The following is a 230,686-nucleotide window of genomic DNA, read 5'->3' on the forward strand; positions in this document are numbered from 1 at the left end:
ACTTGCGGTGAGCGCGGTAGAACTCGATGAGCGCCTGGGTCGAAGCGTCCTGCTCGGCCTTGGCAGCGTCGTCGTGGAAGGCCGGAGTAATCTGCTTGGCAAGCTGCTTGCCCAGCTCAACGCCCCACTGGTCATAGGAGTCGATGCCCCAGACCGTGCCCTCGACAAACGTGATGTGCTCGTACAGGGCGATGAGCTCGCCGAGTGCAAATGGGGTCAGTGTGTCGCCGAAGATCGAGGTCGTCGGACGGTTGCCCTCAAAGCAGCGGGCCGGGACGATCTGCTCGGGCGTACCCTCGGCACGAACCTCGTCGGCTGTCTTGCCAAAGGCGAGTGCCTTGGTCTGGGCAAGGAAGTTGCCCAGGAACAGCTCGTGCACGTCCTGACCGCTATCGGTCGCAGGGTTGGCGGTATTGGCGAAGGCGATGAAGTCGGCCGGAACCACCACAGTGCCCTGGTGCAGCAGCTGGTAGAAGGCATGCTGGCCGTTGGTGCCGGGCTCGCCCCAGAAGATCTCGCCGGTATCGGAGGTCACAGCGCTGCCGTCCCAGCGGACGTGCTTGCCGTTGGACTCCATGGTGAGCTGCTGCAGGTAGGCCGGGAAGCGGTGCAGATACTGGCAGTACGGAAGCACGGCGTGGCTCTTGGAGCCGAAGAAGTTGACGTACCAGACGTTGAGCAGGCCCATCAGCGCGACGGCGTTGCTCTCGAGCGGCGTGTTGCAGAAGTACTCGTCGATGGCATGGAAGCCCTCGAGGAACTGCTGGAAGCGCTCGGGGCCGAGCACGACGATCAGCGACAGGCCCACGGCGGAGTCGACAGAATAGCGGCCGCCAACCCAGTTCCAGAAGCCGAAGGCGTTGGCGGGGTCGATACCGAAGGCCTCAACCTTCTCGAGTGCGGTGGAAACGGCGACGAAGTGCTTTGCCACAGCCTCGGCGTTCTGCTCCTCGGAGCCGTCGATGGCACCCTGAGCCTTGAGCTGCTCGAGCATCCAGGTCTTGACCTCGCGAGCGTTGGTGAGGGTCTCGAGCGTGGTGAAGGTCTTGGAGACGATAATCACGAGCGTGGTCTCGGGATCGAGGCCCTTGAGCTTCTCTGCCTGATCGTTGGGGTCGATGTTGGAGATATAGCGGCAGTCGATACCGGCGTCGGCGTAGGGACGCAGAGCCTCGTAGGCCATGACCGGGCCCAGATCGGAGCCACCGATGCCGATGGACACCAGGTGCTCGATCCTCTTGCCGGTTACGCCCTTCCACTCACCGGAGCGAACGCGCTCGGCGAAGGCATACATGCGGTCGAGGACCTCGTGCACGTCGGCGACGACATCCTGGCCGTCAACGATGAGCTGGCCCTTCTCGCTTGCCGGACGGCGAAGCGCGGTGTGCAGAACAGCGCGGTCCTCGGTGGTGTTGATGTGCTCGCCGGAGAACATGGCGTCGCGGCGCTCCTCGAGCTTCACCTCGCGGGCAAGATCGCACAGCAGCTTGACGGTCTCATCGGTCACCAGGTTCTTGGACAGGTCAAAGTGCAGGTCACCAGCGTCAAAGCTCAGCTTGTTCACACGCTCGGGATCGGCAGCGAACCAGGCCTTGAGGTCGATGCCCTCGGCCTCGAGCTTCTCCTGATGGGCCTCGAGCGCCTTCCAAGCGGCGGTCGACGTAACGTCGATAGGTGCGGCAACAGTTGCCATAAAGTCCTCCTCAGCATACGGGCGCATACCTCCATGCGCCCGGATAATCAGATGCCCCTATTCTAGCGCAGGTCAAGACCGTAATCAGCGAGCGTTGCCAATCCGCCCCCAAACGGCGACCGACCAAAAAGGGACAGGTTTATTTTGGCAGGTCAAACGCTTTACCTACCAAAATTAACCTGTCCCTTCCTGGCAGGTACTAGGCCGCGGCGCACACGCTGCCGAGCAACTCACGCAAGGGAGTGCCGATGCCCTCCAGCAGCTCGGGTGCGATAATGGCAAAAACGGGAACCTCGCCGGCTCCCACGACGGCAGGCACTTTTCCCTCGGAGACGATGCACCCGTAGGGAACAAAGCCGTCCTCGCCGGTATCGAGCACAGCCATGCGACGAGCGAGTTCGCGCGCAAAGCTCGCCGTATCGGCATCGCCGATCGCCAGGACAAAGTCCACGCCTTCGTCGGTCGCCAGGGCCACGGCTTCGTCGATCAGCTCGTCTCCCCCGTCGCTCTCAACCGAGTCGCAGCGAAAAAGCACGCGTTCGAGCAGGGCGCGATCGAGCGAGCCGAGTGCCGCCGAGACGAGCTCATCACGCGTATGCTTGTCACCGCCCAACACGACCAGCGCCTTGGTGCCACCGTAGTGAGCGACCAATCGTCCGCACCAGCGAGCCACGTCCCCATCCGCAACAAGGCGTGTCGGCATACCAAACCCATAATTGACCATCTTTCCCACAACCCTTCCGTGCGTATAGGCGGTATCAATCGTTAGGCTCATGCTAAGAAGCGAGGTTTTCCGAGCTGTTTCACGCTCTTTAGAGCTGCGTTAAAACCCGATCCAACCGCACGACCATACCCACCAAAAAGGGACAGGTTTTGACGATGTCCGGACGAGCGGGTATTATCGAACAAGTATTCGATAAGAACATGTGTTTGATGGGAGGACGCGTGGGGCACGAGCGTCACACCTATATCTGCATCGACCTCAAGACGTTTTACGCTAGCGTCGAGTGCGTCGACCGCGGGCTCGATCCGCTCACCACCAACCTGGTCGTTGCCGACGAATCGCGCGGGCGCACGACCATCTGCCTCGCCATTACCCAGGCCATGAAAGACCTCGGAATCCATAACCGCTGTCGCCTGTTCGAGATTCCCGACGGCATCGACTACATCAAGGCTGTACCGCGCATGCAGCACTACATGGAGGTGTCGGCGCAGATCTACGGTATCTACCTGGAATACGTCAGTCCGCAAGACGTTCACGTCTACTCAATTGACGAGTGCTTTATCGACGTGACACCCTATCTGGACCTCTATCACACCGATGCGGAAGGCTTCGCCTGCATGTTGCGCGACGAGGTCCTGGCGCGCACCGGCATCACGGCGACGGTCGGCATCGGCCCCAACCTATTCCAGGCCAAAGTTGCACTCGATATCACCGCCAAGCACGTACCCAGCCGCATCGGCATACTCGACGATGAGACCTTTCGCAAGGAAATCTGGCCCCATCGTCCCATCACCGATATCTGGGGCATCGGCCCCGGCGTGGCAGCACGACTCGAAAAATACGGCGTCTACGATCTGATGGGCGTCGCGGCGCTCGACGAAAACCTGCTTTACGACGAGCTCGGCGTCAATGCCGAGTATCTCATCGACCACGCCTTCGGACGCGAGCCGACAACCATCGCCGATATCCAAGCCTATCGCCCGCAAGCAACTTCGACCACCACAGGACAGGTGCTCTCGAAGGGCTATGCCTACGAGCAGGCCTACACCGTCTTGCGCGAGATGGTCGACAACGCCGTGTTGGACTTGATCGATAAGCACGTGGTCTGCGACAGCATCTCGCTCTTTGTGGGCTACGCGAGCGAGCGCGCCGACATACGCAGGCTTGATGCCAGCGGTACTGCACAATATGTGGACGGATGCGGACACCTGCGCTCGAGTACGTCGAGCATCGAACCCACCGCAACCGCCGGCCCCGAGCTCGCGCCCCGTGCTCCCAAGCCCGTCCAGCGCGATGACGAACGGCGCCGCCTGGTGCGCGAAGCGCAGGCAATCGATGGCATCTTTGTGGGAGAGCATGGTGGCAAACCGCGTGGTGGCTATGCCGCGCTCTTTGCGCACTCCAACGCCTCGCGCAAGCTGCCCGAGCGTACCAATTCGTTTAAGAAGATCATGGGCTATTTCGATGAGCTCTGGGCGCAGACTGTCGATCCCAAACGACCGGTCAAGCGCATCAACCTGGGCTTTAGCAATCTTGTGCCCGAGGAATTTGCCACCATCGATCTGTTCAGCGATATCGAGACCGATGAGCGCGAGCGCGACCTGGCGCGCGCCGTCCTGGCCGTGAAAGGCAAGTACGGCAAGAACGCGCTCGTCAAGGGATTAAGCTTTACCGCCGGCGCCACCGCGCGCGAGCGCAACGATCAAGTTGGAGGACACCGTGCCTAAACCCAAACAACAGCCCATGCGCCCGCCGTCTGCCTTCGAGCGCCTGGCGGACCCCGAGGGCAGACGCCGCGCAGCCGACCCCAACCTCACTGCCAACGGTGCCGTGCGCGCCAACCGCGCCGCACAGTTTATGCCCTTTGCCGCCCTCACGGGATACTACGAACTCGTGCGCAAGCAGGAAATCACAGTCGAGCAAAAACGTGAGCTCACGGAAGAAAAAGCCCTCGAGCTTTCGCAAAAGCTCGAGGGCCTCAAACGCGGCGACTTGGTGCGCGTCACCTATTACGATACGTACGGCTATCGTAGCCGCACGGGCATTCTCGACGAAGCGTTACCCGCATTCAAGCTGCTCAAACTCAGGGATATCGCCATCAACTTCGACGATATCCAGGACATTGAGCTACGCGGACGAGCCTAGCGACGAGAACGCTTGCGCAAGACGAGAGCAATGCCAAGCACTGCGGCAGCTGCAACCAGCAATCCCAAGACCAGCGTGAGGGTCGAGTCGCCAGCGCGAGGCAGCGAGCCGTCCTTCGGAGTCTTCTTAGCGGTCGTCGTGACGGTGGTCGTGGTGCTGCTCGACTGGTCGTTGCCACCCGTCTGGCTGCCGCCAGGCTGATCGCCGCCACCCGGCTGCGAAGGATCGGTGGGTTCCGTCGGATCCGGAGTACCGGGATCAACCGGATTCTCCGAATTCTCCTTGCGCTGGATCCAGACCTGGCAACCATAGAACGGGTTGGCGGTACCAAGGCACAGACCCTGGTTGGTCACCGCAAAGGTGCGCAGACCATGGTTATACGGATCGTTAAAGCCATTGGTCGTCAGCGTCGTAAAGTTCACGCCGTCCTCGGTCACATACATATCAAAGCCGCGCTCGGCATCGCGCAGGTAACACATGCACGTAAGGACACTCTGCAACTTCTTGAGGTTCTCCTCGCTCAGCAGCTTATCGAGCGCATCCTGAATATCGCTCGGCAGCTCGGTGCCATAGGCATCCTCGTACTGCTGCTTAAGGCTCTCATAGCTATCGAGCATGTCCTGATACTGGTCGGCAAAGGACTTGAAGTACGCGATCTCGCCATCGATCTTCTGGACATAAGCGGCGTCGTCCTCAAAGTCCTGGGACATCGTCGCGGCCTGATCGCAAAGACCGCCCGCGGCATCCTCCAGCGCATCGCTCAGATCGCCAAAGCCCTTAGCAACCTCGGTCTTCTCGTCATCGACATCGACGGCCTTGTTTGAATCATCAACCTCAGCAGCTTCGTTCGAATCATCGACCTCGACGGCCTCGTTTGAATCATCGTCCGCAAGCGTGTTCACGGGAACGATGGGGTCGTCAGGCGATTTCTTGTCGAGCAGGTGATTGAGCAGGTCCCTAAGGCGCTGAACCTGAGAGTCCCACTCCTCGGGCGTCATATCGATAATGTCGCCATTGGAGAACTGGCCGATCGGCTCAAGCAGGCTCGCGGTATCAAAGGTACCGATATACAGCTTGCCGTCGAACTTCTGCATGCGCCAAATGTACTGGTTCTCGTTTCGGCCAAAGCCCGAAGTCAGGCCGGAAATACCGCCCTCGGGGAACATGTCGGTGCGATCGCCAACGACGAGCTCCATGTTCTCGTCCTTGTCCATGCGATAGATGTTAACCGACTGCTCAAGATTGGCATTCACAAACGAGCAGTCAACGCCACCCATGCTGCTCTTGCCGCCCTCTTCGGTGTTGGATTTGTTGAACAGGATGCGCTCGAGGGCAATCTCCTCGTCGTTGTATTCACCGATATAGAGGTAGTCGTTGTAGACGATGAGGTTGGCAGCGCCAGAACGGGTACGGGCAGGATCGATGCCAAAGCAGTACTTTGCACCGTCCGTCTTCTGATCGCCGACAATGGGAGTCCACGAATAACTGCCGTCGGCATTCTTGTCGCCACGGACCATGGCAAACGACTGCATGGAATTATCATCGGGAGCGTTCTCGGGCGTACCGGTGCAGATGGTCGCATAGAGATGGCCATTGTACGAGACCATATCCCAAATGGCGCCGCCGTAGATGCTGTCCTGATAGCGAATCGCCGGATAGCCAAACAGCGTCTCCGAGTTGGCAATCTCGGTGAAGCTGCCTGGCCCTTCGAGGGGTCAGACGACGTCAGGATTGTCGACACAAAATTACCGTTCGCGTCTTTACCCACATTACTGATGACGAGCTGGCCATCATGGACGCACATGCCGCGGATACCGGTAGAAATGCCCTGCTTGTAGGCAGCACCGTAATCCTGCATGCTCGAAAGGCCCTGATAGACAACTTTGTACTCATCCGTCTTAGGATCGATCTCGTATACAGCAGGCAGGCCGCCTTTGCCGTCATTGGTCCTGACGCTGCCGCAGAAATAGAGCTTACCCTTATAGCTCACGGCATTGCGGAACAAAGGAGCGACGCCGTTGAGCGATTCAGAGAGTAGCAGCTTGGTCTCACCGGTCTTGGTATTGATCTTGACCAAGATGCCGCCGCTGTCCTTGTCGGCCGTGCCGTCCTCCTTCTGCTGTCCATAGAAGAAGGTACCGTTAAACATGGCCTCCAGCGTCAGGCGCATGGTTTCGACATCAAAGGAATCGCCCAGCGTGCTGTTCATGAGCGTCAGCGTGTTGCCCATCGCCGCATAGCAGGTGCCCACATAAAGCCAGTCACCATAGCTCGCAGCCGCCCAAGTGTAGCTCTGGCCGCGATCGCCTTCGTTGTTGGCCGTATTACCATCGGCGCCCGGAACGGCAACGGCACCGTTACCCTGGTAGTCGACGATGCCATCCGGCTGCGACGTTCCTACCGTAGGATGCGAGAGCTTCTCAAAGGAATACCCATTTCCCGCATTGTAGGTAACGGCACCCGATGCGTCTTCGGCGTGCGCCGGCAGCGGCGATACCAAGATAGCGGCAAGCGCTGCCACCAAGCCAAGTGTTCCCACTCGTCTCATAAGGTTATAGCCTCCCCTGTCCTAAAGCCCAGTTTTAGCATTCTTCATTTCTGTCCACGGTTAATTGCAATCTGAGCACAGCAATAATCAGTGTATAAATATACACCTGTAATTTTTTGGACGGGTTCATAGATGCTCGATTGGTAGCGAATTCCGCGCAAACCGTCACCAAACTCCACTTTTGCCGCATCTAAAGGTTATTTTTGCGCAAATTTTTGGATGCCGATAGTCACAATGGGCAGGAGGCTGGTACCCACCGGAGAGGGCAACGCCTACATTTTCATAACGTAATAGCCCGCACCCCTCACTGCCGTCTCGAGTGTGTCGCGATCAACCGGGCGCTTCGAGCGCACGCGTGCCGTGTGGTCCGCGTACGTTACCGTAGCCCACACGCCATCAAGCGCATTGAGGGCATTCGTCACATTCCGGGCGCAGCCGTCGCAACTCATGCCGCCGATAAGGAGTTCCTCACGATAGGGGTAGTGGGACTCGTCGGTGTCTGCCACCACAACCTTTTTGGCCTTCTTGCCGCTCGCACCATCGCTGCAGCAACTCTTCCCGTGTGTCGAAGCGGCAATGCGACGCAGTCCAAAAAACATGCCGACGGCAATGACGGTCAGCACGATGAGATTCGCAGGGTTGAGCAAGTCACTCATGCGTTCCCCTTTCAGTAGCACTATCTAGATACCCCCATGGGGTGTCCCCATCTTAACCCAAAATCATGTCCGTTCGGTCAATTAGTTTTCCTCTTCAAACTTTTTTGTTGACCATGGCTTACTTTCGTGTATAAGTTTTCCTAGGCTAACAGTTTAGATCCGTAAGGAGCGACGTGACTCGAACCATAGACATCCCAACGTTTCAGGCAGCAGTCGTGCGCAACTGCTCCCCCACGCTCGCGGGCATCAAGCCGGCATCGCTCTTTACCTATCCAGGCACCTACGCCCACGGGGACGGCTCGACCGCAACAGAAACCATCGCAGAACGCCGAGCACGCCTGCTCAACGTTATCGCCCAGTGCAACCGCGAGCTTGACCCGCTTGGCATCCACCTGAGTGTTTTGGTCTGGCGGCCCTGCGGAGCGCTCGTGTACGTGTACCGAGCCAAAAGCCTCACCACCTATTTCGCGGACCCTCGCGCCAAAACGGCGCTCGCCTCGGAAGGCTACGACACGAGAGACCTTTCGACATGCCTTGTGCATTTGGCATCACGCATCACGCTCGCGAGTAATAACGTCGCGGAATGCGCCTGTAGCCAGACTCGATGCGCACTACCCCAGCAAGCTAGCTGCAGCAACGACTGCACCTGCGAGTTTCCGCACGAAATAGGCTACTTCCTAGGATATCCCTACGACGACGTGCACGAGTTTATCGTCCAGCGCGGCGAGAACTATAAGGTCTTTGGGGCCTGGAAGGTCTACGCAAATGTCGAGCAGGCACTTGCGACGTTTGATGCCTACCGCGCCTGCACCCAATACTTCACCTTTGTCTATCAGCAGGGCTACAGCTTGGCGCAACTTGCCCAGGCAACCCGATAGAACATAGAAGCCGTGGCAACCTGCCGCACAACTGAAAGGACTCAACATGAGCAAGATCGCCGTCGTCTACTGGAGCGGCACGGGCAACACCGAGGCCATGGCAAACCTCGTTGCCGAAGGTGCAACCGATGCCGGCGCCGAGGCAGAGGTCATCTCCTGCGCCGACTTCTCCGCAGACAAGGCCGCTGGCTATGACGCTATCGCCTTCGGCTGCCCCGCCATGGGTTCCGAGGAGCTTGAATATGATGAGTTCCAGCCCATGTGGGATGAGGTCAAGGAGACCCTCGGCGACAAGAAGGTCGTCCTCTTTGGCTCTTATTCGTGGGCCGAGGGCGAATGGATGGACAACTGGAAGGCGGACGCCGACGAGGAGGGCGTCAACGTCGTCGATTCCGTCATCTGCTACGACGCCCCCGATGATGAGAGCGAAGCGGCCTGCCGCGCCCTTGGAGCCGAGCTCGCCTAGCGGCAATGAGCTCCGCCCGCAACGCGCATTGCAACAAAACACATTCGCGTCCCAACAAAAACGGGAGCCGGATCACATCCGGCTCCCGTTTTCTGCTATGTCAGTCATATAAAGCGGCTACGAGATATTGCCCAAGAACGCCTTGGTGCGCTCGCTCTTGGGGTGGTCGAAGACCTCGCTCGGCGTACCCTCTTCCACAATGACGCCGCCGTCCATAAAGACGACGCGGTCGGCGACATCGCGGGCAAAGCCCATCTCGTGCGTCACGACGATCATGGTCATACCGTCGTGCGCCAGGTCGCGCATGACGCCCAGAACGTCGCGCACGAGCTCAGGGTCGAGCGCCGAGGTGGCCTCGTCAAAGAGCATCACGTGCGGGTTCATCGACAGGGCGCGGGCGATGGCCACGCGCTGCTGCTGGCCGCCCGAGAGCTGGCTCGGCATAAAGTCGATGCGCTCGGCCAGGCCGACCTTGGTCAGCTCCTCGACGGCGATCTTCTCGGCCTCTTCCTTGCTGCGCTTGAGCACCTTTTGCTGCGCAAGCATGACGTTCTTTTTGACCGACAGGTGCGGGAACAGGTTGAACTGCTGAAACACCATGCCCAGGTGCGTGCGCACTTTGTTGAGGTCGACGCCCTTGGCACACACATCCACGCCCTCGACGACAATCGAGCCGCTCGTGGGATGCTCCAGGCGATTGATGCAGCGAAGCATCGTCGACTTGCCCGAGCCTGAGGGGCCCAAGACCACAACGACCTCACCCTTGTGCACATCCAGATCGATATCGCGCAGGACCACGTTGTCCCCAAAGGCCTTCTGGAGGTTCTTGATGCTGACGACGACCTCGTTCGAGTTATTGGTTTCGCTCATGATAGGACCTCCTTACAGACCGGCGATGTGATCGGCGGGCGTCGCGACAACCTGTCCGGCGCTCTTGGCGGGACGCTTCTTCTTGGTCTCGGCCGTGCCCAAAAGCCTCGCCTCAAGACCGCTCACCAAGCGAGCGAGCGGCAGGGTGATGACCAGATAGAACAGGGCGGCAACCACGTACGGTGTAATGGAGCCCGTCGTGGCCACGATGGTACGGGCGTTCATGACGATCTCGACCACACCCACGGCGGCAAGCAGCGACGTATCCTTGTAAAGCAAGATAAACTCGCTGGTCAGCGTAGGCAAAACATTACGGAACGTCTGCGGAATCATGACATAGAGCAGCGTCTGGAACGCGTTCATGCCCAGCGAACGCGCAGCCTCGTTTTGGCCCTTGGGGATCGATTGAATACCGGCACGGAAGATCTCACATAGGTACGCAGACGAGTTCATGGCCATGACGATAACGCCAAGCACGTAGTCATCAACCTTGACGCCGGCCAACGGCAGACCGAAGAACGCGATATAGATCTGCAGGAACGCCGGCGTACCGCGGATGATATTCACATAGATACCGGCGAGGCAGCGCAGGATGCGCGACTTGGAGATGCGCATGAGCGACAAGGCAAAGCCAAAGGGAATTGCCAGCGGAAACGCCACAAGCACGATCGAGAGCGACATAAGGAAGCCCTTAAAGACGATCGGCAGGCTTTGGACCAAAATGACTGGGTTTAAGAACAGGCGCAGGAACATATTGGAGTTCCAGGCCTCGACCCACGGCTGCTCCTTAAGATCGGCCAGGAAGTTATCGAATGCCGTCACGCCCTTGATCTCCACCGACGGAATCTTGGAGATCTTCTTGGTCGAGCCATCGGCCAAAGTGCAGGTGCCGCTAAAGGCCTCATCGCCGCCCTCGACGGGGAAGGTCACGCCGTAAACCTCGACACGGAAAAAGCCGCCGGCAGGCGCCGTCTCGCCAAAGTCGATCTTGAGCGTCTGGCCGTCAGCCTTGCACGTGGGCTTCATGGGCGTACGATCCATGAGGTCCTCGCCCGAGAGCATCGTCAATCGCGTGTCATCGGTACCAAACGTCGTGCCGTCGACAAACGTCAGCGAAAGACCGCTCAGCTCCTCGTCGGCATCGGCCTGGACCTCCCAGGTAATGCGCGTCTCGGTACCGCCGACCACAGCGCTGCCCGAACCAGTGTTGGGTCGGGCGGTAATCTTTGCGGTCTCAAGCGCCTGGGCGGTCGTGGGCGCATATGCCCCTGCGCACACCAGCGCGAGCGCCACGGCCATGGCGCAGGCTAGCTTTTGGAGCAAGGCGGGCAGTGGAAAACGCTGCTCCGCGGCCCCTTTGTTCAGTCGAGACAAGGTGGCTCCTATCGTAGAAGTTGCCGGCAAAACGAGACGGAAATACTCTCCGTCAAGAGAAGCGCAAAGGCCCTCTCCGCCAAAACGGAAAGGGCCCGCGAGCAATCAAGTAGCTATTTTACTTGATGTTGTACTTAGCCATGAGGGCGTCAATGGTACCGTCGTCGGTCAGGTCCTTGATGGCCTGGTTGATGTCTTCCTTGAGCTTGGTGTTACCCTGGTTGATGGCGATGGCGTACTCCTCGCCGGTGCTGATCTGCTTAATGGTCTGGCAGGTGTTGAACTGCTCGGCGGTCAGCTGGCTGGCAACGGAGCGGTTGGTGACTACGGCGTCGCCCTTATCGGACTGCAGGGCGCTGAAGCACTCGGTAGCGTCCTTGTAGGGGACGATCTTGGCCTTGGGGAAGTTCTCCTGGGCAAAAGACTCGGCGGTCGAGCCAGACTGAACGATGATGGTAGCGTCGGCGTTGTTGAGCTTCTCGCTGTAGTTGTCGGCCGTGATGTCGGTGTTATCGACCTTGGTCACGATAGCCTGATCGTCCATGTAGTAGGAATCGGAGAAAGTGACTTCCTTCTCACGCTCGGGCGTGTCGGTGATAGCCGCGATGGAGACGTCGTACTTGGCGCCCGAAGCGACACCCGGAACCAGCGTGTCAAAGTCATTGTTGACGTACTCGACATCCAGGCCCAGCTTGTCACCGATAGCCTTGATGAGCTCAAGGTCAAAGCCCTGGTAGTCGCCGTTGTCATCCTTGTACTCAAACGGCGCGTACTCGGCAGAGGTGCCGACGGTCAGCGTGCCGTCCTTGACGAGCGCGTACTCCTTGGAGCCGTCGACCTTCTCGACCTTAGCGTCGTCAGAGCTGCTGGAACCGGCATCAGAACCAGAGGTGGCGTTGGACGAACCGCAGCCCGTCAGAGCAAGGGCGAGCGCCATAGCACCCGTGGCGGCAAATGCGCCAAGCTTCTTCAGCTTCATAATCAGTCTCCTTCCGGTGACCTCGTTTGATTCAGAGGTCTGCAAAAACTGTTGGCTATTATGCACCCGGAATTACGAATCTGCAATGAGAAAACTGATTGAAACAAACCCATAACGTGAATGGAATACTCTACTTTGTGACAGTCATTACTGCTGCAATGACCTTAATAGTCTAATTTCAGCTGCATAACCTGCAAGTTCGTTCGGAGTCTCCAAAATAAACGGCAGCGAACGCAAGTGGCCATTCGATACAATATTCTGTATAACCTGCATACCGCCGCCAAACTCTTCACCACCCAGGTAGCCCTTACCGATGCACTCGTGGCGGTCCTTATGGGCGCCGCAGGGATTCTTGGAGTCATTGATGTGTACGGCGCGCAGGCGCTCGATACCCACCACACGATCGAACTCGTCAAGCACACCGTCAAGATCGTGGACGATGTCATAGCCGGCGTCATTCACATGGCAGGTGTCTAGGCAAACGCCCAGCTTGGCCGACAGCTCGGGGCGTTTGCCGGCAACACCCTCAATGATGAGCGCCAGTTCCTCAAAGCTGCGGCCCACCTCGGTGCCCTTGCCCGACATGGTCTCGAGCAGCACCGTCGTCTGCTGGCCCTCAAACATCACCTGACACAGGGCGTCGACAATCATCTGAATGCCGGCGTCGGAGCCCTGCCCCACATGCGCACCGGGATGGAAGTTGTAGTAGTTGCCGGGCAGCGCCTCCATGCGCCGCAGGTCCTCTGCCATAGCCTCCAAGGCGAACTCGCGCGCCCGCTCTTTGGCAGAACAGGGGTTGTAGGTATACGGGGCATGCGCCACCAGCGGTCCAAAGTCGTTTTGCGACATAAGCTCGCGCAGAGCCGCCACGTCATCCATGTCAAGTTCTTTTGCCTTGCCACCGCGCGGGTTGCGCGTAAAGAACGCAAAGGTATTGGCGCCAATGGACAACGCCGTCTCCCCCATTGCCCGATAGCCCTTCGTCGTCGAAAGATGACACCCGATCGTCAGCATCTCCAGCTCCCTCCTCATCAGTTGCGGTGAAATACGGTCTATTGGTGCCCTATTTTGGCGCAAACAGACCGTATTCCACCGCAAGTTATAAAAGGGGCATCAGGGGCAAAGGCCTCCAAGGCATTCCAGGCGCTGGCGCCATGCCCCCACGCACTAAAGTTTCAAGCGAATCGCATCGATAATGCGCGCGCAGCGCTGCGTGGCGGCAAGGGGCATGACGGGACTCTCGAGTTTCCCCGCCCGGATGAGCTGGGTCGCATGCTGGATTTCGCCGTAGAAATCATCGATCTCAAACGGGGCATTTATTTCGAGCGTTCGACCGTCGGAATACTTCACATGGGCGAGCTCGGGGCGATGGAGACGCTCGATTTCCAACGAGCCTCGCTCACAGACAATCGTTAAGCGGCTTTCATATGTTGCTTTGCCGTCGCACACCATATGAATGGGTATACCGCCGACGCTCATACGGATCTCGTCGGCCCAATCGACGCGGCCGCCTGATACGTCACGCCAGCGAACTTCACGGGATGAAACCTCGCACGCGCCCGCGAGCAAATCCTCAAACCAACCGACCGCATAGCAGCCCATGTCATATAGACAGCCGCCCTGCAACGAATCAAGCAGATAGCCCGAAGGAGGCTCGCCGTAATCGAGCTTTTGCACGCTTTCAATCGAGACAATACGGCCAAGCTCACCCGACGCAAGCAAGTCCTTCACGCGAGTGCGCATCGGGCAAAACCGATTCTTCATCGCCTCCATAAACAGCACGCCGCGCTCACGAGAGGTGGAGGCAATCGAGAGAGCCTCTTCCTCACTCAAAACGGCCGGCTTTTCGCACAGCACGGCCTTTCCCGCGCGCAGTGCCCGACAGACCCAATGCGCATGCATGCCATGTGGAAGAGCCAAGTAGATTGCGTCGACATCGGGGTCGGCAATCAGCGCATCATAAGCCACATCGCCGCTATCGTCAGCCGTGGCATAACTGTGCGCGGCATCAATCGAAAACGCCCTGCAAAACTCCTCAACATGCGAAGGAGTGCGGCCGGCGGCAGCCACAAGCCGTGCCCCGTCCACCTCCTTGAGCGACGATGCAAATCGATGCGAAATGTGTCCAGCGCCCAAAACGCCCCAACAAACCTCACGCAAATCATCACATGAATCCCGATGACCCACGACAGCCCCCTTCAGTTGCGGTGAAATAGTTCCTGTTTGGCCCCTATTCTGCCGCAAACAGGAACTATTCCACCGCAAGTTATAAAAGGGTCATGAGGAGCGCGTTTTGCCGAAGGCCTTAAGCACCGCCGTCACGGGACCAGGCTGGAAACGTCGGCGCACATCGTCGAGACGCTCGGGAATATCGATGTGCTGTGGGCAGTGGCGCGCGCATTTGCCGCACTTGACGCAATTGCTCACGAGCTTGGGCTCGCTCGTGCGCACCGCACTCGCCGTAAAGTATTGCGACAGCCCCGTAAACCAGCTGTGCGCATAGCTCGCGTTGTAGGCGGCAAAGCAGCCGGGAATGTTGATACCCTTGGGGCATGGCATGCAGTAGCCGCATCCCGTGCAGGGCACACGGTTCGATTTCTCAAACTCCATCAACACGCGCGCAATCGTGTCGAGCTGGTTGGCAGTCATCGAATTCGGCAACGCGAGGTCTGCCAGTGACGAATTCTCATCCACCTGCGCGATATCGGTCATACCCGAAAGCAGCATCGTCACCTGAGGATGATTCCACACCCACGAAAGACCCCAGGCGGCAGGAGTGCGCAAATGCGGGTCACGGGCACTATCGAGCACAGCGCGGGCCCGTGGCGGCAGCTTGCCCGCTAAACGCCCGCCCAGCAGCGGCTCCATCACAAACACCGCGAGCCCGCGCTCCGCAGCCGCCATGAGTCCTGCCGTTCCCGCTTGGTAACGCTCGCCGGCATAGTTGTACTGTATCTGGCAAAAATCCCAGTCATATGCGTCAAGCATCGTCAGGAAATCCACCGCGCTGCCGTGGTACGAAAAACCAATCTGGCGAATGCGCCCCGCCGCCTTTTGACACGCGATCCAGTCCTCAATGCCCAATGCCACCACACGTTCCCACTGGGCGGGCGAGGTAATGTTATGCATGAGGTAATAGTCGATATGGTCGGTCCGCAGGCGCCGCAGTTGCTCATCGAAGAACCGGTCGAAATCCTCCGCGCACTTGCACGAAGCATGCGGCAACTTGGTCGCCAGCAACACCCGGTCACGCAGCCCCAAGCGCTCAAGCGAGGCGCCCACGCACGCCTCGTTACCGGGATAGAGATACGCGGTGTCCAGATAATTAATCCCCTGCTCCACCGCACGGGAAATGATGGCATCGGCTGTCTTCGCATCCGGACGTCCCGGCGCACCGGGAAACCTCATGCAGCCCAGACCCAACGCCGAGATACGGTTGCCGCTTTTGGGGTCAACGCGATATTGCACGGCCCCTCCCTTCGCCATCAGCGCCCCGGCAAGGCGAAACACAATGGTCACGCAGCCGAAACATCGTGGAATCGCAATCGAGAACGTATCGTAACGCAGCAGAAATCGAGCTGTCACGGCACCGCTTTAACATCAGCAAAAAGCCCGATGAAAGGAGCCGGACATGACCACGCGCATGTCTTTGCGGTCTGCCCTGCAGCGTAGCGTCCAGGCAAACGTTTCTTTTTTATAACAGCCGCCCCGCGCACCCACCAATCACCCTGGCAGCATACAATCCATCAGGCGCCCCTTACGCGGGCGCCTTTTACATGGGGAGATGATTCACATGCAGATCAACAAGGTCGCCTTTATCGGCAAGGGCGGCGTCGGCCTGCTCTACGGCAGCATGATCGCCCGGGCGCTCGGCAACGACGCCGTCGAATACATCATGGATGACACCCGTTTTGAGCGTCACGCGGGCGATGCGCTCACTGTCAACGGCAAGCCCTGCGATCTCACGTCCGTCCGCGCCAGCGAGGCGACGCCCGCCGATCTGGTCATCCTGACAGTCAAGACCACCGGTCTCGACCAAGCACTCAAGACTATGGAGCGCGTCGTGGGACCCAACACGCTCATCGCCTCGCTATGCAACGGCATTACGAGCGAGCAAAAGATTGCCGAACGCTTTGGCTGGGAGCATACCGTTCTTGGTATCTGCCAGGGCATGGACGCCGTGTTCCTCAACGGCGCGCTCACCTTTACCAATGCGGGCGAGATCCGCTTTGGCGCGGCGGCCGGCACGGACCCCGCGACCGTCGCCGCTATCGACGGGCTCTACACGCGCTGCGGCATCGCCCATACCGTCGAGGACGACATCGCTCACCGCATGTGGGCCAAACTCATGCTCAACGACGGCATCAACCAGACCTGCATGGCCTACGGCGGGACCTACGGAAGCGCCACGGAGCCGGGCTCCGAGCAGCGTCGCTGCTTTGTTTCCGCCATGCGCGAAACGCTTGCGGTCGCCAACGCCGAGGGCGTTGAGCTGACCGAGGCAGACCTGACGCAAATGGTGCACCTCATCGAGGGAATCGACCCCGCCGGTATGCCCTCAATGGCTCAAGACCGCATCGCAAGGCGCAAAACCGAGGTTGATGAGTTCGCGGGCACCATCTGCCGGCTCGCAGCCAAACACGATATCCAGGCACCGCAAAACGAGTGGCTCTATCGGCGCATCCGCGATATCGAGAAAAACTGGTAGCGCCAACTCGCCGCATTCAACAGCCTTAACAGCAAAACCGCCGCAAGGGAACCTTTCCCCTGCGGCGGCCTTCATCTTCGTCTACGATCGGCGGCCGATCTCACAACAGTTAGCGTTGCGACCCCGGCACCTCGTCCTCATCGTCGCGACAAAGGACTACGCCCGCACTTCCCAGCAGCGCGGCCGCGATCAACACGCCAACCACGATAGAGGCAGCCTCACAAGACCCCTGCATGCCCGCGACGAGCGCGGCCGTGGGACCAAGGCAGCCAAGCATCAACGCGACGGCGGCAACGGCGATATCTCGAGCATTCACAAGACCACTTCCTCCAAGAGAAAGACCTTATTTCTCAAGAACCAGTGTGCCCCGCATCCATACGCCCAGCGTACCGCCACGGTAAGGGCTCTGTTAACTCGAACGCACATAAAGAACGGGCGGCTTTACGTTGCCTAAAAGCTCAGCAAAGACGCCCGCCCATCATGTGCCAATTTTCCTTATGGCAGATTACCAACCGGTATAGTAGTCGGTAGTTCCGGCGGCGCAGCCGGAGTCATAGACCTTGCACTCGCCCTTGGAGCCCGTAAAGGTCGAGCCCTGGGCCATATCGCCCGCGGCAACAACGTAATAGCCGTCGGAATCGCGCCAGAAGCCCTCAGAATCCTGAGTCCATTCGCCCGTGCGATAGTGATAAAGCACATTGCTGCTGTAATAGGTCTCGCGGCGCCCGTTGTAGTTATTGACACCCGCAGAGCGCGTCAGGCCCGATTCGTTCGCGTAGGACGCGGCAGACGCGTAGGACGGAGTGAAACCGGCGTTGTAGTACGAAGCCTGGGTGGCCTCGGCAGCCTCCGCCTCGGCGGCGGCCGCCTCGAGCGCTTCGCGCTTGGCATCCTCAAGCGCGGTGCGCAGCTCATCGAGCTCGGTCGACTTGGCGTCGACCTCCCCCATCGTCAACAGGCTGCCCGCACCGTCGATGCAACCCTGCAACACAGCGCGCTCGTCATCGGTAGCATAGTCGCCATACATATTCATAATGATCTGAGCACGCATCTCAAGGGAATCGCGCTTGGCCTCCATCGAGGCGTTCCACTCCTGCATGGAACCATAACCATCGCCGCGATAGTCAACGGGCTGTACCAGCGTCGTCTCGGACGGCGTAGATCCAACCGTATCGGACAGTGTTGCGGCGTGGGCATCAGTTGCACCAGCGCCCGCCAAAAGTGCCACGGCCAGAGCGGCGGAAAGGGCGGCGGCTTTCGGTTTTCGTGAATCGATCCTCATGTAGCTGGAAACCTCCGTAGTGCGTTTTTGCTGCGTTTGAGCTGCGTGTGATTCGATTGCGCTGCATAGTACCCCGAGCAAATCGCGACCTGCGGTTTTACTCAAAAGGCGCACGTCAATTGCGTAAAACTCACATCCTCTCAACAGGAGTTTTCCACAACTCGAATGCATAAAGCGTGTCAAAAACCCTGTTTTTGCACCCTCTCTATGCAAAAAAGGCGCCTGTGCAACCATTGTTCGCACAGGCGCCTTGAGCAGGCATTTTATGCAGTTATACCTATCGAGTCGCAAGGGGTCCTTGCACAAGTCGCTTTACTCGTCCAGCGCGGCGAAGGCCTGCTTCAGGTCCCAAATGATATCCTCGGCGTTCTCGGTACCGATGGAAAGACGGATCGTGGAGGGCGTGATGTTCTGCTCGGCGAGCTCCTCGGCAGACAGCTGGGAGTGCGTGGTGGTAGCCGGGTGCACGACGAGCGACTTGACGTCGGCCACGTTGGCGAGCAGCGAGAACACCTGCAGATGATCGATGAACTTCCAAGCTGCCTCCTGGCCACCCTTAATCTCAAAGGTAAAGATCGAGGCACCGCCGTTGGGGAAGTACTTCTGATAGAGCTCGTGATCGGGGTGCTCGGGCAGGCTCGGGTGGTTCACCTTGGCGACGTGGCTGTCACCAGCCAGGAACTCAACGACCTTCTTGGTGTTCTCAACATGACGGTCAACGCGCAGCGACAGAGTCTCGGTGCCCTGGAGCAGGACCCAGGCGTTGAACGGGCTGATGCAGGCGCCCTCGTCACGCAGCAGGATAGCGCGGACATAGGTTGCGAAGGCGGCGGGAACGGCAGCCTCGGCAAACGAAACGCCGTGGTAGGAGGGGTTGGGCTCGGCGATCTGGGCGTACTTTCCGCTCGCCTTCCAATCGAAGTTACCGCCGTCGACGATCACACCGCCCAGCGAGGTGCCGTGGCCGCCGATGAACTTGGTTGCGGAGTGGACGACGATGTTGGCACCATGCTCCAGCGGACGGAACAGATACGGGGTGCCGAAGGTGTTGTCGACGACAACCGGCAGACCGTGCTTCTTGGCGATCTCGGAGATGGCGTCGATGTTGGGGATGTCGGAGTTGGGGTTGCCGAGCGTCTCGAGATAGACGACCGTGGTGTTGTCCTTGATGGCGCCCTCGACCTCGTCCAGGTTGTGGGCATCGACGAAGGTGGTCTCGACGCCAAACTGGGAGAGTGTATGCTCCAGCAGGTTGTAGGAGCCACCGTAGATGGTCTTCTGAGCCACCACGTGGTCACCGGCCTGGGCAAGAGCCTGCAGAGTATAGGTGATGGCAGCAGCACCGGAGGCGACGGCGAGACCTGCCACGCCACCCTCGAGCGCGGCGATACGGTCCTCGAAGACGCCCTGGGTGGAGTTGGTCAGACGGCCGTAGATGTTACCAGCATCGGCAAGACCAAAGCGGTCGGCGGCGTGCTGGGAGTTGCGGAACACATAGCTCGTGGTCTGGTAGATAGGCACGGCGCGGGAGTCGGATGCGGGATCGGCGCTCTCCTGGCCAACGTGAAGCTGCAGGGTATCGAAACCAAAGGTGTGCTCGGGGTTGTTGATGAACTGGCTCATGATGATCTCCTTGATCGAACAAAAGTAAATAAATTAGAGAGAAGTAAGTCGCTGTCTCCTGATCACGCCGACGAGCGCAAACAGGAGCCCGGCATTCGTCTTGGTAAGCAATTCATATGCGGGCCTCCTTTCGCATCCCGGTTCCGTGGTCGGTTTAATTACCTACCGCCTTTGTGTGTTTTGAATAGTACGAGCATTGTTTCGCTCGGTCAATCACTTAAAAGCGCTAATCTGTTATCGGTTTTATAGATAGCAATCGAAAGGATGGCATCGATGACCCTTCAGCAGCTTCGTTTTCTGATTGCCGTGGCAGAGTCCGGCTCAATCAACGCCGCAGCTCAGCGCCTCTATACCGCTCAGTCCAACATCTCAAACGCCGTCAAAAGCCTGGAACAGGAGCTCCACCTGGAGATCTTTACGCGCTCCAGCCGCGGCGTCACCCTCACCAACGACGGCACCGAGCTTTTGGGCTATGCGCACCAGGTCGTAGAGCAGGCCGACATGCTCGAGGCGCGCTACGAGGACGGCGGTACCCCGCAAGCCCGCCTCGCCATTTCCGCCCAGCACTACGCCTTTTCGGTCGAGGCCTTTGTCAACGTGGTCGAGCGCTGCCGCGACAGCAAGTTCGAGTTCATCATGCGCGAGACCACCACATCGCAGATCATCGATGACGTCCGCGCGTTTCGCAGCGACATCGGCATCCTCTATCTGGACGACTTTAACGCCCGCGTTCTGCAGAAGGCTTTTGCCGATGCGCGCGCGAGCTTCCATCCCCTATTCGACGCGACGGTCCACGTCTTCGTTAGCGAGCGCCACCCGCTTGCCCGCCGCCCGCAGCTGTCCCTTGCCGACCTCACACCCTATACGCGCTACAGCTTTGAGCAAGGCACCTCGAACTCCTTCTATTACGCCGAGGAACCTTTTAGCTATATCCCTTGCGACCGCAACATACGAATCTCGGACCGCGGAACACTTACTAACTTACTTATCACGTCAAACGGTTACACCCTGTCGACCGGTGTCCTCTCCAATGAAATGCAATGGGGTATGGCATCGATCCCGTTAGCAGACGCCCCAACGATGCACGTAGGCTATATCATGCACGACGAGCGCAAGCCCTCTCCCCTCTTGCAGCAATACCTCGACGAGCTCAACCGCATCATCCATGCCAACTAACTGTCGGAAGACGGGGTAGAAATCGTAGATTGCTAGCCCCCGGCGGGCATGGCGCTACAATGGTCACTCACACGAAACGTACCCAACGAAAGGAAGCCCGTGAAGGTCATCATCTATACCGACGGCTCGGCCCGATCAAATCCGGGACGCGGCGGCTACGGCGCCGTGCTCAAATACACCAACCCCGCCGGCAAGACCTTCACCTCCGAGCTTTCGCGCGGCTATGCCAAGACCACCAACAACCGCATGGAGCTCATGGCGGTCATCGTGGCGCTCGAGGCACTTAACCGCCCCTGCGACGTCGAAGTCCATTCCGATTCGCAGTACGTCGTCAACGCCTTTAACAAGCACTGGATCGACGGCTGGAAAAAGCGCGGATGGAAAACCGCCAACAAGCAGCCCGTCAAGAACCGCGACCTGTGGGAGCGCCTGCTCACCGCCAAAAGCAAGCACAAGGTTGAGTTCATCTGGGTTAAGGGTCACGCCGGCCACGAGCTCAACGAGCGCTGCGATGAGCTCGCCACCACGGCGGCCGACGGCAGCAACCTCGATATCGACACCGGCTTTAACGAGAGCGACCTGTAACGGCGTTTTCGCACGCTATTTCCTGCCCCCTCGCGCTACACTCATCCTGTAAACCGAACGGCACGAGGGGGATACATGCTGCGTATAGCGACCATCGGCACATCCATGATTACCGACGACTTTATCCAGGTCGTCAACGCCAACGACCAAGCCGCGTTTGTGGGCACGCTCTCGCGCGATGCCGAGCGCGGTACTGCCTTTACCGCCGAGCGCGGTGGCGAGCGAAACTTTACGTCACTCGATGAGCTTGCGGCAGCCGGCGACGTCGACGCCGTCTATATCGGCAGCCCTAACGCACTTCACTACGAGCAGGCCCTTGCCTGCATCGCCGGTGGCAAGCATGTCATCGTCGAAAAGCCCTTCTGCGCCACCGAAGCGCAGGCGCTCGAGGTCTTTCGCGCTGCCGAGACAGCAGGTGTCGTGGCCCTCGAGGCTATACGTCCCCTCCACGATCCCGCCTTCCACGCCATCGAGGACGTCCTGGGCGAGATTGCCCCCATCCGCCGCGCCTCATTGCGCTTTGGCAAGTATTCCTCGCGCTACAACGAGATTCTCGCGGGACGTGCCACCAATATCTTCGACTGCAATATGGCATCGGGTTCCCTCATGGACATTGGCGTCTACACCGTCGAGCCCATGGTCGAGATCTTCGGCATGCCCTCCGGTCTCACCAGCATGACCACGCTGCTCGACCCCTCAACGCAAGAGCTCACCCATGGCCCCATCGACGGCTGCGGCTCCATTCTCGCCAGTTATGGCGGAGGGCGTATCTCCGTCGAGCTCGCGCACTCCAAAATTACGAATGACCTGCTGCCCTCGCAGATCGAAGGCGAGCGTGGCACTATCCAGATCGACCATCTGTCCACGCCCCGCAACGTCCGCATCGACTATCGCGGCGACGTCGTACGCGGCTCGGCGACCGAGGCACCGCGCGAACAGGGAGACAACGGCCGCGTGCTCGACCTGCCCAAATCGAGCAACACTATGGAATACGAACTCACAGACTTTATCACCGCCATCGGCGGCATCGATAACGTTAAGGAAGAGATTTGGGAGACCCCGGCGGGACGCCACGAGCTTGGCCACTACCGCGATGTCACACTCGTCTCACTGCGCATCATGGATGCCGTGCGCCAGCAGGCCGGCATAACCTTCCCGGCCGACGCAGGCAAGCAGGCATAGCTATGGGCCTCTTCGATACGTTCTTCTCCAGCGTCACCGGCAGCAGTCGAGAGCCTCAAAAACCATCAAACGTCGAGCTCGAGCTGCGCCGCAGGCTTACTGTGCTCGCAAGCGACGAGGCCACTCAAGACACTCCCCTGCGCTATTTCCTGCGCTGGGCGGGGCAAGTCCAGGGCGTTGGCTTTCGCTTTACCAACACCAACCTCGCGCAGGCACGCGCGCTCACCGGCTGGGTGCGTAACATGGAAGACGGCTCAGTCGAGATGGAGATACAGGGGGCTCCGGCAAATATCCTATCTCATCTCGAGGCGCTTCATGCCTCCTACGAGCGTATGGGAACGCGTTTTCGCCTCGTAGACGCCCAGGCCCGAGCCCCACTTGCCAATGAAGACGGTTTCACGCCTCGTTATTAGTATTGTGTGCTAAATACGGTATCATTTACCTACGACCGTTGATAGAAAAGAGGCGAGGCGCATGGCGGTGCAAAGAAGGAATACCAGGCAGCGAAAGCTGGTTCTTGACGCCGTGCGCCAAAGCTATAACCATCCCACCGCCGACGAAATCTACAACGTCGTGCGCGCGCAGGATGACAAAATCAGCCGCGGCACGGTCTACCGCAACCTCAATCTCTTGGCCGACGCCGGCGAGATTCTCTCCATCAAGACGCCGGGCGGCAGCCGCTTCGATCGCACGATCGAGCCGCATGCGCATATCATCTGCACCTCGTGCAGCCGCGTCATCGACGTACCGCTCCCCTTCGATGCCCAGCTCGACGCCAAGGCATCCGAGCAAATCGGCTGGCACGTCACGTCGCACTACACCATCTTCGAGGGTCTCTGCCCCGACTGCCGGTAGATGTTCGGGACATGCCTTAAAATCCACCTTTCTGCACTCTGCAGCAAAAAGAGATTCCTAGGCATGCCACATATATCTACTCGGCGAGCAGGCGGCGCAGTTCTTCTTCGACCGTGCGCACGTAGCGGACGCGGTCGTTGATGCCACACATAGAGGGATTGCAGCTCTCCATTAGATAAGGATGGCCCACTACGTTGAGCATGTCGCGGTCGTTTTCGTTATCGCCAAACGCCATCATCTCGTCGGGCGAAATTCCCAGGGCACGACCGTAATCGGCAAGCGCGGAACCCTTGCCCGAACCAAAGCCGATAAAGTCCGTCCACTCGGTTCCCGACGTCATCACGTCGACACGGTCGCTAAAGAGGCGCTCAAAATACTCCAGGGCCGCCGGCTGATCCACCTCGGGCGTCTGGAAGGCAATCTTAATGACGTCCTCGTCGATGTCCTCGGGACGGTCGACCACCGCCACATCGCAGTGGACCTCATAGCGCAAATGGTCGACGAACGCATCGTTGCCGCTCATGGTGTAGAGGTGTCCCTCACACGAAAGGGTCACGTCGGCATGGGGATACGCAACCACGGCATTCGCGATATCCATAGCAAGGCTACGCTCCATGGAGCGCTTGACAACGGCACGCCCCTCGCTCATCACCAGGGCTCCGTTCTCGCATACATAGGCGAGCTCATCGGCCACCGGGGTAAACAGATAGCGCAAGCTCGCATATTGACGACCGCTCGCCGGCATAAACACGATACCGCGACGATGCAGCTCATCGATAAGCTCAAAGGCCTCGGAACGCGGCTCGCGCTCCCCCGGATGCAGCAACGTGCCGTCCAAATCGCAGGCAATCAGCTTGATTCCCTCAAGACCCATATGTTCCCCCAAAGCCTCCTATCAACAGCAAGACGGACCTTGATTGGTCGCCCCTCAAAGCCCGTCTTGCGCATATGCGTGCTTAGCCGCGCGCCTTCTTTACGATCGTAAAGTCTGGAGCCATACTCACAACGGCATCCGCCGCACTCGACGCAAAGCGCCGGTCCGAATCGAGTTCACGGGTAACCGTCGAGAGCCGAACGCCCTCGACGCCCCGGAGCATGCGGCCCAAAACAGGCTGCACCGGCGTATACATGCGCACGGTATGCTCGTCCGAATCGCCTCGAAAAAGCGGCGCATGCATATTGCCGATCTCCCAGCACGCATGCGCGAGCGCAATCGGGTCCAAGCGGTCAACTTCGACCAAATAAACCTCGGCGCTGCGCAGGCGCACAACAACCGCCACGGGCACCACGCCCGAACGGTCGACGGCGAGCACGTCGCCGTCGACAAAACGACCGCCGTCGGCAGTATCCAGCCGAACATCGACCGTGCGCCCCAGCTCCGTCACGCCCACAAACGCGTATACATCAGCCTGGTCCCAATCGAGCAGCAGCTCGTCAACTTCAAAGACGCCGCCCAGCTTCCGGCGAAGCAGGAGTTCATAGGACGGATCGTTGAGATTTCCCAAGCATGTCGTCGAAACCAAGCGCTCAGGCATGCTCTAACCCTCGACCTCGACGAGCTCGATATCAAAGTTGAGGTCCTTGCCGGCCAGCTCGTGGTTGGCGTCGAGCGTCACGGCCTCGGGCGTCACGTCAATGACGACGGCGGGGACAGGCATGCCGCTCGGCGTGGACAGGAAGAGCTTCATGCCCTTCTCGATCTGCTCGATGTTGGGAACCTGCTCGGCCGGGAAGGTCAGAACCATCTCGGGATTGTGCTCGCCATAGGCATCGGCAGCAGGAATGTGCACGGTCTTCTTCTCGCCCACCTGCATATCGACAACAGCGGCGTCGAAGCCCTTGATCATCTGACCGGCGCCGCAGGTGAACTCCAGCGGCTCGCCGCGATCGTAGGAGCTATCGAACTGCGTGCCGTCGTCGAGCGTGCCGCGATAATGGGTCTTGACCTTCTTGCCCTGGTTGGACATGGTAACCTCCGTGATAAGGGCGGCGCACAACGCGGGCCGCCGTGAACATATGGCGCTAACTATACCCTAGTCATACAATTCAATGACAGTTTGCAAAGAAACGCTGCAACCGGAGGAACCATGGCATATCCCGTATTTGACCTACACTGCGACACCGCCGACCGCATCGGCTGGGCCACGCTCGATCTCGACCTGCGCTTTACCGCCGGCACCGACGGCTATTTCCCCGGCGACGAAACGCATCCGCAAGATTTCGACCTCATCGAGGGTAACGCCTGTGCCATCTCGCTCGCAAAGATCGGCAACACGCCGTGGGCACAGTGCTTCGCCACGTTTGTCCCCGACGAGATTCCCACCGCCCACGCCGCGCGCTTCCAGGCGCAGATCATGGCGCATATGAGCGGCCAGGCAATGCTCAACCACGACCGTATGGTCAACGTGCGCAGCGCCGCAGACATTCGCCCCGCGCTCAAGGACGGCAAGGTCGCTTGCATCCACACCATCGAAAACGCCACGTTCTTTGCCGAGGACCCCGCGCTGATCGAAGTGCTCAAGAGCTTGGGCGTGCTTATGTCGTCACTCAGCTGGAATGCGCAGGGGCCGCTCGCGAGCGGCCACGACACCCACGCCGGCCTCACCGGCGCCGGCATCGAGGCACTTACGCAGATGGAGCACGCCGGCATGGTACTCGACGTCTCCCACCTCAACGATGAGTGCTTTGACGAGGTTGTCGCCCACGCCACGCGTCCCTTCGTCGCCAGCCACTCCAACTCCCGTGCGGTTTGCGGCGTCAAACGCAACCTTACCGACGACCAGTTCCGCACCATTCGCGACATGGGCGGTATCGTCGGCCTCAACTACTGCAGCGAGTTCCTTTCCAACGACGCAACCGACAAGACCGCCGCAGACGTCACCTTCGACCAGCTAGCGGCACATATCGAGCACTGGCTCGACCTGGGCGGCGAGGATGTCATCGCGCTCGGCGGCGACTGGGACGGTGCCACGGTGCCCGCCTTCCTCTCCGATGCCAGCAAGATGCCCGAGTTCCAGAACATGCTCTCCAAGCACTTTGGCAAGACCGTGATGCAGAAGCTCTGCAGCGATAATGCCCTTGCCTTCTTCGAGCGTTATTAATTTCACATCCCCTGAGCGGGCCGCATGCCGAACGGTCGACATGCGGCCCGTCCCCAATCTGAAGGACCGCTTTTGACGCAGCAATTTACGATTACCGTATCCCGACCGGATGGCACATCCATCCCCGTCGTCGTTACCAAAAAGCGCGTCAAGAACTTCAACCTACGCGTCACATCGAGCGGTGAGGTCCACGCCAGTGCACCGCTCGACGCCAGCCGCGAGCGTATCGAAGCGTTTGTGAAGCGCAACAGCGCCTGGATTATCAGTCGACTTGCCCAGCGCGAGCAACGTCAGGCGACGGCACGAGAGCCGCTCAGCCCCTCGTCCATCATTGCACTTTGGGGCAAGCCCATCACGGTACAAGATGCGCTCGATCGCAACTTTGCATCACCCGCACCGCGGCCCAAGCAGGCCACCTTCGCAAGTTTTATGGGTGCCGACAAATCGAACGAACGCCCACAGGCCAAGCGGCGCGCAACCCTCGACGGCCTGACGTCCGATGAGCTCCAGACCCGCATCGACCAGCTCTATGCATCCGAGGTCACCACGGCGCTGCGCGATATGGCGCGCGCGTACGAAATCGCAATGGGTGTCGCCGTTTCCCGCGTTTCCGTACGTAGCATGAAAACGCGTTGGGGCTCATGCACGCCCAAATCCGGTGCCGTTCGCATCGCACGCGAACTTGCCGCCTATCCCATCGAGTGTCTCGACATGGTTGTCGCCCACGAGCTCGTCCACCTGCTCGAGCCAAGCCACAATCAGCGGTTTCACGCCCTGCTCGACACGTACTGTCCCAACAATAGAGCTCTGTCGCAGCGGCTCAAGCAGCCGCCCCTCAACAAGCTCTAGCGTCGACTAGCGCACGCGCTCGATCTCGACACCGCAGCTTGCCAGGGGAAGACCGACGGGCGCCCAAGGCTTATCGAGCTTAACGTGCACGCCAAGCAGCAGGGGGTAACGACGCAGCAGCATCTGGGCCACACCCTCGGCTGCAGCCTCGATGAGCTTAAACGTATGCTCGCGCAGATAGCCATCGACATCGTGGCATACCGAGCCGTAGTCAATCGAGGCGTCCAGGTTATCGTGCTCCCCCGCTGCACGCAGGTCGGCATAGAGCACCAGGGACACGATGAACTTCTGGCCCAGCGCGTTCTCTTCGGGATATACGCCGTGGTTAGCAAAAACCTCAAGACCTTCAACGGTGATGCGGTCGGCATGGCGCAGATCGTCATAGCTCACGTGGGGTACCGCCGTTGCGGTGGATATTTCGCCCCTTCCACGGCGGGCGAGCTCGGCGCCTTCAGTCTTGGTTGCATTCTCGGGCAGTTTCTTGTTGCTCATCGCGATCGTCTCCTTCGTTTAGAACCCCGACCGCGCAAACTAACTACACGCGAATCGACAGGTTCTTTTTATCCTCGCTCCAGTTGCAAGCATTGCGCGCGGGGCATGCAAAGCAGGCGCGCGACGCTTTGTCGGCTGCATAGAGCAGACGCTCAAGCGGTTGGCTGTTCACACGCAGCTTTCGATGGCCCAGAATGGCCGTCTTAATGGCTGCGGCATCGGCCGGCTCAAACGCCACATCATCGGGCATGCCGCCGAGAATCGCATCAGCGACGCGTTCGCTTGCAACATCATGGGATATACCCGATTCATACTGTTCATCTTTGCCGATATCGTGAAGAAGTGCCGTGGCGTAGATGACCTCACGGTCAAATTCGAGCTGTTCCTCGAGATTCTTGATCCACATAATGCGAGCGACATCGAGAAGATGGTCAATACCGTGGCGGCAGAAGATGCGCCCCGATTCCAACTGTGCAATGTTGCCCAGGTGCCGCCGGAACAGCCCGTTGGCACAAATGTAATCAATGCGAGGCATGGCACCAAAGGGAGTCAGACCCGAAGCCATAAAGCCGCGACGCGACGTCCCCTCATCGGTCTTCGATGTAAAGTCGTTGACGACCCTCATGCTAACGGCCCAGCATCCTAAAGAACCGCTCCTCGAGCGCGGGATCGGTCTCAAAGACGCCGCGGCGAGCGAGCGTCACGGTCTTGGTGCCAGGCTTTTGCACGCCGCGCATGGTCATGCACATATGCTCAGCTTCCATGAGCACAATCGCTCCCTGGGGAGCGAGATACTCCATGAGGGCATCGGCAACTTGTGCGCACAACTGCTCCTGCAGCTGCAGACGACGGGCGTAGACCTCTACCGTGCGGGCAAGCTTAGAAAGCCCTGCGACACGGCCGTTGGGGATATAGCCAATGGCAGCCTTGCCGTAAAACGGCAGCAGATGATGCTCGCACAGCGAGTAAAACGTGATGTCGCGCTCGATAACCAAATCGTTCGAAGCGACGGCAAAGGTTTTGGACAGGTGCTCCTCGGCACTCTGGTCCATACCGCCGGCGATCTCGCCATACATACGGGCAACGCGCGCCGGGGTCTCCAGCAGGCCCTCACGAGTTGGGTCCTCGCCTATGCCCTCAAGCAACAGCTTAATGGCGGCCTCGACTTTTTCCTGATCGACCATCTGGGCCTCACTTTTCCGATTTTGCGTTCGCGCTATGGTACCACGCCCTCCGGCATCGGCCACAAGCTACATAGTATGGGTCGAATAGACCGGATCGTCCCGCCAAAGCTCCACGGCGTCGCAAAGCGCAACGTTCTCACGCTCGGCACGGGCACGCGTGGCGTTCATGTCAATCACGCGTTGATTGCTCGAGCCCCTAAAGCGCAACGAGATATCGTACAGATCCTGAACGAACGGGCCGTCCACCAACATGTCTAGGCAGGCCAGGATACGGTCCGTCACCTCGGTATGATGACGGCCACCCGGCATAAGCTCCTCGAGCACGTCGCCGGTAAAGCACCAAATGGTCTTGCCCGACCCCGCGGGATAGGCCGCACGCACGCGTTCGATAAAGTCAACAAGCCCCACCTGATTCTCGGGCTCCATAGGCTCGCCGCCCAGAATCGTCAGGCCATCAATAAAGGGATGGTCGAGACTCTCGATAATCTTGTCCTCGACGGCACGGTCGAACGGCTCACCCGCAGCAAAGTCCCACGCGACAGAGTTAAAGCAGTTCTTGCACCCACGACGGCACCCGCTCACAAACAGAGAAGTACGAACGCCTTCCCCATCAGCAATGTCGAAATACTTAATGTTCGCGTAGTTCATAGGTAACTCTCCCGGGAGGCCGGGACATATCATCCCGTCCTCAAACATTCTCGGCCTTCGGCCTGCGAAACTGCGGGCGGGACGATATGTCCCGGCCTCATGCAAAGGGTAACTCAATGAACGAAGCGAACATCGAGTATAGGGTTCGAGATCTAATAAAAACTGGGTTGCGGCTCAACCGCCATCGCAAGTAAATCGCAGCTGCAGCTCGAATTATCTCCGCTAAGAACTTCGAGGAGTGAGCAGACCGCATGCCGCATCTCAGCTACGTCAACTTGGCCGCCCCGTAGCGAGGCCCCGGACCTTTGCTCGATATGAGTTCCGCACGAACAGGAGGCGCCAGTGGCGCCTCCGTCGTGAGCCAGGACTGTCCGAAATAGCGAGTAAAGGTCCGGGGCCTCGCTACGGGGCGGCCTGGGATGGTTATTAGAGATGCAGCACGCGGTCGCGGATCTCCTCGGTTCGGCCCTGGTTCCAGAATTGAGTACCGATGTAGCCGCACGTACGACGGGCGACATTCATCTTCTCCTGATCGCGGTTGCCGCAGTTGGGGCACTCCCACACCAGCTTGCCGTCATCCTCGACAATCTTGATCTCACCGTCGTAGCCGCACACCTGGCAGTAGTCGCTCTTGGTGTTGAGCTCGGCGTACATGATGTTGTCGTAGATGTACTGCATCACGCGAATGACAGCCTTGAGGTTGTCCTGCATGTTGGGAACCTCGACGTAGGAGATGGCACCGCCCGGCGAAAGCTGCTGGAACATACCCTCGAACTTGAGCTTGTCGAATGCGTCGATCTCCTCGGACACGTGGACGTGGTAGCTGTTGGTGATGTAGCCCTTGTCCGTCACGCCCGGGATGATGCCAAAACGACGCTGCAGGCACTTGGCGAACTTGTAGGTCGTCGACTCAAGCGGGGTACCGTACAGCGAGAAGTCAATATCGCTTTCGGCCTTCCACTCGGCGCACTTGTCGTTCATGCGCTGCATGACGGCCATGGCAAACGGCGTGCCCTCCTTCTCGGTGTGGCTGTGGCCCGTCATGTACTTGACGCACTCATACAGGCCGGCATAGCCCAGGCTGATGGTGGAGTATCCGCCCACGAGCAGCTTATCGATTGTCTCGCCCTTCTTCAGACGAGCGAGGGCGCCGTACTGCCACAGAATCGGTGCGGCGTCAGAAAGCGTACCCATCAGGCGCTCATGACGGCACAGCAGGGCACGGTGGCACAGCTCAAGGCGCTCATCGAAGATCTTCCAGAACTTATCCATGTCCTGATGCGAGCTCAGCGCGACATCGGGCAGGTTGATGGTCACAACGCCCTGGTTAAAGCGACCGTAGTACTTGGGCTTGTTCGGGTCATAGTTCAGCGCGTTGGCCACGTTGTTAAATCCGTTACCGGAGCGGTCGGGCGTCAGGAAGCTGCGGCAACCCATGCAGGTATAGCAGTCGCCGTTGCCCGCGGTCTCGCCCTTCGACAGCTTGAGCTCGCGCATCTTCTTCTCGGAGATGTAGTCGGGCACCATGCGCTTGGCGGTGCACTTAGCAGCCAGCTGGGTCAGGTAGAAGTACGGGGAATTCTCGTGAACGTTATCGTCCTCGAGCACGTAGATGAGCTTGGGGAACGCCGGGGTAATCCACACGCCGGCTTCGTTCTTAACGCCCTCATAGCGCTGACGAAGCGTCTCCTCCACAATCATGGCAAGGTCGTGCTTCTCCTGGGGCGTACGGGCCTCATTGAGATACATAAAGACCGTCACGAACGGCGCCTGGCCATTCGTGGTCATAAGGGTCACGACCTGATACTGAATCGTCTGAACGCCGCGACGGATCTCGTCACGCAGGCGGTCCTCAACAACCTCGCGGACCTTTTCGGGAGATGCGGAAACGCCAAGCTCCTCGAGCTCGCGGGCGACCTCGCCGCGAATCTTTTGACGGCTCACCTCGACGAACGGGGCAAGATGGGTCAGCGAAATCGACTGGCCACCGTACTGGGAGGAAGCAACCTGAGCGATGATCTGCGTCGCGATGTTGCAGGCAGTCGAGAAGCTGTGCGGCTTCTCGATCAGCGTGCCCGAAATAACAGTACCGTTCTGGAGCATATCCTCCAGGTTCACCAGGTCGCAGTTATGCATGTGCTGGGCAAAGTAGTCCGAATCATGGAAGTGAATCAGACCCTCATTGTGAGCATCCACAATCTCCTGGGGCAGCAGCACACGCTGGGTCAGGTCCTTGGAGATCTCGCCGGCCATGTAGTCACGCTGAACGGAATTGACGGTCGGGTTCTTGTTGGAGTTCTCCTGCTTAACCTCTTCGTTGTTGCACTCGATCAGCGACAGGATCTTGTCATCGGTCGTGTTCTTCTGGCGCTTCAGGCTCTGAACATAGCGATAGATGATGTAGTGGCGGGCAACCTCGTAGCAGTCGAGACGCATGATCTCGTCCTCGACCAAATCCTGAATCTCCTCGACCGAAACAGTGTGGCCCGCGTTCTCGCATGCCTCGGCGACGTTTTGTGCCGCGTAAACCACCTGGCGGTCGGTAAGACGAGAGCTCTCCTCGACCTCCAAGTTTGCGGCACGGATGGCATTGACGATCTTATCGATGTCAAAGACAACCTCGGTGCCGCTGCGCTTGATGATCTTCATCCTCTTGCCTCTTTCGCGTCGTAGTCTCATTGCGCTTCAGAGCCAAACGATGCCCGGCAGGGCGTGCCCCTGTCTTGCGGCGCCGTCGCGCAATCTGTGTTCTCGATAACCATAGTCCCTCATGCGGACAATCCTCGCAGCCAATCAAGGGGCTCAAAGATCTATCCAAATGGGGCGAATAAGGTTCTCGTTCTCTGTCCGCCATCTATCATACGACAAAGAGGCATCTATATCCTGTATTCTTTTTTTAGGTCAAACACAACATATAGTGTTTCAGCAGGTCAAAGCAATTAGTCATTTTGCAGACGCATTAAAAATGAGGGGTTCTTGGGAAGTCGGTAAAACGTTACCAACACGGCTACCTGCATGGCAGTTATAAAACCCCCTTAGTCAAGCCGCTGACAAATCCTACCAAAACCAAGCCGCTCACGCCAAAAGAATCCAAAAGATTATGCTTGACCAACATGTTGCGGTCACGGTCGGCCAGGACGTATGCAATCTGCCGGCACCTCTACGGGGACCTTGGATCAATATTTGGTGGCATATTTGACGGCGTGCTTGGTAGCAAAACAAAACAGCCCAGAGGACATAGCCTCTGAGCTGCGAACATTTGGTGGGCGTTAGAAGATTTGAACTTCTGACCTCTTCCGTGTCAGGGAAGCGCTCTCCCCCTGAGCTAAACGCCCAAATGGAGCGGACAACGGGGCTCGAACCCGCGACCCCAACCTTGGCAAGGTTGTGCTCTACCAACTGAGCCATGTCCGCTTACGAGGATTAATCTTACGTGATGCCCGCATCCTATGCAAGAACTTTTTTAAAAAGTTTTGCAACGCCCTCGCGAACCTCGCGAAGACATCAGCCACCACGGAAGGCGCGGGCAAACGCAATCTCGCCGCAAGAGACCCCTACATCTCACCGAGCATGATCCAGGCAGAGCTGTCCTGCGCGAGCCTGCCGTCTGCAAGCGGTGATGAGGTGAGCAGGACCCTGCCCGCCGGCAGCTCCACGGCTGCTGCGCCGAAGTTCGTCACACACGCCCAGCCGTTGTCGCGGCGATAGGCGATGACGCCGCCCTCGGCGCCCTCGGCACCATCCGCAAGACCGGTGCGCCCGTCAAGATCGAGCCACGCAAAATCGTTGGCGCAACCGCGCAGCTTGCGCCGAAGCCAGAGGGCGTCACGATAGAGCGCAAGCATCGATGTCGGGTCCGCTTCTTCCCTATCGGCAGCGTAATCGGAAAACCATGCAGGTTGCGGCAGATGGGGCGCCGCATCGGCGTCCGCCGGCGAAAACCCAAACGATCCGCCCTGCGCGGGATCGTCCGCCGCCACCCACGGCAGGGGCACACGGCAGCCGTCGCGCCCCTTCTCACGCTTCGGTCCGCGCGTATTGGTCGCAGTAGGATCTTCGAGTGCAGCCCACGGGATGTCAGCCACCTCAAAAAGGCCGAGCTCCTCACCCTGATACACGTATGCCGAGCCCGGAAGCGCCAGTTCAAGCAAAAGGGCCGCCCGCGCGCGGCGCTCGCCGAGTTCACGGTCCTCGTCATAAGACAACCCGTCGCGTAAGAGCCAGTCGAGCGTAATCTGGTGGTAGCGCGTCGCCTTGATTTGCGGCAGGGCATAGCGTGTCGCCACGCGCGGCACGTCGTGGTTGGAGAGTACCCAGGTCGAGGCGGAATCGGATTCGACGGCTGCCTTCAAGCCCTTCTCGATTGCAGTGTGCATGTCATCATAGGTCCAAGTGGCCTTGGCAAACTCAAAGTTGAATGTCTGGCCAAGCTCGCTGGGACGCGCATAGAGATACTGGCGCTCGGGCAGCACCCACGCCTCGGCAACGGCACTGCGCGGCGGATTATAGCGGTCGAACACGCGGCGCCACTCGCGATAGATCTCGTGGACCTCATTGCGGTCCCACAGCGGATGGGTGCCGTCGTCAACCATGTCATCGCCCTCGGCGAGATGCCACCGGTCGAGGTCATCGCGGTCGAGATCCTTGGCGAGACCCTGCGCCACATCAATGCGAAAGCCGTCGACGCCTCGATCGCTCCAAAACGCCAGGACGTCGCAAAAGAGCGCATGAACCTCGGGGCATGACCAGTCAAAGTCCGGTTGCTCGGGCGTAAACATGTGCAGATACCACTGACCGTCCGCAACACGCGTCCATGCGGGGCCACCAAAGTTGGCATTCCAATTGGTGGGAGGCAGCTCGCCATGCTCGCCGCGACCATCGCGGAAGATATAACGGGCGCGCTCGGGCGATCCGGGGCCGGCGGCAAGAGCGGCTTTGAACCAGGGGTGCTGGTTGGATGAATGGTTGGGCACGATGTCGACGATGACCTTGATGCCGCGCGCGTGAGCCGCAGCGATCATGTCATCGAAGTCGTCAAGCGAGCCGAGACGCGGGTCGACATCGCAGTAGTCCGCCACATCATAGCCGCCATCGACAAGAGGCGATGGATAAAACGGGCTCAGCCAGATGGCCTCGATACCCAGTCGCTCAAGATAGTCCATCTGCTGGGTAATGCCCGCGATATCGCCCAGACCCGAACCAGTCGAATCCTTAAACGAGCGCGGGTAGATCTGATAGATCGCGGCATCGGACATCCATGAGCGCGAAGAAGACTTTTCTGTAGCCATGGGGCGTATCTCCCTTGCAACGAGGTTATGCGAGATGCCCACGATGATACGCCCAAAGCGGACATTCGCGACAAACAACGCCACAGCCACGCCCCAAAACGATCGCCCCCTCTCGGGTTCAAGCCTCCTGGGACGAATCGACCGATTAGTGAAAAGAACGGAAGACCCACTTTCCCGGCCACGACAGCGAGCGGGCTCCGGGTGCCCCAGGTTGCCGCGAAAGAGGAGGGAAGCGTACTTTATGTACGCGACCGACGATTGAGGGGCAAGATGGGGTGCCCGGGGCTCGCGCAGCGTCAACAAAAAACGCGGTTCGTTAGAACCGCGTAAGATAGTTGGAGCGGACAACGGGGCGTCCGCGTATCCGCTTCGCGGATCCGCACCGGCTTCGGCCGCCTGCCGGCGACCTCGCCAGCTCGCTACAAACGCTCCGCGTTTGCTTAACGCTCGCTCCCTCTCGGGTTCGAGCCCATGCGATGGATACAAAAAAGCCCGGCTACCGTAGTAGCCGGGCTGTTGCGTTTGGAGCGGACAACGGGGCTCGAACCCGCGACCCCAACCTTGGCAAGGTTGTGCTCTACCAACTGAGCCATGTCCGCATATGTAAAACAAAACGGGCGCCGGAGCGCCCGGATGTTGCCTGGAGGCGAAGCCCGGATTCGAACCGGGGGTAAAGGCTTTGCAGGCCTCTGCCTTACCACTTGGCCACTTCGCCGAAAAAGGACCGCCTAAACGGTCCGGAAATGCAATGGAGCGGACAACGGGGCTCGAACCCGCGACCCCAACCTTGGCAAGGTTGTGCTCTACCAACTGAGCCATGTCCGCTTGCGGGTTATTAATTTACGCGAGTTGTCCAAAAGACGCAAGTACTTTTTTCAAAAAACTTGTCTGCCGCATGTTCTTAGTAGCTAAACGCGCTAAAGCGATTGGCTAGGCACACGATTCCAGCGCTCCGCTAAACAGCTTCACCATCTGCACGCGCGTGCCGGCGCCGTCCGTACGACGAGCAACCTCCACGTTATCGACGAGCATACGCATAAGCTTGATGCCACGGCCGCGTTCCTCGGATGCGACCGGTTCGCTCGTTTCATCGATAGAATAGCCGGCACCTCGATCAAGCACCTCAACCACAACGCGATCGCCATAGGCCTGAACCGTCAGGACGCACCCGATACCGCCCGCATGGTCATAGGCATTACCCAGCGCCTCCCCCGACGCCAATGCGACATCGTAGCGCTCGTCACGGCGCAACGGAAGCGATTCAAGGAGTTCGGCGATGCGATGTCGGTAGTATGGAAGATTCTCGATACCCTGACGGACCTCAACGCTCTTACTCCAGCGAGGCAGCTCCCCCACCGGAATGGCAGGAATTGACTCCCGTGCCGGCCCCACGACATGAAGGATATCGACAAGACGAGCAATCTCCAAAAAGCGAACAACTTCACCTGATGCATTGACGAGCGAAAGCAGGCCTTCTCGCCTCATAAGCTCACGAGCGCGCGTAAGCAGGAATGCCAAGCCCGTAGAATCGATAAAGCTAACAGCCTGACAGTTGATGACGACACGACGCACGCCGCGGCCAATCAAAGCATCCAACCGCCGACGCAGCGCAGGCACCGTGGCGATGTCGATATCGCCTGGTGGCGTCAAAACCGCTATGTCATTCCACTCATTCATACGACCATGGTTCCCCAAAAAAGCCCACTCGATGCATTCGTTTCCCCAACCGTACGGATTCAGCCCGCCCAGCGTCGTCTATGAACGACCCCGTAAAAACTCAAGGGACACCAATGCAATGTCATCGTCCAGCGCCGATTCGGTAAATCGCTCAAGCTCGCCCAAGACCTTGCCGCAAATGCCCGATACGCCCTCACCCGAGACAGAGAGCAGAAGGTCGCGCAAGCGCTGCTCGCCAAAGAACGCTCCGGTGCGGTCGCGGGCCTCAATCGTTCCATCCGTATACATGAAGAGCATGTCGCCGGGGGCAAACGTAAACACGCCTGTCTCGTACACCATGCTCTCAAAGGCACCGATTACGCCCGATTGGCATCCAAGCAGCTCAACCTCTCCCCCACGGGCCTCGCCGCCACCCAGCGGCATCGACTCTGGCCTGATGACCATGGTCGGAGGATGGCCCGCCGAACAATACGTTGCGCGTCCGGCTTTAAGGTCAATCTTGGCGATAAAGGCCGTCACGAACGTCTCGACCCTCGAAAAGCCCATGAGCATGCTGTTAAGGGAGCGTGCCATGCGGGCCGGTCCAGCGCCCTCCCAGGCATATGCCGTCAGGGCCGTCTTGACGAGCGCGGACATCGATGCGGCCTCAATGCCTTTGCCAGACACATCACCCAGAATCATGACGGCGCAGTCGTCGGGAAGACGAATGAGCGTATAGAAATCGCCTCCGACCAACGCCGAATTCGTGGCCGACAGGTACACCGAATCGGTTGCGATACCCGGAACATCCCCCAGGGAATTTCTCATGCCAATCTGGAGCGTCTGAGCGATATGGCGCTCCTCGCGCTTTTGAGATTCGCCTTCGTAGATCAGTTCAAAGTCATGCGCCAAGTGCACCAAGTAGTCATATTCAAGGTCATCAATCGGCTCTTGGCTACCATCACGAAGCAGCAGCGCGCGCGTCGTCGGGCTCTTCGCAACAGAAGCAGGAACGATCGCGTCGCTACTGTGCTTGCCATCGCCCTCAGAGCGCGGGTGCCCCGCCTCGATGCCGGAGTCGACGTAGAGACCTTGACAAGGCAGACCATGCGCCCTAAGCCAGCCTCCCATAGGCATCGATTCGTCAACGCGAGTTATACGGACGTGTTTAAGGTCCTCGGCACTCGTACCCCCCAAAACAGATGCCTCAAAGCCATCAGGGCCAGCCCCCAGACGTGCCGCTGGCGCCGTCGTGGAAAAGAAAAGCTTCTCGGGATCGTCCGGCAAAGCAACGCGACTGCCGCCTTCAAAATCTATGACGTAGGAATCCAGACTGGCGTCATACTCAACAGGGCAAAAATGGCAGTTGAGCATATTGCAGATCTCGGACGATACCGCCTGGGTAGCCGCGACGGAATCGTCTAGAAAGGTAAACAACTCATCACGTAAGACATTGAGCGAGCGGCCAAGCTCGGCCGTGCGACGAGAGCGAAGACTCGATGCCATGCCGACCAGTTGGATAGACAAGTAATCGCAAGTGACCTCGAGTACATTAACGTCATAGGCGAGCGGTGCCTGGGGGCGTTTCCAACCAACTTCCAGCACGCCAAGGATCTGCGTACCGTAAAAAACGGGAAGACAGATCTCGCTGCGGTACGGAGGCATATCCTGCACGCGCAACAGGTGCTTAGAACGATTGTCCAAGTCCATGAACATACCGGAGGCGGCCTTATCGCCCTCAAGGTCCTGTTGAATCGACAAGCGACAGGCACGCGACTCACGAAGAACATACGTCGGAATGCCAGCGCCATACGGCAAAAACTCAGGCAGGTAGCTGTCGTACAGCTCCTTGGAAACACCGCGAAGTTTAAAACCGCCGCTCTCAGAAAAATAGATAGCGGCACCCGAAGCATCGAGCGTTCCTACAAGCTGGTTCAAAACAGTATCAAGCAGGCTGGGTAACTCATCGGAGCCCACAGTGCTCATAATGACCGAAAGCGTGCCAGAGAGACGCTTGTTCGCCACTCTAAGCTCCGATAACGCACGCTTGAGTTGACGGTCGTGAGAATACTGTTCTTCGATGCTATGGAGCGCCACCAGGACACGTGGCGCGCGGCGCCCAAAGATGCGTGGAGGCGTCACGGAGCCCGCACGAACCAAGACGGGGATAAAGGAGCCGTCACTCAGCTTGAGCATCAGTTCGTTCTCGGAGCCATCAGTTTCAAATGGCAGACGATGTTCCGTCGCACGTTCAAAAGCGGATGAGTACAGGACGTCTTTAACATCTCCACCGATGACGTCGGCGCGTTCCTCGCACATCAAACCAAGTAAGCGATTATTCACATGCAGAATGGTTCCGTCGAGCTCACAGATGATGACAGCATCGCTCGTGATCTCGACTAGTTGGGCAACGTCTGCCCACTCGTTGCGTTCAAGCGTTTCCATCGTGGACCCCACCGTCTATCGGTAACAAAAAAGCCTCCGAAGAGGCTTCTCAAATGCGATGGTGTCGGAGGCGGGACTTGAACCCGCATGACCAAAAAGCGGTCACTAGCACCTCAAGCTAGCGCGTCTGCCAATTCCGCCACTCCGACATGCTATGTTGTTGATTCGCGGTCCGTTTTGTTGGACCCGCGCGTTCAACGAGGTAGATAATAACCTATGATTCGAGAACTGTGCAAGCACTTTTTTCAAAAAAGTTTACGAATTTGTAAATGCGCAGGTAGATCCGTGTGTCCGGCCCCGAATCGGTGTTGCCTCCCGGCGCGTCCTCGGGCATGAGCGATATTTTGCTGCGCACTTCGTGCTGCAAAATATCGCTCCCCCTGCGGAATGCGCCGGGAGGCAACACCGATTCGGGGCCTGCAAATACATACTTCAGGCACAGTTCTCAAACATGTTCTGGGGGCTGATGTAAATTTGGTGGCTCGGCAAAGCCGAGCCCTTATATGGGGAGGCCGGAGCTAAAGCTCCGGCCTCACTAACTTTCCTATTAGATTAAGTGAGCGATCGAGGAATCGCACTCCCCTCCTCTGCCGAGTTACCGCAGGGCCTGCCCTGAAGTTACTTTTCAGAACACTCCGCAGGACGCAAGAAACCCCCGCCGCACGAAGTGCGCAGCGGGGGTTTCTTGCATGTCCGAGGACGTTCTGAAAAGTAACTTCAGGGCGGGCCCGGACGATAACAACCGGCTACAAGTCGATGTGCGATTCCTTGATCGGGAACGGCTCCGCGAAGTGGCAGGCGCAGCAGTGGCCCGGTGCGACTTCCTTAAACTCGGGAAGCTTCTCAGAGCAGATGCCCTGCGCGATCGGGCAGCGCGTGTGGAAACGGCAGCCGGTCGGCGGATCCAGCGGCGACGGCGGGTCGCCAGCGAGGATGATGCGCTTGCGGGTCTTCTGGATATCAGGATCGGGAACCGGCACGGCAGACAGCAGCGACTGCGTGTACGGATGGTGAGGCTCGCTGTAGAGCGTCTTCCAGTCCGAAACCTCGACCATCTTACCCAGATACATAACGGCAACGCGATCGGAGATGTGCTGCACGACGGACAAGTCGTGGGCGATAAACAGATATGCGGTACCGAACTTGTCCTGGAGCTCCTTCAGTAGGTTCAGAACCTGGGCCTGAATGGACACATCCAGAGCGGAAACCGGCTCGTCGCAGATAATCAGCTTGGGCTTCAGCGCAAAAGCGCGGGCAATGCCGACACGCTGACGCTGACCGCCGGAGAACTCATGCGGATAGCGGTTGATGTGCTCGGGGTTCAGTCCAACGACGTCGAGAAGCTCGCGGACGCGCTCAATGCGCTCCTCCTTGGTACCCACGCCATGAATGGTCATGGGCTCGGAGACGATCTCGCCGATGGTCATGCGGGGATTCAGCGAAGCATAGGGATCCTGGAAGATAAACTGCATCTCGCGACGCATGTCCTTGATCTCATGCTTGCTCATCTCGGCAACATCTTTACCCTGGAAGAACACCTTACCGGCGGTCGGCTTGGTCAGGCGCATGATGGTACGGCCCGTGGTGGACTTACCGCAACCAGACTCGCCGACTAGGCCAAAGGTCTCGCCAGGATAAATCTCAAAAGAGATGTCGTTTACAGCAGAGACGACGCGCTTGGAAAAACGCTTGGCGAACATGCCGGACTCAGCGGGGAACTCCTTAGAGAGGTGCTCGACCTTCAGCAGCGGAGTACGCTCGTTGGTATCTGCCATTACGCCTCGCCTCCCTTCTTGGAATCCATGCGCGTACGGGACGTCTCAGGAGCGTTCTTGAGGAACTCGGGGTCACCGGAATAGTGGCACGCAGAATAGTGACCGGACTCGGTGACAACACGCTCGGGGCGCTGCTTGCGGCACTTATCGGTTGCATAAGGGCAACGAGGCGAGAACACGCAGCCCTCGGGCAGGTTCATTAGCGAAGGCGGATTGCCGTGAATCGGCGTAAGCGGCTTCTTCTCATCGATGGCCTGCTCCGGGATGGAGCGGATAAGGCCCCAGGTGTAGGGGTGGCGGCTCTCGTAGAAGATTTCCTCGGCAGTACCGAACTCGACGGGACGGCCGGCGTACATAACCATGATCTTGTCGGCCATATCAGCGACAACACCCAGGTCATGGGTAATCATGATGATGGCGTTGCCGTTCTTCTCCTGCATTTCCTGCATAAGCTCAATAATCTGAGCCTGGATGGTAACGTCCAGGGCAGTCGTGGGCTCATCGGCAATCAGAATATCGGGATCGCAGGCAAGAGCCATGGCAATCATGACGCGCTGACGCATACCGCCAGAGAACTGGTGCGGATACTCATTGACGCGCTTCTCGGGTTCAGGAATGCCAACGAGGTCCAAAAGCTCGGTGGCGCGCTTGAGCGCCTCCTGCTTGGAGTAACCGCGATGCAGACGAAGGCCCTCGCCCACCTGCTTGCCGATCTTATAGACCGGGTTCAAGGAGGTCATAGGATCCTGGAAGATCATCGCGATATCGTTACCGCGAATGTGCTGCATCTCTTCCTCGGTCATCTCAAGGATAGAACGACCGCGATAGCGAACGTCGCCGCCCTCAATCTTTCCCGGAGGCATCGAGATAAGACCCATGATGGTCATGGCGGTCACGGACTTGCCAGAGCCGGACTCGCCGACGACGCCCAGGGTCTCGCCGCGATCGAGCGTGTAGGAGACACCGTCGACAGCGCGAACAATGCCATCCTCGGTGTGGAAATACATCTTAAGGTCATCGACCTCGAGCAGATGCTGGCCCTCGGGAACCGGCTGGTCCTTCAGGTCCACATAGTTCTTGTTCTTCTTCATCCTTATGCGTCCTTCATCTTGACGTCGAGGGCGTCGCGCAGACCGTCACCCAGCAGGGTGAAGGCGAGCACCGTCGAGAGAATTGCCAGACCGGGCATGATCATCATCCAGGGAGCGGTCAGAAGATACTGCTGACCGTCCTGAATCATGGAGCCCCACGAAGGCGTAGGCGGAATAACGCCCATGCCGAGGAAGGACAGAGCGGACTCGGTCAGAATGGCGCCACCAATGTTCATGGTCGCGTAGACCACGATGGAGGCGACGGAGTTCGGGAAGATGTGACGCACGACGATACGAGCATCGGATGCACCCATCGCGCGTGCAGCGTCAACATAGTCGTTTTCCTTGACCGTCAAGATTGCAGAGCGGAAGACGCGCGCAATCGAAGGCCAGCCGAGAATACCGATGGCGATAAAGACGTTCTGAAGACCACGGCCGATAACGGCGATCATGGCGACAACGAACAGCACGTACGGGAACGCCAGGAAGATGTCCGCACAGCGCATGATGATCGTATCCCAGATGCCGCCGTAGAAACCCGCCAGAGCACCCATGACCAGACCGATCAGCGTGGAGATCGCGGTGGCCATAATGCCGACGGACAGCGAAACACGCGCACCGTAGATAACGCGGACGAGAATGTCACGACCTAGGGCGTCGGTGCCAAACGGGTGCTCGGCACACGGAGCCAGCAGCGACGTCTGAGCCATGGTGGTCGAGTCGGAAGCCGTCGGCGAACCGAGCCAGGGCTTAGCCCACAGATCTGCGGTCAGGGCAACCACAACGACGATGATGATCCAGCAGACACCGATAACGGCGAGCTTGTTCTTACGGAGACGCTTAAAAGCGTCGCCCCACAGCGTGCGGGACTTGGCGGGAGCAGATGCGGCCTTGGTGGCGGTAGCCTGCTCCTGAGACTGAGAATCAGTTTCCTGCATGAGACGTACCTCCCTTAGGCCTTATCCGACGGACCGCCAAGGCGGATGCGCGGGTCGAGGAATGCATAGCTAATGTCGACGAGCAGGTTGATCACCATGACGACGACGACGATGAGCGTAACGCCGCCCATAACGATGGGCCAGTCACGCATGCTAATGGCGCGATAGACCTCATAGCCGATACCGGGCCAGTTAAAGACCGTCTCGGTCAGGATGGCGCCCGAAAGCATGCCGCCAAAGTCGACACCAATATAGGTAACGACGGGGATGAGTGCATTCTTAAGCGCATGCTTGATGATGATCGCGCGATTGGAGAGACCCTTGGCCTTTGCCGTACGGATGTAATCCTGGTTCATGACGTCAAGCAGCTGCGAACGCATAATGCGGGCGGCATAAGCGGTCGAAACCGAAGCCAGCGTAATGGTCGGAAGCACATAGTGCATCCAATCCTGATACTGAGAGCTGGAACCGCCGGCACCCGAGATCGGCATGGAGAATGCACCGCCCGTGGCGTCCTTGAGAATGACGCCAAAGAACAGCTGCAGCAACATACCGAGCCAGAAAGCCGGGACGGCAACGAGAATCGACGTGGTGAGCGTTACCAAAATATCCCAGAAGGAATAACGCTTAACCGCCGAAATGATACCCGCACCGATACCCATGATTGCCTCGAGCACGATGGCGCACGCGGCAAGTTTGACCGTATACGGATACTTCTGGGCAAAGATTTCCGTAACCGGCAGCTTGCGCTGATACGAATTGCCCAGATCGCCATGAAGCAGGCCGTTCATGTAATACAAGTAACGGTCCACGAGCGACGTTTGAACGGGGTCGCCGTTCTCGTCAAGGATCGCGTTGCCGTCCTCGTCCGACTGGACCAGGTGATAGCGGACGCGAAGCTGAAGCTCCACCTCGGGGGACAGAGCCTTGTCTCCACCGATCAGCTTGATCGGATCTCCCGGCACGATATTCTGGAGGGCGAACAGAATCAGCGTAACGCCCAAAAACACCGGGATGAACTGAAGCACACGTTTAACGATGTACTTACCCATACCACTCCCCTATCTAGGGATTAACCTAAATGGGATGCCGATCGCCAGACCGGCATCCCAAAATTACCATCAGCCAGTTTACCCCAGGTTAGGGAGAACTGTATGTTTCCCATGAGGTCTACGTAAATACTTGACCCTCACGGAAGCTGCAAACTCTTAGGCGAGCTCAGCGGTACCCAGCTCGGCATGCTTCTGCGGATCGACATAGAGGTGCTTGATGCGATCGGAGCCGACGATGGTGTGCGTGTAGAACATAATCGGGATGACCGGGCAGTCGGCAGCGACCATTGCGTCGGCCTCCTGCATCTTAGCGACGCGCTCCTCGTCGTCAACAATAGTACGAGCCTCGTCGACCTTGGCGTCGAACTCGGGGTTGTTGTAACCGGAGCGGTTATCGCCACCGAGGGAGTCGGAGTGGAACAGCGGATACAGGAAGTTGTCCATGATCGGGTAGTCGGCAATCCAACCCAGACGACCGAACTGATAGTTAAAGTTCTGATACTGCTCGAGCAGGGCAGACCACTCAGGGGTATCGGAGACAGCGGTAACGCCAACCTTGGCGAGGTCGCCGATGATGGACTCCATGATCTCCTTGTGACCGCCGTCCTGGTTGTAGGAAAGGGTCACGCTAATGCCACGATCCCCGTTAGCGCCAGCGGGAGCAACCTTGTCGAGGTACTCGTTAGCCTTGTCGACATCGTAGGCGCAGAACTCCCATGCGCCCTCCTTGTAGCCATCGATGCCCGGAGGAACAATGCCGTCGGCAGGGGTACGGGTACCCTTATAGATGGTCTTGCAGATGGCCTCACGGTTGATGGCCAGGGAGATGCCCCTGCGCAGGTCGGCGTTGTTGAACGGCTCGGCCGTGGTGTTGCAGGTCAGATAGTACGTGGAAGGCTCGGCGCCGAGCAGCATGCGCTCGCCGTCACCCATGGTGTAGCCGTCCTTGGACACGCCGCGATCCTTCTTGGCGGCATCGATCTGAGCGACGGGAACGTCGCAGACATCGAGGTTACCGGCCTGGAACTCCTTGTAAGCAGTCTCCATGTCCTTGATGACCTGGAAGTGGATGCCATCGATCTTGGCCTTGTCGCCATAGTAATCGTCGAACTTCTTGAGGTTGATCTCCTGACCATCCTCCCACTTGCCGTCCATCATGAACGGGCCGTTACCGACCGGTGCAAGATAGAAGCTCTTGACATCGGACTCGGCGCACTCGGGAACCGGGGCCAGAGCCGGGTGAGAGGCGACGAAGGGGAAGTCGGCGTAAGCGGAAGACAGCTTGACGACGAGGGTCTCATCGTCGGGGCAAGTAACACCGCTGAGCTCGGTAGCGTTACCGGCAAGCAGGTCGTCATAGCCCTCGACCATAGAAAGGTGATAGGAGACCTCGGAAGGGCCGTACTCGGTAGCGATGGCCGACTTGGTGTTGACCAGACGCTCCCAACCGAGCTTGAAGGACTTGGAGGTAACGTCGTCACCGTTGTGGAACTTGGCCTTCTTGATCTTGAAGGTGAACTCGGTGGCGTCGTCGTTGGCCTCAAAGGACTCGCAAGCCAGCGGAACGATCTCGCCCTTCTCGGCGTCATAAGAGGTCAGAGCATCAAAGAGCTGGTACTCGACCTGAGTGCCCTGGTCCTCCTGGACGTTATAGGGGTCGATGCAGACCGGGTTGTTGATGTAGAAGTTCAGCGTCGAACCGGACTCAGAACCGGAAGCGTCGCCGCCCTTCTTGCCGCATGCGGCAAGAAAAGCCATGGAGCTCGCAGCAAGGGTACCGCCGACAAAGGCGCGACGACCCATAACGGGCTGGTGGAACATAGAATCAGCCATGCCATCCTCCTTATGAGATAGGACAAAGAAATGTTCAGTCGGACACATGTCGAAACAATCCGATCCGAACCATCAAAACGCCGCCCGCTGCTATGGCTGGCTATGCAATGCGGGCCAACGTTTCCCAATACAGTAGCGCACTTTATGCAAAAAAATCCCCTGATTCCGGTTAACGGTCGAGAATTTCTTTAGTTGGGCGCAGTATGTGGGGATATTTTGACCCTGTTACAGGAATGTAAAAAAAGGGTCCCGAACTTGCGGAACCCTTCTAAAAGCGTATATGCGCGGAAACTTAGTAGCCCACGATACCCTGCGGGAAAAAGAACATGCACAGGACGACACACACGGCAAACACCACGGCCATAATCACCGTCAAGCGGTCGAGGTTCTGCTCCATGACACCCGTGGCAGAGCTGGAGTTATACAAAGAGCTGGCAATCATATCCGAAACGCCAGTGCCCTTACCTGAGTGCATAAGGACAAGAATCGTCAGCGCCACGGCAGAGACGGCCCAAACGACGAACAGAAGAATCTGGAACGGACCCATAGATAAGCTCCTTAATAGAACGATTCAAACCCCAGTACTGTACCACAATCCTCAGCTCTCCCCCCTTCGCCAATCAGTGACATATCTGAAATAGCAGAAGGGGGGGTTGCCCGGATGCGGACAACCCCCTTGATTGAAAACAAAGTCTGTTTTCGATTAGGCCTCGGTGGCGAGCACGCGGCCCGTCATCTCGGCGGAAGGCTCAAGACCAGCCATGGTGAGCATGGTCGGGGCGATATCGGAGAGACGACCGTCCTCGATACCGGTGAGCTGTGCCTTCTCATCGACGATGATGAACGGCACGCGGTTGGTGGTGTGAGCCGTGAACGGATGCTTAGAACCGTCCGCAGCAACGTCAAACATGTGGTCGGCGTTACCGTGGTCAGCGGTGATCAGCGCAAAGCCGCCCTTGGCGAGAATCGCCGGAACAACCTTGGACAGGGCATCGTCAACAGCCTCGACGGCCTTAACGGCGGCGTCGAAGACACCGGTGTGACCAACCATGTCGCAGTTCGCGAAGTTCACGATGTAGAAATCAGCGCGATCCTCGTTAATAGCGGCGACGAGCTTCTCGGTAACCTCGGGAGCGCTCATCTCAGGCTGCAGATCGTAGGTAGCGACCTTGGGGGAAGCAACGAGCACGCGCTCCTCGCCCTCCTTGGGCTCCTCGATGCCGCCGTTGAGGAAGAACGTCACGTGGGCGTACTTCTCGGTCTCGGCGGTGTGCAGCTGCTTCAGGCCATTGGCGGCGATAACGTCGGCAAGAACGTTCTCGGGGAACGTCTTGGGGAAGGCGACCTCGACGTCAAACGTCGGATCGTACTCGGTCATCGTCACAAAGTGTGAAAGCTTGATCTGCTCGCGCTCAAAGCCGTCGAACTCCTTGTCCGTGAATACGCGGGTCATCTGACGAGCGCGGTCGGGACGGAAGTTGAAGAAGATGGCCGCGTCGCCCTCGTGGATGCCCTCGTTGTGGGCAGCGAAAGGCTCGACGAACTCGTCGCCGCGCGGATCCTTCTCGTAGTAGGCCTTGATACCGGCAACAGGGTCGACATCGGCATCGGACGCGTTGACCATGACGTCGTAGGCGCGCTGGATGCGCTCCCAACGATTATCGCGGTCCATGGCCCAATAACGGCCCGAGACGGTGGCAACGCGAGCGTCGCAACCGGTCTCCTCGGAGATCTTAGCCAGGAAGGCGCAGAACTCACTCATGTAGCCAGCGCCGGACTGCGGGTCAACGTCGCGGCCATCCATGAAGGCGTGGACGCGAACGGTCTTGACACCGTGCTCGGCAGCCATCTTGACCAGGGCCTCGACGTGGTTCATGTGGGAGTGAACGCCGCCAGGGCTCATAAGGCCCATGAGGTGAAGAGTCTTGCCGTCAGCCTTGACGTCGTCCATAGCCTTGACGAAGACCTCGTTCTTGGCGATGGAGCCGTCCTTAATGGCATTGTTGATGCGCGAAAGCTCCTGGAACACGATGCGGCCGGCACCGATGTTGAGGTGACCCACCTCGGAGTTGCCCATCTGGCCATCGGGAAGACCCACGTCCTCGCCCGAAGCGCCGAGCGTGGTGTGGGGGTACTTCTCATACAGGCTGTCAAGGAAGGGCGTCTTGGCAGCGGCGACGGCGTTCTCGCCATCGGCCGGAGCCAGGCCGCAACCATCCATGATGATCAGGAGTGCAGGAAGATGACGCTGTGCCATATGTCCTACTCGCCTGCCTTGACGACCATAGAAGCGAAGTCGGCAGCCTTGAGCGAAGCGCCGCCCACAAGGGCGCCGTCAACGTCGGGCTTGGCGACGAGCTCGGCAATGTTGCCGGGCTTGGCAGAGCCACCATAGAGAACGCGGATGCCGTTAGCGAGCTCCTCGCCGAACATCTCCTTGAGGGTCTCACGGATAGCGCCGCAGACCTCCTGAGCGTCCTCGGCGGTAGCGGTCTTGCCGGTGCCGATGGCCCAGATGGGCTCGTAGGCGACGACGACCTGCTTGGGGCAGGTGATCTCAAGACCGGCAAGGCCAGCCTTGACCTGGTTCACGACGTGCTCGACATAGGTGCCAGCCTCGCGGACCTCGAGGGACTCGCCGCAGCAGAAGACGGGAACAAGACCGGCGGCAACGAGGGCCTTGGCCTTCTTGTTCTGATCCTCATCGGTCTCGTGGAAGTAATCACGACGCTCGGAGTGACCGATGATGCAGTAGGTGCAGCCAGCGGACTTGAGCATGTCGCAAGAGGACTCACCGGTGAAGGCACCCTTGGCCTCCCAGTACACGTTCTGCGCACCGAGGGCGATGGGGGCAGCCTGAATGCGGTCATGAACCGTGGTGATGTCGATGGTCGGAGGGCAGACGAGCACCTCGACGCCAGCCGGAACCTCGGGCAGAGCCTGAGCCAGCTCGTCGGCGAGCTTGGCGGCCTCGGCGACGTCGTTGTTCATCTTCCAGTTACCAGCGATAAGAAGGGTGCGATTAGGCATCGAGAAGCGCCTCCACTCCGGGCAGGGCCTTACCCTCGACGAGCTCCATGGAAGCGCCACCACCGGTGGAGATCCAGCTCATCTTGTCGGCCAGGTTGAACTTGTTGACAGCTGCGACAGAGTCGCCACCGCCGATGATCGAGGTGCAGTCGGCCTCGGCGACAGCCTCGGCGATAGCCTGGGTGCCGTGAGCGAAGTTATCAAACTCGAAGACGCCCATGGGGCCATTCCAGAACACGGTCTTGGCGCCCTTGACAGCCTCGGCGTAGAGCTCCTCGGTCTTAGGACCGATGTCCATGCCCTCACGATCGTCGGGGATAGCGTCGGAAGCGACAACCTCGGGGACAGCGTCCTCGCCAAAGTGATCGGCAACGCGGTTGTCGATGGGGAGCAGGATCTTGACGCCCTTCTCCTCGGCCTTCTTAAGCATCTCGCCGGCGCGCTCGACCCAGTCCTCTTCCTTGAGGGACTGACCGACGGACAGGCCCTGAGCCAGGAAGAAGGTGTAGGCCATGCCGCCACCGATGATCAGGGTGTCAGCGGAGTCGATGAGGTGATCGAGAACGCCGATCTTGGAGGAAACCTTGGAACCGCCGACGATGGCGACGAAGGGGCGCTCGGGCTCGGCGAAGATGCCGGTCAGCGTGTCGACCTCCTTCTCGAGCAGGAAGCCAGCGACGGCAGGCAGGTAAGCGGCGGGGCCCACGACGGAACCCTGGGCGCGGTGAGCGGTGCCGAAGGCATCGAGAACGAAGACGTCACCATAGGAAGCGAGCTTCTTGGCGATCTCGGGATCGTTCTTCTTCTCACGCTTGTCGAAGCGGACGTTCTCGAGAACGAGAACCTTGCCCGGCTCGACGGCAGCGACAGCCTCGGCAGCCTTCTCGCCGTAGGTGTCGGCGACAAAGGCAACGTCGAGACCAGAGAGCTCGGCGAGCTTCTTGGCGACGGGCTCGAGGGACAGCTCGGGCTGGAAGCCGGTGCCATCGGGACGGCCGAGGTGGCTCATGAGGATGACGCGAGCGTTGTGCTCAACGAGATAGTTGATGGTGGGCAGGGCAGCCTTGATACGGGTGGTGTCGCCAACGACGCCATCCTTGATAGGCACGTTGAAGTCAACGCGGACGAGAACGCGCTTGCCGTCGACATCGATGTCGCGGACGGTCTTCTTGGTAAAGGCCATGTTTGCTTCTACCTTTCGTACGTGTCTGCCTCCCATTACGGCAGACGATTTCCTATAAAAAGGGCGCGACCCTAGGGTGTAAGCCCTATAAGGCCGCGCCCTTCTTTAGACGCTCAACGAGCTATTCGCTAAAAGCTAAATTAAGCAACGAACTTCTCGAAGTACTTGATGGTGCGGACCATCTGAGAGGTGTAAGAGTTCTCGTTGTCGTACCAAGAGGTGACCTGAACGAGGGTCTGGCCGTTGCCGAGGTCAGAGCACATGGTCTGAGTGGCGTCGAAGATGGAGCCGTGGGTCTCGCCGATGATGTCGGTGGAGACGATGTCGTCCTCGTTGTAACCGAAGGTCTCGGAGATGGTGGCAGCGTAGGCCTTCATAGCGGCGTTAACCTCGTCGACGGTGACCTTCTTGTCAACGACAGCGTAGAGGTTGGTGATGGAGCCGGTCGGCGTCGGGACGCGCTGGGCAGCACCGATGAGCTTACCGTTGAGCTCGGGGAGAACCAGGCCGATAGCCTTGGCAGCACCGGTGGTGTTGGGGACGATGTTGACGGCGCAGGCACGGCTACGACGCTTGTTGCCCTTGCGCTGCGGGCCGTCGAGCGGCATCTGGTCGCCGGTCCAGGCGTGAATGGTGGTCATGATGCCGGACACGATGGGAGCGAAGTCGTTCAGACCCTTGGCCATCGGGGCGAGGCAGTTGGTGGTGCAGGAAGCAGCGGAGATGATGTTGTCCTCAGCGGTCAGCGTCTCATGGTTGACGTTGTACACGATGGTGGGCAGATCGCTGCCAGCCGGAGCGGAGATGACGACCTTCTTGGCGCCAGCGTTGATGTGGGCCTGAGCCTTAGCCTTGCTGGTGTAGAAGCCGGTGCACTCGAGAACGACGTCGACGTCGAGGTCGCCCCAAGGCAGGTTGTTGGCGTCGGCCTCCTTGTAGATCTTGATCTCCTTGCCGTCAACGGTGATGGAATCCTCGCCAGCAACGACCTCGTGATCGCGAGCGTAGTTGCCCTGCGTGGAGTCGTACTTCAGCAGGTAAGCGAGCATATCGGGAGAGGTGAGGTCGTTGATAGCGACGATCTCGGAGCCCTCATGACCGAACATCTGACGGAAAGCCAGACGACCGATGCGACCGAAGCCGTTAATAGCAACCTTTACTGCCATTGTGTCTCCTTTCGTAAGGCCCCCGCGAGCTACAGCGCCCGCCGTTGAGGCCCACAAACTAACCACTCGCCTAATATACCTTTTTTTTGACTTGAATTTCACGAGAATGCTCGAAATTGAAAATCAAATTTACGTTAAAACGTTTTAAAGAGTAAAACAGCAGTTCAATCCCTATATAAGCAGTTTCGCTCAACTACCTGTTTGCTTCAATGAGCTTTTCAAGCCTCAAAACTCGATGGTAGAGGGCCGACTTCGACAAGGGAGGGTCGGCCATCTCCCCTAAATCGCGCAGCGACAGATCGGGATAGCGCTCGCGCAGGTCGCAAAAGACCGCCAAGGCGTCCGGAAGCGTGTCGCGCAAACCCCGCTGCTCGAGCTCATCGATCAACGCAAGCTGATGTTGGGCGGCACCCGCACTTCTGGTCTGGTTGGCGAGCTCGGCGTTCACGCGACGGTTCACATCGTTCTTAACCAACTTGACCGCGCGCGCCTCCTCAATCTCGGCAACGCTGCGCTTGGCGCCGACCAGCTTTAGGAGCTGCTCGATCTCCTCGGCGCTCTTAATGTAGACAGCAAAGGACCCGCGCCGCGCGTTAACGCGCGCATGGACCCCAATCTGTTCCAATAGATCGCAAAGTCCCTTGGCATATTGCTCGCCCTGCACCGCAATCTCCAAATGAAAATCGCCGCGTGGATCGGCCACGAAACCGCCGGCGATGAGCGCGCCGCGGATGTAGGCAAGCCTGCAGCAGGGACGGGCAACGATGTGCCGGGGAACACCAGCGACGAGCCCTCCCCTGCGGTCGAGAATGCCCAGCAGCACCAGAGCCTTGTCCAGGTCGGGTTGATCGGGCAGGGTAATGAGATAGTTACGGACCTTATGCAAGACCGATTTACGAACGGTGAATTCCGTTTTGAGCTTAAGGATGCGATGCGTCAGCGTGATCATCGTGCGCGCGACGGCACCCGTCTCGGTCGCGACCGTCAAACGATACCGCCCGGAGCCGGCCAGCGAAAGTGTACCGCTCACACGCGTCAGGGCGGCAAGCGTCGACAAATCGCAGTATTCACATTCGGGTTCGCAGCGCGCGAGCTCGTCACGCACCTCGGCGGTAAACGACATGCAGGCCTATGCTTTCGTGTTGGCGCGCGACAGGTCGCGATGGGAAATGCTCACGTGATATTGGGCGCCTTCCAAATAACGTGCCGTGGCCTCGGCGATGGCAACGCTGCGGTGTTGACCACCCGTGCAACCGATGGCGATAGAAAGCTGTGGCTTGCCCTCCGCGATATAGCCGGGCATGACCGTATCGAGTAGCTGCGTCCAGGCCTTCCAGAACTCCTGGGTCTTGGGATGATCCAGAACAAAGTCGGAGACTTTCTTATCGAGACCGGTCATGGTGCGCATCTCGGGATCGTAGAACGGATTGGGCAGGAAGCGAACGTCGATCATGATGTCCGCCTCGACGGGCATGCCGTGCTTAAAGCCAAACGAGAACACGTGAACGTCCATGAGCTGCTGGTCGGACAGCTCGGAGAACGCCATGCGTAATTTGTTGCGCAGAGCAGAAGTACGCAAGCGGCTCGTGTCGATGATCATATCGGCTCGGTCGCGAACGCCCTGCAGCTGCAGGCGCTCGCGCTGAATCGCATCGGCCGTAGTCTCTCCCGGCTTGGCAATGGGATGGCGGCGGCGGTTTTCGCTATAACGACGGATCAGCACCTCGTCAGAGGCCTCGAGAAACACGATGTCACAGCTCATCTCGCGCTCCTCGAGTGCGGCAACGGCATCGAGCAGCTCATCGAACAAGCCCTGGCTGCGCAGGTCGCAGGTGACGGCAAGATGCCTGCCCACGCCCGTATTGATGCCGACGAGTTCGGCAAGCTGGGCGATCAGACGCGGAGGCAAGTTGTCGATGCAAAAGTAGCCCATGTCCTCGAACACATGCATAGCTTGCGTGCGGCCCGATCCGGACATTCCGGTGATGATGACGATATCGGGGATGCGCTCCGAGCGCTCCGCCGCATCCATGGAGTCTCCCTTTTGCATGTGTTGCCTCCTGAAAACAAGCGCGGGACCCAGCAACCCGGATCCCGCGCGGTCAATTGCCTTTAATGAGTATACCGCCCTGAGCGGATACGAGGTCTGTCTTACGCCTCAAGCGCGGCTTTAAACCAACTCGTAATACTCGTGGGGTGCGTAATGGCAGTGCCCACGACAACTGCCCAGGCGCCCGCATCAATCGCGGCGCGGGCCTCCTCGGGCGTGTGCACGCGGCCCTCGCAGATGATGGGAAGACCGGGGAATTCCTCGGTCGCCTGACGCAGGAGCGGCAGATCAGGGCCATCGGCCATGGTGCAGTCGATGGCGGCGACACCATGAGAAAGCGTAGTGGATACCAGGTCAAAGCCCATATCAACCGCACGGCGAATGTCCTCGATGGTGGCACAGTCGGCCATCAGGAGCACGCCCTCCTCGTGCAGCGGACGGAAGGTATCCTCGACGGTCTTGCCATCGGGACGTGGGCGATCAGTGGCATCAATTGCCACGATGTCGGCACCGGCGGCAACGCAGGCGCGAGCGTGGCGCAGCGTCGGCGTGATGTAGACGCCCTCGTGCCCATCCTTCCACAGGCCGATGACGGGAACCTCGCAGCGGCCCTTAATGGCGGCGATGTCGGCAAGACCCTGGCAGCGAATAGCGGCGGCGCCACCAAGCTCGCAGGCGCGAGACATCTGAGCCATGGTTTCGGGCGTACGAAGCGGCTCGCCCATATAGGCCTGAACGCTCACGACGAGCTTGCCCTTTAGGGACTGGATCAAAGGATCAACGGTCATGTTCGACTCAACCTTTCTCAAAACAGCCTTCTGAGACACCGCACCTTGACGTTCAAACCGTCGCTCGCATACCAAAGCACGCTTCGCTCCTCTTTCACGTCAATCTGCGGCACCTCAGAAGGCGCACTTGGTAGTTATGTTTACTTCAACGACGCAAGAAGGTGTTCGGCGGCACCGATAAGCGGCGCGTCGCCCTCCAGAGAACCGATGAGGATCGGCGTGTCCTGAAGCGGGTCGAGCGCCTGGCTGGCATAGCCCTCGTGCACCGAGTCCTTCCACGTCTGCGAGCGCCAATCGGGACCCTGGTGAATCACACCTCCCGAAAGCACGATGACCTCGGGATCCAAGATGTTGGCAAGCGAGCCCAAGCTGGCGCCCAGCGCAAAGCCGGCGTCATGGATGACCTCGGTCGCCTTTGCGTCGCCCGCACGGCACAGGTCGTTCACATCGCGACCGACCGAAGGACGGCTGGGGTCGACGCGACCAAAGCGCTCATCGTACATACGACCAATGGAAGTGCCCGAAGCAACCGACTCAAGATGACCAGAACGTCCGCAGGCGCAGGGAATGCCGGCAGCAGCCGAGCACTCGATGTGGCCCATATGGCCGGCAGCACCATGGAAGCCCTGCATCACGCGGCCGTTCTCGACATATGCGCCGCCGATGCCCGTACCGATGCCAAGGCACAAGACGGAGAACTTGCCCTTACCGACGCCCCAGTGGGCCTCGCCCAGAGCATGAGCCTGCACGTCTCCCACCACGGCAACGGGAAGACCAAGGTCCTCGCGCAGGCGCGGCCCCAACTGAACGCCGGACCAGCCGGGCATGATCTCGTTAGCATACGCGATGGCGCCCGTCTTGGGATCGACGACGCCTGCGGCACCGATACCGACACCGAGGACCTCGACATCGGGATTCGCCTCAAGAGCGGCCTTGATGGACGCCTCGATACGCTGGAAGACGGCCTCGCCGCCCTCCTGGGCCTCGGTAGGAACCTCGGCCTCAAATACGGGATGGGGCACGCTGCCGTCAGCCGGATACTCCATAATGGCAGTCGCAATTTTGGTGCCGCCGATATCGACGGAGCAAACGTACTTGTTCTCCATGTCGCTCTCCTTAGGAGATAAAAACAACTACAGGAAATGCGCCGTCAGGCTAGCCGCCACAGCGCGGTAAAGGTTTTCCAGGTGCCCGAGGTTGGGGTGAAAGTGGTCGGGCGTTGACCTAATGGGTCACGCCCGACCACTTGAGCCCCAAGATCGGGTGCCTGGGGAAGCTTTACAGGAGACCGTTGTCCTGGAGGACCTTCTTAATCGCCTCGACGTTCTCGCCGGTCATGGCCTTCACCGGGCGCGGCATGGTCGGGCTGTCGAAGATGCCCATGAGATTCATAGCGGTCTTGAAGGCACCAACGCCGCCGGCATAGCCCTGAACGCCCGAGGTGACATCCCAGATGTGCGAAATCTCATTGAGGCGATCCTGCTCGGCCTTGACGGTAGCCCAGTCGCCGGCCTGAGCGGCCTTCCACTGACGCACGTAGCCCTCGGGCTCAACGTTGGCGAGACCCGGGACGGAACCGTCGGCGCCACCGAGGTAGGCGCCGTCGACAACAACCTCGTGACCGGTGAGGATGCTCATCGGGTGGCCGTTCTTCTCGTTCTCCTGAACGAGATAGCGGAACGAGATGTCATCGCCCGAGGAATCCTTGACGCCGGCCAGGACGCCCTCGGCGCCGAGCTTGGCAAGGAGCTTCCAGGGGAGCTTGGTGTGGACGCACACGGGGATGTCGTAGGCGAAGATGGGCAGGTCGAGCTCCTCGTGCAGGATGCGGAAATGCTCCTCGACCTCGGTCATGCCCTGCAGGGCATAGAACGGGCAGGTGGCGACAAGCGCATCGGCGCCCAGCTCCTGAGCGACCTTGCCGTGCTCGATCATGCGCTCGGTCTCGGTATCGATGATGCCGACCAGAACGGGAACGCGGTGGTCGACGATACGGACGGCCTCGGCGATGATCTGACGACGACGCTCGTCAGTGGAGAAGACGACCTCGCCCGAAGAGCCCAAGAAGAACAGGCCATCGACGCCGGCATCGATCATGCGGTTGATGCTGCGCTCAAAGGAGGCAACGTCGAGCTGGTGGTCTTCGGTATCGGGAACAACGACGGGAGGGATAACGCCGGTGAATTTCTGAGTTGCCACAAGAATCTCCTTAGCTGTCTGGCGGGCAGCCCTATGCCGCCCACTCTTGTTGGCAGTGTCCAGGCCGTCTAGGCCAAAGAACACGAGTAGAACGTTTGGTTAAAAAAGTCGACGACTTCGTTTTCGAACGCATTGATGCGCTCGTGAGCGTATTTGGCATAGATGATATGTCTCCGGTCACACTCAAGACCGTTGAATACGGCAAACTGATCCTTGGGATCGCTCACGGTATCCATGAGCGATGTGCCCATGAGCACCGATCCGCGCACCCGAGACGACAGCGCCTCGAGGCCGTCAGGAAGCGGATTGGCAACCGCCGTGCAGGCGAGACCCCGCTCGTCCAGAGCAGAAACCGCCAGCGCGACTCCGCCGCCTAGACCCTCGCCCCATGCAAAGATGCGGTCGGGGTCCATGCCATCAAGATTGCGCGCCACCTTCGCCAGCGCGCAACCCCAACGGACGCGCTCGACAAAAGCGGGCGAAGAAATCCCCCGCTGCAGGTCGTCCGCACCAGCAACATCGTCATCCAGCGCGAGGACGGCATACCCCATGGCGGCAAATCTCGTCATGTGATGCCAGCCGCGCACAGGCCGATCGATATCGTGGAACATCAGGCACAGCGGCACGCGCTCAGACACTCGGGCACGACCGACAGGCTCGATCAAACGAGCGTGAATCGCATCGTCACCGAGCTCAAAGGAGACCTCCGAGTAACGGGCGCAGGGGTTAACAAAGTCAATCGCCGTAATGGCCAGGCCTTGAATCTCAAGATTCGAAGCGCATGTCTCTAAATCAGAAACATCTGCTTGGACATCACCGCGCCAGTCCCGATATTCTGCGAGCCTTGACGAAACCGTTCCAGGAATTCCCACGAGCCCGGGGACAATCAGCTCATTAACATTGCTCTCGCACTTAGACATGAGCCTCCCCTCCCTTGCAGAAAAACGGAATAATCAGATCGTCAAAATCCTGAATCTCCTCGTGGCCAAAGCCTTCAAAGAACTCATGACGCTTTTCGCAGGTCAGGTTGTTATAGACCGCAAACTGCGTCGCTGGCGGGCAGACGATATCGGCTGTGCCGGTGCCAAACAGCACGGGGCATTTGACCATAGGGGCAAAGTTCTTGGAATCGAAGTACGCCAGCTTGGCATAGGCTTCGTCAATACGAGTCGAGTCCTCGTCAAACCAGCGAGACCAATAGCGCAGGCCCTCGTAGGCAATGTCGTCTGCATCCAAATCCCAGACTAGGCGGAAATCTGACAGGAAGGGATAGAGGATGGCGGCACGATTGATAAGCTCGCTGTTAAGCGCACAGGTCGCAATGCCCAAACCACCACCCTGCGACGCGCCGTTCACAAACACACGAGAAAGATCGATGCCCTCGAGCTCGCGAACAATACGGCACAGGATGCGAATATCTTGGTGCAAGCGGACATAGTAGAGGTTGGCCGGGTCGCCGTCGATGCCGGCGACGATATGCCCGGCAACCGTTGTGCCCTCAAATCCACCAATGTCCTCGGAGGGACCTCCTTGGCCGGGGCAGTCGAGGGCGATGAGTGCCATGCCCATGCCCGCAAACGACGCCTGCTCAAACCAGCTGCGGCTTGCACCCGGATACCCATGGAACTGAAGCACCAATGGCACGGGCTCGTCCGAGACGGGTTTAAGGTACTTGGCATGCAGGCGAGCGCCACACATGCCGGTATACCAGAGGTCGAAAAGTTGGCAGGTCGCGGCATCGGTGACCGATGCCGTGTCGATCGCATAGTCAAGCCCGACGGCGTCGGCCTCGGCCATGCGATCCTTCCAAAAGAGATCGAAATCTGATGGACGGGGCATGGCGCCTCGATATTCACCAAATTGATGTTGTAGCTCCTGAGCACTTGGCATGGCTCGTGAACCCAACCTTTCGAAATCGCAACGGAGGTGCGCCCGGCAAGGGAACCGGGCGCACGGGAGGGAAAGCGAGGCTATTCGCCGAGCTTGGGGTGCAGCAGCGACGGCGCAGCGCCGAGCAGCATCTTGGTGTAGGGGTCCTGGGGATGCTGGAAGACCTGCTTGGCCTCGCCCTGCTCGACGATCTTGCCGCCATTCATAACGATGATGTCGTCAGAGATATAGCGGACCGTCTGGATGTCATGGCTGATGAACACCATGGCCAGGCCGAGCTCCTTCTTAAGGTCGGTCAGCAGGTTCAGAATCTGCGCGCGGACCGAAACGTCCAGAGCCGAGGTGGGCTCGTCGGCGATGATGGCATCGGGGTTCAGCGACAGGGCACGGGCAATTGCGACGCGCTGGCGCTGGCCGCCCGAAAGCTGACCGGGAAGAACCTCGGCGGCGGAGCTGGGCAGACCGGTGAGCTCCAGGAGCTCTTTGACGCGCTTCTCCTGCTCGGCCTCGGTACCCAGGTTGTGGACGCGCATGGGGTCGAGCAGTTGCTCGCGAACGACCATGCGGGGGTTGAGCGCCGTGGCCGGGTTTTGAAACACGACCGAGATGACGCGACCCATGTGGCGACGGTCCTCGGCGGTACGTTTGGTAACGTCCTTGCCCTTAAAGTAGACCTTGCCGCTCGTGGGGGCCTGCAGGCCGCACATGACGTTGGCGGTGGTGGACTTACCGCAACCGGACTCGCCGACGATGCCGATCGTCTGACCGGGCATGAGCTTAATCGTTACACCCTGGACGGCGTGAACCAGGTTGGGGTGCAGAATCGAGCCGGTACGGGTCCTAAAGGTGACGTGGACGTCATCAAGGAAGATGATCGGCTCGACGCCGTTGACTGCGGTCTCGCTCATCTACATCACCTCCGCGTGAGGGGTCAAACCATTTGCCTTGAGCACCTCGTCGGGGAGCTCGGAATAGAAGTGCTCGGTGCCGGGCACGCGCTTGAAGACCGGACGGGTGTCCAGGCCAATACGCGGATGGCTCGAGCGGGGCGCGAAGCGATCGCCCTTGGGGAAATCGCGCGGACTCGGAACGGCGCCGGGCACCTGGTGCAGGCGGCCCGAACCGCTCTCGATGGACAGAACGGAACCCAGAAGACCGCGGGTGTACTCGTGGATCGGGTTAGTGAGCAGCTCCTTGGTGGGTGCCTGCTCGATAACCTGGCCAGCGTACATAACCGTGATGTTGTGGGCGACCTCGGCGACCAGCGCCAGGTCGTGCGAAACGAAGATCATGGCAAAGCCGAGCTTGGCCTGAAGATCGTTGAGCAGCTTGATGACCTGCTTCTGGACGGTAACGTCCAGAGCGGTCGTGGGTTCGTCGCAGATGACCAGCTTGGGGTCGCGGGTAAGGGCCATAGCGATCAGGACACGCTGACGCTGGCCGCCGGAAAGCTCGTGCGGATAGCTCTCGAGCGTGCGCTTGGGATCGAGGCCGACGAGCTCCAGGAGCTCCTCGGCGCTGCGGGTTCCGCCGCGCTTGGTGAGCTGCTTCATCTGGGCAGAGATGAGCATGGAGGGGTTGAGCGAGGACAGGGCGTCCTGATAGACCATAGCGATATCGGTACCGCGCAGGCCGAACCACTCCTTCTTGCTCATCTTGAGCAGGTCACGGCCCTCCCAGAGGACCTCGCCGGAAAGGTGCTCGTCCTCATCGGTCAGGCCCATGATGGCCAGCGTGGTGATGGACTTACCGCAACCGGACTCGCCCACCAGGCCCATGGTCTGACCAGGACGGACGTCAAAGTTGACATGGTCGACGACGTTGATATCACCGTGATGCTCAAACTGGATGCAGAAGTCACGGACCGAGAGAATCGGTTCGACAGACTCGTCGGGCACATGGCGATCGTCACGCTTGAGCTCGACATCGCGCAGGGCGCCAAGGCGAGCGGAGAGGGACTGGGCCTGCTCCTTGTAGGCTCGAACGGGGTCGGAGACCAGCAGGTCGGCCTCGCGACGCTTGGAGGAATCGGTGGGATCCAGGGCGGCGGAGGGAGCAGCGGCCATGGCGTCGGTAATGCCCTCGGAGAGGATGTTGAGCGCCAGGCAGGTGATCATGATGGCCAGGCCCGGGAACAGTGCCTGCCACCAACGGCCGGCGAGCACGCCGCCGCGGGCGTCGGCGAGGATGTTGCCCCAGGTAGCGGTGGGCTCCTGGATACCAGCGCCGATGAAGGTCAGCGAGGCCTCGAAGATGATGGCGTCGGCGACCAGGGTAACGGTGAAGACCATGATCGGGGCGATGCAGTTACGCAGAACATGCTTGATCAAAATCCACGGAGCCTTGGCGCCGGAAACGATGACCGCGCGAACATAGTCCTCGCCGTACTCGGACACGATGTTGGCGCGCACGATACGGGCAATCTGCGGAGTGTACATAAAGCCGATGGCGAAGATGATCGACGGCACGGAGTTGCCCAGGATGGAGACAAAGACGGCCGCGAGGGCGATGCCCGGGATGGACATGATGATGTCCAGGATACGCATGATCGTCTCGGAGACGGCCTTGCGCGAAACCGCTGCAAGGGCGCCCACGACCGAGCCGCAGACCAGAGCCATGGCGGTGGCGCCAAAGCCGATAATCAGCGAGTAACGACCACCGTAGAGCATACGCGACAGAATGTCGCGACCCTTATCGTCGGTACCGAAGATAAATCCGTTGCCGGGAGCCTGGCGAGCCGTAAAGATCTCGACCGGGCTATAGGGGGCAAGAAGGGGCGCCAGAATCGCAGTCAGGGCGACCAGCACCAGCACGACGGCGGCAATCTTAGAAGACAACGTCATCTTCTTCCAGCCACCGAGCTTGAGCCCCTTGGAGGCAGCCTTCTCGAGCTGCTCGGTTTGCTTCTCTCGAATCTTTACCATAATCTACACCGTCCTGATGCGCGGGTTGATGAGCAGGTAGAGCATGTCAACCACGATGTTGATGATGATGAAGGCAAGAGCAACGACGATAACGACGCCCTGAACCAGGTTCGCCTCGTTGCCCTGAACGCCCTGCAGAATCGCAGTGCCCATGCCGGGGAGGTTGAAGATAACCTCGATGACGACGGCGCCGCCCATGAGGTAACCGATCTTAAGACCGAGGGTGGTGACCGGGGTGATCAGCGCATTGCGAAGAACGTTGATGCCGACGACGACCTTCTCGGGAACGCCGGCGCCGCGAGCCATACGGACATAATCCTTGTCGAGCTCCTCGACCATGGCGGTACGCACGATACGAGTCATCTGGCCCGTCAGCGGAAATGCCAAGGCGATAGCGGGCATGATCATACGTCCCAGATAGCCAACCGGATTCGTGGTGAAGTGAGGCAGAGCACCCGATGCCGGGAGCACCTTAAGGTAGGAAGAGAACAGCAGGATCAACAGAACGGCAAGCCAGAACGACGGGGTTGCCAAGCCGGCGATGGAAAAGACGCGGATCACTTGGTCCGGCCATTTGTCGCGATACAGTGCCGCGATGACGCCGAGCAAAAACGAAACGACCGCACCGATGGCAAGACCGATAAAGGTCAGCTGCATCGTGACGGGCAGGGCCGTGGAGATGCGCTTGGCAACGGAGTTGCGAGCAGCACCATAGGTGCCCATGTCGCCATGGATCAAATCGCCCATATAGCGCACGTAGCGCACGGGCCAGGGGTCGTCCAGACCATACTTCTCATGGTACTCGGCAACCGCCTCGGGCGAGGCACCGTCACCCAACGCCGTGTAGGCGGGGTCGGTCTTGGAGAACGACATAAGGAAGAACACCAGGACGGTGACGCCCAATGCCATGATCGGCAGCGCCACAAGACGCCTTCCAATCAAACGTAGCAAGTTGTTCACGTTCTCTCCCCTTTCTTTTGTCGGTAGGACCAACTGGTATATGAGTACGGGTACTCATTACAAGACCCGAGCGACATCGTTGCCGCCCGGGTCTTTGTTTCAACTATGAGGATACGGCCCCAATGACCGACATCCTGCATACAGACTCAAGCGAGTCTTACGCCTTGACGGTCGCAACGCCCCTGAAGGACATGCTCGTCGTGCCGATGCCCTTGAAGCCATCGAGGGCCTCGCCGTTGGGCGCAGTGGACGGATCGTCCCAGGAAGCGGAGACGGTCTTGACGTGGACAACGGGGTACAGAACGGCGTTGTCGGCAATGATGTCGAAGCACTCGTTCCACTTCTTCTGCTGCTCGTCGCCCTCGGCGGCAAGAGCCTCGTCCATGAGACTGTGGAGCTTCTGCCACTCAGTGGACTCCTTCCACGGGCAACGGGTCTGCATCCAGACGTTGTCGCCGTACCACCAGTTGAGCAGCAGGTCGGGGTCGGCGCCGAAGCAGGAAGGATCGCCAGGGGCAAGGAGGATATCGTAGGCCTCGCCGCCGTCGATGGCAGCGTAGGTGGCCGGCGAGGTATCGGTCTGGATGGTCACATCGAAGCCGAGAGCGTCGAGGTCGTTCTTGACCTGGGCGGCCATGCCCTTAATCTGCTCGTTGTCGGTGGTGCGCAGGGTGATGGCACCCGGGGTGATGCCAGACTCCTCGATGAGCTTCTTAGCCTTCTTGGCGTCGGTCTTGTACACCGTGGAAGCCTCATGATAGTTGGTGAAGCTCTTGGGCAGGTAGCAGCTGGCAGCGGTGGCAAGGCCGGCGAAGGTGTTGCTGACCATCTTCTCGGTGTCGAGCGCATACATGACAGCCTGACGGACCTTGACGTTGTTCCAAGGCTCCTTGGCGACGTTGAACATGATGAAGCGGGTGCCGAAACCCTGAACGTTATCGATCTTGCAGCCGGCGCTCTCAAGCTGGTCGACGGCGTCAGCGGTAACGAGCTCCATAACGAGCGTGGAGCCCTCCTGCTGAGCGGTAACGCGAGCGGTGGGGTCGGTCAGGATGCTGTACTGGATCTTCTTATCCTCGGCAGCATACTCACCGTTGTACTCAGGATTGGGAACCAGGGTAATCTCGGTATCGGAGATAGAGTCGTACATCCAGGGGCCGGAGCCGATCGGCTGCTTGGCGCGATCCTCCTCGGTCTGAGTGGCCGGGGTAACGCGGACGATGGCCAGACGATCCTTGAGCAGGGAGAAGTTGGGGACCTTGGTCTTGACCGTCACGGTGCTGGCGTCCTTGGCCTCGATGGACTCGAAGGGCTGGAAGAACGGAGCATAGGTAGCGGAAGCGGCGCAAGCGGTGTAGGAGGCAACGACATCGTCAGCGGTGACCTCGGTGCCATCGGAGAACTTGGCGCCCTTGCGGATGGTGACCTCGAAAGTGGTGTCGTCCACGGACTTAGGATCGTCGGTGGCGAGCTCGTTGAAGGTGCTGTAGTCGTGGTAATCGATGCCGTAGAGGCCCTCGACGACGTGCCAGTTAGCACCCAGGCCCACAGCGGAGCCGGTGCTGGCGGGATCGAAGCTGGACGGAGCGTAAGCGGAACCAGCGGTGATCACGCCGCCGCCACGGTTGGCGGAATCGGTGGAACCGGAAGCGGAACCCTCGTCGCTAGAGCTGCCACCGCAGCCGGTGAGACCAAGCCCTGCGACAGCAGCGACGCTGCCGGTGAGGCCGAGGAACGAACGCCTGGACATACCCTTGTTGATGATGGCCATGTCTTCTCCTATCAATAGAGAATCTTACTCGGGAGCACCTAGACTTGCCCCCGCGCAACTTGCGGACGATATATACCTTACCTACCGACGAACCCAACTGAGGTGCCGCGCTCGGCGACCGATACATACATACGCTTGAACGGTATTTACTACCGTTCACCGAATTCGTTGACAAACGATTCGCCAGACAGTATGTATCGGCGAGGTGAGATATCAGTCTTCGTCAACCCGCAGGATAGCAGGGTTGTTCACCATGGCTAGTCAAACGTTTTAGCGTTAATAAAACCCGAAATCGGCTGGTAATCGCCGTGAAATACATGATTGAAAATCACGCAATCATGTATATCAGTTGTTTAGAGGCATGTTTAGTTTTCGGATTGCTTTGCCGCCGCCTCGGCGCGCTCGGCATTCCATGCAACGAGCGCCTCGTGAACCGCTTTGGCGACATCGGCAGGAACGCCTCGAACTTCCGCGATCTCTTGCTCGCTCGCCGCGCGCAAACGCTTCATCGAGCCAAAATGGCGCATAAGGGCACGTTTTCTGGTGGGCCCCACGCCTGGAACGTCATCGAGTACCGATACCGTCATGGCTTTATCGCGCAATTCGCGATGGAACGTGATAGCAAAACGGTGCGATTCATCGCGCACCTGTTTAATTAGATAGAGCGACGCGGACCCGGTCGGCAGCACGACTGGAGTCTCGTCCCAAGGCACGAAAACCTCCTCATCGGCCTTTGCCAAGCCACAAACTGGTATATCGAGCCCAAGAGCCTCAAGTTGCTTGATCGCAGCGGTCAATTGCGGCTTACCGCCATCGACAACGAGCAAATCGGGGCGCGAGCCAAAGCGCTCGTCGGCCATGCGCTCGGGAGCATAGCGTCGTCCCAAAACCTCGGACATCGACACGAAGTCGTTTGCCTCGTCCAATTCGGCCTGGATTTTAAAACGACGATACTGGCTCTTGTCGGCGCGCCCGTTGGTAAACACCACCATCGAGGCGACCGTAAAGGTGCCATGCAGTGTAGAGATATCGAAGCACTCGATACGCAACGGCGGCGATGGCAGCGCCAACGCACTTTCGAGCTCCAGGAGCGCTTGATTGGTGCGGTCGTCAGCGTACCCCGTTCGCATCATGTAGCGCATGAGGGCATGGCGCGCATTTTTGGATGCCATATCGAGTAGACGGTGCTTTTCGCCACGCTGCGGCCTATGGAGATGGCAGGAACGCTCACGCTTGCCCGCAAGCCACTCCCCCAGCGCCTCCGCATCCTCAAGCTCGACGGAAAGGTTGACCTCAGCTGGAATATCAGCCGTCTCGTCGTAATAGCGCTTAAGAAAGCCCGACTGGAGCTCTTCCTCGTCAACATCAAGACCCTTGTCGAGAATGAACTCGCAGGTGCGAACTGTTCGGCCCTCGCGAACGACGAAGACGCAAGCGGCGGAGATGGTCTCCTCGCGATAGAAACCGATGACATCGATATCGACACTGGAGGGAAAAACGACTTGCTGACGGTCGTCCAGACCCCTGATGACCTCCAAACGACGTTTGACGCGGGCGGCGCGCTCAAAATCGAGCACCTCGGCGGCCTCCGTCATCTCGGATGTCAGCTCGTCGACGACGTCCTTGCGATGGCCAGACAAAAAACGTTCGACACGTTTGACGTTCTTGGCATAGTCTGCCGGGGAAATCGCGCCGACACACGCACCCGGGCCGCGCCCGACATGGTAGTCAAAGCAGGGGCGCCCGTTTTGCGCGCAAATCATATTGACGATGTCTTCCTCGCCCTTGTGGGACTCGACGATACGGCGACAACGACGCCACTCCGCACAGGATGCGGAGCAGATGGGGATAACCTTGCGCAGCGTATCTATCGTCTCACGTGCCGCGCGGCTATCGGTATAAGGTCCAAAATAGCGCGTTCCCGGCTTATGACGCTCACGCGTGTATTTGATAGCGGGATACAGGTCGCCCTTTGTAATGGCGATAAAGGGGTAGCTTTTGTCATCCTTGAGGTCGACGTTAAAGTACGGATGGTACTGACCAATCAAATTGCGCTCGAGCACCAACGCCTCGTGCTCGGTCTCCACCACGATATAGTCGAAGCTCGCCACCAGCTGCATCATCAGCGGGATCTTCTGGCGCTCGTCCTGCAGCGTCACGTACTGACGCATACGGGCGCGCAGGTTTTTCGCCTTGCCCACGTAGATGACATCGCCCTTGGCGTCTTTCCAAAGGTAGCAGCCGGGCTGCGTGGGAACGCGCGAAACCTGCTCGGCAAGCGTTGGAATGTTGTCGTGACCGGCCACGCGCACCTACTTGCGACGAATCAGCGCCGAGACCTCGGGCATCTTAAGGACGACGGCAAGGCCAAAGGTAACAGCAAGCGAGACGACACCCGCAACGCAAACGTAGCCAAGAGTAATCAGAATCGAGCCGCCAAGTGCCCCGACAAAGTGCTCAAGCGCCCGCATGACGCCGGCGCCTGCGGCAGCACCCAGGCCACCGAGCAAAAGGCCGAAGAAACCGCCATGCAGGATAGATTTAACCTGAAGACCACGCAGGCGACGACGCAGCCACCACAGCGAGCAACCGACCAAGATCACGTAGTCGACGACATACGAAAGCGCGATTGCCGGCATACCGAAGCCCAGCACAACGCCAAACAGCAGAACCGAGCCGGCCTGGCCGATGGCGGAATACAGACAATAGCGGCTATAGGGCTTCATGTCGAGCAAGGCAGAGAAGCTCTTCTGCATCAGCACGACCACGCCGTAGAGCGGCAGGGAAAGTGCCAGGTAGATAAGGAACTCCGACACCAGCGCCACACCGGACTCATCGAACTTGCCAGCGCAGTAGATCATGTTGAGCGGACGCGCGAAGACAATCAGGTACAGCGCGAATGGAATCAGGAAGAACAGCATCTGGGCGACGCCACGCGAAATGCCCGTGCGGACGCTGTCGTAATCCTTCTCCTGTGCGTCGTGAGAGAGCTCGGTATAGAGCGCCGTCGAAAGCGAGGCGGCAATCAGCGCGTAGGGCAGCGTGTACCACAGGCGCGCATAGGCGATGACGGAAGGACCAGTCTCGGGCTGGACCACCAGCGCAGCAGCGTTGGTGATAGAAGTCGAGACAAACATGCACACCGTGGCGAGCAGCGTCGGGATACCGAGCGCAATCGTCTGGCGCAGTGCGGGGTCCTTAAAGTCGATATGGATATGGGGATGCACGCCGTGCTTGCCAAGCGCGGGGATCTGACATGCCATCTGAACAAAGACACCGAGGGTCGTACCGGCCGCAATCAAGATGATGCCGGCACGTTCGCCAAACTGTGCGGACACGGGCGCAAAGCCCATAAAGCTCGCAATGACGATCACATTGTTGAGGACCGGGGCAAACGTCGACCAGAAGTAGTCGCGGTGTGCGTTGAGGACGCCCGAAAACACCGAGCCCAAACCATAAAACAGAATCTGGATGGCAAAGAAACGGAACATGAACGCAGCGGTATCCATGCTGCCGCCGTCACCCGAAAGGAACGATTGCGTCCAGATAAAGCCCGGGGCGAACACGGTCCCCAGCAACGAAATGCCACCCAGCACCAATAGCAGAATACCGAGCAGGTTGCCCACGTACTCGTTCGAGGCCTCGCGACCCTGCTCACGCCTCACGCCCATGTACACGGGCAAAAACGCCGTCACGAGCATGCCGCCCATCACGAGTTCGTAGAGCATATTGGGCAGGTTGTTGGCGACCTGATAGGAAGACGAGAGCAGCGACATGCCGATAGCGGCCGCCATTGCCCACGTGCGGATAAAACCGGTGACGCGAGACACGATGGTCAGGATGGTCATAAGCCCGGCGGAACGACCAACCGTGGAGTAGTCCGACGAGCCCATGTCGTCAGTGTCATCTCGCGACGAAGAAGCTTCGGATGAGGGTGTCTGAGGCGCAGATTCTTCTGCAAAATGAGCTCCGCGCTTCAATTCTTCCTGCGGCATCGCTCAGTCCTCTCTCGTAATCGCGGCAAACGTCGCCCCGCAAAATGCAATTAAATCATCGGGTGCAAGCTCGAGCTGATAACCACGCTTGCCTCCCGAAATAAAAATGGTATCCCAAAGGACACACGTCTCATCAATGAGCGTCCGGTAGCGTTTTTTCATACCGACCGGGCTGCAGCCGCCGCGAACGTAGCCAGTCGCCGCAAGCAAATCCTTCACATGCATCATGGCCAAGGACTTCTCCCCCGCGGCACGCGCGGCGGACTTTAGATCGAGCTCGTCGGCAACAGGAATGCAGCACACGACATAGTCGTTGGACGGTGTCACGCAGACCAAAGTCTTAAATCCTTGACCGGGCTCCTCGCCAAGCTGCTCCGAAATCGCGACCCCCAGGCCCACCGACTCATCACCATCGTCTTCGTACGTATGTAGAACATAGGAAATGCCGGCGCTTTCCAGCTCGCGCATCGCATTGGTTTTTGGCGTCTTTACAGCCTTTGCCATGACATATCCTTTCCCTCGCATTCGGACGTAAGGATTAAGTATATGTCCAATTCGGCTGCATACGTCACTTCGGCACAGCAAGCGCCATCGAATCACAAGGAGTCGATGGCGCCCATAAACTGAATCGTCTATTTATTGAGCATCAAGTTGAGCCTGACGCTCCCGGTCACGCCTGAGCAACGGCGCCAAAAACTTGCCCGTATAACTCTGCGGACAGTCCGCAACCTGCTCCGGTGTGCCCGAAACCACGACGGTTCCGCCGCCGTTACCGCCTTCGGGACCCATATCGATCAGGCGGTCGGCAACCTTGATGACATCAAGGTTGTGCTCAATCACCAGCACTGTGTTGCCCGCATCGACCAAGCGCTGCAGCACATCGAGCAGCTGGCGGACGTCCTCAAAATGAAGGCCGGTCGTCGGCTCGTCCAAAATATAGAACGTCTTGCCCGTCTGGCGTCGATGAAGCTCCTTGGCGAGCTTCACACGCTGTGCCTCGCCGCCCGAGAGCGTCGTGGCGGGCTGGCCCAGGCTCACGTAGCCCAAGCCTACATCGTACAGCGTCTGGAGCTTGCGCTTAATCTGCGGGATATTCCCAAAGAAGGCCAGCGCCTCGGTGACGCTCATGTCGAGCACGTCCGAGATGGTCTTGCCACGGTAGGTGACCTCGAGTGTCTCGCGGTTGTAGCGTTTACCGCCGCAAACTTCGCAGGGAACGTAGATATCGGGAAGGAAGTGCATCTCGATCTTGATCTGTCCGTCGCCCTTGCACGCCTCACAGCGCCCGCCACTCACATTAAAGGAGAAACGACCCGGCGAGTAGCCGCGCGCCTTCGACTCCGGCGTACTCGCAAACAGCGCGCGAAGATCATCCCACAGGCCGATATAGGTAGCAGGGTTGGAACGCGGCGTGCGGCCAATCGGCGACTGGTCGATATCGATAACCTTATCGATACACTCGATGCCCTCGATTTTCTTATACGGACCCACAGGGCGCGTCGAACGGTGAATGGCATTCGTAAGGGCAGGCGCAATAGTGTCGGTAACCAGGGAGCTCTTGCCCGATCCCGACACGCCGGTAACAACCGTAAGCGTACCAAACTCGATCTTGGCAGTGACATTTTTGAGGTTGTTGGCTCGAGCGCCCGTAATTTTAAGGCAGCCGCGACCGGGCTTGCGCCGTTCATCAGGCACCCGAATCATTCGTTTGCCGGTCAGATAAGCGCCCGTCATCGACTCAGGACACGCCATGATATCAGCAGGCGTTCCCGCCGCGACTACGTGCCCGCCGTTGACACCGGCGCCGGGCCCCATGTCGATCACGTAGTCGGCGGCACGGATTGTATCCTCGTCGTGTTCGACGACGATAACGGTATTGCCGATATCGCGCAGGCGCTCGAGCGTCTTGATCAGGCGCTCGTTGTCACGCTGATGAAGACCGATCGAGGGCTCGTCCAGAATATAGAGCACGCCCATGAGACCCGCGCCGATCTGCGTTGCCAGTCGAATACGCTGTGCCTCGCCACCGGAAAGCGTCGCCGAGGCACGATCGAGCGTCAGATAGTCGAGTCCAACATCGACCAGAAAACGCAAGCGCTCCAGAATTTCCTTGACGATACGACCGCCGATAAACTGTTGGCGCTCGGTGAGTTCCAGGCCCTCAAAAAACTCGAGCGATTCACGGCACGACAGGCAACAAACCTCGTAAATGGACTTGCCGCCCACGGTGACGGCGAGCATCTCGGAGCGCAAACGAGCGCCGTGGCAGGTCGAGCACGGCTCCTCGCGAATGTACTTCTCCAGGCGCGCCTTGGTGTTCTCGTTCGTCGTCTCGGTATAGCGTTCGTACAGGATGTTGCGAACGCCCGAAAACTTGGTATCCCACTGGCTGCGACGTCCGTCGAGCTTTTGGTAGTCGACCGAGATCTTCGTATCGCCCAGGCCATCCAAGAATGCACGACGCACGCGAGGGGGCAAGTCCTCCCACGGCGTATCAGCGCTCACCTTAAAGTGTTTGCAGACCGCAGCAAAAATCTGCGGATAGTAGTTCGAATTGCCAAACAGGCTACCAAAGACTCCGTCGGCAATGGACTTCGAGGGATCCTCAATCAGCGCCTCGGCATCAACGGTTTTCTTAAAGCCCAGGCCGTCGCACTCAGGACATGCGCCATAGGGAGCGTTAAACGAAAAATCACGCGGCTGAAGATCGTCAATGGAGTGTCCATGCTCCGGGCACGCCAAGGCCAACGAATACTCCAGCAGCTCGCCCTCGGTCCCCTCGGGAGCGTCGCGGTCGGGCAGCAAGTATACGTTCACATTGCCGTGCGCCAGCGCAGTCGCCTGTTCAACGGACTCGGCGATACGGCCCAGCGAGTTCTCGCGAATCACGATGCGATCGACCACGACCTCGATATCGTGCTTGAACTTCTTGTCCAGATCGATCGGATCGTCGAGCGAGCGCACTTCACCGTCGACACGCACGCGGCTAAAGCCCTCGGCGCGAAGGTCCTCAAACAGTTTGGTGTACTCGCCTTTTCGCCCGCGTACCACCGGTGCCAGCACAAACGCGCGGCGGCCCTCCCCCGCCGCCAAGACCTTGTCGGCAACCTGATCGGTCGTCTGACGCTCAATGACACGGCCGCATTCGGGACAGTGCGGGGTGCCCACACGGGCGAACAGCAGGCGCAGATAGTCATAAATCTCGGTTACGGTGCCAACCGTCGAGCGCGGGTTCTTGGATGTCGTCTTTTGATCAATTGAGACAGCCGGCGAAAGGCCGTCGATTGAATCCAAGTCGGGTTTGTCCATCTGGCCCAAGAACTGGCGCGCATAACTCGAAAGGCTCTCGACGTATCGACGCTGGCCCTCGGCATAGATAGTGTCGAATGCCAGCGAACTCTTGCCCGAGCCAGAAAGACCGGTAATGACCACGAGTTGGTCACGCGGAATGGAAACATCGATATCACGGAGGTTGTGCTCACGAGCGCCGCGAATAACGATAGAAGAATCAGACATGGAAGCTCCTTGCCTCCTATTGCATCGAATCATACTGCCGATGAGTTTAGCGCACTCGACGCGCACAGATGTTCGTAATACAAGATTCGCAGACCTTTAGCTTTGCGTATCGGGCGCTTTGTTTCTCGAAATGCCGTGGAAAGGTTACAGTAATCTAATACTGAACTTAATTTGCTGTACCAGAGGAACGTCCATGACCGAAGATATCCCCCTTGAAATCACTTCGAGCGACATGGCCAATCTGCCCATATTCATCGCCGTCCTTATCGTGGCCATCGTCGTGGTGCGCGTGTATTTTTCAATCAAACGCAACGAAAAGCCACCCATTGCCCGCGTCTTTTGGTGCGCGACGCTCCTCATCCCGCTCGGCGTGGTAGCTGCATGGGTTACGAATCAATTGCTCGTAAATGAGGGCAGCTCCCTATGGGTCCTTTCTTATTCGGCGCTCGGTGCTGCCGCCGTCATGCTTCTTGTCGAGCCCTTGGTTTCGGGACTTATCGACCAAACCGACCTTACGACGGGAACGGTTGCCTGTATTTGCCGTGACATCCTTGTCATCGCCGCTGTTTCAGCGCTCTCGTTCGTTTCACTCGAAATTGCCTGCAACGAAACGTTCTATCGCATTCCCGCCAACTCATTCGGGTTTTCCGTCGGGCTGCTCGCGACGGTTCTGCTCTCCCTTTATTTGCTGGGACAGCGTCATGGAGGCGTCATGGCCCTCGTGCCCGTCGTCTGTTGCATCCTTGGCATTGCCGAGCACTTCGTCATAACGTTTAAAGGCGAAGCCATCCTGCCAAGCGATATCTTGGCCCTTGGCACCGCAATGGAAGTGAGCGAGGGATACGAGTTTACCTTTACCGCCGGAATCGTAACCTCTCTCGCCCTGCTGGAGATTTCCCTGGGGCTTCTTTCGCTCATCCGACCGCGAAAGCTCCGTACGCCCACCCATGTCTTCCCCGCTATCGCCGCTAACCTCTGTGCTTTTCTGCTAGTGACCGTTGTGGGGCTCTCAGGCTTTTCCAACATCGACTTGGAGCAGGCGCTGGATTTTGGATTTGACCGTTGGCAGCCCATCACCACGTATGCGTCTCAGGGTTTTATCACTTCGTTCACCGAAATGGTCAACGAGTTGCCCATTGAGAAGCCCGAAGACTATACGCCCGATGAGGCGCAGAGCATCGAGCAGGAGCTCGCCACCGTCTACGACAGCACATATGGCTCGAGCGAACAGCGCGCGGCGGCCGTTGCCCAGTTCAATGAAATCAAGCCGACGATTGTTGCCGTCATGAACGAGAGTTTTAGCGACCTTTCGTGCTTTGAGCAGCTCCAGACGGCCGGGTACACCGGCCCCGCATTCTACAACTCGCTTCCCGACACACTTGTTCGCGGCACCATGCTCGCTTCGGTCGCCGGTGGCGGAACGGCGAACTCCGAATTCGAATTTTTGACCGGAGCGACAACGGCCTTTGTCGGATTAGGCAAAATCCCCTATCAGCTGTATCAGATGAATGGCGTCAACAGCCTGGCAAAGGACCTTAAAGAGCTTGGGTATACCGCTACCGCTATGCACCCGCAAAACCCCGTCAACTACCATCGAGATAAAATCTATCAGCAGCTGGGCTTTGGAGACTTTCTTTCAATCGGCGATTTCGAAGGTGCGCCCTATTACCATGCCGGCGTATGCGACTACGCCACCTACGACAAGATACTCGACCTGCTTAGAACCGACGAAGCCCCGCAGTTCATCTTTGACGTCACGATGCAAAATCACGGCGGCTACGACTATGGCACCGTTCCCGCCGAAGAGCTGACAAACTATTGGGTCGAGGGAGCCAGTGAGGGTGCCAACAGCGCGCTCAACACCTATCTCACCTGCATCAACGCATCCGACCGGGACCTCGAGTACTTTATCAACGAACTCCGCAATATCGGCAGACCGGTTGTTCTTGTCTTTTTTGGCGACCATCAGCCGAGCGCCGCAACGACTCTCAACGACGAGCTGTACCCTCAGGAAGATACGGCAAGCCACGCTTTCCGTATCTATCAGTCGACATATCTCGTCTGGGCTAACTATGAGATCGCCGGCAATACCGAGCTCAACGTCTACGACACCGTCGGGGCAAACGAGATTGCAGCCATTACCCTTAATAAGATCGGCGCCCCGCTCACCAATTACCAAAAGGCCCTGCTTGCGACAAGGTCAGATGTGCCCACCATCAATGTCGCCGGCTATCTCGGTGCCGACGGGCTGCGCTACGACTTGGAATCGGAAGACAGCCCCTACGCCTCGACGATCGACAAGCTGCAGCGCATGCAATACTTCGAGTTCGCCAGCAAAGTTCAGTAAGCACGCCCATTCGCTTGAGCCCATCGTATTGCAAGCACGCTCGGCCCAAACGCATCGCAAATGACTCCCGCTCGCAAACGAGGGTACAATGACGCTCGTGTCACATCGCGGGGCCCCGGCCCCAGCATATACAAAGGAGTCATACATGGGTTGCGAACACGCACAGGCCGCCGGCGGACAAACGTCGCCGTCGCAATTTGAGGAGAACACGCTGTCCGAGGTCAAGCGCGTCATCGCCGTGCTTTCCGGCAAGGGCGGTGTCGGCAAGTCGTTTGTCACCGGTGCCATCGCCACCGAGCTTGCCCGTCACGGCCACAAGGTCGGCGTCCTCGATGCCGACATCACCGGTCCCTCTATCCCCAAGATGTTCGGTATGAGTGGACGCCACGTCCATGCCCTTGGCAACCTTATGCTGCCCGAAATCTCCGAGCACGGCGTCAAGGTCATGAGCTCCAACCTGCTGCTCCAAAACGAGACCGACCCCGTCCTTTGGCGCGGTCCGGTCATCGCAGGCGCCATTAGGCAGTTCTGGAGCGAGACCTCGTGGGGCCCCATCGACTACCTACTGGTCGACATGCCTCCGGGAACAGGCGACGTCGCGCTCACCGTCTTCCAGTCGCTGCCGGTCGACGGCATCGTCATCGTCACGAGCCCGCAGGATCTGGTCTCGATGATCGTCGCCAAGGCGGTCAACATGGCCGAGAAGATGAACGTCCCCATTCTGGGCATTGTCGAGAACATGAGCTATATTGAGTGCCCCGACTGCGGCAAGAAGATCGAGGTCTTTGGCAAGAGCAAGCTCCCCGAGGTCGCAGAGCGCTATAACCTCGACATCTTGGGCCAGCTTCCCATTAATCCGGCACTCGCCGAGGCCTGCGATAAGGGCGAGGTCGAGACCGCGCTGCCCGATGGCATGTTGCCCAAGGCAGTCTCTGCCGTCGAGGCTATTACCCCGCACGAGACCGACGAGGCCTAAGTGAACACGAGCGCCCTCTATGACGTCTTGGTAATCGGCGGCGGGGCTTCAGGCCTCGCCGCCGCCATTACGGCCGCACGCGCTGGCAAAAGCGTCTGCATCGTTGAGCGCGATGTCGCCTGCGGCCTCAAGCTCCTTGCGACCGGTAACGGCCGCTGCAACCTCTCCAACGAATCGATTGATCCTCAGCGGTATAACCACCCCGCATTCGTCGAATCCGTCATGGGCCCCCAGCCCGAACAAGAGCTTATGGGGTTCTTCTCCTCGCTGGGTATCATGACAACCTCCGAGGAAGGCCGGCTGTACCCGCGCTCCCTTCGCGCCGAATCGGTGCGCGACGCGCTTCTCAGCGTTTGCGACCGCCTAGGTATCACCTTAATCTGCGGAGCCAACGTTGCCTCGGCGCACAAAGCTTCCGAAGGCTGGGCACTCCAAATAGACCGTCCAGCGCGGCCGCTCAAGGCAAAAAAGCACGATGACCGAAAATCGGAGCTCCGCTCGCTTCGGAAAGCGCTCGCCGATGTCCCTCGCAAGAACGAGGCCCTGCAGGCACATGCCGTAATTATCGCTACGGGCGGCAACCCCACCGGTATCGCCGATACGTTTCGCCTCCCCCTCACTTCGCTGCGCCCCATCCTCTGCCCCGTATCGGCAACGGTCGTTGGCGATCGGGCGGCACTCAAGACGTTGGATGGCCTGCGCGTCCGTGCCCGCTTGACGCTCGCCCACAATCATAATGAGCTCTGGCACGAAGACGGTGAAGTGCTGTTTCGAACCTTCGGTATCTCGGGCGTCGCTGTCTTCAACCTCTCTCGTCGTATCCAGCACGGCGATACGATCCTGCTCGACGTTTTCCCCGACCTCTCCAAAGACGAGTTGCTCGATATGCTCAACCGGCGCGTTGAGCTGCTCGGCGGCTTTTCGCCCCGCGATCCCCGTTGGCTCGACGGCATGCTCGCCCCGCAACTCTCCCGCGTCGTCTGCACAGCGTTCGAGCAGTGCCATCCAGGCTCCAACGATGTCATCCACCTGGTCTCGATCCTCAAACACTTTAAGTTGCTCGTCGAGGGAACAGCCGAGGAGCGCTCAGCGCAGGTCACGCGTGGTGGCATATCTGTCGAGAGTATCTCAACACCCAGCCTACGCGCGCGCAGCGTTGTCGACGCCCCGCTTTACGTCTGCGGTGAAGCGCTCGACATCGACGCCGATTGCGGAGGCTTTAACCTTGCGTGGGCCTGGATCTCGGGCATTCGCGCTGCAAGCAGCCTGTAGCCGCGCAGTCTATAATCAAAAACGCATTCGGGCCGTCTGGGATACCGGACGGCCTCTTTCTTGCCTCTAAGGAGACCTCGATGATTGAAATCACCCAAGTCAACGCGTCGCTCGATGAAGCCGGCGATGAAAATGCCTGTCTCATTGTTGGCAAGCGAGTCGCCAAGCGCGTCCTACGTTGCAAGGACTCCGAAATCAAGTCCATCGAGCTCCACCGCAAGTCAATCGACGCTCGCAAAAAACGAGACGTCCATTTTATCCTGAGCTTTCGTGTTGAGCTGACTAGTCCCCACCTCGAGCGAGAAGCGGTCGACAGCGTTGCCGAGCGTGACCGCTCGCGCGTACGCGCGATAGAAGACGATGAGCCTTCATTCCCCTCCCCCGCCTCCGACGCACCTCAAGAACGCCCTGTCGTTGTCGGCGCCGGATGCGCCGGCCTTTTCGCTGCGCTTACGCTCGCCGAAGCAGGTCTTAAGCCCTTGCTCATTGAGCGCGGCGACCCGGCATTTCGCCGCTCGCGGGCGATCGATCTCTTTCTAAAGGAGCGCATCCTCGACCCCGAGAGCAATATCCAGTTTGGCCTGGGCGGCGCGGGGACCTTCTCGGACGGCAAGCTCAATACGGGAACAAAAAATCCCGCCCATCGCCTTATCCTCGAAACCTTCGTCGAGGCGGGTGCGCCCCGCGATATTCTGTGGGATGCCAAGCCGCACATTGGCTCCGACATCCTTCCCACGGTTGTCACCGCTATATCCCAGCGCATCGAGCAGCTCGGAGGTGTCGTCCGTTATCGAACGAAGCTCGTCGACATTCGCATCGACGTGTCTGGCGCCATCACCGGTATTGATGTCCAATCGTCCCAAGACACCGCTTACGAGTCAATCGAGACAAAGCGCCTCATCCTCGCCTGCGGGCATTCTGCTCGCGATATTTTTGAGCTCCTTAAGGACCACAACGTGGCCCTCGCACAAAAGACCTTTGCCATGGGCGTTCGCATTGAGCATCCGCAGCGCGACATCGACCGAGTCCAATACGGAGCCTCGGCGGGACATCCTGCCCTCGGAGCAGCCCCTTACAAGCTCGTCGCCCATCTTCCCAACGGCCGCAGCGTGTTCTCGTTTTGCATGTGCCCCGGCGGGCAGGTTGTCGCCGCCTCTTCCGAGCAGGGCCACCTGTGCGTCAACGGCGCCAGTCTCAATGCCCGCGACGGACGCAACGCAAATGCCGCCCTGCTCGTTAACGTCACACCCGAGGACCTTCCCAACGATGACCCGCTCGCCGGCATCGAGCTCCAGCGTGCCTGCGAGGCGGCCGCCTATCGCCTGGGCGGTTCCAACTGGAACGCACCGGCACAGCTCGTCGGAGATTTCCTCGCAGGACGTGCCAGCAAGGCACCCGGAAAGGTAAAGCCCACCTATCCGCTCGGTGTGACCTGGACGGCAATTGACGAAGCCCTGCCGCAGCATATCGTCGAGTCGCTCCGCCTAGGACTTCCCCTACTCGGAAAAAAGCTACGAGGCTACGACCGCTCCGACGCTGTTCTTACCGGCGTGGAGACTCGCTCGAGCTCACCGGTCACCGTCACCCGAGACCGAACATGCCATGCCGTGTCGACCCCGGGCCTCTACCCTTGCGGTGAGGGAGCTGGATATGCCGGCGGCATCATGAGCGCCGCCACCGACGGCATTCGTTGTGCCGAAGCCCTGATCGCAGACCTCTAACGCACGAATTCCAGCGCGCAAAAGACGCATGCCCCGAGCTCCGCAGGGAACTCGGGGCATGTTCGCTATTTCTTAAACCGTGCACCCTGGCGTTTTCTGCCCGATGCGAACGTGGAACCCTTGCGGGCCTGCGAACGTAAGCGCTCAATCGTCTCGTCCTCAGACGCACCCTCGAGCATCGCCCGAATCTGAACGACGGCATCGCGCAGGCGCGCCGCCTCCTCAAAGTCCATGGCGGCAGAAGCGTTACGCATATCCTCTTCCATGGTTTCGACGATCCGCACAAGCTCGTCATGCGGCAGCTCTTCCAACTGCTCCGCAAGTGTCTGCTCGGGCGCCACCGTTTCCGGCACGCCACCCTCGCCCGACTCATCGGGCGTATAGAATGCGCCATGGCCAAGAGAGTCGCCCTTCGAGCGCCCCTTGGAACCCACGGTTTTTTCGGCCTCGGCAATAAAGCTCGAAATGTCGTTGATGGCCTTGCGCACCGTCTTGGGCACAATGCCATGCTCTTCGTTATATGCCATCTGAATCTCGCGACGGCGCTGCGTCTCCTCGATGGCCTCTTTCATCGAATCGGTCACAACGTCCGCATACATGATGACTTCGCCATCGGCGTTACGGGCCGCGCGGCCAATCGTCTGAATCAGCGAACGGCGGTTGCGCAAGAAGCCTTCCTTATCGGCATCGAGAATTGCCACCAGTGAGACCTCGGGAAGGTCTAGGCCCTCGCGAAGCAGGTTGATGCCAACGAGAACATCGATCTTGCCCTCGCGCAGCGTTCGCAGGATCTCGACACGGTCCATCGTCGCTGTATCGGAGTGCATGTAATTGACCTTAATGCCGGCATCAAGCAGATGGTCGGTCAGGTCCTCGGCCATGCGCTTGGTGAGCGTGGTCACCAGCACGCGCTCCTTGCGGGCAACGCGCTCGCGAATCTCGTCCTCAAGATCGTCAATCTGCCCACGAACCGGACGCACATCGATCTTGGGGTCGAGCAGACCGGTCGGACGAATAATCTGCTCCACGTCGTTTTGGCTCACCCGCAGCTCGTAGTCGCCCGGCGTGGCCGAAACATAGATAAACTGGGGTATCCTTGCCTCAAACTCATCGAAACGAAGCGGGCGATTATCGAGTGCCGAGGGCAGGCGAAAACCGTGTTCCACCAGCGTTACCTTACGCGAGCGGTCGCCTTCATGCATGCCGCGGATCTGCGGCACCGTCACATGGCTCTCGTCGATGATACAGAGCATGTCCTTAGGAAAGTAATCGATCAGGGTAAACGGCGGCTCACCCGGCTTGCGACCGTCCAGATGACGCGAGTAGTTCTCGATGCCGTTGCAAAAGCCCATCGTCTCGAGCATCTCAAGATCATAATCGGTGCGCTGCTGCAGACGCTGCGCCTCGAGCAACTTGTCGGTCGCCTTGAGCTCCGCCACGCGCTTCTCGCACTCTTCGCTGATCGATTTCAGAGCCGCCTTGACCTTCGGCTTCTCGGTCACGTAGTGCGATGCCGGCCATACGGGGATGGCCTCGTACTCACGAAGCATCTCTCCGGTGACCTCATCGATCTCGGCAATCAGCTCGACCTCGTCGCCAAAGAACTCAAACCGCAACGGATGCTCGGCATAAGGCGGATACACGTCGACAACATCGCCGCGCACGCGGAACGTGCCGCGTGCCAGGTCATAGTCATTGCGATCATATTGAATGTCGATAAGTGCATGGATAAAGTCATCGCGCTCGAGCGGCACCTTCTTGTCGACGTTTGGAGCCAGACCCGCATAGTCCTCAGGAGAGCCAATGCCATAGATACACGAGACCGATGCGACAACGATCACATCGCGTCGAGAGAGCAGTGACGCGGTCGCCTGATGGCGCAGCATCTCGACCTCTTCGTTAATCGAGGAGTCTTTCTCGATATATGTATCGCTTTGCGGCACATACGCCTCGGGCTGATAGTAGTCGTAGTACGAGACAAAGTAGACCACAGCATTGTTGGGAAAGAACTCTTTGAGCTCGCTCGCAAGCTGAGCGGCGAGCGTTTTATTGGGAGCCATGACCAGCGTCGGCTTCCCCAGGGCCTCAATAGTCTTAGCCATCGTGAAGGTCTTGCCCGAACCAGTCACGCCCAGCAAAACCTGATAGCGATCTCCGTCCCTCACACCCTGCACAAGCGACTCAATGGCCTTAGGCTGAGAACCTGCAGGCTCATAAGGAGATACAACCTTAAATGGCACCTCAGAGCCCTCAACGCCAAAACGTTTGAGCTCTCCTCCAACACGCTCAACTTCAAATTCCGCCATGGATACTCCTAACTCATATATCTGCAGTATACGCAGGCGGCAGGCATAGTCCTATACGAACCGATCGGGATAGAGGGTCTTATAGCGAACCCAGGCATTATTGACACGAATCAGATAAGCCTGAGTTTCAGGGAAGGTAATCGCATTATGGAGTGACGTGTTCTGCTGCGCCCATCCGTCGACATTGCCCATACCGGCGTTATAGGCGGCAATGGCACTGTCAGTCGACCCGTTAAAATACGCTAGAAGATACGAAAGATACGCACAGCCAAACTCGATATTCGTAGCCGGATCGTTAAGGTTGTCGGCCGAATACTCGTCACCGTCGACAAGGCCCTTGGCGATCATATCCTGAGCAGTCACGGGCATCAGCTGCATCAATCCCTGAGCACCCTGATTCGATTCGGCCTTGGGATCCCAATTCGATTCAGACTTAATGACAGCGCACACCAGATACGGATCCAGATTATGCGAAATACTGGATTGCTTTACATATGCCTCGTAGTCAATCGGATACAGCGGCTTAAAGAAAACAGCAGGAGCATACGAGTAGACGAGCGAAATAAGGCCGAAGACAAAAACGGCAGTCAGCGGTATAAGGCGATACCACGAAAAGAAACGTGTCTTAGACATCGGTCTCCTCCTTATCCACTACATCCCCGAACCCACGGCGCGCAAGCCAAGAGTCAAGCTGCTCAAAGAGCGAATTATCGCCTGCGGCATTATCAATCATCGTTGTAGCGAGATTGCACAGCGCAGACTCATCGGGCTGGCAAGCAGAACGGGCATCGAAATCAGATGGCTCCATACCACGTTGAATAGCGCGCTCGCGACGAACTGACAAAGGGGCGCTGATGACCAGAATTTCATCAGCCAGGCCAAAAGCATCCTCAAAACCAGTCGGGGCAGAAACCTCGACAACCGCAAAGGGATAACGGGGGGACGAAACCGTGCAGCAAACCGGATCAAGAATCCTCAGTGACAGCTGCTCAATGAGAACGGGGTGCACAATGCTATTGAGCCTCGCGACCGCATCAGGAGAAACAAAAGCTCGAGAAGCGAGGATGTTACGGCGAACGCCGCCCTCCTCGTCCAAAATATCCCAGCCAAATTCTTCCGCGAGGGCATTGACGATATCGGAGCCTGGCACATACAGCGATTTGGCAAGCTCGTCCAGATCGATAAGCATGGCGCCATGAGATTCGAGGTAGCGGCAGGCAGTCGACTTACCCGAAGCAATATTGCCCAAGACAAATACGGTAAACATCAAGTCCTCCCTAACGCCAATGGGAGTTATTATCGCGCAAATACAAAAGAAGGACTCAAAATACAGCCAAACAGTAAGACAAGCTAAAAGAAGGCGAGTTCTTGTATTACAGCTCTCTATAAAACGCAAAAAAGGGGGAGGCCGCGAGGCCTCCCCCTTCTTCATTCTCATGTACGGCTCGGTGCCGTCCACCGGTCAGCGGCGCCCTGGCCTCCCACGGGCTGACCCCGCAGTACTCTCGGCGCGATGGGGCTTAGCTTCCGGGTTCGGAACGGGACCGGGCGTGCCCCCCATGCTCTGGCCGCTGACCGGTGGGCGGCGCCCACCGTATCTTCGGTGTCCTGGGTCGATATCTGCGTGCCCTGGGGGCCGCATGGCGCATAGGAAAGATGTGACTCGGGGGCATCCTCGTGCCCGGACCGCGCGCATGAGCGCTGGGTCCCGCGGGCCGCGAGGTGCGGTTCCGGAAGAGCTCGGGCGATTAGTGCGGCTCGGCTGAGGACGTCGCCGCCCTTGCACCTGCCGTCTATCGACCAGGTAGTCTACCTGGGCCCTTACCGGAAGGAGAACTAATCCCTGGAACGGCTTCCCGCTTAGATGCCTTCAGCGGTTATCCGCGCCGCACGCGGCTACCCGGCCGTGCCGTTGGTCGACAACCGGTTCACCGGAGGTGCGTCCACCCCGGTCCTCTCGTACTGGGGGCAGCCTCCATCGATTCTCCTGCGCCCACGGAGGATAGGGACCGAACTGTCTCACGACGTTCTGAACCCAGCTCGCGTACCGCTTTAAACGGCGAACAGCCGTACCCTTGGGACCTGCTCCAGCCCCAGGATGCGATGAGCCGACATCGAGGTGCCAAACCTTGCCGTCGATGTGGACTCTTGGGCAAGATCAGCCTGTTATCCCCGGAGTACCTTTTATCCGTTGAGCGACGGCCCACCCACTCGGGGCCGCCGGATCACTAGAGCCTGCTTTCGCACCTGCTCGGCTTGTGGGCCTCGCAGTCAAGCCCGCTTGTACTCTTGCATTCAAAAGGACGGTTGCCGACCGTCCCGAGCGGACCTTCGCGCGCCTCCGTTACCCTTTAGGAGGCGACCGCCCCAGTCAAACTGCCCGCCTGGCACGGTCCCCGAGCCGGTTGACGGCCTCGGGTTAGGACGCCGGTCGCGCGAGGGCAGTATTCCAAGGGCGGCTCCCCGGGGGCTGGCGCCTCCGGATCTCAGCCTCCTGCCTATCCTCTACACGCGGGACCAGCGGCCAATGCCAAGCTGCAGTGAAGGTTCACGGGGTCTTTCCGTCCTTCCGCGGGTAAGTCGCATCTTCACGACCAGTGCAATTTCACCGGGTCCATGGTCGAGACAGCGCCCAAGTCGTTGCGCCTTTCGTGCAGGTCGGAACTTACCCGACAAGGAATTTCGCTACCTTAGGACCGTTATAGTTACGGCCGCCGTTTACCGGGGCTTGGCTTCGGGGCTTCGCGCGATGCGCTAACTCCTCCGCGTGACCTTCCGGCACCGGGCAGGCGTCAGACCCTATACGTCGCCTTGCGGCTTCTGCAGAGTCCTGTGTTTTTGGTAAACAGTCGCTTGGGCCTCTCCACTGCGGCCCGCCTCCGCTCCCGGAGCAAGTCCGTTCACGTACGCGCGGGCACCCCTTCTCCCGAAGTTACGGGGCCATTGTGCCGAGTTCCTTGACCATGGTTGACCCGATCGCCTCGGTATGTTCTACCCACCCACCTGTGTCGGTTTGCGGTACGGGCGCGCACGCGCCTGCCTAGGGGTTTTTCTAGGGACCTCGGGCTCACTCGCTTCGCTCAGTCGCTTCGTCCGGAGCCTCGCCCTTCTGCGGACCGGATTTCCCTGGTCCGCGGGCCGCGCTCCATCACGGGGACGTCCAGAACCCCGCCGAGCCACCCCCATCCGTCGCCCCGTCGGTCGTAGCGCCGCGTGCGCGGTGCAGGAATGTCTGCCTGCTGCGCGTCGGCTACGCCTACCGGCCTCGCCTTAGCCCCCGACTGACCCTGGGAGGATTAGCCTTGCCCAGGAAACCTCGGGTTCACGGCGGACGAGTTACTCTCTCGTCTCTCGCTACTCATGCCAGCATTCTCACTCCCATGCGCTCCACCGTCGGTCGCCCTCCGGCTTCTCCGCCCATGGGAAGCTCCCCTACCGATTCTAATAAATAAAATCCCGCCGCTTCGGTGTCCAGCTTAGCCCCGTGTATTGTCGGCGCATGTCCACTCGACCAGTGAGCTGTTACGCACTCTTTGAATGGATGGCTGCTTCTAAGCCAACATCCTGGTTGTCTGGGCGGACGCACATCCTTTGCCACTCGGCTGGAACTTGGGGACCTTAGCGGGCGGTCCGGGCTGTTTCCCTCTCGAGCACACAGCTTAGCCCACATGCTCTGACTGCCGCGCTCTGGGCCGCCGGCATTCGGAGTTCGGTTGGATTCGGTAGGCGGCGAAGCCCCCTCGTCCATCCGGTGCTCTACCTCCGGCGGTGAACGCGCGACGCTAGCCCTAAAGCTATTTCGGGGAGAACGAGATATCTCCGGGTTTGATTGGCCTTTCACCCCTATCCGCAGGTCATCGCCGCCGTTTTCAACCGACGTGCGTTCGGCCCTCCACGGGGTCTTACCCCCGCTTCAGCCTGCCCACGGATAGCTCACCCGGCTTCGCGTCCGCGGCGCGGGACTCAAGTCGCCCTGTTAAGGCTCGCTTTCGCTCCGGCTCCCTTTCGGTTAACCTCGCCCCGCGCCAGCGACTCGCTGGCTCATTCTACAAAAGGCACGCCGTCACACCCCGAAGGGTGCTCCGACTGCTCGTGGGCGCACGGTTTCAGGTACTGTTTCACTCCCCTCCCGGGGTGCTTTTCACCTTTCCCTCACGGTACTGGTGCGCTATCGGTCACAGGGTAGTACTCAGGCTTGGATGGTGGTCCACCCAGGTTCGGACCGGGTTTCACGTGCCCGGCCCTACTCAGGGACCGCGTCGCGCCGTCCGGTCTGGGTTCGCGTACGGGGCTGTCACCCGCTGCGGCCGGCCCTCCCATGCCGTTCCGCTCCCCAGCCGGACCTGCGCCCGGGGGCGGCAGCCCCCGGATGCGCGGCCCTGCAACCCCGTCGGCGGAACCCCTGCCGGGTATGCCCGCTCGACGGTTTGGCCATCGGTCCCCTTTCGCTCGCCGCTACTCGGGGAGTCTCGAGATTGATTTCCTCTCCTCCGGGTACTTAGATGTTTCAGTTCCCCGGGTTGTCCTCCCCGGCCCTATGTGTTCGGGCCGGGGATATGCACACTGCTGTGCATGGGTTCGCCCATTCGGAGACCCCCGGGTCGAAGGATGTGTGCTCCTCGCCGGGGATTATCGCAGCTTGCCGCGTCCTTCATCGGCTCCCTGTGCCAAGGCATCCGCCGTGCGCCCGTGGTATCTTGCGGGACCGCTCTCGGGCCCGCGGGATATCCACGTGTCGCTAATAAAAATTAATCGATATCATGAATAGCGCTCGTATGTCGCAATTCGGGTATCTCATACCGCGGCACAGTGTCTTCACTGTGCTCGCGATCAGATGCTCCTCACTCATTCATAAGTGAATTCTTCTTGTTTGGATCGGATGAATGATTGCTATCATTCTTGATTTAATCGCAGAAAAGAATCGAGTCTGGAAGAGGATACTCTTCCATCTCTCTCCTATCGCTATGCGGCTCTCAAGGTACGCGGGTGCGACCCCGGGGACCGGGTGCTGCGGGGACTTATCCTGGCGGACATCTACCGGACGGGCTCCTGCCCTCTATTCGAGTTAAAGTTTGTCTCTCTAAGAACGTATCTCCCTAGAAAGGAGGTGATCCAGCCGCACCTTCCGGTACGGCTACCTTGTTACGACTTCACCCCCCTCACCCTCCACACCTTCGGCGCCTCCCCCCTCTCGGTTGGGCCGGCGACTTCGGGTGCAGACGACTCGGGTGGTGTGACGGGCGGTGTGTACAAGGCCCGGGAACGCATTCACCGCGGCATGCTGATCCGCGATTACTAGCAACTCCGACTTCATGGGGGCGGGTTGCAGCCCCCAATCCGAACTGGGGCCGGCTTTCCGGGATCCGCTCCCCCTCGCGGGGTGGCATCCCTCTGTACCGGCCATTGTAGCACGTGTGCAGCCCAGGGCATAAGGGGCATGATGACTTGACGTCGTCCCCGCCCTCCTCCGCCTTGACGGCGGCGGTCCCGCGTGGGTTCCCGGCATCACCCGATGGCAACACGCGGCGGGGGTTGCGCTCGTTGCGGGACTTAACCCAACATCTCACGACACGAGCTGACGACAGCCATGCACCACCTGTATGGGCTCCTCTCGGCCACGGGGTCTCCCCCGCTTCACCCATATGTCAAGCCCTGGTAAGGTTCTTCGCGTTGCTTCGAATTAAGCCACATGCTCCGCTGCTTGTGCGGGCCCCCGTCAATTCCTTTGAGTTTTAGCCTTGCGGCCGTACTCCCCAGGCGGGACGCTTAATGCGTTGGCTGCGGCACGGGGGGATCGTCCCCCCACACCTAGCGTCCATCGTTTACGGCTGGGACTACCAGGGTATCTAATCCTGTTCGCTCCCCCAGCTTTCGCGCCTCAGCGTCGGTCTCGGCCCAGAGGGCCGCCTTCGCCACCGGTGTTCCACCCGATATCTGCGCATTCCACCGCTACACCGGGTGTTCCACCCTCCCCTACCGGACCCAAGCCGCGGAGGTTCCGGGGGCTTCGGGGGGTTGAGCCCCCCGCTTCGACCCCCGGCCTGCCGGGCCGCCTACGCGCGCTTTACGCCCAATGAATCCGGATAACGCTCGCCCCCTACGTATTACCGCGGCTGCTGGCACGTAGTTAGCCGGGGCTTCTTCTGCAGGTACAGTCTTGACTCTTCCCTGCTGAAAGCGGTTTACGACCCGAAGGCCTCCGTCCCGCACGCGGCGTCGCTGCGTCAGGGTTCCCCCCATTGCGCAAGATTCCCCACTGCTGCCTCCCGTAGGAGTCTGGGCCGTGTCTCAGTCCCAATCTGGCCGGTCGGTCTCTCAACCCGGCTACCCGTTGTCGGCACGGTGGGCCGTCACCCCGCCGTCTACCTGATGGGCCGCGGAGCCATCCCCTCCCGTCGGGGCTTTAGCCGGGGTGCCATGCGGCACCCCGGGGTATCCGGTATTACCCGTCCTTTCGGGCGGCTATCCCGGGGGAGGGGGCAGGTTCTCCACGTGTTACTCAGCCGTTCGCCACTCGCTTCTATCCGAAGATAGGTGCCGTTCGACTTGCATGTGTTAGGCGCGCCGCCAGCGTTCATCCTGAGCCAGGATCGAACTCTCCGTCCAAAATAAATGGGCTTCGAGCCCGTCCGGTCCTCACAACTATTAGCTGATCGGTTCCGTTCGATTCATATGGTTCTAGTATAGGAAAAGGAATTTCTCGGGGCCGCCTCTCGGCGGCCTTGCGAAAAACAAATCCAAGTTAGACCATTTCAAATGGTTCGATGTCTGCCCGGATGCGACACTGAAGTAAGTGTCCATCCTCGCAGTATCCGGTTCTCAAGGTGCACGCCTGGCGGCTGGTCCGGTCCGACCGGGCCGCGCGGCAAGGAGATATATTGCCAGACCGCGAAGCGATGTGGGACGTCAATTCCACTCTTCACAAGTCCTACACAACATATCGCTTCCTATATAAGTAATAGAAAGGCTGGCGCAGAAATACTGCACGTATCAGATGATGACCCTTCGGTTAAGAGATATATAAAGATCGGTCACCTGTAAGTGTTTATCTACCCGCGCTTTTGCTATATAAACCAGCGCTTTAGATAAAAAGAGGGAGCGCCGCGTACAACGCGACACTCCCCTAGCGATTCGAGAGAATCTATTAGGCCTCGAGAGCCTTCTTGGCGATGGTAGCCAGCTCGTTGAAGGACTCGATGTCCTCGTAAGCCATCTGAGCCAGGACCTTGCGGTCGAGCTCGATGCCGGCAACCTTCAGGCCGTGCATGAACTGAGAGTAAGAAATATCGTTCAGGCGAGCAGCAGCGTTGATACGAGTGATCCAGAGAGAACGAATCTCGCGCTTCTTGTTGCGGCGATCACGATACTGATACTGCAGGGAGTGCTGGACCTGCTCTTTAGCATGCTTGTAAGTACGCGAAGCGGCACCGTAGTAACCCTTCGCACGGTGCATAACGGTACGGCGCTTCTTCTTGGCGGCAACAGCGCGCTTAATACGTGCCATGTTCTATCAACTCCTAGATGGTAAAACGAAAACGGGAACGCGAACTTAGGCGAGACGCGACTTGATGACCTTGCGGTCGGCAGCGGCGATCTCGGTCTCCTGACGGAAGCCACGCTTACGCTTGGTGGACTTCTTGCTCAGGATGTGGCTCTTGAAAGCCTTGGCGCGCATAAGCTTGCCGGTACCAGTCTTGCGGAAACGCTTCTTGGTGCCGCTGTGGGACTTCATCTTAGGCATGAAATACTCCTTAATCGGTTACAGAACACTAGTTACTTGGTATCGCTTGCCGCTTTATCTTCATCGAAGGCGCCCTTAATCGGGGCGAGCAGCATAAGCATGTTACGGCCTTCCATCTTAGGCTTGGACTCGACCGTAGCGTAAGGCTTGAGATCCTCAGCGAGACGCTCGAGAACGTTAAGGCCCTGCTCCGGGTGAGCCATCTCACGGCCGCGGAACATGATGGTGATCTTAACGCGTGCGCCCTTCTTGAGGAAACGCAGAACGTGGCCCTTCTTGGTCTCGTAGTCGCCAACGTCGATCTTGGGTCGGAACTTCATTTCCTTGACCTCGACCTTGGACTGGTTCTTACGAGCAGCCTTGGCCTTCATGGCCTGCTGGTACTTGAACTTACCGTAGTCCATGACCTTGCAGACCGGCGGCTCCGCGTTGGGAGCGATCTCGACCAGGTCGAGACCCTGATCGTCGGCGACGCGCTGGGCATCGCGGATGGCGAACAGGCCGAGCTGAGAGCCATCGACGCCAATCAAACGGCACGAAGATGCAGTGATCTCGTCGTTGATGCGGGTGTCATCAGACTTAGCTATTTTCCCTACCTCCATTCATAAAAAAATAACCCGGCGCTTCTCAGCAACCAGGTCGTACACATAGACTTCCTCGATTTGAGGAAGAGAATCTAAGTTGTATGACCAGTCAGCTGCTCATTGGCGCCAAAAGGTGGGAACCCTCGGGTTCCTCTTTAGGGCATTGCGGGAACAACGCCTTGCGAATAATAACACGTTCGACGCGTTATCACATTACGTACACGAAAAAGGGAGCCTAAGCCCCCTTGAAGCGCAGGTGCATGTATGGTGCCCGAGGCGAGACTCGAAGGGTCTTCGCTTCGCGAAGCCCCGGGCTTCGGGCGCGCAGCGCCCTCGCCACGCTCCGCTACAAACAGGCCACAGGCCTGTTTGCTTAACGCTCCGCGCGCTCACGCGAGTTCGGCACGAAAAAGGGGGCCTAGACCCCCTTGAACGCTCACTTGCATGTATGGTGCCCGAGGCGAGACTCGAACTCGCACGTTGTTGCCAACGGTGGATTTTGAGTCCACTGCGTCTGCCAATTCCGCCACTCGGGCACGTAATGCGTGAGTTAGTTTATCACAGCTTGCTATCGATTAGTCCGAAAATGGAACTTCGAGCATTTCGACGAGTTCGACCGAGCGAAGCATCTCGCGCTGGCGGCATCCGCGACCGTCGACCGAGGCCTCGCCCATCTGATTGTCGTAGGGGTCCTCGCGCATGCCGGCGAAAGCCGGCTCAAACTCAGCCTGGAACAGATTGTTTGCCACCATACGCCACGGGTCGAGGTTGCCAAAGTAGTGACGACGGCGCCACTCCTCCCCCATCCTACGCGCCGAGGAGCCAAACGATACGTCAGCGTTGAGCCAACCGGTCTGCGGCGTAAAGAACTCTGCCCAATCGTGCGGCCCGACCGAATCGGGCGCAACATACAAGCCGCTCTGCCAACGGGCGGGCACACCCGCAATGCGGCACATGGTGATAAACGTGAGCGCCATAACACCGCAATCGCCACGAAGCGAATGCGCACAGTCGTCGGCGATAGATCCCAAAAGCAGATACGGCGGCTGATAGCGGTAGTCGATATGCTGCGTCAGGTAATCATAGATGGCACGGGCGCGATCGAGCGGATCCTCGAGCCCATCAACGACACGCTCCGTCAACTGCTGCAGATATGGCGTAAACGCAATATGCGGACGGTCCTCGGAAGTGTCCTCGGGCAGCGGCGTGTCCATGCACGGATGCGACGGAAGCGCACCCCCATAGATGTCACTGTATGCGGCATCTATGTGATAGCGATAGGTCACCGAGAACAAACGCTCAATCGAAGACGCCCACGAAGCAGTGCGAGCCGAGACGGTTTCGGGAGCAACGGCACCCTCCGGCGTTATGTCGAGAATCTCGATCCGAGACTGCTGGCGGCAGGCAGCGGCAACGGGAAGCCACGCGCGGACGGTCTCCCCCTCCAAAGCCCCGGGGACAGACACGGATGCCTTAAGCGTAATGACACGAGTCAGCCCGTTTTGCGACTCCATCTCCTTGAGCATTTGGTTACGCAGCGCAATTCCGTCCGTAGGATCGGGCCGCAAGCCCGGAACCTCCTTGGGATACACGCGAAGCGAATCGAGGAAGTTGTCGAGAACGAACAGTTCGCCATCGATAAAGCGCCAGTCAATACGCTTACGATTAATCAGGTCATCAAACTGCTCTTCGGTAAACTCTGGCCACTCCTCGCGAATCATCGCAATAGCCTGGTCGCGCGACACCGAAAAATGAAGCGGCGTCTCGAGTATGCGATACCGCTCGGCACGAACACAAGCAGCCAGCGAAGGCTCGGGGTTCTGCTCCAAAAGGCGATCGCAGGCAGCAACAGCCTGCGTCAAATACCCGGCATCCTTAAGACGAAGAATCTCGGGCGGCAGTCCAACATCGAGATGACGAAAGTCATCACAGCAAACATCAACAGAGCAACCAACTGGACCCTCGTCAATAACCTTCCCATCCGAAGGCAGTACATTAATAACAGCCATACCAAAACTCCAAGTCACTAGAACGCTTGAAGCCCATTGTAGCGAGATAAAAAAGAAAGCCCCAGCCAAGGAGCCCTCAACACCGACAAACGGTACCTATAAAAATGAATTCAGCCTCGTAACCCTGCGGCGTTAAACGAAGGAAGCCCCGTCCCCCGGAACTGTTTCCTTGGCGCGACTTCTGGCGAAGCCAGGTGAGCGCAAAGGAAACAGTGTAGGGGGACGGGGCTTCCGGCGGGAAGTTTAGCGACGCTTACGCCTTGTTGACGGAGCCAAACTCCTCCATGAGCTCCTTGGTGCGGGCAACGATGGCGTCGCGACCAGGCTTGAGGAGCTTGCGGGGGTCAAAGCCCTTGCCCTGCTGATCCTTGCCAGCCTCGATGTACTCGCGGACGCCCTTGGCGAAGACGAGCTGCAGGTCGGTGTTGACGTTGATCTTGGAGATGCCCAGGGAGATGGCCTTCTTGATCTGATCCTCGGGGATGCCGGTGCCACCGTGCAGGACGAGGGGCAGGTCACCGGTCTGAGCCTTGATCTCGCCAAGACGCTCGAAGGAAAGGCCAGCCCAGTCGGCGGGGTACACGCCGTGGATGTTGCCGATGCCGCAGGCGAGGAAGTCGACGCCCAGGTCAGCGATCTGCTTGCACTCAGCAGGATCAGCGAGCTCGCCGCTGGAGGTCACGCCGTCCTCGGTGCCGCCGATGCCGCCGACCTCGGCCTCGATGGACATGCCCTTGGAGTGGGCAAGCTCAACGAGCTCCTTGGTGCGGTCGAGGTTAAGCTGGAAGGTCTCCTCGTGAGAGCCGTCATACATGATGGACGTGAAGCCGGCCTCGATGCACTTAAAGCAGTCCTCGTAAGAACCGTGATCGAGGTGAAGGGCGACGGGAACGGTAACGCCCGTGGCCTCGACGGCAGCCTTGACCATGTCGGCGCAGACCTTGAAACCGCCCATCCACTTAGCGGCACCAGCGGTGCACTGAAGGATCAGCGGAGACTTGGCCTCCTCGGCGGCCTGGAGAATAGCCAGGGTCCACTCGAGGTTGTTGGTGTTGAAGGCACCAAGACCGTACTTGCCGGCCTCGGCCTTCTTGAGCATGTCTGCTGCGTTGACGAGCATAAAAGAAACCTCCTGTAAGGTTGCTCCGATAACGCCTGAGATTTTACCACGGCGCACCCGAGCATAAACGTTCGTTTGTTCACGAATATCGTCCAAACAGACTTTTTTGACCGTTTGCCCTACGGAATCGACCCGTTGGGGAAAAATAGCTTGACGTTTGGACGCTTCTCGTGCTTCAAAAGCCGACTATTAAGCTAAATCTGCATGAAAGGGTTCTGCATGAGCTCGCGTGCCATGGTGGTCGAATCGCCATGGCCGGTTAGGCAAACGGTATCGGGCGGGAGAAGCCGGGCGAGCTTGGAGAGCGAGCGCAGAATCGCCGCCTCGTCTCCTCCAGAAAGATCGGTGCGGCCGTGCCCACCCGGAAACAGGGTGTCGCCCACAAAGGCAATGTTCCCCTGCTCGGTGGCAGCAAACAAGACGATCCCGCCCGGCGTATGCCCTGGCGTCTCGATCACCTGCAGGTAGATATCGCCCACCTCGATAGCATCGCCCTCGGCGAGCAGGCGTGTCGGCTCCCCGGGATCAGGCGCTTCAATGCCCCACATAGCTCGCTGTTCCTCGATGTTCGCATGCGGCACCGCCACATCCTTAGCACACAGCTCATACTGGCAGCCCTCGCCAACGGTGGTTCGCATGCCTGCAACACCACCAACATGATCGGCATGGCCATGAGTGCATACGGCGCCAAACACGCGTACGCCGGGATGCTCGGCTCGAATATGCTCCACCAGGCGTTCGCCTTCCCATGCGGGATCGATAATCACGCACTCATTGTCCGAAATAACAGCATAGCTATTGGTCTGAATGGGACCGTTTACGAGCATCTCGATCTCGACCGATCCCTTGGGAGTTAAATCCAAGGACACAGCACTCATGTCCCTCTCCTCTCTATAGAACTCGAGGCATCAAACGATGCCTCGAGTGTAGCGAATATCGATAATGTGACACGTTCGTCGCGACTAAACGCGGCGCTTAAGCTGGGCTCCACCCTCACCGGGCATCAGGCGGCGCGCGTCGTAGACCGAGTCAACGCTGCTGATGGAGGCCAGCAGCGGATCCAGACCACTCGCGTCCGAGATCTCGACCATAAAGCGCAGGGTTGCAATACCCTCGCGGTTGGTCGACGTGGCGGCAGAAAGGATATTGCCGCCCGCATCGCCAATGGCAATGGTGACATCCTTGAGAAGGCCCATGCGGTCCAGGCACTCGACCACGATCTCGACCTGGAAGAGGGTGTCGGCAGCGCCGTCCCACTCCACTTCGATCATGCGCTCGGGATGCTCCATAAGACCCTTGACGTTGGGACAGTTGGCGCGATGCACCGAAACGCCACGACCGCGCGTGATGAAGCCGACGATGTCGTCGCCCGTCACGGGGTTGCAGCAATGAGCCAGACGGACCAGTAGGCCGCTGTTGCTCTCGCCCTTGACGATAATGCCGTTACTGGCGCTCTTGCCGCGCTTTTGCGGCTTGCGGTTGGAGCCGCGAGCAGGCTGCTTCACGACCTCGGCGATAGCCTCGGCCTTGGTGAGCTGTTCCACGGGCTTGGGGTCCAAGATTTGCTCGACCTTATTGCCCACAGCGCGCGGGGCAACCTTGCCGGCGCCGACGGCGGCAAACAGGTCCTCGAGCTGCTTGAAGTTAAACTGCTCCGCCACGGCGTTGAGCGCACGCGTCGAACGCGGCGTAGAAATGCCATAGCCACGCTTACGCAGGTCCTTGGCCAGCATATCGCGACCAGCAGCAGCGTCATCGTCTTTGGTCGCGGCGGCAAAATAGCGGCGGATCTTTGACTTGGCGGAAGGTGTCTTAACGATCTTGAGCCAATCACGCGACGGCTTGGAACTCTTGTTAGTCAGAATCTCGACACGGTCACCCGTCTTAATCTCGTGCGTGAGCGGAGCCACCGCACCGTTGATTTTGGCGCCGACGCAATGGTTTCCCACCTCGGTGTGAACGGCGTAGGCAAAGTCGAGCGGCGTGGAGCCGGCACGAAGCGCCATGACCTCGCCCTTGGGCGTAAAGACAAAGATCTCCTGATCGAAGAGGTCGACCTTCAGCGAATGCAGGTATTCCTTGGCATCGGTGATCTCGTCGGAAGCCGCCCAATCGAGCGAATGCTTGAGCCAGTTGATCTGGTCGTCCAAACGTTGAGCGTCATTGGTCTTGGAAGCAGACGATCCGCCCGACTTCTTATATAGCCAGTGGGCGGCAATGCCGTACTCGGCCTGCTCATGCATCTCATAGGTTCGAATCTGAATCTCGAGCGGGCGGGCCGTGGGGCCGATAACCGTCGTATGGAGCGACTGGTAGTTATTGACCTTGGGCATGGCGATATAATCTTTAAAGCGACCGGGCATGGGGTGCCACAGCGTATGCACCGCGCCGAGCGTGGAGTAGCAATCGCGCACCGAATGCGTGATGACGCGCAGTGCCACCAGGTCGTAAATCTCGGAGAATTCCTTGCCCTTGCGCTTCATCTTTTGGTAGATGGACCAATAGTGCTTGGAACGGCCGTTGATCTGGAAGTCTTCCAGGCCAATGCGGTTGAGCTCGTCGGTGAGCGTCTTGATGGTCTCGGCCAGATAGCGCTCACGGACCTCGCGCGACTCCGCCACCATGCGTGCGATGCGCTGGTAGGCATCGGGCTCTAGGTAGAAGAAGGACAGGTCCTCGAGCTCCCATTTAATGGAGCTCATGCCCAGACGGTCGGCCAGGGGCGCGTACACGTCCATGGTCTCGCGAGCCTTAAACAGGCGACGATCCTCGCGCAGGGCTGCCAGCGTTCGCATGTTGTGCAGACGGTCGGCAAGCTTAACGATGATGACGCGGATGTCCTTGGACATGGCGAGGAACATCTTGCGCAGCGTGAGGGCCTGCTTCTCGTCCATGCTGTCGACTTCGATGTTGGTGAGCTTGGTCACGCCATCGACGAGCTCGGCCACCGTATCGCCAAACAGGCCGGAAACATCGGCAAGCGAGGTCTCGGTATCCTCGACGGTATCGTGCAGCAGCGCGGCACACACCACGTCACAGTCCATCTTGAGGTCGGCCAAAATGATGGCCACTTCGACGGGATGGTTGATGTACATCTCACCCGAGCGGCGCTTTTGGTTGCAGTGCTTCTCGGCGGCAAAGCAGTAGGCCTGCTCAACCTTAGAAAAGTCGTCCTCATTCATATATTTGAGGCACAGGCGCTCCAGCTTGTCGTAGCTGTCCGCCATAATCTCGGGCGGCAGCTCATCGGCATGCTTATAGTGCTCCATCTCCGAAAACGGCTGGAGGGTGGAATCATGGGCGGTACGGGCTGCGGCATCCATCGAGGTCCCCTTCCCCTAGGCCCGCGGTACGATCGGGCGGTTAACTTTGGCTAGCATATCAGAAGCGCACGAATCGAGCGCCCAGCTCCGGAAAGCCGAAAACTCCATGCGCGAGCGCAAGCCCTCCAAATAGCGAATTGACCTGCTCAATTGCACGCGACCGGGGTTTTCGGCCATCGCGATGCGACGGGAGTCGTCAAACCCCGAAACGCGACAGAAACCAAGCTCTTCGAAGATTCCCAGGCCGCTTTCCACCGAACGCTCGTCGACCGGCGTGCGAGCATCGATGGCAAGGCACATCTGCGCGATGTCGATATCGCTCGCGCAGAATGAATCATCCCCGGTTTTGCCGCGGTTGGAGCGCCACATGGTCTGCAGCGCGCGATAGAGCGTGACGAGTTCGTCGCGCTCGGGCGCATAGCAGTCGAGCAGGCGCTCGTTAATGCGGGCGTCGCGCGACGAATAGAGCAGATGGATCACGGCGGGCTGTCCGTCACGACCGGCACGCCCGCTCATCTGGTTGAACTCAATGGCGCCAAACGGCATGTGGTAGAGCACGACATGGCGGATATCGGGCAGGTTGACGCCCTCGCCAAAGGCGGAGGTCGAAACGATGCAGCTGAGGCTTCCGTCTCGGAATGCTTCCTCCACGCGACGGCGATCGGAACGCGCAAGCCCCGCGTTATAGAACGCGATATGGGTTGCGCAATCGGGCACACGCTTGCGCAACGTCTTGGCGAGCGCCACGGACTGGTCGCGCGAATTGACGTAAATGACGGTCTTCTCCCCCGTCGCCACGATCGACACCAAACGGTTCTCGCGGCTCGCAAGGTCGCGGTCGTCCTCGAGCTGCAGGTTCTCGCGCACCGTCTCGTCGACCACCGTGCGAGTGATCGGCAACATGCGGGCAAGCTCGGCCACGACCGGAGCCGTCGCGGTGGCCGTCGCAGCCATAACGACCGGGTCGCCCAGGGCTTTGAGGATATCGGGCATGTCAAGATAGGCGCTACGGTCGCCGCCCTTGGCAAGGCCGGCGTGGTGCGCCTCATCGATAACGACAAAGCCGATGCGGCCCGAACGCGCGAAACGGTCACGGTGGATAGACAGGAACTCGGGCGTCGTGAGCACAATACCGGTACGGCCCGAAGCTAGACCGGCGAACACGTCATCGCGTGCGGCCTCCACGGTCTCGCCGGTCAGCACGCCAACGCCAATGCCAAGCGCTGCCATCGTCGACGAGAGGTGATAGGCCTGGTCGGCAACGAGCGCGCGCAGCGGATAGACAAAGATGCTCGCACGCCCGCGAAGGACCGCCTCGCGCGCGGCATGCACATGGAAGATGAGCGACTTGCCGCGCCCCGTCCCCATAACGGCCAGAACACTTTGGTGATCGGCCAGGGCATCGAGCGCCTCGACCTGCGCGCGGTGCGGCTGGTTCGAGCCGATAAAGCTATGGATAAGCGAGCGCGTGAGCTCGGTATAGGAAAGCTGGGCGAGCGTCTCGCGTTTACGCGACTCCAGGCGCAGGCCAGAATCCGCCGGTTGCACGCCGCGGCGAAGTTCACATGCCGGATCGTCGACGCTGGGCAGCGTGGTATCGCGGACCAGAACATCCTTGATCATGAGCTTGGGCTTCACACGCCCCTGCCAATGCTCGGCAACGGCCTCGAACACCAAGTCGACAGCGCTATCGCAGTTGATGAGCTTATCGATTTGCGGCACGCGGAACATAATGGCCGGCACACTCGCGGCGCCATCGGTCGCCACAAAGCGCATGTGCTCGCCGGTTTTGCCCACCACGGCGCGGTCGCACATCGTCACGCCCTCGGCAGCCAGCAGCGGCACCTTGTTGCCCTGGCCAAACGGCTCAAGACGGGAGATCTGCTCGATGGTCTCGATATTCAGCTCGGAAAGGTCGACGGTGGCGGCGACCTCGTCGGTGCCTTCAAAGTCCTCGGCGGGAAGCTCGGACAGCACGGCGGAAAGGCGGCGGCGGAACTCGTCGAGCTTGGATGCCTCGATGGTCACACCCACCGCACCGGCATGTCCGCCGCGACGAATCAGCAGGTCGGAACAGCGCTCGACGGCGTCAAACAGGTTAACTTTGCCCACCGAGCGACCAGAACCGCGCGCGATACCGTCCTCGATCGAGAACAGCAGCGCCGGCACGTGATAGCGGTTGGTCAGACGGCTTGCCACGATGCCCTTGACGCCCTCGTGCCAGCCTTCGCCGCCCACAACGATCGCGCGTCCGCCGTCATAGGTCTTCTCGACCTTTGCCATGGCATCGCGCGTGAGCTCCGCCTCGATCTCACGGCGCTGGCGGTTGATTTCCTCGAGCTCAGCCGCCAGCGCACTTGCTTCGATGGGATCGCGGGCAAGCAGCAGGTCGAGCGCCAGCTTGGGATCGGCCATGCGACCGGCAGCGTTTAAGCGGGGAATGAGCGAGAACGATAGGCCATCCGCCGTAATGCTCGAAAGGTCCGCCTTGGCGAGCGCGGCAAGCGCGATATAGCCGGGGCGAGCGGTTACGCGCATCTGCTGGATGCCCTCGGCAACCAGCGCACGGTTCTCGGGCGTGAGCGGCATCATGTCGGACACGGTGCCCAGCGCCGCGACCTCGATTAGCGAACGCCAATACGACGGCTTGCCCAGGCGCTCACCCAGGACTTGCACCAGCTTGAGCGCCACACCAGCACCGGCAAGTTCACGCGAGGGCCCCTCATCCTCGAGCTTGGGGTCGGTCAGGGGCACACCCTGCGGCACCTGGTCGGAGGGCTCGTGATGGTCCGTGACCACCAGATCGATTCCCAGGCTCTCCAAATAGGAAACCTCTTCCTTGGCGGCAATGCCGTTATCGACGGTCACGATCAACTGGGGGCGAGCGAGCTCGTTAACGCGGTCGAGCGCCGCGCGCGAGAGACCGTAGCCCTCGTCAAAGCGATGCGGAATAAACGGCGTGACATCGGCGCCAAACGTGCGCAGTGCCTCGGTTAACAGGCAGGTCGACGTAATACCGTCAACGTCAAAATCGCCAAAGACCGCGATGTGCTCGTGGTTGCGAATAGCACGCTCGACGCGGTCGGCAACGACCGACATGCCCGGGATAATGAGCGGGTCAGCCCAGTCGCGATCGAGCGAAGGCGTCAAAAACAGCTGGCCTTCTTCGATGGATGTAATGCCGTGCGCAACCATAATGCGCGCCACCAGCCCGGGTATTCCCAGGCCAGCCGAAAGCTCCTTTTCGAGTTCGGGGTTTTGCTGAGCGACCGCCCAGCGATGCGTCGTCTTAAGCGATGACATAGGCGCCCACCCCCGATAGGGGCAGGTCGCCGCGATACCTCTCACGGTTCATAGCGATGAGTCCTCTGTGTATGCCCGCTTCGGCAGGCAGATCTGTTGAACGGATTTATTATACCGTGCGGCACGGACGTACAACGTCCAGCACACCGCGGTTTCGATAAACGAGGGCGGTAATAGCCTCGAAATATTCGAGCGTTTCTGACGCACGGACGCATGCGAGCGTCTAGCATATCCATTCAAAACGGATTCACGAGCAAAGGGAGTCACAAGAGCATATGAAGCAATGGGTTGGACTGGGCAAGTTTCTCGCGGGGCACATGCAGATCATCGTTCCGATTTGCGTGGCGCTCGGCGTGCTCTTTCCCCAACAGATTGGCGTACTCAAGCCCATCGTTCCCACCTTGTTTGCCTTTATGACGTTTCAGGGCGCGCTCAGCAACACCTTTCACCAGGTAACCGAGGTGTTCCGCCGTCCGTTGCACCTAGTCTTGGCGCTGCTCGTCTCGGCGGTGCTTATTCCCATCGCGGCGTATGCCATGGGGTCACTCTTCTTTGGCTCCAACCCCAACCTTGTCTGCGGCATCGTGCTCGAGTACAGCGCGCCCGTGGCCGTCACCGCTTTTATGTGGATCAGCATGTTCGGCGGCAACGGCCCGCTCGCGCTCACCATCATCCTGACGTCCTCGGTTATCTCCCCTGTGACGATTCCGCTCACGCTCAAGCTCCTGTTGGGCGCCACCGTCTCGATCGATGTGCCGAGCATGATGCAAGACATGGCCTTTATGATCGCCATCCCCGCTGTGCTCGGTATTGTCATCAATGAACTCACGCGCGGCTGGGGCCACGAGAAACTCTCTCCCGCGCTCTCGCCCGCCTGCAAGTTCATGATGATGGGTGTCATCGCGTCCAACTCCACCGCTATGAGCGAGTACGTGCTACACATGAATGTTGAGCGCTTAGAAGTCGCGCTCTTTATCCTGGTGTTCGCCATCAGCGGCTTTATCATCGGCGTCCTGATCGCCCGGGCCCTGCACCTGCCGTATAGCGAGACGACCACCATGTGCTTTACCTGCGGCATGCGCAACATCTCTTCGGGTGCCGTCATCGCCACGCAGTATTTTCCCGGCGAAGTGGTATTCCCCGTCATGTGCGGCACGCTGTTTCAGCAGGTGTTGGCCTCAATTATCGGACACCTCTTTGAGCGTCTGACCGGCGAGGAGCGCGCCGCCCAGCGCAAGCGGGTCGAGGCCAGCCGCGATGCCATGGAACGCTAGACTGTCCGCATTACGCGGGTGATAGTCTTGCTATACGAGCGTTTCCAGATGCGCACGCAGGCGCTCAGCATCGATATCGAGCGTGGTCTCGGCATTAACCTGGGCCAAACGATAGCCGACAAAGTAGGGCGAAACCACCCAACGCGGCAGCGCCTTGGCAATGGTCCGACCGCCCAGGTGATAGAAGAACAAGTTGTACGACTCTGCGCGACCACCGTGGTGCCCGTTTAGGATATAGCGCAGAGCTACCTGGATCGCATCGGCAAAGAGATCCGCCTCGGCTTGGTCTCGTGCGTCATCGCTGGCGGCGATTCCCTGTGGAGCCGAGACGTTGACCTCAAAGAATCCCATGATCGGCTCGGTTGAGATGTTGACCGAGATTCTCCCCTGCCGCCAGACATCGATGCCTTCAAAGTTGGCTGAGGTCAGCGCCGCATAGCCGTCCTCCTGCTCCAAACCCACAATCTGCATGTGCGGATGGACCAGACTGCCGCCCGAAAGTGGGCCCTTGTTCTTGTACATGAGAACGCTGCGATACTGCCGGGAGTCAATCATCCGCTGCCAGCAATCCAGGGCAAACCGCATAACATGATGCAGCTCGTCCGGCGCATAGGTCACCAGGTCGGCGTCATGGTCGGACGACTCAATCAATACGGTCTGGCGAGTGGCCCGCAAGGTCTTAAACTTATTCTCGAGCCAGATGCAGTCACCGTCGCGCCGGATGATATTGGCGAGTTCCTCGGTATCGCAAAAGGGGCACGCGGTGCCGGGACGACGGTTGTCGTCGGGCTTACCGTTCGCCTGCTGAACGTCAAATACCAGCGCCACGGGTTATACCCCCAGCGGCACGATCTTGGTGCCATGGAGCTCGGAGACGCCCAGTGCCGCCGCCACGGTATCGCGGTTGGCCGTGGAAATGCCGCCACCGGGAAGGATGGTCAGGCGGTCGTCCGCGTACTCGATCAAGCGGACCAGGTTTTCGAAGTTGTCCTCGATCGGCGTACCGGCAGTGCCACCGTGCGTCAGAATGCGCGTGACGCCGCAGTCGGCGAGCGTGTCAATGGCGTCCAGCTGAGCCTCGGGCGAGAGCTGGTCAAACGCCATGTGGAAAGTGATGTCGATAGGATCGCGCTTGCACTCCTCGGTCGCGCAGCCCGCAGCCATCACGAGGGCGCCAAGCGTAAGTTCGTCGAGCGCCCATCCGCCAGCGCAGGGCTTGCAGCAGCCAAAGACCAAGCCGTCAACGCCCGCACTTACGGCAAGGCCCAGATCCATCTCCATCATACGCAGCTCGTCCTGGTTGTAGTGAAAGTCGCCGCCACGCGGGCGAATCATGCACATCACCCGTGCATCGTGCTCGTGAGCATAGTTGGTCGTAGCGCTGATAACGCCGGCCGAAGGCGTAGTGCCACCAACGGCAAGGTTGTCGCACAGCTCGATACGCCTTGCACCGGCATCGATAGCCGCCGGCACCCGCTCAAAGTTCTCGGCACAAAACTCGTACAGCATAGATAGACCCCCAAAGACAGCAGATGTTTTCCGACGGGCATTGTCACACACCCCCATGAAGTTGCGGTGGAATAGGGACTCTTTTGGCCTCTGAGGCTCCCATTTAGTCCCTATTCCACCGCAACTTAAAGGGGTAGTCGTTGGCATCTGCCACAACGTCGATGTTTTGGCGAAGTCAGCGAAAGCCCGCCAGAGCGAGCAAGGTGCCTTGAAACAAGGCGGCATTGACCTTCTGGTCATGCCGCCGAAGTTGAAAGGCAGATTGCCGCCCTGGCGGGCTTGCAGCGTCGAGCCGTTACGCGGTTTGGTAAAACCGCGTAACTAGTTAGCCACCAAGATATGCTTTGCGCACGTTATCGTCGTGCAGGAGCTCTTGGCCGGTGCCGGTCATGGTGATCTTGCCGGTCTCGAGCACGTAGCCGCGTGTGGCGATGGAAAGAGCCATCTGTGCGTTTTGCTCGACCAGGAGCACCGTGGTTCCGGCCTTATGCAGATCCTCGACAATTTGGAAGATCTGCTCAATCAGAATCGGTGCCAAGCCCATAGAGGGCTCATCGAGCATGAGCAGCTTAGGGTTACTCATAAGGGCGCGGCCCATAACGAGCATCTGCTGCTCGCCGCCCGAAAGGGTGCCGGCGACCTGGCGACGACGCTCCTTCAGGCGCGGGAACTGTTCGTAGACGCGCTCGAGACCCGGAGCCACCGTTGATTTGGGCTGCGTATAGGCACCCATTTCCAGGTTCTCCTCGACCGTCATCTGCAAAAACGCGCGACGGCCCTCGGGCACCTGGGCCAGGCCCTTGCCCACCAGCTTGTCGGCAGGCGTATGGGTAATGTCCTCGCCCATAAACTTGATGGAGCCGGTCTTGGAACGCAGCAGGCCCGAGACGGTCTTAAGCGTCGTGGACTTGCCGGCGCCGTTGGCACCGATCAGAGCCACGATCTCGCCCTCGTTGACGTTAAAGGAGATGTCCTTGATGGCGTGGATAGCGCCGTACCAGACGTTGATGTTGTAGACGGAAAGCATCGGCTCTGCCATTTAGTTCTCCCCCTTATCCTGCTTGCCCAGATATGCCTCGATAACAGCGTCGTTGTTCTGGATCTCCTCGGCCGTGCCCTTGGCGATGACCTTACCAAAGTTGAGCACGCAGATGCCCTCGCAGATGTTCATAACGAGCGACATATCATGCTCGATAAGCATGATGGCGATACCAAAGGTGTCGCGAATCTTGACGATGTTCTCCATGAGCTCCGCGGTCTCGGACGGGTTCATGCCGGCGGCAGGCTCGTCGAGCAGCAGCAGTTTGGGGTTGGTGGCAAGCGCGCGAACGATCTCCAGACGACGCTGAGCGCCGTAAGGAAGCGAGCCGGCCTGTTCATTTGCCAGGTGCTCCATGTCAAAAATGGACAGCAGCTCCATGGCGCGCTCGTGGGCGGCCTTCTCGTGCTTCCAATACGTAGGCAGGCGCAGCACGCCCTCAAAACCGGAGTAGCGCTCCTGGTTGTGCAGGCCGACCTTGACGTTGTCCTCCACCGTCATGGTGTTGAACAGACGGATGTTCTGGAACGTACGGGCAATACCCATGCGGTTGACCTGGTAGACCGACTTGCCCGAAGTGTCCTCACCGTCGAGCAGGATGGTGCCGTGCGTAGGCTGGTACACCTTGGTGAGCAGGTTGAAGACCGTGGTCTTGCCAGCGCCGTTGGGGCCGATGAGACCGGCGATCTCGGTTTTGCCGATAGTCAGGCTAAAGTCGTCGACTGCCTTAAGACCACCGAACTCAATGCCCAGGTGGATGCACTCGAGCGCCGGGCGCTGACCCAGGTCGCGGTCGGGAACGATGGCGCCAGAAGGATACGGGACCATCTTGCCCTTGTTGAACTCAAACTTACTGGGCATCGGCTGCCACCTCCTTCTTGGAAGCAAGGCGGTCCTTAATGCGTGCGAAGAACGCCTTGAGCTGCGGGTTGTTGGTAAAGATCATGACCAGGATCAGCACGATGGCGTAGATGAGCATGCGATAGTCCGAGAACTGACGGAGCAGCTCGGGAAGCACCGTGAGCAACGCCGCGGCGATGACGGAGCCGCGCATATTGCCCAGACCACCCAGAACCACGAACACCAGGATGAGGATGGACGTGTTGAAGTCGAACTTGGTGGCGGAGAGCTGCGAGAAGTTACCGCCGAAGAGAGCTCCGGCAGCACCGGCGAGGGCAGCGGAAACCACGAAGGCGATCATGCGGTACTCGGTGACGGAGATGCCTACGGACTCGGCTGCAATCTTGTTATCGCGCACGGCCATAATGGCACGGCCGGTACGGCTGCGAACCAGGTTGAGTACAATCACGAGCGCGACCATAACCAAGATGGCGCCGGCGAGGAAGGTCGAGTACGTCGACACGCCCGAGGCGCCCTGGGCGCCCTTGATGATGGCGGTGCCGTCCTCGAGCAGGTGCAGGTCGTCGATCGTAGAGTTGCCCGTGATGTTAAAGATCACGTGCAGGCCGCGGGAGTCGACACCCACGATAAGGCAAGTGACAATCTCTTTGATGATCTCGCCAAAAGCCAGGGTCACGATGGCCAGATAGTCGCCGCTCAGGCGCAGGACCGGGATGCCAATCAAGAAGCCCAAGACGGCAGCGGCGATAGCGCCGACCACGATGCTGATGATCAGGCGCACCGGATCGGAAGGAACGGCGCTCTCGAGGGCGACCGCGGTGACGATGCCCGTATAGGCGCCGACGCTCATAAAGCCCGCGTGGCCCAGCGACAGGTCGCCCGCGATGCCGACGACGAGGTTGAGGGAGATGGCCATGACGATATAGGCCGTGATGGGAACCAGCTGACCGGCGATCATGCGCGGAATCATGTGGTTCGACTGCATAAAGAACACGACGGCGAAGGCCACGATGCACATGGCGTACGTGACAAAGTCGTGACGCGTCTGCTTGTCTTTAAGAAACTTCATAACGCTCACCTACACCTTCTCGGGGACGTACTTGCCCAAGAGGCCGGCAGGCTTGACGAGCAGGACGATGATCAAAACACCAAAGACGATGGAGTTGGCAAGGCTCGTGGAAATGTAAGCCTGTGCCATCGCTTCGATGATGCCGATGAGAATGCCGCCGACAAAAGCGCCGGGGATGGAGCCGATGCCACCGAAGACGGCGGCGTCGAAGGCCTTGATGCCAGGCATAGCACCCGTCGTGGGCTGCAGCACCGGCGAGTAGGAGCACAGCAGCACGCCGGCGATGGCGGCAAGGGCAGAGCCGATGGCAAACGTCATCGAAATGGTGCGGTTGACGTTGATGCCCATGAGCTGAGCGGCAGCCTTGTCCTCGGACACGGCGCGCATGGCCTTGCCCATCTTGGTCTTACCTGTAAAGAACATCAGGCCGGCCATGATAACCAGGCAGGCGACGATGGTGACGAGCGAGACGGCGCTTACGTTGAACTTGGCCAAGAACTCCGGCACCTGGAAGGTGACGAGCGAAGTGAAGTTCTTGGGCGTGGCGCCCCACAGAAGCTGCGCGGCGTTCTGCAGGAAGTAAGACACGCCGATAGCCGTGATCAGAACGGCCAGCGGGCCTGCTTGGCGCAGCGGCTTATAGGCCAGACCCTCAATGAGAACACCGAGAACCGTGCAGGCCACGCAAGAGAGAACTACAGATGCCCAGCCCGGGAGGCCGAGATACGACGTGGCGCAGAACGAGACATAGGCACCGACCATGATGACATCGCCGTGAGCGAAGTTCAGCATCTTGGCGATACCGTAGACCATGGTGTAGCCCAACGCGATGATGGCGTAGACGCTGCCCATGGACAGGCCGTTGACCAGGTATTGGATAAAGACCGTCATGTTCCACATCCCCCTTTCGAATAGGTTTCCAGTTAATGTATGAAACAGGGACGTTACATCGTCCCTAGATACCAAGCAAGCAGGGAAGGCCAAAACCTCCCCTGCTTGGGATCAAAACCGCTCTATGTAAGGCGGCCAATTAGGCCTGTACGTACTTGCCGTCGGTAATGACGTACGCCGTCGGGTCCTTCTGGACCTGGCCCTTGTCGTTCCAGGAGAGCTTGCCAGTCAGACCGTCAACGGTAATGTTGCGCATAGCCTCGGGAAGCTTCTCGGCAACCTCGGTCGGGTCGGCGTCGGCACCCAGGCCGGCTTCCTTGAGGGCCTCGACCACCGCATGCACGCCGTCGTAGGCGTCGGCGGCAAACTGGTCCGGAGTCTCGCCATACTTATCCTTGTAGGCGTTGACGAAGTCGGCATTCTTCTCGTCATCGGCGGAGAATGGGGTCATGAGCAGCAGACCCTCGGCCAGAGAGGTGTCGAAACCTTCCACGCCCAGGATACCGTCCATACCGTCGCAGCCCATCATCTTGACGTCGTAGCCCATGTCCTTGGCGTTCTTGAGCAGGACGGATGCGGGCGTGTAGTAGATCGGTGCAAAAATCATGGTGGCGCCGGCCTGCTTTGCCTTGGTCAGCTGGTTGGTAAAACTCGTAGCAGAGTCGTCCTTGAAGGTCTCCTCGTCGACAATCTCAAGCTTAGACTTAGCGGCCTGGGCCTTAAAAGAATCTGCGATGCCCGAAGAATAGGCGTCGCCGGAGTTATAGAACAGCACGAACTTCTCGTTCGCATACTTCTGCGCCAGGAACTTGGCAGCGTTGACACCCTGGTTGGGGTCGGTGAAGCAAACCTGGAAGACGCAATCCTTGCCCTTGGTAACGTCCTCGGAGGACGCGGACGGGGTGATCATGAACGTCTCGGGGTCGTTACCACACTCTGCGGCAACGGCAACCGACGCACCCGTGGTGGTCGGGCCGACGAGGGCCTGCATGCCCCAGTCGAGCAGGGTGTTGAAGGCGTTGACGGCCTTCTCGCCGTCAGCCTGGTCGTCCTCGGCCTTGCTGACAAGCGGCAGCTCCTTGGTCGAGAAATCCTTGCAGCCAAGCTCGACAGCCTGGGTAACGGACTTGCCGTAGGACGCGTTGGCGCCGGTCAGCGGGCCGATGGTGCCGATCTTAAACGAAGCGTCGCCCGAAGCGGAACCACTGTCGCCGCCGTTGGAGGAGCAGCCAGCTAGAATGGACATCGCCCCCAGACCTGCTGCGCTCGCGATAACGCTCCTGCGATTCATAACAGGGTTCAATGACTTACCGGTGAGGCTCGACATGCGGCTCTCCTCTCAAATCTCGTCGGGTTTCGGTTACCCGACAGGCCATCCTTCGCCGTGTTCGGCGTTCGCAAAATAGTAGACGCTTTAGTTAAGGAAAGTGGCGATTATTTCAACTTTTCTTTGGATTTGTTCATTTATCCATAATTCTGCGTATTTCTATTACTTTATGCAGTATTGCCACTTTATTATGTAAAAGTAATGTTTCCATTCTGTTACAGGCGTCCCTGCCCTGAATAAAACAGCCTCACCGGTCGTGCTTTATGCGCACTTAGGCGGCGATGTACTTGCCGTCCTGAATCACATAGGCCGTAGCGGGCTTCTCGACTTGGCCTTCGTCGTTCCACGTGAGCTCGCCCGTCAGGCCCTCGATCTTGATCTTGCGCATGGCCTTGGCAAGGTCGCCGGCAATGTCGGCACCGTCGGCCGTAAGGTCGATGCCCGCTTTATCGATAGCCTCGACGATTGCGTGGACGCAATCGTAGGCGTCGGCGGCAAACTGGTTAGGCGTCTCGTCGTAGGCATCCTTATAGGCCTTGACGAAGTCGGCATTCTTCTCGTCGTCAGCCGAAAACGGGGTCATGAGCAGTACCCCCTCGGCAAGAGAGGTATCGAAGCCCTCGACAGAGAGCAGGCCGTCCATGCCGTCGGTACCCATGAGCGTCATATCGTAGCCCATGTCCTTGGCGTTCTTGAGCAGGACGGACGCCGGCGTGTAGTAGATCGGCGCAAAAATGAGCGTGGCGCCGGCCTCCTTGGCCTTGGTGAGCTGGTTGGTAAAGCTCGTGGAGGAGTCGTCCTTAAAGGTCTCGGTATCGACGATATCGAGCTTGGACGCCTTGGCCTGCTCGGCAAAAGCGTCGGCAACGCCCGAGCTATACGTATCGCCGGAGTTGTAGAACAGGGCGATCTTGGCATCCGCGTACTTCTCGGCCAAGAACTTCGCGGCGCTGGCGCCCATGGTGGGATCGGTGAAGCAAACCTGAAAGACCGTGGTCTTGTCCTTGGTGACGTCGAGCGACGAGGCCGAAGGCGTGACCATGAGCATATCGCCGGCGATCTCGCCCGAGACGGCGACGGCGGCACCAGTCGTGACGGGGCCGACGAGAGCCTGCATGCCCCAGTCGCACAGGGTATTGAAGGCGTTGATGGCCTTTTCGCCGTCGGCGACGTCGTCCTCGGACTTAAGCGAGAATTTGAGGTCCTTGGTCGAGAAATCCTTGGCGGCGAGCTTGGCACCCTTCTCGGCCGAAACGCCATAGGTTGCCGCGGCGCCGGTCAGAGGGCCGATGACACCGATCTTGAAGGTCTTGCCGTCATCGGCGGAGCCGCCGTCCGAGCCACCCGACGAGCAACCAGCGAGTGCGGCGGTGCTGCCGAGTGCCACGGCGCCGGCGAGAAAGTTCCTACGGCTGAGCGTGCTGTTGATGTTGAGCATGGTGTCCCCCTTTTCGCTGGCCGCGATGCGGCCGTCTTGCGGTACAGGGCAAACCTTATGGTGCAAACGTTGACAGTTTGTTACGGAGTTCCGTTTGTAGCGAGCATGTTTCCAATGTTTCCGCAGCGTTTCGGGGGTGCCGTTTTGTGCGACTCCTGTTGCCTGGCGAGCACGCGCCCTCGGTTCACGCTAGAATGCATTCAACCTTTAAGCGGTTAATCCATCCATAAGATGCACGAAGGAGCTATCTATGAGCGAACCCCTGCGCACCGTGAACGTCGGTCTGATCGGTCTGGGAACCGTCGGCGGCGGCGTGGCCCGTCTAATCAAGAGCCACCACGATGAGTACCTGGCAGCCTACGGCATCGACCTTAAGCTGACCCGCGCCTGCGCGCTTGCTTGGGAGCAGGCCGAGGCAGCAGGCATTGAGCGCGAGGCCTTTACGAGTGACTGGCACGATGTCGCAACCGACCCCGCCGTCGACATCGTCGTCGAGCTGATCGGCGGCGAGCATCCCGCAACCGAGATCTTCACCACTGCCTTTGAGCACGGCAAGCACGTCGTCTCTGCCAACAAGGCCCTGCTGGGCCGTCACGTCGAGACGCTTGCCGAGAAGGCGCGCGCGTGCGGCGTGCAGATTAAGTGCGAGGCCAGCTGCGGCGGTGGCATCCCCATCGTGAGCACGCTCGAGCACGACCTGGTGGGCAACAAGATCCTGACCATCGCCGGCATACTCAACGGTACCACCAACTATATCCTGTCGCGCATGGACGCCGAGGGCGCCGATTACGCCGACGTCCTTGCCGACGCGCAGGCCAAGGGCTATGCCGAGGCCGATCCATCCGCCGACGTCGACGGCTTCGACGCCGCCAGCAAGACGGCGATCCTCGCCTCCATCGGCTTTGGCACCCGCGTGACCACCGACGATGTGTACCAGCAGGGTATCCGCACCATCGGTGCCGAGGACATCGCCCAGGCCCGCGAGCTCGGCTACACCATTAAGCTGCTGGGCATCGCCCGTAACACCGACGCCGGCGTCGACGTCCGCGTGCACCCCACGCTGATCCCCGCCGACCGCATGCTTGCCAAGGTCAACGGCGCCATGAACGCCGTCTACGTGGTGGGTGACGCCGTGGGCGAGACCATGTTCTATGGTGCTGGCGCAGGCTCCTTCCCCACCGCGAGCGCCGTCGTGGGCGATATCCTGTCGCTCTCCGAGCAGATCAGCCGCGGCGTGGCTCCGTTGCCCGAGATTGAGCCCTATGGTCACAACCTCGCCTTTAAGCCCATGGACGAGCTCCAGACCAAGTACTATGTGCGCCTGAAGGTTGCCGACCGCGTGGGCGCCCTGTCCGAGACGGTCGACATCTTTGCCAAGCACAACATCTCGATCTCGCTCATCAACCAGGTCGAGGACGGCAAGTCGGGCGTCAGCGATGCCTGCTCGGTCATCTTCCTGACGCACCGCGCGCTCGAAAAGGACGTCCAAGCTGCCGCCGCCGAGCTTGCCAGCGTCGACTGCGTGGCCGAGGTCGCCAACGTCCTGCGCATCGAGGACGTCGAGGCTTGGACCGAAGGCGTCATGGCCAACTAACCCAACGCTCGCCTAGCAATACGCGCCTTGAGGGCTCCCGTCCGATGTGGGACGGGAGCCCTTTTGTCACCCGCCCTAAGCACAACGGCAGAGCATATTTGCGCGAGCCGCTCATCGGTAACGCGGGCTACCGTTCACCGATATGCAAACGCGACCGATTCCGGCTACCGCTACGCTGTGCTGCGAATGTCCGCCCGCGATGAGAGGAAGCACCATGTTGCTCGAGGGCAAGAAAGCAATCATCACCGGAGGCACGCGCGGTATCGGCTATGCCATCGCCTGCCGTTTTATCGAGGAAGGCGCTGCCGTCACTGTCTTTGGCTCGCGCCAGGAGACTGCCGACGCGGCCGTTGAGAAGCTGGCAGCCGCCTATCCCGACGCCAAGGTCTGGGGCCGCTCCTGCGACATCACCTCGCTCGAAGCCGTGACCGAGGCCTTTACCCAGGCTGCCGCCGACATGGGCGGCTTGGACACGGTCGTCAACAATGCCGGCATCTCCCAGCGCTCGCCGCTCCTTAACTATACGGCCGAGGAGTTCGCAAAGGTCATGGACCTCAACGTCGTCGCCGTCTTTAACGGTCACCAAGCTGCCGCCAAGATCATGACCGAGGCCGGCCACGGCGGCACCATCACTACCACAAGCTCGATGGTCGCCAAGTACGGCCAGCCCTCCGGCGTCGGTTACCCCACGTCCAAGTTTGCCGTCAACGGCATGGTCCAGTCGCTCTCGCGCGAGCTCGCCCCCATGGGCATCCGCGTCAACGCCGTTGCCCCAGGCGTAACCAAGACCGATATGGTCGCCAACCTGCCCGAAGAGGTCATCAAGCCCATCATCGCCACTATTCCGCTCGGTCGCATGGGCGAGCCCGAGGACGTTGCCAACGCCTTCGTTTTCCTGGCGAGCGACATGTCCTCCTACGTCACGGGCGCGGTGCTCCCCGTCGACGGAGCAGCCCGCTCCTAAAGGTCGAAAGTTTCGGCTTCGAACCTCAACGGAGCTCAACGCAAAAGGCGCGCTGCCTGCATCAACCGCAGGCAGCGCGCCTTGTTCTGCTTGTAAGGGAAACTGCGTCCCGGCATTTCAGCCCAAAACGGGACGCAGTTTCCCTCAGGGCCTTCTTTCGGAAACTATGTCCCATTCTGGGCGCGGATTCTGGGGCGCGCTTTCCGCAACGAGCCTCTCGCGGAAACTTGTATCCCACTCTGGGCGACCATTCCGGGACACGGTTTCCCCAAGGCCTTTGTTTAGGAAAGCGCGTCCCATTTTGAACCTTCAGACTGGGACGCGCTTTCCGGCAGGGGTCCAAAGCGGAAACTGCATCCCACTCTGAGCGCCCATTCCGGGACACAGTTTCCCAACGGCCCCCGTTTCGGAAACCACATCCCGTTCCGAGCCTTCAAAGCGGGACGCGGCTTCCCCGAGAGAGTATCGACTACTTGCCGTCGTCGTCCTCGGCTTCTTCTCTTGCATAGAGCTCCAACATGCGGCGGCGGTATTCGCGCACGGCGAGCTTGGCGCGCTCCAGGCGGCGACGCTCGCGCGGAGTCAGCTCGGACGGGTCGACCTCGTCTCCATAGGTCTTATCGGCAAGCAGGTGCGCCGCGTCCACGATGCGGGCATCGATGTGGCCGCTCGCCGCCTCGGCGGAAAGACGCTCGGCAATCGTATCGAGCGTAGGCAGGCCCTCGAATACGCGACCATGGCCATGCGAAGTCAGCAGCTCATGCTCGCGCGCGAGCAAGCTCGCTAGGTCGTGGTGGGCGCGCAGGATGTCGAGCGCATCGGATGGATGCTCGGCAACTTCTGCCACGGCGGCGACCGGCGCGGCGTCGACCACGCGGTAGAAGAGCTGCGCGAGCAACGGCATCAAGAACACCGTGATGGCACCGGCAGCAACCATGACCGACGCAATATCTTGCGACAGCGCGCCCGCGTTGACGGCAACGCTCGTCACGGCAACGATGATCGGCAGCGCCGTGGTGCAGTACAGGGCCACGGTAATGCGACCATACGCCGACACATCGCGCGTCGCAGGACAAATGCTCATAGAAATAAGTATGGGCACGGCACGAATAATCAACAACGCCACGATAAAGCCCACGAGCAAACCCGGGCGCGACGCCACGGCCGTCAGATCGATCTTTGCGCCCGATACGGTAAAGAATACCGGAATCAAAAAGCCGTAGGCCAGGCCATCAAGCTTGGTCTCGAGCGTATGGTTGCCCTCGGGGATGATGTAGCGCAAGACAAAGCCGGCGGCAAAAGAACCCAACACGATGTCGAGATCAAAGACGGCCGAGAACGCCACGAGTGTGACCAGGATGAGCACCGTCAGGCGCACGAAGGTCTGCGACGTGGTATCGGCGCGTTCCTCGACAAACGCAAAGAAGCGGCTGCCGACACGCTTGGAGCGGCTTGGGACCACAGCCAGCAACACGCAAACCACCGCAAACAAGCCAAGGATTACGAGCGTTTGGATGCCAGTGCGGGCAGACAGCAGCACCGACATGGCGAGCACAGGGCCGAGCTCACCCCAGGTGCCATACGCGAGAATCGAGTCGCCCACACGCGTGCCAGTGAGCGAGCGCTCACGCATGATGGGCACGAGCGTGCCGAGCGCCGTCGAAGTGAGGGCAAGCGTCACGGCGATACCGTCGAAATGACTGACCGAGAACCACGGGGTAAAGCGCACGGCAAGCCAGGCGATACCAAACGTGACGGCCCACGTCGCCAAGCCGTAGCGCCCCTCGACGCCCGTGATGCTCTTGGGGTCGATCTCAAAGCCGGCAAGCAGGAACAAAAAGGCCAGGCCCAGCTCGGACACAAGCGAGACCTCAGCATCTACATGGATGACGCCGAGCATATGGGGTCCCAGCACCGCGCCGAGCACGAGCAAAAAGACCGTCTCGGGAACAGGTTTTCCGGGAATCGCCGAGGCGATAAAAGGACTCGCAAAGGCCACGAGTGCGATGATGGCGAGCGAAACGAATGCCATGTGATGCCTTTCTCTTGTTTGCGCTTCACTGTAGCACCCTCGCCGTCCTCAACGCGCCGCGAGCTGTCGTATCATAGTGAGGTTTACAAACATGTGGCTCAAGGCGACCGCAGGGCAGACCCCGCAAACCGACCGCTGCCGCATACCGTACCGTACGCCCAACCGATCAGGAAGGCAGGAACCAATGGTCTCTCGTATCTACGTGGAGAAGAAACCCGGGTTCGACGTCGAGGCTCAGCAGCTCAAGGGCGAGCTGACCGAAATTCTCGGCATCAGGGGCATCGAGGCCCTGAGGATCATCAACCGCTACGACGTCGAGGGCATCGACGAGGAGCTTTTCCGCTCCTGCGTGCCGACCGTCTTTAGCGAGCCCCAGGTCGATGTGGCCTACGACGAGCTCCCCGCAAGCGATGGCGCCGTCTTTGCCGTCGAATTCCTGCCTGGCCAGTTTGACCAGCGCGCCGACTCCGCCAGCGAGTGCGTGCAGCTCATCAGCCAGGGCGAGCGCCCCGCCGTGCGCTCCGCCAAGGTCTATATGATCTCGGGCGCTCTGGACGAGGCCGCCATCGATGCCATCAAGCACTACGTGGTGAACCCCGTCGAGGCGCGCATCGCCTCGCTCGACCTGCCCGAGACGCTGTACATGGAGACCCCCGAGCCCCAGCCCGTCGAGGTGCTCGACGGTTTCCGCGAGCTCGACGAGGCCGGCCTTGCCGCCTTTATTTCCGAGCGCGGCCTTGCCATGGACGAGGCGGACATCGCCTTCTGCCAGCAGTACTTCCGCGATGAGGACCGCGACCCCACCATCACCGAGATCCGCGTGATCGACACCTATTGGTCCGACCACTGCCGCCACACCACCTTCGGCACCGTCCTGGACGACGTGACGATCGATGACGCCGTGGTGCAGCAAGCCTTCGACCGCTACATGGAGATGCGCCACGAACTCGGTCGCGACGCCAAGCCCGTCTGCCTCATGGACATGGGCACCATCGGCGCTAAGTACCTTAAGAAGACCGGCGTAATGACCGATGTCGATGAGTCCGAGGAGATCAACGCCTGCACCGTCAAGGTGAAGGTCGATGTCGATGGCGAGGACCAGGACTGGCTGTTCCTCTTTAAGAACGAGACCCACAACCACCCGACCGAGATCGAGCCCTTCGGCGGTGCCGCCACTTGCGTGGGCGGCGCTATCCGTGACCCGCTCTCGGGCCGCAGCTATGTGTATCAGGCTATGCGCGTCACCGGTGCCGGCGACCCCACCGTCCCGGTTTCCGAGACGCTCGAGGGCAAGCTGCCGCAGCGCAAGCTCGTGACCACTGCCGCCGCCGGCTACTCCAGCTACGGCAACCAGATCGGCCTTGCCACCGGTCAGGTCAACGAACTCTATCACCCCGGTTACGTGGCCAAGCGCATGGAGGTTGGCGCCGTCGTGGGCGCTACCCCGGCAAACCACGTTCGTCGCGAGTGCCCCGCCCCCACCGACAAGATCATCCTGCTGGGCGGCCGCACCGGCCGCGATGGCATCGGTGGCGCCACCGGCTCCTCCAAGACCCAGAACACCGAGTCCATCGAGACCTCGGGTGCCGAGGTCCAGAAGGGCAACGCCCCGGTCGAGCGCAAGCTGCAGCGTCTGTTCCGCCGCGGCGACGCCTGCCGTCTGATCAAGCGCTGCAACGACTTTGGCGCCGGCGGTGTCTCGGTCGCCGTGGGCGAGCTTGCCGACGGCCTGTATGTCGACCTTGATACCGTGACCAAGAAGTACGACGGCCTGGACGGCACCGAGCTCGCTATCTCCGAGTCCCAGGAGCGTATGGCCTGCGCCGTCGCCGACGGTGACGTCGAGGAGTTCATGGGCTACGCCGCCGAGGAGAACCTCGAGGCGACCGTTATCGCCGAGGTTACCGCCGAGCCGCGCATGCGCATGGCCTGGAACGGTGTCGCCATCGTCGACCTATCCCGCGAGTTCCTCAACTCCAACGGCGCGCCCAAGCACCAGATCGCCCACGTATGCGCCCGCAGCGTGTGGCAGCCCAGCTGGGCCGGCACCACGCTTGCCGAGCGCATGACCTCGCTTGTCACCGACCTCAACGTCGCTTCCAACAAGGGCCTTTCCGAGCGCTTCGACTCCACCATCGGCGCCGCGACCGTGCTCATGCCCTTTGGTGGCAAGACGCAGCTCACCCCAAGCTCGGCCATGGTCGCCAAGTTCCCCGTGGACGGCGAGACCACCACGGCGAGCGCTATGGCATGGGGCTTCAACCCCTACCTGATGGAAGCCGACCAATTTGCGGGCTCCTACCTGTCCGTGGTCGAGTCCATCGCCAAGCTCGTTGCCGCCGGCTTTGAGCACAAGCGCGCCTACCTCTCCTTCCAGGAGTACTTCGAGCGCCTGCGCACCGAGGCAGAGCGCTGGGGCAAGCCCATGGCTGCCGTCCTGGGTGCCCTTATGGCCCAGGTCGACCTGGGTGCTGGCGCCATCGGCGGCAAGGACTCCATGAGCGGCTCGTTTGAGGACGAGGCCGGCGAGCTCAACGTTCCGCCGACCCTGATCAGCTTCGCCGTCGCCGTGGGCAGGGCCGCCCGTGCCGTCTCGCCCGAGTTCAAGGGCCTCACGCACCGCGTCGTCCGCATCGCCCCCGCTACCTATGGCGAGGACTACCGTCCCGACGCCCAGCAGCTGCTCGCCGCGTTTGACGCCGTCGAGGCGCTCACTGCTACCGGCAACGCCCTGGCCATCTCCACGCCCGGCTACGGCTGCGGCGCCGAGAGCCTCTTTAAGATGTGCGTCGGTAACCAGATCGGCATCGAGCTTGCCGAGGACGTGGACGTGGAGAGCCTCTTCACCCCGCTCTACGGCAGCTTTATCGTCGAGCTCGCCGAGGATGCCGAGCTGCCCGAGGTCGCCGACGGCGTTGTCGTCGAGCCCCTGGGCACCACCGTCGAGGGCTATGTCATCGACACCGGCTCCGAGGTCATCGAGCTCTCCGAGCTCCAGGAGGCCTGGGAGAGCGGCATCGAGGGCGTCTTTGCCTACCGCAGCGCCGACGAGACCCCCGAGGTCGAGACCATCGACTTCCGTGCCAAGGACATCCACGTGTACAGCGGCGCCAAGATCGCCCGTCCGCGCGTGATCATCCCCGTGTTCCCTGGCAACAACTGTGAGTACGACAGCGCACGTGCCTTCCGCGCAGCCGGTGCCGAAGCCGACACCTTCGTGATCAACAACCTCACGCCCGAGGCCGTCGCCGAGAGCACCCACGAGCTTGCCCGCCGCATCCGTGCAAGCCAGATCGTCATGATCCCCGGCGGCTTCTCGGGCGGCGACGAGCCCGATGGCTCCGCCAAGTTCATCACGGCGTTCTTCCGCGCTCCCGAGGTCACCGAGGCAGTTCGCGACCTGCTCAAGGCCCGCGACGGCCTGATGCTGGGTATCTGCAACGGCTTCCAGGCCCTGGTCAAGCTCGGCCTGGTGCCCTACGGCGACATCGTCGACGCCACGCCCGATGCGCCCACGTTGACGTTCAACACCATCGGTCGCCACCAGAGCCGTCTGGTGCGCACCCGCATCTCGTCCAACTTGTCCCCGTGGCTGTCGCAGTGCAGCCTGGACGACCCCTACACCGTCGCCATCAGCCACGGCGAGGGCCGCTTTGTCGCCAATGACGAAGTGCTCGCCCAGCTGATCGCCAACGGCCAGGTCGCCACGCAGTACGTGGGCGAGGACGGCAAGCCCAGCATGGATCTTTCCGTCAACCCCAACGGCTCCGCACTCGCCATCGAGGGCATCACGAGCCCCGACGGCCGCGTTCTGGGCAAGATGGGCCATGCCGAGCGTCGCGGCGACAACCTGTACCGCAACGTGCCCGAGCATGTCCCCGGCGACAAGTTCATGCCGATCTTTGAGAGCGGCGTAGCCTACTTCGCTTAAACCTTTCCCATCGGGTACAATCCCTTCGGGTAACAACACCCGCCACCGGCACGCCCGGTGGCGGGTTCTTTTTTATTTGCGCGTATGGGAGAAGAACATCATGGAAAGCCGCAAGCCGTATCTCGCCACTCTGCCCGGACTCATCCTGGGTTGCCTCGTCTGCTGCGCGCTCTGGGGGTCGGCTTTCCCCTGCATCAAGATCGGTTACGAGCTGTTTGGTATCCCGGCGCACGATAGCGCCTCGCAGCTACTCTTTGCAGGTTTGCGCTTCACACTTGCCGGTATCCTGGTTATCGCCGGTATGAGTGCAGCCCAGCGCCGCCCGCTCGTCCCACAGGCACGCGATATCAAGCCCATCTTTATCTTGTCGCTCTTCCAGACTATCGGGCAGTACTTCTTTTTCTATCTGGGTCTCTCGCGCGCCAGCGCCATGTCGAGCTCCATCATCGAGGCCAGCGCCAACTTCCTCGCAATCCTCTTTGCCGCCCTGGCATTTCACACCGAGAAGCTCAATACGGCCAAGGTGCTTGGCTGTGCGCTGGGCTTTGCCGGCGTCGCGCTCGTCAACCTCTCGGGCGCAGATGGCACCTTTGGCTTTACGCTCGATGGCGAGGGCTTTATCCTAGCCTCCACTGTCGCGGGTGCTCTTTCGACCTGCCTGATCGGTATCTTCTCGCGCGAGCACGACGGCGTCTTGCTTGCCGGGTGGCAGTTCTTGGTCGGCGGCCTGATCCTCACCGCCATCGGCTTTTTGATGGGTGACGCGCTCTCCCCCACAGCGATTGTCCCCGCCATCGCGCTCATCATCTACATGGCGCTTATCTCCGCGGTCGCCTACTCGCTGTGGTCGCGCCTGCTTGCCGTCAACCCCGTCAGCCGCGTCTCTGTCTTTGGATTTATGAACCCCGTCTTTGGTGTGGTGCTGAGCGCGCTGCTGCTCGACGAGGGCGCTGGCACGAGCCTCGTTACCGTCATCGTTGCCCTGCTGTTGGTCTGCGGCGGCATCATCATCGTCAACAAACCCAAAAAAGCCTAGCGAGCTCACCTTTTTAGGGAGGGCCTTCAAACACTTTAGCTTAATGGAGTGCACTGGTTCTCGTTGATTTCGTACCGAGTCGCAGCGGCAGACGCCCGCCTTGCCGCACCGCGCCCGGGCATTATGGCCGGTGGCCCCCACAAACGCAAAAGGGGCGCACGACCATCGCAACGGTCGTGTGCCCCTTTTCCTAGCGTATCTGAACGCCGGCTTTCTTTTTCTCGGCCTTGACACGGTAGAGTTCCGTGTCGGCGGCGCGAAGCAGGTTTTGCCAGGTATCAATACCATCGCCGACCCGCGCGCAACCGATGGACATCCGCAATGCATACGGCACCTCGGCATGCGCGAGCTCGTCGTTGATTGTCGCGCACAGATGCATGATATCCTGTTCCGCCGCTGCCTTTTGGAGCACCACGAACTCATCGCCACCATAACGCGCGATAAAGCCACCAGACGCCGAGCAGACCTCTTTGAGCGCAGCGGATATTACCTGAAGAGCATGGTCGCCCTCCACATGTCCATAGCGATCGTTAATCTGCTTAAAGCCGTCAGCGTCCATCATAAGCAGATACACATCTTCGGCCTGATCCACATTTGAAAAGAGCGACAGCATATAGGTCTCAAAACGGTTGCGGTTGTTGAGTCCAGTCAACGGGTCAGTCGAGATCAGTTGCTCCTGGCAGATGATATAGAGCAGCAACATGCTAATCATTATGCCGACACAAAGGCCAGGCACCGAGTATACGATCTGAAAGGTACCGCCCACCAGAGCGGGAACCGCAAAAAAGGCGAGGGTGCGATAAATGGCCTTCTTTTGCAGGCTTTCGACTTTTCGAGCCTGAATAAAGGCATGCAAGGACGTATATATGACGTAGCAGTAGCTAACGATAGGCTGAATCATATAAAGCGCTCCGCGACGATATACGCCCCGCGCATCGATATAGAACATAGCGTGCGTCCAGTAGCTGGTAAATGCCAGAACGACCACCAATGCGGTTGGCAACGTTAAAAGTACCACCCTATAGGGCGTGGTCAGGAGCCGTGAGCCCTGCATCGTCTCGGAATAGAAAAACCAAATGAGGCACGCGATGGCGAACAGCGAAAACGAAACCGCGTTGGAAATCCAGTTGGCCGTGATGCCTACAGGAGTGCTCACGCCGTCCGAGAGCGTCCAGATCATATCGAAGAAAATGTAGGCAGCAGACGTGTAGCCCAGCATGCTAAACAAAAGCTGCTGGGTGCTCGAGAACAGGGAGCGACGGCTTCGTACGGCAAGTCCGATAAGAATAATCATGCACAGCAGGAATATCTCGATCTTGAGTGCCTTTACCACTAGACGCCCTCCCTTCAATATCCAAGTGGCCAGAATCGCCCAATTCGAATCTGGGCAACAAACACCCCCTACTCCGCAGGGGTAAGGGGAATAATAGCAGAGCGCCCGAACGTCACTGCAAGACAGCTCTCGTTCGGGCGCTCAAACGGCGCGAGTTGCACGCCGGAATCATTGATGGGTATCGATTGCTACTCGCCATCGATGTCGGTCGCGACAGCCTCTTCGATGGCCTCGACACCGGCAGGCGACAGGTCTTCCTTGCCCTGGCAGAACTTCTTATCGACCCAGCCGGTTAGAATCGGGGCCATGATTGCCGTGATGATGACGGCAGTGGCGATCTGCGCATACGCAGTGGGCGCAAGCTCGGCATAGCGCGGAGCGACCTCGGCGAGGGCGACCGGCGTGGTCATGGCCGTGCCGGCAATGGTGGAACATGCCACAGCCGCCTTACCGTTGCCGCCACACAGACGCTCAAAGGCAAAGGTAATGGGACCGACGATAAAGAGCGTGATGAGACCCAGCAGGATGCCCGAAATGCCACCGGCGATGAAGCTCGAAAGGCTCATGGACGCACCGAGCTGAAAACCAATTACAGCAATCGCGGGATTGGCGCCGGGAACCAGCAGGTTCTTGATAAACGGGAACAAGTTGCCCAGGACCATGCCGATAACAAGCGGCAGGATGGATCCGATGATGGTGCCGACAGGGATGTTGGCAAGACCCGAAACACCAAGGATGATCATCGTGACGGCGGGGCCGGCCGTAAAGAACAGGATACCGACGGCGCCCTGCTCGGACTCATCGCCGAACTCGCCCATGATGCCCGTATAGAGCGCCATGTTGCAAAACGTAATGCCGCCGATGATAGACACGGAGCTCAGACCCAGGAAGTTGTCGTTAAAGAAATATGCCACGCCTAGGCCGAGAGCCGCTGCGACGACCAGCTTGGGAATCAGCACGACGATGCCGGTCTTGATGGCGCCCGGCGTGGACTTAAAGCTGATGCCGGCGCCCACGAACAGCAAGATCGCGGCAACGATGGTGTTGGAGCCGCCGCGGCAGGCAGCCGTAAAGAAGCCGCCGACCTCAAAGACCTGCGGGCAGAAGGTATTGAGCAAAAGGCCGACGATCATCGGATAGATCATGATGTCGCCCGGGATACGCGGGACCTTGAATTTCTTTTGCTCGTTGGCGGTCGCTTCCTGTGCCATGAAACCCCCATTTCCGCTGACGGGGTACAAAAGCCCACGTCACGCTTTGCTACAGTAAAGTTTGACCATGGTACCAGAAGAAATAGACCAGCTCGGTGAAAAATCCGACAAGTTGGGATGGAACGAGATTCGGCGCCCGCGACGCCACCCCTATATAAGGCTCAAGACAATATAGAGTACGATGCCCGAGACGCAGCACCACAGCATCGATTTTGTCTTGACCGCCACGACCACGACGCCGACGGCCGCAATCCAGGGAACCAAGGCAGGCCAGAGTCCCGCGTCGAACGCGCCGGGGCTCACCAAGTCGTTGGCGACCAGCGCGGCAAAGGCAGCGGGCGGGATATAGCCCAGGGCCTCGGTAATGCGGGGCGACAGGGTCCGCCCGCGCAAGGCGAACGCCGGCGCGATGCGAAAGAACGCGATAGCAGCCCACGACGACAGCCACAGAACCAAGAACTCGTTAACGGGCATCGCGGGCACCTCTTCCGTCAAATACTGCATCGCACGCCAACGCAATGGCAATGCCGGCCACGACGCTTGCCGGCACGGCAATATTCACGAGGCCCAAGAACTTGCATACGGCGACGGACACCGCGCCCGAAACCGCCGCGACAACGTTGCCGCGCGACAGCCGCTGCGAAAAGAGCAGGCAGATAAAGAGCGAGGTGCAGACAAAGGCTGCAATGGCGGTGGGAACATCGACAACGGCGCCGACGATGGCGCCCATCGTACACGAAACGCCCCATGTTGCGATGAGGATCACGTTGAGCACAAAGGACTCGCGCGGGCCCCAATCCTCCCCTTCAACCAACTTGGCAAGCGAGATGCCATATGCCTCCTCGGTAAGTGTCGCGGCAACAGCCAGCGTCTGACGCTTCGAGGCACCCGTCAGATGCGGCGCGATCGATGCCGAGTAAAGCGCAAAACGCGAGGAGATGGCGGCAACGCTCGCGATAATCGAAGGTGCCGGTACGCCCGCCAGCCAAAGATTGCAGATCATAAACTGGCCGCTGCCCGTCACAAACGTGCTGCTCAGGGCAAAGACCATCCAGGGCTCCATTCCCGTCTGCCCCATGATCATTCCGCACGGCGCGCCTATTGCAACATAGGTAAGCATCACCGGCCAGACGGTTCTAACGATTTTGAGCACCATACGCTTCTCATCCTGACAAGGTCTCCGAGCCGCATGTAGCGATACGGCAGAATCATCATCCGACAGCAACCGAGTTCACCTACAATTGCCACCGGATCGAAAGACACAACTTTTTAGGAAGTCATTATGACAGCTATCGATCGAGACCGGGCGCGCGCGGCCTTCAAAAGCTACACCGATGCCTACGACGCCACCAACCCACGCATCGCGCTCAAAATCGAGCATACGTACCACGTGGCCGAGGCATGCGATGCCGTAGCGCGCGAGCAGGGCTGGTCGTCAGAAGATATTGACCTGGCATGGCTTTGCGGCCTGCTACACGATATGGGCCGCTTTGAGCAGCTGCGACGCTGGGACACCTTTAAGGACGCCGAGAGCATGAGCCATGCGGCGCTGGGCATCGAGGTCCTCTTTGGCGAGAATCCCGCCGATGCACCCGCCACGACAGACATCCGTGACTTTATCGAAACCGGTGCGCATGACGAGCTCATCCGAGCGAGCATCGCCTATCACAGCGACTTTCGCCTGCCGGCACAACTCGACGAGCGTACACGGTGCTTCTGCGATATCGTGCGCGATGGTGACAAGATCGACATTATGCGCACCATCGCCGACAGCACCGTCGACACTATCCTCAAGGTGGACGAGAAGACGTTTCTCGGCAGCCGTTTCTCGTCGCCGACACTTGCCGCCTTTGACGAGCACCGCTGCGTCGCACGCGATGAGCGCGATGAGCCCGCCGACTTCTTGGTGGGGCTTATCTGCTTTATGTTTGAGCTCGTCTATCCAGCAAGCCGCGCGCTGGCGCGCGAACAGGGCGATATCCACCGCCTGCTCGACGCGCCCTTTGGCATTACGCGGCCCTTTACCGACCCCGCCACGCAGGCAACCTGGAGCCGCCTAAAGGACGAGATGCGCGACTGGCTGGCGCGCGCCTAGCGCTCAAGCTGGGCCAGCAGCTCCTCGACGACCTCGACGGCATCCCCAACAACCTTGTACTGGGCAGCACCGAAAATGGGGGCATCCGGGTCCTCGTTGATGGCGATGATGCACTCCGCCCCACCGATGCCGGCAAGATGTTGGATGGCGCCCGAAACACCGATACTCACGAGAAGCCTGGGCGAAACCGATACGCCCGTCTGGCCAATCTGGTGGCGATACTCCAGCCAACCCGCCTCCACGACGGGACGCGTGCAACCAAGCTCGGCACCCAGAGCCTCGGCGAGCCTTCGCATCAACGGCAGGTTTTTCTTGGAACCAATGCCGCGACCCACCACGACCAGGCGCTCGGCATTGGCGATCGAGGGCTGCTGTCCCCACTCCTCGGCGGGAATCGAGATCTCGACACGAGCCTTAGCATCATCCGCAAGCGATATCTGGGTGATCGTGCCAGAGCGGCCGTAGTCGAAGTCGGGAGCCTTAAAGATACCGGGGCGCACCGTTGCCATCTGCGGACGGTGGTTGGGGCAAATGATGGTGGCCATCAGGTTGCCGCCAAACGCCGGACGCGTCTGTTGCAGCAGTCCCGTCTCTGTATCCATCGAAAGTACGGTGCAGTCAGCCGTAAGGCCCGTCTGCAAACGCACGGCAACGCCGGGTGCCAGTTCGCGACCAAAAGCGGTCGCACCGTATAGGATGGCCTCGGGTTTGCGTTCGGCTACCAAATCGCAGATCAAGCGGGCGTAGACCTCCGCATCGTTTTGGCGCAGGCGCTCGTCGCGACAGGCCAGGACTTCGTCGGCGCCCGCGCAAACCAGATGCTCCAGGTCCCCGAGCGAGCCCTCGGGGCTCATGCCGACCAGTGCCACCAGACGGCAGCCGCGAGCATCGGCAAGCTCGCGCCCCTTGCCCATAAGCTCATAGGCAACGGGAGTCACCGTATCGTGCTCGTCGGTCTGCACGAAGACCCAAATGTCTCGATATGCATCAAGGTCCACCGCACCAGCGGCCTCGTCACACTCGATCGAGATAGCGTTGACAGGGCAGGCGTCGACGCACCCACCGCATAGGATACAGCCCTCGGTTACGCGGGCGCATCGGTTGGGACGCTCGCCCTCCACCACAATGCCGCCCGAGGCGCAGGCGCGAACGCAGCGACCGCAGCCGATACAGGCTTCGCTATCGATAATCAGTCCGCTCATCTATGCCATCCCCTCGATGATCTTGGCAAGTTTTGCCGCCTGCTCGGACGCCGTTCCGTCAACGGCCTCGCACGTTTGGTCACGGTCGGGCACAAACGAGCGCACGACCTGTGTCGGCGACCCGGCAAGACCGCAACGCGCGGGGTCGGCGTTCACGTCGGCGGCACTGACCACGCGCACGTCCGCCTCCTCCGCCGCGCGGATACCGGCAATACTCGGCATACGCAACTGGCCAATCTCCTTGGCAGTCGTCATCGCGCACGGCATCTCCAGATAGACCGTCTCCTCGCCGGCGTCACAGCCGTGGACAAGCGCCAGCGAGCCGCACGTCGTAAAGCCCGCGCTCTGTACGCAGCTCACATCGGTCACGCAGGGAATCTCGAAGGCGCCGGCCAGTTCGGGGCCAATCTGGGCAGTATCGCCATCCACCGCCATCTTGCCGCAGATGAGCAGGTCGAAGTGCTCGTCGAGCGCCTCGATGCCGCATTTGAGAGCATAGGTGGTCGCCAACGTGTCCGCACCCGCAAAAGCACGGTCGGTGAGCAGCAATGCATCGTCGGCGCCGCGGGCGATGCAGTCGCGCAGTAGCGATTCGGTTGCAGGGATACCCATCGATACCACCGTCACGCGCACATCCATGCCAAAGCCGATAAAGTCGTCCTTGAGCGCCAACGCACATTCGAGGGCACTTGCATCGAAGGGATTAATGACCGCCTGCTTGCCATCGCGCACGATGGTATTGGTTTTGGGGTCCATCTTGACCTCGGTGCTTCCCGGCACCGCCTTGACGCACACCACCATATGGAAATCACTCATCTTCACGCGCCCCCTTTCTGGACGAGTTCATCCAAGAGCTTCTCCGAAAACAGGTTGCCACGGCCCAGCTGCCCGGCAGGATCGAGCTGCAGCTTGAGTCGAGCCGATTCAACCATGGCCTCGTGGCCGTACATCGTCTCCAAAAAGCCCGCTTTGATCTTGCCGACGCCGTGCTCGGCAGAGACGGCGCCGCCCATAGCCGTTACCTCCGCAGCCCACTGGGCAAACAGCTCGCCACCGCGACGGTAGTCTTGCGCATCGCGAGGCAGGATATTCACATGCAGATGGTTGTTGCCGATATGTCCCCAGGCGGCAGACTCAAGCCCGCTTTCGGCCAGCGTGCGGCGATAGAGGGCAACGACATCGGCCAGGCGCGTGTTGGGCACCGACATATCCGACCCCAGCTTGGTAATGGTGGGGTCGGTGCGGCGGCGCTCGTCGATGAGCATGTTGACGCTCTCGGGAACGGCGTGGCGGAAGAACCGCTGGCATTCGCGATCGACCTCGGTGCGTGCAACCCAGGTCGCGTCGTCGTGGCCGCCCGCAAGCTCCAAAACCCATCCCAGGTGGTACAGCTCCTCGGTCGCTTGCGCCTCGTCGTCGCAGTCGAGTTCCACGTAAACACAGACCTTTGCCTCATCGTCGAGTGCCGGCAGCGAGGCAAACGCGGTCGACTGCTCGCGCTGGCGGCGAAGGATATCCAAGGCGCCAGCGTCGAAGTACTCGATGGCAGCCGCATGGGACAGGACGGGACGCACGGAATCGGTGAAGGACACGGCCTTGTCTTCGCTGTCAAAGAAACAGCTCACGCCCCAAACGACCGCAGGCGCCGCCTGCAGGGCAATCTCGAGCTCGGTGATGACGCCGATTGTGCCACACGCACCGATAAACAATTCGATGGCATCCATATCGTCAGCAACGAAATAGCCCGAAGCATTTTTGGTCTTGGGCATGGTGTAGTCGGGAAGGTCAAGCTCGAGTGCACGGCCCACTGCCGTCACGAGCGACAGGCGGCGGCCCTGGGCAAAAGCCTCGCCGCGCTGAAGCTCAAGCAAATCGCCATCAGCCAGCGCGACGTGGAGTCCCGTGATATGCGGGCGCATGGGGCCGTAGGCGTAGCTGCGGGCACCGGAGGCGTTACATGCCGCCATGCCGCCCAGACAGGCAGACGCCTCGGTGGGATCGGTGGGAAAGAACTGCTCGGGGGCCTCTTGAAACTCATCGTAGGCCTTAAGCGATGCCTGGTCCCAACCAGCGGTCGGCAGCACCTTCTTGCTCAGCTGCTTGCGCAGCTCCGAGAGCACAACGCCCGGCTCCACGCGCAGCAAAAATTGGCCTTGTTCATCGCGGCGAAGGCCCAAGTAGCGATTCATACGGGAAGTATTGAGGATATGCCCGCCGTGGGGCACGGCACCGGCGGCAAGGCCGGTTCGGGCGCCCTGAACCGTTACCGGGACACGCTCGGCATGGAGCTTTTCCAAAATGGCACGGACCTCGTCTTCCGTTGTCGGAAACGAGATGCTCGATGCTTCGCCCGATGCGCGAGATTCATCGCGGCCATACTCTTCGAACTCGTCGGTGAAGGGTTTGATGGTTACAGACACGCGAACTCCCCCTTTAGCTAACTACAGTGTTTGCAGGGAGATGTTACCGCATCGTTTCGTCGACGTGTTCGAGACCGTCTCCATAATTGGCGATTTTTACGTTCGTGCAATTCGGCGAGCGGCTGGATTTCCTCGGCAGACGATGCTTTTAACACATATGGCCCCGCCGTCACTGACCGCGCGATTGCCGCTCGAAAAAAGTTGGAGTATTTTTTGCCGCCTTTTACCTGCGGAGACGCCAATCCGTCAAGCATTTGGTCAGCAATTGGTCAAGTAACGGCTGATACGGTCGGCATCGACAGCCAAAACCGACAGAAGTTTTGGCCCCAGAAGCAGGGAGGTTCCCATGGCATATTACTGGCCCCAGTACGGCATCGCCATCGAAGTCGACGACGATCCCCATCTCCTGCCTTTCGACGAAGAGGCATTCCCCGATACGACGGTCTACCACGTTACCACCGATGTGATCTGCGACCCCGAGTCGTTCTCGGCGCTCGCCCACCGCATCGCGCATATCCACGACATCGAGCTCCCTCCCGACTTCGACGAGCTTGTCTACTCACGCCGCCTGATGCTTCACATGCTCTTTGGAGCGAACCCGTCCACCTTTGCGCGCATCTATACCGCCAAGGATGCCGCATGAGCGCGAAGAAGCCACCCCACTTTGCAGGCCTGGGTCGTCGCAAGAAGCTCATCGTTGCCTGCTTGGCCATCGTCTGTGCCCTTGTCGCCGTAGGACTATACGCTTGGCAGTCGCAGCCCGTACCCGAGGCGGGCGCTTCGGTTACGACGGCCGAGGGCAAAACGCGTCAGGAAATCCAAGATGAGCTCGACGCCATAGTCCGCGACAACATGATGACGATTTCGGTCGCACCGGTCGCTCAGCTGCAGGAGGACGGCAAGCTGCGCGTCAACGTGCAAAACGTCCAAGACAATAAATTTCCCCAGCGATTCCGCGTCATCCAAAACGACGAGACCATGTACGAATCCGGTGTGGTCGAGACCGGCAAGACAATCGAGACGTGCCCCGCCGGCGACATCAAAGAAGGCGAGGCGTACATCGAGATCCAGGCACTCGATGCCAAGACCCTCGACAGCCACGGCAATCCGACACGTGTCAAGGTGCGGGTTGAGCAAACCGAGAACTAGCTTTTCCGGTCGACGCGACACCGCACGCAATTCACCAGCATTCGTCCAATCATCGCGGGGACGGCCCGCGGCGAATAGAAAGGAACGACCATGGACATCACCAGGAACATGAACGGAGCCAGAGCGCTCGTCGTGGGCGCAGGGCTCGCGCTCGCGCTCGCAATGGGCGCCGTCCCGACGCCAGCTATGGCAGCCGGGCGCGTTGGAACCACGAAAGTAATGGTCAGGACCGAGATCGACAACGTTGAGTTCAAAGTTCCGACGGTTATTCCCTTCGTCGCCAAGGCCGACGGCACGCTTCAGGGCCCCTCAGAAGACGCGACCACCATCGACAATCATTCGGCCTACGGCATCCATGTCACCAACATGAAGATCGACGCCATGAACACCTGGACCATTGCCGCCGACGCCAAGGCCGGAACCGCACAGAACTCCATCGACTTTAAGGTCGGCCCCGACGGCGCACTCCAAAACGCCAGCGCCGCAATGCAGGAGACGGGCCTCGATCTTTCCAAGAACGCAGCCTTCGACATGGGCTACCAGGGCATTGCCGGCGGCACGGACAAAATTAAGCTCAAGACAAGCGGAAACGTCGCCCGCGTCACGCGCGACATCTTCCGCGTAACCGGCGAAGGCGATCAGGTTGCAACGATCACCTGGACGGTCGAGCCCGGTGCGCACACGGCATAAGGCCGTCGCCCTGGCCGCCGCCGTCAGCATCCTAGCGTTTGGGCCAGCCATGGCCTTTGCCCAGCAAGAACAGGCGCAGGCCGCCACGCAAGTGACGGTCGACCTCTCGGAGCTCGACCGCGGCGACCGCGAGGAACCGTTGGCGCAGACAGGCGACAGACGATGGCTCTTGGCAGCAGGCGCCACAGCAGCAGGCGCGGGAACCGCCGGCCTCGGTCTGCACATCAAACGCAGCCAGAAACAAAACACGGACAGGCCGCACTAAATTAGCTAAGGAGACCCCATGGCATCGAAGAACCTTTTGCCCGTCGTCGCACTCTGCGGCGCGCTCGCAACCGGAACGTCTGTCGCCGCTTGGGCGGCTCCCGTCATGGCAGACTCCTTACCAGCAGCCCTAAGTTCCGCACCGGACCCGTCGAGCGTCATTGCATGCAAGCGGTTTTCGCTCACACAGGCAACAGTCTCGACCTCGGGATGCCTTCGCCAGGACACGGACAGCTCGATAGTCGTGGATATCAAGCGTTCGGACAAGACGAACGGCTCCCAGGCAGGATGCGCCATCTGCACGTGGCGCTCAGTTGCGCTCGATGCAGATGGCGACCCTTGCGATTTGGAGCTACGCATCGACATCGCTTCGGTCGATGACTCGGCGAACGGAGCGAAGGTCGCCTTCGACGGTACGTTTTTTGAGAAAGGAGGCGGTATATGTCTGGGCTGCGCCGCCGCGAATGCAGACGATGCGCAGCCCACCCTCTCATTCACGGCATCATTGCGGCTGACCAAAGCCGGCACCGATGCCATCGCGGCGGGAGAAGCGTCCCTGCTGTTCTACGCCGTCAGTACCAAAGACACAGACGCTCATTTCGAGAAGCCAGCCGGATCACTCAGCCTTACACGAGGGATAGAGGCAGGTCCTTTTGAAATCGATTCCCACGCGCAAAGCAGGCAACGCATTCTTGCCGACCCGGCGCTTCTCGAAATGGAGTGGAACGGATCCGGAGCTATCGGAATTCTCCCCTCCGCGTTTGACGCCAAGACGCTCCCCCCAAACGACGAACCCATCAACGCAACCATACAAGAAGAGAGCGCGGACAAAGAAGCAGGTGCGGGCGACACGCCGTCGCCGACAAACAGCGTCCCAGCTTCTCTCGAAGCACCGAATGAACCCGCTACCGATCCAAACGATTCCGAACTCGCGGACAGTCTGGGGCTTGCTGATCCTCAAGAGATCGATGAAGGTAACTGCTGCGTGCTTGCCGCGCTCGACCACACAGAGGTCATCGACGCTGCGAACATCGAAGTTGCCGCCGCCAATCAACCCGTCCGCAAGTCGGCCATCATCGCATTTCCCGAATCCATCGAAGTCGTCTTTTTGCCATCGGGCGAGGTCGTGGCCCCAACACTGCTCACCTTGTTGGGCGCCAAGAATACTCGAAACGAAATTAAAAAGGTCACGGTTGTCGACCCTGCAACCACCGCCAAGCTGCGTCTATACGCCGTTGCTCCAGATGGAGGCAAGACCTTGGAATTCGATGGCGACACACTCCTAGCCTGGCGGCGTCTGGACATTATGCAAGACGTCTCGTATCAGATCGAACTCGAAGGGTTTGATCGTGCCCGCGATGCCAATATCATCGCCGCGGCTATTGAATTCCCGCAGCGGCTTATGACACTGCGCTTTGAATACTATCCCTATGTCCCGACAACCACCTGAGGCTTAAATGCTGCGCATCATTCCTAACACCACTTATATAACGTATTAGATGAGTCGCGATGTGCCTCGCATTTCGTTCTGCTACGATTGCCACGTTGGCATCAATACAGGAGGGCTCATGCCGGGCTTGGGAACAATCATCAACGTTGTGCTTTTAGTTGCGGGCGGTCTTTTGGGATTAGCGGGCGGCCGCTTCATTACACCGCGCATCCAAGACACGCTCATGAAAGCATCGGGGCTGTGCGTCCTGTTTATCGGCCTGGGCGGCACCATGCAAAAGATGCTCATCATCGATGGAAAGGCGCTAGCGACCACCGGTACCACCATGTTCATCGTCTCATTTGCGCTCGGTTCGCTCATCGGCGAGGCCATCAACTTGGAGGCCGCCATCGAGAACCTTGGCGAATGGCTCAAGCGCAAGACTGGCAGTGAGGGCGATAACGAGTTCACCAACGCTTTTGTCTCGACATCGCTGACCGTCTGCATCGGTGCCATGGCTATCGTGGGATCGATCCAGGACGGTCTGCTCGGTGACTGGTCAACGCTTGCCTTGAAAGGCGCATTGGACTGCATCATCGTCTGCACCATGACGGCGTCGCTTGGCCGCGGCTGCATTTTCTCCGCCCTGTCCGTCGCCGTGTTCCAGGGGACGATCACGTTGTTTGCCGGCGCGCTCTCCCCCATCATGACCACGGCAGCCCTCGACAGCCTTTCGCTCGTAGGCTCCATGCTCATCTTCTGCGTCGGCGTCAACCTCATCCGTCCTCAGACCTTCCGCACGGCCAATATGCTCCCCTCCGTCGTCATCGCCGTCATCTACGCCCTCCTGTTCTAAATCTATCAACGCAGCGGTATCTCGAACATCTGTTTGATGCTGTGCTATGATATGAGGTCACCGTAGCTGCGTTAGGAGAGGAGAAGCGGTGGCCGACCAGGACATCAAGATGCTCATCGAGCGCATTATGGCCGAGGCCCGGACCCATCAGTCCACCCGCTTCTCAAACGAAATCTACGCAGACGAGCCGATTCTCAAAACCGGCCGACAGATGCAGAATTTCCTCCCCGACCAGTACCGTAAAATGCGCGAGATATCGCGCTGGCAGGATGACCCCAAGGGCGGTGCGGGCCGCTGGCTTTCGGAAGCCGAGCTTTTTTACCGCCAGGGCCTGCTGATGGCCGACTTTGAGGACGACTGTCCCTACAACGGCACCTTTAAGTCGTACTTTCCCACCTACAACGCCATGAGCGACCGGCAGCTGCGCGGCTACTTTACCTGGCGTGCCCAAGTGCGCCGCGGAACCGTCGAGGAAACGTCTACGTCCTTTGCCTTTCTGTATCTCTATGAGCTGATTTGCGGCATTGGCGTAGATGACCCGCTCGACGGTTTTAACAAGATCAAGGCCTTTTGGGATGTCTATCGCGCCTTCGAGCCCGGCATTGATCGGTTTGCACGCGTGTGGTTGCAGGATTACGCCGTATTCCATGGGCTCGACCCCAAGCTGCTCCGCGACTCTAAAACCGTCATGTTCGATAACGCCCTTATCGAGCTGCGGCGCGCGGCACGAGACCTTGTACCGGCACCGGCACCGTCCGACCAGACCCCCAAACGTCGCAAAACCTCCGAGCCCACGCTCCCCCTTCCGCCCGATGAGGTGCGCGAGGAGCGACTCATGGCCGCCATCAACGCCCTCTCCACGTACAACCTAAGTAACTCGCGGCTCGACCGCAGCCACCACCGCGATCTGCGCCACGTGGCATGCGCCGCGTATGTCCGCATGGCGCGCTACTATGACACGCATCGAAAGACCGGCATCGTAGCGAGCTTGTTTGGGGAGGAGACGGCCATGCCCTACACCATGTTTGCCTCGGCCGTATTCTTTGCGCCCGAGCGCCACGAGAACTGCGAATACCGCCTGGATCCCATCCATATCTACCGTTGCCAAAACGGCTTTTGGGAATGTATGCGTATCCATGGTAGTAGGCAAAAGAGCAGCAAGCTCGGTGAAATGATGCGCGCCTGCGACCAACGCCTGCGCCTGGCGCTGGACCCCGCCCATCCCCTTAAGGAAGAAAAGGTCCCCAAATATCTGGCCAAGATTATCGATGACGAGATTGTGGCATGGCTTTCGTGGGACGCCGCACACCAGCCCGTCAAGATCGATATCGACCTGACTCAGCTGGGGCACATTCGGAGCGCCGCTGCGCAAACGCGCGAAGCACTTTTAATCGACGAAGAGCGCGAGGACGGCGCACCTGTGGAAGCCGAGGCAGCGGACTCAGGGCAACCGGAAGCCGAGCCCGTAGCCGACGCGATTGTCGAGGCGGTCGCGGCACCCATTCGGCAGGACGAGACCGACGAGCCAACCATATCCACCGAACAGTTTGGTGTCGTGGCACCGCTTCTCGCGCCGACGCCCGCGTTCGCAGCTGTTGCGCCCGCTGACGCCACGAACGAACTCACGCCTGCCGCAGACGCCTATCTCCGCGCGCTGCTCGAGCACAACGCAGTACAGGCGGAATCGGCGGTAGTGCAATCGGGGCAGAGCGAGGACATGCTCGTCGACAGCATCAACGAGGCGCTCTTTGACCTGGTGGGCGACACCGTAATTGAATTTAGCGCGGCAGGGCCGCAGATTATCGAGGACTACGAAGCAGACGTGAGAGGATACCTAGACCATGAGTGATACCGCATCCGCAGCGCCCCGTGTACCCAAACGCGTCGCTGCCGTTATCCTTAACTCGCTCAAGGGCGGCGTGGTCCCGCGCATCGGCCTTCCCTATATCACCGTGGGACGCGAGGTCGAGATTCGCGCCCTGCTCACCGATTTGAGTCTCATCGCCGATGGCGGCGCGAGCTTCCGCTTTTTAGTCGGTCGCTACGGAGCCGGCAAGAGCTTTTTGCTCCAGACCATCCGCACGCACGCCATGGGCGAGGGATTCGTCGTCGCCGATGCCGACCTATCCCCTGAGCGCCGCCTGCAGGGCGGCCAGGGACAGGGCCTTGCCACCTACCGTGAGCTCATCCGCAACATATCGACTAAAACGCGCCCCGAGGGCGGTGCACTCAACCTTATCCTGGATCGCTGGGTCGCCTCGTGTGCCGATGCCGATGAGTCTGCCGTCAATGCCCAACTGGCCCCGCTCGAGGAAATGGTCCACGGCTTCGACTTCTCCCGTATGCTCCGCCGCTACCGCGCGGCCGTATCCGAGGGCGACGAAGAAGCTATGAGCCGCGTGACCAAATGGATTCGCGGCGAGTACCGCACCAAGAGTGAGGCACGCGCCGAACTGGGCTCCTCAACCATCATCAGCGATGACGACTGGTACGACTACGTCAAACTCATCGCTCGTTTTTTGGTTTGCAGCGGCTACAAGGGCATGCTGGTGCTCATCGACGAGCTCGTGAATCTGTATAAGATTCCCAACGCTATCACGCGCCAGTACAACTACGAGAAAATCCTGACCATGTACAACGACACGCTTCAGGGCAAAGCGCAGTACCTGGGCATGATTATGGGCGGCACGCCAACCTCCATCGAAGACCGCCGCCGCGGCGTGTTCTCCTACGAAGCCCTGCGCAGCCGACTCGCTCAGGGCCGCTTTGCGCGCGAGGACCTTAAGGACATGCTCGCGCCCATCATCCGCCTACAGCCACTCACCTATGAGGAACTGCTGGTGCTGATCGAAAAACTCATGCAGATCCATGCCGGCTACTTTGGCTGGACGCCCTCGCTTACCGAAAACGACTTGGTGGACTTCCTCAAGATTGAGTTTGGCCGCGTGGGAGCCGATACGCACTTAACGCCGCGTGAAGTCATTCGTGACTTTATCGAGCTGCTCGACATCCTATGCCAAAACCCCGATGCTAACGTGGCCGAGTTGCTGCAAAGCGTCGGTGGCGACGCGCTGGCGCCGGCAGCCGTAACGGACAACACCGACACCGCAAGCGAAGACCGCAACTTCGCCGAGTTCACCATCTAACCTGCCAAAAAGGGACAGGTTTATTTTGGCAGGTTTTATCTGGGCAAACGTCGAGACAGTAATGTAGCGAGCCACTGCTCACCGCGTTAAGAGATTCGTATTTGAGAGGAGGCCCCGTGAACGCCTTTGACCGATATGCTCCGTTTATCCAAGACTTCATCTACTCCCACGATTGGGAGAGTCTGCGCTCTATCCAGGTTGCAGCGGCAGACGCCATCTTTAACACGCAAGATAATGTGCTCCTGACGGCATCCACGGCTTCCGGCAAAACCGAGGCAGCCTTCTTTCCCATCCTGACCGAGTTTTGGGAGAACCCGCCCGCGAGCGTAGGCGCCCTCTACATCGGCCCCCTCAAAGCGCTCATCAATGATCAGTTCGTCCGTCTCAACGACCTCTGCGAAGAGGCCGATATCCTTGTCTGGCACTGGCATGGCGATGTCTCGCAGTCGCACAAGGCTAAGCTCATAAAAAAACCGAGCGGCATCTTGCAGATTACGCCCGAGTCACTCGAGGCGCTCTTAATCCATAAGCACATGGCGATCCCGCGCATGTTCTGCGACCTGCGCTACGTGGTCATCGACGAGGTCCATTCGCTCATGCGCGGCGACCGCGGCGGTCAGACGCTCTGCCTTATCGAGCGCCTCTCGCGCATGGCAGGCGTGCAGCCCCGCCGCATCGGCCTTTCGGCCACCATCGGAGACCCGGAACGCACGGGTGCCTTTCTGTCGCAGGGAACAGGGCGCGACTGCGTCATTCCCCGCTTTGAGGAGCCGCGCCGCGTGTGGCGCATCTCCATGGAGCACTTCTACAACTCGGGCCCCCAGGCGCGGCAGCGAGGATTTATGAGCACAGGTCCGCAGGAAGCCGAGGTGCTCGCATGCGAGCGCATTGAGCCGGCGGCGCCCGCGGCGCTGCCGGCTGGCGCCCAAGACGTGCGCCACAGCGGACAGCTTACACAGGAGGAACGCCGTCAACGTCGTGAGCGGGCACGGGGCAAGGCCGCTCCCAAAGACCGTCGCACTTCTTCGGCCCCCGAGGGCGAAGTCGATATCCCCCGGGCCGATGAGCAGGCGCTCCTCAACCCCACCGACACCGCGCCCGAAAACGCCGATCCCGGCATGGGCTATATCTTTGAACACACCCGCGGGCGCAAGTGCCTGGTCTTTGCCAACTCGCGCGAGGAGGCAGAGGCCGTGTGCTCCATGCTGCGCAGCTACTGCGAGAGCCGGCACGAGCCCGACCGTTTTCTCATCCACCATGGCAATCTTTCGGCATCGCTGCGCGAAACGGCCGAGGAACTCATGCGCGATGAAGAGCAGGCACAGACAACCGTCACCACCTCCACGCTGGAACTCGGTATCGATATCGGCCGTCTGGAGCGTGCGTTTCAGATCGACGCGCCGTTTACCGTCAGCTCCTTTTTGCAGCGAATGGGCCGCACAGGGCGCCGCGATCTTCCGCCCGAGATGTGGTTTGTCATGCGCGAGGAGGAACCCGAGCCGCGCACGATGATGCCCGAGACCATTCCGTGGAAGCTCCTGCAGGGCATCGCGCTCGTACAACTCTATCGCGAGGAAAAGTGGGTCGAGCCGCCCGAGCTCGATCGACTCCCCTACAGCCTGCTCTACCACCAGACTATGTCGACGCTTGCCAGCACCGGCGAACTCACGCCGGCAGAGCTTGCCCAGCGCGTGCTCACACTCAGCTATTTCCATCGCATCTCGGCCGATGACTATCGCGTGTTGCTGCGTCACCTCATTAAGATCGACCATATCCAAGTCACCGAGGGCGGCGGGCTCATCGTGGGTCTCGCGGGCGAGCGCATCATCAACAACTTTAAGTTCTACGCCGTGTTCCAGGAAAACGAGGAGTTCACCGTTCGCAGCGAATCGGCCGAGCTGGGCACGATTGTCAACCCGCCCCCGCCCGGTGAGCGCATTGCCATCGCCGGCCATTGCTGGATTGTCGAGGAAGTGGACTGGAAGCGTCACACCGTCTTTGCCACGCAGGTCAAGGGCCGGGTGCCGGCCTACTTTGGCGACTGCCCCGGCGACATCAATACACACGTACTCGAGCGTATGCGCAAGGCGCTCAACGAGCACGCGGCGTATCCGTACCTGATGGGTAACGCGCGGGCCCGTCTGGCGCAGGCTCGCCATACGGCCGAGATTTCGGGCGCGGGAACTAAGCCGCTCATCAACCTGGGTGGCGACACCTGGGTGCTCTTCCCCTGGTTGGGCAGCTACGCCTTTTTGGCGCTCGAGCGCATGCTCAAGATTAAATGCGCCGCTGAGTTGGGCCTTCGCGGACTCGACCCGTCACGCCCGTACTTTATGCAGTTTAAGATGAAGGCCGACGAGGAGACGTTCTTTGAAGTGCTCGCCGCCGAAGCCGAGAAAGACTTCGACCCCATCGACCTCGTCTATCCCGGCGAGGTGCCTTACTTTGATCGGTACGACGAATTCGTTCCAGAAGAGCTCGTGCGCAAAGGCTTTGCCGAAGGCGTGCTCGACATCGAAGACATGAAGCAGCGCGTTCTCGGCTGGCGCGACCACGCCTAAGACCAGTCTTTTTGGGACGGGGAGACCTATTTGTCGTGAAGAACGGTGCCGAGGAAGTCGGTGTCGAAGGGCACGGCTTCGGCAAAGGCGTAGTTGCCGTCGCTGGCGATGAGCAGGTAGTTCTCCTCGCCGCCGAACTCTGCATCGCCACATGGGACCACCCAGGCGTGGGCGAACACCTCGAGCGCCGTGGCGGCGCAATCGCGCAGGAACGTTACGTCGCTCCCCTCGTTTGCGCTCACGATATTGGCAACGTAGATACCCCCGGGGTTCAGGCTGCCTCGCACCAAACGCAACGCCTCAACCGTCGCCAGCTCGCGTACGGGCTCGGCACCGCCAAAGCAATCGCTCACGACCACGTCGTAGCGACGATGGCCCACGCTCGTCACACCCAAATACGAGCGAGCCTCAGCGGTTATCACCCGCAGGCGATCGCCCGCCGCGCGCTCCAGCTCGTCTAGGTAGAACCAGCGGCGCGCCAGGCGCGTAATCTCTCCGTCATACTCGATGACGTCCATGCGCAAGCCCTCGTGCGACATCAGCGCGAACTTAGGATAGGCAAACCCGCCGCCACCCAGCACAAGCATGCGGTTGATGCCGTGACCATAAGCATCGTGCATCGCATCCTCGGACTCAAACACGTCGTCAAACGCACGATAGTACGCAAAGACGGGCTCCGCCCAACGCTCACCAACGTAGCTTGCGCTTTGGTAGACGCCGCCTTGCACCAACACGCGAATCTCATCGCCGTCCCCATCGTGCACGCGTTTCACACGCGCCAACCCATTGCGGGTTCGCGCAACCTGCAGACAGGCAGCACGAACAGCGACGGCGGCCGCACCAAGCGCCGCGGCTCCCAGGGCAACGCCGGCAACGACGCCAGCAGAAACACTCGGCTTGTTCATCTAGAGCTCCTTTTGCAGATAGAGTCCATGATCGTAAAAACCCAAATGGCGATAGTACTCGCGCGTACCAATCGCGCTGATCACGTTGATGCGCGTATAACCCGCATCCCGGGCAATCTCGCACGCACGCTCTACGAGCAGACGCCCCAACCCATGGTGCTGGGCCGCCTGGCCTTGATACCCCACGCGCGCCGCCATGCCATACACGTGTACCTCGCGAATCATCGCCTCGTCCGGCATCGTCAGCAACTCGTCCGCATGCGCGGCAACAAACGAATGGTCGGGCAGCGACAACCGCAAAAAGCCCGCGATCTTGCCCTGCGGCGTCACCCACTGCAAAAAGCACTCGTGCGTCACCGGCGTCTCGTACGCCACCTCCTCATCAAGAGATAGCTCATCCAAGTCGGCACCCGCCGTGCTGATCTCGCGATAGCGAATCTCGCGCACCGTCGCACCGTCACCCCGAGCGGCCAAGCGGTTTTCGACGAGCTGACGCAGGTTGGGTTTCTTGTTGCCCACCATGATGTCGTCGGAACTAAAGTCGCGGATCATGCGACTGATGCGGCAGAACGCCGGCGTCACCACGATGTCGTCGGCCAGCACATCGAGCAGCTCTTCCTCGGTATAGGGACGCCACTCGCCGCGCTCGTAGCAGCCCACCAGACGCGAGCCCTCGATGAGCGCACACGGGTAAACCTTGACCTCGTCGGGCATAAAGGCCCCTTCGGTCATAAAGCGTTCGTAGTCGCGCTTGTCCCCCTCGGGCGTGGCGCCCAGCAAGTTAAGCATAAAATGCGCGTGGATCTTAAAGCCAAACAGGCGCGCAAGCGAAAACGCCCGCTCGATCTGCGCCACCGAAATACGACGCTCGTTGATATCGAGCAAATGTTGGTCGAGACTCTGAATACCCATCTGGATCTTGGTGCAGCCCAGGCGGCGGATGAGCGTAAGCGCCTGCGGCGTTACGGCATCGGGGCGCGTCTCGATAACGAGCCCCACCACGCGATGCTTCGCCGTCTCGTTGATGCGCTGCTGACGCTCAAGTTCCTCCATCGTTGCCGTCTGCCACTTGGCAACCTCGCCCCACGGCGTACCAGGGCCGTACAGACGACGCACCGCGCGGTTGTAGCCGCCCACGGCAGCATCCACACGCTCCTGCTCGTCGGCAACGCCAGCAGCAAGCTCAGCCTCGTCTGTCGCAATGCCGGCAACCCGATAGCGCTCGCGGCGCTCTGTTACCACCGGCGGCAGCGCATCGGCGGGAGCGTCATCGAGCAGGCGCCCCGCCTCGGCACGGCTGATGCCCGGACGCGCCAGCATGGGGTTGGCCGCCACGCCGGCGACGGCATCGTCATTGAGCGCACGGAAAAGCTCCGACATAAACCACGTCTGATACCCTTGCGGATAGTCGCTCCAGGTGCCACCGAGCACGATGAGCTCAATCTTATCGGTTGCGTGCCCCATCTGCGAAAGCGCGGTCAGACGAGCGCTCACCTGCAGATACGGGTCAAAGCAATTTTGCTCCGCACGGGCGCACGCCGGCTCGGCGTGCAGGTAGCTTTTGGGCATGCGCAGATCGTTGGGACAAAACAGGCAATCGCCCGAGCATGGCCAGGGCTTGGTGATAACGGTAATGGTCGCCACGCCCGAAGCCGTGCGACGAGGCTTCATACGCAGCACCTGCAGCAGTCGACGTTCCAGCTCGGCATCGACATTCCACCCAGCCCAACGAGCCGGCTCCTCACGTTTTACCCGCTGGTAGAACGGCAGCAGACGGCGCTTGGCCAAATCGCGTTTGTCGGCACCCTCACGGCGCGCCTCGGCATGTATCAGTTTGACGAGCGCTTTGTCGTCCACGGTCTCGCCGCGACGCAGAGCCTCGAGTATGTTCAAGATAATCTGTTCCATGACCCCATTGTAAAGGCAAAGGCGTCGGAGCCCGTCACGGCTCCGACGCCTCCATCAAACAGCGCAGCTATGGTATATAAGTCTTCGATAACCGCCCGTCACTCTGAATTAAATGACATGTCGCCCGAACCGACCTCAAAACGATACGTAGCAGACTTATCGCCGTTATCGAATTCAAGATTCAAAATGGTCTCGCCGTCGTAGCCAAGCGGAAGGAAATCGCTCTCGAAGTCGCCGCTGCCCAAGGTAAGGCTCGCCTTAAAGCCCGTCGAGTTCGGAACCATCATCTCCACATCGCCCGAGCCCACACTCACGTCCATCGACTTCGCGGGGGCCTGGTAGAGCTCGAACGTCACATCGCCCGAACCGACCTCAGCACTGAGCGCATCAGTCACGCTGCCCGCAAACTCTACATCTCCCGCACCCAGGAAAAGGTCGAAACCATCACAGGTGACACCGGCAATCTGCAGATCACCCGAGCCCACGTGCGCGTTGACTCCCTTCAGATGTTCGGCAACACGGCGCGGCAGCTCGACCGTAACTGAGCGATCGATTGCCTTACCGTCATCACTTCCAAACTGGGAAACCTTGAGCGTCGAGTCCTCGACGGATGCGATGTTCTGCGTCGCGGCCTTGGAGGCATCCATACCATTGGCAACGCGTCCCCGCTCGATAACGCGAGCCTTGTTACCATCAATAACCTTGACGTCCACTGTAGCCGCATCGATATCGAAATCGAGGTAGCGAAACTCATCGGCATCAAAGGTCGTACACGAAAGCTGCTGAGGCCGAGCGGAATAGTTACCGCCATCGTTCATAAAATCGTCGTCATCAACCACATCGTCCATACCGGACAAGCCGGGTATAACATCGTCGAGATCCCACGGGCCATCAAAATGAATCAAAGTCCGCGAAACGCCAAAAACAAGCCCGATAATCAGTACAAACGCTCCGATGCCGACGCCCAGGCGCAGCTTGGATTCATGCGAAAGCTTCATCATTCGTCACCTTCTTTGGCACATGGCTCAGCGGTGGCCGCGGTAGCCACGTCAGCATCAGGTTCCGCAGAAGTATCCTTCCCCTGGGCCCTGACCGCCACCGGTGCCGGACCAACCTGAATATCCCCGCGCGCCCAATCGCCATCGAGTGCACGCGCCACCCAGTGATAGATGGGAATCGTGAAGAAGATCAGCGCAGCAAAGGGGCCGGCACCAAACAGGAACATCAGTAAAAAGAACAGCAGCCAGCACACGGCCCAATACGGGAATGACTGGAACGGACCCTTCACCGGAGTCGGACCAGCCGCACCGGTACCCGTCACCTGAGCCGTCGCCGCATTGGCAGCCTGCGCACTCCAGCTTGCCGCCTGCGCCGCCTTGGCTGCCGCGTCACTTGCCTGCGTTGCCGCCTCGGTGGCGCGCGCCGCCGCCTCATGGGTGCGGGCGCGCTCTGCCGCCTCGGCCTCGCGCTGACGAGCGCGGTCCTCGTTCTCAAACTCGATATCGTCCTCAATCTCATCGCTCGGATTGAGCAGCTCGTCCAGACTCACACCATAGAGCTTGGCGAGCGAGATCAGGTTCTCGGTATCGGGCGAGCTCTCCGCACGCTCCCATTTACTAACCGCCTGGCGCGACAGCCCCAGCTTTCGCGCCAGCCCTTCTTGGCTAAAGCCCTTGCTGCGGCGAAGGTCGGCGAGCCGCTGCGCAGTTTCTACATTCATGGTTCCTCCTATGTGATGCCAGCCGTGCCGCCGGACCGTTTTTGTTCTTAAGGCGCCTTGCACAGTTAAAAATCTATCCGCCACCGCCAAAAGCATGCCACCTATTCTAGTGAGATTTTTGACAACTGGCGGTTGCGGGCACATATGAGCTGCGGAAATGTGTCCAAACAAAGCAATGAGCCGCAGCTCGGTTGTCCCCGTTGCGGCGTTAACGGTAGTATGGTCATACTGTTTATTCCGCACCGCCAACGGAGGGAGTTCCGCGCCGTGAACCGCGATTTCGCCTCATCGCTCATCCAGCTCAACAACACGTTCTATCGCGAGCACTCCGCCTCCTTTTCCGATACGCGCCAGGCCCCGTGGCCCGGCTGGGTGCGCACCATGGACATCGCGCTCGAACAGCTCGACGTCGCCACGATCGAGCATCCCGTCCGCGTCTTCGATCTCGCCTGCGGCAATATGCGATTCGAAAACTTTGCCGCCGGCGGCGCACTTGCCGCCAAGGGCGTCGACGGCGCAAACCCCTCGGCAGATGCCAGCTGCCCGTTTGAGTTCTATGGCGTCGACTCGTGTCAAGACCTGGCCATCGATGCACATGGCCACGCGCTGCGCATTCCCAACCTGCACTTCCAGGAACTCGACGTGCTCGACGCCCTCATGAAGCTCAACCCCGCCGAAACACCCGACGTGCTTTTCGACGCCCCGCTCGCCGATATCTCGGTCTGCTTTGGCTTTATGCACCACGTGCCGTCGTGCGAGTACCGCGTACGCGTGCTCGACGCCCTGGTGCGGCAAACGTGCCCGGGCGGCATCATCGCCATCAGCTTTTGGGAGTTTATGAACGACGAGCGCATGGCGCGCAAGGCCGTTCGAGCCGAAGCCCGCGCCGAGCTCACCCCGCCGTTTGAGGGTTACGATTCCGCGCAGTTTGAAGCCGGCGACCACCTCATTGGCTGGCAAAACGACCGCCACGCCTACCGCTATTGCCATCACTTTGACGATCAGCAGATCACCGACCTGGTGCGCGGCGTCCGTACGTTCTACAAAAGCGGCGAGGTCCCCGTGCGCGAGCTTGAGCGTTTCCATGCCGACGGTCGCAGCGGCGAGCTCAACCGTTATGTGATCCTCAAGCGCCTGTAGGCATCGACGACTCGCCGCCGAGCCGTGCCGCTTCTTTCGGGCAAACTATGCCCACCCTTTTCAACCCATTGACGGAACGCGCAGCTATGCGTTCCATATTTATGACCAAGGAGCCTCATGGGAGCCGTCCACGTTCGCACGCCTAAGAACTTTGTGCTCGAGGAGCGCCTGGAGCGCTACGCCGATGCGATTGAGACGAACCCCGAGGCCTATGCCGGAGATTGGCGCAAGGCCTGTGCGCCAGCTGGCAGCAAGCCCTTCGAACACCTTCACCTTGATCTTGGCTGTGGCAAGGGAACGTACCTTGTAGAGCGCGCGGCCCACGAGCCAAACACCCTCTTTATCGGCATGGACCAGGAGCCCATCTGCATCGCCTATGCCGCACAGAAAATCTGCGAGCAGGAGCTATCCAACGCACTCGTCCTGCCCCGAGGCGCCGCATCGCTGCCGCAGCTGTTTGCCGCAGGCGAGCTCAATGCCATCACCATTAACTTTCCCACGCCGCAGCCCAAGGCCAAGTACGCCAAAAAACGACTCGTCCATGTCGACCATCTAATGCTCTATCGCTCGCTCTTTGCAGCCGACGCCACCGTCACGCTGCGCACCGACAGCAAGCCATTGCGCGACTACGCCCTGGGGCAGTTTGCCGCGGCCGGCTACGACACGCTTTGGGTAAGTGACGACGTACGCCGCGACCATCCCGAGCATCCCGAGACCGAATATGAATGCCGCACGCGCGAGATGGGCGCCGTCGTCTATGGCATTTGCGCCACACCCGGTGCGCAGCCAACCGACGAACAGCTCGCAGCAGGCCGCGCGCAGGAGCAAAGCCTTGCCTGTTACCTGCCCGACAACCTCGATGAGCTCACCTATGTACCTCTGGGCATGGAAGAGGCCGTCGAGAACTTTAGAAACCGCGCCCGCAAAGGCAAGAAGCGCCTGCCTCAGGAACGCTAGTACCGCGCGCCCATTTCCTGCATTTTCTTGCCTGCGAACGCATCGATGCGACGCTACGCCATAATAGTTGGCGGACAAACGGCGAGAGAAAGCAACCACATGGCACAGACCACGACAGATACCGCCGCCAGCACCGTCTCCGGCGCCGGCGCCGCCAGCTCATTCTCGGGCGGCACGGGAACCGAAGCCGAGTTCGGCTCGCTCGGCGCGCTCTCCCCCACCTGGTGGGAGCCCGAGGACGGCAGTGAGCCCGAACCATGGCTCACGCCCGATCAGGCCTTTGAGCGCTTCTTTGAATGGACGAGCGATCGCGGCATTGAGCTGTGGGATCACCAAGAAGAGGCTCTCATGGACCTGGCCGCCGGAGATCACGTCATTTTGGGCACGCCGACCGGATCGGGTAAATCGCTCGTCGCGCTGGGTATGCTCTTTATGGGCATGGCACAGGGCAAGCGCTGTTATTACACGGCCCCCATCAAGGCTCTGGTCAGCGAGAAGTTTTTCGACCTTGTGCAGGTGCTCGGCCGCGATAACGTCGGTATGATCACCGGTGACACGCATATCAACACCAAGGCGCCCGTCATCTGCTGCACGGCAGAGATCCTTGCCAACGACGCACTGCGCGAGGGCGAAGATGCCGATGTTGGCTGCGTCGCCATGGACGAATTCCACTACTTTGCCGACCCCGATCGCGGTTGGGCCTGGCAGGTGCCGCTGCTCACCCTGCCCCACACACAATTCATGCTCATGAGCGCCACGCTCGGCGATGTCACCGCCATCGCCGCCTCGCTCGAGGAGCACACCGGCGCTGCTTGCGACTTGGTTGTCGACGCCCCGCGTCCCGTTCCGCTGAGCTACGACTATGTGACGACCTCCCTCGAGGGCACGGTCGAGCTCGCCATGCGCCGCGGCGAGGCCCCGCTCTATATCGTGCACTTTAGCCAGGATGCCGCCCTTGCGACGGCACAGTCGCTCGCCAATTTTGGCATCGCCAGCAAGGAGCAACGCGAAGCCATCAAAGAAGCGGCAAAGGGAACGAGCTTCTCCACGGCCTTTGGCAAGATTCTCAAGCGCTTGCTCGGATGCGGCGTCGGCGTGCACCATGCTGGCATGTTGCCGCGCTATCGCCTGCTGGTCGAGCGCCTGGCGCAGCAGGGCCTGTTGCCCGTCATCTGCGGCACCGATACGCTCGGCGTCGGCATCAACGTACCCATCCACACCGTGGTGCTCACCGCGCTCACCAAGTTTGACGGCTACAAGATGCGGCGTCTGCGCGCCCGTGAGTTCCATCAGATCGCCGGTCGCGCCGGTCGCTCGGGCTTTGACACCGAGGGTATGGTCATCGCCGAGGCCCCGGAGCACGAGATCGAGAACGCCAAGCTCATGGCCAAGGCGGGCGACGACCCCAAAAAACTCCGTAAGATTAAAAAGAAAAAGGCCCCCGAGGGCTTTGTCACCTGGAACAAGCAGACCTTTGAGCGCCTGATCGAGACGCAGCCCGAAACGCTCAAGCCGCGCCTGCGCATCACACACTCCATGGTGATTAGCGTGGTCGAGCAGGGCGGCGACGCTCGCACCCGCGTGCACGACCTCATCGAGACAAGCCTGCAAACACCCGAGGAAAAGGCAAAGCTCGATGAGCGTGCCGACGAGATCTTCGCCACGCTCATCGACTCCGGCGTCGTCGTGCGCACCGAGGTGCCGCCCGCACCCGACGCTCCGGCTGACGCCGCGCCGGACATCGACTACGCGCTGACGGTCGACCTGCCCGAGGACTTTGCGCTCGACCAGCCGCTCTCGCCGTTTTTGCTTGCCGCGCTGGAGTTGCTCGATCCCGAGAGCGAGACCTATACCATGGATCTAATCTCAATGGTCGAGGCAACGCTCGAGGATCCCAAGCAGGTGCTGCGCGCACAGGAGCGCGCCGCACGCGATCGCGCTATGGCCGAGATGAAGGCCGACGGCATCGAATATGAGGAGCGCTTGGAGCGCATTCAAGACGTCACGTACGAAAAGCCGCTCGAGGATTTGCTCGACGCCGCCTTTGACAAGTACTGCCAGGAAGTACCCTGGGCAAACGACTACCAGCTCTCTCCCAAGAGCGTCCTGCGCGATATGCTGGAAAGCGCGAGCGATTTTAAGGGCTACATTCAAAAGCTCGGCATCGCCCGCTCCGAGGGCATTTTGCTGCGCTACCTGGCAGAAGCCTATCGTTCACTCGACCGCACCGTGCCCATCGAGAAGCGCGACGAGCGCCTGCGCGACATTATCTCGTGGCTGGGCTTTGTGGTGCGCTCGGTCGACTCGAGTCTGGTGGACGAGTGGGAGAACGCCGGCAACCCCGCTGCACTCGACGCCGCACCGCCGCAGGGCATCGACGAAGTCGTGGCAGACCGCCGTGGCTGTACCCTGCTGGTGCGCAACGCACTCTTCCGCCGCGTGGCCCTTGCAGCCCGCGAGCACACGCGCGATCTGGGCGAGCTCGACGAGGACTGGGGCATGAGCGAGGTCCGCTGGCAAAAGGCGCTCGACGCCTATCACGAGCAACACGAGGAAATCCTCACCAACGGCGACGCCCGCAGCTCGGCGATGTTTACCATCGACGAGAGCGACGAGAAGACCGATCACGTGTGGCACGTGCATCAGATCTTTGCCGACGAGGATGGCGACCACGACTTTGGCATCATGGGCGATGTCGATCTGGACGCCACGCAAGACGGCGGCGAGGTCATTTTCAAAAACTACCGCGTCGGCTTTATCGAGGACCTGCTCGAGGACTAGCCGAACAGAATGGGACGAAACGAAGCGGGGCCGCTGGCGATGTTGCCAGCGGCCCCGCTTTTGCACTATCCGCTATGCCCTATTCGGCATCCTCGACCTCATACGAATCCGCCTCGGCTGGCTCATCGTTTGTCTCTGGCACAGCCTCGCGCGCCTCGTCAAACGCCGCCTTCATGGTCTTGTTACCCCACGTGAGCTTGCGAATGGTAAGCTCATCGGCCTTGTTGTGAGCCAGGCGCAGGTTCTCTGTGCTACGGCGCAAATCGTCCTTGGTCTTCTCGAGCTGCTTGATGGCGGCATCAATCTCCTTGATCGCCGACTCGAATTGTTTGCTCGCCAGGTTGTAGTTGCGCGAGAATCCATCCTTGAACTTCTCCATCTTGGCTTCGAAGTTCGTGACATCGATATTCTGCTGCTTGTACTCCGCCAGCTCCTGCTTATAGCGAAGCGAACCCATGGCAGCATTGCGCAGCAGCGTAATGATGGGAATGAAGAACTGCGGGCGGATCACATACATCTTCTCGTAGCGATAGCTCACGTCCACGATTCCCGCGTTGTAAAGCTCGCTCTCGGGCTCGAGCAGCGTGCAGAGCACCGCGTACTCACAGCCTTTCTGGCGACGATCGTGATCGAGTTTCTTAAAGAAGTCCTCGTTTTTATGCTTGATCGCGGTCTCGTCGTTCTCGTTTTTCATCTCGAACATAATCGAAATGACCTCGTTGCCGCTCGCGTCGCACTCGCGGAAGATAAAGTCACCCTTGGTGCCCTCAGATGCATCGTTATCTTTCTCGAAGTACGCATTGGGAAACGCCGTCATGCGCAGACGGTTAAACTCGGTCTCGCAGTGCTGCTCGAGCGACTCGCCCACCATCTTGGTGGACAGGCGAACCTTCATGTCCTTAAGGCGCTCAATCTCTTCATCCTTGTAGCGAATCAGGTCATCGCTCGCGCGCTTGGCCTGCGCAAGCTCGAGCTCGTGTGCCGCCTTGGCTTGCTCCTCGCGAGAATCGCGTACCGCCAGCTCGCTCGTCAGCTTGGCACGTGCCTCATCGCGCTCTCGTTCCGCCGCGGCGACCGCCTCTGACAGGTTCATTTTTGCCATCAGTTCCTGCTCGCGCAGTTGGGCACGCAGGCCCTCGGCCTCTTGCTCGGACTGAGCCTTTGCGACGGAAAGCTTCTCCCGTACCGTTGCGCGGTAGTCAGCAAGCGCGCGCTCGGCCTCGCTGCGAGCGGCATCGAGCTCACGCTGCGACTCAGCCGCGGCAGCGGCAAGCGCCATCTCCTGGGCCTTGTCCGCCGCGGAGAGCTTGGCCTGCAATTCGGCAATCTGCGCATCGCGTGTGGCTAAATCATTTTGAACGGCATTGCGCGCCGAAGCCTCGGCAAGTTTGGCTTCGTCATCCTTGCGTCCCAGCTGTGCACGCAAATTGTCGATCTCGCGCTGAAGCTCGGCATTCTCCTTTTGAGCGTCGGCGCGGGCCTCAACCGCCGCGCGCTGGCTTGCACTCTCGCGCTCTGTGGCGGCGCCCTCGAGCTTGGCGCGCAGCTCGGCGAGCTCAGCATCGCGCTTGGCGACTTCTTGTGCCAGTTGCTGAGCTGCGGCGTTCTTCTGCTCGACAAGCTGAGCATTGCGCTGAGACTCTGCCTTTTGCAAGGCAGCCGTCGAACGCGAGCGCTCAAGCTCCAGCGCCTGCTCGCCCTCGCGCTGGACTGCCTTCACACGCTCATCCAGGTCGCGCGAAAACTCGGCATTGCGCACTTGCTTGACGATATCCGCATAGCCGGACGCGTCGACCTTAAAAACTTCGCCACAATGCGGGCACTTGATCTCGTTCATAGCAGCTCCTCGATGGACGCAAATTTCAACCGCCTACACTCTACCGCGCCATGCGGACAAAAAAGGCGCCGCCGCCAGAATGGCAACGGCGCCAAAACCACCACAAAGGTGCCTGTCCCCATTGTGGTGGTTTGGGTGCTTTACAGGTCGCGGTAATCGATGAGGCGAAGATCGTCCTGAGCCTCGAGCCACGTCCGTAGCTCGAGATCGATCAGTGCATCGACCTCCTTGGTACGATCCGTCGTAAGCGAGCTGCTCTCAAGGATAAAGCGATCGAGATAACCCGGATGGCACACGAAGACGACCGTCTCGCCGTCTGCCATCTCGCGAACCGTCTGCATAATCGAGTCCTTAGGCTCATAACCCGGCTCCATCGAATGCATAACCATGCGCAGGTCGGTATCTCCGCAGTGCACCACGGCCGTGGGGTCAAAGCTCGCCTTTTGCTCCTTAAGGCCCAACTCCTGTGCCACCGTCGAAATCGCTCGATTGAGGTTTTTGCTCATAACGGCGTGAGCCTCAAAGTAATCGGGTTCGCGACCCACGATCTCGACAAAGCGGTCATGCTGCGCACGAATCTCAATGCAGGCCTCGTCGAAGTCAATCAGCTCCTCACCGCGCTTAAAGTGCTCGCGGAAGGTACGGCTGCTATGGAACTCGCCGTTCTCATCGAGCATGCTCGGGATGAGCGCCGGATCGGCACACGGCTTGCCCAGGCACACGTTGGTATGCTGGCCCACCGCAATGCCGGCATCGGCCACGAGCAACCAACCGCGCTCAGCCTCGGGCATATTGGGCATAAGGCCCGCCGAGCGCACCAAACCCTCGTTGACGCTTCGGGCAATCCCCAAATCAACAGCGTACGAATAACCGATATCGTCGGCACGAATGAGCAGTTGCTTCATAACGACTCCAATCTATGGGAAAGGGCGCTTGGAGTTCACCCAAGCGCTCCCGCTAATTATCCTACCGAAAAGACGCCTTATTCCTTAGCGGCAGCGGCATCCTCATCGAGCTGCTCCTTGGTAAAACCAAAGAGGTAGGCGATGGCAGCGGCGGAAACAAATGCAGCACCCGATGCAACGCATCCCCAGACGAGGTTAGCAGTTCCGCCGGCAACAAAACCGGTGACGCCCAGAATATTGGTCGCGCCCAGAACATACGTCGTCACATTGGTGAGAGCGGCGATCAGGCCACCGATAGCACCGCCGGCAACCATGGCGCCCAGGCAGCGGGTGTACTTAAAGCCGCAGCCATACAGCGCGGGCTCCGTCACGCCACCGACAATACCGGATAGCGAGAAGCCGAGCATGGCGCCCTTCTCATCGGTCTCCTTAAGGCGCAGGAAGGCGCCGAAGGCCATGCCCCACGTAGCGAACTGAGCGATACAGCCCGCAACCATGACGCAGGAGTCGGAACCCAGCGTGAGCAGCTGAACGATACCAAGGGCAAGCAGAACCTGATGCATGCCGGTCATAACCAGGAACTCCCAAAGCGCGGCGATAGCCACCAGGGAAACGATGGTTACGATGCCGCCGCTGTTGCCGAGACCGAACATGAAGTTGCCAATCAGGTTGCCCAGGATGGAGCCAATCGGAGCCAGGGCGCACAGTGAAACGGGGATCATAACGGCCATGGTGCACACGGGCACGAATACCGTCGAGAGCATGTCGGGAATGACCTTCTTCATGAACTTCTCGACGACCATAAGCACCGGCATGGACAGGACCATGGGGAGCACGGTGGCGGAATAGTTGTTCAGCTGAGCCGGAAGCGCACCGTAGACCAGGGTGGTCGTTGCACCCGAATCCGCCGCGGCGTTGACCAGCGTCATAAACTCGGGGGCAATGAGTACGCCGCCGAGCATCATGCCGAGCGGCTGGCTGCAGCCGAGCTGCTTGGCAGCAGCCCAACCCAGGTAAATGGGCAGGAAGTAGTAACCTGCGTTGTAAATCCAGTTATAGAAGAAGTTGTAGATATCGGAATCGGCAGCCCAAATACCGAGCATGCCGTCGCCGCAAAGCACGGCGATGGTACGGAACATAGCGGCGCCCATGATGATCGGAATCGTCATGACCATCGTCTTGGACAGGTAGTTGAGGATCTTCTTGCCCGCGGTCTTGAGCGTCAGCGGCTCCTTGGTGCCACCATCGAGGTTCTCGTCGATGGAGCCTTCGCCCTTAACGCCCAACGCAATGGCGGCGTCATAGACCTTCGGCACATTCTGGCCGATGATGACCTGATACTGGCCGCCGGACCACTGGGCACCTAGTACGCCTTTGATCTTCTTGACTTCATCGTCATTGGGGATGGACTGATCCTTGAGGTTCAGACGCAGGCGGGTCATGCAGTGCGTCGCGTTCGTCACATTGGAGGCGCCGCCGACGGCAGCAAGCACGTCCTCGGCAATCTTCTTGTTATCGACAGCCATGTCGAATCCCTTCTCTTCCAACTAAAAGCCCGTGGGACTTCACAACGCCAAGACACCCGATCCTGCTCGCGCCTGCGCAGCGCGCGATGCCTGTTGGCAAGAGATTTCATTGCATGTGATTCCCGGGTGGATCGACATGAAAAAAGCCCCGCGCACAACCGACAGAGACCCAATACGGACCTCGGCAGAATCGGTAGTGCCTCTCGGAGCTGCGCCGTGAGTAACACCCAACACACGGCGAGTATATGCGGCAATTGAAGTCAGCATATCGCTGATTACCGATAAACGGTAGACATCAGGCCGTAAACGGTAGTGCAACGGTTTTAAAGCGCTTAGATGTCCCTAGTTATCCGAGCTCGCAGGAGCCACGCGATTCACATGCATGATGAGGTAGACGAGTTCTTCTTGAGCCAACGGCTCGCCAAAGGTCTCCTGGATCAGTTCATCGACACGATGGGCACAACGCGATGCCGCTGGATATTGCTCCACGAGTACGTCGTAGAGACCGGAGTTCTCGGTATCGATTGGCTCTTTCTTTGCCACGCGGTCGAGCAGATATCGAACATGGGTGGCAAAGCGAGTAAAGGCGAACGACGAACGGTCGACCGTCACGTCCAGCTCTTCCTGAATAATTGCGACCGTCATGTCGAGCAGTCGTTTCTCCTGCCGCTCAGCCAAAACGCGTTTCTCACTCGGCTTAACTGCCGCATTGATAATCGACATGGCGATACCCGCGGCCTCGCTCTGGGGCATGCGAACGGCAAAGGTTTTCTTAATGCCACGAACGGCCAGCTCGCCCAAGCGATATTCAATGGGGTGCAGCTGTTCCAGATCGCGCTCGAGCGGCAGCGACACCACCATGTGCTCGCGGGCTCGCTTAATGGCAAACTGGATATGGTCGGCCAGCGTAATGGGAAGATTGGGACTTAATTCGTACGAGAGCTGCCCGGTTGCGATATCTGCCAGCTGAGCGGAAAACTCCAGCACCTCGGGATCGACCTCGTCGATAAACGCCAGGTACTTGGAATCGATACCGTAAAAGGTACGGGTGACGACATCCAGGTCGACCTCGTGCGGCATATCTCCAAAACCGATACCGCGACCCAGCGCGATAAGCTGACGCCCCGCGCCGTCTTCGCAGATGGCAGCGTTGTGGTTAATGCGCTGGATAGCCCTCATGGAATCATCGCTCCTACTAAAACGCGCCGCGCAGACCGTCCGCGCGGCGCGTTCATTCTACCTGCACTTCTAATTACAGTCCAAAGAAGTTCAGGATCTGGTCTCGACTTACGGGCTTGCAGCCATTGGCGTCGAGGCCCACATCGTAGCGGTAGATGGGGCGTTCGCGATCACGGTTGCGCGTGTTGGTGCGGTCTCCCCTGCTGTGGATATGTCCGTGCAGCATGATGGCGCCGCGCGCCTTGCCATTCCAGCTGAGCATGGGGTAATGGCTCATTACCAGGCGATGGCCCTTAGCGTAACCGGGGGCGACCTCCAGATAATCGCGCACCTCATCCCAAATGTGCGGCGCGTCCGGATCTCCCCAATCGCCATCATGGTTACCACGGATGAGCGTCACGTTCTGGCATTCGATGCGCTCGCGCAGGCGCACTGCCTCCGCCATGGGCAAACGATACGTAAAGTCTCCCAGGATATAGAGGCGGTCGTCCACAGCCACGCACTCATTGATGGCATCGATGACCTTGCGGTTCATCTCCTCGACCGAGGCGAACGGCCGATCCATATCGTGCAGGATATTCGTATCGCCCAGGTGCAGGTCGGCGGTAAACCACATCATCGTCTGTGTCCTCATTTCGCAACGCGTCTAACACGTGCCTAGTATACAGACGCTTTGGCGCAGCGGTTACCCAAAGAGCCCGCCAAACAGTCCACGGCGGCGCTTGTCATTCTTCTTCGATACGTCGTCCCGTGCGTTCTTATCCTTCCGCTTTTCTCGATCCTGCTCCAGCTCATCGTCATCGAGCAGCAAGTCCCACTCAAACGGTTCATCCGTCAGATCGAACAGGTCGTCGTCATCAATCATGACAAACTCCTCTAATGGCAGGAACAACCAGCGACTTTTTCCTTATCGTCTATCTCATTCTAGTGCACAAACATGCGCACGAATTTGTGCTTCCAGCTTGCGTAGGGCGCATAGCGGAATGGCACGTCCAGCCAGGTTGCCTTGTTCACGATGCTCTTCTTGTGGCTAAACGTATCGAAGCTCTCGTGTCCATGGTACTGTCCCATACCGCTCGCACCCATGCCGCCAAAGCCCATATGGCTCGTAGCCAGGTGCATGATCGTGTCGTTGACGCAGCCGCCGCCAAAGGGCACGTAGCGCACAAAGCGCTGCTGAACTGCGCGGTCTTGGCTAAAGATATACAGGGCCAGCGGCGTCGGACGATCCGTAATAAACGTCTCGGCCTCGTCTAGGCTCTCAAACGTCAGCACCGGCAAGATGGGGCCGAAAATCTCCTCCTGCATCACGGCGTCATCGGGGGACACGCCGTCCAAAATCGTCGGCTCGATCTTGAGCGAAGCCTCGCGCGCGGCGCCTCCAAGCACGACCTTATCGGGATCGATCAGCCCGCGCACGCGCGCAAAATGCTTGGCGTTGACGATATGCCCGTAATCCTCGTTATCGAGCGGATGCTCTCCAAACATACGGCGGGCCTCCTCCTTGATGAGACCCAGCAGCTCGTCGTGCACGCGCGTATCGACCAGCAGGTAGTCGGGCGCCACGCAGGTCTGCCCCACGTTGAGCCATTTACCAAAGGCGATACGGCGTGCCGCGACCTTCAAGTTAGCCGTCGCATCCACGATGCAGGGACTCTTTCCGCCCAGCTCAAGCGTCACGGGTGTGAGGTTTTTACTTGCACGCTCCATGACGAGCTTGCCGACCGGAACGCTACCGGTAAAGAAGATCTTGTCCCAGCACTCATCGAGCAACGCTTCGTTTTCGGCACGCCCGCCTTCGACGACCGTCACCAAGCGCGGATCAAATGCCTCTTCACAGATTTGCTTGAGCACCGCGCTCGATGCCGGAGCATAGGCACTCGGCTTGATAACCACGGTGTTACCCGCGGCGAGCGCGCCGGCGAGCGGCTCGAGCGTCAGCAAAAACGGGTAGTTCCACGGAGCCATGATGAGCGTGACGCCATAGGGCACGGCTTGCGTTTTGCACACGCTCACGGCGTTAGCGAGGTCGCACGGACGCAGGCGCGGACGACTCCATCGCGCCACATGAGCGATCTGATGACGAATCTCGGAAAGCGACGTGCCGATCTCGCACATATAGGCCTCGTCATGCGACTTGCCCAGATCGGTCTTGAGCGCATGGGCAATATCGGCCTCGTGGGCCCGCACCGCATCGCGTAAACTCACGAGCGCACGACGTCGGGCATCGACATCAAACGTGGCGTGCGTCTTAAAAAAGGTGCGCTGGTCGCCGACGATGCGCGCAATTTCCTCGGTGTTCATGGGCCCTCCTAGTTCTCGCCCTCAAACATACCACCTGCAACGACTTCGTACATATGCTCGAGCTCCAAACGGTCCATTAAAAGCGGGACAGGATACAGCGGATTGGCCTCGGCATCGGCATGGGCCGCCATTTGCGGAATATCGGAGCGACGAATACCCGAGACATATTTAGGAATTCCCAAGGCCTCGTTCATGCGATCGACCCAATCGATAAAGGCCTCGGCGGCAAGACTGTCCTGCGCGGTGGCCGGCGCGATGCCCGCCATGCGAGCAAGATCGGCAAGCTTGGGAGCGGCGGTGTCGCCATAGGCGCGAAGCATGTGCGGCAGGATGATGGCGTTGGCCAAACCGTGTGGAATGCCGTATCGGCCGCCCAGGCTGTGCGCGATGGCGTGCACGTATCCGACATAGGAGCGCGTAAATGCGACGCCCGCCTTATACGCCGCCGAAAGCATATTGCGGCGCGCACGCATGTTGTCGCCATGTTCATAGGCCTCGAGCAAATTGTCGTGGATGAGCTGAACCGCCTGGCGCGCCATCTTGCGCGTGTAGGGCGTAGTGCTGCGGCCGACAAAGGCCTCTACGGCATGCGTCAGGGCATCCATGCCCGTCTGTCCCGTAATGGCAGCAGGCAGGCCACGCGTAAACTCGGGATCGTGCACCGCAAAGCGCGGGATGAGCACAAAGTCGTTGATGGGGTACTTATAGTGCGTCTCGTCGTCGGTGATAACCGCCGCGAGCGTGACTTCGCTTCCCGTTCCGGCGGTAGTGGGAACCGCGATAAGCAGCGGCAGGAGACGGTGGACGCGCAGCAGGCCGCGCATCTTGTTGATGGGCTTGTTTGGCTGCGCAATGCGCGCGCCCACGCCCTTGGCGCAGTCCATGGCCGAACCGCCACCAAAGCCGATAATGGCCCGACAGTCGTTCTCGCGATACAGCGCCGCCGCTTCCTCTACATTCGAGACCGTGGGGTTCGCACGCGTTTCGGCATAGACCGTAACGCCAATTCCCTTTGCCGCAAGTGCGCTCTCGAGTGATGCCGTGAGTCCCAAACGGGCAATGCCGGGGTCCGTCACAATGAGAACGTGCTTGATCGAGCGCTTTTGAAGTACCGCGGGTACATCCTCGGCATGCTCCAAAATGCGCGGCTCGGTATAGGGCAGGATCGGCAATGCGATGCGAAAAACCGTCTGATATGTTCGGCACCAGGCACGACGGGCTAGATGCATAAAGGAAACTCCTTCATTTGTTGATGGGTCAACATTTGCTCGACCGATTGTACTCAGCGGTGGTCAAAGACGGCCTGCCAATCGTTAATCAATCAACATCTTCATATCTCAAAATTGTTTTATTAAAAATCATTCCTAATAGGCTTCACATTTGGTTGCATTTATGGATAATAGAACTCGTCAAGACGCACGTCCGGAGAGGGCCCTTACGGGACCGGACGAGCGCACAATCGCCATCGATCGAAAGGATCGAATCATGAAGTTTGTTTGCCCCGTTTGCGGTTATGTGGAAGAGCTCGACGGCGACCAGCTGCCCGAGGACTTCAAGTGCCCCCAGTGCGGCGTTCCCGGTTCTCGCTTCCTGAAGCAGGAGGAGGGTCAGCTCGAGTGGGCTGCCGAGCACGTCGTGGGCGTCGCCAAGATGGAGGGCGTCTCCGAGGACATCGTTGCCGACCTGCGCGCCAACTTTGAGGGCGAGTGCTCCGAGGTCGGTATGTACCTGGCCATGGCTCGCGTCGCTCATCGCGAGGGCTACCCCGAGATCGGCCTGTACTGGGAGAAGGCTGCCCACGAGGAGGCCGAGCACGCCGCCAAGTTCGCTGAGCTCCTGGGCGAGGTCGTGACCGACTCCACCAAGAAGAACCTCGAGATGCGCGTTGAGGCCGAGAACGGCGCCACCGCCGGCAAGACCGATCTTGCCAAGCGCGCCAAGGCCGCTGGTCTCGATGCCATCCACGACACCGTGCACGAGATGGCTCGCGACGAAGCTCGCCACGGCAAGGCTTTCGCCGGCCTGCTCAAGCGCTACTTTGGCTAAGCCAACCGCTTGAGACATAACCTCTAGCTCGATGAGGCCCGGACCGTATTGGTTCGGGCCTTTTTCGTGGCTTTATTGCAGCTGCTTTTGTAGGGCATCGAGCACTTGAGGGCTCAGGTCGTCGTATTGGATGAGGACGCGGCGCGTAGTCCTCTGAATCGTCGTCTGATCGTTTGCCCATAGGCAATCGTCAATGTTGACGTAAGGGATGCCGACATCGGCGATAGCACGAATGAGACCATCCCCCACTTTGTCGCTTGCCGGCGCCAAAACGCAGTAAAGACCCGCATCCGCATGCTCAATCGACACCTCTCCTGCCGGAAACGCCTTCCGCACAAGCGCCACCAGGCCATCACGCGCCTCACGAGCACGAACGCGCACGCGGTTCACATGTCGCTCGTAATCACCCGATTCGAGCAAGCGCGCCAACGCCACCTGATCTACGGAGCTGACCGACGAGGCGTAGAAGCCCAGCTCGCGCCTAAATCGTTCCATGAGCTCATCGGGAAGGACCATGTAAGCCAAGCGCAGAGCCGATGACAGGCTCTTAGAAAAAGTGTTGGTGTAGATGACCGATTGGGCGGCATCAATCGATGCAAGCGCAGGGATCGGCTTGCCAGCAAGGCGAAACTCGCAATCGAAATCGTCCTCAATGAGATATCGACCCGGCCGCTCGGCAGCCCAGCTCAGCAGTGCGTAGCGACGTGCGATGCTCGTCACCAGGCCAGTCGGATACTGATGGGACGGCATGAGGTGAAGGACGTCCGCCCCGGCATCGAGCAGCTCGCCCAAGTTAACTCCCTCACCATCCAGCGGAATATGCCGCACTTCGCAGCCCATGGCCTGATAGATGCGCGTCAGACGCAAGTAGCCCGGGTCCTCGACGGCGTATGTCTTGTCCGCGCCAAGCAGCTGAACCAGCATCGTGTCAAGCAGCTGAGCGCCCGCACCGATGACGATGTTGTCGGGATTGACATTCATGCCCCTCGTCCCGCGAAGATGATGTGCAATTGCGCACCGCAGCCGCGCGGTACCTTGCGCGGGGGCGGGCGAGAAGATTTCGCGCTCATCTTCGGACGTCAACGTCGCCCGCAGAGCACTTTGCCAGAGGCGTGCGGCTTCCAAGGCGGAGGGAGAGAGCGGAGCGAATTGCTCAGGTTGCCCATAGGAGTCATGAACGCCAAAACTCGCAGGAGCTGTATCTCGATCGGCATCCTCCGCAGCCGAAGCCAGGACCGGGGCATCCGGAAGCTCGCAAGCGTAATAGCCGCGGCGAGGCTTTGAGCAAATATAGCCCTCGGCGACCAACTGGCTATATGCATTCTCGATTGTAATGACACTGATTCCCAGATGACTGGCAAAGGCGCGCTTGGAGGGCAGATGCTCTCCCGCCGCAATGCGCCCGGCAACGATATCATCTCGAATTTGCTGGTAAACATACTCATAGAGCGATGCTTCGCCGCGTTGTTCCAAATTGTAGTCAAGCATGAGTTAGTCACCTGACCTTATCGCATCATTCAATCTGGTATTAGTCTGACCTTATTATTATCTCTAAAACTGATTATTCCGCTATACCCAGCTCCCCTATAGGATGTTCCGTCAAGCAATACCCATGCCAACCAAGGGAGCAACCATGGCAGAACAGACCAGCAAGGCCGATCGCGTCAAACTCAATCGCGAGCTCGCGCAGATGCTCAAGGGCGGCGTCATCATGGACGTCACCACGCCCGAGCAGGCACGCATCGCCGAGGAGGCAGGCGCCTGCGCCGTCATGGCACTCGAGCGCATCCCGGCCGACATCCGCGCCGCCGGCGGCGTGTCGCGCATGAGCGACCCCAAGATGATCAAGGGCATCCAGGAGGCCGTCTCCATCCCTGTTATGGCCAAGTGCCGCATCGGTCACATCGTCGAGGCCCAGGTCCTGCAGGCCATCGAGATCGACTACATCGATGAGTCCGAGGTTCTCTCCCCCGCCGACGATGTCTACCATATCGACAAGACGCAGTTTGACGTCCCGTTTGTCTGCGGTGCCCGCGACCTGGGCGAGGCGCTGCGCCGCGTCGCCGAGGGCGCTACGATGATCCGCACCAAGGGCGAGCCGGGCACGGGCGACGTTGTCCAGGCCGTGCGCCACATGCGCAAGATCCAAAAGCAAATCCGCGACGTTGTTGCCCTGCGCGACGACGAGCTCTTTGAGGCGGCCAAACAGCTGCAGGTTCCGGTCGAGCTGGTACGCGAGGTCCACGCCACGGGCAAGCTCCCCGTCGTGAACTTTGCCGCTGGCGGCGTGGCAACCCCTGCAGACGCTGCGCTGATGATGCAGCTGGGTGCCGAGGGCGTCTTTGTGGGCTCGGGCATCTTTAAGAGCGGCGACCCCGCCAAGCGTGCCGCCGCCATCGTCAAGGCCGTCGCCAACTTCACCGATGCCAAGCTCATCGCCGAGCTTTCGGAGGACCTGGGCGAGGCCATGGTGGGCATCAACGCCGACGAAATCGAGATCATCATGGAGGAGCGCGGACGCTAGTCCGGCAGAAAGGATCGCACATGAGCGATTACGCAGGCCAGTCGGTCGCCGTGCTGGCGGTCCAAGGCGCTTTTGCCGAGCACGAGGCAAGACTGTCCGAGCTGGGCGTACGATGCATTGAGCTGAGGCAAGCGGCTGATTTGAAGCAGGACTTTGATCGTCTGGTTCTCCCTGGCGGCGAGTCCACCGTTCAAGGCAAGCTACTTGATGAGTTGGGCATGCTCGAGGAGCTTCGTACCCGTATCGCTGAAGGCATGCCCGTCCTGGGCACCTGCGCCGGCCTGATTCTGCTGGCTCACGACCTTGCCGCCCATGACGATAAGGGCACGCCGCGTTTGGCAACCATGGATGTGCTCGTTGAGCGCAATGCTTACGGCAGACAGCTCGGCAGCTTTCGCACCAAGGGGCAGGTAGGCGGTATCGACGGTGAGGTGCCGCTGACATTTATCCGCGCGCCCCGCATCGTCGAGGTCCACGGCGACGCCAAGGCCTTGGCAGAGGTCGATGGCCGCATCGTCGCCGCCCGCCAGGGCAACCAGCTCGGCGTAACCTTCCACCCCGAACTCGATGAAGACACCCGCCTCCACGAACTGTTCCTACAAATGTAGGTAGAACAAAAACGAGAGTGGATAATCTCCCACTTTGAGCTTGAATGCAGGCTCAAACCGGGAGATTATCCACTCTCATGCTATGTAGTCGTTGGGGACGTTCTTAAACGACTAGTCAAACAAGAACGTCCCCAATGACTACCTGACAAGGAGTGTCCCAAACTACCGGCAGAAAAGGAACGTCCCCAACTGCCACCCCCGGAGCAAGACAACGCCGCAGGTTGAGCATAAGTCAGCGAAAACGCCCCTAAGCGAGCAAGGTGACGTGAAAATCAAAACCACCCCTAAAAGGGGTGGTTTGCTCTTAGGGTATAACCCTTGGATTTCCGGCACGCGTCTAAAGGCGCCGGCCCTCACGGGGTTCGGGCCGCACTGCAGATTGACCCGTGGCGGGCCGGTCAAACCGGCGCTATTTACGCCCCGGCCCCCTGCCGAAGGGGTCCTCGTACTCCTTGACGCTCAGCCGGTCGAGCGCGATGTCGGCCTTCTCCTGCTCCCGGATGTACTTCGCGATCGTGGCCTCGTTCAGGCCGACCGTGGACACGTAGTAGCCCTCGGCCCAGAACTTCCTGTTGCCGAACTTGTACTTCATGTTCGCGTGCTTGTCGAATATCATCAGCGAGCTCTTCCCCTTCAGGTAGCCCATCACGCTCGATACGCTGTACTTCGGCGGTATCGCCAGCAGCATGTGGACGTGGTCGGGCATCAGGTGCCCCTCGATGATCTCTATCCCCTTGTACTGGCAGAGCTTCCTGAAGATCTCCCCAAGGTCGGACCTTATTTGGTTGTAGATGACTTTGCGCCTATACTTCGGCGTGAACACGACGTGGTACTTGCACATCCACTTCGTGTGCGACAGGCTGTAGGCCTTCTGGGCCATACGCCACCACCGCCCTCTCGACTCGGATTCCTTGCGGCCTGAACAATCGCAAGTGTCCGGCGAGGGGGCGGCTTTGTAAAGCCGTTTGGCCCCACCCGCATAGCGGGTGGTTTCTGATGCGGCGCGCTGCGCGCCCCGCACAGGCTAAAGCCTTTAATGAAAGGGCGCTGACCTTATGGTCGCGCCCTTGAAATTGAACGTCAGATTGCCGCTTAGGGGCGTTTGCAGCGTCAACTGGTTACGCGGTTCGTAGAACCGCGTAACTAATTAGAAGCGGTTGCCGCGGAAGCCGCCGCCGTTGCGGCTGCCACGATCGCCACCGCGACCGCCGCGGTCGTTACCACGGTTGCCGCCGAAGCCGCCACGGCTGCCACCGCGATCGCCATAGCCACCACGGTTGCCGCCAAAGCCGCCGCGACCGCCACGGTCGCCGCCACGGTCGCCAAAGCCGCCACGGCCACCGCGATCGCCACCGCGACCGCCGCGGTCACCGCCACGGCCACCGCGATCGCCAAAGCCGCCTCGACCGCCGCGGTCACCGCCACGGCCACCGCGCTCGTCACGGCCGCCGCGAGGATCGCGGTCCTCGTCCAGGCCCATGGCGACGAGCGGAGCGATAACCTTATCGAGAGCGGCCATGAGCTCGGTGGCCTCCTCGTAAGAAAGCTCGGGCAGAAGCTTCTCCTTCTTGTTGGCAAGCTCGACCAGGCCCTCAGCGGCATCCTCGGCAGCGAAGACGACGATCTTGCGCATATCGCCCTCGGCGTCGTCGATGCGGCCGACCAGATCGGCAGCCTCGGCCTCGGCCATCAGACCATCGAGCTCACGAAGGCGCATGCCCAGCAGGTCGGACATTTCCTTCTGCTCCATCTTGGGCTTGAGGTCAAGAAGCTTGATGGCGCGCTCGATGTTCGCCATGCGCTCGGCCTTGGCCTCCTCCTCCTTGGAAATAGCAAAGCGACGGCTACGCAGCAGGCGGGCGGCCTTCTGCATCTTGTCCATCAGCTCTTCGTCATCGTAATCAGCGGCGGCCTCGACAACCTCGGCCTCCTCCTCGGCGGAAACCTCGTCAGCAGCCTCAACCTCGGCAGCTTCGGTCTCCACGGTCTCGACTGCCTCAACCTCGGCAGCCATGGTCTCGTTCTCGGTCTCGTTCATGATCTCTTCGTTCTCAGACATGAGACTCCTTCTTGGCCCTCTCGGGCATCATCGCCCCATTCGCGGGGCCCGTCGCGCACTCTTTGCGCTTATAAATCATGCCTCTCGGCAAAACGTCCATTAGTTTATGGTGTCGTCCGTCAATCTAGCTGCAGAATCTATGTGCACACATTAATGCGACATGTGCGACTCGCGGCGAGCGTACACAACCGACACCACAAATCCGACTACGGCAATAATGGCCGCCACGCGCACGGCGGCGGCAAAACCAATCGCCTGGGCAACGCCGGCTGCCGTACCCGCAGCGCCGGCAGCTGCCGCGGAGCTCGAAAGCAGGCCGATAAACAGCGACGGGCCAAACGACGCGGCAATCATGTTCCACGTATTAAGTAGTGCCGTTCCATGGGGATGCTCGGCGGCGGGCAGCGTCTCCAGACCTGCCGTCTGCGAGGGGCTCAGCACCAGGCCGACTCCGGCATACACCACAACGGTCAGCGCCACGACAATACCGATGTTCATGCTTGCCGCCGTCATCGAAATGGCAATCTGGCCCACAGCGATCAGGGCAAAGCCGATCGGCAGCAGCGGCCATGCACCGTGGGCGTCCATCACGCGTCCGCCCGCAATCGAGGTCACGGCGTTGCAGGCAATCGCCGGCAAAATGAGTAAGCCCGCAATAAGTGCGGTCATGCCGTATGCGCCCTCAAAATAGAGCGGCAACAAAACACTCATCGAGAACGTTGTCATCATCGACACCACCACAAGCAGGCACGCAGGCCAAAAACGAACGCTCGCCATGGGGCGCACGTTGAGCACCGGATGCTCGAGCTTGAGCTGGCGGGCCGCAAACAGGCCGAGCAGCACAATGGCGACGAAGAGCGTCACGATACCGGCAATCAGATTGGTCGAGAACTCGCCTACGGAATACACAAATGCCGTAATGCCGGCGGCGAGCAAAACAACCGACAGAATATCAAGCGTGGTGTTCGAGCGCTCTCCGACATTCTGAACAAGCTTAACACCCGCCGCAGCGACCGCAATGCCACCCACCAGCGGCACTACGAACACCGCCCTCCAGCCAAATAACGTGCACATAAGACCGCTAATCACGGGTCCAAACGCCGGTCCTAGCGTAATGCAGGCACCGCCCAGGCTCAGATACAGACCAAGCTTCTCGCGCGGGGCGCAGGACAGCACAACGTTCATCATGAGCGGGAACAAGATGCCCGAGCCTGCAGCCTGCAGAATACGGCTCGGCAGTAACACGGCAAACGACGGTGCCAGCAGGCACAGAATCTCGCCGGCGACCATGCAGCCGCATGCGAAAAACAGCAGTTTGCGCGTCGAGAAACGACCGGACAGAAAGGCCATAATGGCCGTGAAAATCGACGTCACGATCATATAGCCCGAAACGAGCCACTGCGCCGTGGTGGCACCTACCGAAAAGGCAGCCATGATATCGTGCAGCGCCACATTAATGATGTTCTCGTTAAGCGCGGCAACGAAGGCGGCGACATACATTACGACAAGAAACGCCGAGGTCGTCGATGATGATTGAGTTTGCTTCTGGGATTTGGTCCCCATGGAATTCCTTCCTCTTAGAACGACAAACGCATCGCCCCAGAGGAACAGTCCAGGGCGAAAATGAGCCCTAGACTTACACCGGACAGCGCAAACGGCGCATCCGGCAACATGGTTCAACATCGAAAGATTGTAACGCGAGCACACGGCTTTGTCTCCGCGTTATTATTGAAAGTCCACGAAAGCATAAGACATGAGGAGCCCGCCATGATTAAGCCCATCATGAAATCCGAGTTCTTTTTGCGCCTGCCTTCCGAAGACGCGGGACCCGACGATGCCGCGACCGGGCAGGACCTCCTGGATACGCTCCACGAGCATGAGCACGAGTGCGTGGGCCTCGCCGCCAACATGATCGGCGTGCGCAAACGCATCATCTGCGTAAAGGACGGCAACAGGACACTCCTGATGTACAACCCGCAAATTCTTGAGCAGGTCAATGCCTATCAGACGAGCGAAGGATGCCTCTCGCTGATCGGCGAGCGTCCCTGTACCCGCTATCGCCGCATTAAGGTTGAGTATTTGGACGAGAACTTCGTCCACCGCATCAAAAACTTCTCGGGCTACACCGCCGAGATCATCCAACACGAAATCGACCACTGCAACGGGATAGTGATTTAGTTCCGCCGATTCAAGAAAGCTCCCTGCAGCAAAACAACTGCAGGGAGCTTTTCATAGTGCGGAGCTTCTATCCCACTAGCTCTGGCGGTAGTGATCAAAGAAGTCGGCGAGGTCTTCGAGGGACTCTTTGAGTACTTCCATGCGCGGCAGGTACACGATACGGAAGTGGTCGGGCTCAGCCCAGTTGAAGCCGCCGCCGCGCGTGATCAGGATCTTCTTCTCGTGCAGCAGGTCAAGGGCGAACTGCTCGTCATCGGTGATGTTGAACTTCTTCACATCCATCTTGGGGAAGATGTAGAACGCCGCGCGCGGCTTAACCACCGAGATGCCGTCAATCTTGTTGAGCGCCTCATACACAAAGTTGCGCTGCTCGTAGACACGGCCGCCGGGACGGATGTAGTCGTTAACGGACTGATGACCACCGAGTGCCGTCTGAACGATCGACTGAGCCGGCACGTTGGAGCACAGGCGCATGTTGGAGAGCATGTTGATACCCATGATGAAGTCGCTCATGCAGCGCTGGTTGCCCGAAAGCACCATCCAGCCTATACGATAGCCCGCAATCATGTGCGACTTGGAAAGGCCGCTAAAGGTAACGCAGGGCAGGTCGGGAGCAAGCGAAGCGATCGAGACATGCTCATAACCGTCCATGCACAGGCGGTCATAAATCTCATCCGAGAAAATCATGAGCTGATGCCTGCGTGCAACCTCGACGATGCCCTCGAGCACCTCGCGCGGATAGACGGAACCCGTGGGGTTGTTGGGGTTGATGATGACGAGGGCTTTGGTCGCGCTCGTGATCTTGGACTCCATATCCTCCAGGTCGGGATACCAATCCGCCTGCTCATCGCACAGATAGTGCACGGGATGACCGCCGGCAAGGGTTGCGCACGCCGTCCAGAGCGGATAGTCGGGGCTGGGGATCAGAATCTCGTCGCCGTTGTCGAGCAGCGCGTTCATCGAAAGCTGAATGAGCTCGGATACGCCGTTGCCTGTGTAGATATGCTCCATCTGAACGTTGGGCAAGCCCTTGATCTGCGAATACTGCATGATCGCCTTGCGCGCGGAGAACAGGCCACGCGAGTTGGAATAGCCTTCGCAGTCGGGCAGCTGCTGGCGCATGTCCTTGATGACCTCATCGGGCGTGCGGAAACCGAAGGGCGCCGGGTTGCCGATATTGAGCTTGAGGATGCGCTCGCCCTCGTCCTCCATACGGGCGGCCTCGTCGACGACGGGACCGCGCACGTCATACAGGACGTTATCGAGCTTGGTGGATTTAGAAAAAGTACGCATGGTGGTGCTCCTTGCAATTTGAGCTGAGGGATGGTGTTCGGGCTTGGAATCGTTGCGGGGCGATGATGTCTCGCCTTGATCGGCGTCACCGGCGAGCAGCCAGGTAACATCGACCTCCAAAATACGGGCGAGCAGCTCTGCCACATCGCGCCGCGGGATCGTCTTGCCGCTCACATATTGGCTCATCTGACTCTTGCCGAGTTTTTTGCCGAGCATCTCCGATGCACGAATCACGTCCGACTGTCGAACGACGCGATCGGACATAGCCTGTCGCAGGCGATCGCTAAACGTCTCTTGGGCCACTAGAACCTCCTTGCTGGCAAAGTTCAATTTATACAACACGAATTGAACCTGAGTTCAATTTAGGCAGCAGTATAGCGCGGCACCTCATTTGAAAGTTCAATTTCAAAAATAATATGAGCCAAACCTCGAGATTTACCCCAAAGCGACAACGGTGTGCGCTCATTTAGAGGTATTCAAGGAATCGAGCGGCGGCAAGCGAAACATCGGCCGTTCGATATATGGCGTTGATCTGCCGATGGGGATGCCCTTCGAGCGGACGCACAGCAACATCAAACTGGCAGCGACGCAAGATGAGCGCGGGAAGAATGCTCACGCCCAGGCCATCCTCGACCATAGCCATAATCGCATAGTCATCCCAAGTCGACAGTTTTGAGCGCACTGACAGCCCCGCCCGACGGAACAGCGGCGTAATCTCGTCATCGGTGCCGCGTTCTAGCAGAATAAACTGCTCGTTGGCTAAATCGGCAAGAGAAACGACCTCCGCCGTGGCAAGCGAGGAGTCCGCTGGCACCACGGCCATCAACTCGTCTTGCACCAACGGTCGCGACGCCATGCCGGCGCCGCGTGGCTCGCGCGGAATAAAGCCCAGGTCGCAGTGGCCTTCCGCCACCCATTGCTCAATCTCGGAGTAATCACCCATCAGCAGCTCGTAATCGACATCCGGATGATCGGCGCGAAAGCGCGCAATCACCGGCGGCAGTACATGGGTCGCCACACTCGAAAACGTACCAATGCAGATCTTGCCGCGCATGAGCCCACGCATCTCGTCCACGTGTCGCTGCAGGCGGCCAAACTCCTCGCAGAGCGCCTCAACCGCCGGCATGATCTGCCGCCCATCGGCAGAAAGCACCACACCCTCGCGGCTGCGATCAAGCACCTTAAAACCCCAGTCTGCCTCAAGGTCGCCCACCATGCGGCTCACGCCCGACTGCGAATAGCTCAGCCGCTCTGCAGCACGCGTAAAGCTGCCGGCACGCACCGTCTCGAGCAGCACTTGCATCTTTTGGATATTGGTCTCCACGGCACGTCCCCACCCTTGCATGAGTTTTTGTTATGTTTTCCATGCATTATATTCACTTTTCTTCTAAAGCCAGTTCACCCATAGTGAACATGTTCGGATATAGAGGGGATGTCAGCGCATGAACAACGGACTGTTTACATACTTAGCAGCATTACTGTTGTTTGGCTCTAACGGCATCATCGCCGCTGCCATCGCGCTGCCGAGCTCCGATATCGTACTGTTGCGCACGTTTTTGGGCGCTCTCACCCTTGCCGCCATCCTCTTCATAACCAAGCGCCATAACCTGCAGGCTCCGTCTCGCCCCCGCGAGGCCGCAGCGCTCATCGTCTCGGGCGCCGCGCTGGGCGCCAGCTGGATTTTCCTGTTCCGCGCCTATCAGACGATCGGCGTTGGTATCTCCTCGCTGTTGTATTACTGTGGCCCCATCATCGTTATGGCCCTCTCCCCGCTCATTTTTGGCGAAAAGCTGACCGGCGGCAAAATCGCCGGCTTTGTCGCCGTTGCTTGTGGTGCTTTTCTCATTGCAGCGCAAGGTCTAGGCGGCAATATGCCCATTGCGGGCATCGTCTGTGGAATCGCCTCGGCCTTCTGCTATGCATTGATGGTCATCGCCAGCAAGGGTGCGCCGCACATCGAGGGCCTCGAGAACTCCGCACTCCAAGTGAGCGCCGCCTTTGTGACCGCACTGGCCCTCACGCTCATCACGCAGGGCGCTCCCTCGTTCCTGTCCGCCGGCGTCGCCGCCAGCATTGATTGGCGCGCCGTCGCTATGCTCGGCGTCGTCAACACCGGCATTGGTTGCCTGCTCTACTTTAGCGCCGTCGCCAAGCTGCCCGTCCAGACCGTCGCCGTCGTCGGCTACCTCGAGCCGCTTTCGGCGGTCGTGTTCTCGGCCGCCCTTTTGGGTGAAGTCATAACACCGGTCCGCCTGATGGGCGCCGCGCTTATCATCGGCGGCGCGATTTTTTGCGAACTCGCCGGCAAACGCGCAAACGCCAAGGCTGGCATCGCCGAGGCAGCACGTGCTTAAAAGCCCCTCTTCAGCTCAAAGCAGGGGCGCGTCCGCGGTTATCACATTGCAGCAAACCACACAGCCGGAAGTGCTCCTGCTTTGAAATGCTATCTGCGCAAACAACTGCTCCCCAGATGGGGATTATTGTCTAAAACACCCCAATGTGCCAAACTGCTCTTATATGTATAAAGATGGCATAAAGGTCTGCTGCTCTTTGCAGAGGCCAGATGTCTAAGGGAGTCCACGTGGCACACAACAAGCTGGAGGCAAGCCTCCAAGACCAGCATGTGCAGGGCGGGCACGGAGCCATCCCCCTCTCCGCTGGCATGCTGCTCGTAACGCTCGGCGTCGTCTATGGCGACATCGGCACGAGCCCCATGTACACCATGAAATCAATCGTCGCCAACAACGGCGGCATCGGTACCGTCAGCGAGGACATGATCCTGGGCGCGCTTTCGCTCGTCATCTGGACCATGACGCTCGTGACCACGGTCAAGTACGTGGTAATCGCCATGAAGGCCGACAACCACAACGAAGGCGGCATCTTCGCCCTGTTCAGCCTCGTACGCAAGGTGGCACCATGGCTGATCCTTCCCGCCATGATCGGCGGCGCGGCGCTGCTCGCCGACGGCATCCTCACCCCCGCCGTCACGGTCACCACAGCCATCGAGGGTCTGCGCACCATCGAATGGGGCCATGTGCTGCTGGGCGACGGGCAGACCAACGTCATCATCATCACCATCATCATTATCTGCGGCCTATTTGCCATGCAGCGCGCCGGCACCTCGTCAATCGGCAAGCTCTTCGGCCCGCTCATGACGCTGTGGTTCCTGTTCCTGGCAGGCACCGGTCTGTTCAACATGCTCGGCAACCTGTCCATCTTGCGCGCGCTCAACCCCATCCGCGGCATTATGTTCCTGTTCTCGCCCATCAACCATTCGGGCATTATGGTGCTCGGCTTTGTCTTCCTGTCGACAACCGGTGCCGAGGCACTCTACTCGGACATGGGCCACGTGGGCAAGGCAAACATCTATGCATCCTGGCCATTTGTTAAGGCGGCCCTTATCCTCAACTATCTGGGTCAGGGAGCTTGGCTACTCGCCAATAACTCCAACCCCCAGATGCTCGCGATGGATATCGTCAACCCGTTCTATATGATGCTCCCCGAGCCCCTACGCCCCTTTGCCATCGTGCTTTCGGCCGTGGCGGCCATCATCGCCTCACAGGCGCTCATCACCGGCTCGTTCTCGCTGGTATCCGAGGCAACGCGCCTCAACCTTATGCCGCACCTGCGCATCCACTACCCCAGCGACACCAAGGGCCAGCTCTATATTCCGCTCGTCAATAACATCATGTGGGTCGGCTGCATCTTCATCGTGCTGCTGTTCCAAAACTCCGAGCGCATGGAGAGTGCCTACGGCCTCGCCATTACCGTGACCATGCTTATGACCACCACGCTTTTGACGAGCTATATCGCCGGCATTCTCAAGCACAAGCTGGGCGCCTGCGTCTTCGCCCTGCTCTTCGGCGCCATTGAGCTGTGCTTTTTCGCCTCGTGCCTCACCATGTTCTTTGACGGCGGCTATGTGATGATCTTCTTGGCCGCACTGCTGTTTGGCCTTATGTATGTGTGGCGTCGCGGCACCGCCATCGAGCGCACGCAGACGATTCTGCTGCCCGTCTCCAAGTACATCGACCAGCTCAATCGCCTGCGCAATGACGAGACCTATCCCGTGCTCGCCGACAATCTGGTATTTCTCACCAACAGCCCCGACCCGCTCACACTCGACCGCGACGTGCTCTATTCCATCCTGGACAAGCACCCCAAGCGCGCCAAGGCATATTGGTTCATCAACGTGCACGTTACCGACGAACCCTATACGCACGAGTATTCCGTCGAGACCTTTGGCACGGACTTTTTGTTCCGCGTGCGCCTGGACCTGGGCTTTAAGGTCAACCAGCGCGTCAACGCCTATCTGCGTCAGATCGTCGGCGACTTGATGGCATCGGGCGAGCTGCCGCCGCAACATCACACCTACTCCATCTACGAGACGCGCGGCAACGTAGGTGACTTCCGCTTTTGCATGCTGCGCAAGATGCTTGCCCCCGAAACGGACATCAACCGCAATGACCACCGCGTGATGGCCATCAAGTACGCCGTCCGCCGCGCCTGCGGAAGCCCGGCACGCTGGTACGGTCTCGAGAACTCGGCCATCATCATTGAGTACGTACCGCTCTTTGCCCGCATGCGCCCGGCCGTCAAACTTGTGCGCACCCAGGTGCCGCTCGAGGTTCAGATCGAAGAGGCCGAGGAAATGGAGGTCGACATCTTCTCGGACGACTTGGTCAACGGCAACGAGGCCGGTAGGGACATGAACGTCGATCCCACCGAGTTGCTCGAGAGCGTCGCCGATATGCCCGAACAGCAACAGCTCGACGGCCTCGAGAGCGAACAGCTCAACGATGCCAACTTCTAGCGACGTCACAAATCAACGACAGCGGCCCTGCATCTCACGGGAGACGCAGGGCCGATTTGCATTGCAGTAAAGCTAACGGCTACGAACGACGCGGCTCGGGAACCACGAGCCTATCGGGGCTCGCGCCCTCGGCATCCATCAGGCTCACGTAGCGAATCGACGGATCCCCATACATCGCGTAGTAATAATTGCCCGTGCGCGCGCTAAAGCATCCGGTATAGATAGTCTTCTCGAACTTGCCATCGCCCATCCTGGACGCCCCCTCAATCATCACCACGCCCTCGAGCGAACGGAACATGCGGACGACGTTTTCGGTTTCGCTCTCCTTTTGCGGGTAATTGGCATTGAGGTACGCCGCCTTTACAAAACGGCTCGGCGAATAGCAGTCACCCGGAATACCGCGCATGCCGGCACCCGCGCCATAGGGCTTGAGCTCGGCGCCACGCCATGTCGCCGTCTGCGGAAAATCGCTTGTGGCTGTGATATAGGTGCGCAGGTTTTCCATGTGCCACGGGAAGGTCGGCTGGTTGGCAAGGGTGTCGACCGGATCGTCGTATACATGCAGGCCGTCAGCCATCATCTCGACCACGATGCTACGCTGGCTGTCGCCGATAATCCAATGGAGCAGCGACACGCCCAGCCCCTCTCCTGCAGATTTGGCGACAATCACCGTATCGCGCAGCGCAGCCTCGACCTCGTCGACCGTCGAGAACGTCGCTGCCACCCACAGGGGAAACTCATAGGCCGCGATATTGGTCTTGCCGTCGACAGGGCCCTCGGCATACTCGGCATAACCCGGGAAATTGAGACCCGCCACGGCGAGCCCCGCATCGTTGCCGCAGTCGAAGAACATAGGGTAGTTCTTGTAATCGATGCACATACCGATCACCGCGTGTGCCGCTGTCGTGTCGTCGATAAACGAATACGGAATGTGAAACCCGCGTGGCATCACGCGAACCTGTTGGCCGTAGTCAAAACTCCAGTCGAGGTTGCGGCCCAGATACATGTGGCCAGAATTATCGGTAAATCGAATGCTCGTGCACATAGCGCCTCCCAGCCTTACGTTCTTGCTAAGGTTATTGTCACCAAACAAAAAGGCGCTAAACACAAAAGCCCGGACATGACAACAATGTCACGCCCGGACTATTCAATCAGGATAAACTCAACCAAGTTAACCCCGCAGGTCGTCTAAGGGGTCAAAGTGCCGCAGATTGCCACGAAAGAGGAGCGAAGCGTACTTAAGGTACGCGAGCGACGATTGAGCGGCAAGGTGCGGCGCTTTGGTCCCCTTAGACCAACTTTCCAAGACAGTGGTCGATCATATGCTGGATCATTTGTGCCTCAAAGCCCGCGTAGTCGCGGCGGCACTCCTTCATCTTGCCGTCGACGATCTGGTCAAAGGCAACCTTGCACTTGATATAGCGCGTGGACTTGGTGACCTCCTCGTGCGTCAGGCAGCTCTCCTCCATCTTACTGGCGCCCAGGCCAAACACCAGACGGGGGTTGTAGAGCACGTGGGGCTCGCCGGCATCGTCCAGATAGACGCAGACCTTCTTGGTGACGCCGATCTGGTTGGCAGCCAAGCAGCCGGCATCATCGAGCGACTTGATGGTATCAATCAGATCCTGAGCGACCGACTCGTCCTCGACAGTCGCAACCTCGCAACGCTGGGACAGGATAGCCTCGTCGTGGCAAAGCTCTTTAATCATACGTTCCTCCATAGGGGTCGTTGTAACCGCTTAAGTATACGGTACCCACACATTCTCATGCGAAAAATACCGTCCGTCTGCTACAAAGCGCCGAACATCAACATGCGAGGAACGACAGCGTCGTAAAGGGGCTATAGTGGGTGAGTTCGTGTCAATCGGCCTAAACTCGGGGCCGAACAAGGAAAGGGTATGCATGGACGAACTATTTCACGTCAGCGAGCGCAAGTCCACAATCGGGACCGAACTTCGCGCTGGACTGACAACATTCCTGGCGATGGCCTACATCATCGCCGTCAACCCCGCTGTGCTCTCGGGCGCTGGCATCGATGCGGGAGCGCTCGCCTGCGCCACCTGCCTGGGCGCCGGCATCATGACCATCTGCATGGGCATCTTCGCCAACCGCCCGCTCGCCTGCGCGTCGGGCTTAGGCGTCAACGCGATGATCGCCGGAATCACCACCACCGTCTGCGGCGGTGACTGGCACGTGGCCATGAGCGTCATCTTCCTCGAAGGTATCGTCATCTTGCTGCTCGTGCTTTGTGGCCTGCGCGAGGCCATCATGGACGCCATCCCCGTGGTTCTGCGCCACGCTATCTCGGTGGGCCTGGGCCTGTTCATCGCCATGATTGGCCTGTGCGATGCCGGCATTATCACCGCTGGCGCCGGTACACTCGTCGGTCTGGGCGACATCACCTCCCCCACCTTCATCGTCGGCATCATCTCCATCCTGGTGACGGTCGCCCTCGCCTGCCGCAACGTCCCCGGCTCGCTGCTCATCGGCATCGTCGTCGCCGTCATCGCCGGTATCCCCCTAGGTGTGACCCAGGCTCCGACCGGTATCATCGCCCCGCTCGACTTCTCGAGCATCGGTGGCCCCATCGCCGACGCCGGCGGCGTGCCTGCCATCGTCAAGGTCCTTACCGACCCCGCGCTCCTCGTCATCTCGTTCTCGCTGCTCATGAGTGACTTCTTCGACACCATGGGCACCGCGATGGCCGTGGCCAAGCAGGGCGAGTTCCTCACCGACGACGGCAACGTCGAGAATATCAAGGAGATTCTGATCGTCGACTCCGCCGCCGCTGCTGTGGGCGGTTTCATGGGCGTCTCCTCCATCACCACCTTCGTCGAGTCCACCTCTGGTGCTGCCGACGGTGGCCGCACGGGCCTCACCTCCGTCACCACCGGCGTGCTGTTCATTCTCGCCGCGTTCTTCTCCCCCATCGTCACCATCGTTTCCAGCGCCGCCACCTGCGGTGCTCTGGTCTACGTCGGCTACCTCATGATGAGCGAGGCCTCCGAGATCGACTGGTCCGACGTGTCGCAGGGTTTCCCGGCGTTCATGATTGTCGCCGGCGTGCCCTTCACCTACTCCATCTCTGCCGGCATCGGCCTGGGCTTTATCGCCTACGTGATCGTCGCGCTCTTTAAGGGCGAGGCCTCCAAGATCAAGCCGCTTATGTGGATCGCAGCCCTCGCCTTCCTCGTCTACTTCTTCGTGGCGTAACGGCATAGTCTGCTAAAGCAAAACAACAAGGCGCGGAATCGCATCGAGCGGCTCCGCGCCTTTCTTTTAGCGTCTGCCCCCGTGCCAGCGTGCGACAATTGAGACTGTCAATATCACAACACCGAGAGAAGCCTGCCTTGGAAGCGCATCATAAGCAGATAACCGTTTATTCAGAGTGTGCGGAAGGCGCGCCCGTCATCTACCTCCCCGTGGTTATGGGCGACGGTAGTGAAGTCTACGAGCGCTGCCGAGAGCTCGACTGCCCACCCTTCACCCTTGTCGCCATTGGAGGGCTCGATTGGAATCGCGAGCTGAGCCCCTGGGAATGCGACGGAACTATACGAGATGCCGAGCCCTTTGGCGGACAGGCTGCTGGTTTTCTTGACGAGTTGTTGAAGCAGATAATCCCCCAGGCCGAATCATCGCTCCCGCAACCGCCCGCCTGGCGCGGCGTTGCCGGCTACTCGTTGGCGGGTCTTTTTGCACTGTGGGCACTTTGGCAAACAGATGTCTTTGAGCGCGCGGCGAGTGCGTCGGGGTCGCTGTGGTTCCCCGGCTTTATCGACTACGCGCGCGAGCGCACGATGACAGCCACGCCCGACGCTGCCTATCTGTCGCTCGGTAAAAAGGAAACCAAGACGCCCAACCGCATGATGCGGCACGTACTCGACGATACGCGTGCGATGGAAGAGCTGTTTATCGAGCGTGACATTCCAACAACGCTGGAGCTCAACCCCGGCAATCACTTTGCCCAAACTGACCTGCGCATGGCGCGCGGCATCCACTGGATACTGACGCATTAAAAATGGCGTCCACGCGTACATACGCATGGACGCCATTTTTAATTTGGCTGAACGCAGCTACTATTCAGCAGTCTCCTCGAGTTCAGATACGGCGGGCGTCGAGGATTGGGACATGGAAGTCCTTTCATGATGGAAGGGCGATCAGGCATATCGGATAACCTGCCCGAACGATACGATCCGAACCATTGTACGTGATACGTCATGTCTCGCGCGCGCCGTCACCTGCAAACGGTAACGTTACTTCCAAACGCGCTCAGCAATGCGCTTGACCAGCGCGATCTTTGCCCACTGTTCGTCCTCGGTCAGCTTGTTGCCAATCTCGCAGCTGGCAAAGCCGCACTGGGGCGACAGGTACAGGTTCTCGAGCGGCACATACTTTGCGGCCTCGTGGATACGTTCGACGATAACGTCCTCATCCTCAAGCTCAGCCGCCTTTGTAGTGACCAGTCCCAGCACGACCTTCTTGCCCGGGGCAACGTACTTGAGCGGCTCAAAACCGCCGGCGCGCGGCGTGTCGAACTCCAGATAGAACGCATCGACATCCTCATGCGCAAACAGGTACGGAGCGATAGGGTCGTAGCCGCCCTCAAAAGCATAGGTGGAGTGATAGTTGCCGCGGCACACGTGCGTGTTAATGACCAGGTCGTCGGGCTTGCCCTCGATGGCGGCATTGTTGAGCGCCACGCCCAGCTCGCTTACCTTTTGCAGGTCGACCGGGCTCATGCCGGTTTTGGCGACAAAATCGGTATCGCAGTAGATGCCCCAGGTGCAGTCATCAAACTGGATGTTGCGGCAGCCTGCTGCGTACAGGTCGGCGATCACCGTGCGATAAGCGGCTGCAATGGCGTCGGCAAGTTCCTCGTCGGTCTTATAGACGGCACGCAGGCCCTCCTGCTGGCCGTCGCAGCGATCGAGCGTAACCTCAGAGAACGTCTGGATAGGCGCCGGGATGGTCTGGCGTGCAACGTGGCCCTCTCCCTCAAGCGCCTTGACGAACTTAAAATGCTCGACGAACGGGTGGTTCTCGCCGCTAATGGGACCGGTAACCACAGCGGTGTCGGCCGTCGTCTCCTCGTCATGGAACATATAACCCGTGCGTGAGGTACGGCGCTCAATGCCGTTAAGTCCCCACATAAAATCGAGGTGCCAGTAGCTGCGGCGGAACTCGCCATCGGTAATCACCTGCAAGCCGGCAGCCTTCTGCTTGGCCACTAAGTCGCGGATGGCCTCGTCCTCGACGGCCTTAAGGCCGGAAGCGTCGAGTTTACCCGCGACATAGGCGGCACGGGCGTCCTTTACAGCCTGCGGACGAAGAAAACTGCCGACGATATCGGCACGAAACGGCGCGTTCGGTTGAATCGAAGTGCTCATAGATATCTCCCTTTGCATTGGTTGCTTTACTGGGACAGAGTATGAGCGTTCATATTGCCATCGTAAAATATACGTTTATAACAGTTTGATATAGATGCTCCCTATATCAGTCTGGACTGTCATAAAGAGACTTGAACCGTGCGGAGCACAGCATCCTAGATATGCTGACGAATCGCGTCGATATAAGCCCGACCGTAGCGCGTGAGCGTCGTGTTCTTGCGCGTGATGATGCCAATCTCCATGTACTCGTCCACGTCGAGCGGAATCGAGATAATACCCGGCCCGTTGAGCTCGTGGCTGATCACGCCCGAACACACCGTGTAGCCGTTGAGACCCATGGCCAGGTTGAACAACGTCGCACGGTCGCGCACGCGGATATTCTTGCGGCGCTCAAAGGTCGAGGTCAGTTCCTCGGAATAGTAAAACGAGTTATAGCTGCCCTGCTCGTAGGACAGGAACGGGTAGTCTTCCAAGTCCTCAAGCGTCACGCTCGAGCGGCCCGCCAGCGGATGGTCGGCGCACACGAAGACATGCGGTGTGGCGCAGAAGAGCCCCTCGAATACGAGCTCGTTGGCGCCAAGCATGCGCTCGATGACCTCGCGATTGTGCTCCGACAGATACAGGATGCCGAGTTCGCTTTTCATATGCGCGACATCCTCGATAATTTCGTGGGTCTGCTCCTCGCGCAGGGTAAAGTCGTAGCGTGCGGCATCGAACTCGCGGATCACATCGACAAACGCATTAACGGCAAAGGAATAATGCTGGCAGCTCACACTAAAGTGCGGCACCTGCTCGGACGTACCTTTGTACTTGCCCTCGAGCAGGTCGGCCTGGTCGAGCACCTGGCGCGCGTACCCCAAGAAGGTCTCGCCTTCCTCGGACACAATGACACCCTTGTTGGTGCGCTCAAAGATATGCACACCCATCTCGTTTTCGAGATCGCGGATCGACGCGGTAATCGAAGGCTGCGACACAAAGAGCCGGCGCGAGGCCTCGGTGATGCTGCCGCATTCGGCAACTTTGACGACATACCTGAGTTGCTGGAGCTTCATGGCTTTCTCCCTAGACGTTTGTGACGTCGAAACCCGTCGCGTCCATCTGACGCATAAACGACGGCATCTCCCCCGTCGCGGCGCAGGCGGCAATCTGATGCAGAGCCCCGGCAACCGCATCATCTGCCGCAGCGCCGATATGCCAGCGCGCGGCAGCCGTGACGGCCTCGTTGGCATTGGCGACTGCAACGGAATTGGGAACGGCATCGATCATGGGCAAATCGTTATCGGAATCGCCGAATACGGCCACCTCGTCGGGCGTCAGGCCCAAAGCGCGCGCCAGCTCCAGCGCAGCACAGCCCTTGTCCCAGCCGGTCGGAAGAACGTCGAACAGGCGCACGCGGTTGTTGGGAAACACGAGCGAGAGCTCCGGCACCTCGGCGGCAACACGCTCGCGCAGCTCGGCGAGCTCCTCGCGCGAACGGGCACTCCAGATATTCGCCTTGTATACCGGGGCATCGTCAACGACAGGGCGACAGGGAGCCTCTTCGCCCTTGAGCCACGCGTTGCCGCCTGACTCCATGGCGCGACGCACACGCTCGGGATCGCTTGTCACGCAATAGGCGTCGTTGTCCCAAAAGTCATCACCCAGACGGTAGACCTTCAAATAGGTATCGTCGGTCTCTTGCTCCAGGTAGTCGGCCAGGCGCATAAGGGCATCGTTATCAGTTGCGCGCGAGGCAACCGCCTCGCCATCGACAAACATCACCTGGCCGTTGCAAAACGCACCGGTCGAGAAGCACTCGGAGCGATTGCGGAACATCCAGCTCATCGCGGACGGCTGGCGACCCGAAACCGGGCCAAAATGCAGGCCCGCCGCCTGCATGGCATGAATGCCCTCGATGGCGCAGTCGCTGGCGCCATCGTGTCCAGCAGGAATCAGCGTATCGTCCATATCGGTCAGCACAAGTTTGATCATAAGGTCCCCTCGGTCATTCTTTATCCCGTCTATTGTAACGACCTGCCAATAAGGGACAGGTTTATCTTGGCAGGTTTTATCTGGGAAAACGCAGCGCCCCTGTTGCCACCTGCCAAAATAAACCTGTCCCATATTGGCAGGTACGCTAGTATAGGGAACAACAGATTCGATGCGGGAGTGCCGGCGGTGCAAACCACAAGGCTGAGAGGGCAATGGGCCCAATCCTTTGAACCTGTCAGTTAATGCTGGCGTAGGGAGCATGCCGCCTTTACAGGGGCGCTGTCTATGCACAGCGCCCCTTTTCTATGCCAAGGAGGCATGTGCAGTGATTGATTCGGAACAGCTTAAGCAAAATGTGGTTAAGGCCGTGGATGAGATTCGTGCCACCAATCCGATGGCCGGTTCCATCACCAACACGGTGACGATCGACTTTGTCGCCAACGCACAGCTCGCCGTGGGCGGTTCGGCCGCCATGGTCTATCTGCCAGACGAGGGCGAGGCACTCGTTGCCGGCGGCGGTGCCATCTATCTCAACATGGGCACGCTCTTCCCCATCTACGAGCAGACGATTCCCCGCGCGGCCAAGGCGGCACACGACGCCGGCAAGCCCTGGGTGCTCGACCCGGTGGGCCTGGGCATCGGCAGCCTGCGCACCCAGCTGGTAAACGAGCTCAAGCAGTACAAGCCCGCCATCGTGCGCGGCAACGCCTCCGAGATCATCGCGCTTGCCGGCCTGTGGGGTCTTGAGGGCGAGGCAGCCGATCTGAGCCGCGTGCGCGGTGTCGATACCACCGACACGGTCGATGCCGCCCGCGATGCCGCCGTGGCGCTCGCCCGCCACACTGGCGGCGCCGTTGTGGTCTCGGGCGAAGTCGACCTGATTACCGACGGCACGACCGTGGCCAAATCCCACGGCGGCAGCCCGCTCATGTCCAAGATCACCGGCTGCGGTTGCTCGCAGGGCGGCGTGCTGGCCGTGTACGCCTGTGCTACCGATCCGTTTACGGCAGCAGTCTGCGGCACCGCCGTCTACAACGTTGCCGGCACGCGTGCCGCCGCCGTCGCCGATGCCCCGGCAAGCTTTAAGGTCGCCTTTATCGACGAGCTCTACCGCGCAACCGCCCAGGATATTGCCGACAACCGACTCGAGCTCGAGGAGGCATAAGCGATGTCCGAACCCGCAACCAATGCCGGCATGAACACGCTCGTCGCCGTGGCCATCGCCCCATGCGGCACCGGCGACGAGCTGTCCGCCGAGGTCGCCGAGGTCGTGCGCGTCATTCGCGAGAGCGGCCTCCCCAACCGCACCACCTCGATGTTCACCGAGATCGAGGGCGACTGGGACGAGGTCATGCAGGTCGTGCGCGACGCGACCTTTGTGTTGGCGAGCAAGGGCATCCGCACCGAAGTCGTGCTCAAAGCCGATATTCGACCCGGATTTACCGACACCATGACCGGCAAACTCAAGCGCATGGAAGCACAGATCAAAAAGCAGGAGGAAGCACAATGAGCATCCGCGACAACCTTGATATCTCGGCCTATCTGGTACTCGGCCCCGAAAACACCCTCGGACGCCCCGTGGGCGATGTGGTGGCCCAGGCACTCGACGCCGGCTTTACCTGCATCCAGGTGCGCTCCAAGGTGGCAAGCGCCCGCGAGATCATCGCGCTGACCGACGACGCCGCGCAGGCAATCGCACAGGCCGGCAAGACCGGTCAGGTCGCCCTGTTAATCGATGACCGTCTGGACTGTGTGCTTGCCGCGCGCGAGCAGGGCATTGCCGTCGATGGCGTGCACGTAGGCCAGAGCGACATTCCCGTCGAGGTCTGCCGCAAGCTGCTGGGCCCCGACGCCATCGTGGGCCTTTCGGCCCGCTGCGAGGAGATGCTCGAGTACGTCAAGACCGCCGACATGAGCCTGGTCGACTACCTGGGCATCGGCCCGCTCCACGAGACCGAGACCAAGCGCGACTGCGGACGCGCGGCCGACGGCTCTATCATCACCAAGAGCTTTGAGGACCTTGCCGCACTCCACGCGGCAAGCCCCGTGCCCATCGTGGTGGGCGGCGGCGTTAAGACGGCCGACTTGCCGCAGCTTAAGGCCACCGGCGTCGACGGCTTCTTTGTGGTAAGCGCCGTCTGCAGCGCCGACGACCCCCATGCCGCAGCCAAGGAGCTTGTCGACACCTGGCAGCAGGCATAGGCATAGGCCGAACAGCTGATTCGCAGCCTCATATCTTCAGCAATGGAAAGCGCATCCCAGTTTGGGCCTCCATTCCGGGATGCGCTTTCCGTATGCGACCCTTACCCCGCCAGATACGCTTCCAACGCCGGCAAAGTCGCCTCTGCATCGTGGCGGCCGACCTGGTAGATGCGCTCGAGCTCATCCGGTTCGCGGCACAGCGACGGCACCTTCACCGATTCGCTCGGCCGCACCACAAAGATTTCGCCGGCAGCCTCTCGACGTGCCAGGTCATCGAGCGTGGCATTGTAGACCTCATGCCGATGCTCAAGCGCTGCAACAAACTCCGGATAGTGACGGAACACGCGCCGCAGCATGGGCATCACGCTGTTGGGCTGCTTCACAAAGCCCGCCGGCTGCGTGAGTACCACGATATTGCGGTCATACCCCTGCGCAAACAGCCATGCGCTGGGAATAGAATCAGCCACGCCACCATCCAGATACTTATGCTCGTCAATAGCAACGGGACGCGTCGCCACAGGAATGGCAGACGACGCCCGGATCCACTCGATATCGCGCTCGTCGCCATACGGTAGATCGTGGTAGACGGCCTTGCCCGTCTCGATATCGGTACACACGCACGTAAATCGCATGGGGCAGGCGCGATACGCCTCCAAGTCGATGGGATCGCGCTCGATAGGCACCTCGTGATAGGCAAAATCGGCATTGAACATATCGCCGGTTCGCAGCCAGCTGGTCACGCTCGCATAGCGCTTGTCGGCGCAATAGGCCTTGTTGTAACGAATGGCACGGCCGATCTGGCGCGATTTAAAGTTGTAGCCAAACGCCGCACCCGCCGAGACACCCACCATATGGTCGCAGGTCAAACCGCGCTCCATCCAAACGTCGAGCACGCCCGCCGTATACATACCGCGGTAGCCGCCTCCCTCGAGCGCAAGCCCCACCGTGCGCGTCGTATCCGGCTGTGCCATGTGACCATCTCCGTTCCTGCGTTTTAAAACGGGACAAGTATACCCGTCAACATATATCGACTCAGTCGCATTTTTCATGCGCACCCAGGCGTTGCCGTTTGGCGAATAATAGCCGTCCACAGCATGTGCGCCCATATATAATTGTGCACTGTTGTCTATACTACTCAGCCGTTATCAACAGCGAACATTAGCCGGCAAAGTAACTCAACAACGCAGCAAGGCGGGGGCCTGGATACACGCAAGGCGCCGAGCAACGACGCGTGTACACTACGAGCTCGCCCGACGCCATCCGCCCCGACCTCAGAAAGCCGCTTACAACATGGACACCGCCAGCAATTACACCGAAACGCTCGAAAAGACCGTCCGTGACCTTCTCGAGCGTCAGGATGATCTGATTAGGACGGCCTTTACCGACCAGCTCACCGGACTTGGCAACCGCGGCGGCTTTGCCCGTTCCCTAGAGGAAATCTGGGAGCAGGAACTGCCCGTGACCATGGCGTTTATCGACATCGATAACCTTAAGCACTGCAACGACGTCTTCGGGCATGACGAGGGCAACCGCTATATCTTGCAGGTAAGTCTCTATCTCAAGCTGTATATGAAAGTGGACGAGGCGGCGTTTCGCATAGGCGGCGACGAGTTTGCCATCCTGTCTACGATTGCGACCGAGGACGACCTCGCCGAGCGCCTGGAACACTGCCGAACGGTCCTACTCAAAAACAACGATTCCGAGATGCCTCACTCGTTTAGCTACGGAGTGTCGCACGCCGACCCCGCCCTGGGTGAAGTCTCCAATCGCATGACACTCGATGCCGACCATCGCATGTACGACTACAAGCTACGCCATGCCATGCATCTTGATCGACGCAATATCGCGGAAGTCCACACCGACGACTTCGAAATAAGCGATCGCGTTTTTGACGCCTTTTCGATGCTCAACGAAGGCCGTTATTGCTTTATCGAGAACTTGGACAAACATCGCACCCTATGGTCACAAGGCGCCCTGCGCGATCTCGGTCTTCCTTCTGAGCATGTAGACAACTGCCACGATTACTGGAAAACGCGCGTCCACCCCGATGACCTTGAGGCCTACATCAACGACATCGACCAAATCTATAATGGCTCCAAACACCGCCGCGTCATGCAGTACCGCATGCGCAATGCCGCGGGCGACTACGTCCTCTGCCGCGCTCGCGGGTTTCGCATCGACGGCGACGGAAATACCCCCTCGCTCTATGTCGGCGAACTTGTTAACCACTCACTCGCCGAGACCGTCGACGCCGCCACGGGCCTCGGAACGCAGCGTATGCTGATCAACGCTATCGATGCCTGCCGTCGCGACCGTTGCGAGACGGGGCTTATAGCGGTCCGCGTTTGTGGCACGGCAAAGTTCAACGAGCTCTACGGGGCCGAGGCTGTCGACAACATGCTCGCCGAATACGCAGGCCGCATGTTATCGATCACCCGCGGCAGAAGTCGCGTCTTCCGCTCGCGAAACGCCCAGTTCGTCGTGCTCAGCAACGATCTGGACCACGAGGCATTCGAGCAACTGACCCATCATCTTAAAGAGGCCGTTTTCGCTCCTGTTCGAATCGCGAACGACACCATTACCCCCGTCTGTCTTGTCGTCCCGGCCTTTTACGAGCGCTTAATCAATCAAGCGACCGCTGTTTTAGGCGAACTCGACCGTCGTCTTCGCACCGCCGGCGGGCTTGCACCCAACGACAGCCTCCCCATACCCGAGATTGAGCGCAAAAGCGCCGTCGCCGAACGCATCGATACGCTCACGGGCCTCTATCGACCCAGTGAGTTTATGCGGCGTGCCAACGCATTTCTTAAGACAAGGCACGGCGGCGCTTGGTGTATCGCCACCGTCGACATGGGTCATATGCGACTGTTTAACGAATGGCACGGACAGGCCGAGGGCGACCGCGTGCTCGCCGATGTGGGCACGGTCCTCAAAGACATCGAGAATGCCGAGATGGGCGTCGCAGGATACTGGGGCCAAGACGACTTTTGCATTCTCATCCCCTTTAAGCACATCACCGTCCATCAAATCTATAACCGCGTTCGCGCCGCCGTGGCCAAGCATGATGACGGCGTGGGTTTCTGGCCGTCCATGGGCGTTTGCCCCATCGACCCCAACGAGGAAATCACCATCGACGCGCAGGCCAAGGCCATGTTTACCAATCGGCGCGCCAAAAACGATTTTAAGGATCGCATCGCCGTCTTTCGCCCCGAGGAATACAAGCGCGAGGTGGCGTTTCACCGCACCCTCACCGAGTTCCAGTATGCGCTCTCAAACGACCGCATCACCTACTACCTGCAGCCCCAGGTTGATATGGAAACCGGCGAGATCATTGGCGCCGAAGCACTCACCCGCTGGATTGACAAAGATGGATCATTGATTCCACCTGCGTCCTTTATCCCGGTGCTCGAGGAAAGCGGCTTTGTGGTGACGCTCGACAAGTACATTTGGCAGGGTGTCGCCTCGTGGCTGCGCGAGCGCATCGATCGAGGACTTTGCGTGGTTCCGGTCTCGCTTAATGTGTCGCGCGTGGATATCCTTACCTGCGACGTTGCCGAACATATGGAGGCGCTCGCCGCCCAATACAACCTACCGTCCGAGCTCATGCGTATCGAGATCACCGAGACGGCTTATACGGGGGAGTCCGAGGCCGTGGACAAACTGACAGCCGACCTGCACACCCGCGGCTTCTCGACCTATATGGACGATTTTGGCACCGGCCAGTCCACGCTCGCGATGCTCAAGAACGTCAACGTCGACGTCATCAAGCTCGACCGCACCTTTGTGCCCACCGACCGCGATCAAGGCCGCAGCGCGCAGATCGTGTCATCGATGCTCGAGATGGCGCAGTCGCTCCATCTGCCCGTCGTGGTCGAAGGCGTCGAGACAAATGAGCAGGCAAACATACTACGCCACATGGGCGCCCGCTACGCTCAGGGCTTCCTCTACTACCGCCCCATGCCGGCGAATGATTTTGAGGCATTGCTCGATGGTGGCAAAAACAACTGATACGCTCGCGCGCAAAACACCACCGCCGAAGGGGACATTTGTCTCCATTAGCTAACTTATATCCCCAATTCAAACCGAATTGGGGATATGATACAAACCGCTGTTCTGCCCAAGGAGGTTATTCATCATGAACGAGTCGTACCGCATGGGCGAGCAGTCAATCATTGCCCATCTTCAGCGGCTTGCAAACGGAGCCTCAACCGCCGAGCTCGACGTTGACGCGCTGCCCACGGAGTTGCGCGCCATCGGCGAACAACTGCAGAAAACGCTCGCCGTCTTGCAACAAGAACGCCAGCTGCTCGAACGCAGCGCCTATATCGATTCGCTCACCAATCTTGGCAACCGTGGTGGACTCGACCGCCATGTCGATCAGCTCTGGCTCAAAGGCACTCCCTTTACCTGCGCCTATATTGACATCGATCACCTTAAGCACTGCAACGATAAGTTTGGCCACGCCGAAGGCAATCGCTATATTCTGAGCATCTGCCGCGTGCTCACCGAGGCAATGGAGCACGATGAGATGCTGTTCCGTATCGGTGGAGACGAATTTGTACTCGTGTCCCCCACGACAAGCGAAACCGAGCTCGAGCAGCGCCTGGAGCGGGTACGCACCGACCTTGTCGAGGCAACATCGGACGGCAAGGCGCCCATGATCGCCAGTTTTAGTTTTGGTTGCTCGCACGTCGACCCGCTTGCAGGCGATACGCGTCGCCAGATGACGATGGATGCCGATCGCAAAATGTATCGCTACAAGCTCATGCACCGCGTGCAGCAACCGAAAGACAATGACGTGCCACAACACTCGATCGTCGATCAGCTTCCCTGCAACGACCGGGTGTTCCAAGCGATCTCTATGAGCTCCGAGACGCGCTATCCGTTTATCCTTAACCTCGATACGGGAGAATCGCAATGGTCGGTTAACGCCGTGCGCGATTTTGACCTGCCTTCCCAGCACCCTTTTAACTCGGTCGATATGTGGCTTGCTCGCGTCCACCCCGAGGACCGCGACAACGTACGCGCCGAGCTCGACATGGTGATAAACGGCACGTGGCACTTCCACTACATGCAGTACCGCGTGATGGATGCCACCGGAGCGTACGCGCTTTGCGACTGCACGGGCTACCGCTTGGACGGCACCGATACCGAGCCTAACATGTACGTGGGCATTATCATCAACCGAAGCCTGGCAGATACGACCGATTCCGTGACCGATCTGGGCGATATTCACGCCCTGGTCAACGCCATTGGCGAAATGCGTCGCGTGGCGCGCAAGGCGGGCATGATCGCCATTAAAATCGACGATATCGCTCAGGTCAATGCCCGCTTTGGCTTTGATGCGGGCGATCGCGTTTTGGCGGAGAGCGCCGCCTGCCTCATGGAATGCTCGCGCGGCAAGGGTCGCCTGTTCCGCTCGACGGGGCCGACATTCGTGGCGCTTTTCGACGACTTTGATCCCGAAGAGACCAACGCGATTGCAGACGAAATCGAACGGTTCCTGGGTTCTCCCGTGCTCATCGGCTCGCTTGAATATCAGCCGCCCATTCGCGTGGCCACGCTTCATCTGGACGCTGTCGATCGACAGCCCGTTTCCATTTTGAACGAGCTCAAAGCGCTGCTTAAAGAAGCGTCACAGGTACCGGGCACCAAGTTGGACTAGCGTTGTGGGGCGCGATGTGAAACACAAGCCGTTTCACATCGCGCCCCACGCCATCTACCCTCTCGTGCGATAATCCTCCGCAGAAGTCACCGACAGCAGAGGGAGTTTGTGATGAAGGTTCTTTTGGTCAATGGCAGCCCCAAGGCAAACGGCAACACCGCCCGCGCACTCACCGAGGTCGCAGAGCAACTTAATGCAGAAGGCATTGATACCGAGGTGTTTCAGCTGGGCGCCAAGCCCATTCGCGATTGCATCGGTTGCGGCCAGTGTGGCAAGCTTGGCGGTCGCTGCACCTTTGACGACGACGTGGTCAACGAGCTGATCGCTGCCGCCGAACAGGCCGACGGCTTTGTCTTTGGCTCGCCTGTCTACTACGCGCACCCCAGCGGCCGCATTCTCTCGGCACTCGATCGCGCATTCTATGCCGGTAGCAAAGCTTTTGCACACAAGCCGGGCGCTGCCGTCGCCGTCGCCCGTCGCGGCGGTACGTCGACGACCTTCGACGTGCTCAATAAGTACTTCACCATCAACCAGATGCCTGTGGTAGCGTCCACGTACTGGAACAACGTGTTTGGCTGCGTGCCCGGCGACGCCGACGGAGATGCCGAGGGTCTGGCCACCATGCGCAACATCGGCAAGAACATGGCCTGGCTCCTGCATTGTATCGAGGCAGGACAGGCCGCCGGCATCGAAGCCCCCGAAGCCGATCGCGAGCGCACCAACTTCATCAGGTAGAACGGCGGAACATACTATGAACGTGCAAATCTTCGGCACCAAAAAGTCGTTCGACACCAAGAAGGCCCAGCGCTATTTTAAGGAGCGCCGCATTAAGGTGCAGTTTATTGACCTTAAGGAAAAGGAGATGAGCAAAGGCGAGCTCACGAGCGTGATGCAGGCGGTCGGCGGCATCGACAAGCTGCTCAATCCCAAGGCTAAGGACGAGGAGACGCTCGCGCTCATCCAGCATCTCACCCCTAGCCAGCGCTTCGATAAACTGCTCGAGAATCAGCAGGTTCTAGCCGAGCCCATCGTGCGCAACGGCAAAAAGGCCACCGTCGGTTATTGCCCCGATGTATGGGGAGCCTGGGAGTAGCCTGTGTTATTTGCCGGCGCGTGGGTATAAGAGCAGGCGTTTGGCATAAGATTCAACTGTAAGCCATGTCTAACAAAGGAGGGCATATGCCCAACAAACCCGTGAAGATCATCATGCTTACCGGATACCTCGGTGCCGGCAAGACCACGCTGCTCAACCACATCCTCGCTAACGACGGCGGCATCCGCGCCGCCGTGATCGTCAACGATATCGGCGAGATCAACGTCGACGCCAGCCTTATCGCCGACGGCGGCCTTTCCGAGACCGACGACCTTATCCCGCTCACCAACGGCTGCATCTGCTGCACGCTTTCGGACGACCTTGCCAACCAGCTGCAGGGCATCGCCGATTCGGGCGACTTCGATTACATCATCATCGAGGCTTCGGGCATTTGTGAGCCTATCCCCATCGCCTACACCATCTCGAGCTTCTGCGACGAGGCCAAGGTGGGCGGCGAGCCCAAGCTCGCGCTCGACAACATCGTGGCCGTGGTCGACTGCGCCCGCATGTACGACGAGTTCAACGGCGGTCGTGACCTGCTGGCAGAGGATATCGACGAGGACGACATCGAAAGCCTGCTCATCCAGCAGATCGAGTTCTGTTCCACGCTGATCCTCAACAAGACCGATACCGTGAGCCCTGAGCAGATCGCCGAGCTCAAGGCCATCGTGCGCAGCCTGCAGAAGGACGCCGTGATCGTCGAGGCCCAAAACGGCGAGGTCCCCATGGAGGAACTGCTCGACACCGACCGCTTCGACTTTATGCGCGCCTACAACTCCGCCGCCTGGATCGAGGCCATGGAGCATCCCGAGGAGCACGACGACCCCGAGGTGCTCGAGTACGACATCGAGACCTTTGTGTACTCGCGCCGCAAGCCGTTTGACCTGCAGAAGTTCACCGATTTTGTTGAGCAGGAGTGGCCCGACGAGGTCATCCGCGTCAAGGGCCCGCTGTGGCAGGCCAGCAATCCGGACATGTGCTACATGTTTGAGCAGGCCGGCCACCAGATGCGCCTGATGGAGAACGGCTTGTTCGTTGACTCCGCGCCCGAGGGCGAGAAGCAGAAGATCATCGACGAGAACCCCGAGATCATGCAGATTTGGGACGACGAGACGGGCGACCGCATGACGAGCCTGTGCATCATCGGCCGTCACATGGACAAGGATGCGCTCATCGCCTCCCTCGATGCCTGCCTGACTGACTGGCACCGCGCCTAGGTTTATCTAAGCGGGCATTTTTCCGCTACGTAACCGCCAAACCACCACGAAGGTGCCTGTTCCCTTCGTGGTGGTTTTTCGTTCTGAGCCAAGGAGATTCATGTTCAACATTGTGCTGTATGCGCCCGAGATTCCGGCCAATACGGGCAATATCGGACGTACCTGCGTGGTCACCGGCGCCCGCCTACATCTGGTGGAGCCGCTGGGCTTTTCGCTCGATGACAAGACGGTACGTCGCGCCGGCCTGGGCTACTGGCAAAACTTGGACGTGGCGACCTATGCCGGCTGGGAGGATTTCCTTGCACGCAACGGCCTCTCCCCCGCCGATGGTCGCCTACATCTGCTGACCAAAAAGGCACGCCGCACCTATGCGCAGAGTACCTACCGCGATGGCGACTACTTGGTCTTTGGCAGCGAGAGCTCGGGCATTCCCGAGCCGCTGCTTGCCGCGGCGCCCGAGCGCTGCGAACACATCCCCATGTTGCGCGATTGCGATTCGCTTGACAACGCCGAGGTCTGGGAAGCCCACGAGGAATCGCTCGGACATACCGAGGACAGCCACGAAGCCATCCTTCAGCAGGATATCTGCGGCAACTTCGTCGACCCGGACGACTACCGCATCAGCGCACTCAACCTCTCCAACAGCGCCGCCATTGTCCTCTACGAGGCCCTGCGCCAGACAGGCTTTCCGGGAATGTGACAAAGGGGTTATCCCTTTGTCACATTCGGTTATAGGTAGCGACCGGTGATGCTTGCGGAGCAGGTTGCGATGTCGCCCGGCGTACCGGCGCAGACGATTTGCCCGCCGGCGTCGCCACCGCCCGGGCCCATGTCGATCACATAATCGGCGTTACGGATAAGGTCGAGATCGTGCTCGATCACGATAACCGTGGCGCCCTTGGCAACGAGGCCGTCAAACACACTCAGCAACACCTGAACATCGAGCGGATGAAGGCCGATCGTGGGCTCGTCGAACACGAATACGGCATCATCCTGCACGCGGCCCATCTCGCTCGCAAGCTTAAGACGCTGCGCCTCGCCGCCCGAAAGCGCCGGCGTGGGCTCACCGAGCGTGAGATAACCCAAGCCCAGGTCGTGCAAGGTCTGCAAGCGCGCCTGGACTTTTTTGAGTCCCAACGTGGCGTCGAGGGCCTCGTCCACACTCATGTCCATGAGCTGCGGCAACGTCAGCAAGCTCCCGTCCTTGCCCTCGCGATGGATACACAAAGCCGCGTCTGCATAACGCGAACCGCGACATGCCGGGCAGACGATTTCGACATCGGGTAAAAACTGCACGTCAAGCGATATCGAGCCCGTGCCATCGCACGTAGGGCAGCGCAAGGCGCCAGTGTTGTAGCTAAAGGCACCCGCCTTGTAGCCGGCTGCCTTGGCCTCGGGCGTACGGGCGAAGGCACGACGCAGCTCATCATGGATGTCGGCATAAGTCGCTACCGTCGAGCGCACGTTGGCACCGATGGGCGTGGCGTCAATCAGGTTGGCGCGGGCAATGCCTTCGGCATCGACCCAACGCACATGTTTTGGCAGACGCTCGCCGGCTGCCCGCGCCTTAAGCGCCGGGATGAGCGTCTCGAGCACCAACGTCGTCTTGCCCGAACCCGAAACGCCCGTCACCGCGACGAGACGGCCGCGCGGGATATCGACTTCGAGCGGCTTGACGGTATGGATGGCATCGGTTGCCATGCGGATATGTCCCTGGTCGAACATTTCCTCGTCAGTCACCTGTGGACGCAAGCGCTTGGACTCCGAGCGCAAAAACGGGGCGATGCGGCTGCCCTGCGATTGCTCGACCTCATCCACCGTACCCGCGGCAATCACATTACCGCCGCCTGCTCCGGCAACGGGGCCCATCTCGACCAGATAGTCGGCTTCCGCTAGTACGCGCGTATCGTGGTCGACAACAACCACGGTGTTGCCGTCATCCACCAGATCGCGCATCACGCCTACCAGGCCGTCGACATTAGCAGGATGCAAGCCAATCGAGGGCTCGTCCAGCACATAGAGCACGCCCGTCGATCGGTTGCGCACCACGCGGGCGAGTTGCACGCGCTGGCGCTCACCCGTGGAGAGCGTGGCGCCTGCGCGATCGAGCGAAAGGTAATCGAGACCCAGGTCGACCAGACGACGGGCCGTGCGCAAAAATGAATCGCAGATATCCGTCGCCATGGGCTGCATCTCGGCCGGCAAGGATGCGGGCACCCCGCGCACCCACTCAATCGCCTCGCCCAGCGTCATGGCAGCCGCCTGCGCCAGATTGATACCGCGCACCTGGGGCTGGCGCGCAGCCTCGGAGAGACGCGTGCCGCCACAGTCACGGCATGGCCCCTCGCGCAAAAAGCGCGCAACGCGTTTGAGGCCCTTGTCGTCCTTAACCTTGGCGAGCGCATTCTCGACGGTATAGACGGCGTTGTAATAGGTGAAATCGAGCGGCGTGGCGCCCTCGCCGTTTTTGGGAACGTAGAGAATATGCTTCTTAACCGCCGGGCCGTGAAACACGATGTCGCGCTCTTGAGGCGTAAGTTGGTTAAACGGCACGTCGGTACGCACGCCCATCTCGCCTGCCACTTGCTTCATCAGATCCCACATGAGCGTGCCCCAGGGAAGCACCGCGCCTCCGTTGATGGTCTTGGACTCGTCGGGCACCAGGCTCGCTTCGTCCACCTCGCGCATGACACCGGTACCGCCACAGGTGGGGCATGCACCGCCGCTATTGAAAGCCAAATCCTCGGCACTCGGCGCGTAGAACTCGCGGCCGCATGCAGGGCACGTGAGCGACAGGCCAGCGGCCACGTTAAGGCTCGGCTCCACACGCGCCCCGCAATGCGGGCACACATGATGGGCGCAACGGCTAAAGAGCAGACGCAGGCTATTGTTAAGCTCGGTCATGGTGCCAAAGGTGGAACGCACGCCCGGCACGCTAGGGCGCTGATGCAATGCGAGCGCCGCCGGCACGTGCAGTACCTCGTCCACCTGAGCGTGCTCGGCCTGCGTCAGGCGACGTCGAGTATAGGTGCTGAGCGCCTCCAGGTAACGACGCGAGCCCTCGGCATAAAGAACCCCCAGTGCCAGCGAGCTCTTGCCCGAACCCGACACGCCGGCAATACCCACGAGCTTTCCCAGCGGAATATCGATATCGATGTCCTTGAGGTTGTGTACACGTGCGCCACGTACCTCGATAGCCTGCGGGCTCATCTTCTGTTCCGTCACCTTTATCACCCTACTCATGTCATATAACTCGATCGCGAATGTACGCGCCCAGCATGGGCACGGTAAATCGGACGAGGCCGTATCCGGCAGCTTCGATGACGCGCTCGCGAATCAGGCTTGCGCGATATTTACTCGCCCAGCTCTGGGTACGCTCGCAGCGCTCAATGATATCCGCCATGCGCGTCGGTTTGCCCTCGTCAACCGCCATGGCCTCGATAAAGAGGCGTTGCGGACTGCGAAGCCCGTAATACAGGGGCGCGTCAACTGCTTCGTAGAACTCGGAGACGGCATCCGCATGGCCATCCTCGACATCGCGCCTTTCGATGACCTGCGAGCCACGCCGGACAGCAGACCGCCACATGTAATAGCCCACCAGCTGAACCATATAGGGATGCCCCATGCTCTTGTGTGCCGCAAGGTCCGCCGTCTCCACATCAACGCAAAGACCAGCACCTTTGACCGTCTGGACATATGAATCGCGCACCTTGGGCAAAGATATCGCCCCCAGCGTACGCTGCTGGGCACGCCGCAAAAACGTCACGCTCGGCTCTTCGAGCAGATCGTCAACCATACTGGGTAAGCCGGCGAACACCAGCGCAAGACCGCGCTGGTCGCTATCGGACAAGCCCGTGGCATCCTGGTCTCCGAGCACCTGCTGATAGAGAACGGCAAGAGCCGCTAGTTCCTCGATAGACGCAGATTGCGCCTCGTCAATCGCAAACAGTATGCCCTTGCCTGGACCGAGCTTCTTGAGGCGCTCGTTGACCAGCCCTCGCAACGTTTCGCCCTTTGCTCGCGCCGCCTCGACCGACATCCGGCCAAACGACGGACCGAATTCCATTGACGTCACAATGGGCTTATTCGAGCGAAGCGCGTCGGCCAAGCGGTCGCATAAGCCAAGCGAAGCGGAATCGGAGACAACCGCCCATCCGCGCTCATTGGCCAGACGTTGCAGCTCCCGCAGGAGAACCGTCTTGCCGCAGCCGCGGTTTCCCGTAATGAGCATGAGCCTGCCCGGCGCTCCGGCGCCGTTATCGAGCCCTTCCTCGAAATCTTCGGTGACTGACTCGCGACCAATGAGCATCGGAGGCCGCTTGCCAGCCGTGGGCTTAAAGGGATTTGGATTCATGTCGGCCTCCTCGGATTGGCAAACCCTGGCAATAGTTATACTAACTTATACCGAGTTATACCAATAGCATATGACAAAGGAGCTGTCCCTTTGTCATATGTGGCCGAAAAACTCGACGTCTGCTGCTCGCCAGGGACGGAAGGTGGCGGGATCGATCTTTACGTGCGCCGCGGCAGGCACGTCGCACCATTTGACCGTGTAACCGGCGCCGTGAGAGCAAAAGACCGAATCGGGCGTGTTGGGCAGATCGGCCTCGGGCTCATAGGCAGCCGTCTCGATTACGCGCTCGGCATCATGGCAAGCCGCATAGCCGGCGAACTCTAGGTACAGATGTCCGCGACCGCTCGTGTAGGCAGCCACCTCCAGCGCGTAATCCTGCACCTCGGATGCCGGTACGCGACCCACAAGCTTCGCCCGGTCGCCCGCCATCGTCGGCGGCTCGTACTCGGCACCCATGCGCATGGCATCCGAGAGCGCCCGGCCCACGCACTCCCCCGGCACCTCGAGCTCAAAGCAGTACCACGGCTCCAACAGCACCGCCGCGCCGGCCTCACGCGCCTGCATCAAACCCTGGCGAATCGCGCGGTACGTGGCCTGGCGAAAATCGCCGCCCTCGGTGTGTTTGGCATGCGCACGGCCGCCCGTGAGCGTAATGCGCACATCGGTGATGGGCGAGCCGGTCAGCGCGCCCAGGTGATCGCGCTCCATGGCGTTGGTGAGCGCCAGACGCTGCCAGTTAAGATCGAGCTCGTCGGTCGAGGTCACGGTGCCAAACTGCACGCCCGAACCCGCTGGCAACGGCTCCAGGCGCAGATGCACCTCGGCATAGTGGCGCAGCGGCTCAAAGTGGCCCACGCCCTCGACCGGCTGCGAAATAGTCTCCTTATAGAGAATGCCGCCAGACTCAAACGCAACCGAAAGGCCAAAGCGATCGGCCAATACCCGCTGCACGACCTCGAGTTGCACCGCTCCCATGAGCTGCAGATGTATTTGTTCAAGATGCGTATTCCAGCTTACGCCGAGCATGGGATCTTCGTCGGCAAGCTCGGCCAGCGCTTTGAACACCGCATGGACATCGTGTTCGCCTGGAAGCACCGTATAGGTGAGGACCGGCGCAATGACAGGTGCATCGCCCGCGGGCTCCGCGCCCAGGGCGTCCCCCGGGCGAACGTGCGCAAGGCCCGTCACGGCACAAATACCGCCAGCAGCAACTTCTTGGGCAAGCTTATACTTCTCGCCGTTATAGATGCGTACCTGATCGACCTTCTGCTCCCATGCCTCGGCACCGGAACGTCCGCCAATCATCTGCTTGGCATGCAGTGTGCCGCCGGTTACTTTAACCCATGCCAAGCGCTCGCCGCGATCCCCGAGGCTCACGCGGTAGACGCGCGCGGCAAACTCCGGGTGCCATGCCTGTTCGCGCATCAGCGCGCATATACCATCCAGCAGCTCGTCCACGCCTTGGTCCTTGAGCGCCGAGCCGGCAAAGCAGGGAAAGAGCTTACGCTCGGCAACCATGCGCGACAGCGTCGCGACGGAAAGCCCGCCCGCCTCAAGAAACTCCTCGAGCGCTTCTTCGTCTAACGCGGCAGCGTCCTCCTGAACGGCCCCGCCCGCCAGCAGCTCGCCGGCATCCAGACAGCCTTCGGAAAGACGCTGCCCAAGCTGGGCCAGCAACGCATCGCGACCAGGGTTCTCAAGATCGATCTTGTTGATAAAAATGAACGTAGGTATGTCATAGCGCGCAAGCAGGCGCCACAGGGTTTCGGTATGCCCCTGCACGCCGTCGTTGGCGCCCACAACCAAAATCGCGTAGTCGAGTGCGCGCAGCGTGCGCTCCGCCTCGGCAGAAAAATCGACATGTCCCGGCGCATCCACGAGCATGACGTGAGTATCGCCATGGTCGAGCACAGCCTGCGACGAGAAGATCGTAATACCGCGCTCGCGCTCAATCTCGTTCGTATCCAGATGCGAATCGCCATTGTCCACGCGGCCGCGCTTGCGAATGCGGCCCGCGTTGAATAGCATGGCCTCGGCCAACGTGGTCTTGCCGGCATCGACATGCGCCAAGATTCCAACGACCGCTTGCTTCGACATGGCTCTCCTCTTATTGCAAGCCCATCGCACGCGGCAACGGGCGTCCTCATTCCACACTGGATGATACAATTTACGGGCCGGCGGGCGAAGCGGGCCCTATCCCCCGACCGAGCTCATCGCCCTGCGTTGCCGCGCGGCGATTTTCGTAGGTTCGCGCCTTGCGAAAGCCGGCTTGCAAAACAGTCAGCGAACGAAAATGGCCCCACCCGGGGCCATTTTCGTTCGTGCAAATTGTTGACACGCGTCCCCGCTCTTATGCCTCACGCAGCCAGTCAAACGCCACGCGCGGGGTGCCGTCGGACACATACACGATGCCGGCGCGCTCAAACCCCGCCTTAATACTCGCACCCTGCATGGGCAGGTTATCCTGATGCGTGTCGATACGCAGGTGATCGGCACGCTCTTTGGCAAAGGCAAACATCGCGGCCGCGATACCGTGCGCGGTGCCGTCGGACGCCACACGGTGCAGCACGGCGTACGGAGTGTCGCTGCGCCATTGCCCGTCCTCAATTACGTCATAGCACTCGTCCGGGCCCGGTAAAAAGGCAAACGTCGCCACCACGCGGCCGTCGACTTCACACACATAGCTGCCACCGGCGGCGATATCGGCAGCCAGCTGCTCGGCAGAAGGCGTGCCCTCGGGCCACTGCGTGGCGTTGCCATGCGCGCGCATAAAGGCGCGGGCCGTGTCATAGATAGCCATGACGGCGGGAATGTCGGTATCGAGGGTTTTTCTGATCATCACGCGGCGACCTCACGTTTATTGGTATCACTTTGATTGGGCAATGATACCAGCGTTTGGAGAGAGGCACGAAGCAGATGGGGAGCAAAAAGCGAGCCGCTTGGTCAAAAGCCAAAAGCGAGTTTTTGGGCGCTGCCACGGGCGGCGATATGAGCGACCTGTTTGCGCGCGAAGACGAGCGCCGCGACGCCCTGAACGCCGAGCGCGACGAGGCCTGGCGCTACAAATCGTGCGAACGCAAAAACCGTTACGACACGCGCGCCGAGGCCGAGGCAGTTATGGCCGACTGCGAAAGCCGCGGGCGGCGCGGTTTGGCCTGCTACAAATGCGAATACTGCGGCGGCTGGCACCTGACATCGCACCCTTGGAAATAGGCACCGCATCGGCACGGCACCGACGGAGCGCCAACCATCGCACGCAAGCTACGGGCGCGGCGGCACCAAGACATCGTAACGAACGGCCTTGCCCGCAAGTTGATAGCTCGGCTTAACACCGGCAAGCAGTGGCCCCTTCACCGGCCGCTTGATAACCAACTTGCGCGGGTGCACCGCAAGCGCAGCCTCAACCAGCGTCTCCTCATCGGCGCACGGCTGCTCCAGATGGTGCAAGAGTTGGAATTTCTTTTTAACCGCCGCGCTCTTGGTGCGTCCGGGAAACATGGGGTCCAGATACACCACGTCGGGAGCGGTGAGCTCGCCCCGCCCGATCAGCTCAGCTGTATGGTAAAGGCCGGCAATGCTGTCCTCGCCCGCATGTAAGCGCATGCGCGCCACGGCTGTCGCAAGCGCCGGATCATCTGCCGCGCGATCCAAAGCATCCTTGAGGAGCGCCGCGATCACGCAATCCTGCTCATACAGATCGACGGTAAAGCCCGCGGCCGCCAGCAGCAGCGAATCCTCGCCAAAGCCTGCCGTGGCGTCAATCGCCCATGGGCTCTCGATGCCTTTTGCGCGCGCAGCCTTTACCAGCAGTTCTTGCTGCAGACGGCCCTGCTTGAGCCGTGGAAGCATGCGGCCAAAATCGGCACGCAGCTCCATCGTGCCGTCGGTGAGTGTGAGGCCCTCGGACTTCCCGATCAGCTCAAGCCCCGCGGACCGAGCAACAGAAAAGGGATCGACGACGCCCATGGGTACTCCTTAGCAAGCAAAACGAATACGTGAGCGCCGTTTGTGTCGGCACCCAACCGTCCGCTATTGTCCCACATGCGACATGGCCCACAGCATCGCAATACAAAGCACCGCCATCAATCCCGTGCACACAGTAGCGATCACGGAATCACTCATGCGCCTTCCCAACGACCGCGCCTCACGTACCTGCTCTGCTCCGTACATCATGGTTCCTCCTTCGGTCTAGCTCTTACCATGGCCCCATCATCGCAGCGCCGCGCATACGCTGCCATCGATTTGGCTTACGCCCAGCTTTCCTTTTTGAAAGGTTGGACCGCACAGGCAAGAGACGCTTTCAAACGCATGCATCGCCCCGTTGAACTACAATGTGCTTCACCATATGTGCAGTACATTGGGTGCGCCAAGTTGGCGTACTCGTATCGAAAGGACCAGCCATGAGCTTCACTCGCAAGACTCTCAAAATCCTTGCTCTCATCTACTTTGTTTTGGGCATCGCCAGCCTCGTCACCGCCGGCGTCGGTATCGCCACGGGCGGTCTCGATTCCACGTACGGTTCGTACGCCACGCTCGCAGCGGTCGTGCTTATCGCCAAGGGTCTCGTCGACCTTGCTGCAGGCGTCGCCGGTGTCAAGGGCGCCAACAAGCCTTCGCAGGTGGACGGCGCGTTTAAGCTCGGTATTGTTGCCGCGGTCGCCACGCTTGCCCAAGCGGTGCTCACGCTTCCCGCGTTTGGCGGCGACGCCATCAACTTTGGCGCCTTTGTCATCGTGGTGTACGACCTGTTCTTTGTCCAGCAGGCACACGCCGTTAAGGCCGAGAACAAGGACCGCCTGTAAGCGCTCGCTTCTCATAACCTCTGCAGCCAAGCAACTAAAAAGGGCCGATCGCGCATCTCCGCGGTCGGCCCTTTACGTTTGCCCAGATAAAACCTACCAAAATAAACCTGTCCCTTTTTGGCAGGTTGTTAGCTGTGGCGGTACTCGGCGATGATGAAGTCGATGTCGGTTTGAAGGGTATCCAAATTTGCCAGGCGCTCTTTGTCGGCAGGGCGTGTGCGATAGTAGTACGGCGTCATCTGGAACACCGCCTCGATATCGGCCTGGGTCTGAAGCGTAATATTCGCAGATACCCGCTGCGTTCCGACTAACTCGAGCTCGGTGGTCTTCGGCAGCTTCTCATCGTTAAGGTACGGCGTGTCGTAGAGCACCTCCTTGAGCCCAAACAGATGACGGGCACCCGGCACCACGGTGTAGAGCGAACCCTCCGGCGCCAGCACGCGGGCAAACTCGCGCTCGTTAAAGGGAGCGAAGAGCTCGGTCACCATATCGAAGGCGCCATCGGCCACAGGGATGTCCTTCATGTTGGCCACGAAGTAGGTCGCATCGCCGCGCTTGGCCGCCAAGCGCACCATCTCTTTGCCCAGGTCGAAACCGTAAGCATCCACGCCCGGCACCGCGCCCATGGCGCTGGTGTAGTAGCCCTCGCCACAGCAAATATCGAGCAGCGTCATGGGGCCGTTCACAGACGCGGCGCGCCCAGACACCTGCTTGCGCGCCAACTCAACCATCGCATCGCGCAACGGCGCATAGTAACCGCAATTCAGAAAGTCACGGCGGCTGCGTGCCTGCGACTTGGGATCGCCCATAGAGTCGCCGCTCTTGGACGAGCGCAGTAGATATAGATAGCCCTCGCGCGCACGGTCAAACCGGTGTCCACCCGCGCACACAGCACCGCGCTCGTCGTCCACCAACGGCTCATGGCAAACGGGACACAACAACATGGCAACTCCTTAGCGCGAACAACACAACGCCCACCATTGTCGCACGCCTTCCCCACCTAGTCATTGGGGGACGTTCTTGAACGACTAGTCGTTTAAGAACGTCCCCAACGACTAAAGAACGTCCCCAATGACTAGTCGTTTAGGAGTATCATCGTCTGCGCAAATAAGCACGAAAGAGCATATTAGAGATTGAGAGCGTATGGCAGACACCGCATCTAAGCACATTGACATGACCACCGGCTCGCTGTGGCGCAATATTCCCCTGTTCGCCTTCCCCGTAGCCGCCACGAGCATCTTGGAGCAGCTGTCGAACCTCATCGCCACCGTCATCATCGGTAACTTCTCGGGCGACCAGGGAACCCTCGCCATGGCAGCGGTCGGCTCCAACGTTCCGCTTACCAGTCTTATGCTCAACCTGTTTATCGGCATGTCGCTTGGCTCCAACGTGGTCATCGCCAACGCTATCGGCCGCAACGATCAGAACATGGTCAACCGCGCCGTCCACACCTCGATTCTCATGGCGCTTGTGGGCTTTGTCGTCATCGCGCTGGGCGAGATCTTTGCCGAGCCCATGCTCGCCGCGCTCAACGTTCCCGCCGAAACCATGCCGCTCGCCTCGCTCTACCTGCGCGTCTTTTTGCTCAGCATGCCCTCGATCTTGCTCTACAACTTTGAGGCCGCGATCTTCCGCTCCGTCGGCATCACCCGCATGCCGCTGCAGGCGCTTGCCGTGTCCACCGTCCTCAACATTGGCCTGGACCTCATCTTTGTCCCCGTACTCCACTGGGGCGTCGCGGGCGTCGCCATCGCCACCGCCATCGCCTATACCGTCAGTGCCGCTACGCTCTTTATCCGCCTGCTCAAGACCGACTCCGTCGTCCGCGTCACCCCACGCGACCTGGCTATCGACCCCGTCGCCCTCAAGCGCATCGTCAAGATCGGCCTGCCTGCCGGCATCCAAAGCGCTGTCTTTGCCGTCGCCAACATCATCATCCAGTCCGCCATCAACAGCTTGGGCACCGAGATCATGGCGGCATCGAGCGCTGCTATGAGCCTGGAGTACGTGTGCTACAACCTGCTCAACAGCTTTAGCCAGGCCTGCACCACCTTTGTGGGACAAAACCACGGTGCCCGCCAAATCGACCGCTGCACCAAGACGCTCAAGGTCTGCCTGGTCGAAGGCGGTATCGTCGCGCTCACCACCATCGTCATCATCGTCGGTCTGGGGCGCGAGATCCTAGCGCTGTTTAATAGCGACCCCAACATCGTCTCGATCGGCTATATCCGCGTGTGCTCGATCTTCCCGGCATACGCCTTTAGCATGTTTTACGAAAACATGTCCGGCTACCTGCGCGGCTTTGGCATCTCGCTCATGCCCGCCCTCATCACCATGATCTGCGTCTGCGGCATTCGCTTCTATTGGGTATTCTGCGTGTTCCCGCACTTCCGCACCTTTGCGAACATCATGATGGTCTACCCCATCAGCCTGGGCACCACGGCATTCTTTATGGTCGTGGCGGTATTGCTCTGCCACCCGGCACGCACCTATCGCGCCGCCCAAGCCAAAGCGACAGCCCGCTAAACACCGCACTCAACGTCACGCCAGTCATTAATTGACAATATGCGAGCTCATATAGTCGATAAAACGCCTCGTGGCGATAGGCATGGTGTCCCAGCTGCGCCAAGCTGCCACCACGTCGCGCGAGGGGGCATGCACGATGGGCCGCACACGAATATCGGCTCGCATGCCCTCAACAGTACGACGGTAGAGCATGCTCACGCCTAACCCCTCCTCCACCATCGCCATAATGGTGTAGTCGTCGGTGACCTCACTCGTCACGTGCGGCGACAGCCCATGCGCGGCAAACGCATCGAGCACTAGGCTCTGCTCGCCCTCGTCCAGCAGCACAAACGGCTCGGACGCTAGGTCGGCGAGCGTTACCTTTTCCTTTGCCGCCAGCGGATGCGCGGCCGGCAACAGCGCAACCAACTCGTCGTGATAGACCACGCGCTTCTCGAGCCCGGCGGTAAATCCGCGCGCCGTAAAGCAAAAGTCAACCACGCCATCGTGTACCCATTGAGCGTTGCGCGTGTAATCGCCCTGCTTGAGGGTAAAGCGTACGCCCGGGTGCAGCGCACCAAAGTCGCGGATCACGCGTGGCAACACGGTACGACTCACGTTGGTAAATGTCGCAATGCGAATATCAGTCGAGGAGAGCCCCAGCAGCTCCTGGCGCTTGCCCTCGAGCTCGGCCTCGGCAGTTACGATTTGGCGCAGGTACGGCAGGTACTGCTTGCCGTCGCGCGTAAGCGAGACACCTTGCTTACCGCGCTCGATAAGCGTGGTGCCCAGCTCGCGCTCAAGCGCCTTGACGGCCTGACTCACCGCGCTTTGCGTATAGCCCAGCTCGTCGGCCGCGCCCTTAAGACTGCCGCGATCGACCACCATACAAACAATCTGATACCGCGATGTCATCGTGCCTCCACATCAATGCAGCCGTAAAACGTTTTGTCAGCGCTTTTCGCGCCTACTTTAGCATTTCTTAATCATACTGAAGATACATTCGCTTTACTACATCCACATCTGGGAGCAGAATCCTTTGTACGAAACCGTTCTGTAACAAAAGGAGTCCCATGGATCGCAAAAAAGCAATCGCGCTCTCATTTTCCGTTCCCGTCGCATGGGGCTTTTCGTACCCTCTCATGAAGATCGGCATGGACAGCATGAACGCCACGAGCATCGTCGCGCTACGCTGTATCATCGCCTTTGTGGTCTGCCTGCTGCTCTTCCACAAGCGCGCGTTCCGCATCAACCGCGACCTTATGGTTCGCGCCGCCATCATCGGCGCCATCATGGCAACCGAGCTCACCTGCATGTGCCTGGGCTCCAGCCTCACCTCTGCCTCCACTGCCGGCTTTTTGCAGAGCCTAACGGTCGTGATCGTGCCGTTTGCCAACGCAGCCCTGCTGCATCGCGCCCCCGAGCGCAAGGTGCTCATCGGCACCGCCATCGTCACCTGCGGTATGTTGCTGCTCTCGGGCGCCGACTTCACCAGCCTGAACCCGGGCGCGCTCATCATGCTGCTCTCCGCCTTTATCTATGCCAGCCACATTATCGTGGCCAAGCGCTTTGTCGAAGAAGTCGATCCGCTGTCCCTGGGCGTTTGGCAGCTGGGCTTTGGCGGCCTGTTCTCGGGCATTGCCGCATTCACCTTTGGCGGCTTCACGCTTCCCAGCACGCCCAGCGAGATCGTGGTCGTCGTCGCACTCGCACTCATCTGCTCTGCCTACGGCTTTATCACCCAGACGCTCGTGCAGCCCCACGTGCCCGCCGAGACCACCGGCTTCGCCTTCTCGCTCGAGCCGGTCTGCTCCGCTGTCTTTTCGTTCTTCTTGGTTGGCGAGGTCCTGAGCCCCATCGCCTTCTTTGGCGCCGCCCTCATCCTCACCGGCGTCATGGTGGCAACCGTCGAGCTTCCGCGCCTCCGCGCACATGGACAGGCTCGCATGGCAGGAGCGCCCGAGCACGTCTCGTAGACCCCACTCCTTATGCAGCCGCGGCATAAAGATCTCCAGACGCCTTTACAATAGATGTCAAAAGAGCATCTGCCATAAAGGAGCCCCATGGACACCGCAACCCGCGACCGCAACATAGCAACTTGGTTGAGCGATGCGCCGCGGCCGGTACGTGAAACTACGAACCGGCTGCTCGAGCGCATCGCCCTTTTGCGTGCCAAGCAAACCATCTACCCGGCACAAGACGACATCCTCAATGCCCTCGCCTACACGCCGGCCGACCAGGTCAAAGTTGTCATCTTGGGTCAAGACCCTTATCACGGACCCAACCAGGCCATGGGGTTGTCGTTCTCGGTCCCCGCGACGCAAACCAAGTTGCCGCCGAGTCTGCGCAACATCTATAAGGAACTCAAAGCCGATCTGGGCTGCCCCATTCCCGCCACGGGAGACCTAACCCCCTGGGCACAACAGGGCGTCCTGCTCCTCAACACTACGCTCACCGTGCGCGAGCATGCCGCGAACTCGCACGCCAAACTGGGCTGGAGCACGCTCACCGACTACATTATCGAACGCTGCTGTCAGCTGCCCCAACCGGTCGTCTTTTTGGCATGGGGCCGCTTTGCCCAGCAGATGGTCGATGGTAAGCTCGCCGCGACCGGCGCGGGCAAGGCAACCGGCAAGTTCTGCCTGGCATCCACGCACCCCTCGCCGCTTTCGGCCAACCGTGCCACGGCAGAACTCCCCGCCTTTATGGGGTCGCGCCCCTTCTCTGCTGCCAATCGGCTACTCGAACAGCACGGCTCGACCCCCGTCAACTGGGCTTGCCTCGGCTAAAAATCGATACATCAAAAACGCGCCCGACGGCTTTCCATCGGGCGCGTTTCCTATTCGGGCCAAATAAATTGCGTGCGGCCGGCCTCGCCGCCATCGATCAACAGGCTCTGCCCGGTCATAAACCGGTTGGTCACGCCCACAAAGTAGATCCACTCGGCGATCTCTTGGGCGGTGGCCCAGCGTTTAAGCGGCGTGAGCTCCATAATCTGGTTCCACAGGTGTTCGTCTTCCATCACGCAACGGTTGAGCGGCGTTATAACGCCGCCCGGGTCCACACTGTTGGCGATGGCCTGCGGTGCCAGGCGGTTTGCAAGGTTCTTGGTGTAGGCGATAACACCGCCCTTGCTGGCGGCATAGGCGGGAAACTCCGATCCCGTATGTCCGCTCGCCGACCCCACATTGACCACGGATTTGATAGCCGGCGCAGGCTTGGCGGCGAGCCCCTCCCCCACAAAGGCGTAGCGCTCGGTCACGTTGATGGTGCCACACAGGTTGGCGGCGATGTCGTCGGCCGAATCCTGCGTACCGGCAACGTTCACGATTACCTGAGGCTCAAGGTCGCTTGGAAACGAGTCCGGCTCGCGGACATCAACGATCAGATGGCGGTAGCGCTCGTGTTCGATCGCCGGCGACAGCAGATCAAAGCCCACGACCTCGTGGCCCTCATCCAAAAAGCACTGCACGCACGCGGCTCCGATACCGCCCGAAGCGCCCGTGATCAAAACCCGCATACTTGCTCCTTAGGCGGTTGCGTGGCGCTCGAGGTACTCGGAACCCACATTCTCGCGCTCCCAGCCGCGCACGACCTTGTAGCCCACGGGGCTCAGGAAGACCTCGCACAGCAGCTCGGCAACAGCGCCGGTCAGCGAGCACATGAGGACCTGCACCCAGGTCCAACCAAAGAACGTGTGGCTCACCACGATGGCGAAGACCAGGTTGTCGATAAACTGGCCAACACCCGTGGACACATAGGAACGGAAGGCAAAGCTCGCAAAGTTATTCTTCTTGAGCATACGGCCGAGCGACTGGTTGAGCGTGGAGTTAACCACGGCAGAAACGAGCATTGCCAGCGAAGAGCCCAGCACCACGTACCAGGTGCCGCCGATGGTGGCGTTAAGGGCGGTGTTGACCTCGATCATGCCCGTGTCGTAGTAGGCGCCCCACATGCCGGGCGTGAGCGAACATGCCCAAAAGCACAGGCTCACGGCCAGGTTGACCAGTAGCGCGAGGATGGAGATTTTGATGGATGCCTTGGCGCCAAAGCGCTTGCAGATCATGTCCTGGCACAAAAACGAGACCCAGCTCACCACAAAGCCGCAATCGAGTGCCAGATACGGCAGGCTGATGAGCTCTTTGTTGGCCAGCAGGTTCATCATGATGACACTCACGAAAAACAGCGAAACCGTTGCCGCGGGAATGCTCCGCAACAGGACCTTGTAGTCCTCCATGACCTTCTTGATCATTATATACTCCTTTGGTTTTAGGTTTAACGAGCAGGATATCGGACCCGAACTGCTCGGACGCCCCGGTCTTGAGACGACGGTGGGTATGATAGCCGCTCACACGGCATCAGGCAAGCAAACGGCGCGGCAGCCCCGCAGGGCCACCACGCCGATGCGCTAAAACGCTACGTTGCCAAACTCCGACAGGATAAGGTCGGGATTGTGGTCGGTTGCCCAATCCACGTTCCACGGGCTCGTGAACAGCAGCAACTTGCCGCCGCGCATGTCCTCGACGCGCAGCGTGTCGCGCGTGAGCGAAAGGCCCGGGATATCGATGGTATCGGGGTCGTTCTGAATCCAGCGGATGTCCGTATAGGGCAGCGGCTGGCGACGAACCTCAACACGGTACTCGGCCTTGAGGCGACGCTCGAGCACCTCAAACTGCAGCACGCCGACCACGCCCACGATGACGCTCTCCATGCCGGCACCCAGCTCGCGGAAGATCTGGATGGCGCCCTCCTGGGCAAGCTCCTCCATGCCCTTGACGAACTGCTTGCGCTTGAGCGTGTCGACCTGCGTAATGCGAGCGAACATCTCGGGGGCAAACGTCGGGATCTGCGGATACTGCACGTGGCGCTTGCCGGAGCACACAGTGTCGCCGATGCTAAAGATACCCGGATCGAACAGGCCCACGATATCGCCCGCGTACGCCTCGTCCACGATGGCGCGGTCGTCGGCCATCATCGACGTGCCCGTGGCAAGCTTGAGCTTGCGGTTGCCCTGCACGTGGAAGGCGTCCATGCCGCGCTCGAACTTGCCCGAGCAAATGCGCACAAAGGCGATGCGGTCGCGGTGGTTCTTGTCCATGTTGGCCTGGATCTTAAACACGAAGCCGCTAAAGTCGTCGCGGCAGGGATCGACCGGCTCGCTGGTGAGCGTATCGGTATAGGCGCGCGGCGTCGGGGCCAGACGCAGGAACTCCTTGAGGAAGGGCTCCACGCCAAAGTTGGTGAGCGCCGAGCCAAAGAACGCCGGGCTCAGCTTGCCGCAGGCCACAGCATCCAAGTCGAGCTCGTCGCCAGCGCCATCGAGCAGCTCGATGTCGTCCATCAGGTTCTTATGGTTTTCCTCGCCGATGAGCTCGTCCATGGAAGGATCGCCCAGCTCGGCCTCGACCTCAGCGACCTTCTTGGTGGCGTTGGCGTGGCCGTCGCCCTCAAAGGCAATGACGTGACGAGTCTGACGATCGAACACGCCGCGGAAGTTGCGACCGCTGCCGATTGGCCAGTTCATGGGATACGTATTGATGCCCAGGACGTTCTCGATCTCTTCCATGAGCTCGAACGGATCGCGAGCCTCGTGGTCGAGCTTGTTCACAAAGGTGAAGATGGGAATGTGACGCAGCGTGCAGACCTTAAAGAGCTTCTTGGTCTGGGCCTCGACGCCCTTAGCGCCGTCGATGACCATGACCGCGGCGTCGGCGGCCATAAGGGTACGGTAGGTATCCTCCGAGAAGTCCTGGTGGCCGGGGGTATCGAGGATGTTGACGCAGGCGCCGTTGTAGGTGAACTGCAGAACCGAGGAGGTAACGGAGATACCGCGCTCCTTCTCGATGTCCATCCAGTCCGAGACGGCATGCTTGGCCGAGCTCTTGCCCTTGACCGAGCCGGCGGTCTGGATGCTGCCGGTATAGAGCAGCAGCTTCTCGGTAAGCGTGGTCTTACCGGCGTCCGGGTGGCTGATGATCGCGAATGTGCGGCGCGACGAGATTTCATCCGACAGGCTTGCCATGCGGATCCTTTCTTGCATTGAGTGCATTACGTCGTTGTAACCGCACTATTGTAGCCGCGAAATCTCGCTCTAGGGCGCCTATCAGGACAAATTCATCAGTTGGGGCCTAGGGTAGCAGTCGATGGCGGCACTCCGCAGCAGTTCGTCTCGATCTGTAACATCTAGACGGTTTTTGAACCTCTACCTGTTACAGATTTAGACAAACAGGTGGGCGTCCCAGAAAGATCTCGATCTGTAACATCTAGCCACTCAAAACGGGTCCATCTGTTACAGATTGAGATATAAGGATAGACGGGTAGCCAATATCTCGATCTATAACATCTAGCAGCCAAAATCTTCTCCAGTTGTTACAGATTGAGACAACCAGGTGGGGCCCGCCAGCAAAATCTCAATCTGTAACAGGTAGCCGTCCAAATCGGTTCCAGATGTTACAGATTGAGATGAATGAACGGGCGGACAATCCCTACTTACCTCTTGCGTAACTGTGCATAGTGTATATATACTGTGCTTACCGGTTATATACACGTGTAGCCCAACAGCTAAGGAGCCGCTGTGGACATCATCCTATCCAATTCGAGCGACAAGCCCATCTACGAGCAGATAGCCTCGCAAGTCAAAGCTCAGATCCTATCGGGCGCACTCGCTGCGGGAGCCAAACTCCCCAGTATCCGTGCGCTTGCCAGCGACCTGAGTGTGAGCGTTATCACCACCAAGCGCGCCTACGCCGACTTGGAGCAGCTCGGGTTTATCTGCACCGTGCAGGGCAAGGGGTGCTTTGTCGCTGAGGGCAACCAAGAACTCTTACGCGAAAGCCAGCTCTGCCATATCGAAGAGCTACTTGCAAAAGCGGCGAGCCAAGCCGAAACCCTGGGCGTCACACGCGACAAGCTGCACGAAATGCTTGACCTGGTAGCTCCCGAAACCATGCAGTAGCCATCTGCAAGAAAGGCTATACCATGCAAAACTTGTTAGAACTCAAAGGTGTCTCACGCCGCGTGAGCGAACGTTTTTCGCTGCGCGATGTCACGCTCGCCGTGGAGCCCGGCCAGGTCGTTGGCTTTGTGGGCGCTAACGGTGCCGGCAAGACAACGACCATTCGCGCCGCGCTCGGGCTTATCAAGCTCGATGCCGGCGAGGTGCGCCTGTTTGGGCAGCGCTGTGGCACCGACGCGCCCGATGAGACACAGCGCTGCCTGCGCTCCCGCGTCGGTCTCGTCCTGGACACATGCCCCTTCCCTTCAACGCTCAAGGTGGGCCAAATCGAGGCACTCGTAGGCCAGGCGTACCCCACGTGGGACCGCAAAGCGTTCGCCGGATTCATCGACCGATTTGGCCTCGATCCCAAGACAAAGGTCAAGGACCTCTCCCGCGGCATGGGCATGAAACTGCAGCTTGCCTGTGCACTCAGCCATAATGCCAAGCTGCTCCTTTTGGACGAAGCCACCGCGGGCCTCGATCCCATGGCACGCGAGGAGCTGCTTGATGAGCTGCTTACCTTTGTCGCCGACGGCCAGCACAGTGTGCTGCTCTCGAGCCACATTACATCCGACCTCGATCGCGCCGCTGATCGCGTCATCTGCATCGATAATGGCTCGATTATTTTTGACCTGCCGCGCGAGGATATTACCGACCGCGCTGGCATCGCCCACTGTACCCAAGCACAGGCCGCCGAGCTTATGGCTTGCGTCGAAGGCGCCCGTGCCGCCCGCCATGCCTACAGCGTGGACGTGCTCGTGCCCAACCGTCGCGATACGCTCGAGGCCTTCCCCGAGATTCCCTGCGATCGGGCAACCATTGATGACTATCTTCGCCTCATGCTGAAAGGAGCTTCGAAATGAAACGCGCCTTTATGTCCGAGCTCGCCATCGCTCGCTCGCTTATCCCGAGCATTGCGGGCGTCGGCTTGTTCATCTTCGTCGTGTTGACCCTCGCCAACGCATCGGATGGCGATTCCGGTATGAGCGCCGGCGCCTGCGCCGTCAGTGCCATGTCACCCATCATATTCATGAACTCACTGGCCGGTTTCGACAATCAAAACGGTTGGGAGCGCTATCGCGCAACGCTGCCTCTTTCTCGTAAAGACATCATCTGCGCACGCTACCTGAGCATCATTGTCTTTTCGGCTGTCATGGCGTGCGCCGCCGCGCTTCTGAGCGTCGTCTCCTTCCCGCTCTTCAACAGCGCGGGTATTCCGTTGACGGGACAGATCGTCTTTGAGATTGCAATAGCCTCGGCAGCATCGATGCTCATCTCCCTCATGATGGTGTTTTTGGCACAGCCGCTGTTCTTTCGATTTGGACACATGGAGGCGCTGCGCCTATCCGTTGGCCTGTTTGCCCTGCTCGGGTGCCTTGCCATGGCCACGCTGAGCTCCTCCAACCCCATTAGCAACTGGCTCATGTCCATTGCCGGAGCGAATCCCGATCCCGCCGTCCTTGGCTGCCCGTGTGCAGGAATTGCCGTACTGGCGCTCGCACTATGCGCAATCAGCTGCACCGTCAGCACCAAGGTTTATCGAGTACGCGATCTGTAATCGACGGCTAAAAAAGCTTAGGTGGTACCCCGCTTATTTTTTCAACGAAACGAGGCGGCATAGCGTCACCACCGCCCTTCACAGCAGGCCGTCTAGTTCTTGGCAACCAAAAAGACACCGTCAGCATATCGAAGGTGAATACTTTTCCGAGAAGTGAACGAGTAAAATCAGTGCCCTGTAGCATCGACATTTTTAAGGACTCAATTCCTGCGGTTTTTGTCTAAGAATCCTGCAGTTTTGTTCGAAAAAAGTGTGCATGTTCCAGGGGTCCAGATTTACTCGTTCACTTCGCGGAAAACCATTCACCTTCGATTCGAGCCTTAACCAAATGCCCTCTCGAACTATGGCCCCTGTCTCACCACAGCGATATCAAAGCTTCATGGCGGGACGGTATCATCGGACGAGCGCCGTAAATCTGGCGCGGTCGTTCTTGGGGAGGCATTTCGCCCGTGTCGTGGGTCGTCGCAGCATTTGCGTCAGCACTCTTTGCCGGCATCACATCCATCTTGGCCAAATGCGGCATCAAACAAACCGATTCCGATGTCGCAACCGCCATCCGTATCTGCGTGGCGCTCGTTTTCGCCTGTGCAAAACACCATCGCCATCGTGCTGAGGAAGCTCTAAACGACAACCGCGCGAGCTCGCAAACACACGACCCCGCGCGGCTTCTTTCTTAATGACTTTTGGAACAGCGGCCCAGCAGGCGCTACATCCTCACGCCAGGTTTGGGATGCCTGTACTGACCGTGGGATGCCGTGCGCTTACCGTGCGAGATGGCAAATTTGGGACAACAGTGCAGGCAACGAAGGCAGGCTGCGCACTCCGGCTTTGTCCAGACGGGAAGGCCGTCGCGCATCTCAATCGCCGCCATGGGGCAGCGCTTGGCACACAGGCCGCAGCCGATGCAGCGATCGGCATCGACGGCAAACTTGCTCGTCTGTTGCATGCGCGGCAGCCCAATTGCGTGATACGCGCACGATGCAAACAGAGGCACGCGATGGCACATCATGTTGCCCGTGCGGCGCGCCCGCACCGCCTCGATCACGGCATCAATCTGCGCCTCGGCAGCCCTATTGATACCCTCAACCTTTTGAGGGTCAGACAGGTCGAAAACAGGCGTCCAGGTATCAGGCATCTTGACGCTCATCGCCGCATCTAACTCGAGCCCACGCTCGTGTAGCAGATCGCGGGCGAACTTGGCCGATTGCCCGGTCGTCGAACCATATGTCGAGACATAGAACGTATAGGGGCGCTCGCCGCCCTTTGTGCCGGCAGCAACCGATAGGTCGACAGTCTTCAAAAACTCGATCATTGGCGCCGGCAAGCCCCAGGCGTATACCGGGGCGACAAACCCCAACCGACAGGGGCCTTCCATCACAGCGAGGTGAAGGATCTCGGCATCAAAGCGCTCAATCGACATAACCCTGTCGTCCGTCGCCGCCGCAATGCGACGCGCCACATGCTCGCTGTTCCCTGTCGCGCTAAAGTACAGGATCATCTCGTACCCCTGGAATTGACTCGTGAAAAACCGCGCTACTTGCGCAGCGGCTTGGGCAGTGGAATGCCGGCGGCGATAACGGCCGCGATGATCATGCAGACGATACCCTTGAGTGGGAAGCACATGAGCAGCAGGCCCACGACCATGACCGGCTGACGCATGACCGCACCCATCGTCGATGCCGTGCAGACGGCGACGCAAAAGACCGGATCTGCGCCGGTGAGGATGGCAAGGCCATAGCCCAGGCTTACGCCCGAGAAGATAACCGGGAAGAAGTGGCCGCCGCGCCAACCAAGGTTGATGAGGGCGGGCGTCAGCATGGCCTTAACAAGACCGGTCGCGATAAGCACGCCAGCGGGAATGGTCAGATAGGTTTCCATGAGCACGTCGGCCTGGGTCTCGCCGGCAAACATGGTGTAGGGCAGGACCGTGCCGCAGATGGCGAGCGCCAGACCGGCTAGCATGGCCTTGACGACAGGACGCTCCCCTATGGCATGGGCAAGCGCTTCGCTCGCGTGCTCAGAGACAAAGTACAGCCAGCCGCAGATTGTTCCGATCAGCGACAGAGGGACGAGCCAGGTAAGCTCCAAGTTGCCCACCACGGCAGCCTCGAACCTGGGCATGCCCATGCCGCCGCCCACAAGCTGGCCAAGCAGCAGGTAGGTGCCCAGGCCGCCGGCAATCGCGATGCCGTAAACCACGGTCTTTTGCGCCTTGGGCAGCCTGATGGTGATCTCGTCGGACGCAGAGCCCTCGTCGCCGTCGGCGCTACCGGCAAGCGGTGCCACAAAGCCAAAGACGGGCGCGGTAAAGAGCGCCGTCAACGCGGCCTGGGTACCCAGCAGCGTAAGCTCCCTAAATTCGGCGCCAAAGCGGCGCATGCGGTCGCCAACCCAGCTGCACAGACCCGCGATAACGCCGGTCAGGCCGGCCTCCGGTCCAATACTTCCGCCAAACAGCAGCGGCAGCAATGCCGCGAGCGAAAGCTTGCCCAGGTTGTCATACGGGTAGTGCCCGTCTTGCTTAACCTTAGCCATCACCTGGTTGAGGTCATCGGTCTTGGCGCCTGTCATCTTTTCGTACAGACCGATTAACAGGCCGCCCAGCAGGCAGACAAAAAACGGGTACGGCAAAAAGCCAAACGGGCCGCTGGCAAGCTCGGGCGAAGCGACGCCCAGCGCGTACGGAATCTCGGTCCATAGATAGTCGATACCGTGCTCCATCGCAAAAAAGAACAGCCAGACCGCGGCACCTGCGAACGCACCGGTCACGGCAACGCTAACTAAAAACAGCGCGCGGTTTGTGGGTTTGGCAAGGTTATCCATCGGGTCCTCCCGCGGTCAAAGTCGACATAGTTATGTTTTATTGTAGAGCGAGCGTTGCCCGAACGAGCCAACCGTCTGCGCCGCAAACGGCACCATTGGGAGTCATAGTGGGACAGGCTCAAGACTTATCCGTTGATAATCGAGGCAATCTCGCGCAAATCGTCGGCAAAGTAAATGCCTTGCTGGCGCTGCGGGCTCGATAAACCCTTATCGATCATGTGCCCGAGCAGCGCCTTGAGGTCGTTGTAGTAACCGTCCAGGTTATACAGGATGCACGGAGCACTCAGGTGCCCCAACGACACCGCGGACATGACCTCGGCAATCTCCTCGAGTGTGCCCGTCCCACCGGGAAAGGCGATGAACGCATCGCCGAGCTCAATCATCTTGGCCTTGCGCTCCGCCATATCGCTCGTCACGATGAGGTCGTCGATACCGTCATGTTGAAACTCGGCCTCGATAAAAAAGCTCGGCTCCACACCCGTCACGTGTCCGCCAGCATCGAGCACGCTATCGGCGAGCGCACCCATCAGGCCCGATTTGGACCCGCCGTATACCAGCGCGTGTCCGTTGGCGCCAATCCAGTTGCCCAGCTCCTGCACCGCGGGCAGAAATGCCGGGTCATTGCCAGTGTTGGCACCCAGGTACACGGTGATATTCATATTCAGTCCCCCTCATCGTGACGCACGGCGCCCGTTCTAGCGCTGGCGTCGACGATACTCGCGCACGCGACGCGAAAGATCGGCAAGCTCGTCGCGATCGAGCTCTTCCAAATGCTCCAGATCATCCATAAGGCGCGCCATGGTGTCCTTTTGGCGCATCTTGATAAGCGTATTGCAGTAGTTCACCGCCACGCCCGTGAGCATGGCGATGTAGAAGATGCTGATAACGCTCAAGACGACGGTAATGGCGCGGGCAACCGGTGTTTCGGCCGGAATGTCGCCAAAGCCGATGGTCGAGACCGTCTCAAAGCTAAACCACAGGCCATCGCCAAACGTGAGGGTCGTGGGCTCGGACAGCCAGACGGCCGTCGAGCACAGCAGGTAGAAAACGAGGAACAGGCCCGTGATGCGTGCAAAGCCAGCCTGGCGCAACACGTCGGCAAGCGTCCTCAACTTGTTCATCGCGACCCCTTTTCCAGACGCCCAATCACATTCGCTCGTTATTGTCCCACACCCGGCAGAAAGGGACTGTCCCCAACTGCCGGGAGTGACCGTTTAGCGGTGCGGCGGCTGAATGGGCAGGCTGAGCTGGTATCCTTATGCGAAACTGTCTCAACTCGATAGGATTTCATGTGAAACCTTCCGCCGTCCTTCGCTTGGCTCTATATCGCACCCTGGCCGTCGCGCTTGCCGCGCTCGCCATACTGAGCGCCGTCATGCCCGCCCCCGCCTTTGCCGCCGACTCCGACCAGCAGGTCAAGACGGTCCGCGTTGGCTGGCTCGTCAACAACAAAGGCTTCCAGGAAGGCATGCCGGGCGAGCGACTCTCGGGGTGGGGCTACGAGTACCTCCAGACCCTCTCGTATTACACAAAGGGCTGGCAATACGAATACGTTAGCGGCACCTTCTCCGAGCTTATGGACATGCTCGAAGCAGGCGAAATCGACCTCATGCCCAACATCTCGTATTCGGCAGAGCGCGAGCAGAAGCTGCTCTTTTCCTCGAACCCCGAGGGCACCGAGCGCTACTACATCTACGCCAGGCCCGACCGAGACGATCTGGCCAAGGGTGACCCCCAGGCGCTCCAAGGCCTCACCATCGGCTGCAACTCTGGCGTTATGCAAACTATCGTCGGCCAGCAGTGGCTCGCCGACGAAGGCGTCACCTGCACCTATAAAGAAATCGACACCGGCAGTGCCCTCTTTGAGGCGCTTGCAGACGGCGAGGTCGACGCCGTCATCATGAACGATACCATTTCGTCGCCCGATGCGTCACCCATGTTCTACGTAGGCTCGAGCGACTACTATTTTGCCGTTCCCAAAAGCCGCCCCGATCTGATGAACGACATCAACGCCGCCATGACGACCATCGCCCGCGATAACCCGCGCTATAACGAGGAAGTCAAATCGAGTTACTCGACCCAAAACAGTGGCTCGTCATCGCTCACCGGCCCCGAGACCACCTGGCTCAAAGCAAACGGCAATACCATCACGCTCGGCTATCTTAAAAACCAACTTCCCTACTGCACGCAAAATGACGACGGCGAGATGGAAGGATCGCTCGCCTCGCTTGCAACGACGTTGCACGACAAGTTTGGTATTACGGTCAAAACAATCGCACTCTCGAACAACAGGCAAATGATCAAAGCCCTTTCCAACGGAACCATCGATGTCGCCCTGCCATTGTTTCGCGACTACTGGCTCGCCGAGCAGACAGGAGTCATCCAGTCAAACTCGATGGGAACGGTTTCGCTGACCGCCATTCACAGTGGCAAAAACCTGAACAGCGACCTTAAGAACATCGCTTGTACAAAGAGCACAATCGTTAACCGTTTTGAGCTCGAAAGTCTCTTCCCGAACGCAACAGTAACCGAGTACTCGAATGACGGCGAGGTGCTCAAAGCCCTCAATGAGGGGAAGGCACGTTGCATCATTGTCCCCAGCACGCGCCTGGAAACTCTCCGCGACACCTACGACATCGAGGATTTCGAAACACAGGAACTCACCAACACGGCGCAGCTATCGTGTTTAATTTCGCGCGGCAAGCCCGAGCTGCTGGGAATCATCAATAAGGGCATCGTCAATGCAGGTGAATCGCTCTCTGCAAACAGCTATTTCCCCACATCGTACTCGGCGCAAGAATCGGACACGTTCCAGTTTTTCTATCGTAACCGCACCGCCATTGCGACTGTTATCATCTGCATCTTGCTCACCAGCATCGCCATCCTTGTCTGGTCGCTTTACCGCGCACAGGAGGAACGGCAGAAAGCTGATGCCGCCAACGCCGCCAAAACCGCTTTCCTCACGCGCATGAGCCACGACATCCGCACGCCGCTCAACGGCATCCTAGGCCTTATCGAAATTGAGGAATTGAGAGAAGGCGACATGCAGGTCGCCCGCGAAAGCCGCGCCAAGGCGCGCGTTGCCGCCAATCACCTGCTGTCACTGATTAACGACATCCTCGAGATGGGCAGGATCGAGGAGTGCAAAGTGACGCTCGAGCACGAATCATTCAACCTTAAAGAGCTGTGCGACAATGCGCTCGTACTGTACAAGCTCCGCGCATCGGACCGCGGCATAACCATGCTCGACACCAGCGAGCCCTACGCTGTCGACCAATATATGATCGGCAGCCCCACCCATATTCGGCAGATCCTTGTCAACCTGCTCGACAACAGCATCAAGTACAACAAGCACGGAGGCACCGTCACGTTCTCATCGACCATCAAACCGGTCGACGACGAGCACGCCGTGTTTTGCTTTAGCGTCTCGGATACCGGCATTGGTATGACGCCCGAGTTTTTGACGCACATTTACGAGCCGTTTGCCCAGGAAGGCGACGATGCGCGCAGCAAGTTCCAAGGAACCGGCATTGGCATGTCTATCGTCAAATCGCTCATCGATATGATGGGCGGCACGATTGAGATTTCGAGTGAGGTTGGCGCGGGAAGCACGTTCAACGTCCAGATACCGCTCGATATCGACAAGAACCCTCAGGCAAAAGAACGTGCGTCCAAGCAGACATACAGTTGCTCGCTTGCCGGCATGAACGTCCTTTTGGCAGAAGACAACGAGCTCAATGCCGAAATTGCCCAGGCTCTACTCGAAAGCGAAGGCATCGTCGTAACGCGCGCCGCCGACGGCAACAAAGCAGTCGACCTATACGTTAGTCGTCCCGCCGGCAGCTTCGATGCGATCCTGATGGACATCATGATGCCGGGCATGGATGGCTACGAGGCAACCCGCGCGATTCGTCTGAGCGAAAAGGCCGATGCAGCCGACATCCCCATCATCGCGCTCACTGCCAACGCCTTCAACGAGGACGCCAAGGCGGCACACGATGCCGGTATGAACGCCCATCTGCCCAAACCGCTCGACTTTAACAAGCTCAAAAACATACTCGCCCGCATCAAGAAATACGGATCCGTTTCGCTATAGTTTGTGCTCAACCACCATGCACAGCCAGAAAGGAAGCCAACGATGTTTAGGCCCTTACGTCGAAAGAAACGCGCCATCACTGACGAGGAAGCGCGCGAGTTGCTCGCCACCTGTAAGCGCGGCGTCTTTGCCGTCAACGGCGATGATGGCTACCCCTATGCCATTCCCGTCAACTACTTCTTTGACGCCGAGCACGACAAGATTTATTTCCATGGCGCCAAGGCCGGCCACAAGGTCGATTCGCTCAGGCGTGACGATAAAGTCTGCTTTACCGTTTACGGCAACGAGTGGTACAAGGACGGCGACTGGGCTCCTTACGTCATGAGCACTGTGGTCTTTGGCCGTTGCCGCCTGGTAGATGAAGCGCCTGCGTTTATCGAGGACAAAGTCCGCCAGCTCGCGCTTAAGTACTACCCTTCTGCCGAAGAAGTCGAGGAAGAAATCGCCAAAGACATCAAGGGCGTCCAACTCTACGAGATTTCAATTGAGCATCTTTGCGGCAAGCAGATTCAGGAAAAGTAGCGAATGCGAAAAACGCGCTCGCTACCCTCTGCGCCCCATGCGCCCACGCATTTTGACGGCGTGGGCGCATGGGGCAGCACTCGAATCGAGCGCCCCCCTATACCCCAAAAACGTAGCGGTCCAGGCGCTCACACGCCTCCTTTACCCGCGAAAGGGGCAGTGCCAGATTCACACGAATGTGGCAGGGCCCGTGGAACGGGCGGCCGTCCTGATACCCCACGCCCACACGAGCGCCCTCGTCGAGCAGCCACTGAATATCGCGGCCATGCTCGCGGCACCACTCGGTGCAGTCCGGAAACACCATGTAGGTGCCCTGCGGACGCGAATAGGACACGCCCGCAAAATGCTTGTCCACGTAATTGCAGAAGTAGTCGACGTTGCCCTCGATGACCTCATTGAGCTCATCAACCCACTCGTAGCCTTGCGGCTGGTAGGCACCGATAAGCGCGTGCATCGAAAGGACGTTCATCTCGTTGTAGTGGGTCTTGTTGGACACGGCGCACACGCGGTCGCGCAGCGTCTCGTTATAGATGATGTGGTAGCTGCCGACCAGGCCCGCCAGGTTAAACGTCTTGCTGGGCGCGTAGAGGGCAACCGTGCGCATGTGGGCGTCCTCGCTCACCGACTGCGTCGGGATATGCTTGTGCCCCGGCAGGATGATATCGGACCAAATCTCGTCCGATATCACCACGCAATCGTGCTGGCGATAGATGTCCATGGCGCGCTCGATTTCGTCGCGCTCCCATACGCGGCCGCAGGGATTGTGCGGCGAGCAGAACACCGCGGCATGGATGTGGTTTTGGGCGAGTTTGCACTCCATGTCCTCAAAGTCCATGCGCCACACGCCCTGATCGTCGAGCTTAAGCGGGCTATGGACAATACGATAGCCCGCGGCCTCAATGGACTTGGTAAAGCCGATGTAGGTGGGGCTGTGGACCAGCACCGCATCGCCCGGCTGGACATACGCGCGCAGCGTCGACACGACACCGCCCAGCACGCCGTTTTCGTAACCGATATGTTCAGGGCGCAGGCCCTCGACGCCATTGCGGCGGCTCTGCCATTCGATGATGCGGTCGAAATACTCGGAGCGCGGATTGAAATAGCCAAACATGGGGTGCTGGGCGCGCTGAATGATGTGTTCCTGGACCGTGGGCACCGTGGCAAAGTTCATGTCGGCCACCCACATGGGAATGCGGTCGAAGCCCTCGTCGGGTGCGTTCGGGGCCATACCGGGGATCTCACCCCAAGAGTCAACGGCGATGGCGTCCATGCCGTGGCGGTCGATGATTGAAGTGAAGTCGTATTTCATGCTGGACTCCCGTGCAAAGTTGATTGTTTTGGTAGGCGTTATTGTCCACCAGCGTGGGCGGTTTTGGCGCGGGGTTTGGCGCTTAATTTGACGGGTGCGGACGAATGGCTGGTTAGTCTTGCGCGTCGTTGACGGCAACTACGGTTAGCTGGGTTTCATCGACCGTAAACGATATGTCGAGCCCGGCGTAAGCCAGATGATAGACGCGGTGTGGCTCGTGCTTGCTGCCCGCGCGGCGCGGGTCTTGGCGAAGGACCTCGACCAAGCCGAGGAGCTTTGCGGGCGGGACCATATCCTGCAGTGCTTGCGGAAACTCAACATCGAGCTCTTGCCACGGAGCATCCTCGATCCAGCCTCCGGTCGCATCCGGGTGGCAGTCCGCAAACGGAATGTAGGGCTTGATGTCGTAGATGGGCGTACCGTCGCGCAGGTCGGCCCCCAACACATGGATGATGGGGCCATCGTCGGTGAGCTCGACACGATCAAGCTTGACGCAGGTGAGCCCGATGGGATTAGGGCGAAACGGACTGCGCGTGGCAAACACTCCCACACGTTCGGCTCCGCCCAGACGCGGCGGGCGCACGGTTTTCGACCATTTTGCGTTGGTGCCGGACCTGTCCTGCGTTTTAGCGTCGACGGCAATATCCTTAGCCGTGCCGCCGGGCGTTCCGTTTTCGAAGCGCCACAGCAGCCACAGGTGAGAGAAGGAGTCCAGGCCCTCAACCGCTGCATTGGAGGCAAATTCCGGCTCAAAAAAGATTCGTCCCTGCAGATGGGGCGCCAAAAAGCTGTTGCGCGGAATGCCGAACTTCTGCGGCAGGTCGGTATGTATGCGTGCGATAGGTTCCATGCCGGTCATTGTACGGCATGGAGGCGTGGGGCGTTGCGCGCAATTCTTCGCCGCGGTCCCCCGTCGTGCAACCAACGGTTGCTTGGAAGGGCGCCTGCCGCCGCGTATGCTTAAGCCATCAACCAGCAGAAAGGAGCCGCTATGGCCTTTGCAGAAAAGCTCATTGCTGTCCGTCGCGCCCATCACCTTACCCAAGAGCAGCTTGCCGCTAAGCTCTTCGTCACACGCCAGGCCATCAGCCGGTGGGAGCGCGGCGAGGTCACACCGGGCATCGACATGATGAAGCTCATTGCCGCCATAACCGGAGAACCGCTGTCCCACCTGCTCGAAATGCCCGAGCACTATTGCCAGAGCTGCGGCATGATACTCACGCCCGACGACTGCGGCACCGATGCTCACGGCGCAACGACCGACCATTACTGCAAGTGGTGCTACGACCACGGCAAGTACACCTACGAGACCACGATGGAGGCCATGATTGAGGATTGCGCCCCGCGCCTGGCACAAAACACCGGTATGTCGCTCGACGAAGCCGTCTCGCTCATGGGCGCCGTGCTGCCGCAATTGGAGCGCTGGCGCACCGTGCAGGAAAACGAGGAGCGCTACGGTGCCGAGGCGCGGGCGCGCTATGGCGACGAGGCCGTCGATGCAGCAAACGAGGCACTGCTGGACATGGACCCCGAGACATGGAACGACATGAAGGAACTTGAACGCGCTATTCTGGGCCAGCTCTCGATCGCCATGGGCGACGGCGAACCGGATGGAAGCGAGGCGCGCAAGCTTGTCGCAATGCACCGTCGATGGATTGGCCTTAACTGGGGACACGAACCCCAAGACGAAGCATACCTGGGCCTCGCCCACGGCTATCTTGCCGATCAGCGCTTTGTTGACTACTACGACAAGCCCTGCGGCACCGGAGCTACGGCGTTTCTGGTACAGGCCATCGAGTCGTCGCTGGCCCGCGCATAGATTGCGGCGGCTTTGGGTATTTCAATCGAAACCTCAACCGATTGGAGACCCATGGCTACTAATCATGAGCTCACGCTGTACGTTATGACCGGCTGCCCGTATTGCATAAAAGTCAAGCGATTCCTTGCCGATAACGGCGTGACCATTCCCGAGCGCAATATCTCGACCGATACCGAGGCCGAGCAGACGCTCATCGCCGTCGGCGGAAAACGCCAGGTTCCCTGCCTGTTCATTGATGGCAAACCACTCTACGAGTCGAGCGACATCATCGCGTGGGCACAGAAGAACCTGCTCTAGCACTCATTGGGGACGTACTTAAATGAGTAGTTTCACTCATTGGGGACGCACTTAAATGAGTAGTCGTTTAAGAACGTCCCCAACGGCTACCCGATGACACGGCGATCCTATTCCTCGATCTCTTTCCAGCACTGAGGATCGGCTTCGTACATATCGCCCGTGTAACCATACGTCGCAGCGGGGCAGCCTCGGCACCAGCCGAAAAGCTCGCATTTGCAACCGCTCATTGGGGACGTACTTAAATGAGTAGGTAGGAATTCAGTTTCTCAAATTTATAGAACATACGTTTGCTTATATGCTATACTCTCCTCAAGGCATGAGACTGGTCGAGAGATCCCGCGGAGGTCCCCAATGACACGCTGGAGCGAGCTCGGTAAGTAAGATCGGTGGTTACTGCACTCGTCCATCTCAGACAGGTTGCGCTCCTGTTCGCCGTCGCCATCAAAGAACGGCACTCACAACCAAACGTTTCCGTTATCCGTGAGTCACACAGGAGTGCATCGTTATGGCTAAAAAGATTCCAACCCTTTCACCCGACATTATTTCAAACACCTGCTCAGATATCAGCAGGATTGTCGAGGCCAAACACCTCGGCCAGAAAGGTATCAACCATGAGACCTCCTCGGAAGGGGCTCTGCTCATCGGGCGCCGTCTCGAGCAAGAGATTGCCGGATACCCCATCTCCAATCTCAATGGCTTACTCTCGCCCATCGCTTGCCACCTCAAGCAGCACTTTAGCCCAAGCCTGGGCCCGACTTATCTCAAGCGTTGCATAAAGCTCGCACGAATTGTTCCGGAAGACATGGGTTTTCGACCGGAGCTTGATCTGGAACACTATCAGTCGCTCGCTCACATCGCCGACAAAGATCTGCGCTTAGATCTGATGAACGTTGCCGCGGATAACCATTGGAGCGCGTTGCGCATCGATCGTCATGCCCGCTATCGAAGTCCGCAGGACACTTTGGATGCTTGGGAGCGCCGTGTGCTTGAATCAAATCAAGAAGTACGGCGCTTCGCCCGCGCCTACACAGATGCCTGTGGAATCATTTCACTCGATGAACTTATTGAGCTCTACAACTCCTGTGCCCCCAATCCAGTCTCGAGATTTGAGATAAATGAGACTATTTGGCAAATCAGGAACGAATCGGGACAAATCGACAATCCCTGCATTATATCCAGAGATAGAAAACTCTATCTCATAGCGCCAGAGCTCGATAACGCTGTTGATGAAGCCCCTTATTACTATGATGACTACGGATACTCCTATCGAAAATATGAACGGCGCAGCGAATACACCGGTGAGATGCGCGCGCTGCGCGAACGGCGCGTTGGCATCAGAGTAGCAGCCATCTTCGCCGGTCACGAACGTCTTCCAATCAGAAGGCTCAGCTATGACGAAGTCATCTGCGGGCATATAAAGTGCAGTCGATCTGTCGAACGACTCAAGCAGTACGTCCTGAGAGACCCTGAGCTCAAGGCATCTGATTTCCATGCAAGAGAAGATGAGTTCGATTTCATCATGACAAAGCTTTTGCGTTCCGTTGGACTCAACGGTATGCCGACAGCCCAGCAAATTGCCGAAGACGCAGCTTTCTTATTGATTGTCGTACGACCCGAGCTTTATGAACGCAAGAAAACACCCGAGGTCTCCAAGCTCCTCTCGATAATCTATGAAGACGCTCCCCTCTGGGAGTTCAACGGACGCTCACATTCCGAGCTGAGAAGCGAAGAAGTGCTGGAGCCTCCGGTGCCAATTTCACATCGAGAAGTCCAATCAAAACAGGCCGCTTAACCCTATTAACTGCTTGCATTTTTGTCTACAAAACTGTATACAAAAAGAGAGGCCCTTATGGAGCTCATCGCAATCCACCCCCATGCCCTCAAGCACGGGCTGACGGAGACGGATATTACATGCGCCTGGAACTCCGCTTTCGCATGGTTCAGGCGTGATCTTGAAAATGGAGGTATCGATTACATTCTCGTTGGACTTGATAGAAGAAGCCGTCTCATGGAACTCATCGCTCGATATTGCCCCGATCGAGATGGCTACATCATTTACCACGCCCTTGTCCCTCCTACGCGCAAGGTGCTCAGGGAAATCGGGGTCGATCGATAGGAGGCGCTATGGACGCTAAGCAGCTCGAGAAGATGATGGGGTTTGCTCCCGGAGAGCTGGAAAAGGCAGCAGAGGCATACGAAAAAGATGAGTGGCCAAAGGGCCGCACCATCAAGTTAGGAAGGCCGCCGATCTTCGATGAGCCGAGCGTTGTTTTGTCGGCACGCGTGGGTGAATCGGTTCTTGAGGCGTTTGACGCAAAGGCAAAGCGTCATGGGCAGACACGCACAGAGCGGATCAGGGAGCTCATTACGCTCGATGCAATGATTGCCTAGTCCCCCGCCGAACCCAAACGTGTATGTCAGCATCCAAAGTCGACATTTTTCGACATCTTAGGATGCTGACGTACAGCTTTTGCGTGGGTCCCTCACAACCGCTCATTGGGGACGCACTTAAATGAGTAGTCGTTTAAGAACGTCCCCAACGACCACCCGATGACACGGCGATCCTATTCCTCGATCTTTTTCCAGCACTGAGGATCGGCTTCGTACATATCGCCTGTGTAGCCATACGTCACAGCGGGGCAGCCTCGGCACCAGCCGAAAAGCTCGCATTTGGAGCACTTCTTGAACTTTTTAAAGTCGCGCTTTGCCTCCATCTGCGGCGAAAAGAACAGCTCCTCGAGCGTGTTCTCGGCAACGTTGCCTACCTTGCTCTCCATGCGACGGCATGCGTAGACATCGCCCGTAGGCAGCACCGTCATATGGCCCGTACCGCAGTGGCAGCCGTCATAGATCATGCCGGGCTTGGCGTCCGCGGGGATGGTGAACTTACCCTGCTCCCACAAAAGCAGCGTCCACAGGTGGTCCTTGAGCTGGAAGAACGTCTTGCAGCCCGCCGCCTGATGGAACTCCATGCGCTCCTGCGCGGCAAGCAACACGTCGCGATACTCAAGCGGCTCCAAATGGAACTCGTCACGCTTTTGGCCTGACGTGGGGCAATATCGTCCAAATGCGAACACGTCGACCTCGAGGCTCGCCACAAGATCGATGAGCTGCGGCAACTCGGCAGCATTCATGCTCGATACCGTGTTCATGACGGCAACCCAGATACCTGCACGCTTAAGGCAACCGATGGCGCGCATGGTCTCGGCAAACGAGCCGAGCTTACGGAAGTAATCATGCGTCGCCTCGAGTCCATCGAGCGAAAGTTGATATTTGCGGCACCCCAGCTCTTTCATGCGGGCACAGACCTCATCGATCAGATGGAACGGATTGCCCATCACGCACCACATAAAACCCCGCTCGTGCAGGAGCTCAGCAAGGCGCCAAAAATCGGGATGAAGAATGGGATCGCCGCCCGTAACGTAAAAGTACGGCTGACGGCCGATGCGCTCGCAGAGCGCCTGGGCTTGATCGACGACCTGGACCATCTGCTCCCACGGCATGCGCTTAAAACCGGCGCAGGCACCGTTGGCAAAGATATAGCAATGTTTGCAACGCTGATCGCATTCATCCGTAATGTGCCATTGGAAGGCAAACGCAGGCTTTTGCATCGTGGGACTCCCTTGGTCGATGTTGAAACTGATGACAATATTTGGGCTACAGACGCGTAACGGCGCCGACGGGGCAATTCTCGGCACAGGCACCGCAATGCAGGCAGTGCTCGGGCTCTATGCGATACGAGTCTCCCGGCTCGATGCACTTCTGCGGGCAGTGCTCAAGGCAGGTGCCGCAACCGATACACGCATCGGCATCGATGCAGAAGCCCTTGGCGGGCGCAGGTGCCATGCCCTCGTCTAAGGTAAAGACCGCACGCTCGATGGGATGAACTCCCAGGTTAAAGTAGTCGAGCACTATGTTCTCAACCTTAAAGATGATGTTGATCTCGCGCGTATCACCGGGATAAACGTTAGCAAGATACGGCTGCTCGACGTAAATCACGTCGCGCCAGTGAACTTGCTCGGAATCCGAGACGGGAGTGGCAACGCCGGACATGCGAATCATCTCGTTAAACCGCGTGTGAACGAGCGTTTGGACACGTCCATCGGCCATAAGCTGACGGGCCATCTCCTTGCCACGTGCCGTGAGAAAGTAGATAGCACGGGGCTCGTAATGGACGGCGCTTACGCAGCGAATTTGCGGCGCACCACTCTCGTCCACGGTTGCCAGGGAGAGCGTCCCGGCAAGCTGCATCTTTTTGAAGCAAGTCTGAGCATCCATTACGAGTCCCTTCCTGGCGATTGCTTACTGAGCGTCCGCAGCGCCGCAAGCGGTGCCACAGGCCGGAGCGGTCTTGGGATCGGCGGAACCGCAGGCAGGAGCGGCGGCCGGGTCAGCAGAGCCGCAGGCAGGAGTGGCAGCCGGATCGGCAGAGCCGCAAGCAGTACCGCAAGCGGGTGCGGCCTTGGGGTCGGCGGAGCCGCAAGCGGGCGCAGGATCGGTGGTACCGGAGGAGGCGAAAGCGGCGACGTTCTCAAGATTCTCGGACATGGCAATTCCTTTCGATTGGGGGCGGCTGGGCGAAGCCGCCCGGACGTAGACGCTTTTGCGCCTAAGCACATCATGCGAGGAATGCACCCCACCCAAAAGAAGGCACTAATCTATTAGCCAGTTACCAAAAAGTAAGTTGTAGCCGCGGGCGCCAGCAGCTGCGATAATGCAAGCAACCTACCCGATTGCGAGGCTACCATGCTCACCAAAGAAGAACTGCCTCCCTGCCCCGTCGCCACGTGTTTTCAGCTCTTTGGCAACAAGTGGAAAATCTATATCATCCAGCAGCTCATTGAGCAGCCTCTGGGCTTCAACGCGCTACATCGCTCTATTCCCGGCATCAGTCAAAAGGTGCTCTCGTCAAACCTAAAGGAAATGGATGCCGCGGGACTTATCACGCGCACCGTCATTCCCGAAACGCCCATCCGTACCGAATACGCGCTGAGCGAGCTGGGTCAAAGCCTTATGCCCATCATCGATTCTCTTGTGGAATGGGGCACCGACTACCAGCAGCTTGTGCGAAGCTCCTAGCAGCTACGGGCTTTTGCAAATTGAGCGCCGTGGGGCATACCGCTCCACGGCGCTTACCTTTTTGTGCCTTCTTTTGAAGAAGCGGTCCGGGTTGCACACTGCTGTCAAACACGCCCAACTCAATTGGACAGGAGGTCAGCCATGAATCAAGCCGAGCGTCGTATTTGGCTTATCAATGCATTGCTCAACGAGCGAGCGGACGGACGCGGCATTGCCGTTCCCGCCGGAGCCGGCGAGCAGCGTGATTTGCTCAGGGCCCTTATGAACGTGCGGTCGCCCGAAGCGCTCGCGACAGAGGTGCTCGATGTCCAGGATGCCTACTTGCAGCAGCGGCTTGTTGAGCGCGGCGGCGCAACCGATGCCGGCACGCTTCCCTACTGCAATCGCATTGCCGTCTGGCGTGGCGACATCACGCTGCTTAAGGCCAACGCCATCGTCAACGCCGCCAACAGCCAAATGCTCGGCTGTTTTGTGCCGGGACACCACTGCATCGACAATGCCATCCACACATACGCCGGCATGCAGCTGCGCCTGACGTGCGCCAGCCTCATGTGTAAACAGGGGCATGAGGAACCGACCGCATGCGTCAAGGTCACGCCAGCCTTTAACCTGCCCAGCAGCCATATCTTCCACACCGTCGGTCCCATCGTGCCCAACCATAAGCCTGGCCCGCGCGAGGAACTGCTACTGCGCCGTTGCTACACCAGCTGCCTGGAAGAAGCGACGAGCCGAAAGCTCGACACGCTTGCCTTCTGCTGCATTTCGACGGGCGTCTTTGACTATCCCCAACAAGCCGCCGCGCGCGTTGCCATCGATGCCGTTCGTCATCATCTAGACCATAACGACCCCAACCTTAAGGTGATCTTCAATGTTTTTCTCGCGTCTGACGAGTCAATCTACCGCGACCTTCTCCAAGCAGATCGCTAAGCTCCGAGCCGCACTCGATGCATCCGACGCCGTGATAATCGGCGCCGGCGCGGGTCTTTCCACCGCGGCTGGCTACGCCTACGCGGGAGAGCGCTTCGAGAAACTCTTTGGCGACTTCGCCGCACGCTACGGCTTTACCGACATGTACTCCGGCGGTTTCTACCCCTATGACTCCCTCGAGGAATACTGGGCATTTTGGAGCCGCTATATCATGTGCAACCGATATGACCCCATACCCAAGCCCATCTACGAACAGCTTTTGGGCCTGCTGCGCGACCGAGATTACTTTGTGCTGACCACAAACGTAGACCATTGCTTCCAACGCGCCGGTTTCGATAAACAGCGACTCTTTTACACGCAGGGCGATTATGGTCTATTCCAGTGCAGCAAGCCCTGCTGTCAGGAAACTTGGGACAACGAAGAGCTCGTACATTACATGGTCGCCGCCCAAGAAGACCTGCGCATTCCGTCTGCGCTAGTGCCCCGTTGCCCCCATTGTGGCTCCCCGCTCACGATGAACCTGCGCGCCGACGACACGTTTGTGCAGGATAAGGGCTGGTGTGCCGCGGCCGACCGTTACCAAGATTTCCTGCGCCGCCACAGCAATATGCGCGTTCTGTTCTTGGAGCTTGGCGTGGGCGGCAACACGCCCGTCATCATCAAGTACCCGTTTTGGCAGATGACCGCCAAAAACGAGCGCGCTACATACGCGTGCGTCAATTTTGGCGAGGCAGTCGCCCCTGCAGAAATCGCCGATCGCAGCATCCTGATTGACGCCGACGCAGGGCGCGTGCTGGACGCACTTGCCGTCCAAGCCGTCAGATGACGAAGCCGATGCTCAACATAGTCATTGGGAACGTTCTTGAATGACTAGCCGTTAAAGAACATCCCCAACGACTTCATTTAGCCGCAAAAGCGGGCTATGGGCGCGAGCGGCTGCTCGCGAAAGACGCGCTCGACGGCGGCGCGGTATTCGTCGACCTTTTTGGTCTTGCGCACGATCTTGTGAACGGTAGCAGGATCGGCGAAGGCGCATTTGGCGTAGAACCACCACTCCTTCATGCGGAAGACCGCGTTGCCCCCGATCTCGTCCGCATAAGCTGCAAACAGCGTGTCGTGGAAGCGCTGCAGCTCAGCTGCCGTGGCAACAGGACCGCCCTTAACCATGCGAGCCAGCGCGGGGTTCGCAAGCAAGCCGCGCCCCAACATGACGTGACGCGTTCCGGGATAAGCCTCCACCAGCGCATCCATGTCCTCAAGATCAAAGATGTCGCCGTTGTAGGCCACCGGGAACGGCGCCCGCTTCAGCGTCTCACCGTAAAACTCTTTGCGCGGCGAGCCCGCATAGCGGTCCTTTTGCACGCGCGGATGCACGATCAGCTCCGCCAGCGGCATGCGGCAATACAGATCGAGCACGCGCTCGTATTCGTCGTCGCTCTCCAGCCCCAGCCTGGTTTTTACCGACACCGGCAACGGCGAACGTTCGCACACATCGCTCAAGAACACTTCGAGCTCGTCCAAGTGGCGCAAAAAGCCCGAGCCCTTGCCCTTGGCGACAACCGTCCCCGAGGGGCAACCCAAGTTGAGATTGACCTCGCGATAGCCCATGTCGGCGAGCACCTGTGCCGCCCACACAAACTCGTCCGCGTTCTTGGACATCAGCTGAGGCACTACGTTAAGCCCCTGGTTATTGGCAGGATCGATCTCCTTAAACGCCTTGCCGCCAAAGCGGTTTCCCACCCGCGGTGGCGGCAAAAACGGCGTGTAATAGCAGTCGAGCGCACCGAAGCACTCCGCATGCACGCGACGGAACACATGCCCGGTAATCCCCTCCATAGGGGCAAGCGAAAGAATCATCTACTCTTCTCTCATATCAACACAACAAAGGGGCCGTCCCTTTGTCACATGCATTATGCCTTGCGCTTCAGGCGATTCACAAGGAAGAGGTAGCTACTGAACGATGACCACCCTCCAGCCGCACCCCATACAACGAGGTCTAATACTTTTCCCGAGAAGTGAACGAGTGAAAACGGGCCCCGAAGCATCTGCACTTTCGAGATACAATTTCCTGCGGTTTTGCCAGCCAAATCCTGCGGGTTTGACGTCTAAAAATGTCGATGCTTCGGAGGCCCAAGTATGGCCGTTCACTTCTCGGAAAAGTATTAGACCTCGATTTGCATGCCACTCAATGTGACAAAGTGGCTGCTCCTTTGTCACATTCGATGAAAAAGGGCACCGATGTTAGTCGATGCCCCAAAGCGGCTGCAGGTTAAGCCCTACAGCGTATGTCTAAGACGAATCGAACTATTCGTCCCAGGAGAGGTTCTTACCAGTCTTTTTTGCCAGCAGCAAGAACAGGCCGATAATAACGTTGCATGCGATGCAGAAGATGAAGACGCCCTGGAAGGAGCCGACAAGCTCATAGACCTTCATCATAACGGGCATGCCAAAGGCGCCGACGATATAGCCCACGGAGCAGATCAGCGCGAAGATGCGACCGAAATCGCGGGAGCCAAAGACATCCATAACCAAAACGGTCAGGGCAGTGCCAGCGATGACGTACATTACGTCGTTCACGCCTGCTGCGAGGATGCTGAGCGTCGAGTTGCCGCTGCTCATCATGAGCATGACAAAGGAGAGGATGGAGACAGCGAGCCAGCCCAGAATGGCCTTCGTGCTGCCGAACCTATCGCAAGTGGTGCCGACGATCGGATTGAGGAACAGATCGAAGAGCGATGCAGCGGATACCATGAAGCCGCCCACCATGGGGCTAAAACCAACCTCGGAAGCATACGTCGGGAAGAGCTGGTTCATGCAGCAAGTGAGCTGAACGAGACAGAGGAAGCCGATGCAGAAGAAGAAGGCAGGCGACTTAATGGCGCGCGCATAGCTAACGCCACGCGTGCTATCCTCGGTCGTCTCCTCGGTCTCGGTGACCGTCTCGCCCTCGACGTAGCCATAGGGCAGCATGCCCTTGTCCTGAGGCTTGTAGCGGATGATCAGAATGGAAGCTGGGAGAATGAGCACTGCGGAAACACCGGCGAGCACCAGATAACCAGTTCTCCAGCCAGCGGCCTCGATGACAGAGGTGATGACGGGACTCATGATGAGCATGTAAATCGAGTTCACTGCCCAAGCGAGACCGATTGCCAGGCCACCAGATTTTTTGAACCACTGGTCAATAACGTCGGACATAGCGACGCCGGTGGTGAAGGCGAAGCAAACGCCAATCAGGGCGCCAGCGGCGATGAACATCCAGACTTCGGTGTAGAAGGCCATGCCTGCGCCGGCAGCGAGCAAAATAAGCTCGACAACGGGGAGCCAAACCTTGCCAACGACCTTGGGAATGAGTTTTCCGACAAACGGAAGAGCTGCCGCAAGACCAATGAGCGTTGCGGTGAAGTAATACGAGAAGATGGAATAGTCAAACCCGAACTCCTCGCACACGGGTGCGACGAAGGAGCCCGCGATGACGCTATAGGATCCGGTCGTGCCGGCAGACATAAGGCCGAGCGCGATTACGAGAACCCATGCGTAAACCTTGCTGCTCTTTAACTTTGCATTTTCCATTGACGCAGCTCCTAGAGACCCAGAAGGGCACACATAACGGCCTTGATGGTGTGCTGACGGTTCTCTGCCTCACGGAAGATGACCGAAGCGTTGGCCTCAAAGCACTCGTCGGCAATCTCGAAACCCTCGGTGATGATCTCGCGATGAAGGTCGTTCTTGCACTGGTCGAGGAGCATCTTGCCAACACGGTGATCCGCGTTGTGGACAGAGGGAAGCTCATGCATGCAGAAGATGTCGGGATTGTTGGTGCGCTTGCACAGCTCGCTGGTGACGCGATAGGGGTACAGAGACTCGGCATCGCCCAACCAGGAGTTGTAGTCGTCGGGATCCAGAACCTCTTCTCCGCACTCGGGGTTGATGTAGCGCCACTCCTCGGTAACGATAACGTCAACGCCATCCAGGGCATCGAGGTCAGAGGTGATGGTAAAGGTCCTATTGGGAGCGTACTTGGCGTAGCAGGCCTCCACCTCTTCGATCATTTCCTTGCACATCTGATGACGGAGGTCGTCGGGGCCGATGGCGAGGAAGTCCATGTCGAGCATAGCGCACAGACGGCCATACCACACTGGGGCGCCGGCGCAGTTGCCAACGAAAGCCATCTTCTTGCCGCGGCTCGTACGCAGACCGCCCCATTGCTCTTCCATCGTAAGAGCGTCAGCGAGCATCTGAGTCGGGTGATCGCCGAGAGTAAGGGCATTGATGACCGGGATGTCAACCAGGTCGGCGACGTCATAGAGGAACTGCTCGTCCTTCTGTGCGCGGTAGACGATGAGATCGTACATGCCGTTAAAGACGCGCATGGCATCCTTGACGGTCTCGCAGTCACCCATGTGGGAGTTGGTCAGATAAGTGAAGCCCATGCCCAAATCATTGCAGGAGGTCTCGAATGCGCAACGAGTACGGGTCGAGCCCCACTCAAAGTTGGCGAGGACGTTTTTGCCGGGGAAGTAGCGCTGGTCGACACCAGACTTCTTCTGAGCCTTAAGGTTCCAGGCAAGATCGATGAGATAGCGGAAATCCTCGGAGGAGAGATCATGGATGTTGATGTAGTCGCGACCGCGGAGGCTGTTGTTCATGCCTATTTCCTTTCGAATTATTATTAAAATTATTGTTGAATGTGTCCCCGAGGAAAACACGGATATCCCTCGGGGAGCGGTACATGTGGCGCCTAAGCCAAAGAGCGCAGGCTCTAAGGCTCACTAACGACTGGCCGCCACGTCCTTAGTCCAGCAGTGCACGCCGCCGCCGGACAGGTTAAGCGCGAGGGAATCAATCATGATGACTTTGCGATCGGGGAAGCAGCTCTCAAGAACTGCCTTGGCCTGCTCATCCTTCTCTTTCACGACCTCGCTCATGCCCTCGTGGTAATAACGCTGGCCAAGAACGACGCCGTTGCAAATCAGGAAGTTGCAGTAGCTCGCTGCGGCGTAGAAGTGGACGGGGCCCTCGGGCCAGGGGGTGCCATCCATAAACTTGCCGCCCATTTCGTCGATGAAGCCCTTATAGAGCTCGTAATCTTCATCGCCAGGGGCGATAACGACTTCAATAGGCTCGGCGGTGGGCATACGAACGATCTCGAAGGGCTTGCCCTCCCAGTCCGTTTCGTTGCTCAGGATCTCGTAGGCTGCCTCAATACGGCGACGAGACTCTGCTCCAGCCTTGCTCGAGGCTGCCTCTTCATCGGACACCTCGGCAAGAAGAATCTTGTTCGGAGTGATAAAGCGACACATCTCATCAATGTGAGCTGCAAAGCTCATGCCAAAGACGGGAGTTCCGTCTTCCTTCTCGTCGAGGATGCCCAGTCGATAGTCGTCGTCCTCGAGCATAGGCTGCGGAAGCCAGATAACCTTGTTGAGGTTGTAGATGCGCTTATACTCGGCCTCTACTTCCTCTTTCGTGAACTCGGGATTACGCTTGCGGCATTCCGTGTCCTCGATGGCGATCAGAGTGCCGTGACCGTCAAACTCGCGGTCGCCGCCCTCCGAAACCATTTCGGAATTGACGATATCGAAGCAACCGAGCGCAACCGCCATGTGAACGGCTGCCTTACGTGCGGACTGGCACTCCGGGGAGTTCTTGTCCCACACGCCGTAATAGGTCCAAGCGGGGTTGACCATATAAGAATGGCCCTTGTCGTCGACCATGATGCTGGGACCGTTGTCGCGGACATAGAAGTTGGAGTCTTCGAACTGCGTGATCTCGATGCGATCGAGATCAACCCCCTCCTCCTTCAGTCGCGAGCAAGCCTCCTCATAGGAGCCGGGGGTGCCGCAATTGAGGTTGACCGTAACGTCGCCATACTCGAGCAGAGCCTTGATCACGTCAACGCAGGGCTGGCGGTTATCGTAGCCCTCTGCACGGATGTAATCGGGAAGCCATGTCACATAGACGTTGGAGCGCTTCTCGAACTCGCCCGGCATACGATAGTTCTCGTACATGGTTGGTCCTTCCGTCGGGTTTCCCGCGATGCTGTCCGGCCGCGACAATAGCGGGGTTTCACCTGCTATAGTACTACTATACCTACCGTTCGGTAGATAATTTTGAATAATTGCCGCTCGCCTACTGATACATACCGTTCGCCGTATATAGTGGTCATGTTTGGACACGAATTGATGTTCCGTTGCCATCCTTAATAATGTTGGTAGTGCGGAAGTGATTTGCAATGGAGAAATGCAGCGTGAGCACAAGAAAAAAAATATTGGACGCAATGTACGATCTTGTGGCAGAAGTCGGTTATGACAAAGCGTCTATCGGAAAGATTTGCGACTTTGTCGGTATATCCAAGCCGTCGGTGTACTACTACTTTCCCTCAAAAGAGGAGATTTTCACTACGCTCTTGGACAGCATGTTTCCGACCATTGACTATCAGCGCGACTACTCGCTAATAGTCGATAGGGACGGGTTCAAGGCCGCGCTTATCGAGCTCGGCAATTCAGTTATAGGTGGCTATCGAAGCGATGAAAAGCGCCGGCGCGTGCTGGCCGAGGTTAGCGTTCAAGCAAATCGAATTCCTGCAGTTCAGGAACGTCAAGCGACGGCGACCAAACGAACCATGGATGCGCTTAAAGACATCCTTCTTCATGGTGTAGAGATTGGCGCGTTTTCCGATAGCGCCGACGTAATGCTCTACGTACAAATTCTTTATACCGTTCTGGAGGGAGCAAGCAATACGGTCGCTCAAGGTGAGGATATTGATGAGAAAGCGGTTTGGGCGGGAATAGTCGAGCTTATGTTCAAATAAACCAGCCAAGCTGAAGCGCATGTTGGCACCCATGGTGCCTGCGGGCAACCTTTAAAACGAAAACAGGGGTCGACTCCAGTCTGGCTTGGAGTCGACCCCTGTTGCATGGCAATCTATGCCGATGCAAATCGGCGCTTATTACTTTTCAGCAGCCTTATTGAGAAAGCCGGAAACGATAGCAAACGCAGCAATCATAAGGTTGCAGGCAATGCAGAAGATAAATACTCCCTGGAATGACCCTGCCATGCCGTAAACCTTCATCATGACCGGCATTCCAAAAGCACCGACGACATAGCCCGCTGAGCAAACGATCGAATAGATCCTTCCAAAATCGCGTGATCCAAAGAGCGAGAGGAGAAGCATCGGCATTGCGGTTCCAACGATGGCGAACATGACATCGTTTACACCAGCTGCAATGATGGAAACGGTCTCATTGCTTCCGCCAATGATAAGAAGCAGGAATGAAAGAATGCTGACACCTGTCCATGCGACCGTTGCTTTAATAGCGCCAAGCTTGTCGCATGTTTTGCCCACGAAGGGATTTAGGAAGATATCGGAGAGTGAAGCTGCCGAGACCATTAAGCTTCCTACGATAGGATTGAAACCGACCTCGCTTGCATAGGTTGGAAACAGCTGGTTCATGCAGCAGGTGAGCTGCGCCACGCAAAGCAAGAGGACACAGAGAATAAAAGACGGCGTTTTCGCGGCATCGCGGAGTGCCATGCCCGAAAGGACATCTTCCTGCTCATCGGCGCTGCAGCTCTCATGGGTTTCGGAGGCGGTCTCTCCGTACGGAAGCATATTGCGATCAGAGGGGTTAAGGCGAATGATAAATGCGCTTGCAGGCAAAATCATAGCTGCAGAAACGGCCGCAAGCACGATGTATCCCGTACGCCAGCCTTGCTGCTCGATGACCAGTGTAATGACAGGACTCAATAACAGCGTGCAGAGAGAATTAACGCCCCAAGCGAGGCCGAT

The 230,686-nt window shown here is 59.4% G+C and carries 194 protein-coding genes, 7 tRNA genes, 3 rRNA genes and 1 riboswitch (2 of these 205 only partly in view); of the genes, 70 read left to right on the plus strand and 134 right to left on the minus strand.

The features are described from left to right. Together pgi and OIL77_01285 are read right to left on the minus strand one after the other, a co-directional pair. Positions 1–1,693: the 5' portion of a glucose-6-phosphate isomerase gene (pgi, locus tag OIL77_01280; GenBank protein ID HJI44060.1), read on the minus strand. 2 nt of this gene lie to the left of the window's left edge; only the first 1,693 of its 1,695 coding nucleotides appear in the window; the start codon lies at positions 1,691–1,693; its stop codon straddles the left edge of the window (only 1 of its three bases is visible, at position 1). 199 nt (positions 1,694–1,892) lie between these two features. After that, positions 1,893–2,396: an iron-containing alcohol dehydrogenase gene (locus OIL77_01285; protein HJI44061.1), complete on the minus strand. Its 504-nt coding sequence runs from the start codon at positions 2,394–2,396 to the stop codon at positions 1,893–1,895. A 176-nt stretch (positions 2,397–2,572) separates the two neighbouring features. Here OIL77_01285 and OIL77_01290 point away from each other — a divergent pair, with 176 nt between their 5' ends. After that, entirely contained in the window at positions 2,573–4,144 is a 1,572-nt protein-coding gene (locus tag OIL77_01290; GenBank protein HJI44062.1) for a DNA repair protein, read from the plus strand. After that, complete coding sequence (locus OIL77_01295) at positions 4,137–4,562, plus strand: hypothetical protein (protein HJI44063.1); 426 nt, start codon at positions 4,137–4,139, stop codon at positions 4,560–4,562. The genes OIL77_01290 and OIL77_01295 overlap by 8 nt, the downstream gene beginning before the upstream one ends. Here OIL77_01295 and OIL77_01300 read toward each other — a convergent pair. Further along, complete coding sequence (locus tag OIL77_01300; GenBank protein HJI44064.1) at positions 4,559–6,094, minus strand: hypothetical protein; 1,536 nt, start codon at positions 6,092–6,094, stop codon at positions 4,559–4,561. The genes OIL77_01295 and OIL77_01300 overlap by 4 nt on opposite strands. A 1,288-nt stretch (positions 6,095–7,382) precedes the next feature. After that, a complete protein-coding gene (locus OIL77_01305) occupies positions 7,383–7,766 on the minus strand; it encodes a cation transporter (protein ID HJI44065.1) in 384 nt (127 codons plus the stop codon). A gap of 173 nt (positions 7,767–7,939) precedes the next feature. On the opposite strand from OIL77_01305, the gene OIL77_01310 reads away from it, so the two are divergent. Together OIL77_01310 and OIL77_01315 are read left to right on the plus strand one after the other, a co-directional pair. Next, positions 7,940–8,644: a DUF3793 family protein gene (locus OIL77_01310; GenBank protein HJI44066.1), complete on the plus strand. Its 705-nt coding sequence runs from the start codon at positions 7,940–7,942 to the stop codon at positions 8,642–8,644. 46 nt (positions 8,645–8,690) lie between these two features. Beyond that, the gene (locus OIL77_01315; GenBank protein ID HJI44067.1) at positions 8,691–9,110 is read left to right on the plus strand and encodes a flavodoxin; all 420 of its coding nucleotides are present in this window, start codon (positions 8,691–8,693) and stop codon (positions 9,108–9,110) included. A 117-nt stretch (positions 9,111–9,227) separates the two neighbouring features. Here the strand turns inward: OIL77_01315 and OIL77_01320 are convergent, their stop codons facing one another. From OIL77_01320 to OIL77_01345, 6 genes are all read right to left on the minus strand, one after another. Beyond that, positions 9,228–9,980, minus strand: coding sequence for an amino acid ABC transporter ATP-binding protein (locus OIL77_01320; GenBank protein HJI44068.1), 753 nt, complete (start codon positions 9,978–9,980; stop codon positions 9,228–9,230). 12 nt (positions 9,981–9,992) lie between these two features. Then, on the minus strand, positions 9,993–11,303 hold the full coding sequence (locus tag OIL77_01325; protein ID HJI44069.1) for an amino acid ABC transporter permease: 1,311 nt from the start codon (positions 11,301–11,303) through the stop codon (positions 9,993–9,995). A gap of 169 nt (positions 11,304–11,472) precedes the next feature. Beyond that, positions 11,473–12,333 (minus strand): ABC transporter substrate-binding protein, encoded by an 861-nt coding sequence (locus tag OIL77_01330; protein HJI44070.1) that lies wholly within the window; start codon positions 12,331–12,333, stop codon positions 11,473–11,475. 147 nt (positions 12,334–12,480) lie between these two features. After that, positions 12,481–13,347: a deoxyribonuclease IV gene (locus tag OIL77_01335; protein ID HJI44071.1), complete on the minus strand. Its 867-nt coding sequence runs from the start codon at positions 13,345–13,347 to the stop codon at positions 12,481–12,483. A gap of 153 nt (positions 13,348–13,500) precedes the next feature. Then, positions 13,501–14,520, minus strand: a complete 1,020-nt coding sequence (locus tag OIL77_01340; GenBank protein ID HJI44072.1) for a Gfo/Idh/MocA family oxidoreductase — start codon at positions 14,518–14,520, stop codon at positions 13,501–13,503. Between the two features lie 90 nt (positions 14,521–14,610). Further along, positions 14,611–15,918 (minus strand): aldo/keto reductase, encoded by a 1,308-nt coding sequence (locus OIL77_01345; GenBank protein ID HJI44073.1) that lies wholly within the window; start codon positions 15,916–15,918, stop codon positions 14,611–14,613. A 208-nt stretch (positions 15,919–16,126) separates the two neighbouring features. Here OIL77_01345 and OIL77_01350 point away from each other — a divergent pair, with 208 nt between their 5' ends. Beyond that, a complete protein-coding gene (locus OIL77_01350) occupies positions 16,127–17,041 on the plus strand; it encodes a 2-dehydropantoate 2-reductase (protein ID HJI44074.1) in 915 nt (304 codons plus the stop codon). 109 nt (positions 17,042–17,150) lie between these two features. Here the strand turns inward: OIL77_01350 and OIL77_01355 are convergent, their stop codons facing one another. The 3 genes from OIL77_01355 to OIL77_01365 all read right to left on the minus strand — a co-directional run bounded on the left by OIL77_01355 (position 17,151) and on the right by OIL77_01365 (position 19,946). Then, positions 17,151–17,357, minus strand: coding sequence for a hypothetical protein (locus OIL77_01355; GenBank protein ID HJI44075.1), 207 nt, complete (start codon positions 17,355–17,357; stop codon positions 17,151–17,153). Positions 17,358–17,546: 189 nt separating this feature from the next. Further along, on the minus strand, positions 17,547–18,323 hold the full coding sequence (locus OIL77_01360; protein ID HJI44076.1) for a hypothetical protein: 777 nt from the start codon (positions 18,321–18,323) through the stop codon (positions 17,547–17,549). 312 nt (positions 18,324–18,635) lie between these two features. Then, entirely contained in the window at positions 18,636–19,946 is a 1,311-nt protein-coding gene (locus OIL77_01365) for an O-acetylhomoserine aminocarboxypropyltransferase/cysteine synthase (GenBank protein ID HJI44077.1), read from the minus strand. Between the two features lie 273 nt (positions 19,947–20,219). Between OIL77_01365 and OIL77_01370 the strand changes: the two genes are divergently transcribed. From OIL77_01370 to OIL77_01390, 5 genes are all read left to right on the plus strand, one after another. After that, positions 20,220–21,122 carry a LysR family transcriptional regulator gene (locus OIL77_01370; protein HJI44078.1) on the plus strand — a complete coding sequence of 301 codons (903 nt, stop codon included), beginning with the start codon at positions 20,220–20,222 and terminating at the stop codon, positions 21,120–21,122. 48 nt (positions 21,123–21,170) lie between these two features. After that, positions 21,171–21,707, plus strand: coding sequence for a ribonuclease HI (gene rnhA / locus OIL77_01375; GenBank protein ID HJI44079.1), 537 nt, complete (start codon positions 21,171–21,173; stop codon positions 21,705–21,707). A gap of 75 nt (positions 21,708–21,782) precedes the next feature. Next, a complete protein-coding gene (locus tag OIL77_01380) occupies positions 21,783–22,889 on the plus strand; it encodes a Gfo/Idh/MocA family oxidoreductase (GenBank protein HJI44080.1) in 1,107 nt (368 codons plus the stop codon). 2 nt (positions 22,890–22,891) lie between these two features. After that, the gene (locus OIL77_01385) at positions 22,892–23,302 is read left to right on the plus strand and encodes an acylphosphatase (GenBank protein ID HJI44081.1); all 411 of its coding nucleotides are present in this window, start codon (positions 22,892–22,894) and stop codon (positions 23,300–23,302) included. A 61-nt stretch (positions 23,303–23,363) separates the two neighbouring features. After that, positions 23,364–23,744, plus strand: a complete 381-nt coding sequence (locus OIL77_01390; GenBank protein ID HJI44082.1) for a transcriptional repressor — start codon at positions 23,364–23,366, stop codon at positions 23,742–23,744. Positions 23,745–23,820: 76 nt separating this feature from the next. On the opposite strand, the gene OIL77_01395 is transcribed toward OIL77_01390, so the two are convergent. The 3 genes from OIL77_01395 to OIL77_01405 form a co-directional block, all read right to left on the minus strand. Continuing rightward, positions 23,821–24,618, minus strand: coding sequence for a Cof-type HAD-IIB family hydrolase (locus OIL77_01395; GenBank protein HJI44083.1), 798 nt, complete (start codon positions 24,616–24,618; stop codon positions 23,821–23,823). Between the two features lie 82 nt (positions 24,619–24,700). Then, a complete protein-coding gene (locus tag OIL77_01400; protein HJI44084.1) occupies positions 24,701–25,279 on the minus strand; it encodes a hypothetical protein in 579 nt (192 codons plus the stop codon). Positions 25,280–25,282: 3 nt separating this feature from the next. Continuing rightward, positions 25,283–25,711, minus strand: a complete 429-nt coding sequence (locus OIL77_01405) for a peptidylprolyl isomerase (protein HJI44085.1) — start codon at positions 25,709–25,711, stop codon at positions 25,283–25,285. Between the two features lie 120 nt (positions 25,712–25,831). Here OIL77_01405 and OIL77_01410 point away from each other — a divergent pair, with 120 nt between their 5' ends. Further along, positions 25,832–26,845 (plus strand): membrane dipeptidase, encoded by a 1,014-nt coding sequence (locus OIL77_01410; GenBank protein HJI44086.1) that lies wholly within the window; start codon positions 25,832–25,834, stop codon positions 26,843–26,845. A 72-nt stretch (positions 26,846–26,917) separates the two neighbouring features. Beyond that, entirely contained in the window at positions 26,918–27,694 is a 777-nt protein-coding gene (locus OIL77_01415) for a M48 family metallopeptidase (GenBank protein HJI44087.1), read from the plus strand. 6 nt (positions 27,695–27,700) lie between these two features. Here the strand turns inward: OIL77_01415 and folB are convergent, their stop codons facing one another. The 39 genes from folB to uvrA all read right to left on the minus strand — a co-directional run bounded on the left by folB (position 27,701) and on the right by uvrA (position 71,568). Beyond that, positions 27,701–28,186: a dihydroneopterin aldolase gene (gene folB / locus OIL77_01420; protein HJI44088.1), complete on the minus strand. Its 486-nt coding sequence runs from the start codon at positions 28,184–28,186 to the stop codon at positions 27,701–27,703. Between the two features lie 43 nt (positions 28,187–28,229). Next, positions 28,230–28,811, minus strand: coding sequence for an HD domain-containing protein (locus tag OIL77_01425; GenBank protein HJI44089.1), 582 nt, complete (start codon positions 28,809–28,811; stop codon positions 28,230–28,232). A gap of 1 nt (position 28,812) precedes the next feature. Then, complete coding sequence (folE, locus tag OIL77_01430) at positions 28,813–29,370, minus strand: GTP cyclohydrolase I FolE (GenBank protein HJI44090.1); 558 nt, start codon at positions 29,368–29,370, stop codon at positions 28,813–28,815. A gap of 66 nt (positions 29,371–29,436) precedes the next feature. Then, positions 29,437–30,018: an anaerobic ribonucleoside-triphosphate reductase activating protein gene (gene nrdG / locus OIL77_01435; GenBank protein ID HJI44091.1), complete on the minus strand. Its 582-nt coding sequence runs from the start codon at positions 30,016–30,018 to the stop codon at positions 29,437–29,439. A gap of 426 nt (positions 30,019–30,444) precedes the next feature. After that, a complete protein-coding gene (gene nrdD, locus OIL77_01440) occupies positions 30,445–32,667 on the minus strand; it encodes an anaerobic ribonucleoside-triphosphate reductase (protein HJI44092.1) in 2,223 nt (740 codons plus the stop codon). Positions 32,668–33,278: 611 nt separating this feature from the next. Next, positions 33,279–33,353: transfer RNA gene (locus OIL77_01445), tRNA-Val, on the minus strand. 3 nt (positions 33,354–33,356) lie between these two features. Further along, positions 33,357–33,432 (minus strand) — tRNA-Gly (locus OIL77_01450). A 140-nt stretch (positions 33,433–33,572) separates the two neighbouring features. Next, the gene (locus OIL77_01455; GenBank protein ID HJI44093.1) at positions 33,573–35,306 is read right to left on the minus strand and encodes a glycoside hydrolase family 13 protein; all 1,734 of its coding nucleotides are present in this window, start codon (positions 35,304–35,306) and stop codon (positions 33,573–33,575) included. 523 nt (positions 35,307–35,829) lie between these two features. After that, positions 35,830–35,905, minus strand: a tRNA-Gly gene (locus OIL77_01460). A 42-nt stretch (positions 35,906–35,947) separates the two neighbouring features. Then, positions 35,948–36,021 (minus strand) — tRNA-Cys (locus OIL77_01465). A 34-nt stretch (positions 36,022–36,055) separates the two neighbouring features. Then, positions 36,056–36,131 (minus strand) — tRNA-Gly (locus OIL77_01470). 105 nt (positions 36,132–36,236) lie between these two features. Then, positions 36,237–36,983: an anti-sigma factor antagonist gene (locus tag OIL77_01475; GenBank protein ID HJI44094.1), complete on the minus strand. Its 747-nt coding sequence runs from the start codon at positions 36,981–36,983 to the stop codon at positions 36,237–36,239. Positions 36,984–37,061: 78 nt separating this feature from the next. Then, positions 37,062–39,407, minus strand: coding sequence for a SpoIIE family protein phosphatase (locus OIL77_01480; GenBank protein HJI44095.1), 2,346 nt, complete (start codon positions 39,405–39,407; stop codon positions 37,062–37,064). Between the two features lie 59 nt (positions 39,408–39,466). After that, positions 39,467–39,556 (minus strand) — tRNA-Leu (locus tag OIL77_01485). A gap of 597 nt (positions 39,557–40,153) precedes the next feature. Continuing rightward, a complete protein-coding gene (locus tag OIL77_01490) occupies positions 40,154–41,182 on the minus strand; it encodes a dipeptide ABC transporter ATP-binding protein (GenBank protein HJI44096.1) in 1,029 nt (342 codons plus the stop codon). Beyond that, positions 41,182–42,273: an ABC transporter ATP-binding protein gene (locus OIL77_01495; protein HJI44097.1), complete on the minus strand. Its 1,092-nt coding sequence runs from the start codon at positions 42,271–42,273 to the stop codon at positions 41,182–41,184. The genes OIL77_01490 and OIL77_01495 overlap by 1 nt, the downstream gene beginning before the upstream one ends. A gap of 2 nt (positions 42,274–42,275) precedes the next feature. After that, positions 42,276–43,211 (minus strand): ABC transporter permease, encoded by a 936-nt coding sequence (locus tag OIL77_01500; protein HJI44098.1) that lies wholly within the window; start codon positions 43,209–43,211, stop codon positions 42,276–42,278. 14 nt (positions 43,212–43,225) lie between these two features. After that, on the minus strand, positions 43,226–44,263 hold the full coding sequence (locus OIL77_01505) for an ABC transporter permease (GenBank protein HJI44099.1): 1,038 nt from the start codon (positions 44,261–44,263) through the stop codon (positions 43,226–43,228). Positions 44,264–44,419: 156 nt separating this feature from the next. Further along, complete coding sequence (locus OIL77_01510; protein ID HJI44100.1) at positions 44,420–46,096, minus strand: ABC transporter substrate-binding protein; 1,677 nt, start codon at positions 46,094–46,096, stop codon at positions 44,420–44,422. Between the two features lie 292 nt (positions 46,097–46,388). Beyond that, positions 46,389–46,643 carry a preprotein translocase subunit SecG gene (gene secG / locus OIL77_01515; GenBank protein ID HJI44101.1) on the minus strand — a complete coding sequence of 85 codons (255 nt, stop codon included), beginning with the start codon at positions 46,641–46,643 and terminating at the stop codon, positions 46,389–46,391. 156 nt (positions 46,644–46,799) lie between these two features. Next, on the minus strand, positions 46,800–48,353 hold the full coding sequence (gene gpmI, locus OIL77_01520; protein ID HJI44102.1) for a 2,3-bisphosphoglycerate-independent phosphoglycerate mutase: 1,554 nt from the start codon (positions 48,351–48,353) through the stop codon (positions 46,800–46,802). A gap of 5 nt (positions 48,354–48,358) precedes the next feature. After that, positions 48,359–49,126, minus strand: a complete 768-nt coding sequence (gene tpiA, locus OIL77_01525; protein HJI44103.1) for a triose-phosphate isomerase — start codon at positions 49,124–49,126, stop codon at positions 48,359–48,361. Next, positions 49,119–50,309: a phosphoglycerate kinase gene (locus tag OIL77_01530; GenBank protein ID HJI44104.1), complete on the minus strand. Its 1,191-nt coding sequence runs from the start codon at positions 50,307–50,309 to the stop codon at positions 49,119–49,121. The genes tpiA and OIL77_01530 overlap by 8 nt, the downstream gene beginning before the upstream one ends. Positions 50,310–50,449: 140 nt before the next feature. Then, positions 50,450–51,475: a type I glyceraldehyde-3-phosphate dehydrogenase gene (gene gap / locus OIL77_01535; protein ID HJI44105.1), complete on the minus strand. Its 1,026-nt coding sequence runs from the start codon at positions 51,473–51,475 to the stop codon at positions 50,450–50,452. A 193-nt stretch (positions 51,476–51,668) separates the two neighbouring features. Beyond that, positions 51,669–52,598, minus strand: coding sequence for a DNA-binding protein WhiA (gene whiA / locus OIL77_01540; GenBank protein HJI44106.1), 930 nt, complete (start codon positions 52,596–52,598; stop codon positions 51,669–51,671). A 6-nt stretch (positions 52,599–52,604) separates the two neighbouring features. Further along, a complete protein-coding gene (gene rapZ / locus OIL77_01545) occupies positions 52,605–53,525 on the minus strand; it encodes an RNase adapter RapZ (GenBank protein ID HJI44107.1) in 921 nt (306 codons plus the stop codon). A 101-nt stretch (positions 53,526–53,626) separates the two neighbouring features. Further along, positions 53,627–54,313 (minus strand): N-acetylmannosamine-6-phosphate 2-epimerase, encoded by a 687-nt coding sequence (locus OIL77_01550; protein ID HJI44108.1) that lies wholly within the window; start codon positions 54,311–54,313, stop codon positions 53,627–53,629. A gap of 140 nt (positions 54,314–54,453) precedes the next feature. Continuing rightward, the gene (locus OIL77_01555) at positions 54,454–55,419 is read right to left on the minus strand and encodes an ROK family protein (protein HJI44109.1); all 966 of its coding nucleotides are present in this window, start codon (positions 55,417–55,419) and stop codon (positions 54,454–54,456) included. 172 nt (positions 55,420–55,591) lie between these two features. Continuing rightward, the gene (locus OIL77_01560) at positions 55,592–56,512 is read right to left on the minus strand and encodes a dihydrodipicolinate synthase family protein (GenBank protein ID HJI44110.1); all 921 of its coding nucleotides are present in this window, start codon (positions 56,510–56,512) and stop codon (positions 55,592–55,594) included. Between the two features lie 68 nt (positions 56,513–56,580). Then, on the minus strand, positions 56,581–57,432 hold the full coding sequence (locus OIL77_01565; protein HJI44111.1) for an acetylxylan esterase: 852 nt from the start codon (positions 57,430–57,432) through the stop codon (positions 56,581–56,583). Beyond that, on the minus strand, positions 57,425–58,402 hold the full coding sequence (locus OIL77_01570) for an acetylxylan esterase (protein ID HJI44112.1): 978 nt from the start codon (positions 58,400–58,402) through the stop codon (positions 57,425–57,427). The genes OIL77_01565 and OIL77_01570 overlap by 8 nt, the downstream gene beginning before the upstream one ends. 80 nt (positions 58,403–58,482) lie before the next feature. Beyond that, the gene (locus OIL77_01575) at positions 58,483–59,310 is read right to left on the minus strand and encodes an ATP-binding cassette domain-containing protein (GenBank protein ID HJI44113.1); all 828 of its coding nucleotides are present in this window, start codon (positions 59,308–59,310) and stop codon (positions 58,483–58,485) included. Then, positions 59,311–61,326: a dipeptide/oligopeptide/nickel ABC transporter permease/ATP-binding protein gene (locus tag OIL77_01580; GenBank protein ID HJI44114.1), complete on the minus strand. Its 2,016-nt coding sequence runs from the start codon at positions 61,324–61,326 to the stop codon at positions 59,311–59,313. A gap of 3 nt (positions 61,327–61,329) precedes the next feature. After that, positions 61,330–62,286, minus strand: a complete 957-nt coding sequence (locus OIL77_01585) for an ABC transporter permease (GenBank protein ID HJI44115.1) — start codon at positions 62,284–62,286, stop codon at positions 61,330–61,332. Between the two features lie 157 nt (positions 62,287–62,443). After that, a complete protein-coding gene (locus tag OIL77_01590; protein ID HJI44116.1) occupies positions 62,444–64,057 on the minus strand; it encodes an ABC transporter substrate-binding protein in 1,614 nt (537 codons plus the stop codon). Between the two features lie 365 nt (positions 64,058–64,422). Then, positions 64,423–66,369, minus strand: coding sequence for an excinuclease ABC subunit UvrC (gene uvrC, locus OIL77_01595; protein ID HJI44117.1), 1,947 nt, complete (start codon positions 66,367–66,369; stop codon positions 64,423–64,425). Next, the gene (murJ, locus tag OIL77_01600; GenBank protein HJI44118.1) at positions 66,370–67,950 is read right to left on the minus strand and encodes a murein biosynthesis integral membrane protein MurJ; all 1,581 of its coding nucleotides are present in this window, start codon (positions 67,948–67,950) and stop codon (positions 66,370–66,372) included. Positions 67,951–68,055: 105 nt separating this feature from the next. After that, the gene (ybaK, locus tag OIL77_01605) at positions 68,056–68,556 is read right to left on the minus strand and encodes a Cys-tRNA(Pro) deacylase (protein HJI44119.1); all 501 of its coding nucleotides are present in this window, start codon (positions 68,554–68,556) and stop codon (positions 68,056–68,058) included. A 132-nt stretch (positions 68,557–68,688) separates the two neighbouring features. After that, positions 68,689–71,568, minus strand: coding sequence for an excinuclease ABC subunit UvrA (gene uvrA / locus OIL77_01610; GenBank protein ID HJI44120.1), 2,880 nt, complete (start codon positions 71,566–71,568; stop codon positions 68,689–68,691). A 193-nt stretch (positions 71,569–71,761) separates the two neighbouring features. Here uvrA and OIL77_01615 point away from each other — a divergent pair, with 193 nt between their 5' ends. The 4 genes from OIL77_01615 to OIL77_01630 all read left to right on the plus strand — a co-directional run bounded on the left by OIL77_01615 (position 71,762) and on the right by OIL77_01630 (position 77,884). Further along, positions 71,762–73,915: an LTA synthase family protein gene (locus tag OIL77_01615; GenBank protein ID HJI44121.1), complete on the plus strand. Its 2,154-nt coding sequence runs from the start codon at positions 71,762–71,764 to the stop codon at positions 73,913–73,915. A gap of 145 nt (positions 73,916–74,060) precedes the next feature. Then, a complete protein-coding gene (locus OIL77_01620; protein HJI44122.1) occupies positions 74,061–74,891 on the plus strand; it encodes an Mrp/NBP35 family ATP-binding protein in 831 nt (276 codons plus the stop codon). After that, the gene (locus tag OIL77_01625) at positions 74,892–76,163 is read left to right on the plus strand and encodes an NAD(P)/FAD-dependent oxidoreductase (GenBank protein ID HJI44123.1); all 1,272 of its coding nucleotides are present in this window, start codon (positions 74,892–74,894) and stop codon (positions 76,161–76,163) included. A gap of 80 nt (positions 76,164–76,243) precedes the next feature. Further along, positions 76,244–77,884, plus strand: coding sequence for an FAD-binding protein (locus OIL77_01630; GenBank protein HJI44124.1), 1,641 nt, complete (start codon positions 76,244–76,246; stop codon positions 77,882–77,884). A gap of 65 nt (positions 77,885–77,949) precedes the next feature. Here OIL77_01630 and uvrB read toward each other — a convergent pair whose 3' ends face one another. From uvrB to recJ, 15 genes are all read right to left on the minus strand, one after another. Further along, positions 77,950–80,190 (minus strand): excinuclease ABC subunit UvrB, encoded by a 2,241-nt coding sequence (uvrB, locus tag OIL77_01635; GenBank protein HJI44125.1) that lies wholly within the window; start codon positions 80,188–80,190, stop codon positions 77,950–77,952. Between the two features lie 51 nt (positions 80,191–80,241). Continuing rightward, positions 80,242–80,823: a lytic transglycosylase domain-containing protein gene (locus tag OIL77_01640; protein ID HJI44126.1), complete on the minus strand. Its 582-nt coding sequence runs from the start codon at positions 80,821–80,823 to the stop codon at positions 80,242–80,244. Beyond that, a complete protein-coding gene (gene coaE / locus OIL77_01645) occupies positions 80,816–81,457 on the minus strand; it encodes a dephospho-CoA kinase (GenBank protein ID HJI44127.1) in 642 nt (213 codons plus the stop codon). The genes OIL77_01640 and coaE overlap by 8 nt, the downstream gene beginning before the upstream one ends. 193 nt (positions 81,458–81,650) lie before the next feature. After that, a 5S ribosomal RNA gene (gene rrf / locus OIL77_01650) occupies positions 81,651–81,766 on the minus strand. A gap of 152 nt (positions 81,767–81,918) precedes the next feature. Then, a 23S ribosomal RNA gene (locus OIL77_01655) occupies positions 81,919–84,893 on the minus strand. 397 nt (positions 84,894–85,290) lie between these two features. Beyond that, positions 85,291–86,796: ribosomal RNA gene (locus OIL77_01660) — 16S ribosomal RNA — on the minus strand. The 16S, 23S and 5S rRNA genes sit together here, the layout of an rRNA operon. Positions 86,797–87,334: 538 nt before the next feature. After that, a complete protein-coding gene (gene rplT / locus OIL77_01665; GenBank protein ID HJI44128.1) occupies positions 87,335–87,694 on the minus strand; it encodes a 50S ribosomal protein L20 in 360 nt (119 codons plus the stop codon). A gap of 45 nt (positions 87,695–87,739) precedes the next feature. After that, entirely contained in the window at positions 87,740–87,931 is a 192-nt protein-coding gene (gene rpmI, locus OIL77_01670) for a 50S ribosomal protein L35 (protein HJI44129.1), read from the minus strand. 32 nt (positions 87,932–87,963) lie between these two features. Then, positions 87,964–88,533 carry a translation initiation factor IF-3 gene (infC, locus tag OIL77_01675; protein ID HJI44130.1) on the minus strand — a complete coding sequence of 190 codons (570 nt, stop codon included), beginning with the start codon at positions 88,531–88,533 and terminating at the stop codon, positions 87,964–87,966. 431 nt (positions 88,534–88,964) lie between these two features. Continuing rightward, positions 88,965–89,051: transfer RNA gene (locus tag OIL77_01680), tRNA-Leu, on the minus strand. A gap of 39 nt (positions 89,052–89,090) precedes the next feature. Continuing rightward, positions 89,091–90,524 carry a transglutaminase domain-containing protein gene (locus tag OIL77_01685; GenBank protein ID HJI44131.1) on the minus strand — a complete coding sequence of 478 codons (1,434 nt, stop codon included), beginning with the start codon at positions 90,522–90,524 and terminating at the stop codon, positions 89,091–89,093. Positions 90,525–90,777: 253 nt separating this feature from the next. Further along, on the minus strand, positions 90,778–91,644 hold the full coding sequence (gene fba, locus OIL77_01690) for a class II fructose-1,6-bisphosphate aldolase (GenBank protein ID HJI44132.1): 867 nt from the start codon (positions 91,642–91,644) through the stop codon (positions 90,778–90,780). Between the two features lie 194 nt (positions 91,645–91,838). Continuing rightward, positions 91,839–92,522 (minus strand): MBL fold metallo-hydrolase, encoded by a 684-nt coding sequence (locus OIL77_01695; GenBank protein ID HJI44133.1) that lies wholly within the window; start codon positions 92,520–92,522, stop codon positions 91,839–91,841. 84 nt (positions 92,523–92,606) lie between these two features. Continuing rightward, positions 92,607–94,967, minus strand: coding sequence for a bifunctional (p)ppGpp synthetase/guanosine-3',5'-bis(diphosphate) 3'-pyrophosphohydrolase (locus tag OIL77_01700; GenBank protein ID HJI44134.1), 2,361 nt, complete (start codon positions 94,965–94,967; stop codon positions 92,607–92,609). A gap of 15 nt (positions 94,968–94,982) precedes the next feature. Then, complete coding sequence (gene recJ / locus OIL77_01705; GenBank protein HJI44135.1) at positions 94,983–98,270, minus strand: single-stranded-DNA-specific exonuclease RecJ; 3,288 nt, start codon at positions 98,268–98,270, stop codon at positions 94,983–94,985. A gap of 275 nt (positions 98,271–98,545) precedes the next feature. Between recJ and OIL77_01710 the strand changes: the two genes are divergently transcribed. After that, positions 98,546–99,544, plus strand: a complete 999-nt coding sequence (locus tag OIL77_01710; GenBank protein ID HJI44136.1) for a bile acid:sodium symporter family protein — start codon at positions 98,546–98,548, stop codon at positions 99,542–99,544. Positions 99,545–99,574: 30 nt separating this feature from the next. Here OIL77_01710 and OIL77_01715 read toward each other — a convergent pair whose 3' ends face one another. From OIL77_01715 to OIL77_01750, 8 genes are all read right to left on the minus strand, one after another. Further along, the gene (locus tag OIL77_01715; protein ID HJI44137.1) at positions 99,575–100,372 is read right to left on the minus strand and encodes a DUF4931 domain-containing protein; all 798 of its coding nucleotides are present in this window, start codon (positions 100,370–100,372) and stop codon (positions 99,575–99,577) included. Positions 100,373–100,375: 3 nt separating this feature from the next. Beyond that, the gene (locus tag OIL77_01720) at positions 100,376–101,053 is read right to left on the minus strand and encodes a copper homeostasis protein CutC (protein HJI44138.1); all 678 of its coding nucleotides are present in this window, start codon (positions 101,051–101,053) and stop codon (positions 100,376–100,378) included. 325 nt (positions 101,054–101,378) lie between these two features. Further along, on the minus strand, positions 101,379–102,092 hold the full coding sequence (locus tag OIL77_01725; GenBank protein ID HJI44139.1) for an ABC transporter ATP-binding protein: 714 nt from the start codon (positions 102,090–102,092) through the stop codon (positions 101,379–101,381). Beyond that, the gene (locus OIL77_01730) at positions 102,093–102,953 is read right to left on the minus strand and encodes an ABC transporter ATP-binding protein (GenBank protein HJI44140.1); all 861 of its coding nucleotides are present in this window, start codon (positions 102,951–102,953) and stop codon (positions 102,093–102,095) included. It lies immediately after the preceding gene. Further along, complete coding sequence (locus OIL77_01735; protein HJI44141.1) at positions 102,943–104,022, minus strand: branched-chain amino acid ABC transporter permease; 1,080 nt, start codon at positions 104,020–104,022, stop codon at positions 102,943–102,945. Before OIL77_01735 ends, OIL77_01730 begins: the two co-directional genes overlap by 11 nt. A 9-nt stretch (positions 104,023–104,031) precedes the next feature. After that, positions 104,032–104,913: a branched-chain amino acid ABC transporter permease gene (locus OIL77_01740; protein ID HJI44142.1), complete on the minus strand. Its 882-nt coding sequence runs from the start codon at positions 104,911–104,913 to the stop codon at positions 104,032–104,034. A gap of 139 nt (positions 104,914–105,052) precedes the next feature. After that, entirely contained in the window at positions 105,053–106,240 is a 1,188-nt protein-coding gene (locus OIL77_01745) for an ABC transporter substrate-binding protein (GenBank protein HJI44143.1), read from the minus strand. 271 nt (positions 106,241–106,511) lie between these two features. Then, positions 106,512–107,678: an ABC transporter substrate-binding protein gene (locus tag OIL77_01750; protein HJI44144.1), complete on the minus strand. Its 1,167-nt coding sequence runs from the start codon at positions 107,676–107,678 to the stop codon at positions 106,512–106,514. A gap of 250 nt (positions 107,679–107,928) precedes the next feature. Here OIL77_01750 and OIL77_01755 point away from each other — a divergent pair, with 250 nt between their 5' ends. After that, complete coding sequence (locus OIL77_01755) at positions 107,929–109,272, plus strand: homoserine dehydrogenase (GenBank protein HJI44145.1); 1,344 nt, start codon at positions 107,929–107,931, stop codon at positions 109,270–109,272. A gap of 214 nt (positions 109,273–109,486) precedes the next feature. Beyond that, positions 109,487–110,236 carry a glucose 1-dehydrogenase gene (locus OIL77_01760; GenBank protein HJI44146.1) on the plus strand — a complete coding sequence of 250 codons (750 nt, stop codon included), beginning with the start codon at positions 109,487–109,489 and terminating at the stop codon, positions 110,234–110,236. 469 nt (positions 110,237–110,705) lie between these two features. Here OIL77_01760 and OIL77_01765 read toward each other — a convergent pair whose 3' ends face one another. Continuing rightward, positions 110,706–112,268: a cation:proton antiporter gene (locus OIL77_01765; GenBank protein HJI44147.1), complete on the minus strand. Its 1,563-nt coding sequence runs from the start codon at positions 112,266–112,268 to the stop codon at positions 110,706–110,708. A 184-nt stretch (positions 112,269–112,452) separates the two neighbouring features. Here OIL77_01765 and OIL77_01770 point away from each other — a divergent pair, with 184 nt between their 5' ends. Continuing rightward, a complete protein-coding gene (locus OIL77_01770) occupies positions 112,453–116,199 on the plus strand; it encodes a phosphoribosylformylglycinamidine synthase (GenBank protein ID HJI44148.1) in 3,747 nt (1,248 codons plus the stop codon). A 100-nt stretch (positions 116,200–116,299) separates the two neighbouring features. Beyond that, entirely contained in the window at positions 116,300–117,235 is a 936-nt protein-coding gene (locus OIL77_01775; GenBank protein ID HJI44149.1) for a DMT family transporter, read from the plus strand. A 190-nt stretch (positions 117,236–117,425) separates the two neighbouring features. On the opposite strand, the gene OIL77_01780 is transcribed toward OIL77_01775, so the two are convergent. The 4 genes from OIL77_01780 to OIL77_01795 form a co-directional block, all read right to left on the minus strand. Further along, positions 117,426–118,568, minus strand: a complete 1,143-nt coding sequence (locus OIL77_01780) for a diguanylate cyclase (GenBank protein ID HJI44150.1) — start codon at positions 118,566–118,568, stop codon at positions 117,426–117,428. A gap of 188 nt (positions 118,569–118,756) precedes the next feature. Beyond that, positions 118,757–119,779 carry a 2-keto-3-deoxygluconate permease gene (locus tag OIL77_01785; protein ID HJI44151.1) on the minus strand — a complete coding sequence of 341 codons (1,023 nt, stop codon included), beginning with the start codon at positions 119,777–119,779 and terminating at the stop codon, positions 118,757–118,759. A 150-nt stretch (positions 119,780–119,929) separates the two neighbouring features. Further along, positions 119,930–120,253: an AzlD domain-containing protein gene (locus OIL77_01790; protein ID HJI44152.1), complete on the minus strand. Its 324-nt coding sequence runs from the start codon at positions 120,251–120,253 to the stop codon at positions 119,930–119,932. Then, entirely contained in the window at positions 120,243–120,899 is a 657-nt protein-coding gene (locus OIL77_01795; protein HJI44153.1) for an AzlC family ABC transporter permease, read from the minus strand. Before OIL77_01795 ends, OIL77_01790 begins: the two co-directional genes overlap by 11 nt. A 162-nt stretch (positions 120,900–121,061) precedes the next feature. Between OIL77_01795 and OIL77_01800 the strand changes: the two genes are divergently transcribed. Continuing rightward, positions 121,062–121,874, plus strand: coding sequence for an HD domain-containing protein (locus OIL77_01800; protein ID HJI44154.1), 813 nt, complete (start codon positions 121,062–121,064; stop codon positions 121,872–121,874). Here the strand turns inward: OIL77_01800 and OIL77_01805 are convergent. Genes OIL77_01805 through OIL77_01815 form a run of 3 tightly spaced genes read right to left on the minus strand, consistent with a single transcriptional unit; the run spans position 121,871 to position 125,496 of the window. Further along, positions 121,871–123,076 (minus strand): electron transfer flavoprotein subunit alpha, encoded by a 1,206-nt coding sequence (locus tag OIL77_01805; GenBank protein ID HJI44155.1) that lies wholly within the window; start codon positions 123,074–123,076, stop codon positions 121,871–121,873. The genes OIL77_01800 and OIL77_01805 overlap by 4 nt on opposite strands. After that, positions 123,077–123,892 (minus strand): electron transfer flavoprotein subunit beta/FixA family protein, encoded by an 816-nt coding sequence (locus OIL77_01810; GenBank protein HJI44156.1) that lies wholly within the window; start codon positions 123,890–123,892, stop codon positions 123,077–123,079. A 2-nt stretch (positions 123,893–123,894) separates the two neighbouring features. Next, a complete protein-coding gene (locus tag OIL77_01815) occupies positions 123,895–125,496 on the minus strand; it encodes an FAD-binding oxidoreductase (protein ID HJI44157.1) in 1,602 nt (533 codons plus the stop codon). A 346-nt stretch (positions 125,497–125,842) separates the two neighbouring features. Between OIL77_01815 and OIL77_01820 the strand changes: the two genes are divergently transcribed. The 9 genes from OIL77_01820 to OIL77_01860 all read left to right on the plus strand — a co-directional run bounded on the left by OIL77_01820 (position 125,843) and on the right by OIL77_01860 (position 135,591). Further along, a complete protein-coding gene (locus OIL77_01820) occupies positions 125,843–126,139 on the plus strand; it encodes a hypothetical protein (GenBank protein ID HJI44158.1) in 297 nt (98 codons plus the stop codon). Then, positions 126,136–126,645 (plus strand): hypothetical protein, encoded by a 510-nt coding sequence (locus tag OIL77_01825; GenBank protein HJI44159.1) that lies wholly within the window; start codon positions 126,136–126,138, stop codon positions 126,643–126,645. Before OIL77_01820 ends, OIL77_01825 begins: the two co-directional genes overlap by 4 nt. Positions 126,646–126,735: 90 nt before the next feature. Further along, entirely contained in the window at positions 126,736–127,335 is a 600-nt protein-coding gene (locus tag OIL77_01830) for a hypothetical protein (GenBank protein ID HJI44160.1), read from the plus strand. A gap of 49 nt (positions 127,336–127,384) precedes the next feature. After that, a complete protein-coding gene (locus OIL77_01835; GenBank protein ID HJI44161.1) occupies positions 127,385–127,600 on the plus strand; it encodes a hypothetical protein in 216 nt (71 codons plus the stop codon). 18 nt (positions 127,601–127,618) lie between these two features. Further along, positions 127,619–129,049 carry a hypothetical protein gene (locus tag OIL77_01840; protein ID HJI44162.1) on the plus strand — a complete coding sequence of 477 codons (1,431 nt, stop codon included), beginning with the start codon at positions 127,619–127,621 and terminating at the stop codon, positions 129,047–129,049. A gap of 49 nt (positions 129,050–129,098) precedes the next feature. After that, positions 129,099–129,884 (plus strand): DUF554 domain-containing protein, encoded by a 786-nt coding sequence (locus OIL77_01845; protein ID HJI44163.1) that lies wholly within the window; start codon positions 129,099–129,101, stop codon positions 129,882–129,884. 88 nt (positions 129,885–129,972) lie between these two features. Next, entirely contained in the window at positions 129,973–131,733 is a 1,761-nt protein-coding gene (locus OIL77_01850; protein ID HJI44164.1) for a TerB N-terminal domain-containing protein, read from the plus strand. Then, positions 131,726–133,030 (plus strand): ATP-binding protein, encoded by a 1,305-nt coding sequence (locus OIL77_01855; protein HJI44165.1) that lies wholly within the window; start codon positions 131,726–131,728, stop codon positions 133,028–133,030. Before OIL77_01850 ends, OIL77_01855 begins: the two co-directional genes overlap by 8 nt. A 116-nt stretch (positions 133,031–133,146) precedes the next feature. Beyond that, a complete protein-coding gene (locus OIL77_01860; GenBank protein HJI44166.1) occupies positions 133,147–135,591 on the plus strand; it encodes a DEAD/DEAH box helicase in 2,445 nt (814 codons plus the stop codon). 26 nt (positions 135,592–135,617) lie between these two features. Here OIL77_01860 and OIL77_01865 read toward each other — a convergent pair whose 3' ends face one another. The 4 genes from OIL77_01865 to OIL77_01880 all read right to left on the minus strand — a co-directional run bounded on the left by OIL77_01865 (position 135,618) and on the right by OIL77_01880 (position 140,124). Continuing rightward, on the minus strand, positions 135,618–136,496 hold the full coding sequence (locus tag OIL77_01865) for a fused MFS/spermidine synthase (protein HJI44167.1): 879 nt from the start codon (positions 136,494–136,496) through the stop codon (positions 135,618–135,620). Then, complete coding sequence (locus tag OIL77_01870; protein HJI44168.1) at positions 136,497–138,404, minus strand: tRNA uridine(34) 5-carboxymethylaminomethyl modification radical SAM/GNAT enzyme Elp3; 1,908 nt, start codon at positions 138,402–138,404, stop codon at positions 136,497–136,499. Positions 138,405–138,502: 98 nt separating this feature from the next. Continuing rightward, positions 138,503–139,402 (minus strand): DUF4097 domain-containing protein, encoded by a 900-nt coding sequence (locus OIL77_01875; protein HJI44169.1) that lies wholly within the window; start codon positions 139,400–139,402, stop codon positions 138,503–138,505. Continuing rightward, on the minus strand, positions 139,402–140,124 hold the full coding sequence (locus OIL77_01880) for a helix-turn-helix domain-containing protein (protein ID HJI44170.1): 723 nt from the start codon (positions 140,122–140,124) through the stop codon (positions 139,402–139,404). The genes OIL77_01875 and OIL77_01880 overlap by 1 nt, the downstream gene beginning before the upstream one ends. A gap of 267 nt (positions 140,125–140,391) precedes the next feature. Between OIL77_01880 and OIL77_01885 the strand changes: the two genes are divergently transcribed. The 3 genes from OIL77_01885 to OIL77_01895 all read left to right on the plus strand — a co-directional run bounded on the left by OIL77_01885 (position 140,392) and on the right by OIL77_01895 (position 145,002). Next, on the plus strand, positions 140,392–141,264 hold the full coding sequence (locus tag OIL77_01885; protein HJI44171.1) for a hypothetical protein: 873 nt from the start codon (positions 140,392–140,394) through the stop codon (positions 141,262–141,264). Positions 141,265–141,381: 117 nt separating this feature from the next. Beyond that, positions 141,382–142,221: a methyltransferase gene (locus OIL77_01890; protein HJI44172.1), complete on the plus strand. Its 840-nt coding sequence runs from the start codon at positions 141,382–141,384 to the stop codon at positions 142,219–142,221. Positions 142,222–142,320: 99 nt separating this feature from the next. Then, positions 142,321–145,002, plus strand: coding sequence for a DUF3516 domain-containing protein (locus OIL77_01895; GenBank protein HJI44173.1), 2,682 nt, complete (start codon positions 142,321–142,323; stop codon positions 145,000–145,002). A gap of 79 nt (positions 145,003–145,081) precedes the next feature. On the opposite strand, the gene OIL77_01900 is transcribed toward OIL77_01895, so the two are convergent. The 8 genes from OIL77_01900 to OIL77_01935 all read right to left on the minus strand — a co-directional run bounded on the left by OIL77_01900 (position 145,082) and on the right by OIL77_01935 (position 153,982). Then, entirely contained in the window at positions 145,082–146,839 is a 1,758-nt protein-coding gene (locus OIL77_01900) for a DUF2130 domain-containing protein (GenBank protein ID HJI44174.1), read from the minus strand. A gap of 140 nt (positions 146,840–146,979) precedes the next feature. Next, positions 146,980–147,744, minus strand: coding sequence for a ChbG/HpnK family deacetylase (locus OIL77_01905; protein ID HJI44175.1), 765 nt, complete (start codon positions 147,742–147,744; stop codon positions 146,980–146,982). A gap of 77 nt (positions 147,745–147,821) precedes the next feature. After that, complete coding sequence (locus OIL77_01910) at positions 147,822–149,270, minus strand: PTS transporter subunit EIIC (GenBank protein HJI44176.1); 1,449 nt, start codon at positions 149,268–149,270, stop codon at positions 147,822–147,824. Positions 149,271–149,612: 342 nt separating this feature from the next. After that, positions 149,613–150,449, minus strand: coding sequence for a PRD domain-containing protein (locus tag OIL77_01915; GenBank protein HJI44177.1), 837 nt, complete (start codon positions 150,447–150,449; stop codon positions 149,613–149,615). A 73-nt stretch (positions 150,450–150,522) separates the two neighbouring features. Beyond that, the gene (locus tag OIL77_01920; protein HJI44178.1) at positions 150,523–151,068 is read right to left on the minus strand and encodes a metallophosphoesterase family protein; all 546 of its coding nucleotides are present in this window, start codon (positions 151,066–151,068) and stop codon (positions 150,523–150,525) included. Positions 151,069–151,134: 66 nt separating this feature from the next. Then, positions 151,135–151,314, minus strand: a complete 180-nt coding sequence (locus OIL77_01925) for a hypothetical protein (protein ID HJI44179.1) — start codon at positions 151,312–151,314, stop codon at positions 151,135–151,137. Positions 151,315–151,373: 59 nt separating this feature from the next. Further along, complete coding sequence (locus OIL77_01930) at positions 151,374–152,753, minus strand: aldehyde dehydrogenase (GenBank protein ID HJI44180.1); 1,380 nt, start codon at positions 152,751–152,753, stop codon at positions 151,374–151,376. A gap of 8 nt (positions 152,754–152,761) precedes the next feature. Continuing rightward, positions 152,762–153,982 carry an iron-containing alcohol dehydrogenase gene (locus OIL77_01935; protein HJI44181.1) on the minus strand — a complete coding sequence of 407 codons (1,221 nt, stop codon included), beginning with the start codon at positions 153,980–153,982 and terminating at the stop codon, positions 152,762–152,764. 253 nt (positions 153,983–154,235) lie between these two features. Between OIL77_01935 and OIL77_01940 the strand changes: the two genes are divergently transcribed. Next, a complete protein-coding gene (locus OIL77_01940) occupies positions 154,236–154,799 on the plus strand; it encodes an NADH peroxidase (GenBank protein HJI44182.1) in 564 nt (187 codons plus the stop codon). Positions 154,800–154,871: 72 nt separating this feature from the next. On the opposite strand, the gene OIL77_01945 is transcribed toward OIL77_01940, so the two are convergent. Then, complete coding sequence (locus OIL77_01945) at positions 154,872–156,287, minus strand: PLP-dependent aminotransferase family protein (GenBank protein ID HJI44183.1); 1,416 nt, start codon at positions 156,285–156,287, stop codon at positions 154,872–154,874. A gap of 145 nt (positions 156,288–156,432) precedes the next feature. On the opposite strand from OIL77_01945, the gene pdxS reads away from it, so the two are divergent. Beyond that, positions 156,433–157,323 carry a pyridoxal 5'-phosphate synthase lyase subunit PdxS gene (gene pdxS / locus OIL77_01950; GenBank protein HJI44184.1) on the plus strand — a complete coding sequence of 297 codons (891 nt, stop codon included), beginning with the start codon at positions 156,433–156,435 and terminating at the stop codon, positions 157,321–157,323. 20 nt (positions 157,324–157,343) lie between these two features. Beyond that, on the plus strand, positions 157,344–157,931 hold the full coding sequence (gene pdxT, locus OIL77_01955; GenBank protein ID HJI44185.1) for a pyridoxal 5'-phosphate synthase glutaminase subunit PdxT: 588 nt from the start codon (positions 157,344–157,346) through the stop codon (positions 157,929–157,931). 409 nt (positions 157,932–158,340) lie between these two features. Here pdxT and tnpA read toward each other — a convergent pair whose 3' ends face one another. The 3 genes from tnpA to OIL77_01970 all read right to left on the minus strand — a co-directional run bounded on the left by tnpA (position 158,341) and on the right by OIL77_01970 (position 161,553). Next, positions 158,341–158,811, minus strand: a complete 471-nt coding sequence (gene tnpA, locus OIL77_01960; protein ID HJI44186.1) for an IS200/IS605 family transposase — start codon at positions 158,809–158,811, stop codon at positions 158,341–158,343. A 267-nt stretch (positions 158,812–159,078) separates the two neighbouring features. Beyond that, entirely contained in the window at positions 159,079–159,990 is a 912-nt protein-coding gene (locus OIL77_01965) for a hypothetical protein (protein HJI44187.1), read from the minus strand. A 150-nt stretch (positions 159,991–160,140) separates the two neighbouring features. Further along, positions 160,141–161,553 carry an MFS transporter gene (locus OIL77_01970; GenBank protein ID HJI44188.1) on the minus strand — a complete coding sequence of 471 codons (1,413 nt, stop codon included), beginning with the start codon at positions 161,551–161,553 and terminating at the stop codon, positions 160,141–160,143. Positions 161,554–161,757: 204 nt separating this feature from the next. On the opposite strand from OIL77_01970, the gene OIL77_01975 reads away from it, so the two are divergent. Then, a complete protein-coding gene (locus OIL77_01975; protein HJI44189.1) occupies positions 161,758–162,168 on the plus strand; it encodes a peptide deformylase in 411 nt (136 codons plus the stop codon). 75 nt (positions 162,169–162,243) lie between these two features. Here OIL77_01975 and OIL77_01980 read toward each other — a convergent pair whose 3' ends face one another. Both OIL77_01980 and OIL77_01985 read right to left on the minus strand, forming a co-directional pair. Further along, on the minus strand, positions 162,244–163,461 hold the full coding sequence (locus OIL77_01980; protein ID HJI44190.1) for an aminotransferase class I/II-fold pyridoxal phosphate-dependent enzyme: 1,218 nt from the start codon (positions 163,459–163,461) through the stop codon (positions 162,244–162,246). A gap of 466 nt (positions 163,462–163,927) precedes the next feature. Next, positions 163,928–164,785: a LysR family transcriptional regulator gene (locus tag OIL77_01985; GenBank protein HJI44191.1), complete on the minus strand. Its 858-nt coding sequence runs from the start codon at positions 164,783–164,785 to the stop codon at positions 163,928–163,930. A gap of 118 nt (positions 164,786–164,903) precedes the next feature. Here OIL77_01985 and OIL77_01990 point away from each other — a divergent pair, with 118 nt between their 5' ends. Together OIL77_01990 and OIL77_01995 are read left to right on the plus strand one after the other, a co-directional pair. Continuing rightward, a complete protein-coding gene (locus OIL77_01990; protein ID HJI44192.1) occupies positions 164,904–165,815 on the plus strand; it encodes a DMT family transporter in 912 nt (303 codons plus the stop codon). 308 nt (positions 165,816–166,123) lie between these two features. Continuing rightward, positions 166,124–168,274: a KUP/HAK/KT family potassium transporter gene (locus tag OIL77_01995; protein ID HJI44193.1), complete on the plus strand. Its 2,151-nt coding sequence runs from the start codon at positions 166,124–166,126 to the stop codon at positions 168,272–168,274. A 79-nt stretch (positions 168,275–168,353) separates the two neighbouring features. On the opposite strand, the gene bsh is transcribed toward OIL77_01995, so the two are convergent. Then, on the minus strand, positions 168,354–169,319 hold the full coding sequence (gene bsh, locus OIL77_02000) for a choloylglycine hydrolase (GenBank protein ID HJI44194.1): 966 nt from the start codon (positions 169,317–169,319) through the stop codon (positions 168,354–168,356). A 244-nt stretch (positions 169,320–169,563) separates the two neighbouring features. After that, complete coding sequence (locus OIL77_02005) at positions 169,564–169,983, minus strand: peptide deformylase (GenBank protein ID HJI44195.1); 420 nt, start codon at positions 169,981–169,983, stop codon at positions 169,564–169,566. 193 nt (positions 169,984–170,176) lie between these two features. Here OIL77_02005 and OIL77_02010 point away from each other — a divergent pair, with 193 nt between their 5' ends. Then, positions 170,177–171,487 (plus strand): NCS2 family permease, encoded by a 1,311-nt coding sequence (locus tag OIL77_02010; protein HJI44196.1) that lies wholly within the window; start codon positions 170,177–170,179, stop codon positions 171,485–171,487. A 215-nt stretch (positions 171,488–171,702) separates the two neighbouring features. Further along, positions 171,703–172,290: an alpha/beta hydrolase-fold protein gene (locus tag OIL77_02015; protein HJI44197.1), complete on the plus strand. Its 588-nt coding sequence runs from the start codon at positions 171,703–171,705 to the stop codon at positions 172,288–172,290. Positions 172,291–172,527: 237 nt separating this feature from the next. On the opposite strand, the gene OIL77_02020 is transcribed toward OIL77_02015, so the two are convergent. The 3 genes from OIL77_02020 to OIL77_02030 form a co-directional block, all read right to left on the minus strand. Next, entirely contained in the window at positions 172,528–173,661 is a 1,134-nt protein-coding gene (locus tag OIL77_02020) for a 5-methyltetrahydropteroyltriglutamate--homocysteine S-methyltransferase (GenBank protein HJI44198.1), read from the minus strand. Between the two features lie 155 nt (positions 173,662–173,816). Then, the gene (locus OIL77_02025; GenBank protein ID HJI44199.1) at positions 173,817–174,713 is read right to left on the minus strand and encodes a LysR family transcriptional regulator; all 897 of its coding nucleotides are present in this window, start codon (positions 174,711–174,713) and stop codon (positions 173,817–173,819) included. Positions 174,714–174,723: 10 nt separating this feature from the next. Further along, positions 174,724–175,632 carry a Cof-type HAD-IIB family hydrolase gene (locus OIL77_02030; protein ID HJI44200.1) on the minus strand — a complete coding sequence of 303 codons (909 nt, stop codon included), beginning with the start codon at positions 175,630–175,632 and terminating at the stop codon, positions 174,724–174,726. A 163-nt stretch (positions 175,633–175,795) separates the two neighbouring features. Next, a riboswitch (TPP riboswitch) is annotated at positions 175,796–175,906 on the plus strand. Between the two features lie 51 nt (positions 175,907–175,957). Between OIL77_02030 and thiM the strand changes: the two genes are divergently transcribed. The 3 genes from thiM to OIL77_02045 are packed head-to-tail and all read left to right on the plus strand — an operon-like array spanning position 175,958 to position 177,834. After that, a complete protein-coding gene (thiM, locus tag OIL77_02035) occupies positions 175,958–176,797 on the plus strand; it encodes a hydroxyethylthiazole kinase (protein ID HJI44201.1) in 840 nt (279 codons plus the stop codon). 3 nt (positions 176,798–176,800) lie between these two features. Further along, complete coding sequence (locus OIL77_02040) at positions 176,801–177,142, plus strand: thiamine-binding protein (GenBank protein HJI44202.1); 342 nt, start codon at positions 176,801–176,803, stop codon at positions 177,140–177,142. Next, positions 177,139–177,834, plus strand: a complete 696-nt coding sequence (locus OIL77_02045; protein HJI44203.1) for a thiamine phosphate synthase — start codon at positions 177,139–177,141, stop codon at positions 177,832–177,834. Before OIL77_02040 ends, OIL77_02045 begins: the two co-directional genes overlap by 4 nt. Before the next feature lie 101 nt (positions 177,835–177,935). Here OIL77_02045 and OIL77_02050 read toward each other — a convergent pair whose 3' ends face one another. Then, the gene (locus OIL77_02050) at positions 177,936–178,805 is read right to left on the minus strand and encodes a patatin family protein (GenBank protein ID HJI44204.1); all 870 of its coding nucleotides are present in this window, start codon (positions 178,803–178,805) and stop codon (positions 177,936–177,938) included. Positions 178,806–179,124: 319 nt separating this feature from the next. Here OIL77_02050 and OIL77_02055 point away from each other — a divergent pair, with 319 nt between their 5' ends. The 6 genes from OIL77_02055 (at position 179,125) to OIL77_02080 (ending at position 186,509) form a co-directional block, all read left to right on the plus strand. Continuing rightward, complete coding sequence (locus OIL77_02055; protein ID HJI44205.1) at positions 179,125–181,842, plus strand: EAL domain-containing protein; 2,718 nt, start codon at positions 179,125–179,127, stop codon at positions 181,840–181,842. A gap of 127 nt (positions 181,843–181,969) precedes the next feature. Beyond that, positions 181,970–183,499, plus strand: coding sequence for a diguanylate cyclase (locus OIL77_02060; protein HJI44206.1), 1,530 nt, complete (start codon positions 181,970–181,972; stop codon positions 183,497–183,499). A 111-nt stretch (positions 183,500–183,610) separates the two neighbouring features. Continuing rightward, a complete protein-coding gene (locus OIL77_02065; protein ID HJI44207.1) occupies positions 183,611–184,234 on the plus strand; it encodes a flavodoxin family protein in 624 nt (207 codons plus the stop codon). A gap of 16 nt (positions 184,235–184,250) precedes the next feature. Continuing rightward, the gene (locus OIL77_02070; protein ID HJI44208.1) at positions 184,251–184,592 is read left to right on the plus strand and encodes an ArsC family transcriptional regulator; all 342 of its coding nucleotides are present in this window, start codon (positions 184,251–184,253) and stop codon (positions 184,590–184,592) included. A gap of 86 nt (positions 184,593–184,678) precedes the next feature. Then, on the plus strand, positions 184,679–185,809 hold the full coding sequence (locus OIL77_02075; protein ID HJI44209.1) for a GTP-binding protein: 1,131 nt from the start codon (positions 184,679–184,681) through the stop codon (positions 185,807–185,809). Positions 185,810–185,909: 100 nt separating this feature from the next. Then, on the plus strand, positions 185,910–186,509 hold the full coding sequence (locus tag OIL77_02080; protein HJI44210.1) for a tRNA (cytidine(34)-2'-O)-methyltransferase: 600 nt from the start codon (positions 185,910–185,912) through the stop codon (positions 186,507–186,509). 29 nt (positions 186,510–186,538) lie between these two features. On the opposite strand, the gene OIL77_02085 is transcribed toward OIL77_02080, so the two are convergent. The 4 genes from OIL77_02085 to OIL77_02100 form a co-directional block, all read right to left on the minus strand. Beyond that, on the minus strand, positions 186,539–189,034 hold the full coding sequence (locus OIL77_02085) for an excinuclease ABC subunit UvrA (protein ID HJI44211.1): 2,496 nt from the start codon (positions 189,032–189,034) through the stop codon (positions 186,539–186,541). Positions 189,035–189,053: 19 nt separating this feature from the next. Then, positions 189,054–190,163, minus strand: coding sequence for an ATP-binding protein (locus OIL77_02090; protein ID HJI44212.1), 1,110 nt, complete (start codon positions 190,161–190,163; stop codon positions 189,054–189,056). A gap of 93 nt (positions 190,164–190,256) precedes the next feature. Next, on the minus strand, positions 190,257–192,260 hold the full coding sequence (locus OIL77_02095; GenBank protein ID HJI44213.1) for a TetM/TetW/TetO/TetS family tetracycline resistance ribosomal protection protein: 2,004 nt from the start codon (positions 192,258–192,260) through the stop codon (positions 190,257–190,259). 253 nt (positions 192,261–192,513) lie between these two features. Continuing rightward, a complete protein-coding gene (locus OIL77_02100; protein HJI44214.1) occupies positions 192,514–193,002 on the minus strand; it encodes an N-acetyltransferase in 489 nt (162 codons plus the stop codon). Positions 193,003–193,079: 77 nt separating this feature from the next. On the opposite strand from OIL77_02100, the gene OIL77_02105 reads away from it, so the two are divergent. After that, positions 193,080–193,376, plus strand: coding sequence for a hypothetical protein (locus tag OIL77_02105; GenBank protein HJI44215.1), 297 nt, complete (start codon positions 193,080–193,082; stop codon positions 193,374–193,376). Between the two features lie 48 nt (positions 193,377–193,424). Here the strand turns inward: OIL77_02105 and OIL77_02110 are convergent, their stop codons facing one another. Beyond that, complete coding sequence (locus OIL77_02110; GenBank protein HJI44216.1) at positions 193,425–194,129, minus strand: class I SAM-dependent methyltransferase; 705 nt, start codon at positions 194,127–194,129, stop codon at positions 193,425–193,427. A 434-nt stretch (positions 194,130–194,563) separates the two neighbouring features. On the opposite strand from OIL77_02110, the gene OIL77_02115 reads away from it, so the two are divergent. Further along, entirely contained in the window at positions 194,564–194,965 is a 402-nt protein-coding gene (locus OIL77_02115) for a hypothetical protein (protein ID HJI44217.1), read from the plus strand. Positions 194,966–195,093: 128 nt separating this feature from the next. Here the strand turns inward: OIL77_02115 and OIL77_02120 are convergent, their stop codons facing one another. Continuing rightward, positions 195,094–195,909 (minus strand): methyltransferase domain-containing protein, encoded by an 816-nt coding sequence (locus OIL77_02120; protein HJI44218.1) that lies wholly within the window; start codon positions 195,907–195,909, stop codon positions 195,094–195,096. A gap of 199 nt (positions 195,910–196,108) precedes the next feature. Here OIL77_02120 and OIL77_02125 point away from each other — a divergent pair, with 199 nt between their 5' ends. Beyond that, complete coding sequence (locus OIL77_02125; GenBank protein ID HJI44219.1) at positions 196,109–197,491, plus strand: MATE family efflux transporter; 1,383 nt, start codon at positions 196,109–196,111, stop codon at positions 197,489–197,491. A 27-nt stretch (positions 197,492–197,518) separates the two neighbouring features. Here OIL77_02125 and OIL77_02130 read toward each other — a convergent pair whose 3' ends face one another. Then, positions 197,519–198,385, minus strand: a complete 867-nt coding sequence (locus OIL77_02130; GenBank protein HJI44220.1) for a LysR family transcriptional regulator — start codon at positions 198,383–198,385, stop codon at positions 197,519–197,521. A gap of 158 nt (positions 198,386–198,543) precedes the next feature. Here OIL77_02130 and OIL77_02135 point away from each other — a divergent pair, with 158 nt between their 5' ends. Together OIL77_02135 and OIL77_02140 are read left to right on the plus strand one after the other, a co-directional pair. Next, positions 198,544–199,446 carry a DMT family transporter gene (locus tag OIL77_02135; protein ID HJI44221.1) on the plus strand — a complete coding sequence of 301 codons (903 nt, stop codon included), beginning with the start codon at positions 198,544–198,546 and terminating at the stop codon, positions 199,444–199,446. Between the two features lie 87 nt (positions 199,447–199,533). Continuing rightward, a complete protein-coding gene (locus OIL77_02140) occupies positions 199,534–200,259 on the plus strand; it encodes a uracil-DNA glycosylase (protein ID HJI44222.1) in 726 nt (241 codons plus the stop codon). 50 nt (positions 200,260–200,309) lie between these two features. On the opposite strand, the gene OIL77_02145 is transcribed toward OIL77_02140, so the two are convergent. The 3 genes from OIL77_02145 to OIL77_02155 form a co-directional block, all read right to left on the minus strand. Beyond that, the gene (locus OIL77_02145) at positions 200,310–200,990 is read right to left on the minus strand and encodes an SDR family oxidoreductase (protein ID HJI44223.1); all 681 of its coding nucleotides are present in this window, start codon (positions 200,988–200,990) and stop codon (positions 200,310–200,312) included. 9 nt (positions 200,991–200,999) lie between these two features. Then, positions 201,000–201,722, minus strand: coding sequence for a VUT family protein (locus tag OIL77_02150; protein HJI44224.1), 723 nt, complete (start codon positions 201,720–201,722; stop codon positions 201,000–201,002). 156 nt (positions 201,723–201,878) lie between these two features. After that, the gene (locus tag OIL77_02155) at positions 201,879–203,492 is read right to left on the minus strand and encodes a peptide chain release factor 3 (GenBank protein ID HJI44225.1); all 1,614 of its coding nucleotides are present in this window, start codon (positions 203,490–203,492) and stop codon (positions 201,879–201,881) included. 552 nt (positions 203,493–204,044) lie between these two features. Between OIL77_02155 and OIL77_02160 the strand changes: the two genes are divergently transcribed. The 3 genes from OIL77_02160 to OIL77_02170 are packed head-to-tail and all read left to right on the plus strand — an operon-like array spanning position 204,045 to position 206,025. Then, positions 204,045–204,425: a GntR family transcriptional regulator gene (locus tag OIL77_02160; protein HJI44226.1), complete on the plus strand. Its 381-nt coding sequence runs from the start codon at positions 204,045–204,047 to the stop codon at positions 204,423–204,425. A gap of 23 nt (positions 204,426–204,448) precedes the next feature. Then, on the plus strand, positions 204,449–205,330 hold the full coding sequence (locus OIL77_02165) for an ABC transporter ATP-binding protein (protein ID HJI44227.1): 882 nt from the start codon (positions 204,449–204,451) through the stop codon (positions 205,328–205,330). Further along, positions 205,327–206,025: an ABC-2 transporter permease gene (locus OIL77_02170; protein ID HJI44228.1), complete on the plus strand. Its 699-nt coding sequence runs from the start codon at positions 205,327–205,329 to the stop codon at positions 206,023–206,025. The genes OIL77_02165 and OIL77_02170 overlap by 4 nt, the downstream gene beginning before the upstream one ends. 706 nt (positions 206,026–206,731) lie before the next feature. Here OIL77_02170 and OIL77_02175 read toward each other — a convergent pair. The 4 genes from OIL77_02175 to OIL77_02190 all read right to left on the minus strand — a co-directional run bounded on the left by OIL77_02175 (position 206,732) and on the right by OIL77_02190 (position 209,969). Continuing rightward, a complete protein-coding gene (locus OIL77_02175; protein HJI44229.1) occupies positions 206,732–207,523 on the minus strand; it encodes an EFR1 family ferrodoxin in 792 nt (263 codons plus the stop codon). Positions 207,524–207,558: 35 nt separating this feature from the next. Further along, complete coding sequence (locus tag OIL77_02180) at positions 207,559–208,848, minus strand: chloride channel protein (GenBank protein HJI44230.1); 1,290 nt, start codon at positions 208,846–208,848, stop codon at positions 207,559–207,561. 125 nt (positions 208,849–208,973) lie between these two features. Next, entirely contained in the window at positions 208,974–209,507 is a 534-nt protein-coding gene (locus tag OIL77_02185) for a TIGR00730 family Rossman fold protein (protein ID HJI44231.1), read from the minus strand. Between the two features lie 36 nt (positions 209,508–209,543). Beyond that, entirely contained in the window at positions 209,544–209,969 is a 426-nt protein-coding gene (locus OIL77_02190) for a potassium channel family protein (GenBank protein ID HJI44232.1), read from the minus strand. A 170-nt stretch (positions 209,970–210,139) separates the two neighbouring features. Between OIL77_02190 and OIL77_02195 the strand changes: the two genes are divergently transcribed. Together OIL77_02195 and OIL77_02200 are read left to right on the plus strand one after the other, a co-directional pair. Beyond that, positions 210,140–212,944 (plus strand): transporter substrate-binding domain-containing protein, encoded by a 2,805-nt coding sequence (locus OIL77_02195; GenBank protein ID HJI44233.1) that lies wholly within the window; start codon positions 210,140–210,142, stop codon positions 212,942–212,944. 42 nt (positions 212,945–212,986) lie between these two features. Next, entirely contained in the window at positions 212,987–213,466 is a 480-nt protein-coding gene (locus tag OIL77_02200; protein ID HJI44234.1) for a pyridoxamine 5'-phosphate oxidase family protein, read from the plus strand. A gap of 97 nt (positions 213,467–213,563) precedes the next feature. On the opposite strand, the gene OIL77_02205 is transcribed toward OIL77_02200, so the two are convergent. Together OIL77_02205 and OIL77_02210 are read right to left on the minus strand one after the other, a co-directional pair. Further along, complete coding sequence (locus OIL77_02205) at positions 213,564–214,775, minus strand: aminotransferase class I/II-fold pyridoxal phosphate-dependent enzyme (GenBank protein ID HJI44235.1); 1,212 nt, start codon at positions 214,773–214,775, stop codon at positions 213,564–213,566. A gap of 112 nt (positions 214,776–214,887) precedes the next feature. Continuing rightward, entirely contained in the window at positions 214,888–215,625 is a 738-nt protein-coding gene (locus OIL77_02210; protein HJI44236.1) for a tRNA (N6-threonylcarbamoyladenosine(37)-N6)-methyltransferase TrmO, read from the minus strand. Positions 215,626–215,766: 141 nt separating this feature from the next. Between OIL77_02210 and OIL77_02215 the strand changes: the two genes are divergently transcribed. The 5 genes from OIL77_02215 (at position 215,767) to OIL77_02235 (ending at position 219,282) form a co-directional block, all read left to right on the plus strand. Next, the gene (locus OIL77_02215; GenBank protein ID HJI44237.1) at positions 215,767–216,594 is read left to right on the plus strand and encodes a TipAS antibiotic-recognition domain-containing protein; all 828 of its coding nucleotides are present in this window, start codon (positions 215,767–215,769) and stop codon (positions 216,592–216,594) included. A 51-nt stretch (positions 216,595–216,645) separates the two neighbouring features. Beyond that, positions 216,646–216,891 (plus strand): glutaredoxin, encoded by a 246-nt coding sequence (locus OIL77_02220; protein HJI44238.1) that lies wholly within the window; start codon positions 216,646–216,648, stop codon positions 216,889–216,891. 505 nt (positions 216,892–217,396) lie between these two features. Next, positions 217,397–218,683 (plus strand): hypothetical protein, encoded by a 1,287-nt coding sequence (locus OIL77_02225; protein HJI44239.1) that lies wholly within the window; start codon positions 217,397–217,399, stop codon positions 218,681–218,683. A gap of 57 nt (positions 218,684–218,740) precedes the next feature. Continuing rightward, on the plus strand, positions 218,741–219,007 hold the full coding sequence (locus OIL77_02230) for a hypothetical protein (protein ID HJI44240.1): 267 nt from the start codon (positions 218,741–218,743) through the stop codon (positions 219,005–219,007). A gap of 8 nt (positions 219,008–219,015) precedes the next feature. After that, complete coding sequence (locus OIL77_02235) at positions 219,016–219,282, plus strand: ribbon-helix-helix protein, CopG family (protein ID HJI44241.1); 267 nt, start codon at positions 219,016–219,018, stop codon at positions 219,280–219,282. A gap of 173 nt (positions 219,283–219,455) precedes the next feature. Here OIL77_02235 and acgM read toward each other — a convergent pair whose 3' ends face one another. From acgM to OIL77_02250, 3 genes are read right to left on the minus strand one after another with little or no spacing between them, the layout of a single operon-like run. Then, positions 219,456–220,502 carry a radical SAM/SPASM domain protein, ACGX system gene (gene acgM / locus OIL77_02240; GenBank protein HJI44242.1) on the minus strand — a complete coding sequence of 349 codons (1,047 nt, stop codon included), beginning with the start codon at positions 220,500–220,502 and terminating at the stop codon, positions 219,456–219,458. Between the two features lie 46 nt (positions 220,503–220,548). Continuing rightward, positions 220,549–221,169, minus strand: coding sequence for a 4Fe-4S binding protein (locus tag OIL77_02245; GenBank protein ID HJI44243.1), 621 nt, complete (start codon positions 221,167–221,169; stop codon positions 220,549–220,551). A gap of 24 nt (positions 221,170–221,193) precedes the next feature. Beyond that, positions 221,194–221,439, minus strand: coding sequence for a hypothetical protein (locus OIL77_02250; GenBank protein ID HJI44244.1), 246 nt, complete (start codon positions 221,437–221,439; stop codon positions 221,194–221,196). Between the two features lie 198 nt (positions 221,440–221,637). Here OIL77_02250 and OIL77_02255 point away from each other — a divergent pair, with 198 nt between their 5' ends. The 3 genes from OIL77_02255 (at position 221,638) to OIL77_02265 (ending at position 223,723) form a co-directional block, all read left to right on the plus strand. Then, complete coding sequence (locus OIL77_02255; GenBank protein HJI44245.1) at positions 221,638–221,970, plus strand: helix-turn-helix transcriptional regulator; 333 nt, start codon at positions 221,638–221,640, stop codon at positions 221,968–221,970. 141 nt (positions 221,971–222,111) lie between these two features. Then, positions 222,112–222,897, plus strand: a complete 786-nt coding sequence (locus OIL77_02260) for a protein-ADP-ribose hydrolase (protein HJI44246.1) — start codon at positions 222,112–222,114, stop codon at positions 222,895–222,897. After that, positions 222,839–223,723, plus strand: a complete 885-nt coding sequence (locus tag OIL77_02265; protein ID HJI44247.1) for a Sir2 silent information regulator family NAD-dependent deacetylase — start codon at positions 222,839–222,841, stop codon at positions 223,721–223,723. The genes OIL77_02260 and OIL77_02265 overlap by 59 nt, the downstream gene beginning before the upstream one ends. A gap of 77 nt (positions 223,724–223,800) precedes the next feature. Here OIL77_02265 and OIL77_02270 read toward each other — a convergent pair whose 3' ends face one another. The 4 genes from OIL77_02270 to OIL77_02285 form a co-directional block, all read right to left on the minus strand. Beyond that, positions 223,801–224,754 (minus strand): tRNA-dihydrouridine synthase family protein, encoded by a 954-nt coding sequence (locus OIL77_02270; protein HJI44248.1) that lies wholly within the window; start codon positions 224,752–224,754, stop codon positions 223,801–223,803. Between the two features lie 447 nt (positions 224,755–225,201). Next, positions 225,202–226,467 carry an MFS transporter gene (locus OIL77_02275; protein HJI44249.1) on the minus strand — a complete coding sequence of 422 codons (1,266 nt, stop codon included), beginning with the start codon at positions 226,465–226,467 and terminating at the stop codon, positions 225,202–225,204. 11 nt (positions 226,468–226,478) lie between these two features. After that, positions 226,479–227,543 (minus strand): ornithine carbamoyltransferase, encoded by a 1,065-nt coding sequence (locus OIL77_02280; GenBank protein HJI44250.1) that lies wholly within the window; start codon positions 227,541–227,543, stop codon positions 226,479–226,481. A gap of 123 nt (positions 227,544–227,666) precedes the next feature. Next, entirely contained in the window at positions 227,667–228,905 is a 1,239-nt protein-coding gene (locus OIL77_02285; GenBank protein HJI44251.1) for an agmatine deiminase family protein, read from the minus strand. Positions 228,906–229,174: 269 nt separating this feature from the next. On the opposite strand from OIL77_02285, the gene OIL77_02290 reads away from it, so the two are divergent. After that, positions 229,175–229,708 (plus strand): TetR/AcrR family transcriptional regulator, encoded by a 534-nt coding sequence (locus tag OIL77_02290; protein ID HJI44252.1) that lies wholly within the window; start codon positions 229,175–229,177, stop codon positions 229,706–229,708. Positions 229,709–229,846: 138 nt separating this feature from the next. On the opposite strand, the gene OIL77_02295 is transcribed toward OIL77_02290, so the two are convergent. Beyond that, positions 229,847–230,686: the 3' portion of an MFS transporter gene (locus tag OIL77_02295; GenBank protein HJI44253.1), read on the minus strand. It continues 441 nt past the right edge of the window; only the last 840 of its 1,281 coding nucleotides appear in the window; its start codon lies beyond the right edge, outside the window — the gene reads right to left on this strand; it ends in the stop codon at positions 229,847–229,849.

It is taken from the genome of Coriobacteriaceae bacterium, assembly GCA_025993015.1.
Classification (GTDB): Bacteria; Actinomycetota; Coriobacteriia; order Coriobacteriales; family Coriobacteriaceae; genus Collinsella.

What these genes read in the sequence shown, in the direction of transcription:
- OIL77_01285 (HJI44061.1), bottom strand. Translation starts at nt 2,396, where the DNA reads ATGCCGACACGCCTTGTTGCGGATGGGGACGTGGCTCGCTGGTGCGGA.
- OIL77_01290 (HJI44062.1), top strand. Translation starts at nt 2,573, where the DNA reads ATGTCCGGACGAGCGGGTATTATCGAACAAGTATTCGATAAGAACATG.
- OIL77_01300 (HJI44064.1), bottom strand. Translation starts at nt 6,094, where the DNA reads ATGCAGTCGTTTGCCATGGTCCGTGGCGACAAGAATGCCGACGGCAGT.
- OIL77_01305 (HJI44065.1), bottom strand. Translation starts at nt 7,766, where the DNA reads ATGAGTGACTTGCTCAACCCTGCGAATCTCATCGTGCTGACCGTCATT.
- OIL77_01315 (HJI44067.1), top strand. Translation starts at nt 8,691, where the DNA reads ATGAGCAAGATCGCCGTCGTCTACTGGAGCGGCACGGGCAACACCGAG.
- OIL77_01320 (HJI44068.1), bottom strand. Translation starts at nt 9,980, where the DNA reads ATGAGCGAAACCAATAACTCGAACGAGGTCGTCGTCAGCATCAAGAAC.
- OIL77_01330 (HJI44070.1), bottom strand. Translation starts at nt 12,333, where the DNA reads ATGAAGCTGAAGAAGCTTGGCGCATTTGCCGCCACGGGTGCTATGGCG.
- OIL77_01335 (HJI44071.1), bottom strand. Translation starts at nt 13,347, where the DNA reads ATGCTGACGATCGGGTGTCATCTTTCGACGACGAAGGGCTATCGGGCA.
- OIL77_01350 (HJI44074.1), top strand. Translation starts at nt 16,127, where the DNA reads ATGCAGATCAACAAGGTCGCCTTTATCGGCAAGGGCGGCGTCGGCCTG.
- OIL77_01360 (HJI44076.1), bottom strand. Translation starts at nt 18,323, where the DNA reads ATGAGGATCGATTCACGAAAACCGAAAGCCGCCGCCCTTTCCGCCGCT.
- OIL77_01365 (HJI44077.1), bottom strand. Translation starts at nt 19,946, where the DNA reads ATGAGCCAGTTCATCAACAACCCCGAGCACACCTTTGGTTTCGATACC.
- OIL77_01370 (HJI44078.1), top strand. Translation starts at nt 20,220, where the DNA reads ATGACCCTTCAGCAGCTTCGTTTTCTGATTGCCGTGGCAGAGTCCGGC.
- rnhA (HJI44079.1), top strand. Translation starts at nt 21,171, where the DNA reads ATGGCGCTACAATGGTCACTCACACGAAACGTACCCAACGAAAGGAAG.
- OIL77_01380 (HJI44080.1), top strand. Translation starts at nt 21,783, where the DNA reads ATGCTGCGTATAGCGACCATCGGCACATCCATGATTACCGACGACTTT.
- OIL77_01385 (HJI44081.1), top strand. Translation starts at nt 22,892, where the DNA reads ATGGGCCTCTTCGATACGTTCTTCTCCAGCGTCACCGGCAGCAGTCGA.
- OIL77_01390 (HJI44082.1), top strand. Translation starts at nt 23,364, where the DNA reads ATGGCGGTGCAAAGAAGGAATACCAGGCAGCGAAAGCTGGTTCTTGAC.
- OIL77_01395 (HJI44083.1), bottom strand. Translation starts at nt 24,618, where the DNA reads ATGGGTCTTGAGGGAATCAAGCTGATTGCCTGCGATTTGGACGGCACG.
- OIL77_01400 (HJI44084.1), bottom strand. Translation starts at nt 25,279, where the DNA reads ATGCCTGAGCGCTTGGTTTCGACGACATGCTTGGGAAATCTCAACGAT.
- OIL77_01405 (HJI44085.1), bottom strand. Translation starts at nt 25,711, where the DNA reads ATGTCCAACCAGGGCAAGAAGGTCAAGACCCATTATCGCGGCACGCTC.
- OIL77_01410 (HJI44086.1), top strand. Translation starts at nt 25,832, where the DNA reads ATGGCATATCCCGTATTTGACCTACACTGCGACACCGCCGACCGCATC.
- folB (HJI44088.1), bottom strand. Translation starts at nt 28,186, where the DNA reads ATGAGCAACAAGAAACTGCCCGAGAATGCAACCAAGACTGAAGGCGCC.
- OIL77_01425 (HJI44089.1), bottom strand. Translation starts at nt 28,811, where the DNA reads ATGAGGGTCGTCAACGACTTTACATCGAAGACCGATGAGGGGACGTCG.
- folE (HJI44090.1), bottom strand. Translation starts at nt 29,370, where the DNA reads ATGGTCGATCAGGAAAAAGTCGAGGCCGCCATTAAGCTGTTGCTTGAG.
- nrdG (HJI44091.1), bottom strand. Translation starts at nt 30,018, where the DNA reads ATGAACTACGCGAACATTAAGTATTTCGACATTGCTGATGGGGAAGGC.
- nrdD (HJI44092.1), bottom strand. Translation starts at nt 32,667, where the DNA reads ATGAAGATCATCAAGCGCAGCGGCACCGAGGTTGTCTTTGACATCGAT.
- OIL77_01455 (HJI44093.1), bottom strand. Translation starts at nt 35,306, where the DNA reads ATGGCTACAGAAAAGTCTTCTTCGCGCTCATGGATGTCCGATGCCGCG.
- OIL77_01475 (HJI44094.1), bottom strand. Translation starts at nt 36,983, where the DNA reads ATGAATGAGTGGAATGACATAGCGGTTTTGACGCCACCAGGCGATATC.
- OIL77_01480 (HJI44095.1), bottom strand. Translation starts at nt 39,407, where the DNA reads ATGGAAACGCTTGAACGCAACGAGTGGGCAGACGTTGCCCAACTAGTC.
- OIL77_01490 (HJI44096.1), bottom strand. Translation starts at nt 41,182, where the DNA reads ATGGCAGATACCAACGAGCGTACTCCGCTGCTGAAGGTCGAGCACCTC.
- OIL77_01495 (HJI44097.1), bottom strand. Translation starts at nt 42,273, where the DNA reads ATGAAGAAGAACAAGAACTATGTGGACCTGAAGGACCAGCCGGTTCCC.
- OIL77_01500 (HJI44098.1), bottom strand. Translation starts at nt 43,211, where the DNA reads ATGCAGGAAACTGATTCTCAGTCTCAGGAGCAGGCTACCGCCACCAAG.
- OIL77_01505 (HJI44099.1), bottom strand. Translation starts at nt 44,263, where the DNA reads ATGGGTAAGTACATCGTTAAACGTGTGCTTCAGTTCATCCCGGTGTTT.
- OIL77_01510 (HJI44100.1), bottom strand. Translation starts at nt 46,096, where the DNA reads ATGGCTGATTCTATGTTCCACCAGCCCGTTATGGGTCGTCGCGCCTTT.
- secG (HJI44101.1), bottom strand. Translation starts at nt 46,643, where the DNA reads ATGGGTCCGTTCCAGATTCTTCTGTTCGTCGTTTGGGCCGTCTCTGCC.
- gpmI (HJI44102.1), bottom strand. Translation starts at nt 48,353, where the DNA reads ATGGCACAGCGTCATCTTCCTGCACTCCTGATCATCATGGATGGTTGC.
- tpiA (HJI44103.1), bottom strand. Translation starts at nt 49,126, where the DNA reads ATGCCTAATCGCACCCTTCTTATCGCTGGTAACTGGAAGATGAACAAC.
- OIL77_01530 (HJI44104.1), bottom strand. Translation starts at nt 50,309, where the DNA reads ATGGCCTTTACCAAGAAGACCGTCCGCGACATCGATGTCGACGGCAAG.
- gap (HJI44105.1), bottom strand. Translation starts at nt 51,475, where the DNA reads ATGGCAGTAAAGGTTGCTATTAACGGCTTCGGTCGCATCGGTCGTCTG.
- whiA (HJI44106.1), bottom strand. Translation starts at nt 52,598, where the DNA reads ATGTCGTTTACCGCCGAGGTGCGTGACGAGCTCGCGCGCTGCGAACCC.
- rapZ (HJI44107.1), bottom strand. Translation starts at nt 53,525, where the DNA reads ATGCAAAAGGGAGACTCCATGGATGCGGCGGAGCGCTCGGAGCGCATC.
- OIL77_01550 (HJI44108.1), bottom strand. Translation starts at nt 54,313, where the DNA reads ATGACCGTTGATCCTTTGATCCAGTCCCTAAAGGGCAAGCTCGTCGTG.
- OIL77_01555 (HJI44109.1), bottom strand. Translation starts at nt 55,419, where the DNA reads ATGGAGAACAAGTACGTTTGCTCCGTCGATATCGGCGGCACCAAAATT.
- OIL77_01565 (HJI44111.1), bottom strand. Translation starts at nt 57,432, where the DNA reads ATGTCTAAGTGCGAGAGCAATGTTAATGAGCTGATTGTCCCCGGGCTC.
- OIL77_01570 (HJI44112.1), bottom strand. Translation starts at nt 58,402, where the DNA reads ATGCCAAGTGCTCAGGAGCTACAACATCAATTTGGTGAATATCGAGGC.
- OIL77_01575 (HJI44113.1), bottom strand. Translation starts at nt 59,310, where the DNA reads ATGAGCGAGACCGCAGTCAACGGCGTCGAGCCGATCATCTTCCTTGAT.
- OIL77_01580 (HJI44114.1), bottom strand. Translation starts at nt 61,326, where the DNA reads ATGGTAAAGATTCGAGAGAAGCAAACCGAGCAGCTCGAGAAGGCTGCC.
- OIL77_01590 (HJI44116.1), bottom strand. Translation starts at nt 64,057, where the DNA reads ATGGCCATCATCAACAAGGGTATGTCCAGGCGTTCGTTCCTCGGCCTC.
- murJ (HJI44118.1), bottom strand. Translation starts at nt 67,950, where the DNA reads ATGGGCTCGTCGGACTACTCCACGGTTGGTCGTTCCGCCGGGCTTATG.
- ybaK (HJI44119.1), bottom strand. Translation starts at nt 68,556, where the DNA reads ATGGCAAAGGCTGTAAAGACGCCAAAAACCAATGCGATGCGCGAGCTG.
- uvrA (HJI44120.1), bottom strand. Translation starts at nt 71,568, where the DNA reads ATGTCTGATTCTTCTATCGTTATTCGCGGCGCTCGTGAGCACAACCTC.
- OIL77_01615 (HJI44121.1), top strand. Translation starts at nt 71,762, where the DNA reads ATGACCGAAGATATCCCCCTTGAAATCACTTCGAGCGACATGGCCAAT.
- OIL77_01620 (HJI44122.1), top strand. Translation starts at nt 74,061, where the DNA reads ATGGGTTGCGAACACGCACAGGCCGCCGGCGGACAAACGTCGCCGTCG.
- OIL77_01630 (HJI44124.1), top strand. Translation starts at nt 76,244, where the DNA reads ATGATTGAAATCACCCAAGTCAACGCGTCGCTCGATGAAGCCGGCGAT.
- uvrB (HJI44125.1), bottom strand. Translation starts at nt 80,190, where the DNA reads ATGGCGGAATTTGAAGTTGAGCGTGTTGGAGGAGAGCTCAAACGTTTT.
- OIL77_01640 (HJI44126.1), bottom strand. Translation starts at nt 80,823, where the DNA reads ATGTCTAAGACACGTTTCTTTTCGTGGTATCGCCTTATACCGCTGACT.
- coaE (HJI44127.1), bottom strand. Translation starts at nt 81,457, where the DNA reads ATGTTTACCGTATTTGTCTTGGGCAATATTGCTTCGGGTAAGTCGACT.
- rplT (HJI44128.1), bottom strand. Translation starts at nt 87,694, where the DNA reads ATGGCACGTATTAAGCGCGCTGTTGCCGCCAAGAAGAAGCGCCGTACC.
- rpmI (HJI44129.1), bottom strand. Translation starts at nt 87,931, where the DNA reads ATGCCTAAGATGAAGTCCCACAGCGGCACCAAGAAGCGTTTCCGCAAG.
- infC (HJI44130.1), bottom strand. Translation starts at nt 88,533, where the DNA reads ATGGAGGTAGGGAAAATAGCTAAGTCTGATGACACCCGCATCAACGAC.
- OIL77_01685 (HJI44131.1), bottom strand. Translation starts at nt 90,524, where the DNA reads ATGGCTGTTATTAATGTACTGCCTTCGGATGGGAAGGTTATTGACGAG.
- fba (HJI44132.1), bottom strand. Translation starts at nt 91,644, where the DNA reads ATGCTCGTCAACGCAGCAGACATGCTCAAGAAGGCCGAGGCCGGCAAG.
- OIL77_01695 (HJI44133.1), bottom strand. Translation starts at nt 92,522, where the DNA reads ATGAGTGCTGTGTCCTTGGATTTAACTCCCAAGGGATCGGTCGAGATC.
- OIL77_01700 (HJI44134.1), bottom strand. Translation starts at nt 94,967, where the DNA reads ATGGATGCCGCAGCCCGTACCGCCCATGATTCCACCCTCCAGCCGTTT.
- recJ (HJI44135.1), bottom strand. Translation starts at nt 98,270, where the DNA reads ATGTCATCGCTTAAGACGACGCATCGCTGGGCGGTCGCTCAGCAAAAC.
- OIL77_01710 (HJI44136.1), top strand. Translation starts at nt 98,546, where the DNA reads ATGAAGCAATGGGTTGGACTGGGCAAGTTTCTCGCGGGGCACATGCAG.
- OIL77_01720 (HJI44138.1), bottom strand. Translation starts at nt 101,053, where the DNA reads ATGCTGTACGAGTTTTGTGCCGAGAACTTTGAGCGGGTGCCGGCGGCT.
- OIL77_01725 (HJI44139.1), bottom strand. Translation starts at nt 102,092, where the DNA reads ATGGCAGAGCCGATGCTTTCCGTCTACAACATCAACGTCTGGTACGGC.
- OIL77_01730 (HJI44140.1), bottom strand. Translation starts at nt 102,953, where the DNA reads ATGCCCAGTAAGTTTGAGTTCAACAAGGGCAAGATGGTCCCGTATCCT.
- OIL77_01735 (HJI44141.1), bottom strand. Translation starts at nt 104,022, where the DNA reads ATGAAGTTTCTTAAAGACAAGCAGACGCGTCACGACTTTGTCACGTAC.
- OIL77_01740 (HJI44142.1), bottom strand. Translation starts at nt 104,913, where the DNA reads ATGACGGTCTTTATCCAATACCTGGTCAACGGCCTGTCCATGGGCAGC.
- OIL77_01745 (HJI44143.1), bottom strand. Translation starts at nt 106,240, where the DNA reads ATGTCGAGCCTCACCGGTAAGTCATTGAACCCTGTTATGAATCGCAGG.
- OIL77_01750 (HJI44144.1), bottom strand. Translation starts at nt 107,678, where the DNA reads ATGCTCAACATCAACAGCACGCTCAGCCGTAGGAACTTTCTCGCCGGC.
- OIL77_01755 (HJI44145.1), top strand. Translation starts at nt 107,929, where the DNA reads ATGAGCGAACCCCTGCGCACCGTGAACGTCGGTCTGATCGGTCTGGGA.
- OIL77_01760 (HJI44146.1), top strand. Translation starts at nt 109,487, where the DNA reads ATGTTGCTCGAGGGCAAGAAAGCAATCATCACCGGAGGCACGCGCGGT.
- OIL77_01765 (HJI44147.1), bottom strand. Translation starts at nt 112,268, where the DNA reads ATGGCATTCGTTTCGCTCGCCATCATCGCACTCGTGGCCTTTGCGAGT.
- OIL77_01770 (HJI44148.1), top strand. Translation starts at nt 112,453, where the DNA reads ATGGTCTCTCGTATCTACGTGGAGAAGAAACCCGGGTTCGACGTCGAG.
- OIL77_01775 (HJI44149.1), top strand. Translation starts at nt 116,300, where the DNA reads ATGGAAAGCCGCAAGCCGTATCTCGCCACTCTGCCCGGACTCATCCTG.
- OIL77_01785 (HJI44151.1), bottom strand. Translation starts at nt 119,779, where the DNA reads ATGGCACAGGAAGCGACCGCCAACGAGCAAAAGAAATTCAAGGTCCCG.
- OIL77_01790 (HJI44152.1), bottom strand. Translation starts at nt 120,253, where the DNA reads ATGCCCGTTAACGAGTTCTTGGTTCTGTGGCTGTCGTCGTGGGCTGCT.
- OIL77_01795 (HJI44153.1), bottom strand. Translation starts at nt 120,899, where the DNA reads ATGCTTACCTATGTTGCAATAGGCGCGCCGTGCGGAATGATCATGGGG.
- OIL77_01800 (HJI44154.1), top strand. Translation starts at nt 121,062, where the DNA reads ATGACAGCTATCGATCGAGACCGGGCGCGCGCGGCCTTCAAAAGCTAC.
- OIL77_01805 (HJI44155.1), bottom strand. Translation starts at nt 123,076, where the DNA reads ATGAGCGGACTGATTATCGATAGCGAAGCCTGTATCGGCTGCGGTCGC.
- OIL77_01810 (HJI44156.1), bottom strand. Translation starts at nt 123,892, where the DNA reads ATGAGTGATTTCCATATGGTGGTGTGCGTCAAGGCGGTGCCGGGAAGC.
- OIL77_01820 (HJI44158.1), top strand. Translation starts at nt 125,843, where the DNA reads ATGGCATATTACTGGCCCCAGTACGGCATCGCCATCGAAGTCGACGAC.
- OIL77_01825 (HJI44159.1), top strand. Translation starts at nt 126,136, where the DNA reads ATGAGCGCGAAGAAGCCACCCCACTTTGCAGGCCTGGGTCGTCGCAAG.
- OIL77_01830 (HJI44160.1), top strand. Translation starts at nt 126,736, where the DNA reads ATGGACATCACCAGGAACATGAACGGAGCCAGAGCGCTCGTCGTGGGC.
- OIL77_01835 (HJI44161.1), top strand. Translation starts at nt 127,385, where the DNA reads ATGGCCTTTGCCCAGCAAGAACAGGCGCAGGCCGCCACGCAAGTGACG.
- OIL77_01840 (HJI44162.1), top strand. Translation starts at nt 127,619, where the DNA reads ATGGCATCGAAGAACCTTTTGCCCGTCGTCGCACTCTGCGGCGCGCTC.
- OIL77_01845 (HJI44163.1), top strand. Translation starts at nt 129,099, where the DNA reads ATGAGTCGCGATGTGCCTCGCATTTCGTTCTGCTACGATTGCCACGTT.
- OIL77_01855 (HJI44165.1), top strand. Translation starts at nt 131,726, where the DNA reads ATGAGTGATACCGCATCCGCAGCGCCCCGTGTACCCAAACGCGTCGCT.
- OIL77_01865 (HJI44167.1), bottom strand. Translation starts at nt 136,496, where the DNA reads ATGAACAAGCCGAGTGTTTCTGCTGGCGTCGTTGCCGGCGTTGCCCTG.
- OIL77_01870 (HJI44168.1), bottom strand. Translation starts at nt 138,404, where the DNA reads ATGGAACAGATTATCTTGAACATACTCGAGGCTCTGCGTCGCGGCGAG.
- OIL77_01875 (HJI44169.1), bottom strand. Translation starts at nt 139,402, where the DNA reads ATGAAGCTTTCGCATGAATCCAAGCTGCGCCTGGGCGTCGGCATCGGA.
- OIL77_01880 (HJI44170.1), bottom strand. Translation starts at nt 140,124, where the DNA reads ATGAATGTAGAAACTGCGCAGCGGCTCGCCGACCTTCGCCGCAGCAAG.
- OIL77_01890 (HJI44172.1), top strand. Translation starts at nt 141,382, where the DNA reads ATGGGAGCCGTCCACGTTCGCACGCCTAAGAACTTTGTGCTCGAGGAG.
- OIL77_01895 (HJI44173.1), top strand. Translation starts at nt 142,321, where the DNA reads ATGGCACAGACCACGACAGATACCGCCGCCAGCACCGTCTCCGGCGCC.
- OIL77_01900 (HJI44174.1), bottom strand. Translation starts at nt 146,839, where the DNA reads ATGAACGAGATCAAGTGCCCGCATTGTGGCGAAGTTTTTAAGGTCGAC.
- OIL77_01905 (HJI44175.1), bottom strand. Translation starts at nt 147,744, where the DNA reads ATGAAGCAACTGCTCATTCGTGCCGACGATATCGGTTATTCGTACGCT.
- OIL77_01910 (HJI44176.1), bottom strand. Translation starts at nt 149,270, where the DNA reads ATGGCTGTCGATAACAAGAAGATTGCCGAGGACGTGCTTGCTGCCGTC.
- OIL77_01915 (HJI44177.1), bottom strand. Translation starts at nt 150,449, where the DNA reads ATGAGGGCTATCCAGCGCATTAACCACAACGCTGCCATCTGCGAAGAC.
- OIL77_01920 (HJI44178.1), bottom strand. Translation starts at nt 151,068, where the DNA reads ATGATGTGGTTTACCGCCGACCTGCACCTGGGCGATACGAATATCCTG.
- OIL77_01925 (HJI44179.1), bottom strand. Translation starts at nt 151,314, where the DNA reads ATGATTGATGACGACGACCTGTTCGATCTGACGGATGAACCGTTTGAG.
- OIL77_01930 (HJI44180.1), bottom strand. Translation starts at nt 152,753, where the DNA reads ATGAACACCGAGGAAATTGCGCGCATCGTCGGCGACCAGCGCACCTTT.
- OIL77_01935 (HJI44181.1), bottom strand. Translation starts at nt 153,982, where the DNA reads ATGCATCTAGCCCGTCGTGCCTGGTGCCGAACATATCAGACGGTTTTT.
- OIL77_01945 (HJI44183.1), bottom strand. Translation starts at nt 156,287, where the DNA reads ATGCTTGACTACAATTTGGAACAACGCGGCGAAGCATCGCTCTATGAG.
- pdxS (HJI44184.1), top strand. Translation starts at nt 156,433, where the DNA reads ATGGCAGAACAGACCAGCAAGGCCGATCGCGTCAAACTCAATCGCGAG.
- pdxT (HJI44185.1), top strand. Translation starts at nt 157,344, where the DNA reads ATGAGCGATTACGCAGGCCAGTCGGTCGCCGTGCTGGCGGTCCAAGGC.
- tnpA (HJI44186.1), bottom strand. Translation starts at nt 158,811, where the DNA reads ATGGCCCAGAAGGCCTACAGCCTGTCGCACACGAAGTGGATGTGCAAG.
- OIL77_01965 (HJI44187.1), bottom strand. Translation starts at nt 159,990, where the DNA reads ATGTCTGAGAACGAAGAGATCATGAACGAGACCGAGAACGAGACCATG.
- OIL77_01970 (HJI44188.1), bottom strand. Translation starts at nt 161,553, where the DNA reads ATGGGGACCAAATCCCAGAAGCAAACTCAATCATCATCGACGACCTCG.
- OIL77_01975 (HJI44189.1), top strand. Translation starts at nt 161,758, where the DNA reads ATGATTAAGCCCATCATGAAATCCGAGTTCTTTTTGCGCCTGCCTTCC.
- OIL77_01980 (HJI44190.1), bottom strand. Translation starts at nt 163,461, where the DNA reads ATGCGTACTTTTTCTAAATCCACCAAGCTCGATAACGTCCTGTATGAC.
- OIL77_01990 (HJI44192.1), top strand. Translation starts at nt 164,904, where the DNA reads ATGAACAACGGACTGTTTACATACTTAGCAGCATTACTGTTGTTTGGC.
- OIL77_01995 (HJI44193.1), top strand. Translation starts at nt 166,124, where the DNA reads ATGCTGCTCGTAACGCTCGGCGTCGTCTATGGCGACATCGGCACGAGC.
- bsh (HJI44194.1), bottom strand. Translation starts at nt 169,319, where the DNA reads ATGTGCACGAGCATTCGATTTACCGATAATTCTGGCCACATGTATCTG.
- OIL77_02005 (HJI44195.1), bottom strand. Translation starts at nt 169,983, where the DNA reads ATGATTAAAGAGCTTTGCCACGACGAGGCTATCCTGTCCCAGCGTTGC.
- OIL77_02010 (HJI44196.1), top strand. Translation starts at nt 170,177, where the DNA reads ATGGACGAACTATTTCACGTCAGCGAGCGCAAGTCCACAATCGGGACC.
- OIL77_02015 (HJI44197.1), top strand. Translation starts at nt 171,703, where the DNA reads ATGGGCGACGGTAGTGAAGTCTACGAGCGCTGCCGAGAGCTCGACTGC.
- OIL77_02020 (HJI44198.1), bottom strand. Translation starts at nt 173,661, where the DNA reads ATGAGCACTTCGATTCAACCGAACGCGCCGTTTCGTGCCGATATCGTC.
- OIL77_02025 (HJI44199.1), bottom strand. Translation starts at nt 174,713, where the DNA reads ATGAAGCTCCAGCAACTCAGGTATGTCGTCAAAGTTGCCGAATGCGGC.
- OIL77_02030 (HJI44200.1), bottom strand. Translation starts at nt 175,632, where the DNA reads ATGATCAAACTTGTGCTGACCGATATGGACGATACGCTGATTCCTGCT.
- OIL77_02040 (HJI44202.1), top strand. Translation starts at nt 176,801, where the DNA reads ATGTCCGAACCCGCAACCAATGCCGGCATGAACACGCTCGTCGCCGTG.
- OIL77_02045 (HJI44203.1), top strand. Translation starts at nt 177,139, where the DNA reads ATGAGCATCCGCGACAACCTTGATATCTCGGCCTATCTGGTACTCGGC.
- OIL77_02050 (HJI44204.1), bottom strand. Translation starts at nt 178,805, where the DNA reads ATGGCACAGCCGGATACGACGCGCACGGTGGGGCTTGCGCTCGAGGGA.
- OIL77_02055 (HJI44205.1), top strand. Translation starts at nt 179,125, where the DNA reads ATGGACACCGCCAGCAATTACACCGAAACGCTCGAAAAGACCGTCCGT.
- OIL77_02060 (HJI44206.1), top strand. Translation starts at nt 181,970, where the DNA reads ATGAACGAGTCGTACCGCATGGGCGAGCAGTCAATCATTGCCCATCTT.
- OIL77_02065 (HJI44207.1), top strand. Translation starts at nt 183,611, where the DNA reads ATGAAGGTTCTTTTGGTCAATGGCAGCCCCAAGGCAAACGGCAACACC.
- OIL77_02070 (HJI44208.1), top strand. Translation starts at nt 184,251, where the DNA reads ATGAACGTGCAAATCTTCGGCACCAAAAAGTCGTTCGACACCAAGAAG.
- OIL77_02075 (HJI44209.1), top strand. Translation starts at nt 184,679, where the DNA reads ATGCCCAACAAACCCGTGAAGATCATCATGCTTACCGGATACCTCGGT.
- OIL77_02080 (HJI44210.1), top strand. Translation starts at nt 185,910, where the DNA reads ATGTTCAACATTGTGCTGTATGCGCCCGAGATTCCGGCCAATACGGGC.
- OIL77_02090 (HJI44212.1), bottom strand. Translation starts at nt 190,163, where the DNA reads ATGAATCCAAATCCCTTTAAGCCCACGGCTGGCAAGCGGCCTCCGATG.
- OIL77_02095 (HJI44213.1), bottom strand. Translation starts at nt 192,260, where the DNA reads ATGTCGAAGCAAGCGGTCGTTGGAATCTTGGCGCATGTCGATGCCGGC.
- OIL77_02100 (HJI44214.1), bottom strand. Translation starts at nt 193,002, where the DNA reads ATGATCAGAAAAACCCTCGATACCGACATTCCCGCCGTCATGGCTATC.
- OIL77_02105 (HJI44215.1), top strand. Translation starts at nt 193,080, where the DNA reads ATGGGGAGCAAAAAGCGAGCCGCTTGGTCAAAAGCCAAAAGCGAGTTT.
- OIL77_02110 (HJI44216.1), bottom strand. Translation starts at nt 194,129, where the DNA reads ATGGGCGTCGTCGATCCCTTTTCTGTTGCTCGGTCCGCGGGGCTTGAG.
- OIL77_02115 (HJI44217.1), top strand. Translation starts at nt 194,564, where the DNA reads ATGAGCTTCACTCGCAAGACTCTCAAAATCCTTGCTCTCATCTACTTT.
- OIL77_02120 (HJI44218.1), bottom strand. Translation starts at nt 195,909, where the DNA reads ATGTTGTTGTGTCCCGTTTGCCATGAGCCGTTGGTGGACGACGAGCGC.
- OIL77_02125 (HJI44219.1), top strand. Translation starts at nt 196,109, where the DNA reads ATGGCAGACACCGCATCTAAGCACATTGACATGACCACCGGCTCGCTG.
- OIL77_02130 (HJI44220.1), bottom strand. Translation starts at nt 198,385, where the DNA reads ATGACATCGCGGTATCAGATTGTTTGTATGGTGGTCGATCGCGGCAGT.
- OIL77_02135 (HJI44221.1), top strand. Translation starts at nt 198,544, where the DNA reads ATGGATCGCAAAAAAGCAATCGCGCTCTCATTTTCCGTTCCCGTCGCA.
- OIL77_02140 (HJI44222.1), top strand. Translation starts at nt 199,534, where the DNA reads ATGGACACCGCAACCCGCGACCGCAACATAGCAACTTGGTTGAGCGAT.
- OIL77_02145 (HJI44223.1), bottom strand. Translation starts at nt 200,990, where the DNA reads ATGCGGGTTTTGATCACGGGCGCTTCGGGCGGTATCGGAGCCGCGTGC.
- OIL77_02150 (HJI44224.1), bottom strand. Translation starts at nt 201,722, where the DNA reads ATGATCAAGAAGGTCATGGAGGACTACAAGGTCCTGTTGCGGAGCATT.
- OIL77_02155 (HJI44225.1), bottom strand. Translation starts at nt 203,492, where the DNA reads ATGGCAAGCCTGTCGGATGAAATCTCGTCGCGCCGCACATTCGCGATC.
- OIL77_02165 (HJI44227.1), top strand. Translation starts at nt 204,449, where the DNA reads ATGCAAAACTTGTTAGAACTCAAAGGTGTCTCACGCCGCGTGAGCGAA.
- OIL77_02170 (HJI44228.1), top strand. Translation starts at nt 205,327, where the DNA reads ATGAAACGCGCCTTTATGTCCGAGCTCGCCATCGCTCGCTCGCTTATC.
- OIL77_02175 (HJI44229.1), bottom strand. Translation starts at nt 207,523, where the DNA reads ATGATCCTGTACTTTAGCGCGACAGGGAACAGCGAGCATGTGGCGCGT.
- OIL77_02180 (HJI44230.1), bottom strand. Translation starts at nt 208,848, where the DNA reads ATGGATAACCTTGCCAAACCCACAAACCGCGCGCTGTTTTTAGTTAGC.
- OIL77_02185 (HJI44231.1), bottom strand. Translation starts at nt 209,507, where the DNA reads ATGAATATCACCGTGTACCTGGGTGCCAACACTGGCAATGACCCGGCA.
- OIL77_02190 (HJI44232.1), bottom strand. Translation starts at nt 209,969, where the DNA reads ATGAACAAGTTGAGGACGCTTGCCGACGTGTTGCGCCAGGCTGGCTTT.
- OIL77_02200 (HJI44234.1), top strand. Translation starts at nt 212,987, where the DNA reads ATGTTTAGGCCCTTACGTCGAAAGAAACGCGCCATCACTGACGAGGAA.
- OIL77_02205 (HJI44235.1), bottom strand. Translation starts at nt 214,775, where the DNA reads ATGAAATACGACTTCACTTCAATCATCGACCGCCACGGCATGGACGCC.
- OIL77_02210 (HJI44236.1), bottom strand. Translation starts at nt 215,625, where the DNA reads ATGGAACCTATCGCACGCATACATACCGACCTGCCGCAGAAGTTCGGC.
- OIL77_02215 (HJI44237.1), top strand. Translation starts at nt 215,767, where the DNA reads ATGGCCTTTGCAGAAAAGCTCATTGCTGTCCGTCGCGCCCATCACCTT.
- OIL77_02220 (HJI44238.1), top strand. Translation starts at nt 216,646, where the DNA reads ATGGCTACTAATCATGAGCTCACGCTGTACGTTATGACCGGCTGCCCG.
- OIL77_02225 (HJI44239.1), top strand. Translation starts at nt 217,397, where the DNA reads ATGGCTAAAAAGATTCCAACCCTTTCACCCGACATTATTTCAAACACC.
- OIL77_02230 (HJI44240.1), top strand. Translation starts at nt 218,741, where the DNA reads ATGGAGCTCATCGCAATCCACCCCCATGCCCTCAAGCACGGGCTGACG.
- OIL77_02235 (HJI44241.1), top strand. Translation starts at nt 219,016, where the DNA reads ATGGACGCTAAGCAGCTCGAGAAGATGATGGGGTTTGCTCCCGGAGAG.
- acgM (HJI44242.1), bottom strand. Translation starts at nt 220,502, where the DNA reads ATGCAAAAGCCTGCGTTTGCCTTCCAATGGCACATTACGGATGAATGC.
- OIL77_02245 (HJI44243.1), bottom strand. Translation starts at nt 221,169, where the DNA reads ATGGATGCTCAGACTTGCTTCAAAAAGATGCAGCTTGCCGGGACGCTC.
- OIL77_02250 (HJI44244.1), bottom strand. Translation starts at nt 221,439, where the DNA reads ATGTCCGAGAATCTTGAGAACGTCGCCGCTTTCGCCTCCTCCGGTACC.
- OIL77_02255 (HJI44245.1), top strand. Translation starts at nt 221,638, where the DNA reads ATGCTCACCAAAGAAGAACTGCCTCCCTGCCCCGTCGCCACGTGTTTT.
- OIL77_02260 (HJI44246.1), top strand. Translation starts at nt 222,112, where the DNA reads ATGAATCAAGCCGAGCGTCGTATTTGGCTTATCAATGCATTGCTCAAC.
- OIL77_02265 (HJI44247.1), top strand. Translation starts at nt 222,839, where the DNA reads ATGTTTTTCTCGCGTCTGACGAGTCAATCTACCGCGACCTTCTCCAAG.
- OIL77_02270 (HJI44248.1), bottom strand. Translation starts at nt 224,754, where the DNA reads ATGATTCTTTCGCTTGCCCCTATGGAGGGGATTACCGGGCATGTGTTC.
- OIL77_02275 (HJI44249.1), bottom strand. Translation starts at nt 226,467, where the DNA reads ATGGAAAATGCAAAGTTAAAGAGCAGCAAGGTTTACGCATGGGTTCTC.
- OIL77_02280 (HJI44250.1), bottom strand. Translation starts at nt 227,543, where the DNA reads ATGAACAACAGCCTCCGCGGTCGCGACTACATCAACATCCATGATCTC.
- OIL77_02285 (HJI44251.1), bottom strand. Translation starts at nt 228,905, where the DNA reads ATGTACGAGAACTATCGTATGCCGGGCGAGTTCGAGAAGCGCTCCAAC.
- OIL77_02290 (HJI44252.1), top strand. Translation starts at nt 229,175, where the DNA reads ATGTACGATCTTGTGGCAGAAGTCGGTTATGACAAAGCGTCTATCGGA.